186 protein-coding genes, 1 tRNA gene, 7 pseudogenes and 2 riboswitches (1 of these 196 running past the window's edge) are annotated in these 230686 nt (G+C 36.5%); of the genes and pseudogenes, 151 read left to right on the top strand and 43 right to left on the bottom strand.

The annotated features are described in order from the left end of the window. Positions 1-1300: 1300 nt before the first annotated feature. The 5 genes and pseudogenes from AB3I12_RS00235 (at position 1301) to AB3I12_RS00255 (ending at position 5104) form a co-directional block, all read left to right on the top strand. Entirely contained in the window at positions 1301-2794 is a 1494-nt protein-coding gene (locus AB3I12_RS00235; RefSeq protein WP_231105499.1) for a hypothetical protein, read from the top strand. A 233-nt stretch (positions 2795-3027) separates the two neighbouring features. Beyond that, a pseudogene (locus AB3I12_RS00240) lies at positions 3028-3189 on the top strand (site-specific integrase); the annotation flags it as partial. Positions 3190-3615: 426 nt separating this feature from the next. Next, the gene (locus AB3I12_RS00245) at positions 3616-4092 is read left to right on the top strand and encodes a hypothetical protein (RefSeq protein WP_231105498.1); all 477 of its coding nucleotides are present in this window, start codon (positions 3616-3618) and stop codon (positions 4090-4092) included. Between the two features lie 706 nt (positions 4093-4798). Continuing rightward, a pseudogene (locus AB3I12_RS00250) lies at positions 4799-4950 on the top strand (zeta toxin family protein); the annotation flags it as partial. Continuing rightward, positions 4943-5104, top strand: a complete 162-nt coding sequence (locus AB3I12_RS00255) for a hypothetical protein (RefSeq protein ID WP_143354163.1) — start codon at positions 4943-4945, stop codon at positions 5102-5104. The pseudogene AB3I12_RS00250 and the gene AB3I12_RS00255, both read left to right, overlap by 8 nt. A gap of 111 nt (positions 5105-5215) precedes the next feature. On the opposite strand, the gene AB3I12_RS00260 is transcribed toward AB3I12_RS00255, so the two are convergent. Further along, a complete protein-coding gene (locus AB3I12_RS00260; RefSeq protein ID WP_155727571.1) occupies positions 5216-5587 on the bottom strand; it encodes an ImmA/IrrE family metallo-endopeptidase in 372 nt (123 codons plus the stop codon). A 905-nt stretch (positions 5588-6492) separates the two neighbouring features. Between AB3I12_RS00260 and AB3I12_RS00265 the strand changes: the two genes are divergently transcribed. The 10 genes and pseudogenes from AB3I12_RS00265 (at position 6493) to dnaJ (ending at position 15151) form a co-directional block, all read left to right on the top strand. After that, positions 6493-6624, top strand: a complete 132-nt coding sequence (locus tag AB3I12_RS00265) for a hypothetical protein (RefSeq protein WP_256991307.1) — start codon at positions 6493-6495, stop codon at positions 6622-6624. A 168-nt stretch (positions 6625-6792) separates the two neighbouring features. Continuing rightward, entirely contained in the window at positions 6793-7128 is a 336-nt protein-coding gene (locus AB3I12_RS00270) for a hypothetical protein (RefSeq protein WP_053766767.1), read from the top strand. A 58-nt stretch (positions 7129-7186) separates the two neighbouring features. Then, positions 7187-7429, top strand: coding sequence for an addiction module antitoxin (locus AB3I12_RS00275; RefSeq protein ID WP_063627226.1), 243 nt, complete (start codon positions 7187-7189; stop codon positions 7427-7429). Continuing rightward, positions 7429-7830, top strand: a complete 402-nt coding sequence (locus AB3I12_RS00280) for a type II toxin-antitoxin system death-on-curing family toxin (RefSeq protein WP_053766865.1) — start codon at positions 7429-7431, stop codon at positions 7828-7830. The genes AB3I12_RS00275 and AB3I12_RS00280 overlap by 1 nt, the downstream gene beginning before the upstream one ends. Positions 7831-7984: 154 nt before the next feature. Beyond that, a pseudogene (locus AB3I12_RS00285) lies at positions 7985-8173 on the top strand (tyrosine-type recombinase/integrase); the annotation flags it as partial. A gap of 209 nt (positions 8174-8382) precedes the next feature. Beyond that, positions 8383-9549 (top strand): radical SAM family heme chaperone HemW, encoded by a 1167-nt coding sequence (gene hemW, locus AB3I12_RS00290; protein ID WP_063627225.1) that lies wholly within the window; start codon positions 8383-8385, stop codon positions 9547-9549. 246 nt (positions 9550-9795) lie between these two features. After that, entirely contained in the window at positions 9796-10839 is a 1044-nt protein-coding gene (hrcA, locus tag AB3I12_RS00295; protein WP_010718939.1) for a heat-inducible transcriptional repressor HrcA, read from the top strand. Between the two features lie 45 nt (positions 10840-10884). Next, positions 10885-11448: a nucleotide exchange factor GrpE gene (gene grpE / locus AB3I12_RS00300; RefSeq protein ID WP_063627224.1), complete on the top strand. Its 564-nt coding sequence runs from the start codon at positions 10885-10887 to the stop codon at positions 11446-11448. 41 nt (positions 11449-11489) lie between these two features. Beyond that, entirely contained in the window at positions 11490-13322 is a 1833-nt protein-coding gene (gene dnaK, locus AB3I12_RS00305) for a molecular chaperone DnaK (protein WP_010718941.1), read from the top strand. A gap of 662 nt (positions 13323-13984) precedes the next feature. Next, on the top strand, positions 13985-15151 hold the full coding sequence (dnaJ, locus tag AB3I12_RS00310) for a molecular chaperone DnaJ (protein WP_010718942.1): 1167 nt from the start codon (positions 13985-13987) through the stop codon (positions 15149-15151). A gap of 268 nt (positions 15152-15419) precedes the next feature. Here dnaJ and AB3I12_RS00315 read toward each other — a convergent pair whose 3' ends face one another. Together AB3I12_RS00315 and AB3I12_RS00320 are read right to left on the bottom strand one after the other, a co-directional pair. After that, the gene (locus AB3I12_RS00315; RefSeq protein ID WP_010718943.1) at positions 15420-16157 is read right to left on the bottom strand and encodes an amino acid ABC transporter ATP-binding protein; all 738 of its coding nucleotides are present in this window, start codon (positions 16155-16157) and stop codon (positions 15420-15422) included. Between the two features lies 1 nt (position 16158). Beyond that, a complete protein-coding gene (locus AB3I12_RS00320) occupies positions 16159-17655 on the bottom strand; it encodes an amino acid ABC transporter substrate-binding protein/permease (RefSeq protein WP_010737741.1) in 1497 nt (498 codons plus the stop codon). A 388-nt stretch (positions 17656-18043) separates the two neighbouring features. Between AB3I12_RS00320 and uvrB the strand changes: the two genes are divergently transcribed. The 9 genes from uvrB to AB3I12_RS00365 all read left to right on the top strand — a co-directional run bounded on the left by uvrB (position 18044) and on the right by AB3I12_RS00365 (position 33702). Next, positions 18044-20038: an excinuclease ABC subunit UvrB gene (gene uvrB, locus AB3I12_RS00325; RefSeq protein WP_034698271.1), complete on the top strand. Its 1995-nt coding sequence runs from the start codon at positions 18044-18046 to the stop codon at positions 20036-20038. Between the two features lie 9 nt (positions 20039-20047). Beyond that, entirely contained in the window at positions 20048-22885 is a 2838-nt protein-coding gene (uvrA, locus tag AB3I12_RS00330) for an excinuclease ABC subunit UvrA (RefSeq protein ID WP_010737739.1), read from the top strand. Positions 22886-23122: 237 nt separating this feature from the next. Further along, positions 23123-24388, top strand: coding sequence for a D-aspartate ligase (locus tag AB3I12_RS00335; RefSeq protein WP_368015416.1), 1266 nt, complete (start codon positions 23123-23125; stop codon positions 24386-24388). Between the two features lie 3 nt (positions 24389-24391). Next, positions 24392-25111 (top strand): amino acid racemase, encoded by a 720-nt coding sequence (locus tag AB3I12_RS00340; protein WP_010718948.1) that lies wholly within the window; start codon positions 24392-24394, stop codon positions 25109-25111. A gap of 153 nt (positions 25112-25264) precedes the next feature. Next, on the top strand, positions 25265-26149 hold the full coding sequence (gene rapZ / locus AB3I12_RS00345) for an RNase adapter RapZ (RefSeq protein ID WP_010718949.1): 885 nt from the start codon (positions 25265-25267) through the stop codon (positions 26147-26149). After that, complete coding sequence (gene yvcK, locus AB3I12_RS00350; protein ID WP_010718950.1) at positions 26146-27144, top strand: YvcK family protein; 999 nt, start codon at positions 26146-26148, stop codon at positions 27142-27144. Before rapZ ends, yvcK begins: the two co-directional genes overlap by 4 nt. Before the next feature lie 34 nt (positions 27145-27178). Further along, complete coding sequence (gene whiA, locus AB3I12_RS00355) at positions 27179-28114, top strand: DNA-binding protein WhiA (RefSeq protein WP_010718951.1); 936 nt, start codon at positions 27179-27181, stop codon at positions 28112-28114. Between the two features lie 178 nt (positions 28115-28292). After that, positions 28293-31481 (top strand): hypothetical protein, encoded by a 3189-nt coding sequence (locus tag AB3I12_RS00360; RefSeq protein WP_063627223.1) that lies wholly within the window; start codon positions 28293-28295, stop codon positions 31479-31481. A gap of 301 nt (positions 31482-31782) precedes the next feature. Continuing rightward, entirely contained in the window at positions 31783-33702 is a 1920-nt protein-coding gene (locus AB3I12_RS00365; protein WP_063627222.1) for a hypothetical protein, read from the top strand. A gap of 196 nt (positions 33703-33898) precedes the next feature. On the opposite strand, the gene AB3I12_RS00370 is transcribed toward AB3I12_RS00365, so the two are convergent. Further along, positions 33899-34417: a thioredoxin domain-containing protein gene (locus tag AB3I12_RS00370; RefSeq protein ID WP_034698266.1), complete on the bottom strand. Its 519-nt coding sequence runs from the start codon at positions 34415-34417 to the stop codon at positions 33899-33901. A 175-nt stretch (positions 34418-34592) separates the two neighbouring features. Between AB3I12_RS00370 and nifJ the strand changes: the two genes are divergently transcribed. From nifJ to AB3I12_RS00395, 5 genes are all read left to right on the top strand, one after another. After that, the gene (gene nifJ / locus AB3I12_RS00375; protein WP_063627221.1) at positions 34593-38261 is read left to right on the top strand and encodes a pyruvate:ferredoxin (flavodoxin) oxidoreductase; all 3669 of its coding nucleotides are present in this window, start codon (positions 34593-34595) and stop codon (positions 38259-38261) included. Between the two features lie 187 nt (positions 38262-38448). Further along, positions 38449-39336 (top strand): diadenylate cyclase CdaA, encoded by an 888-nt coding sequence (cdaA, locus tag AB3I12_RS00380; protein ID WP_010737735.1) that lies wholly within the window; start codon positions 38449-38451, stop codon positions 39334-39336. Beyond that, the gene (locus AB3I12_RS00385) at positions 39333-40490 is read left to right on the top strand and encodes a YbbR-like domain-containing protein (protein WP_063627220.1); all 1158 of its coding nucleotides are present in this window, start codon (positions 39333-39335) and stop codon (positions 40488-40490) included. Before cdaA ends, AB3I12_RS00385 begins: the two co-directional genes overlap by 4 nt. A gap of 23 nt (positions 40491-40513) precedes the next feature. Beyond that, positions 40514-41872 (top strand): phosphoglucosamine mutase, encoded by a 1359-nt coding sequence (gene glmM / locus AB3I12_RS00390; protein ID WP_010718960.1) that lies wholly within the window; start codon positions 40514-40516, stop codon positions 41870-41872. Positions 41873-42165: 293 nt separating this feature from the next. Then, positions 42166-44403, top strand: a complete 2238-nt coding sequence (locus AB3I12_RS00395; RefSeq protein ID WP_155727570.1) for a fibronectin type III domain-containing protein — start codon at positions 42166-42168, stop codon at positions 44401-44403. 166 nt (positions 44404-44569) lie between these two features. Here AB3I12_RS00395 and glmS read toward each other — a convergent pair whose 3' ends face one another. Next, positions 44570-46378 (bottom strand): glutamine--fructose-6-phosphate transaminase (isomerizing), encoded by a 1809-nt coding sequence (glmS, locus tag AB3I12_RS00400; RefSeq protein ID WP_063627219.1) that lies wholly within the window; start codon positions 46376-46378, stop codon positions 44570-44572. Between the two features lie 399 nt (positions 46379-46777). On the opposite strand from glmS, the gene AB3I12_RS00405 reads away from it, so the two are divergent. The 7 genes from AB3I12_RS00405 to yihA all read left to right on the top strand — a co-directional run bounded on the left by AB3I12_RS00405 (position 46778) and on the right by yihA (position 53708). After that, complete coding sequence (locus AB3I12_RS00405; protein ID WP_010737730.1) at positions 46778-47068, top strand: hypothetical protein; 291 nt, start codon at positions 46778-46780, stop codon at positions 47066-47068. Between the two features lie 12 nt (positions 47069-47080). Then, positions 47081-48109: a signal peptide peptidase SppA gene (gene sppA, locus AB3I12_RS00410; RefSeq protein ID WP_010718964.1), complete on the top strand. Its 1029-nt coding sequence runs from the start codon at positions 47081-47083 to the stop codon at positions 48107-48109. A 2-nt stretch (positions 48110-48111) separates the two neighbouring features. Beyond that, the gene (locus AB3I12_RS00415; RefSeq protein WP_063627218.1) at positions 48112-48765 is read left to right on the top strand and encodes an RDD family protein; all 654 of its coding nucleotides are present in this window, start codon (positions 48112-48114) and stop codon (positions 48763-48765) included. Positions 48766-48879: 114 nt separating this feature from the next. Then, positions 48880-49821, top strand: coding sequence for a hypothetical protein (locus tag AB3I12_RS00420; protein WP_063627217.1), 942 nt, complete (start codon positions 48880-48882; stop codon positions 49819-49821). A gap of 146 nt (positions 49822-49967) precedes the next feature. Next, positions 49968-51254: a trigger factor gene (gene tig, locus AB3I12_RS00425; protein ID WP_010718967.1), complete on the top strand. Its 1287-nt coding sequence runs from the start codon at positions 49968-49970 to the stop codon at positions 51252-51254. 179 nt (positions 51255-51433) lie between these two features. After that, complete coding sequence (gene clpX / locus AB3I12_RS00430) at positions 51434-52684, top strand: ATP-dependent Clp protease ATP-binding subunit ClpX (RefSeq protein WP_010718968.1); 1251 nt, start codon at positions 51434-51436, stop codon at positions 52682-52684. Positions 52685-53120: 436 nt separating this feature from the next. Beyond that, entirely contained in the window at positions 53121-53708 is a 588-nt protein-coding gene (gene yihA, locus AB3I12_RS00435; RefSeq protein ID WP_010718969.1) for a ribosome biogenesis GTP-binding protein YihA/YsxC, read from the top strand. Positions 53709-53768: 60 nt separating this feature from the next. On the opposite strand, the gene AB3I12_RS00440 is transcribed toward yihA, so the two are convergent. Next, complete coding sequence (locus tag AB3I12_RS00440; RefSeq protein WP_010737727.1) at positions 53769-53918, bottom strand: SPJ_0845 family protein; 150 nt, start codon at positions 53916-53918, stop codon at positions 53769-53771. Between the two features lie 87 nt (positions 53919-54005). On the opposite strand from AB3I12_RS00440, the gene AB3I12_RS00445 reads away from it, so the two are divergent. The 8 genes from AB3I12_RS00445 to AB3I12_RS00480 all read left to right on the top strand — a co-directional run bounded on the left by AB3I12_RS00445 (position 54006) and on the right by AB3I12_RS00480 (position 63254). Next, a complete protein-coding gene (locus AB3I12_RS00445; RefSeq protein ID WP_063627216.1) occupies positions 54006-55382 on the top strand; it encodes a hypothetical protein in 1377 nt (458 codons plus the stop codon). A 359-nt stretch (positions 55383-55741) separates the two neighbouring features. Then, a complete protein-coding gene (locus AB3I12_RS00450; protein WP_010718973.1) occupies positions 55742-56497 on the top strand; it encodes a DeoR/GlpR family DNA-binding transcription regulator in 756 nt (251 codons plus the stop codon). Continuing rightward, the gene (gene pfkB, locus AB3I12_RS00455; protein WP_063627215.1) at positions 56494-57429 is read left to right on the top strand and encodes a 1-phosphofructokinase; all 936 of its coding nucleotides are present in this window, start codon (positions 56494-56496) and stop codon (positions 57427-57429) included. Before AB3I12_RS00450 ends, pfkB begins: the two co-directional genes overlap by 4 nt. Beyond that, a complete protein-coding gene (locus tag AB3I12_RS00460) occupies positions 57426-59357 on the top strand; it encodes a fructose-specific PTS transporter subunit EIIC (RefSeq protein ID WP_010737724.1) in 1932 nt (643 codons plus the stop codon). Before pfkB ends, AB3I12_RS00460 begins: the two co-directional genes overlap by 4 nt. A gap of 265 nt (positions 59358-59622) precedes the next feature. Then, on the top strand, positions 59623-61818 hold the full coding sequence (locus AB3I12_RS00465; RefSeq protein WP_063627214.1) for a hypothetical protein: 2196 nt from the start codon (positions 59623-59625) through the stop codon (positions 61816-61818). Positions 61819-61830: 12 nt separating this feature from the next. Then, entirely contained in the window at positions 61831-62355 is a 525-nt protein-coding gene (locus tag AB3I12_RS00470) for a hypothetical protein (protein ID WP_010718977.1), read from the top strand. A gap of 22 nt (positions 62356-62377) precedes the next feature. Next, the gene (locus AB3I12_RS00475) at positions 62378-62986 is read left to right on the top strand and encodes a hypothetical protein (RefSeq protein WP_010718978.1); all 609 of its coding nucleotides are present in this window, start codon (positions 62378-62380) and stop codon (positions 62984-62986) included. Between the two features lie 28 nt (positions 62987-63014). Then, positions 63015-63254: a hypothetical protein gene (locus AB3I12_RS00480; RefSeq protein ID WP_010718979.1), complete on the top strand. Its 240-nt coding sequence runs from the start codon at positions 63015-63017 to the stop codon at positions 63252-63254. 109 nt (positions 63255-63363) lie between these two features. On the opposite strand, the gene AB3I12_RS00485 is transcribed toward AB3I12_RS00480, so the two are convergent. Then, positions 63364-64923: a ClC family H(+)/Cl(-) exchange transporter gene (locus AB3I12_RS00485; RefSeq protein ID WP_010737720.1), complete on the bottom strand. Its 1560-nt coding sequence runs from the start codon at positions 64921-64923 to the stop codon at positions 63364-63366. Positions 64924-65153: 230 nt separating this feature from the next. Here AB3I12_RS00485 and pcrA point away from each other — a divergent pair, with 230 nt between their 5' ends. The 8 genes from pcrA to AB3I12_RS00525 all read left to right on the top strand — a co-directional run bounded on the left by pcrA (position 65154) and on the right by AB3I12_RS00525 (position 75719). Further along, on the top strand, positions 65154-67391 hold the full coding sequence (gene pcrA / locus AB3I12_RS00490; protein WP_063627213.1) for a DNA helicase PcrA: 2238 nt from the start codon (positions 65154-65156) through the stop codon (positions 67389-67391). 16 nt (positions 67392-67407) lie between these two features. Further along, on the top strand, positions 67408-69438 hold the full coding sequence (ligA, locus tag AB3I12_RS00495; protein ID WP_063627212.1) for an NAD-dependent DNA ligase LigA: 2031 nt from the start codon (positions 67408-67410) through the stop codon (positions 69436-69438). A gap of 108 nt (positions 69439-69546) precedes the next feature. Further along, the gene (gatC, locus tag AB3I12_RS00500; RefSeq protein ID WP_010718983.1) at positions 69547-69852 is read left to right on the top strand and encodes an Asp-tRNA(Asn)/Glu-tRNA(Gln) amidotransferase subunit GatC; all 306 of its coding nucleotides are present in this window, start codon (positions 69547-69549) and stop codon (positions 69850-69852) included. Then, positions 69852-71324: an Asp-tRNA(Asn)/Glu-tRNA(Gln) amidotransferase subunit GatA gene (gene gatA / locus AB3I12_RS00505; RefSeq protein WP_034867021.1), complete on the top strand. Its 1473-nt coding sequence runs from the start codon at positions 69852-69854 to the stop codon at positions 71322-71324. The genes gatC and gatA overlap by 1 nt, the downstream gene beginning before the upstream one ends. Beyond that, positions 71321-72751 (top strand): Asp-tRNA(Asn)/Glu-tRNA(Gln) amidotransferase subunit GatB, encoded by a 1431-nt coding sequence (gatB, locus tag AB3I12_RS00510; protein ID WP_010737716.1) that lies wholly within the window; start codon positions 71321-71323, stop codon positions 72749-72751. The genes gatA and gatB overlap by 4 nt, the downstream gene beginning before the upstream one ends. 9 nt (positions 72752-72760) lie before the next feature. Next, positions 72761-73801, top strand: coding sequence for a diacylglycerol kinase (locus AB3I12_RS00515; RefSeq protein WP_010718986.1), 1041 nt, complete (start codon positions 72761-72763; stop codon positions 73799-73801). 332 nt (positions 73802-74133) lie between these two features. After that, positions 74134-75507 (top strand): 23S rRNA (uracil(1939)-C(5))-methyltransferase RlmD, encoded by a 1374-nt coding sequence (rlmD, locus tag AB3I12_RS00520; RefSeq protein ID WP_063627211.1) that lies wholly within the window; start codon positions 74134-74136, stop codon positions 75505-75507. A gap of 83 nt (positions 75508-75590) precedes the next feature. After that, positions 75591-75719, top strand: a complete 129-nt coding sequence (locus AB3I12_RS00525) for a hypothetical protein (RefSeq protein WP_010718988.1) — start codon at positions 75591-75593, stop codon at positions 75717-75719. 65 nt (positions 75720-75784) lie between these two features. On the opposite strand, the gene AB3I12_RS00530 is transcribed toward AB3I12_RS00525, so the two are convergent. Next, entirely contained in the window at positions 75785-77254 is a 1470-nt protein-coding gene (locus tag AB3I12_RS00530; protein WP_063627210.1) for a helix-turn-helix domain-containing protein, read from the bottom strand. 204 nt (positions 77255-77458) lie between these two features. Between AB3I12_RS00530 and AB3I12_RS00535 the strand changes: the two genes are divergently transcribed. Beyond that, a complete protein-coding gene (locus AB3I12_RS00535) occupies positions 77459-80095 on the top strand; it encodes a BspA family leucine-rich repeat surface protein (RefSeq protein ID WP_081248818.1) in 2637 nt (878 codons plus the stop codon). A 64-nt stretch (positions 80096-80159) separates the two neighbouring features. Next, a complete protein-coding gene (locus tag AB3I12_RS00540; protein ID WP_063627209.1) occupies positions 80160-81695 on the top strand; it encodes an oxidoreductase in 1536 nt (511 codons plus the stop codon). 480 nt (positions 81696-82175) lie between these two features. Here the strand turns inward: AB3I12_RS00540 and AB3I12_RS00545 are convergent, their stop codons facing one another. Together AB3I12_RS00545 and AB3I12_RS00550 are read right to left on the bottom strand one after the other, a co-directional pair. Next, entirely contained in the window at positions 82176-83963 is a 1788-nt protein-coding gene (locus tag AB3I12_RS00545) for an ABC transporter ATP-binding protein (protein ID WP_063627208.1), read from the bottom strand. Continuing rightward, positions 83960-85699 (bottom strand): ABC transporter ATP-binding protein, encoded by a 1740-nt coding sequence (locus AB3I12_RS00550; protein WP_063627207.1) that lies wholly within the window; start codon positions 85697-85699, stop codon positions 83960-83962. Before AB3I12_RS00550 ends, AB3I12_RS00545 begins: the two co-directional genes overlap by 4 nt. 99 nt (positions 85700-85798) lie before the next feature. Here AB3I12_RS00550 and AB3I12_RS00555 point away from each other — a divergent pair, with 99 nt between their 5' ends. After that, on the top strand, positions 85799-86590 hold the full coding sequence (locus AB3I12_RS00555; protein ID WP_010718996.1) for a MerR family transcriptional regulator: 792 nt from the start codon (positions 85799-85801) through the stop codon (positions 86588-86590). 52 nt (positions 86591-86642) lie between these two features. Here the strand turns inward: AB3I12_RS00555 and AB3I12_RS00560 are convergent, their stop codons facing one another. Continuing rightward, entirely contained in the window at positions 86643-87674 is a 1032-nt protein-coding gene (locus AB3I12_RS00560) for a LacI family DNA-binding transcriptional regulator (protein ID WP_053766792.1), read from the bottom strand. Positions 87675-87789: 115 nt separating this feature from the next. On the opposite strand from AB3I12_RS00560, the gene AB3I12_RS00565 reads away from it, so the two are divergent. Genes AB3I12_RS00565 through AB3I12_RS00575 form a run of 3 tightly spaced genes read left to right on the top strand, consistent with a single transcriptional unit; the run spans position 87790 to position 92843 of the window. Continuing rightward, positions 87790-90027, top strand: a complete 2238-nt coding sequence (locus AB3I12_RS00565; RefSeq protein ID WP_063627206.1) for an alpha-galactosidase — start codon at positions 87790-87792, stop codon at positions 90025-90027. 4 nt (positions 90028-90031) lie between these two features. After that, complete coding sequence (locus tag AB3I12_RS00570; protein ID WP_063627205.1) at positions 90032-91909, top strand: glycoside hydrolase family 2 protein; 1878 nt, start codon at positions 90032-90034, stop codon at positions 91907-91909. Then, the gene (locus AB3I12_RS00575) at positions 91890-92843 is read left to right on the top strand and encodes a beta-galactosidase small subunit (protein ID WP_010719000.1); all 954 of its coding nucleotides are present in this window, start codon (positions 91890-91892) and stop codon (positions 92841-92843) included. The genes AB3I12_RS00570 and AB3I12_RS00575 overlap by 20 nt, the downstream gene beginning before the upstream one ends. A gap of 299 nt (positions 92844-93142) precedes the next feature. Here the strand turns inward: AB3I12_RS00575 and AB3I12_RS00580 are convergent, their stop codons facing one another. Both AB3I12_RS00580 and AB3I12_RS00585 read right to left on the bottom strand, forming a co-directional pair. Next, positions 93143-94855 (bottom strand): sensor histidine kinase, encoded by a 1713-nt coding sequence (locus AB3I12_RS00580; RefSeq protein WP_063627204.1) that lies wholly within the window; start codon positions 94853-94855, stop codon positions 93143-93145. Next, positions 94830-96323: a helix-turn-helix domain-containing protein gene (locus AB3I12_RS00585; RefSeq protein WP_063627203.1), complete on the bottom strand. Its 1494-nt coding sequence runs from the start codon at positions 96321-96323 to the stop codon at positions 94830-94832. The genes AB3I12_RS00580 and AB3I12_RS00585 overlap by 26 nt, the downstream gene beginning before the upstream one ends. Positions 96324-96541: 218 nt before the next feature. On the opposite strand from AB3I12_RS00585, the gene AB3I12_RS00590 reads away from it, so the two are divergent. The 5 genes and pseudogenes from AB3I12_RS00590 to AB3I12_RS00610 all read left to right on the top strand — a co-directional run. Then, positions 96542-97831: an ABC transporter substrate-binding protein gene (locus AB3I12_RS00590; protein ID WP_010737704.1), complete on the top strand. Its 1290-nt coding sequence runs from the start codon at positions 96542-96544 to the stop codon at positions 97829-97831. 233 nt (positions 97832-98064) lie between these two features. Further along, positions 98065-98934, top strand: a complete 870-nt coding sequence (locus AB3I12_RS00595; protein WP_010719005.1) for a carbohydrate ABC transporter permease — start codon at positions 98065-98067, stop codon at positions 98932-98934. Further along, on the top strand, positions 98931-99812 hold the full coding sequence (locus AB3I12_RS00600; RefSeq protein ID WP_063627202.1) for a carbohydrate ABC transporter permease: 882 nt from the start codon (positions 98931-98933) through the stop codon (positions 99810-99812). The genes AB3I12_RS00595 and AB3I12_RS00600 overlap by 4 nt, the downstream gene beginning before the upstream one ends. A gap of 295 nt (positions 99813-100107) precedes the next feature. After that, entirely contained in the window at positions 100108-102324 is a 2217-nt protein-coding gene (locus tag AB3I12_RS00605; RefSeq protein WP_063627201.1) for a putative mucin/carbohydrate-binding domain-containing protein, read from the top strand. A 756-nt stretch (positions 102325-103080) separates the two neighbouring features. Beyond that, a pseudogene (locus AB3I12_RS00610) lies at positions 103081-104193 on the top strand (alpha/beta hydrolase); the annotation flags it as partial. 267 nt (positions 104194-104460) lie between these two features. Here AB3I12_RS00610 and AB3I12_RS00615 read toward each other — a convergent pair. Further along, a complete protein-coding gene (locus AB3I12_RS00615) occupies positions 104461-105636 on the bottom strand; it encodes a helix-turn-helix transcriptional regulator (RefSeq protein ID WP_063627199.1) in 1176 nt (391 codons plus the stop codon). A gap of 158 nt (positions 105637-105794) precedes the next feature. Between AB3I12_RS00615 and AB3I12_RS00620 the strand changes: the two genes are divergently transcribed. From AB3I12_RS00620 to AB3I12_RS00755, 28 genes and pseudogenes are all read left to right on the top strand, one after another. Next, entirely contained in the window at positions 105795-108002 is a 2208-nt protein-coding gene (locus AB3I12_RS00620) for a glycoside hydrolase family 3 N-terminal domain-containing protein (protein ID WP_063627198.1), read from the top strand. A 10-nt stretch (positions 108003-108012) separates the two neighbouring features. After that, positions 108013-109365 carry a PTS sugar transporter subunit IIC gene (locus tag AB3I12_RS00625; RefSeq protein ID WP_010719011.1) on the top strand — a complete coding sequence of 451 codons (1353 nt, stop codon included), beginning with the start codon at positions 108013-108015 and terminating at the stop codon, positions 109363-109365. Between the two features lie 13 nt (positions 109366-109378). Further along, entirely contained in the window at positions 109379-110266 is an 888-nt protein-coding gene (locus AB3I12_RS00630) for an ROK family protein (RefSeq protein WP_063627197.1), read from the top strand. Continuing rightward, positions 110256-111620, top strand: coding sequence for a glycoside hydrolase family 1 protein (locus AB3I12_RS00635; RefSeq protein WP_034867044.1), 1365 nt, complete (start codon positions 110256-110258; stop codon positions 111618-111620). Before AB3I12_RS00630 ends, AB3I12_RS00635 begins: the two co-directional genes overlap by 11 nt. Positions 111621-111624: 4 nt before the next feature. Next, positions 111625-112599, top strand: a complete 975-nt coding sequence (locus AB3I12_RS00640) for an alpha/beta hydrolase (protein WP_063627196.1) — start codon at positions 111625-111627, stop codon at positions 112597-112599. Further along, positions 112600-114300, top strand: coding sequence for a DUF4091 domain-containing protein (locus AB3I12_RS00645; RefSeq protein ID WP_063627195.1), 1701 nt, complete (start codon positions 112600-112602; stop codon positions 114298-114300). 352 nt (positions 114301-114652) lie between these two features. Then, positions 114653-115336, top strand: coding sequence for a DUF1538 domain-containing protein (locus AB3I12_RS00650; RefSeq protein WP_063627194.1), 684 nt, complete (start codon positions 114653-114655; stop codon positions 115334-115336). Beyond that, complete coding sequence (locus tag AB3I12_RS00655) at positions 115333-116106, top strand: DUF1538 domain-containing protein (RefSeq protein ID WP_063627193.1); 774 nt, start codon at positions 115333-115335, stop codon at positions 116104-116106. The genes AB3I12_RS00650 and AB3I12_RS00655 overlap by 4 nt, the downstream gene beginning before the upstream one ends. Further along, positions 116103-116480: a P-II family nitrogen regulator gene (locus tag AB3I12_RS00660; RefSeq protein WP_010719019.1), complete on the top strand. Its 378-nt coding sequence runs from the start codon at positions 116103-116105 to the stop codon at positions 116478-116480. Before AB3I12_RS00655 ends, AB3I12_RS00660 begins: the two co-directional genes overlap by 4 nt. Positions 116481-116614: 134 nt before the next feature. Further along, complete coding sequence (locus AB3I12_RS00665) at positions 116615-117286, top strand: hypothetical protein (protein WP_010737691.1); 672 nt, start codon at positions 116615-116617, stop codon at positions 117284-117286. 54 nt (positions 117287-117340) lie between these two features. After that, positions 117341-117778: a hypothetical protein gene (locus AB3I12_RS00670; protein WP_034698189.1), complete on the top strand. Its 438-nt coding sequence runs from the start codon at positions 117341-117343 to the stop codon at positions 117776-117778. A gap of 9 nt (positions 117779-117787) precedes the next feature. Further along, a complete protein-coding gene (locus AB3I12_RS00675) occupies positions 117788-118456 on the top strand; it encodes a 2,3-diphosphoglycerate-dependent phosphoglycerate mutase (protein ID WP_063627192.1) in 669 nt (222 codons plus the stop codon). Positions 118457-118510: 54 nt separating this feature from the next. Further along, positions 118511-119134 carry an HAD-IA family hydrolase gene (locus tag AB3I12_RS00680; protein WP_196763513.1) on the top strand — a complete coding sequence of 208 codons (624 nt, stop codon included), beginning with the start codon at positions 118511-118513 and terminating at the stop codon, positions 119132-119134. Between the two features lie 50 nt (positions 119135-119184). Beyond that, positions 119185-119580 carry a DUF1149 family protein gene (locus AB3I12_RS00685; RefSeq protein ID WP_010719024.1) on the top strand — a complete coding sequence of 132 codons (396 nt, stop codon included), beginning with the start codon at positions 119185-119187 and terminating at the stop codon, positions 119578-119580. 215 nt (positions 119581-119795) lie between these two features. Continuing rightward, positions 119796-121187, top strand: coding sequence for an L-cystine transporter (locus AB3I12_RS00690; protein ID WP_010719025.1), 1392 nt, complete (start codon positions 119796-119798; stop codon positions 121185-121187). 238 nt (positions 121188-121425) lie between these two features. After that, on the top strand, positions 121426-121797 hold the full coding sequence (locus tag AB3I12_RS00695) for a VOC family protein (protein ID WP_010719026.1): 372 nt from the start codon (positions 121426-121428) through the stop codon (positions 121795-121797). Positions 121798-122099: 302 nt separating this feature from the next. Then, complete coding sequence (locus AB3I12_RS00700) at positions 122100-123041, top strand: rhodanese-related sulfurtransferase (RefSeq protein ID WP_010719027.1); 942 nt, start codon at positions 122100-122102, stop codon at positions 123039-123041. 230 nt (positions 123042-123271) lie between these two features. Beyond that, complete coding sequence (locus AB3I12_RS00705; RefSeq protein ID WP_010719028.1) at positions 123272-124003, top strand: metallophosphoesterase family protein; 732 nt, start codon at positions 123272-123274, stop codon at positions 124001-124003. A gap of 225 nt (positions 124004-124228) precedes the next feature. After that, positions 124229-126412 carry a Tex family protein gene (locus AB3I12_RS00710; RefSeq protein ID WP_063627189.1) on the top strand — a complete coding sequence of 728 codons (2184 nt, stop codon included), beginning with the start codon at positions 124229-124231 and terminating at the stop codon, positions 126410-126412. A gap of 1 nt (position 126413) precedes the next feature. Then, a complete protein-coding gene (locus AB3I12_RS00715; protein WP_063627188.1) occupies positions 126414-126899 on the top strand; it encodes a SprT family protein in 486 nt (161 codons plus the stop codon). Between the two features lie 27 nt (positions 126900-126926). After that, positions 126927-127682, top strand: coding sequence for a YdcF family protein (locus tag AB3I12_RS00720; RefSeq protein WP_063627187.1), 756 nt, complete (start codon positions 126927-126929; stop codon positions 127680-127682). 181 nt (positions 127683-127863) lie between these two features. Further along, on the top strand, positions 127864-129198 hold the full coding sequence (gene murC / locus AB3I12_RS00725) for a UDP-N-acetylmuramate--L-alanine ligase (protein WP_010737682.1): 1335 nt from the start codon (positions 127864-127866) through the stop codon (positions 129196-129198). Positions 129199-129423: 225 nt separating this feature from the next. Then, positions 129424-129909 (top strand): MaoC/PaaZ C-terminal domain-containing protein, encoded by a 486-nt coding sequence (locus tag AB3I12_RS00730; protein ID WP_063627186.1) that lies wholly within the window; start codon positions 129424-129426, stop codon positions 129907-129909. After that, positions 129902-130585 (top strand): Bax inhibitor-1/YccA family protein, encoded by a 684-nt coding sequence (locus tag AB3I12_RS00735; protein ID WP_063627185.1) that lies wholly within the window; start codon positions 129902-129904, stop codon positions 130583-130585. The genes AB3I12_RS00730 and AB3I12_RS00735 overlap by 8 nt, the downstream gene beginning before the upstream one ends. Positions 130586-130751: 166 nt before the next feature. Next, positions 130752-133397, top strand: a complete 2646-nt coding sequence (gene polA / locus AB3I12_RS00740) for a DNA polymerase I (protein ID WP_010737679.1) — start codon at positions 130752-130754, stop codon at positions 133395-133397. A 69-nt stretch (positions 133398-133466) separates the two neighbouring features. Further along, complete coding sequence (mutM, locus tag AB3I12_RS00745) at positions 133467-134303, top strand: DNA-formamidopyrimidine glycosylase (protein ID WP_063627184.1); 837 nt, start codon at positions 133467-133469, stop codon at positions 134301-134303. Further along, positions 134267-134902, top strand: coding sequence for a dephospho-CoA kinase (gene coaE / locus AB3I12_RS00750; protein ID WP_010719037.1), 636 nt, complete (start codon positions 134267-134269; stop codon positions 134900-134902). Before mutM ends, coaE begins: the two co-directional genes overlap by 37 nt. Positions 134903-134954: 52 nt before the next feature. Then, positions 134955-135287, top strand: a pseudogene (locus AB3I12_RS00755) (CsbD family protein). Between the two features lie 292 nt (positions 135288-135579). Here AB3I12_RS00755 and AB3I12_RS00760 read toward each other — a convergent pair. From AB3I12_RS00760 to AB3I12_RS00770, 3 genes are read right to left on the bottom strand one after another with little or no spacing between them, the layout of a single operon-like run. Next, positions 135580-135897 (bottom strand): hypothetical protein, encoded by a 318-nt coding sequence (locus tag AB3I12_RS00760; RefSeq protein ID WP_063627183.1) that lies wholly within the window; start codon positions 135895-135897, stop codon positions 135580-135582. A 1-nt stretch (position 135898) separates the two neighbouring features. After that, a complete protein-coding gene (locus AB3I12_RS00765) occupies positions 135899-136252 on the bottom strand; it encodes a hypothetical protein (RefSeq protein ID WP_063627182.1) in 354 nt (117 codons plus the stop codon). Positions 136253-136267: 15 nt separating this feature from the next. Beyond that, positions 136268-136876 (bottom strand): hypothetical protein, encoded by a 609-nt coding sequence (locus AB3I12_RS00770; RefSeq protein WP_063627181.1) that lies wholly within the window; start codon positions 136874-136876, stop codon positions 136268-136270. A gap of 156 nt (positions 136877-137032) precedes the next feature. Here AB3I12_RS00770 and AB3I12_RS00775 point away from each other — a divergent pair, with 156 nt between their 5' ends. From AB3I12_RS00775 to clpB, 19 genes and pseudogenes are all read left to right on the top strand, one after another. Then, complete coding sequence (locus AB3I12_RS00775) at positions 137033-137350, top strand: helix-turn-helix domain-containing protein (protein ID WP_063627180.1); 318 nt, start codon at positions 137033-137035, stop codon at positions 137348-137350. A 362-nt stretch (positions 137351-137712) separates the two neighbouring features. Next, positions 137713-138285: an antirestriction protein ArdA gene (locus AB3I12_RS00780; protein ID WP_063627179.1), complete on the top strand. Its 573-nt coding sequence runs from the start codon at positions 137713-137715 to the stop codon at positions 138283-138285. A 113-nt stretch (positions 138286-138398) separates the two neighbouring features. After that, positions 138399-138788 (top strand): hypothetical protein, encoded by a 390-nt coding sequence (locus AB3I12_RS00785; RefSeq protein WP_063627178.1) that lies wholly within the window; start codon positions 138399-138401, stop codon positions 138786-138788. A gap of 87 nt (positions 138789-138875) precedes the next feature. Further along, entirely contained in the window at positions 138876-139523 is a 648-nt protein-coding gene (locus AB3I12_RS00790) for a hypothetical protein (protein WP_081248817.1), read from the top strand. A gap of 161 nt (positions 139524-139684) precedes the next feature. Further along, on the top strand, positions 139685-140572 hold the full coding sequence (locus tag AB3I12_RS00795; protein ID WP_063627176.1) for an SMEK domain-containing protein: 888 nt from the start codon (positions 139685-139687) through the stop codon (positions 140570-140572). Positions 140573-140575: 3 nt separating this feature from the next. Continuing rightward, a complete protein-coding gene (locus AB3I12_RS00800) occupies positions 140576-140977 on the top strand; it encodes a hypothetical protein (protein WP_063627175.1) in 402 nt (133 codons plus the stop codon). Beyond that, on the top strand, positions 140958-141212 hold the full coding sequence (locus tag AB3I12_RS00805) for a hypothetical protein (RefSeq protein WP_063627174.1): 255 nt from the start codon (positions 140958-140960) through the stop codon (positions 141210-141212). The genes AB3I12_RS00800 and AB3I12_RS00805 overlap by 20 nt, the downstream gene beginning before the upstream one ends. A gap of 439 nt (positions 141213-141651) precedes the next feature. Next, positions 141652-142110 (top strand): annotated as a pseudogene (gene tnpA, locus AB3I12_RS00810) (IS200/IS605 family transposase); the annotation flags it as partial. 529 nt (positions 142111-142639) lie between these two features. After that, positions 142640-143146: a transcriptional regulator NrdR gene (nrdR, locus tag AB3I12_RS00815; RefSeq protein ID WP_063627173.1), complete on the top strand. Its 507-nt coding sequence runs from the start codon at positions 142640-142642 to the stop codon at positions 143144-143146. A 40-nt stretch (positions 143147-143186) separates the two neighbouring features. Continuing rightward, a complete protein-coding gene (locus tag AB3I12_RS00820) occupies positions 143187-144575 on the top strand; it encodes a replication initiation and membrane attachment family protein (RefSeq protein ID WP_063627172.1) in 1389 nt (462 codons plus the stop codon). Next, positions 144575-145501: a primosomal protein DnaI gene (dnaI, locus tag AB3I12_RS00825; RefSeq protein ID WP_010737675.1), complete on the top strand. Its 927-nt coding sequence runs from the start codon at positions 144575-144577 to the stop codon at positions 145499-145501. Before AB3I12_RS00820 ends, dnaI begins: the two co-directional genes overlap by 1 nt. A gap of 507 nt (positions 145502-146008) precedes the next feature. Next, positions 146009-146443 carry a lipoprotein gene (locus AB3I12_RS00830; protein ID WP_010737674.1) on the top strand — a complete coding sequence of 145 codons (435 nt, stop codon included), beginning with the start codon at positions 146009-146011 and terminating at the stop codon, positions 146441-146443. A gap of 116 nt (positions 146444-146559) precedes the next feature. Then, positions 146560-147258 carry a tRNA (adenine(22)-N(1))-methyltransferase TrmK gene (locus AB3I12_RS00835; RefSeq protein ID WP_063627171.1) on the top strand — a complete coding sequence of 233 codons (699 nt, stop codon included), beginning with the start codon at positions 146560-146562 and terminating at the stop codon, positions 147256-147258. Beyond that, on the top strand, positions 147258-148379 hold the full coding sequence (locus tag AB3I12_RS00840) for a Nif3-like dinuclear metal center hexameric protein (protein ID WP_063627170.1): 1122 nt from the start codon (positions 147258-147260) through the stop codon (positions 148377-148379). The genes AB3I12_RS00835 and AB3I12_RS00840 overlap by 1 nt, the downstream gene beginning before the upstream one ends. Before the next feature lie 14 nt (positions 148380-148393). Beyond that, on the top strand, positions 148394-149626 hold the full coding sequence (gene pepT, locus AB3I12_RS00845; RefSeq protein ID WP_010719045.1) for a peptidase T: 1233 nt from the start codon (positions 148394-148396) through the stop codon (positions 149624-149626). 132 nt (positions 149627-149758) lie between these two features. Continuing rightward, positions 149759-150664 carry a diacylglycerol kinase family protein gene (locus AB3I12_RS00850; protein ID WP_063627705.1) on the top strand — a complete coding sequence of 302 codons (906 nt, stop codon included), beginning with the start codon at positions 149759-149761 and terminating at the stop codon, positions 150662-150664. A 26-nt stretch (positions 150665-150690) separates the two neighbouring features. Next, a complete protein-coding gene (locus AB3I12_RS00855) occupies positions 150691-150963 on the top strand; it encodes a DUF1294 domain-containing protein (protein WP_010719047.1) in 273 nt (90 codons plus the stop codon). A 10-nt stretch (positions 150964-150973) separates the two neighbouring features. Beyond that, entirely contained in the window at positions 150974-152008 is a 1035-nt protein-coding gene (locus AB3I12_RS00860) for a lysylphosphatidylglycerol synthase domain-containing protein (protein ID WP_063627169.1), read from the top strand. 222 nt (positions 152009-152230) lie between these two features. Next, positions 152231-154843: an ATP-dependent chaperone ClpB gene (gene clpB, locus AB3I12_RS00865; protein ID WP_010737669.1), complete on the top strand. Its 2613-nt coding sequence runs from the start codon at positions 152231-152233 to the stop codon at positions 154841-154843. 473 nt (positions 154844-155316) lie between these two features. Here clpB and AB3I12_RS00870 read toward each other — a convergent pair whose 3' ends face one another. Genes AB3I12_RS00870 through AB3I12_RS00880 form a run of 3 tightly spaced genes read right to left on the bottom strand, consistent with a single transcriptional unit; the run spans position 155317 to position 157706 of the window. Beyond that, the gene (locus AB3I12_RS00870; protein WP_010719050.1) at positions 155317-155982 is read right to left on the bottom strand and encodes a hypothetical protein; all 666 of its coding nucleotides are present in this window, start codon (positions 155980-155982) and stop codon (positions 155317-155319) included. Beyond that, a complete protein-coding gene (locus tag AB3I12_RS00875; protein ID WP_010719051.1) occupies positions 155975-156469 on the bottom strand; it encodes a nucleoside 2-deoxyribosyltransferase in 495 nt (164 codons plus the stop codon). Before AB3I12_RS00875 ends, AB3I12_RS00870 begins: the two co-directional genes overlap by 8 nt. 16 nt (positions 156470-156485) lie before the next feature. After that, positions 156486-157706 carry an enhanced intracellular survival protein Eis gene (locus AB3I12_RS00880; RefSeq protein WP_010719052.1) on the bottom strand — a complete coding sequence of 407 codons (1221 nt, stop codon included), beginning with the start codon at positions 157704-157706 and terminating at the stop codon, positions 156486-156488. A gap of 146 nt (positions 157707-157852) precedes the next feature. On the opposite strand from AB3I12_RS00880, the gene lepA reads away from it, so the two are divergent. Continuing rightward, positions 157853-159688: a translation elongation factor 4 gene (lepA, locus tag AB3I12_RS00885; RefSeq protein WP_010737667.1), complete on the top strand. Its 1836-nt coding sequence runs from the start codon at positions 157853-157855 to the stop codon at positions 159686-159688. Between the two features lie 139 nt (positions 159689-159827). Here the strand turns inward: lepA and AB3I12_RS00890 are convergent. Continuing rightward, positions 159828-160093: pseudogene (locus AB3I12_RS00890) on the bottom strand (transposase); the annotation flags it as partial. A gap of 392 nt (positions 160094-160485) precedes the next feature. Between AB3I12_RS00890 and AB3I12_RS00895 the strand changes: the two are divergent. Together AB3I12_RS00895 and AB3I12_RS00900 are read left to right on the top strand one after the other, a co-directional pair. Continuing rightward, complete coding sequence (locus AB3I12_RS00895) at positions 160486-160680, top strand: hypothetical protein (RefSeq protein WP_010719054.1); 195 nt, start codon at positions 160486-160488, stop codon at positions 160678-160680. Positions 160681-160973: 293 nt separating this feature from the next. Next, positions 160974-161171 carry a cold-shock protein gene (locus AB3I12_RS00900; protein WP_010718754.1) on the top strand — a complete coding sequence of 66 codons (198 nt, stop codon included), beginning with the start codon at positions 160974-160976 and terminating at the stop codon, positions 161169-161171. A gap of 1671 nt (positions 161172-162842) precedes the next feature. On the opposite strand, the gene AB3I12_RS00905 is transcribed toward AB3I12_RS00900, so the two are convergent. Together AB3I12_RS00905 and AB3I12_RS00910 are read right to left on the bottom strand one after the other, a co-directional pair. After that, positions 162843-163145, bottom strand: coding sequence for an XRE family transcriptional regulator (locus AB3I12_RS00905; protein WP_231105497.1), 303 nt, complete (start codon positions 163143-163145; stop codon positions 162843-162845). Between the two features lie 212 nt (positions 163146-163357). Beyond that, positions 163358-164407: an AraC family transcriptional regulator gene (locus tag AB3I12_RS00910; protein WP_063627168.1), complete on the bottom strand. Its 1050-nt coding sequence runs from the start codon at positions 164405-164407 to the stop codon at positions 163358-163360. A 153-nt stretch (positions 164408-164560) separates the two neighbouring features. Here AB3I12_RS00910 and AB3I12_RS00915 point away from each other — a divergent pair, with 153 nt between their 5' ends. The 10 genes from AB3I12_RS00915 to AB3I12_RS00960 all read left to right on the top strand — a co-directional run bounded on the left by AB3I12_RS00915 (position 164561) and on the right by AB3I12_RS00960 (position 177635). Beyond that, positions 164561-165853, top strand: coding sequence for a PTS sugar transporter subunit IIC (locus AB3I12_RS00915; RefSeq protein ID WP_010737665.1), 1293 nt, complete (start codon positions 164561-164563; stop codon positions 165851-165853). Positions 165854-165872: 19 nt separating this feature from the next. Further along, positions 165873-166976 (top strand): DUF871 domain-containing protein, encoded by a 1104-nt coding sequence (locus AB3I12_RS00920; protein WP_081248815.1) that lies wholly within the window; start codon positions 165873-165875, stop codon positions 166974-166976. Further along, positions 166969-167886, top strand: coding sequence for an ROK family protein (locus AB3I12_RS00925; protein WP_034698145.1), 918 nt, complete (start codon positions 166969-166971; stop codon positions 167884-167886). The genes AB3I12_RS00920 and AB3I12_RS00925 overlap by 8 nt, the downstream gene beginning before the upstream one ends. Continuing rightward, positions 167883-168722 carry an alpha/beta hydrolase family protein gene (locus tag AB3I12_RS00930; RefSeq protein WP_063627167.1) on the top strand — a complete coding sequence of 280 codons (840 nt, stop codon included), beginning with the start codon at positions 167883-167885 and terminating at the stop codon, positions 168720-168722. Before AB3I12_RS00925 ends, AB3I12_RS00930 begins: the two co-directional genes overlap by 4 nt. After that, positions 168700-170145, top strand: a complete 1446-nt coding sequence (locus AB3I12_RS00935; protein ID WP_063627166.1) for a glycoside hydrolase family 1 protein — start codon at positions 168700-168702, stop codon at positions 170143-170145. The genes AB3I12_RS00930 and AB3I12_RS00935 overlap by 23 nt, the downstream gene beginning before the upstream one ends. A 2-nt stretch (positions 170146-170147) precedes the next feature. After that, positions 170148-171017 carry an ROK family protein gene (locus tag AB3I12_RS00940; protein ID WP_010737659.1) on the top strand — a complete coding sequence of 290 codons (870 nt, stop codon included), beginning with the start codon at positions 170148-170150 and terminating at the stop codon, positions 171015-171017. Between the two features lie 552 nt (positions 171018-171569). Beyond that, on the top strand, positions 171570-173039 hold the full coding sequence (locus AB3I12_RS00945) for a helix-turn-helix domain-containing protein (protein WP_063627165.1): 1470 nt from the start codon (positions 171570-171572) through the stop codon (positions 173037-173039). 463 nt (positions 173040-173502) lie between these two features. Continuing rightward, entirely contained in the window at positions 173503-174189 is a 687-nt protein-coding gene (locus AB3I12_RS00950; RefSeq protein ID WP_063627164.1) for a WxL domain-containing protein, read from the top strand. Next, a complete protein-coding gene (locus AB3I12_RS00955) occupies positions 174176-175210 on the top strand; it encodes a DUF916 and DUF3324 domain-containing protein (RefSeq protein WP_063627163.1) in 1035 nt (344 codons plus the stop codon). Before AB3I12_RS00950 ends, AB3I12_RS00955 begins: the two co-directional genes overlap by 14 nt. Positions 175211-175226: 16 nt before the next feature. After that, on the top strand, positions 175227-177635 hold the full coding sequence (locus AB3I12_RS00960) for a MucBP domain-containing protein (RefSeq protein WP_081248814.1): 2409 nt from the start codon (positions 175227-175229) through the stop codon (positions 177633-177635). Between the two features lie 488 nt (positions 177636-178123). On the opposite strand, the gene AB3I12_RS00965 is transcribed toward AB3I12_RS00960, so the two are convergent. Beyond that, entirely contained in the window at positions 178124-178726 is a 603-nt protein-coding gene (locus AB3I12_RS00965) for a DUF4352 domain-containing protein (protein WP_010719068.1), read from the bottom strand. 442 nt (positions 178727-179168) lie between these two features. Between AB3I12_RS00965 and AB3I12_RS00970 the strand changes: the two genes are divergently transcribed. Beyond that, on the top strand, positions 179169-179555 hold the full coding sequence (locus AB3I12_RS00970) for a DUF1093 domain-containing protein (protein WP_063627162.1): 387 nt from the start codon (positions 179169-179171) through the stop codon (positions 179553-179555). Between the two features lie 367 nt (positions 179556-179922). Next, a riboswitch (M-box (ykoK) riboswitch) is annotated at positions 179923-180091 on the top strand. Positions 180092-180897: 806 nt separating this feature from the next. Here AB3I12_RS00970 and AB3I12_RS00975 read toward each other — a convergent pair. Then, a complete protein-coding gene (locus AB3I12_RS00975; RefSeq protein ID WP_010719071.1) occupies positions 180898-181047 on the bottom strand; it encodes a hypothetical protein in 150 nt (49 codons plus the stop codon). A gap of 346 nt (positions 181048-181393) precedes the next feature. On the opposite strand from AB3I12_RS00975, the gene AB3I12_RS00980 reads away from it, so the two are divergent. Continuing rightward, a complete protein-coding gene (locus AB3I12_RS00980) occupies positions 181394-181594 on the top strand; it encodes a cold-shock protein (protein WP_010719072.1) in 201 nt (66 codons plus the stop codon). A 277-nt stretch (positions 181595-181871) separates the two neighbouring features. Here AB3I12_RS00980 and AB3I12_RS00985 read toward each other — a convergent pair whose 3' ends face one another. Genes AB3I12_RS00985 through AB3I12_RS00995 form a run of 3 tightly spaced genes read right to left on the bottom strand, consistent with a single transcriptional unit; the run spans position 181872 to position 182828 of the window. Next, the gene (locus tag AB3I12_RS00985) at positions 181872-182258 is read right to left on the bottom strand and encodes a TIGR02328 family protein (RefSeq protein WP_063627161.1); all 387 of its coding nucleotides are present in this window, start codon (positions 182256-182258) and stop codon (positions 181872-181874) included. A 32-nt stretch (positions 182259-182290) separates the two neighbouring features. Further along, complete coding sequence (locus tag AB3I12_RS00990; RefSeq protein ID WP_063627160.1) at positions 182291-182536, bottom strand: helix-turn-helix domain-containing protein; 246 nt, start codon at positions 182534-182536, stop codon at positions 182291-182293. Positions 182537-182573: 37 nt separating this feature from the next. Then, complete coding sequence (locus AB3I12_RS00995; protein ID WP_010719075.1) at positions 182574-182828, bottom strand: hypothetical protein; 255 nt, start codon at positions 182826-182828, stop codon at positions 182574-182576. 407 nt (positions 182829-183235) lie between these two features. On the opposite strand from AB3I12_RS00995, the gene AB3I12_RS01000 reads away from it, so the two are divergent. Continuing rightward, positions 183236-183309: transfer RNA gene (locus AB3I12_RS01000), tRNA-Ile, on the top strand. Between the two features lie 317 nt (positions 183310-183626). Here the strand turns inward: AB3I12_RS01000 and AB3I12_RS01005 are convergent. Then, entirely contained in the window at positions 183627-184118 is a 492-nt protein-coding gene (locus AB3I12_RS01005; RefSeq protein ID WP_010719076.1) for an isochorismatase family protein, read from the bottom strand. A 21-nt stretch (positions 184119-184139) separates the two neighbouring features. Beyond that, positions 184140-184949 carry a Cof-type HAD-IIB family hydrolase gene (locus AB3I12_RS01010; RefSeq protein ID WP_010737655.1) on the bottom strand — a complete coding sequence of 270 codons (810 nt, stop codon included), beginning with the start codon at positions 184947-184949 and terminating at the stop codon, positions 184140-184142. Between the two features lie 320 nt (positions 184950-185269). On the opposite strand from AB3I12_RS01010, the gene AB3I12_RS01015 reads away from it, so the two are divergent. The 10 genes from AB3I12_RS01015 (at position 185270) to AB3I12_RS01060 (ending at position 202338) form a co-directional block, all read left to right on the top strand. Beyond that, positions 185270-186127, top strand: coding sequence for a glycosyltransferase family 8 protein (locus tag AB3I12_RS01015; RefSeq protein ID WP_010719078.1), 858 nt, complete (start codon positions 185270-185272; stop codon positions 186125-186127). Then, positions 186120-187022, top strand: coding sequence for a glycosyltransferase family 8 protein (locus AB3I12_RS01020; protein WP_034698121.1), 903 nt, complete (start codon positions 186120-186122; stop codon positions 187020-187022). The genes AB3I12_RS01015 and AB3I12_RS01020 overlap by 8 nt, the downstream gene beginning before the upstream one ends. Before the next feature lie 45 nt (positions 187023-187067). Then, positions 187068-187418 (top strand): iron-sulfur cluster biosynthesis family protein, encoded by a 351-nt coding sequence (locus AB3I12_RS01025; RefSeq protein WP_010719080.1) that lies wholly within the window; start codon positions 187068-187070, stop codon positions 187416-187418. 27 nt (positions 187419-187445) lie between these two features. After that, positions 187446-188384 (top strand): magnesium transporter CorA family protein, encoded by a 939-nt coding sequence (locus AB3I12_RS01030; protein ID WP_063627159.1) that lies wholly within the window; start codon positions 187446-187448, stop codon positions 188382-188384. A gap of 29 nt (positions 188385-188413) precedes the next feature. After that, positions 188414-189307: an SDR family oxidoreductase gene (locus tag AB3I12_RS01035; protein WP_063627158.1), complete on the top strand. Its 894-nt coding sequence runs from the start codon at positions 188414-188416 to the stop codon at positions 189305-189307. Between the two features lie 18 nt (positions 189308-189325). Beyond that, a complete protein-coding gene (gene amaP, locus AB3I12_RS01040; RefSeq protein ID WP_034698115.1) occupies positions 189326-189895 on the top strand; it encodes an alkaline shock response membrane anchor protein AmaP in 570 nt (189 codons plus the stop codon). Between the two features lie 12 nt (positions 189896-189907). Further along, on the top strand, positions 189908-190090 hold the full coding sequence (locus AB3I12_RS01045) for a DUF2273 domain-containing protein (protein ID WP_063627157.1): 183 nt from the start codon (positions 189908-189910) through the stop codon (positions 190088-190090). Between the two features lie 14 nt (positions 190091-190104). Next, positions 190105-190905 (top strand): Asp23/Gls24 family envelope stress response protein, encoded by an 801-nt coding sequence (locus tag AB3I12_RS01050; RefSeq protein WP_063627156.1) that lies wholly within the window; start codon positions 190105-190107, stop codon positions 190903-190905. A gap of 488 nt (positions 190906-191393) precedes the next feature. Continuing rightward, on the top strand, positions 191394-196556 hold the full coding sequence (locus tag AB3I12_RS01055; RefSeq protein WP_063627155.1) for an LPXTG cell wall anchor domain-containing protein: 5163 nt from the start codon (positions 191394-191396) through the stop codon (positions 196554-196556). A 619-nt stretch (positions 196557-197175) separates the two neighbouring features. Next, on the top strand, positions 197176-202338 hold the full coding sequence (locus AB3I12_RS01060; RefSeq protein ID WP_368015439.1) for an LPXTG cell wall anchor domain-containing protein: 5163 nt from the start codon (positions 197176-197178) through the stop codon (positions 202336-202338). Positions 202339-202461: 123 nt separating this feature from the next. On the opposite strand, the gene AB3I12_RS01065 is transcribed toward AB3I12_RS01060, so the two are convergent. Continuing rightward, the gene (locus AB3I12_RS01065; protein WP_010719089.1) at positions 202462-202683 is read right to left on the bottom strand and encodes a helix-turn-helix transcriptional regulator; all 222 of its coding nucleotides are present in this window, start codon (positions 202681-202683) and stop codon (positions 202462-202464) included. Positions 202684-202691: 8 nt separating this feature from the next. After that, positions 202692-203165, bottom strand: a complete 474-nt coding sequence (locus AB3I12_RS01070; RefSeq protein WP_010719090.1) for a DUF2975 domain-containing protein — start codon at positions 203163-203165, stop codon at positions 202692-202694. Positions 203166-203804: 639 nt separating this feature from the next. On the opposite strand from AB3I12_RS01070, the gene AB3I12_RS01075 reads away from it, so the two are divergent. The 10 genes from AB3I12_RS01075 (at position 203805) to AB3I12_RS01120 (ending at position 211697) form a co-directional block, all read left to right on the top strand. Beyond that, positions 203805-205091, top strand: coding sequence for a sensor histidine kinase (locus tag AB3I12_RS01075; protein ID WP_063627154.1), 1287 nt, complete (start codon positions 203805-203807; stop codon positions 205089-205091). 2 nt (positions 205092-205093) lie between these two features. Continuing rightward, a complete protein-coding gene (locus AB3I12_RS01080) occupies positions 205094-205840 on the top strand; it encodes a LytTR family DNA-binding domain-containing protein (protein ID WP_063627153.1) in 747 nt (248 codons plus the stop codon). A 108-nt stretch (positions 205841-205948) separates the two neighbouring features. Further along, a complete protein-coding gene (locus tag AB3I12_RS01085) occupies positions 205949-206545 on the top strand; it encodes an accessory gene regulator B family protein (RefSeq protein ID WP_063627152.1) in 597 nt (198 codons plus the stop codon). Then, a complete protein-coding gene (locus AB3I12_RS01090) occupies positions 206529-206687 on the top strand; it encodes a cyclic lactone autoinducer peptide (protein WP_063627151.1) in 159 nt (52 codons plus the stop codon). The genes AB3I12_RS01085 and AB3I12_RS01090 overlap by 17 nt, the downstream gene beginning before the upstream one ends. Positions 206688-207378: 691 nt before the next feature. Next, a complete protein-coding gene (gene amaP / locus AB3I12_RS01095; protein ID WP_010737641.1) occupies positions 207379-207942 on the top strand; it encodes an alkaline shock response membrane anchor protein AmaP in 564 nt (187 codons plus the stop codon). A gap of 12 nt (positions 207943-207954) precedes the next feature. Then, on the top strand, positions 207955-208143 hold the full coding sequence (locus AB3I12_RS01100; protein ID WP_010719095.1) for a DUF2273 domain-containing protein: 189 nt from the start codon (positions 207955-207957) through the stop codon (positions 208141-208143). Positions 208144-208188: 45 nt separating this feature from the next. Then, complete coding sequence (locus AB3I12_RS01105; protein WP_223603608.1) at positions 208189-208701, top strand: Asp23/Gls24 family envelope stress response protein; 513 nt, start codon at positions 208189-208191, stop codon at positions 208699-208701. Positions 208702-208737: 36 nt separating this feature from the next. Next, positions 208738-208980 (top strand): GlsB/YeaQ/YmgE family stress response membrane protein, encoded by a 243-nt coding sequence (locus AB3I12_RS01110; protein ID WP_010719097.1) that lies wholly within the window; start codon positions 208738-208740, stop codon positions 208978-208980. Positions 208981-209262: 282 nt separating this feature from the next. After that, the gene (locus AB3I12_RS01115; RefSeq protein WP_053766839.1) at positions 209263-211023 is read left to right on the top strand and encodes a 1-deoxy-D-xylulose-5-phosphate synthase; all 1761 of its coding nucleotides are present in this window, start codon (positions 209263-209265) and stop codon (positions 211021-211023) included. A gap of 200 nt (positions 211024-211223) precedes the next feature. Continuing rightward, positions 211224-211697, top strand: coding sequence for a YbaK/EbsC family protein (locus tag AB3I12_RS01120; protein ID WP_063627150.1), 474 nt, complete (start codon positions 211224-211226; stop codon positions 211695-211697). A 283-nt stretch (positions 211698-211980) separates the two neighbouring features. Here the strand turns inward: AB3I12_RS01120 and AB3I12_RS01125 are convergent, their stop codons facing one another. Further along, positions 211981-212751, bottom strand: coding sequence for an ankyrin repeat domain-containing protein (locus AB3I12_RS01125; protein WP_063627149.1), 771 nt, complete (start codon positions 212749-212751; stop codon positions 211981-211983). A gap of 228 nt (positions 212752-212979) precedes the next feature. Here AB3I12_RS01125 and AB3I12_RS01130 point away from each other — a divergent pair, with 228 nt between their 5' ends. The 4 genes from AB3I12_RS01130 to AB3I12_RS01145 all read left to right on the top strand — a co-directional run bounded on the left by AB3I12_RS01130 (position 212980) and on the right by AB3I12_RS01145 (position 218644). Then, positions 212980-213594 carry a flavin reductase family protein gene (locus tag AB3I12_RS01130; RefSeq protein ID WP_063627148.1) on the top strand — a complete coding sequence of 205 codons (615 nt, stop codon included), beginning with the start codon at positions 212980-212982 and terminating at the stop codon, positions 213592-213594. A 458-nt stretch (positions 213595-214052) separates the two neighbouring features. Then, positions 214053-214218: riboswitch (M-box (ykoK) riboswitch) on the top strand. Positions 214219-214331: 113 nt separating this feature from the next. Next, positions 214332-215525: an FtsW/RodA/SpoVE family cell cycle protein gene (locus tag AB3I12_RS01135; RefSeq protein WP_034698076.1), complete on the top strand. Its 1194-nt coding sequence runs from the start codon at positions 214332-214334 to the stop codon at positions 215523-215525. A 79-nt stretch (positions 215526-215604) separates the two neighbouring features. After that, positions 215605-216486, top strand: coding sequence for an LCP family protein (locus tag AB3I12_RS01140; RefSeq protein ID WP_010737634.1), 882 nt, complete (start codon positions 215605-215607; stop codon positions 216484-216486). 121 nt (positions 216487-216607) lie between these two features. Next, positions 216608-218644, top strand: a complete 2037-nt coding sequence (locus AB3I12_RS01145) for a penicillin-binding transpeptidase domain-containing protein (RefSeq protein ID WP_063627147.1) — start codon at positions 216608-216610, stop codon at positions 218642-218644. Positions 218645-218757: 113 nt separating this feature from the next. Here the strand turns inward: AB3I12_RS01145 and AB3I12_RS01150 are convergent, their stop codons facing one another. From AB3I12_RS01150 to AB3I12_RS01185, 8 genes are all read right to left on the bottom strand, one after another. Then, positions 218758-219960 carry an MFS transporter gene (locus AB3I12_RS01150; RefSeq protein ID WP_063627146.1) on the bottom strand — a complete coding sequence of 401 codons (1203 nt, stop codon included), beginning with the start codon at positions 219958-219960 and terminating at the stop codon, positions 218758-218760. Between the two features lie 175 nt (positions 219961-220135). Continuing rightward, positions 220136-220588 (bottom strand): MarR family transcriptional regulator, encoded by a 453-nt coding sequence (locus tag AB3I12_RS01155; RefSeq protein ID WP_063627145.1) that lies wholly within the window; start codon positions 220586-220588, stop codon positions 220136-220138. 71 nt (positions 220589-220659) lie between these two features. Then, a complete protein-coding gene (locus AB3I12_RS01160) occupies positions 220660-221811 on the bottom strand; it encodes a cation:proton antiporter (protein ID WP_010719107.1) in 1152 nt (383 codons plus the stop codon). A 246-nt stretch (positions 221812-222057) separates the two neighbouring features. Next, positions 222058-222582, bottom strand: coding sequence for a DUF308 domain-containing protein (locus tag AB3I12_RS01165; protein WP_053766849.1), 525 nt, complete (start codon positions 222580-222582; stop codon positions 222058-222060). A gap of 70 nt (positions 222583-222652) precedes the next feature. Continuing rightward, a complete protein-coding gene (locus AB3I12_RS01170; RefSeq protein ID WP_010737628.1) occupies positions 222653-223000 on the bottom strand; it encodes a DUF2200 domain-containing protein in 348 nt (115 codons plus the stop codon). 148 nt (positions 223001-223148) lie between these two features. Beyond that, positions 223149-224687 carry an alkyl hydroperoxide reductase subunit F gene (gene ahpF / locus AB3I12_RS01175; RefSeq protein ID WP_063627144.1) on the bottom strand — a complete coding sequence of 513 codons (1539 nt, stop codon included), beginning with the start codon at positions 224685-224687 and terminating at the stop codon, positions 223149-223151. 11 nt (positions 224688-224698) lie between these two features. Then, on the bottom strand, positions 224699-225262 hold the full coding sequence (ahpC, locus tag AB3I12_RS01180) for an alkyl hydroperoxide reductase subunit C (protein WP_010737626.1): 564 nt from the start codon (positions 225260-225262) through the stop codon (positions 224699-224701). A 212-nt stretch (positions 225263-225474) separates the two neighbouring features. After that, positions 225475-227022 carry a helix-turn-helix domain-containing protein gene (locus AB3I12_RS01185; protein ID WP_034698053.1) on the bottom strand — a complete coding sequence of 516 codons (1548 nt, stop codon included), beginning with the start codon at positions 227020-227022 and terminating at the stop codon, positions 225475-225477. A gap of 143 nt (positions 227023-227165) precedes the next feature. On the opposite strand from AB3I12_RS01185, the gene AB3I12_RS01190 reads away from it, so the two are divergent. After that, positions 227166-228407, top strand: a complete 1242-nt coding sequence (locus AB3I12_RS01190; RefSeq protein ID WP_063627143.1) for an LPXTG cell wall anchor domain-containing protein — start codon at positions 227166-227168, stop codon at positions 228405-228407. A 124-nt stretch (positions 228408-228531) separates the two neighbouring features. Here the strand turns inward: AB3I12_RS01190 and bsh are convergent, their stop codons facing one another. Both bsh and AB3I12_RS01200 read right to left on the bottom strand, forming a co-directional pair. Beyond that, a complete protein-coding gene (gene bsh / locus AB3I12_RS01195) occupies positions 228532-229509 on the bottom strand; it encodes a choloylglycine hydrolase (RefSeq protein WP_063627142.1) in 978 nt (325 codons plus the stop codon). A gap of 303 nt (positions 229510-229812) precedes the next feature. Then, positions 229813-230686, bottom strand: the 3' portion of a protein-coding gene (locus AB3I12_RS01200) for an AI-2E family transporter (protein WP_010737621.1). Its footprint extends 152 nt past the window's final position; only the last 874 of its 1026 coding nucleotides appear in the window; its start codon lies off the right edge, out of view — the gene reads right to left on this strand; its stop codon occupies positions 229813-229815.

Raw genomic sequence — 230686 nt, forward strand, 5'->3', positions numbered from 1 at the left:
TTTTATTTAAAAAATTCAAACAGTTATGACTTTAAAAACGCTTTTTATGATGAGGTAAACTAATAACATCGTTATTAGTTTACAGTTGTATCGTCATATAAGACAAATAAAATAATTGGGAGGATACATATTTTTAAATGAAAATTAGTATTACTTACATCTGATTTGGTTGTCTCTATTACTCCATCAATCTCGATAGGATCAAATGTATTTGCTAATGAAAATACAGAAATTTCGTTGAATCAATCAATAGACAGAACTATTACTGAATAAAAGCTTACTGAAGGATTCAGGCAATTATTTAATTTAAATATTGATGATTTAATCACTATTTTGAAACAATAAGGAATTGATCCATATACAATTTTTACTGCTAGCGAAATAGCATTACAAAGAAGAAAAGAGCTACTTAGGGCTAGGGTAAATAAAGTATTTAATTTCAATAACGAAACAAAAGATATTTATTTGAACTCTTATATTGCGACTACTGCAAAAACTGTTGGGCTTGCAGTGATTGTACATTATGTAGATTTAGGATAGCTCAAGCTATTACTGGTTCTATCGGAACCACGATTCATACAAGTAAAAGAATGATTATTCGTGTAAATAAACAACCAGGATGAAAAGGGGTTCGAATATTGATTGTTGAGTAATCATAAGTGTACGCAGCCAATAAAGTAAAGAAATCTTGATTGGCTGGTGTTTTATATGAATTATTTATCTAAAATATGGCTATTTGTTCAATATTTAATATTACTAGTGATTTTTGAATTGATTAACATATTTATTATTTATCGTTTTCCTATTTATGTGAGAATTGTAATACTTGTTCTCAATGCTTGGGGATATGAAATAATCGTAAGCCATTAAAAAAAACATCGTTATAATCATAAGCAATAAAGAAATTGTTACATAAAATCATGAAAAAAAGACAACAGAATTATCGCTGATTGGTTAAACAATTGTTGGCCAAAAAACAAAAGAAATGATGAAGTACATAGTTAATGGGATAAGCAGTAAATAATAAAAATTAGTTAATGTGGATAAAAATGGTTTGAACAAGGTCATATCTTAAACGTAGATATGACTGTGACTATTAAAATGTGTTAAAGATAATGTCTCACATCCAAATGAAACTTTTTATGGCATTAAATTGTCGTTGTGGTACTCTACATTTGCGACGACTAGAAAGCATTTTCTTTGTTTGGCATAGATTTTATAGTTGTTGTGTTTTTTGTCTAGCTTTTTACTTTCCATAGGATAAGTAAAAAGCATTAAATGAAAAGGAGATGGATACTATATGAAAATAGGTAAACTGATTACTGCTGCTCTTGGTGTGGCGAGCATAGCAAATGAAGCTCGTAGTTTAGGACACCAAAATCAAGGAAGGGAATTAGAACGAAATCCGTATGTAGAAAACTTGGGTAGAATTAATTTTTTACCTGATGACATTCATCCACACGAAGTTCAACACTCGAAACACAACAATGGGATGAACGCTGACCAAACCTCAAGACTACTAGACGAAATGCAAAGAGATGATCCAAGACACCCCTATTCAGCTCAAATATCTAAAAAAAAATCTAAAAAATCTAAAAAAAATGATGAAATTCATCCACACAAAGTTCGACACTCGAAACACAATAATGTGATGAACACTGACCAAACCTCAAGACTATTAGACGAAATGCAAGTCGATGATCCAAACCCCTATTCAGCTCAAAAATCTAAACAATCAAAAGAAATTGATGTAGAATTTTCAAAGCATCTCGAGGATCAAAAAGCTCATGGCGGAGCAATTTATCAACTAGTGGAAAAAGAGTCAGAATTTGTCAAACTTTTAAAGAGATATATTACTGAAAAACCTGCAGAAATTAATCTATTAAAATCATACCGTGAGCAGTCTGAAGAATTATGCAAAGAATTACGTCTTGTGAGGAATGATTTAAAAACTTTTGTGAATAAGACAGAACAGAAGTTGGAATCGCTTGAAAAATATTTAAAAAATGATGGAATAGAGAATAGAACAGAAGTAGAAGAATATGAGTTTCGTTACCTAACGGACTTAGACAATCTAAAAAACAAAAAAAGGGAGGCCAATAGTTTTTTAGTGAATTGTAGAAAGCTAACAAGATTCCTAAAAAATGAGATAAACTACCTGAGAACTCCTGCAGTGCATTCTCTTGAAACAGAAAGTCCTACTATTTTTTCACAAGAGTCTACAAAATCAAAAGGAACCCATTTGGGTAGCACTTATAAAACGACGATAAGTATGCCTGAAATAACGAATAAACCTACAACAGCGCTACCTACTCTTTCTCCACAAGAAGAATCTATAGCAATAAGATTTGAAGATCTTTCAAACAATTTCAACATGGCAACTAAAAATATAAAATATTTACGTGAACAAATTAATGAGTTCCATTTACAGTTACGCTCGAATAAGAAAATGTCTCCTAGTGATATTCAGCAGACAGAAAAAAATCTTAATATTTTTGAGAATATCATCCTTCCAACATTAAAGTGTGAAAAAACGAATATTCAATATGCAATAATTAATGAGAAAAATTGTATAGAGTTGCTTGTAAAAGAAGGAAAATTAAGCCCCTCGTTAGCAACAAAGTATACTGATGAATACAATAAACTCATTAATAACTTTGAACAATCTAATAACAGAAGAAATAAAAGAGACCAGTCAATGAAACCTACTCTTTCAGAAAAACTAACAAATACTGCTATAAAAAATAACAAAGAATTTTCAAGAACTAAACGAGAGTCAACTTTTGAAAGGTAGTCTATAAAAAAGTGTGTAAACCCCCAGAGGTTGTATCAAGTGATGCAGAGTTTTTCAAATGGATAAACCTAAAGAAAAGAATGATTAAAAGAATTAGATTTAAAACGTACATACAACATAAAAGACAGAATGAAATAGCTAAGAAGTTCAGCAATTGAGGAGATACTTGTTGAATTACCATGTGCCTGGTCTTTTTTGATTAGTCACTGTATAAACATTACTGTCTTTACCATTACACTCATATCTCTTTATTGGCAGAAGCAGGCGTTCCGATTAAAGCGATCATGGAGCGAGTGGGTCATTCCAACATGAAAACAACTTTAGAAATTTATAACCAAGTAACCAATACAACCAAAGAAAAACTAGTCCAAGAAGTCGATTCTTGGATTTTTTAGTGGATTTGTTTGGAAAATACGGTTAGTATGCGTATATGAGAGGTTGTGAAAGCGATGGTATGCTTCAAGAATTAAGAGCGAAAAATCGAAAATAGCTTTCCATATTTTTGAATATTTTGAACTTAATTCCGTAGAAGCAATCGCTTGAACACCGTTTAAAGAAGGTCGAAAACAGGTACGACTTTTCGACGTAAGGAGAATTTAGTTTAATGAATGAAACAACCAATCCCGCAGAACAAAAGGTTTCTGCGTATATCCATATCCCGTTTTGTGAGCATATCTGTTCATTACTGTGACTATACCCACAAATAAACTAAAGCTAAAGTTTCTGTGTCAAACTTGCAAGCCTATTATCTTTTACATGGGTGGCGTTCAGGTATAATTAATAAGGAAACAGTCGCTATTAATTGATGAAAGGAGAAAAATTTGTTAGATTTTCATAAGTTATTGAGAAGGTATCAAGATTCATTTATATATGTTAATGAACGTAAGAAAGCAATGAATGTTTTGAAAGAAATAGTTGATGTTGAAGAAAAATCGATTGAGTTTTTACCAGAAAAACGCATCGAATTGTTAGTAACAAATGTCGTGAATTCAATCTATTTTGATCAATCAAAAGAAGTATCAATAAAGCTCTTTTATGTGATAAATAATGAAAAGAGTAGAAAATATTATCAACATCCATCTTTTATTACAGATGGAACAGATTCGTTGCTAGAAGATGACAAGTTATATGTCTTTTTTGATGAATCAGTTGGGATAATTGAAACAAATAGTTCACTTTTGGAGTCTGATGTTCGTATACTTTCTGGTATTACACATGAGAATGTTGAAAAAAAAGATATCTATTTCATGGATTATATTTCTGCTTTTGAACACAGAAATGAAATAAATAAATATTAATTATAAACCTACCATTGGATCATGAAGTATTATCGCTTGATTCAATGGTAGGTTTCTGTCTTTAGGTCCAAAGGAAAAAACAGTTACACGTTAGAAGAAAGAGATTCACTCTAAAAATTTTTAAAGTAGAACTTTATAAGAGAAAGAATTTGTCAAACTGTGACGAATTAAAAGTGAATGTATCTGTTTATACAAATCAAACAAAGAACATAAAATCTGAAGAAAAAAACGTTGAAGTGTAGGGGGTAGAGGAATCGGAGAAATTGACGAATAATGTAACTAAAATATCTAAATTAACAGATTCGAAAGACTACTCAAACTTAAAAAAGGTTATGGTAACCGAATATAAAACAGAATTACACGTAGAAGTGATTTTCTTGCATAAAAATTGGATACAATATACCAAAAGTCATTGTATATATTAGTATTAATTTCATTCAAAATTATTATTTAGTTTAAAAAGATAGAAGTAATAAAGCTATTATTTGAAAACACTTTTATAGCATAGGGAATTACTTAATAAGAAGCAGTGCACGGATAAAACAATCAATAGATGAAACAACCAATTCCACAGCACAAAAGGCTTCTGCGTATATCAATGCCCCGTTTTGTGAGTATATCTGTTGTTACTATTAACTAAACTACAGTTATTAGAATTATCATTACGCTTTTTTATAAATGTCGTATAATGGATATAAGTGTATTAGTGAAGGAAAGGCATCCTGAAGTAGTCCTTCATATAATGATCAAAGATTACCAAATAATATTTCTGAAGTGCATTATGCAGCAGATAATATCCGCTTAGTCCTACCGATACAGTATACTTCAAAAGAGTTGGAGGAGAGATTACATGACTGAGAAAGAACAAGTGCAACAAATCGTGAAAAAGTATAATAAAAGTATTGCTGATTTATCAGAAAATGCTACAGCTAAAGAATTTAAAACAGTGATGAAATATGTAGCAGATGAAGCCAATCGCAAGCAACGAAAATTAGTTGGGTTGGATAAATAATTTTGAACAGTGAAGTCATATCTGAAACGTGTATATGGCTTTTTACTCATTAATATTCATTTTAACCTTTGATGGAAAAATCAATCATCCCTTTATTAAATATTTCAGTTCTTATGAAGAATATCCTCTAGCAAACTTCAAATACTGGAGGATTCTTTTTCTAAGCGCTGATTTACTCATAAAAAAGTAGTTGGCTACTTCGTCAAAGTTTCTACATTTTCTTAGTGCATAGGAAAGCGCTTGATCGTTCGCCATAAGAATACTGACGCCTATATTGGCTCTAAGTTCTTTTTCATAGTCTTCTGGTAAACAGGTGTCTTCTAAATTCATATCAAAAAATGCATGAGATTCTCCAAGATAGGGTATATCCCTATAGTAATAGATTATCTCATGCATTTTTGTAAAGTTTTGGCGTTCAAGCATTAAGTTTTGATTGGTGTTGATGATGATCTCACCATATACTTTCGTAATTGATCCAAGCATTTTCTTACTTAAGTTATTTTGAATAGTAATAAGTCACTTCATCTGAGCGTTCATTATAAATAAAGTAGAGAATTAAAAAAATTACTTAAAACAGGAAATGTCCAAACGTCGCTATATGTATTTGTAGATATCTTATTCTTTACTGTTACTACTTTTTTTAATAAAAAATGGGCATGGAAAATTTGCGGTAATTGATATTAAAGAGTAGGAAGAATACGAGAATTATAAAATAGCGAAACAAGTTTCTCAAGAATTAATGAAAGCGGAGCAAAGTGATAGTGTGAGCAATAAAGAGATGGTGAAAGAGTTTGGATTATAGTTGATAGTTTTTCAAATTAGAGTGACAGATAGATTACAATATAATTCTTTATAAGATTGAGGTAGAAAAACAATTGTTGATTTTGAGAATTTACTCAAATCGAGAAGATCTTGTCAAAAAATGTCTGCTCTTTGTGGAAGGTTAAATGTAGAATGATGAAACAATTGAACAAAAGAGAAAGGATATGCTATAATGAACATGAAAAAAGGAACTGCGCTAACAGTTCCCTTTTGACAGCACCGTTTAAGACGGTGGCTCAGTTTAATAATAGTTACAAAAAATAACCGTTCAAACTGCCTAAGTTTAAATTGCGGTTATTTTTTGTCGTTTTTGTGATTGCTGATTGTCAGAACTAACGTTGCAAAAGCTATTGCAAACATTAGCGCTTCAAAAACAGACAAGCTTATTCCTTTCTAGGGATCAAGCCACAAATCAACATAGGCATCACCCCATTTCTATTGGGATTAGCCACCGCATAAACTTTACTGTCTCAACTATTATAGCATATAGACCTAGTTATTTCCTTGGAAATCCAAGCATAACTAGGTCTATTTTTTTTGCCTAAAATAAGAAACCAGGAGGAACTATGAATTTAAAAAAGATCAAGAAAAAGGAGAAAAAAGAGAAACGTCCGAAAGTGAAAAAATTGTCACAACAAAAAGCGAATAAAGTGGTTTTTACTGGCGTTTGTTTGCTAGTGATTGGCTTCAACTATTGAAGTAATTCGAGCAAATGTTGTGACAACTAATTTTGATCAACTATCCAAACAGGTGGGTCAATTAGCTAAGTACAAAAATAAATAAGAAATCTAAGAAGAAGGTTTTATCAAATTATCTTTATAGATATGTAAACGGAAATTCCTATAGAAAATCCAGAAGATCGTTCATTGGCAGAATCAGATGAGCTAACTCTCGAACAAGAGCTATCACTAGATGAGAAAGAGGCGAAAGAGGAGTTTGATGAACCACAGAATCCTGAAGAGATGGATAATCTAAATGTGACCGTGGATAACTTGGAAGAACTTGCATTAACCCAAGCAGGAAAAGCTTATTTTGATCAAGAACAAGATCAAGAATTACTAACGAAGTATGTGCTACCTATGAATCGAATGGAACAATTAGAACCAGATTTTAGAAGTTTGGAAGAATCAGAAAAACTTTTATTTAGTTCAATCGCAGAACAAGAAAATGAGAAAGAGAACACAAAAAATTCCTTCAATTGATATACGCCCTGGTTTAAGCTATACTGTATATACGGTATAACTTAAGGAGGCGTTTAAGATGGAAATCAAGGAAAGAAAAATTAGAAAAAGTGGAAATTCAATCGTTTTGACTTTGTCAAAAGAAGTATTGGAAAAAATTGGTGTAAAAGAAAATGATTTTGTTTATGTAGATGAAGAAAAGTTAATTGAAGCCATCAGTAAAAAAGAGCCAAAATCTTCATACGACTTAAAAATAGACCAATTGATTAATGATTCATTTCATGACTATGAACAGATGTACAAGGAGTTGGCAAACCATTGATCAACTACCTGACAGAAAAAGATATCATAAAAATGAATGTCCACTTAATCAGCTGGCAAACACCAGGTGAAATGACCGGTGTAAGAGATGCAAGTGCATTAGCTATGGCTGTAAACCAGCCGCGTCAGGAAATATTTGGTCAAGAGTTGTACGAAACGATTGAAGAAAAAGCAGCCATCTTAGGAATCAATCTTATTAAGAAACACCCCTTTCAAAATGCAAATAAACGTACCGCTTTTATGGCGATGGATGTCTTTTTACGGTTAAATCAGGTCAAAGTATCCTTTAAACAAAACGAAGCCATTGATTTTGTTGTCAAGATAGCTACGCATGATTCAGAAGATTTTGATCAATTAAAAAGAAGTGTTGTCGACACAATTAATGATCATATGATGAACTAAAAATTTATAATTAAGTGTTTTATAAAAAAGAAAGAAGATTGATGAGGAAATCAGTCTTCTTTTTTTGCGTAACAGAGGTGAAAAATGAAAAAAATTGCGTATTTAATTATAGCTACTTCTTTTCTCATGTTATTTCCATTTCAATTATTCTAATAAACATGTGACTACGCATACTTTTCGCTACACACATATTTCTCTTTTGGCAGAAGCAGGCGTTCCGATCAAAGCGATCATGGAGCGAGTGGGTCATTCCGACATGAAAACAACTTTAGAAATTTATAACCAAGTAACCAATACAACCAAAGAAAAACTAGTCCAAGAAGTCGATTCTTGGATTTTTTAGTGGATTTGTTTGGAAAATACGGTTAGTATGCGTATATGAGAGGTTGTGAAAGCGATGGTATGCTTCAAGAATTAAGAGCGAAAAATCGAAAATAGCTTTCTATATTTTTGAATTTTTTGAGCTTAATTCCGTAGAAGCAATCGCTTGAACACCGTTTAAAGAAGGTCGAAAACAGGTACGACTTTTCGACGTAAGGAGAATTTAGTTGAATGAATGAAACAACCAATCCCGCAGAACAAAAGGTTTCTGCGTATATCCATATCCCGTTTTGTGAGCATATCTGTTATTACTGTGACTTTAATAAAGTATTTTTAGAAGGTCAACCCGTAGATGAATATGTCGAGATGCTTCTAAAAGAAATGGAAATCACACTTGAACAACATCCTGTAAAAGAATTAGAAACACTGTATGTTGGTGGTGGGACACCTACGTCTTTGACTGCAGTGCAATTGGATCGTTTGTTAGCAGGCGCTAGGGAAATATTGCCTTTTAAAGAAGGAAAAGAATTTACGGTTGAAGCGAATCCTGGAGATCTAACGAAAGAAAAGCTTCAGGTCATGAAAAATTATGGAGTGAATCGTTTATCAATGGGGGTGCAAACTTTTGATAATCGGTTGCTGAAAAAAATTGGGCGGAAACATACCGCAGAGGATGTTTACCAAACAATGCGTTTTTTAGAAGAAGAAAACTTTACGAATGTGAGTATTGATCTGATTTATGCGTTACCTGGACAAACGTTAGAGGGCTATCGAGAGACATTGAATCAAGCACTTGCACTTGATTTGCCCCATTATTCATTGTATTCATTGATTTTAGAAAATAAAACGATGTTTATGAATTGGGTGCGGCAAGGGCGTTTAGAACTGCCTGATCAAGAAACCGAAACGCGAATGTTTGAAGAAACCATACAAGCGATGGAAAAAAAGGGACGTCACCAATACGAGATCAGTAATTTTGGGTTGAAGGGCCATGAATCAAAACACAATTTGATGTATTGGAACAATGATCATTATTTCGGCTTTGGCGCAGGTGCAAGTGGATATCTTGGGAATAAACGATACCGTAATAAGGGACCGATCCAACATTATTTACGTCCATTAAGAGCAGGAGAACTCCCTGTTTTGGAAACTGAAGTACTTTTAAGAGAAAATCAAATCGAGGAAGAAATGTTTCTTGGGTTAAGGAAAAAGGTAGGAATTTCCAAACAACATTTTTACGAACGTTATCAGCAAACAATCGAATCGCTTTATTCAAAGGTTTTGACAGATTTAGAAAAAGAGGGATTATTGGTCAATGAATCCGATCGAATTTATTTGACACCAAAGGGAACTTTTCTAGGAAATGAAGTATTTGAACGTTTCTTGCTTGAAAAATAGTTGTGAGAGGTCAATAAAACCTTTAAATTTCTTTATAGATCGATTAAATAATGGAAGGTATTTAGAAACCTATTTATATTCAGTGTTGATCTATCAATGTATTTATCAGAGAATGCCGCTTTTAGCACTCGTTAAATGAGAGTGCTAAAAGTGGTGTTCTTTTTCTTGACACACTATGCGCTTCTTGCTATATTAGTAAGTGGGTTAGCACTTAGAAGATATGAGTGCTAATGAGAGGTGAAGAAGATGTTAACACAAAGACAAAGTGAGATTTTACGTCTGATCATCCAAAACTATACGAGTAGCGGTATACCCGTCGGCTCCAAAACCTTAATGGAAGATGGAGTCAAGGCAAGCTCAGCAACGATCCGTAATGACATGAAAGCCTTAGAAGATGCTGGGTTGTTACTTAAAACTCATTCTTCATCAGGAAGGATTCCTTCAGCATTAGGTTATCGGCATTATGTGGATCATTTGCTAAAACCTGCTCGTGTAACCAATGATGATCTGCAGCAGATTCGGCTGTCTTTAAGCAAAGAATTTCATGAAATTAACGAGATTATTCAACAATCTGCTGAGATTTTATCCGAGCTGACTAGTTACACAACCTTCTCGTTAGGCCCAGAAATTAAAGACCGCCGTTTGACTGGTTTTCGTATCGTTCCTTTAAATAGTCGTCAAGTGATTGCGATTGTAGTAACCGATAAAGGAAATGTAGAAAGCCAAGTTTTTACACTTCCTGAAAATCTAGGAAGCCAAGATTTAGAAAAAATTGTTCGCATTGTCAATGAACGATTGGTGGGAGATCCATTGATGACTGTCTATCATAAATTGCGGACAGAGATTCCAATGATTTTGCATAGATATTTTCAGACAACTGAAGGGATATCAAATCTTTTTGATACGATACTCGGACATGCGTTTGAAGACAAAATTTATGTAAGTGGGCAAATGAATCTACTAGATTATGAACTCCACCAAGATCTGGAGCAGTTCAAATCGATGTTTTCGTTTATGACAGATACTTATGAATTAACCCAAATGATCGTCCCAACGGATAGTAACATCCACATCAAAATTGGATCTGAATTAGGAAATGAGCTTTTACAAAATATGAGCATGATCCAAGCAAGTTACGAGATTGCTGGACACGGTCGAGGTACAATAGCCTTGTTAGGACCAACCAGTATGCCTTATTCAAAAATGCTGGGTCTGGTAGATGTCTATCGTCAAGAATTAGCGAACAAGCTTGCTGATTATTATCGATCAATTGATTTGACTGGATCTTAGCATGAAAACGAATCACTGACTGATTAACGAAAAGGAGTGTGTCTTGTGAAAGAAAAAAAAGAAGAGTTAGAAAAAGACGTAGCGGATATTCAAGAAGATACGGAAATCGATACGGAAGCGACGGAAGACTCAGGTGTCTCTGACGTAGAAGCTGAAGAATTTGAGCGTTTAAATTTAAAGGCTGAAATGGAAGAGTTGGAAGATAAATATTTACGTGCTCGAGCTGAGATTGCAAATATTGCAAATCGAAGTAAAAATGAGCGTGAACAATTACAAAAATATCGTTCACAAGATCTTGCTAAAAAATTATTACCTTCAATTGATAACTTAGAGCGTGCTTTGGCTACAGATGTGGCTGATGATCAGGGTGCAAGTTTGAAAAAAGGTGTCGAAATGGTACTAGAAAGCTTGAAACAAGCACTTAAAGAAGAAGGAATCGAAAAAATCCCAGCAAAAGGAGAGGCTTTTGATCCGAACCTCCATCAAGCTGTACAAACCGTGCCAGCGACTGGGGAACTTCCAGCTGACACAATCGTCGAAGTACTACAAGAAGGTTACAAATTACATGACCGCGTATTAAGACCAACAATGGTTATTGTTGCGCAATAATGTCATGATATAAAATTAACTAAGATAAGGAGACGTTAATTATGAGTAAAATTATCGGTATTGACTTAGGTACAACCAATTCAGCAGTAGCTGTTTTAGAAGGAAACGAAGCAAAAATTATTGCAAATCCAGAAGGTAACCGTACAACTCCTTCTGTTGTCTCATTTAAAAATGGGGAAATTCAAGTGGGTGAAGTTGCTAAACGTCAAGCAGTAACTAATCCAAATACGATTTCATCGATCAAACGCCATATCGGTGAACCAGGCTATAAAGTAGAAGTAGAAGGAAAATCATATACACCACAAGAAATCTCTGCAATGATCCTTCAATATATCAAAGGATTCGCTGAAGACTATCTAGGTGAAAAAGTTGAAAAAGCAGTTATTACTGTGCCTGCTTACTTCAATGATGCACAACGTCAAGCAACAAAAGATGCTGGTAAAATTGCTGGCTTAGAAGTTGAACGTATTGTAAATGAACCAACTGCTGCAGCGCTTGCTTATGGCTTGGATAAAACAGACCGCGATGAAAAAATCCTAGTATTTGACCTTGGTGGTGGTACGTTCGACGTATCTATCCTTGAATTAGGTGATGGCGTATTTGATGTACTATCAACAGCTGGAGATAACCATCTAGGTGGGGATGACTTTGATAACAAAATCATTGATCACATGGTAGCTGAGTTCAAAAAAGAAAACGGCATTGATTTATCACAAGATAAAATGGCATTGCAACGTTTGAAAGATGCTGCAGAAAAAGCGAAAAAAGATTTATCTGGAGTATCAAGCACACAAATCAGCTTACCGTTCATCACAGCTGGCGAAGCAGGTCCTCTTCACTTAGAAATGACATTGACTCGTGCGAAATTTGATGAATTAACCGCTGATTTAGTAGAGCGTACAAAAATTCCAGTACGACAAGCCTTGAAAGATGCTGGTTTATCACAATCTGAAATTGATGAAGTTATCTTAGTTGGTGGTTCAACACGTATTCCTGCAGTTGTTGAAGCAGTAAGAAAAGAAACTGGAAAAGAACCAAACAAATCTGTAAACCCAGATGAAGTAGTAGCGATGGGTGCTGCTATCCAAGGTGGGGTTATCACAGGTGATGTCAAAGACGTTGTGTTACTTGATGTTACTCCGTTATCATTAGGTATTGAAACAATGGGTGGCGTCTTTACTAAATTAATTGATCGAAACACAACGATCCCTACAAGTAAATCACAAGTGTTCTCAACGGCTGCAGATAATCAACCTGCTGTAGATATCCATGTCTTGCAAGGTGAACGTCCGATGGCTGCTGACAACAAAACGTTAGGAAGATTCCAATTAACAGATATTCCTGCAGCACCACGTGGTGTGCCACAAATCGAAGTTACTTTTGACATTGATAAAAATGGTATCGTGAATGTTTCTGCTAAAGACCTAGGTACACAAAAAGAACAAAAAATCACGATTAAATCTTCTTCAGGTCTAACTGATGATGAAATCGAACGCATGGTAAAAGATGCAGAAGCGAATGCAGAAGCAGATAAAGCACGTAAAGAAGAAGTGGATTTACGTAACGATATTGATGCTTTACTATTCTCAGTTGACAAAACACTAAAAGAATTAGAAGGTAAAGTTGACGCAGAAGAAGTGAAAAAAGCGGAAGAAGCTCGCGATGAATTGAAAGCTGCTGTTGAAGCAAACAATATCGAAGAAATGAAAACAAAACGTGATGCATTGAATGAAATCGTGCAAAATTTGACAGTTAAATTGTATGAACAAGCTGCGCAACAACAAGCACAAGAAAATCCAGAAGCAGCGCAAACAGGTGCAGATGATGTAGTAGACGCTGACTTTGAAGAAGTCGACGGAGACGACAAAAAATAATCTCATTAAATAATCGTTAGCTGTTTAGTAGAAATGACAAGTTTCAGTAGAGAAGGTTTTCCCCTTCTCTAGCTGGGACTGTTATCATACAATACAACTTTTTGAATACGTTGTTAAACAATATTAAGCAGGATCTAAAAGACGAGTGAATCGAAGTTTATACAACAATTTACTTTACCATTCGTTTTTAGTGCCAATGCTTGAAAGAAGGTTTAGCAAAAGAGATCAGCTCTAAGAAATAATCCGAAGAATGCGAAAATAGATTCTCATATTTTCGAGATTCTTCGGATTATTTTCCGATAGTGCTACATTTAGAGTGGTCTAAAAGGTTAGTAGGCGTTCACTTTCAAGAATGATGCGCAAAATAGAGACCTTATTGTTTGGAGATTTGATGTGCATGATTATGCCTGTTGAATAACAGAAGTCATAAGAACAATGGGAGAATTTCTTGGACAATAGCTGTTGCTTTGAGGTAGTTCGATCTGGTCATAAGATAAGATTTGAGGAACATTCTTTCTTCAATTTGGAAAACTTGACTTAGGTATGAGCCTTAAACTAGCTTCCTTTTTTAAATACTTGAAAGTAGCAGTTTTTGTTTTCGTAAAAGTATGATATGATAACAAGCGACGTGGAAATGATGAGAACCAATAGGAGGAAAGCCTATGGCAACAAAACGTGATTATTATGAAGTCTTAGGGCTCTCAAAAGGAGCTTCTGAAGATGAAATTAAAAAAGCTTATCGAAAGCTATCAAAAAAATATCATCCAGATATCAATAAAGAAGCTGATGCAGAAGAAAAATTCAAAGAAGTATCAGAAGCTTATGAAATTTTAAGTGACCCGCAAAAACGGGCAGCTTATGATCAATATGGACACGCAGGTACCGATCCAAACTATGGCGCTGGTGGAGCCGGTGGCGGCTTTGGTGGTTTTGGCGGCTTTTCAGGTGGCGGTTTTGGTGGCTTCGAAGATATCTTTGATTCATTCTTTGGCGGTGGCGGTCGTACGGTAGACCCTAATGCGCCAAGACAGGGTGCGGATTTACAGTATACGATCGATCTTTCTTTTGAAGAAGCGATTTTTGGCGTAGAAAAAGAAATCAAGTATAACCGAGAAGAAATTTGTCATACTTGCCATGGAAATGGTGCGAAACCTGGAACACAACCAACAACTTGTCATAAGTGTCATGGATCAGGGACAATCAATGTGGAACGTCAAACGCCACTTGGCCGTGTGATGAGTCGTCAAACTTGTGACGTTTGTCATGGTACTGGTAAAGAAATCAAAGATCCTTGTCCAACTTGTCATGGTTCTGGTCACGAAAAGAAAGCACATTCTGTTAAGGTGAATGTACCAGCAGGTGTAGAAGAAGGACAACAAATGCGTCTGGCAGGTCAAGGTGAAGCTGGAGAAAACGGCGGACCATTTGGTGATCTATATGTTGTATTCCGTGTGGAAGAAAGTGATATTTTCGATCGTGATGGTTCAGAGATCTATTACGAATTGCCATTGAGTTTTGTACAAGCTGCTTTAGGTGATGAAGTAAAAGTGCCAACCGTTCATGGAGATGTCAAACTTAAAATTCCGGCAGGTACGCAAACAGGAACGAATTTCCGTTTACGTGGAAAAGGAGCGCCTAAACTTCGTGGAGGAGCTACTGGGGATCAACATGTGAAAGTGAAGTTGATCACGCCGAAGAACTTAAATGAACAGCAACGTGAAGCATTGCGTGCTTTTGCTGAAGCTGGCGGCATCAAAGTAGAAGAACAACAAGAAGATGGCTTCTTTGATAAAGTGAAAGATGCCTTTGGCGGTAAGAAAAGAAAATAAAAGAAAAGCAAATCAATAAATTCAGTTAGTGTCTCTGGCAGTTAGACCAACATCTAATTGCTGGAGAATCGCCAGCCTCTTATTGATTTGCTTTTTTTATTTAGACAGGAGAAAGTGGCAAACAAATAATTAAAGCAGGGACGAAAGAAGAGGACAAAAAGGAATCAAGTGTTTTTTTGTCAATTTTATAAATGCCTTTAAAATAAAGACCGTTGCAAGGGATAGGCATCCTTTTGCAACGGTCTTTAACAATTTCATCATCTTAAGGTTAAATATCTAGTACTTTATCTAGGAAATCTTTTGTTCGTTCATTTTGTGGATTTTCAAAGATTTGTTGTGGTGTGCCATCTTCTAGGAAATTCCCTCCATCAATAAACATGACACGATTGGCAACTTCTTTAGCAAAGCCCATTTCGTGTGTAACGATAACCATCGTCATCCCTTGCTTAGCTAATTTTTTCATGACGTTCAAGACATCTCCGACCATTTCCGGGTCTAGTGCAGAAGTTGGTTCGTCGAAGAGCATGATATCAGGATTCATCGCTAGAGCACGAGCGATAGCGACCCGTTGCTTTTGTCCACCAGAAAGCATTTCTGGATACATGTCTTTTTTATCTTCTAGGCCGACGGTTTGTAGCAATTTGATTGCTTTCTTTTCAGCGGCTTCTTTTGATTCTTTTTTCAAATCCATAGGTGCTAATGTAATGTTTTCTAGCACTGAAAGATGTGGGAATAGATTAAAATGTTGGAATACCATTCCGATGTGTTGTCTTACCAAATTGATATCGGTGTTTTTGTCCATTAAGTGGGCCCCATCAATGATGATTTCGCCGTCTGAAGGCTCTTCTAAACGGTTTAAACAACGTAGGAAGGTACTTTTTCCTGAACCGGAAGGACCGATGATACAAACAACGTCACCTTCGTTGATTGAAACATTGATATCATTTAAAACGGTATTTTCACCGTATTTTTTTACAAGATGTTCAACTAGAATTTTTTCAGCCATCTTATTTCACCTTCTTTTCTAAAACTTTTGCTAATTTTGTCAGAATAGTAATGAGGATCAAATACATGATAGCAATAATTAGATAGACGTACGTACTTTGTGTCGTACGTGCAACGATAATTTTACCAGTTTGCAGTAACTCTACCACACCGATCGCTGAGATGATTGTTGTATCTTTCAATGAAATAACGAATTGGTTCACGAAAGATGGCAACATGATCTTGATTGCTTGTGGTAAGATGATTTTTTGCATGGTTCGATTATATGAAAGTCCTAAACTGCGAGAAGCTTCCATTTGACCAACTGGCACAGCTTTGATCCCACCACGAACGATTTCTGCGATATAAGCGCTGGCGTTCAAAGTTAGTGTGATAATCCCGGCAATGAAGTCGGGAATAGTAAATCCGACGATACCTGGTAATCCAAAGAAGATGAAGAATGCAAGAACCATCATTGGAATACCGCGGATGACATCGACATAAATACTTGCAATTGTTCGTAGGGCTCTGATTGGCGCTACGCTGAATAAACCAAAGATAACACCAACAACTAATGCCAAGGCGAATGAAATTAAAGTTAATAAGATCGTTTGCCATAAACCTTTTAGTAAAACTTTGTAGTTGTTTTGTAATAGACCAGTTAGTGTAGATTCATCTTTGCTGGCTTTAGTAGGCGTATTATCTGTTGAGATATATTTGTTGATGATTTTATCGTATTCGCCAGTTCGTTTTAATTCTTTTAGACCTTCGTTGAACATTTGTAATAGTTCAGGATTTTGGCCTTTTTTCACAGCAAAAGCGTATTTACCACCAGATTCTTTAGCAATCGGTGTTTCTAATTGTTGATTGTTTTTAATTGCATAGCCGATAACAGGGTAGTCGTCCATCATGGCGTCAATTGCGCCAACTCTCAATCCGTCATATAACTGATCTGCAGAATCGAAGTACTTGATGGTATAGCCGTACTGGTCTTCGTGGGCATTTAAAAAATCAGCACTTTCAGTTCCAACTTTGGCACCTACTGTTTTTCCTTTTAGGTCTTCATAGGACTTGATTGAATTGTCTCCTTTTTTGACAGCGATTTGAATCCCGCTTTCAAAATAAGGATCTGAGAAATCATAGCTTTTTTTTCGTTCATCGGTCACAGTCATTCCTGCGATCATTCCATCTGCTTGACCAGATTCTAACGCTTGTAGCGCAGCAGAGAAACCACGATAATCCATACGTAGGTTAAATCCTTGCAGTTTGGAGATTGCCTCCATTAATCCAACATCAATTCCCTCGTATTTGCCTTCAGCGTTTTGAAACTCGAAAGGTGCAAAAGCTGAATCGCTGGCAATGACATACGTCTCTTTCTTAGGTTCTATTTTTTGCATCGTCTCGCTCGTACTTGAGTCAGCAGTAGTTTTATCGTCAGCTTGTACAGGATTGCTAAGCGCAAATGTGACAAGTCCTGTCATTATGAAAATAATCGTATGAAGCAAATGCTTTTTTTTCATAATTAACCTCCTAAAATTTCAATAACTTTTCATATTTTCCTATTATATGCGAAAACTAATAATAGATACAAGCTGAGTTGCTGAAAAAAATAAAAAAAATGTCATTTTGTAACAATCTATGTTATAAAATGTAACATAATAAATGTAGAGAGGAATCTGACGTAAGATAAATAATTACTTAAGGGACATTATTGATATATAATTTTGCTGCCTAATTTACTACATAATACATGTATGAATTTATATAATATAGTAGAAAAGAAAAAAACTCAAAAGTAGCGAAAGTATGTTCGGTGTGGTATAATAAATCAACAAGGAATGCCTTTGCTTTCCTTTTCTTTTTTGTGGTCGTAAAATGAAGAGGAAAGAATGAAAAGGAGGATGAAATATGATAGAAAGAGATACCTCCCGACACTTTGAGTTGGTGTCAAAATATCAACCAGCAGGAGATCAACCCGAAGCCATTACACAGTTAGTTGATGGGGTAGTTGGTGGAAAGAAAGCTCAGATACTTTTAGGAGCAACTGGTACAGGGAAGACGTACACCGTTTCGAATTTGATTGAAAAAGTGAATAAGCCAACATTGATTATTGCCCACAATAAAACATTAGCTGGACAATTATATGGGGAGTTCAAAGAATTTTTCCCCAATAATGCAGTTGAATATTTTGTATCTTATTACGATTATTATCAACCTGAAGCTTATGTCCCTTCAAGTGATACTTACATTGAAAAGGATTCTAGTGTCAATGATGAAATTGATAAATTACGACATTCGGCAACCAGTTCGTTATTAGAACGAAATGACGTGATCGTGATTGCTTCTGTTTCTTGCATCTTTGGTTTGGGTTCACCTTTTGAGTATCAAAAACAAGTCGTTTCAATTAGACAAGGAGCTGAGCTTGATCGTAATCAATTGATTCGTGATTTAGTTAGTATCCAATTTGAGCGCAACGATATTGATTTTCAACGTGGTCGTTTTCGAGTACGTGGGGACGTTGTGGAGATTTTCCCAGCCAGTCGGGATGAACGTGCGTTGCGTGTTGAATTTTTTGGTGATGAGGTCGAAAGGATTCGTGAAGTCAATGCGTTGACTGGTGAGGTCTTGGGAGAAACTGAGCATGTGGCGATATTTCCAGCGACTCACTTTGTTACAAATGATGAACACATGGAACATGCGGTTGCAAATATCAAAGCGGAACTGGAACAACGTTTGACAGTTTTGCGGAATGAGAATAAATTGTTAGAGGCTCAACGGCTAGAACAACGAACGAACTATGATATTGAAATGATGTTAGAGATGGGTTATACATCTGGAATCGAAAATTATTCGCGACACATGGATGGTCGAAAAGAAGGTGAGCCACCATACACATTACTTGATTTCTTTCCCGAAGATTCATTAATGATTATTGATGAATCGCATGTGACAATGCCGCAAATTCGGGGAATGTACAATGGTGACCGCGCAAGAAAACAGATGTTAGTCGATTATGGTTTTCGTTTACCATCGGCATTAGACAATCGTCCGTTACGATTAGAAGAGTTTGAAAAGCACGTGAATCAAATCGTTTATGTATCTGCTACGCCTGGTCCATATGAGTATGAACAAACGGATACAGTGATTCAACAGATCATCCGACCAACTGGTCTACTAGATCCAATCATCGAAGTGCGGCCGATCATGGGTCAAATTGATGATCTGGTAGGAGAAATCAATGAACGAGTTGAAAAAGATCAGCGCGTGTTTGTAACTACATTGACAAAGAAAATGTCTGAAGATTTGACTGATTATTTTAAAGAATTAGGAATCAAAGTCAAATATCTGCATAGTGATATCAAAACATTAGAGCGTACCGAAATCATTCGTGATCTTCGTTTAGGTGAATTCGATGTACTTGTAGGAATCAACTTGTTACGTGAGGGACTTGATGTACCGGAAGTTTCGCTAGTAGCGATTTTGGATGCAGATAAAGAAGGCTTTTTACGGAGCGAACGTTCTTTAGTACAGACGATTGGACGTGCAGCACGGAATGCAGAAGGAAAAGTGATTATGTATGCGGACAAAGTGACTGATTCGATGCGCAAGGCTATCGATGAAACTGCTAGACGACGTAGTATCCAAGAACAATATAATCAAGAGCATGGTATCGTGCCGAAAACGATCATCAAAGAGATCCGTGATTTGATTTCCATCACGAAAGAATCCGAAGATGATGCAAAAGAAACGGTTCAAGTATCCTATGAAGAAATGACAAGAGAAGAAAAAGCTACATTATTAATGAAATTAGAAAAAGAAATGAAAGATGCTGCTAAAGCATTAGATTTCGAGACAGCCGCAAATGTACGGGATATGATTCTTGAACTAAAGGCGTCAGAGTAGGGGGATTATATGGCAAATGATAAAATAATTATCCATGGTGCAAGAGCCCACAATTTAAAAAACATCAATGTGACAATTCCGCGAGATAAATTTGTGGTGGTCACTGGATTATCTGGTTCTGGGAAAAGTTCGTTAGCATTCGATACATTATACGCAGAAGGACAAAGAAGATATGTCGAAAGTCTTTCTGCTTATGCACGGCAATTTTTAGGGCAAATGGATAAACCGGATGTTGATAGTATTGATGGGCTAAGTCCAGCAATTTCAATTGATCAAAAAACAACTAGTAAAAACCCTCGTTCAACAGTAGGAACTGTCACAGAAATCAATGATTATCTCCGATTGCTGTTTGCACGTGTGGGGCATCCTATCTGTCCGAATGATCACATTGAGATCACCAGCCAATCTATTGATCAAATGGCTGATAAAGTTTTAGAATTACCTGAACGGACTAAGATTCAAGTTCTTGCGCCGATCATTGTCAAGAAAAAAGGCCAACATAAAAAAGTTTTTGAACGTATTCAAAAAGAAGGATACGTACGTGTTCGAGTGGATGGAGAAATCTATGACTTAAGTGAAGTACCAGAATTAGAAAAAAATAAAAAGCATGATATCGCAATTGTCATAGACCGTGTCATCATAAAAGAAGGAATCCGTTCACGTTTGTTTGATTCAATCGAAGCTGCCTTGCGTTTAGCAGAAGGCTATGTTTTGATTGATGTCATCGGAGAAGAGGAAATGCTGTTTAGCGAGCATTACGCTTGTCCTTATTGTGGCTTTACTGTTGGTGAATTGGAACCAAGACTGTTTTCTTTCAATGCGCCATTTGGTGCTTGTCCTGATTGTGATGGTCTTGGTGTCAAATTAGAAGTGGACCAAGATTTAGTGATACCTGATCGTACGAAGACGTTGAGTCAAGGAGCTATCGTCCCTTGGAATCCAATCAGTTCACAATACTATCCACAGATGCTGGCTCAAGCCTGTGAAAGTTATGGGATTGATATGGAGACGCCTTTTGAAGAGTTGCCACTTGAACATCAAGAAATCGTGCTCAATGGGACAGACGAGCTGTTCCATTTCCACTATGAGAATGATTTCGGTGGTGTTCGTGATGTTGAAACAACTTTTGAAGGGGTATTGAAAAACATTAAGCGTCGGTACCATGATACAAACAGTGATTTCACAAGAGAGCAAATGAGACAATATATGACTGAATTGACTTGTCAAACTTGTCATGGGTATCGTTTGAATCCTCAAGCTTTATCCGTTCAAATCAATGGGACGAATATTGGACAAACGAACGAGTTGTCTATCCAAAAAGCGGTCAACTTCTTTTCAAATTTGACCCTTTCAGACCAAGAAAAAGTAATAGCTAAACCGATTTTAAAAGAAGTGAATGATCGACTTTCATTTTTAGAAAATGTTGGTCTCGATTATTTAACGCTGAGTCGTGCATCAGGAACTCTTTCAGGAGGAGAAGCACAGCGGATCCGTTTGGCCACTCAAATTGGCTCGAATCTCTCAGGGGTTCTTTATATTTTAGATGAGCCTTCTATCGGACTCCACCAACGAGACAACGATCGGTTGATCGGTTCATTGAAGAAAATGCGTGATCTGGGGAATACATTAGTCGTGGTCGAGCATGATGAAGATACGATGCGTGCGGCAGATTATTTGATTGATGTGGGCCCTGGTGCGGGGCATCAAGGAGGAGAAATCGTTTCAGCTGGCACGCCAGCGGAAGTTGCTGCTGATGAAGATTCTTTGACTGGACAATATCTATCCGGTAAAAAGAGTATCCCAGTTCCAACTGAACGACGAAAAGGGAATGGACAAGCTATCAAAATCACTGGGGCAACGGAAAATAATTTGAAAAATATTTCAGTGGAATTTCCTTTAGGTGAATTTGTTGCGGTGACTGGTGTGTCTGGTTCAGGTAAGAGTACATTGGTCAATAGTATCCTAAAACGAGCTCTTGCACAAAAAATCAACCGTAATTCAGCAAAACCTGGTAAATTCAAATCAATTTCCGGTTATGAAAGTATTGAAAAAATCATTGATATCGATCAAAGTCCGATTGGACGCACACCACGAAGCAATCCTGCGACATATACTAGTGTATTTGATGATATTAGAGATTTATTTGCACAAACAAATGAAGCTAAAATGCGTGGGTATAAAAAAGGCCGTTTTAGTTTCAACGTTAAAGGTGGACGTTGTGAAGCCTGCCGAGGCGATGGAATTATTAAGATTGAAATGCACTTTCTACCTGATGTTTACGTTCCTTGTGAAGTTTGTCATGGGAAGCGATATAATTCTGAAACGCTAGAAGTTCATTATAAAGGAAAAAGTATTGCAGATATTTTAGAAATGACGGTTGAAGATGCCGTTGAATTTTTCCAACCAATCCCTAAGATTCATCGAAAACTTCAAACCATTGTCGATGTTGGTCTAGGCTACGTTACGATGGGGCAACCAGCTACAACATTATCTGGTGGGGAAGCACAGCGGATGAAACTCGCTAGTGAATTACACAAAATAGCGAATGGTAAGAACTTTTATATTTTGGATGAACCAACGACTGGTTTGCATACAGATGATATTGCCCGGCTACTTGATGTCTTGCAACGTTTAGTAGATGCAGGGAATACGGTATTAGTGATCGAGCATAACCTTGATGTTATTAAAACCGCTGATCATATTATTGATCTTGGACCAGAAGGCGGGGAAGGTGGCGGTACGATTTTAGCCACTGGTACACCTGAAGAAATCATTGAGGTGAAAGAGAGTTATACTGGTCGATACTTAAAAAAAATCATGAATGGTGAAAACCAACTGGATAGTTAAAAAAAAATTAAAATCAAGTATCTATTCTTGTTTTATTGACCAGTATAGACTAAAATACGAAACATGGTAGTTCTTTCTACACTAATTGGTATAGATAAAAACTTCCTATAAGTTCAATCCGTTCAAAAAAGAATTGAGCAATCGGAGGAGATTCCTTTGATTGCTTTTTTCTTTATGGTATGATATTCCTTGTGTAGTTGAAAAAGAAAACTAGAGATTATGAGTAAGTGAGAGATAATGATGAACAGTAATGTAAACGAAGAATTTATTCCTATTTTATTGGGTAGCGACATGAATGTCTATGGAATGGCACGTTCATTTCATGAATCGTATGGCAAAGTTTGCCAGGCGTATGCATCAAATCAGTTGGCACCAACTCGCTATAGCAAAATCGTCAAAGTTGACGTAATTCCTGGCTTTGATAAAGATCCGGTCTTTATTGAGTCCATGTTACGTTTAGCAAGAGAGAAATATTCAGATCAAACGAAGAAGTATCTCTTGATCGCATGTGGAGATGGCTATGCAGAACTGATTTCACAGCATAAAGAAGAACTCTCAAAGTATTTTATTTGTCCTTACATCGATTATTCGTTATTTAAACGTCTGATTAATAAGGTTAGTTTTTATGAAGTTTGCGAGGAATACCAGTTACCTTATCCCAAAACGTTGATTGTTAGAAAAGAAATGTTAGTTGATGGGCATTTGAATCAAGAGTTACCATTTGACTTTCCAGTGGCATTAAAGCCGGCAAACAGCGTGGAATACTTATCTGTCCAATTTGAAGGTCGAAAAAAAGCGTTTATTATCGATAATCGTGAAGAATTTGACTTGATCTTAGGTCGTATTTACGAAGCAGGTTATACAAGTGAAATGATCGTCCAAGATTTCATTCCTGGGGATGATAGTAATATGCGTGTGTTAAATGCTTATGTCGATGAAAACCATCAAGTAAGAATGATGTGTTTAGGTCACCCATTACTAGAAGATCCAACACCAGCTTCGATTGGTAATTATGTGGTGATCATGCCAGATTATAATGAAAAGATCTATCAAACGATTAAACGATTTTTAGAAGATATTTCCTATACTGGTTTTGCGAATTTTGATATGAAATACGATCCAAGAGATGGTGAATACAAACTTTTTGAAATCAACCTTCGTCAGGGAAGAAGCAGTTTCTTTGTCACTCTTAATGGCTTGAATTTAGCAAAATTTGTGACAGAAGACCGTGTATTTGAAGTTCCATTCACAGGGACTACCTATGGGACGAGCCAATCGGATCAAGCAAAATTATGGATGGGTGTACCTAACAAGGTCTTTTTAACTTATGCAAAAGCAAATGAAGACAAAAAAGTTGCAGAAAAAATGATTAAAGAAAATCGTTATGGAACGACTGTTTTTTATGAGAAAGATCGTTCGCTCAAACGCTGGTTATTGATGAAGTATATGTTTAGAAATTACATTCCTCGATTTAAAAAATACTTTCATGTGAAAGAAGGTTGATTCATGGAAAACTTTTTTAGTATTTTGGGCGGAATGGGAACGATGGCCACAGAGAGTTTTGTCCGTCTAATCAATCATCGAACCAAAGCCTCAAAAGATCAGGAATATTTAAATTATGTATTATTTAATCATGCGACAGTTCCTGATCGAACGGCTTATATTTTAGATAGGGAACAAGAAAGCCCAATGCCTTACCTACTAGATGATGTTGAAAAACAAAATTTACTCAAACCAAATTTTATCGTTTTAACGTGTAATACAGCTCATTATTTCTTTGATGAACTTCAAGCAGCCACTGAGATTCCGATTCTTCATATGCCACGAGAAGCGGCAAATGAGCTTGTCAGACAAAATACAACTGGTAAAGTAGCCATCCTGGGTACGGAAGGTAGCATGAAAGCTGGAATTTATGAAAAGGAAGTGAGACAGCTAGGCTTTGAGGCTGTCATTCCTGATGCTCAACTTCAGGCGAAAATCAACCATTTGATTTATCATGATATCAAAGAATCAGATTATTTAAACAAAGAACTATACTACGAAATTTTGGCAGAAGCGGTGGCGCGATTTGATTGCGAAAAAATTATTTTAGGCTGTACAGAATTATCGTTGATGCAAGAGTATGTAGGGGAAAATGAATATCCCGTCATTGACGCACAGTCAATCTTAGCTGATCAAACGATCGCCCGTGCCTTACAACACCGACAAGCTACCATATCAAGTTGAAAACTTTTATGAGCAAAGATTAGGGGCGGATACCTACAGTGGTATTTGTCCCTATTTTTATCGACAACTTCATTTTTAAGAATGTTTAACTGGTAATGATACGCCCGGAAGTGATATAATTTTAGGAAGAGATATGAGAGGGGGCCGTTTGATATGGCTGATAATTTACAACTAGTAATCATCACAGGGATGAGTGGCGCTGGGAAGACGGTCGCTATTCAAAGTTTTGAAGATATGGGGTATTTCTGTATTGATAATATGCCACCAAATCTAATTCCAAAGTTTTGGGAATTGATCAAAGAATCGGGTAAAGTGACGAAAATGGCATTAGTGGTAGACTTGCGTTCACGCTCGTTTTTTGAAGAAATCCAAAATATGTTAGTCGAAATTGAGAATACGGATTTTATCGATACGTCGATTTTATTTTTAGATGCATCCGATGAAGAATTAGTCGCACGATACAAGGAAACAAGACGTACCCATCCAATGGCAATGAACGGTTTAGTCACGGAAGGAATTCGTAAAGAACGTGCGATATTGAATGATCTAAAGATGCAGGCCTCGGTCATTATAGACACGACGACTTTAACACCACGTCAGTTAAGGGAAAAAATCAATCAAACGTTTAAGACCAAAGGCGATCAAGGCTTTCGAATCGAATTTGTTTCCTTTGGATTCAAATATGGCTTGCCAATTGATTCAGATATCGTGATGGATGTACGCTTTTTACCAAATCCCCACTATATTCCTGAATTAAGACCTTTGACAGGAAAAGATCAACCAGTTTATGACTATGTGATGTCATTTGATGAAACTGAGCTGTTTTATAATAAGTTTTTAGATTTATTACAGACGGTTTTACCAGGATATATCAAAGAAGGTAAAAGCAGCTTGACGATTGCTATTGGCTGTACCGGAGGGCAACACCGTTCAGTTGCGTTAACAGAACGTTTATCAGGTGCTTTGAAAGAAAATTATAAAGTCAATGTGACTCACCGTGACAAAGATAAACGGAAAGAGACGGTGAATCGCTCGTGAAGATGAAAACTTACCGTATAAGAAAGCCCAAAATCGTTGTCGTTGGGGGTGGCACAGGCTTACCGGTTATTTTAAAAAGCTTGCGTAACCAAGGGGCTGATATTACAGCGATCGTAACTGTCGCAGATGACGGGGGCAGTAGCGGTGCAATCAGAGAATCAATTGCGATGGCGCCCCCTGGCGATTTGAGGAATGTGTTGGTTTCATTGTCGGATATGCCACAATTTTATGAAGATATCTTTCAGTATCGTTTTAAAAAAGAAGATCAATTTTTAGCCAATCATACGATCGGTAATTTGATCATTGCCGCTGTCGCAGAAATGAGAGGAAGTACATACGAAGCAGTACAACTCCTATCTAAGATGATGCATGTGGACGGTCATATCTATCCTTCTTCTGAAACACCATTAACACTCCATGCAGTTTTTAAAGATGGTACTACTGCGGTGGGGGAATCAAAAATTGCGGTCGATCGAAAAACGATTGATCATGTCTATGTGCGAAATACCACGGATGATAGCGAAGCCAAACCAGCACGAAAAGTTGTTTCTGCCATTATGGAGGCAGATATGGTCGTTTTAGGACCGGGTAGTTTGTTTACTAGCATTTTACCTAATTTGGTCATCCAAGAAATTGGAGAAGCAGTAGCTAAAACAGAAGCCGAAGTGGTGTATATTTGTAATATCATGACACAAAAAGGTGAAACAGAACATTTTACAGATGCTGATCATATTCGGGTGTTGCATGAACATTTGAAACGACCATTTATTGATACTGTTTTAGTTAACACAGAAAAAGTACCAGCAGGTTATATGGATCCCGAAATTTACGATGAATACCTCGTACAAGTAACCCATGATTTTCATGGATTACGGAATGAAGGTTGTCGAGTGATTTCGACTGACTTTTTAGAATTAAAAAATGGAGGTGTCTTCCATGATGGTGAAAAAGTTGTGGAAGAGCTATTTCGTTTGGTTTTTGGTTCCAAATATTAAACGGTAGGTTACTAAAAGAAAGGAGGAGAATAGGGTGTCATTTGCGGCAGATGTCAAAAAAGAACTTACTGGACTTGAAGTTCACCGCGAACATGCAAAGGCGGAATTAGCTGCACTTTTACGAATGAATGGATCTTTAGGGATTGTGAATCAACAATTTATCCTAAACGTTCAAACAGAAAATGCAGCTATCGCTAGACGGATCTATTCTCTTTTAAAAGATCATTATAATGTCCGAAGCGAGTTACTCGTTCGAAAAAAAATGAAATTGAAAAAGAATAATGTCTATATCGTTCGTTTGAAACAAGGAACGAAAAATGTACTGATGGATCTAGATATCATGGACGGAATGATGTTCAATGGGCATGTATCTGATGAAATTTTAGGAAATGCACAAAAAATGCGATCCTATCTAAGAGGAGCATTCATGGCGTCTGGTTCAGTCAATAACCCTGAAACTAGTCGTTACCATTTAGAAATTTTTTCCATTTATGAACAACATAATCAAGACATTTGTGATATGTTAAATTATTATGGTCTTCATGCTCGAACATTGGAACGTCGAAACGGCTATATTTCATATTTAAAAGGCGCAGAGAAAATTGCTGACTTTTTAACCTTAATTGGTGCGACGAATTCGATGTTGCGCTTTGAAGATGTCCGTATCGTACGTGATATGCGAAACTCAGTCAACCGACTTGTCAATTGTGAGACAGCTAATCTGAATAAAACGATTGATGCTGCAGCAAAACAAATCGAAAATATTGAATTGATTGAAAGTAGAGTTGGATTAACTGCACTACCAGAAAAATTGCAAGAAATTGCAGAATTGAGATTAAAGCACCCAGAAGTCAGTTTAAAAGAGCTAGGAGAAATGATTCCATCAGGAGCGATCTCTAAATCCGGAATCAATCATCGAATCAGAAAGATTAATGAATTTGCAGAAAAGTTGCGCGAAGAAGCAAGTTAAGTGAAAAAATTTTTAATTTTTTAATTAATGAAGATTTTGGGACAAGTATTTGTCTCAGAATCTTTTTTTATTATATTTCCAAAAAAGTTCTAATCAGTGTCCTTTAATATGTTAAAAAGTAAGTAGCAAGTCCCATTGATAACGGTTATTGCTACTAAAAACAAAGGAGAATAGTGTCATGAAATATCTGAATAAAATACTGAGAGCCAAGGTTGTTCAAGGTTATGAACAAGGAAAAACAGATGAAGAAATTGCAGATAGCTTGAAGATATCCCGTAAAACAGTGGTTGAAATCAAATTGCTTGAAATCGCATGTAAACTAAGTCAAGGATTTACGGAACTTGAAATAGCTGAACGATTTCACAAGCCCGTTGAGGAAATTCACAGAAACAAACACAACTATATTCTAAGACGTTTTTCGGATTCCTCTAGTAATAATTCCATTTCTGAGATTCCACCTTCCTCTAGGATTGACTCCATTTCTCAGCAGATAGGTGGTACGAAGGCGTATGTTCGTGAAAAAATAATTATTCAAAAGCTGAAAAAAATGGAAAATATCGAGGATATTACTAAGAGTGTTTCTATTTCATTAGGAGAAACTAAAAAGATAATAGAAAATTATGCAATACGAAAAATCTGTGAGGAAGAATACACACTGGAAGAATTGAATAAAATGTTGTATCTTAATTTGGCTGAGAATCCACGAGTCCATAATATCTACCTTGAAGTTAAAAAGGAAAACGAATCAGGAGAAAAAGGAGTAGAAAGTAGGAGACAAAATGAAATAATTAATTTTTACAAAGAAAATAGAAAAGACAAGTTAGAAGAAATAACATCAAATGAATTAAATAAATATCTAATTAATTATATTGCTATCCAAAGAAAGAAAGGTAAAAATATTGAGGAAATTGCACAAGAGTTGAATAGAAGTCATAAAACAATTCGAATGATAATAGCGCAATTTATTATCAGTGAATCGAGTAAGGGAACCCCTAAACAACACATTTCTACCTATCTTTGGTTAACAACAGCTCAAATGAAAAAAAATGTATACAACTATCTTACAGTAGAGTTAAAGGCTAATACAATGCAACATATTGCTTGGTTAAACAGTTCTACGTTCGATCAGATTCAATTAATGTATATCGAAGGCGCACTTGAAATGAAAAAATCCATTCATAAGATGCGCCCCAATAAAGATAGTTCAAAAAAATTAGCGTTTCTAAAACGCCACAATAAGGAGGAAATGAAGAAAATACGAGTAGAGTTCATTCAAGGACTTGAAAATAAAATAAGTCATGAAGAACTTATCGAGCAACTAAAGATTAGTAGACCAACTGCTTATAGGATACTTAATTTAGAAATCGCACGTAGCATATACCAAGGTTTTTCGGTACCTCAGATAGCTGAAAGACTACATAAAAGTTCAAGTAGTATAATGGGAAAAAAACATGCATTTATCCAAAATAGTTTTAAAAGGCATAGTGATATCCCTCTCATTGCTGAGAATATTGGTTGTTCAGAAGATTATGTGATGGAAAAATTAGTCGTTCACAAGCTAAAAATAAAGGAAAACATAAAGAATATCTCTGAAAGCTTGAATATTTCGGTAGAAAAAACTAAAACGATAATAGAGGATTATGCAATAAAAAAGATTCATCAAGGATATACACGGAAAGAATTAAATAGTATATTACCTGTGAGTTTAGATGGATATCCGAGGATACTTGAGACTTTCAAAAAAGTTGAAAAAAATAATAAGTTAGAGGGAGAAAGTAAAAACACAAATACCTTATTATTAAAAACACAACCAGAAAGGGTACTTGAACAACTAAGCTTCGAAGAGCTTGTCAAGAAACTAAGAAAAGGGATAAAAATTGGTGATATTGCAACCGAATTGGACTGGACTTCGGAAATGGTGAGACATCGAATGGCTGAATTTATTATACAACATTCAATTAAGGGAATGTCTAAAGAAGAAATAGGTAACCAGCTTTGTTTAACTCAAACTGACATAAAAGTACTTCCATATCAATATATTAGAGATTATATAGCAATGTACCATCAAATTCAAAGAATTGCGGAAAGAAATGGCTGCACGTTGGCTCAAATTTATAAGATATATGTAGAGGGGGGAGTTGCAAAAGGAGTATCCATTAATGAAATTGCATGTACGCTAAAGATAAACGAAGAAGCCGTTCAAGAGATAGTGAATAAAATTCAGAACGAATCTCAACCAGAATTAAACACCCCAGAACCACCTATCATTGAGAAAGCAATCTCTGAAGTTAAGAAAAATCTGATACAAGAAGGCACGATCCAACCACCAAAACCAATATCTATAGCTGAATCAACAAACCAGTTTCATCAAACCGACCCTGAACCAAATAGCTTAGATCTATTGGGTAAATCTATTATTAGTGAGTATAAAAAGAAAAAAAATATAAAAATGATTTCAGCTAAATATAATGTACCGCTAGAAGTGGTACAAAATATAATAAGCGAATACATAGTAAATAAAGGAAAGAAGGGGAGACGGATTAATGAGGTTGCGGCAGAGTTATATTTTTCTACCATTCATACAGGCGATGGACAAGTGTTATTTATCCATCAATCTGGAAAGGTCTCTGAAGTTAAGAAAAATCTGATACAAGAAGGCACGATCCAACCACCAAAACCAATATCTATGGCTGAATCAACAAACCAGTTTCATCAAATCTACACTAAATCGAATAGAATAGATCCATTGCGTGAAATCATTGTTAGTGAATATAAGGAGAATCAAAATATAGGAGTAATTTCATATCAATATAATTTATCACCAGAAGAGGTCCAAGAAATAATATGTGATTACATCCGAAATGAAGAAAAGAAAGGGAGGACAGTTAACGAGATTGCGACAGAATTTTCTTTTTATTCCGTTCCTAATTCCGATGGAAAACTACGGTTTATCCATAAAGATGAAGTGTTATCTCTAGTTAAAAACAATCCGTTGTACCAAAGCACGAGTCACCAACCACTACAACCAATATCTATGGATGAATTAACCAGACGTTTTGATCAAATCGAGCTTAGATCAAATAGCTCAGATCAAGTGAAAGGAAAATATGAAAAGAGTCAAGAAATGAAATCAGAAGGAGAGAGGAAGAGAAGGAATTCAGAATCGAATCCTGGCGCCCTGGACCTAAGTCTGAAAAAAGTACGGTTGGACTCGTCCATGGTTTCACAGCCAAGTCCATTAAATAAACAGTGGCCACAATTGAAAAATTTTTCATCGACTATTTCTCATGTCACTAAACAAGCGCAAGATATCAATAATGAGAGAAGACAACAGCATCTTGTTAATTCCCATGTTCAAGCTCGTTGATGAAGTTTTATTAATGAAAAAACTTAAAGAAAAATGGCGCACGGGCGAGTGATGTTTTTGAGTCACTCTTAACAGTTCAATAATGATTTGATCAGAAGTAACTCATACAGTTATCGATAAGTTTCGCTAACATCAAAAGTATAGAGATCGGAAGATTTTGGGACAAGTATTCGTTTCAGAATCTTTTTTTATTATATTTCTAAAAAAAGTTCTAATCAGTGTCCTTTAATATGTTAAAAAGTAAGTAGCAAGTCCCATTGATAACGGTTATTGCTACTAAAAACAAAGGAGAATAATTACTATGGAAAATAAGGTTAATAATAAAAGAAAGAAAAAACAAAAAAAAGATACAGAGAAACAAGAGATTCATATGAAACGCCTTCCTAAGGTTAGCCCGAAAAAACTAACGTTTCGGAAACGCCGCAATAAGGAGCAAATGAATAAAATCCATAGAGAGTTCATTCATGGACTTGAAAATAAAGTAAGTGTAAAAGAACTTACTAAGCGATTAAAGATTAGTAGACCAACTGCTTATAGGATACTTAATTTAGAAATCGCACGTAGCATATACCAAGGTTTTTCGGTACCTCAGATAGCTGAAAGACTACATAAAAGTTCAAATAGTATAATGGGAAAAAAACATGCATTCATCATAAATAATTTTCGAAGGAATGGTAATATCCGACTCATTCCTGAGATGATTGGTTGTTCAGAAGATTACGTGATAGAAAAATTAGTCGTTCACAAGCTTAAAAAAAAGGAAAATATAATGAAGATCTCTGAAAGCTTGGATATTTCTGTAGAAAAAACTAAAACGATAATAGAGGATTATGCAATAAGAAAAATTCATGATCAAGGGTATACAAGGGAAGAATTAAATAGAATATTACCTGTGAGTTTAGATGGATATCCAAGGATACTTGAGGTTTTCCAAAAAGTTGAAAAAAATAACAAATTAGTGGGAGATGCAAAAAAAAGCATTAAAAAAACAAATACCGTGTTGTTAAGAAAAAAAACAAAAAAGAGGGAAAGATTAAGTTTCGATGATCTTGTCAAGAAAAGAAAAATAGGTATGAAAATTGGGAAGATTGCAACTGAACAGGAAACGGATCTATCAATGGTGAAACATCGAATGGCTAAATTTATTATAGATCATTCAATTAGGGGAATATCTAGACAAGAAATAAGTAACCAGCTTTGTTTAACTCAAACTGAAATAAAAACATTTCCATATCAGTATATTAAAAACAATATATTAAAGAACCAAAAAATTCAAGGAATTGCGGAAAGAAATGGCTGCACGTTGGCTCAAATTTATAAGATATATGTAGAGGGAGCAATTGAAAAAAATGTATCCATTAATGAAATTGCATGTACGCTAAAGATAAACGAAGAAGCCGTTCAAGAGATAGTGAATAAAATTCAGAACGAATCTCAACCAGAATTAAACACCCCAGAACCACCTATCATTGAGAAAGCAATCTCTGAAGTTAAGAAAAATCTGATACAAGAAGGCACGATCCAACCACCAAAACCAATATCTATGGCTGAATCAACAAACCAGTTTCATCAAATCTACACTAAAACGAATAGATTAGATCCATTGCGTGAAATCATTGTTAGTGAGTATAAGGAGAATCAAAATATAGGAGTAATTTCATATCAATATAATTTATCACCAGAAGAGGTCCAAGAAATAATATGTGATTACATCCGAAATGAAGAAAAGAAAGGGAGGACAGTTAACGAGATTGCGACAGAATTTTCTTATTATTCCGTTCCTAATTCCGATGGAAAACTGCGGTTTATCCATAAAGATGAAGTGTTATCTCTAGTTAAAAACAATTCGTTGTACCAAAGCACGAGTCACCAACCACTACAACCAATATCTATGGATGAATTAACCAGCCGTTTTGATCAAATCGAGCTTAGATCAAATAGCTCAGACCAAGTGAAAGGAAAATATGAAAAGAGTCAAGAAATGAAATCAGAAGGAGAGAGGAAGAGAAGAAATTCAGAATCGGATCCTGGCGCCCTGGACCTAAGTCTGAAAAAAGCACGGGTAGACTCACCCATATTGTCACAGCCAAAAAGTTTTTCATCGACTACAACTCGTGCCGTTGAAAAAGTACAAAATGTCATCGAACAGAAATGGCAACAGCATCTAAATAACCCACGTGTCCAAGCTAGTTTACGAAGCTTTGTCAACGAAAGGTCTTAGGATAGATAGATGGTGTATCAATTCGTTTTTTATATTTTTCTAAATTAAGATCTGGATAGTCGCTCAATCAAAAATGACCCAAGGACCTTAAAAATAGGCTAGGCTATTTTGAGGTTATTTGGGTCTTGTTAGGATCGGAACGATAGTGTCAATCCTGATCAATAATGATTACAAGTACATGTGATAGTCAGGATTATTACTCGTTAATGTAATCAATTAGCTCTTCTTTTTTGATCGATTCATCAAAAATATGCTCTTCCAAAATAACAGTTGGAACAAAACGGATATTGGCAGCATTCGCCTCAGCTATAATTGCTTGAGAGGCAGGAGATTCTTCTTGGTAAGTTAGACCTAACTTATTTTGAGCATAATCTGCTACTTCTGCTAGACTAAGATTTTTCCAATCATCCTGCGAATCAAATACTTTTTTGATTTCTCGTAAAGCTACTTGACCGTCTGACGTATCAATATGATGATGCATCACATTCCCACGTTGCAAACTTTCTTTTTCTTTATCAAAAAGTTTGATCACCCGTTGCAAACGACCTTTACTTACAGCTTCTTCGAGTAATTCATAAGATTCGTTGAACCATTGACGGCAATAAGGGCAAGCCAGATTGATAAACTCTGCCATTTTCTTAGGAGCATCTAAGTTTCCATAATGAATGCCAGTTTCGGTATTTGTTTTATCTGCTTTAATGATAGATATATCCATGTATAATCACCTCTTAGATTCATTTTAAGCATTTTTCAGGAAAAAGACTAGTTTTTTGTTTAATAAAGCATGTATCTTCTCATGTGAGTACTTTTACAGAATAGGTAGGTTTTCAGGAGCTTTTGCGTTATAATAGGTGGGATATTTGAGAGAATTTGAACAAGGATGATGACAAATGCGAAAAATGAAAACAATGGACGGAAATACAGCTGCCGCTTATATTTCTTATGCTTTTACAGAATTAGCTGCAATCTATCCCATTACGCCCAGCTCAACGATGGCAGAATTAGTGGATCAATGGTCTGCTAGTGGGAAGAAAAATCTTTTTGGACAACCAGTTAAAGTGGTTGAAATGCAATCTGAAGCAGGAGCGGCTGGTGTTGTGCATGGTTCGCTCAAAACAGGAGCGCTGACAACGACTTATACAGCTTCTCAAGGATTGTTGTTGATGATACCCAATATGTATAAAATCGCTGGTGAATTACTACCAAGCGTATTTCATGTCGCAAGTCGTGCAGTAACGACGAATGCGTTAAATATCTTTGGGGATCATGGGGATGTCATGGCTGCTCGATCGACTGGATTTGCGATGCTTGCAGAAAGTAGTGTGCAAGAAGTTATGGACTTAGCACCCGTAGCACATTTGGCTTCGATTGAAGCAGAGCTGCCATTCTTGAATTTTTTTGATGGTTTTCGTACGAGCCATGAAATCCAAAAAATTGAAGTACTAGAATATGATGAGTTAGCATCGTTAATCAATCAAGAGAAACTTGCTGCGTTTAGAAACAGAGCGATGAATCCTAACCACCCAACTGTTAGTGGAACGAATCAAAATCCAGATATTCATTTTCAGCAAAGAGAGACAATTAATTCGTATTACGAACAATTACCTCGCATCGTACAAAAATACATGCAAGCAATCAATGAATTACGTGGAACTTCCTATGATTTAGTCACTTATCATGGTGCTGCCGATGCGACAGAAGTCATCATTTCGATGGGGTCGGTAGCGCAAACGATTGAACAGACAGTCGATTATTTGAATAAAAATGGCCGGAAAGTCGGTTTCTTGAATATCCATCTTTATCGCCCATTCCCAATTGAAACATTGTTGCACAAACTTCCTAAAACCACACAGTCAATTGCCGTACTAGATCGAAGCAAAGAACCAGGAGCTGGTGGGGAACCATTACTGTTAGATGTTCAAAGTGCGCTTTATGATGTAACAATCTGTCCTAAAATAATTGGTGGGCGGTATGGATTAGGATCAAAAGATGTGACACCAGATCAAATCATCAGCGTTTTTGACGAGTTGCAAAAAGATGAACAAATGAAAAAACGATTTACAATCGGGATAGTGGATGATGTTACCTATCATTCTTTGGCACCAAGACCAACATTGGATTTAACGGATGCTGAAACTTATCAAGCTAAGTTTTGGGGTTTTGGTTCTGACGGGACAGTTGGTGCAAATAAATCTGCTATTAAAATCATTGGTGATCACACAGACAAATACGCCCAAGGTTATTTTTACTATGATTCGAAAAAATCAGGTGGTTTGACGATTTCCCATCTCCGTTTTGGAGACACGCCAATTCGTTCTACTTATTTAGTTGAACATGCTGATTTTGTCGCTTGTCATACGCCTGCTTACTTGCACAGCTATGATTTAGTAAAAGGGTTGAAAAAAGGTGGCACATTTTTATTGAATACTTTATGGACAGATGAGCAGTTAGAAACGCATCTGCCTATTCGTCTAAAAAAATATTTGGCAGAAAATGAGATTCAATTTTATACGATCAATGCGATGAAAATTGCTCAAGAAGTTGGATTAGGTCGTCGTATTAACACTGCCATGCAAACGGCTTTTTTCAAATTAGCAAACATTATTCCTATTGAAGAAGTGATTCCGCTCTTGAAAGAAGAAGTGCTTAAAAGCTATGGTCATAAATCAATGAAAATCGTAGAAAAAAATAACCAAGCGATTGATCATACCCTTGAACTTCTCCATAGAGTTGAAATCCCCAAACATTGGCGATCATTAGAACTACCTAGCAAAAAAGCAGAGACAACATCACGTTACGTAAAAGAGATTTTTACGCCGATCAATGCTCAAGAAGGAAATCAACTGTCAGTAGGTACTTTAGTAGCCAACCAGATGACAACTGGCGAGATGCCATTAGGAACAGCAGCGCTGGAAAAACGAGGTGTAGCCCTAGAAGTCCCTGAATGGATCAGTGACCGTTGTACGATGTGCAATGAGTGCGCATTTGTATGTCCGCACGCAGCCATCCGCCCATTCTTAGCTGATGAAGAAGAGCTGACTGAAGCGCCTGAAGGATTTATCGTTCGTGATATGAGAGGACCTGACGGGTTAAAATATCGTATCCAAGTTTCCGTGGAGGACTGTACAGGATGTGGTTTATGTGTGGAGGCTTGTCCAGCCAAAGGAAAAGCATTAGTGATGAAACCGTACGAGGAACAAAAAGAACAAGCGGTCAATTGGGCGTTTGCAATGACATTGAGACAGAAAGAAAACCCTATGAAAGGAAAAAATACGGTAATGGCTACCCAATTTAACCAACCGTTACTTGAATTTTCAGGTGCCTGCTCTGGTTGCGGTGAAACGCCATATGTGAAACTTTTGACCCAAATGTTCGGAGACCGAATGATGATCGCTAATGCAACCGGCTGTTCTTCAATATGGGGAGGAGCTTCGCCAGCATCTCCGTTCACAACGAATGCTTGTGGGCAAGGTCCAGCTTGGTCTAATTCCTTATTAGAAGATAATGCTGAATTTGGCTATGGTATGTTACTAGCTGCTCAAACCCGTCGTGAAGCTTTAGCGCAATCTGTTCGTGAAATCATGCCAAAAGTATCGAGTGCGCTTCGACTGTTGATGGAGGATTGGCTCAACCATTTATTCGATAGCGAAGGAACACAACAACGAGCAGCTAAACTTCAGGCTGCGATGGTAGCGGAAGTACAGCAAGTCCCAGAATTGGAATCCATTCTTGAGCACAAAGATATTTTTGTCAAAAACAGTCAATGGATTATTGGCGGAGATGGTTGGGCTTATGATATTGGCTTTGGTGGTATCGATCATGTATTGGCTAGTGGGGCAGATGTGAATATCCTAGTATTGGATAATGAAGTTTATTCTAATACTGGGGGGCAAACCTCTAAAGCAACGCCAACGTCAGCTATTGCAAAATTCTCCGCAAGTGGGAAATATGCGTCGAAGAAAGATTTAGGAATGATGGCAATGACTTATGGGAACGTCTATGTCGCTCAAATTGCTTCTGGTGCCAATCAAATGCAAACAATCAAGGCGTTTGAAGAAGCAGAGAAATACCCAGGGCCATCACTAATCATTGCGTATACGCCTTGTATCACCCATGGTCTGTTGGGTGGCATGAAAGAATCGATTAAAGAAGCCAAAGAAGCTGTTTCATCAGGCTATTGGTCCCTCTATCGTTATAATCCAAGTTTAATTGAAAAAGGGAAGGTTCCGATGATTTTGGATTACAAAAAACCAGACTTTTCAACAATGGGCGATTTTATGCGTAAGCAAGTCCGGTTTTCTTCACTAGAAAGTGCCAACCCTCAATTAGCTGAAAAATTGTTTGAAAAAACGGTTCTAGATGCAAAAACTCGTTTTTACAATTATGCTTCACTCACTGGACAGCTTGATAAAATTAAAGAAAAACTAGAACCGTCTGATCCGATTGTAAAAGAAGAGGAAGTCGAAACGAAAAAGAGAAAAAAAGAACGTAAGATCGATGATGAAGCAGCAGCCAGAAGAGCTGCTAAAAGAGCAGAACGTGCAGCACGTCGAAAATGATGTTTTGATGTTTCGTTCAGTGATCCAACAATCTCATTCGGTGAATGATAAGCAAACAATTTAAAGGGCGGAAAAATCGATCGAATAATTTATGTAATTTTCTTGAAAAAAGTAGCCAGAATCGTCTCATATTTCCAAACATATGATATACTTAAAGGGAAATCTCAAAAGAGAAGAGAGGCTTTTTATGTCATTTCAAATCGGGGAACTTTTTAATTTAGAGTATTGGCAACAAATGTTTTCCGGTGACTTATTTTCTCTGAATTTTTTGGTAAACATACTGGATATTTTAGTCGTATGGTATTTGGTTTACAAACTGATCCAGCTACTAAGAGGGACGAAAGCGATCCAATTGCTCAAAGGCGTTGCCATCTTTATCGTGATTCGAATTGCGGCTGAGTTGATTGGGCTACACACGCTGTCATGGCTGATGAATCAAGTCATAACTTATGGTGTGATTGCAGCAATCGTCATCTTCCAACCAGAGATTCGTCGTGGGTTAGAACATCTGGGAAGAAGTTCGTTATTCAAACAAACGAAAAGCGAGCAACAAGAAGACGAGAAGATGATCCTATCCTTTGATAAAGCTATTCAATATATGTCGAAACGTAAGATTGGTGCTCTGATTACGATCGAGCGTCATACTGGTTTGGATGAGTATATTGAGACAGGCATCGCATTGGATGCAGATATTACTGGTGAGTTACTCATTAATATCTTTATCCCCAATACGCCGCTGCATGACGGGGCAGTTATTGTCAAAAATGGAAAAATTGCAGTTGCCAGTGCCTATTTACCTTTATCAGAAAGTATGTTGATTCCAAAAGAATTTGGAACACGTCACCGAGCTGCTGTCGGTATCAGTGAGGTCAGCGATGCAATAACTATCGTGGTCTCGGAAGAAACAGGAGATGTAAGTATCACTTTAGACAATCAATTGATACCAGGGTTATCGCAAGAAGAGTATTTATCGATCTTACGAAAACAACTAATTGTAGAAGAAAAAAATAAAAACAAAAAGAATGGGCTTCAATCTTTCTTGGACGCAATGACTAAGGGAGGGGATCGGAAATGATCTCAAAAGAAAAGCGTACGAGTATTCTGTATGGGTTTGTTGCGTTATTATTTAGTATCATTCTTTATTTCAATGCGAATGGTCAAACGATGCAAAACACATTATCTGGAAATGAATCCTATTCGCAGACAGCTTCTGATGTTTCGATCCAACTTTTATATGATACCGATAAGTATTATATCCATGGTTACGAAAACACTACTACTGTCAAATTGGCTAGTGCGAATCGTATCCAGTTGATGGCTGAGGCAAATGAAGACACCCGTACCTTTAGGGTCACCGCAGACTTAGCACATCTAGGTGAAGGAACCCACGAAGTGCCATTGAAAATCAAAAATCTAAGCAGCGCTGTCACCGCTAAGTTGCAACCGGAAACGATCACGGTTACAATTGAAAAGAAAGTGACCAAAGACTTTGAAGTTAAAGCTATTCTGCCAACAGAGACGACGCCTTCTGGTTATAATTTAACTGAAACAACTGTCGATCCAACGAAGGTCACGATCACCACTGGAGATAAGACTTTAGCGGAAATTCATCAAGTGGTTGCAAAAGTCAACCCGTCAATGATAACGGACGATGGTGTGAATAGCAATGTATCTGTACAAGCGTTAAATTCAGCTGGTGAGCCGTTGAGTATTGTTTCTGATCCAGTGCAAGTCAACGTCACGTCAGATGCAATCAAACCGAAAAAAAGGGTTAGCCTATATGGTATTCAACAAGGGACAAAAGGCGAAGGAATTAAGAACTATAATTTCAAGTTTTCCGAATTAGAGGCTGAAGTCACAGGGACGACGGAACAACTTGCTCAAATAGGGGATAGTATCGCTGTGCCTATCGACATATCAGGAATTACTCATCGAACGACTAGGACGATTCAGATTCCTGTTGAACAAGGAATGAGCGTCTCGCCTAAATCGGTTAAAGTTGAGATAACACCAGTGCTGGAATCGACAACTAGTGATTCTTCAGTCGATAAAAATCAAAGTTCGACTAAAAGGAATGACTCAACAACGTCAACGACAAAGTCGACTACATCGAGCACGTCACTTTCTAGTGTCCAGACAGAAAGCAAGCAAACTTCTGAAAGTACAGATTCAAGTGAATCCACTATGCAAAGTACACAAGAGAGTCAAACGTATTCTTCGGAAAATTAAGTTAAAGGAGCAAATTTACAATTATGGGTAAATATTTTGGAACGGATGGTGTCCGTGGCGAAGCCAATAAAGAATTGACACCAGAATTAGCGTTTAAGTTAGGTAGATGTGGCGGATATGTATTAAGCCAACATGAAACAGAAGGGAAACGTCCACGGGTTTTAGTTGGGCGTGATACCAGAATCTCTGGGCAAATGCTAGAAGAAGCCTTAATTTCTGGTTTGTTATCAGTTGGTATTGAAGTATTTCAACTTGGCGTCATTTCCACACCAGGAGTTGCTTATTTAACAAGATTGCAAAAAGCCAATGCCGGCGTGATGATTTCTGCTTCACATAATCCTGCACAAGATAATGGAATCAAATTTTTTGGTGCTGATGGGTTTAAATTAGTGGATGAACAAGAATTAGAAATTGAAGCATTGCTTGATGCCGAAGTGGACGAATTGCCACGTCCTTCAGCAGAGGGATTAGGAACAGTAGAAGAATTTCCAGAAGGCTTATTAAAATATTCTCAATTCTTAGTGCAAACGATCAATGGGGATCTATCAGGCCTAACCGTTTGTGTCGATGCGGCAAATGGGGCGACAGCAACTTCTGTCAACCGTTTATTCGCAGACTTAGAAACAGATTTTTATACGATGGGTACCAGCCCTAATGGCTTAAATATTAACGATGGTGTTGGTTCAACACACCCTGAAAAGTTAGCTGAAATGGTTGTTGAAAAAGGCGCCGATGCCGGTTTAGCATTTGATGGTGATGGGGATCGAATTATTGCAGTGGACGAACTTGGGAACATCGTTGATGGTGATAAAATCATGTTCATTTGTGCGAAATACCTTTCAAAGAAAAATCGTTTGAAAAAAGATACGATCGTTACAACGGTCATGAGTAATCTAGGATTCCATAAAGCGGTGGAAGAAATTGGCTTGAAGGACGTAGTTACTCAGGTTGGTGACCGCTATGTTGTAGAAGAAATGCGAAAAAATGATTATAATTTTGGTGGAGAACAATCTGGTCATATGGTCTTCCTTGACTTTAATACTACAGGTGATGGAATGCTATCAGGAATCCAATTACTGAATATCATGAAGCAAACTGGGAAGAAATTATCCGAGTTAGCGAGCGAAGTGACGATCTACCCACAAAAATTAGTAAATATCCGAGTAAGTAACAAAAATGGTGCAATGGAAGTTCCAGCGATCAAAAAAGTGATTGAAGAAACTGAGGCTGAGATGGCTGGTGAAGGAAGAATTTTAGTTCGTCCTTCTGGAACTGAACCATTATTACGTGTCATGGCTGAAGCGCCAACGGATGAAAAAGTAGCATATTACGTGGATAAGATTGCTGCAGTTGTTCGAGAAGAGATCGGACTTGAAGAATAAGAACTAAAATTTTTCTCATTTTAATAGTAATCGACTGTTATTTACAAAAATGTTTTCTTGTTTTTGTGAATAACAGTTTTTTTGTCCGTAGGAAAACAAATTTGGGTTGCTGTCAAATGCTTGTTCCAAGATAACTACTTTTTTGTATAAAATTAGCGTTGGGTTTAGAATATTCTCCGTTAAAAGTTGTTATGATAGAACTTTAATTTCTAATTATACGAAAAAAAAGGGCTTTTTTTATCTCTGAATAGATTAAACTAACTTGCGAAACAACTAATTTAGAGGAGGTAAATATGAAAATTTTCAAAAAACTGATTCGATTGATGATGATTGTTTTTCTATTTGTAAAACCGGTCATTGTAGTAGCGGTTGATCCATCTTATGCACCCTCTTATCAACTAGCAGAAGAGGTGATTATAAAAAATGGTGAATTTAATGATGGGTTGAATCACTGGATCGTTTCCAATCCTGGAAGTAACAATCCTGCACTTGTGACAGATGAAAGTGGCAATCATTATGTAATGGCATCAAATGGAGAGAATATCCTGCAATATGTTCAGTTAAAACCGAAAACGACCTATCAATTCACTTATTATGTGATCGGAGACCCTTCGTTTCCAGCAATTGTGGAATTTGGCACGCTTAATCATGGGGAAGGGTTTATTTCGTTGAAGGATGAGAGACATTATAATGATGCTTGGAAACAACATGAATTTAGCTTTACGACTCCGGAAGGTGAAAATACATATATTATCCGTTTTGCGTCTAGTGGAAACGGGACAGCATATTTTGATAATGTTCAAGCCACTGCATTAGATTTGGAAGCTCCTACCAATCCTAAAAATCTGAAAGTCAACGACGTTTCAAGTGATAGTGTTAGCTTGTCTTGGGAGGCTGCAACAGACAACGTAGGCGTAGTGGGTTATTTGGTTTATCGAGACAACCAACTGATTCAAACAGTCACCGGTGCAGACCTCGCCTATACCGACAATGGATTAACGGAAGATACTACCTATACGTATGAAGTGAGAGCAGTTGATCAAGCGGGGAATGTATCAGTAGCGAGTAATGCAGTGACGGCTAGGACAAAACTGGCGAGTAGCAGCCCACCTGCAGTGCCTTTGAATTTAAAAGTCACTAGCGTAACAGCTGATAGTGTCAGCTTATCGTGGGAATCAGCGACAGATAGCATTGACGTAATCGGTTATATCATTTATCGAGACAATCAGTTAATTCAAGGAGTGATTGGTGCGGAGGAAGTAGCATACACGGATATAGGATTAATGGAAGATACGATGTATACATATCAAGTGAGAGCAGTTGATCAGGCAGGAAACATATCAGAAATGAGTAATACAGTAACAGCTAAGACAAAACCAACAGAAGAAATTCTTCCTCCTGCAGCTCCTTTGAACTTGCGAATCGATGATGTAACAACTAACAGTGTCAGCTTGTCATGGCAAGAAGCAATCGATAATGTTGATGTAGCTAGTTATAACGTTTATCGAGATGATCAGTTGGTTCAAACGCTAACTGGTACGGACTTAACCTACATAGATACAGGGTTGATGGAAGATACCACCTATACCTATATAGTCAAAGCTGTTGATCCATCAGGGAATCTATCAGAAGCAAGTAATGCGGTAACGGCTAGGACAAAATCGGCAGAAGATCTGACTCCTCCTACGCCCCCTTTGAATTTACGAATCGATGATGTAACAACTAACAGTGTCAGCTTGTCGTGGGAAGCAGCAATCGATGATGTGGGTATCACTGGTTATCACGTCTATCGAGACGATCAGTTAGTCCAAACACTTTCTGGTACGGACTTAACTTACATAGACACAGGATTGATGGAGGCTACCACTTATACCTATAAAATCAGAGCGGTTGATCAAGCTGGTAATCTATCAGAAGCGAGTAATGCAGTGAAAGCAAGAACGAAAATGACAATTGAGGTGAGTCGCCCGTTGCCCCCTACTAAACTGAGATCAGCCCGTGTCACAGAACATGAAGTGGCTTTAATGTGGGACGCACCTAATGAATCGAAGGAAATCATGAGCTATCAAGTTTATCGAAACAATGTATTGGTAGGAGAAGTAGCGGGGGAAACCTCACTATATACTGATAAAGATTTACAGGAAAATACGAAATATTCTTATGTAGTTAAATCGAAAAACAAAGAAGGGAATCTCTCGGAAGAAAGTAATAAAATCATTGTGCAGACAAGCAAAAAACATGAGACTATTCCTCCTTTAGAGGAAGAGATAGTAAAAGAATCAACGGAAAAACCACCTGTGGCAAAAGAAACCGAAACAAAAAATAATGGAGCGATTAATAAAGGAAAAGAGGAAGCAAAAGTGAATAAGAATACTGCTAAAAAGGTGAGTAAACAGTTACCAGCTACGGGTAATAAAGTTAGTCCATTGCTACAACTACTGGGGCTAACCATAGTGAGTGTAACAATCCTGTTATCTTACAGGAGACAAAAAAAGAGCCATCAAGCAAAACAGCCCGGAACTAATGCTTAGCTCCTTTAGATGGGGGACTCGATGCAAAATAGGTTAAAACAATAAAAAGTCATTTTCTAACTGATCGATGACTACGCAAAAAAGCCAAAAAAACAATGAAAACTAAATTTCATTGTTTTTTGGCTTTTTTCATGGTGATACATGCTATATTTTTTTAACCTTTTTCCTATTCAACGGTCACAGACTTTGCCAGATTTCTCGGTTTATCAACATCAAGACCTCTTAGCAAGGTCGCATAGTAGGCAATCAATTGTGTAGGGATCACTGTGATTAATGAAGTGAGTAAAGGATGAACAACAGGCAATACTAATTGGTCATCTGATCGATCTAAGCCTTTTGTAGCCATGACCAATGTTTTTGCTCCACGACTTTCCACTTCTTTTAGATTTCCTCTCGTGTGTGCACCTGTTATCTCTTCGCTGATCATCCCGATAACCGGTGTGTTCGTTTCAATCAGCGCGATCGTACCATGTTTTAATTCCCCAGCTGCGAAACCTTCTGCTTGGATATAACTGATTTCTTTTAACTTCAATGCAGCCTCTAAAGAGACAGCATAATCTGTTCCACGTCCAATATAAAAAGCGTTTCTTGCATCCATTAGATAGTCAGCTGCTAACCCCTGTAAGTAGTCCTTTTGAGAAATTAGTTCTTCCATGCCATTCGCTACGATACTAAGCTCGTGCGTTAGATCGAATTCTCTAGCTGAAGAAAGATTTTTTTCATGACCAATTCCTTTAGCAAGTGCAGCTAAAACAGCGATTTGAGCAGTATAAGCTTTTGTTGAAGCCACGGCGATTTCAGGTCCAGCATGTAGTAAAAGAGTGTAAGAAGCTTCCCTTGATAAAGTAGAGCCGGGTACATTAGTGATCGTCAATGATGGGTAATTCAATTCATTCATTTTCACGAGTACTTGTCGACTGTCTGCTGTTTCTCCACTTTGGCTTAAGAAAATAAAAAATGGTTTCTCTGAAAGTAGAGGCAAATTATAACCAAATTCACTTGCAAGGTGGACTTCCACAGGAATACGGGTTAATTGTTCTAAAATAGGTTTTCCAACTAAGCCAGCATGGTAACTCGTTCCACAAGCAACAATGTAGATACGGTCACTGTTTTTAGCTGTTTCTAAAAGTTGTTTGTCCATCAGTACTTCATTCTCATGGTTCACGTAAGTTTGGGCAATCTTTCGCATAACGATCGGTTGTTCATCGATTTCTTTCAACATGTAGTAAGGATAAGTGCCCTTTTCAATATCAGCTGCATCAATTTGTGCTTCAAAAGAAGTTCGTTCAACTGGTTGACCTGAGATCGTTTCGATTGAAATCTCATTTTTAGTGACGATCACTAATTCGCCATCTTCAATTTCAACAAATTCTTTCGTATAAGCCAGCATAGCCATTGCATCGCTGGCGATAACATTGAATCCGTCTCCCAGACCAATTAAGAGAGGGCTTTTGTTTTTAGCGACAAAAATTTGATCTGGCAGAGTACGATCAATTAATGCGAAAGCATAAGAACCTTTGATTAATTGAAGTGTTTTGACAAAGGCAGATTTTGTATCCAGTCCTTCATTTGCAAAAAATTCAATAAGATGAGCAATGATCTCAGTATCCGTTTCCCCTGAAAATTGATCCGTTTCTAAATAATCATTTTTTAGTTCAGCAAAGTTTTCAATTACACCGTTATGGACAAGAACAAAACGTCCGCTTTGAGAAGTGTGAGGGTGCGCATTTTTTTGAGAAGGTTCGCCATGAGTTGCCCAACGAGTGTGACCGATTCCGATTGTTCCCGCTGTTTCGTTTGTTAGCTTATCCTTTAGGTTCTGAATTCTACCTTGTGCTTTGACCAAAAAATCATTTTCATGATTCGCAACAAAGATTCCAGCCGAATCGTATCCCCGATATTCTAATTTTTCTAAACCATTGATCAATCCTGGTGTTACGTTTTCTAATCCAATCATTCCGACAATTCCACACATAAAAAACATCCTACTTTCTATAATATAATCATTATGAAAGTTTCCAGCTGCTGGAATCGATTTTTGTTCTATCTTCACAGATAGGTTTTGATCGATCCTATAGAGTGCAGTCCCTAGGGTCATCCGCCGAATATTTCGATAAACCCTTTCCTCGTCATCTGTAACTACAGACCAGGCGCTATTCCTTAAAATGAGAATGGTATATCTAAACTCCTTTTTTGTATTTTTCTGGAAACTTCTTAAATGATAACGTTGTTGTGTGATGTTTGTCAATAAAAAAGAGAAAAAATAAAATTGGTCTATATGGTTGTGGCGGGAGGGTCGAAATGAAGTTTTGACTATCATCTTTTTGCAGACTTCGGTACAATATGAGAGTAAGTAAAAGAAGGAGGATGAAAAATGGCATCAAATATCGCAGTCTTGACATTAGGCATGCTAAAAAAACAGTTGGCCGAACTTGAAAAAGTAAATACAGTGGATGATGAAACCAAAATCTTTTTAGATACTGGTTGGGATAGTATCCAAGAAATTGCGCCTGATGCGTTGACTATTGGAGAAGCGCAACAATTCGTAGTAGAAGATGAGTGGACAAAAGAGAAGTTCAATGGATTTACATTAGTCGAAAAAGCAGAAAAAATGAATGCAACTGGAGAAAAAGAAACAGTGATCGTTATCAAAAATTTATATTAAGCGAGGGAGAGTATGAATAAAAAGCGTTGGATAGCAGTGTTGATTGCGGCAGGCTTATTGGTTGTTTCGTTGGTATCATCTAGCCTGACGTCAAATTCAAAAGAAGAAAAGCAAATGAGTGGTTTGAATAGCTTATTATATGGCACTAATGAATTATCGCCCACGGTTCTGGAAGAAGGAGATAGTTCAGAAAAAATCGTAAAATTGACTGTTGATGGGACGATCACTAGTGATGGAACATCAGGTTTGTTTGCAACAGAAGGATACAATCACGCTAAGTTTATGGAGCAATTAAATGCTATAAAAGAAGATAAAACGATCAAAGGGATGATGTTAGAAGTCAATTCTCCTGGTGGTGGTGTTTATGAAAGTGCAGAAATAGCTAAGACAATCAGTGATATCCGAAATGAACGAAATATTCCAATGTATGTCAGTATGAAAAATACAGCTGCTAGTGGCGGATATTATATCTCAGCCCAAGCAGATAAAATCTATGCAACAGAGGAAACAGTCACTGGGTCCATTGGTGTCATCATGTCAGGTCTTAATTATTCTGGTCTTTTAGAAAAATTAGGGATCGAGGATACGACGGTAAAAAGTGGTGCATTGAAAGATATGGGTTCAAGTACTAGACCACAAACGCCAGAAGATCAAAAAGTCTTACAAACTTATATCGATAATGCCTACAATCGATTTGTCAAAGTAGTCAGTACTGGACGAAATCAATCAGAAGAAGAAGTCCGAAAAATTGCGGATGGTCGTATTTATGATGGAGAACAGGCGAAAGCAGTCGGATTAGTGGATGAAATTGGGTATCCACAAGACGCGTTAAAAGCGATGAGAAGTGAGCAACATTTAGAAAACGCTCAGTTAGTAGAATATGAAACGAATACTACTGGTTTTGCAAACACATGGTTCGGTTCGAAACTTGCTCAGCTTCAAGGCCTAAAAGCTTCTGAAACAAGTCAAATCTTGTCTTTCTTAGAAAATCAAGGAACTGTTCAATCACCAAAGGCAATGTATTATTACGGAGGTGAGTAAGCATGACGAAGCAACCAGAAGATTTATCTTCACATAACAAGGCAGATCGTCCTGCTGTAGGGCCAGATCCGAGCTTTTCTCAAAAAGTACTGCAATCTTTTAAAGAAAAACCATTATCTGAAAGTGAAATCAAAGTAAAGCAACAACAATGGCAACAGTATACCGAAGATAAAGAGGAAAAAATCAATGTAAATGACTTTCCTAAATATTTTTATGCAGGATTTTGGATAAGATTTTTCGCTTTTATTGTGGATCTGATTTGTATTGGCTCAATCACACGGTTGACCATTGGCTTAGCGGCTAATTTAGACTGGTTAAAAGTATCCGATTCTTATTTAAGTATTTATGGTTTTGCTGCTTTGCTGATTTACCTTGGTTATTTTATTTTATTTACGAAATTAAATCATGGTCAAACGATTGGAAAAATGATTTTTGGGATTCGTGTGATTTGTTTTAATGAATCAGATTTGAGTTGGACAACAGTGCTGGTGAGAGAAGGCGCTTGTCGGTTCATTTTGAAATTCCCAATACTTTTTGTTGGCTATTTACCGACAATCTTTAATCAAAGAAAACAGCATATTGGTGATTATTTTTCAAATACGAGTGTAGTCACGCTAAATCTAGTCAAAGCCTTTAATCAAGAAATTAATGCTTGATTCATTTTATTTTTTCAACATGGCAATCTAAAAAAGATTGTCATGTTTTTTTATGTTTGATACTATAGTTTTATTCATGATTTTACTGGCAAAGAGTCGAAGGGAGAACGAACATTGGAGCCGATTGATTTTCCTGATAAATACGAAAATCTTATGCGTCTAGCGCAACAAGCATTAGCTGATCATCAATATTTACAAGCAAAGACATTTTTACAACGAGCATTGGAGCTTAAAGGAACATTTGAGGCGAATCGTCTACTTGTCCTTTGCTTAGTTGAGCTAGATGAAAAAAAAGAAGCGCTGAATCAGGCGTTTCCTTATGAAAATGACTACCTGACAGATGAAAAAGTGGCAGCTTTTTATTTTGATCTGCTGATCCAAACAAAAGATTATCTTTATGCTCGCAAGTTAATTGCCAGCTATGATTTTTCTGATTTATTTGAGCAACTCATGGTAGAGAAGATCCAACAAGCAGAAAATTTCACGAGTCAAAATGACCGTCAAAAAATACGTAAGATTCATCTTAGTGTTGAAAAAATGCCGACAATGCCACCTACAGAACAACTTTTGGTTGTGTCTGAGATTGAAGAGTTGCCTTATCATGAATTGGTACAAACAATCAAAAAAATGATTATCTTACCAGAGATCCACTTATTAGTGCGAGCAAAAATGTTAGAGTCACTCGTGCAAGTGAAGAAACACCAGCCAGTTGTTTATTTAACGATGGATCAGACGTTTATAGAAGTCATACCTGCAACATTACCAAAACCAGAAAAGCAGAAGGCTTATGAACAGTTAATGCGATTAGCAGAAGCTTATGAAGATCAAGATGCCTATCTTAGTACAGTGCTAAAAGAAGAATTTATGATGCAATCCGCTCTTCTCTATCCTGTTTATGATACATATGTCGGTGATCCCAAAAAATGGTTTGCTGATACACTTAGCATGTATGATCCAAACTATAATAATAGACAAACAGAAGCAGAGGAAGCAGATTTCCTAGAAAAAAGGGGAAATATTTTAAGGGAAATGCTGCTCTTTCAAAGTGACCGTTGACACTTATCAGATAAAAAAGTCATGAAAAACGTGGATTCTAACCATTCAATATGTTTACAATTTGAAAGGGTTAGTGTACTATTTAAGGGTATGCATGAAACGTTTTTGATGTATAAAATGAATTTTCTAAACTCGGAGGGAACTAAATGACTGCAACATTTGAAAAAAAAGGCACAAACGATGGTGTTTTAAAATTTACGATTGCGCAAGATGAAATTCAAAAAGGATTGACAGCTGCGTTTAATAAAGTTAAAGGAAACTTGAACGTACCAGGGTTCCGTAAAGGGAAAGTTTCACGCCAAGTATTCAACCGTATGTACGGAGAAGAAGCTCTTTATGAAGACGCATTGAATGCTGTCTTACCTGAAAGCTATGAAGCAGCAGTTAAAGAAGCAGGTATCGAACCTGTATCACAACCTCAAATCGATGTTGAAAGCATGGAAAAAGGGCAAGATTGGGTGATCACTGCTGAAGTAACAGTTAAACCTGAAGTGAAATTAGGTCAATATAAAGATTTAGTTGTTGAAAAACAAGACCGTGAAGTTACTGAAGCGGATGTGGAAGAACGTATCAAACGTGAACAAGAAGCTCAAGCAGAATTAGTAATCAAAGAAGATGCTCCAGCAGAAAATGGCGATACTGTAGTGATTGACTTTGAAGGCTTTGTTGATGGCGAAGCATTCGATGGCGGAAAAGGTGAAAACTATTCACTAGAACTAGGCTCTGGTTCATTCATTCCTGGCTTTGAAGATCAATTGATCGGTAAAAAATCAGGTGAAAGCTTAGATGTAACAGTTACTTTCCCAGAAGACTATCAAGCAGAAGACCTTGCTGGTAAAGAAGCAGTGTTCAAAGTAACGGTTCATGAAGTAAAAGCTAAAGAAGTACCTGAATTAGATGACGAATTTGCAAAAGATGTAGATGATGAAGTTTCTACATTAGCAGAATTGAAAGAAAAATATCTAAAAGAATTGACAGAAGCAAAAGAAAAAGAAGCAGAAGACGCAAAAGATGAAGCTGCAATCCGCTTAGCTGTTGAAAATGCAGAAATCGTTGATCTACCACACGTGATGGTTCACGATGAAGTACACCGTTCAATGGATGAATTTTTGAACAACATGCAACGTCAAGGAATCTCTCCTGACATGTACTACCAATTAACTGGTTCTACAGAAGAAGACTTGCACAAACAATTTGAAGGCGAAGCAGAAGTACGCACAAAAACAAATCTTGTAATCGAAGCTATCGCTAAAGCAGAAGGACTAGCAGCAACAGAAGAAGAAATCAACGCTGAAATCCAAGAATTATCTGAGACATACAACATGCCAATCGAACAAATCAAACGAGTGTTAACAGAAGATATGTTGGAACATGATGTGACAATGAAAAAAGCAATCGATTTGATTACTGGAACTGCTACTGAAGCAAAATAATCATCTTTTATTGCATTTTATCAAAGAGGAAACTGAGAGGTTTCCTCTTTTTGCATATTTTCGATTTTTGGTTCTTGTTTAGTGCTTTTGCTTTTTTTTGAATTATGGTATGATAGTAAAAGACTGTAAAGTCTGTGATAGTTTCTTGCATTTATGATGCGAGTTAAGGGGTGAAGACCATGTATGATAATCCAAGTGGCAATGAGACCGTACGTTGTTCTTTTTGCGGGAAAACACAAGAAGAAGTAAAAAAAATCGTGGCTGGTCCAGGGGTCTACATCTGTAATGAATGTATTGACCTATGCAAAGAAATCATTGATGAAGAATTTTATGAAGAAGCGGTACGTGAATTCACAGAAGTACCAAAACCATTAGAAATTTTGGAAGTCTTAAATAATTATGTGATTGGTCAAGATCGTGCGAAACGTTCATTAGCTGTAGCAGTATACAATCACTATAAGCGTGTTAATCAACAATCCCAAGAAGATGCAGATGATGTTGAACTGCAAAAAAGTAATATCTGCCTGATCGGTCCTACTGGATCAGGGAAAACTTTCTTGGCACAAACATTAGCTAAAACGTTAAATGTACCTTTTGCGATCGCTGATGCAACCAGTTTAACTGAAGCTGGTTATGTTGGGGAAGACGTCGAAAACATCCTATTGAAATTATTGCAATCAGCTGATTACAATGTGGAACGAGCTGAAAAAGGGATCATCTACATTGACGAAATCGATAAAATTGCTCGTAAAAGCGAGAATGTTTCAATTACTCGAGATGTTTCAGGTGAAGGTGTCCAACAAGCCTTATTGAAGATTTTAGAAGGGACAGTTGCCAGCGTTCCCCCTCAAGGCGGTCGGAAACATCCTCATCAAGAATTTATCCAAATCGATACGACAAATGTTTTGTTTATCGTAGGTGGTGCGTTTGATGGGATTGAAACAATTGTTAAAAATCGTCTAGGAGAAAAGACAATCGGTTTCGGGACTAAAAATCAAAAATTAGCAGATGGCGAAAGTGTCATGCAAGAAATCATTCCAGAAGATCTATTGAAATTTGGTTTGATTCCTGAATTTATTGGTCGTTTACCAGTAATGGCAGCACTTGAAAAATTAACGACAGAAGATCTTGTGCGTATTTTGACAGAGCCAAAGAATGCTTTGGTCAAACAATACCAAAAATTACTTGCTTTGGATAATACGGAATTAGAATTTGAACCAGAGGCATTAACAGCGATCGCTGAAAAAGCAATTGCCCGAAATACTGGGGCACGTGGACTACGTTCGATCATCGAAGAAATCATGATGGATATTATGTTTGACATCCCATCTAATGAGAATATCGAAAAAGTGATCATTACGAAAGAAGCTGCTGAATTAACAGGAGAACCGACTGTCGTTTATAAAGATTCTGAGAAAAAAGCGGGATAAAAGCAGATAGAAGCTGGAGTGCTGTCGTGAAAGTTAGTTATTGCTTTTGCGGCAGCTTTGTCTTTTTATCGAAACTATTGATTAATGATTAAGGCATTCTATTGACAGCAGGCGATTCAACGTTGTGATTACTCAAAATCGACAAATAGGGAAGATGACTTTCGTTTATGTAAAAACGTACTTTCCACAATCAACTGCAGTTTTTCGATCGTTGAATCTTAGAATGAAATCAAAAAACCTCAAAACATGAGAAGCTGTTTCGAGATTTTTTTCTTTAAAGAACGAATCAATTCATGCTTCTCGCAACCTGTTACACGGCGTTTAAGAAGCGACTCTTCGTTTATCAGAGATTGTTTAATAAAGTGATATTAAACAATCTTCTCTCATCTCGATAGAGTTCCTTTCTTCTTCAACGACCTTTTTTAGGAGAGATTTTATGAAAGTACATCAAGCAGAAATAGTGATTAGTGCAGTTGCACCAAAACAATACCCAGAATCTGATTTACCAGAAATTGCTTTAGCAGGGCGTTCAAATGTCGGAAAGTCTTCTTTTATCAATACGTTGATTGACCGAAAGAATTTAGCTCGCACTTCGGGAAAACCAGGTAAGACCCAAACATTGAATTTTTATTTGATTGAAAATGCGTTACACTTCGTCGATGTTCCTGGTTATGGTTATGCCAAAGTATCAAAGACTGAACGTGCAAAATGGGGTAAAATGATCGAAACATATATTACGACCAGAGAGCAGTTGCGAGCAGTCGTTTCTTTAGTCGATTTACGTCATAAACCTTCCCAAGAGGATATCCAGATGTATGAATTTTTGAAATATTACGATATTCCAGTGATTGTCGTAGCGACTAAAGCGGATAAGATACCACGAGGAAAATGGAACAAGCATGAAAGTGAAATCAAAAAAGCGTTGGATTTTGATAATAATGATCAGTTTATTTTATTTTCTTCTGTCACAAAGCAAGGAAAAGAAGAAGCTTGGCAGGCAATTGAAGAAGCAATTTCAGAATAAAAAACTAGTAGCAGACGAAGGACTCAAAGAGGAGAACATTCGCTTGCTACTAGTTTTTTTCTATTTTTTTGTCTGTTCTTTTTTTTCGTCATTTTTTGGTTTCAAAAAGCGATCGATTTCTTCTTTTGAAGCAACTGTTTTTTCTGGATCAACAGCAAAGGATTCAAATAATTTATCAAGATTATCTGTACGTTCAAATTTAAGCCCCAAATTATTCACCTCTTTGATTATTTGTTTCTATTTTACCATGGATAGTTACTAAAATAATTGGAAGTCGTTAAATTTTAGTTTTTTCTTATGCTTGGTTATAATTTAATTATAAAATACTTTGAAAGGAGTGAGAGCGGAGTGGAAGAACAACAATTATTAATGACGATTCAATTAACCGATTTGAATCAAAGTCAAAGAGAAAATGAATTGGAAGATTGGTTCTTTTTTATTCGGATGATGTTTAGTCCCTCATTTTTTCAGACTTCTCGTCAGACAGCACGAATATTTGAATGGAAAACCTTTAAAAAGGAAGCAATGCAGGAATCTCAGTTCGCATTTGGTTGGCTGACTGTAAAAAATGAAAGGAATGAGTGTCGTTTTCATTTTGATGGTCAACAATTGATCATTAAGAATATTTTGGAGAAGAATATTTTCTTACAACATGAATCGGTGATCAGAGATTATATCCAGCTTAAAATGGATAAAAATGGCGTATTTGCTTACTTACGTTCATACAATGAATTTAAGTATCATAATATTAAAGAAATTGAAGAACGGTTGAAGTTTGAAACACAAGAAGCTATTGATAAGTTGCCAAAGATGAGAGAACGATCGGGAGCGGTTGTGATTGATTGTAATCAATTGCCTGGTTACGATCTATCTCATGAGGGATTATGCTTTACTTCTTGTTGGGAAATGTATTACAGCTCTTACTACTATCGCATCATTCCGAAACAAGTATTTTTAGATGTCCAACAAGTGGAATTTGTAAAAGAGAAACAAAATGGTGTGATCTGTATTCAATTATATCGTGACCCTTTCAAATGGGCCGAGGAAACGAATCGACATTTTCAGACCTATTATCGCGACCAATTGGGATTTGATCATCTTTCTTGGGACAATGGTGTTGGGCTTTTGAAAGCCCCGTACATTGAGTATGCTTATACCGATCAAAGTATTCAATCTGTTCAATACCAAAATGAAAGAATGCAACCGACTCAGAAAAAGGATGCGACGTTCTTCGTTACTCGAAGTTATAATTTTGTCAATGATGAATACCACGAAAAGCGAGTAAGAGGGCGGTTGAATACACAAGCTTATTTTCCTTGGGTAGATGAGCAGCGGGCGCAGATGATGTTTTACAAAGTGATTGATCCCCGTATTTCTTTAGATGATGGGATCGAAGCTTATTGCTACTATATAAGAGAATACTTAGAGATCGCAGTTGACGATGAAAAATATCAAGAATATTTAGTTACTTTACGATTATACGTACCTACTGAAAATTTGACACAGCTCCCATTGAATGAAATTCGCGAAAAACTATCAGATATTCAGTTTAAGCGAATAAGAAAAAGACGAGGACGTTTAAGCTTTGACGTGAAAAAAGGTGTAAATCATCTTAGAGTAGAAATCTATGATTATCCAAAGTTAAACAAATTTGCGACATTACAAAAAATTTGAGGTGATCACATGGATAAACACTTATATTATCGGGTCATGTTACCTACAGCATTTGTAGCTTTTTTGATGTTCTTTCTTCCCAACATCCCTGTACGATCAATTTTGGGCTTTATCATTATGTTCATTGGATTAGGAAGGTACTATTATTTAGTGCATAGAAAATAAAGCATATAAAAGGTTGTGGAAGAATCGTACAGCGAATACCGTTCGTACTTCTTTACAACCAATCAAGAGTCTGGACCAGTTGAAAGTTCAGACTCTTTTTTGAATGTTTTAGATTGTCTGTGAATGTTTTTGAATGATTTTTATTGATTATTAAAAAGAATTATGCTACTATATGTCGTGAGGTGATCGTGGAAATGCTTACAGAAGAGCGCAGACAAAAAATACTACACTTGTTAGAACAAAATAAAATAGTGAAATCTCAAGATTTAGTAACACTTCTAAACGCTTCTGAATCAACGATTAGACGTGATTTGCAAGAGTTGGAGAATGATGGTCTGTTAGAAAGAATCCATGGTGGCGCGAAAAAAGGGCAACTTTTAGGGTTTGAACAGAATATGAGTGAAAAAACGCTCAAAAACGTTCAAGAAAAACAAACAATCGCTCGATTAGCAGCTCAATTAATCAATGACGATGACGTTATTTATTTAGATGCTGGGTCCACGACGTTAGAAATGATCCCATATTTGCAAGAGAAAAAGGTAACGGTAGTAACTAATTCAGTGAAACATGCAGCTAGTTTGGTTGATTTGCAACTTCCCACCATCATATTAGGTGGACAAGTTAAATTATCAACAAATGCTGTACTAGGAAATAGTACAATCAGCCAGTTAAAAAATTTCTATTTTAATAAAGTGTTTATGGGAATGAACGGTGTTGACTTGAACCGTGGATTTACAACGCCAGATCCGGAAGAAGCAGCCGTGAAACGTCTAGCAATGGCAAATGCGGAAGAAAGTTTCGTCCTGATTGATCATTCTAAGTTCAACAAGCTTAGTTTCACTTCTGTGGCACCTTTAGAAGCAGCCACGATCGTAACCGAACGTTGTCCATTGGAATTTGTTACCGATTATCGGGAACGGACAACTATCAAGGAGGCAGCTATACAATGATTTATACAGTAACATTAAATCCGTCGATTGACTTTATCGTACGTGTCGATGGGTTAAAAATCGGGGAATTGAATCGAATGAAAGAAGACTTTAAAGTTCCTGGCGGAAAAGGGATCAATGTTTCTCGAATTTTGAAAAGAATTGACTCTGATTCGACAGCCCTTGGTTTTTTAGGAGGCTTTACAGGAAACTTTATCGCAAAGTGGTTGGAAAAAGAAACAATCCAAACTTCTTTTACAACAGTTCAATCAGATACTCGGATCAATATCAAATTAAAATCTGATTCTGAAACGGAGATCAATGGTTTAGGCCCAACGATCTCAGATGAAGAAATCCAATCATTCAAGCAAGCGCTAAGTGTTGTGAACAAAGGGGACATCGTTGTCTTATCTGGTAGTACTCCTGCCAGCTTAAGAAAAGGGTTCTATCAAGAATTGATTGAGATCATTCGTGAAAAAGAAGCAGACTTTGTGATTGATACAACTGGAGATGATCTAAAAAATTCTCTTGCTAAAAGACCATTGTTGATCAAACCTAATAACCATGAATTAGCCGAATTATATCAGACACACTTTGATCGTGTGGAAGAGATTTTGCCATATGGTAAGAAACTATTAGCTGAAGGGGCACAAAATGTCTTGATATCAATGGCGGGAGATGGTGCCTTGTTATTTACTAATGAAGGTGCTTACCGATCAAACGTATTAGTTCGCCCGTTAAAAAACTCGGTTGGTGCAGGAGATTCAATGATTGCTGGATTTATTGGTGCTTATAGCAAAAATCAAGATCCAGTGGAAGCATTTAAATGGGGAGTCGCTTGTGGAAGTGCGACAGCATTTTCTGATGATTTAGCTTCTAGAGCATTGATTGATGAACTGTTACCAGAAGTTGAGATAACAAAAATAGATTCGTTTTCAGGAGGATTATCATGAATATCAAAGATTTAATGATCAAAGATGCAATGATCATGGACCTACAAGCAACTGATAAAAAAGGCGCAATTGATGAAATGGTCCAAAAAATGTTTGCTGCCGGAAGAATCTCAGATATTGAAACCTATAAAGAGGGGATTTTAGCACGAGAAGCGCAAACTTCTACCGGACTAGGTGACGGCATTGCGATGCCTCATGCAAAAAATGCAGCAGTAAAAGAAGCAACCGTACTATTTGCTAAAAGTAACAAAGGGGTCGATTATGAGGCATTAGATGGTCAGCCGACTTACCTATTCTTTATGATCGCAGCTCCAGAAGGCGCAAATGATACACACTTACAAGCGTTAGCTGCTTTATCCCGCCTTTTAGTGGATCCAGATTTTGTTGCAAAATTAAAAGAAGCAGATTCACCAGAAGCTGTACAAGAATTATTCCAAACAGCGGAAGATCAAAAAGCTGCGGAAGAAAAAGCAGAACAGGCAAAACAAGCTGAAGCTGCAACCGTTGATCCTAAGAGCAAGTTTGTTATTGCAGTAACCGCTTGTCCAACAGGAATCGCCCACACTTATATGGCGGAAGATGCTTTGAAGAAAAAAGCGAAAGAAATGGGCGTAGAGATCAAAGTTGAAACAAACGGATCAGAAGGCGTTAAAAACTTATTAACAGCTGAAGACATCGCTCGTGCGGATGGTGTAATCGTAGCTGCAGATAAAAAAGTTGCCATGGATCGTTTTGACGGGAAAGAACTTGTCAATCGTCCGGTTAGCGACGGGATTCGTAAGCCAGAAGAACTGATCAATCTTGCTTTAAGCGGTACTGCACCAGTTTATCATGGACAAGGGAAAGATACTGGTTCTGATGAAGGAAATGCAGAAGGAACCGTCGGTCAACGAATCTATAAAGATTTGATGAATGGTGTTTCTCATATGCTACCGTTTGTTATTGGCGGTGGGATTGCGATTGCTCTTTCTTTCATGGTAGACCAATTTATGGGTGTACCACAAGATCAGCTTGCAAACCTTGGGAATTATAATCAAATTGCCAGCTGGTTCAACCAAATCGGTCAAGCTGCTTTTGGTTTCATGTTACCAGTTCTTGCTGGATTTATTGCTTCAAGTATCGGGGATCGCCCTGGTTTGATTGTTGGTTTTGCTGCTGGTGCATTAGCTAATACTGGCGGTGCAGGCTTCTTAGGGGCTTTGATCGGCGGTTTCTTAGCTGGATATGTCATTGTGTTCTTGCGTAAACTCTTCAAGAAATTACCTAAATCATTAGACGGAATCAAAACGATTCTCTTTTATCCCGTGTTTGGGTTGTTGATTACCGGTTTCTTGATGTTGTTGGTTAATGTACCGATGAAAGCAATCAATGATGCATTAAACGGATTTTTAACAAGTATGAGCGGTTCAAACGCTGCGTTACTTGGTGCTTTACTTGCAGGAATGATGGCTGCTGACTTAGGTGGACCAATTAATAAAGCGGCTTATGTTTTCGGTACAGCTACGCTAGCAACAACTGTTGCGACTGGCGGTAGTGTCGTGATGGCTTCTGTTATGGCTGGTGGGATGGTTCCACCATTAGCAATTTTTGTTGCTACTCGTTTATTCAAAAATAAATTTAGTAAAACAGATCAAGATGCTGGTCTAACGAATATTGTGATGGGCTTGTCCTTTGTAACAGAAGGATCGATCCCATTTGCAGCAGCTGATCCGATCCGCGCCATTCCAAGTTTCATTATTGGCTCTGCTTTAACAGGTGGTTTAGTTGGTGCTTTCGGTATCAAATTACTTGCTCCTCATGGTGGGATTTTCGTTGTATTCTTGTTAAGTCATCCAGTCTTGTACTTAGCATTCATCGCTATTGGTGCAATCGTTTCTGGTGTGATTTATGGTTTACTAAGAAAATCACCAACAGTAACAACAGCATAATTTTCAATTTATAAATATGAGACCTTCTTACGGAATTTAACAATAATTTTCGTAAGAAGGTTTTTTTGTGAGATTAAATGCAAATTTTTTGAAAATTAAAAAATGGAAAGCGAAATTGATCAATAGATGCATAAATATAGGATTTGTGATTAGAAATTAGTTATTTATTGACGGATATAAATGTGTATAGTATCATTTTTTTGTAATCTAATGTTAATCAAAAGCGCTTTTATATAAAAAAAGAATGGTTATAGAGGAGGGGAATATGAAAAAAAGTACAAAATGGGTTGTTTTATCGCTCTTTATTCTTTGTGCTAGTATTGTCCCAGTCAATGACTTTGATGCACAAGAAAATTCTGAGAATAGTGTAAATCTCCATGACAATGTGCAAACGAGCACAAGTGATGAGTACTCCGTTTCCTTTGAGACAACTACGGAAGAATCCCATGAAGATGTCAATAATCAAGTCACCGAAGCATCAACAAGCAGCGAAGAAACAAAACAAGTGTTAGCAGAAAACGCTGAACTGTCCGACGAAATTGGTGCAATTAGTCCTTTGGTTGGAGAAGGAACATTAGAAAGTCCTTATACTGCAGCAACAGCAGATGAATTAATTAGGGTAATGAGTGAGATCAATAATGATTCAGGTTCGGGAACCTATTATGTTGCTTTGACAGCAGACATCGTGTATACAGATGCGGATGTTTTTGAGTTTTATAAAAATGTCGAGATCGATGGTCAAAATCATCATATGCTATATACCAACGCTTCCAACTCAACCGCTTCGAATACTGGCTATCGAGTGAAGATTAGTGGATTAAGAATCAAATTGAAAAACATGAATTTTGGAAGCGCGACACTAACTGATGAAAATGGCGTTATCTATGGCAACCAATCTTACTACGGGATCTTAGGGGCTGGAAGTTTATCTGTCCTCTCATTTGACGCGGTTTTTGAAAACGTCAATTATTATGGCAAGACCGGGGCGCAACCACTTCTAGCTTGGCATACAGAATCCACCTTCACCTTTGAGGGGAAAAATGAATTTGTCAGTGAAGCAGGAGCAAACAGCGAAGAGTTCATGGAAGGAAACAACATTACATTTGCGAAAGATTCGACGACGATTATCAACCACCAAACGAGTACGAATCTCGCTTTGTTTTATGGTTCAGCTTCTGGCGGATCGGGTGATCGGAAAATACGAGTCACTCTTGAAGAAAATGCGAATGTGCAATTGACATCAAGCAAAGATTATTTTTCTTATGATGGGACAGGATTAATTTTTACGATTGGTCAAAATGCTGAATTTTTGTATGAACAAACAGGTAACAAGCCAATGAATTTTACGAATGGTCAAGCAGCAGAAATCAATTTTGGCGCTAATTCACAAACTTCAATGATCAGCCAAGGCAGATTCAATTCAAATGGAAATGTTGTAATGAATGCGGATGAGCCCGATTTTGTTCGTTTTCAAAATACTTCTAATACCAACGGCTTGTTTGCTAGAAATATGACATTTAACCGGATCGATGGAGTAGCAGGAGAAATAGGAGGCTATCAATTTAGCTATTTAGCAACTGATCAAAGTTTACAAAAAAAGGAAGTAGTAGGAGCTGGTACAGCTACATTAAATGACAGTTACTTTACAAATACAGCTCTAAAACAAGCAATCTATCAAAAAAAAATCAATATTACCGATTGGAAAGCACAGCCGAGTGTAGCGGTCGGACAAAGTCAATTAGACACTACGATCAATGCTTATGAGCCAGCCAGTCGGATAGGAAAGGCAACGACGTTTAAATTAAGTACGAAACAACTTTGGAGTGAAACCAATTTAACGACTGAGGAAGCACAACAACAAGTTGAGCTTGCTGATGAAAATACAGATGGGATGATCGCAGTCGAAGAAACCGCGGGAATGACATGGACAAAAGAAAAACTACCAGCTGGAACTTATTTTGTCTATACAAAAATAGCTGGTGCCGTCAACGATGATCCCGAACTTCAAGCCTATTTAACTGAAAGCCTTTGGGTAGAACAACAGGTGGAAGTAGTCAAAAGTCCATTAAGTGTGGAAGTACCTTTAGAAATGATATTTGAATCGAAAACAGAAGGTGCATTCGACACGGCATCTTCGACCAAACCAATCATTAGTTCGAGTAACTATCCCATTGATTTTACGATTGGCACGGTTCAAGATCTTACAGCTGATTCATCAGTTGTGCTAGTCAATCAATTTTCTGGCGGAAATCATAACGAGTTGATTCTTAATCTTGTTGCCACTGATGGGACAACGATGGGACCGTTGGTTGTCGGGCAAAATAATGTGGACAGATTGGAAATTGTCCCTTTTTTAACAGAACCAATTGAACTTTATTTAGCTGGAGAATTTTCAGGAAACATTTTACAAAAATATTATCCTAGTTATGCCTTTACTTATCAACTATCAGCTAAAGAATAAAGGAGAAAAGCAATGGAAGAAACAAAACGGAAAAAACAAAAACAGGTACTACTCATTCTACTAGGATTATTGTTGTTGCTAAGTGGCTGGCTAGTGTACCGCTATTATCTTCAAGCAAAACCAGAGCCCGTTACTATTGTTAGTGGCGAATTTTTACCCGCTGGGAAAGATGCCCAAAAAATCTCTGACTCTGAAAAGAAAAAAATTGCGCAGGTTGCAGTAGATAAAAGCAAATTCAATTTAGTTATCTCACCTGAAGCGAAAATCGATCGACAAACAGGGAGCGGCGAATTGATGATAAAAAATCCCAGTGAAAATGGCTATCCGATCAATGTAGAAATTAGAGAAAAAAAGAACAATCAACTTGTTTATACTTCCGGTGCGATTCAGCCCGGGTATGAAATAAAAAATGTCACGTTGGAACAGGCATTAGAAAAGGGGGAGTATCCATCAGTTGCTTTATTTAGTTTGTATGACCCAGACACCAACGAAAAAAAAGGTCAAGTGGCTGCAGGAGTTACATTAACAGTTGAATAAAAAATAAAAGGGGTTTATTGATATGATGAAAAAAGTACTTGTAAGTATGTTGTTTAGTGGGAGTTTTGTTGGATTTGTTGCGCCCGCAATGGTTCAAGCGGAAGACGTGATTGGTGTTGACCAAGCCGATATTCAAATCAATGGTACGATTGGATTAGATAACACAGATCCAGAAGAAGCGATTGAGGAAAGTCATGACAATTGGATCAATGTGACATTAGATACAGCGACCATTTTCTATAACGTAAGCGGGCGAAATGATATTGAATCTCCAACCTATAATATTGAAAATAAATCGGGACGTCCAGTTGATGTATCCATTGCAGATTTCGCGCAAACAAATGCCGAAAGTATCACAGAAATTTCTAGTCTAAATCTTGTTTCTCCAGCAGCAACGAACACTTCCTTGATCGCCGCAGGAACACTCACAGATTTTGCGACGACACCAGTCAAACTCTTTACATTAGCAAACAATGAAGGAAAACTAACTGCAAATGGTACCGCAAATAATGCTTTTTCAACCACCTTCAACTATGCTGGAACAGTATCTTCTACCACAGCAACCAAGAGTACACCAACGTTCAATTTGACGTTGCAATTAGATGCTGTATCTTGGACAGCAGCGCCTTAAACTGATTAAAAAAGTTAGAAGGGATAATATGAAGGCAACACTTGACGTAAAAGGATCACTTGGAATTGATGCCGAACTGCCAAATGACCAGCAAGAAAGTGCAGGGGCTCAAAAACCAGGTTATGTGATTAAAACAGAAGTAAAAACGATGAGTACCTTCCCCAAAACAACGGACACAGACAGTTTAATGATTAGTTTCTTGGGAATATTCCTTGTAGGAGTAACAATTACAGTGAAGTATTTTTGGGGAAATAAAGAAAGAGAATAAAATGAAAAGTTTTTTTAAAGATAAAGATACTGGTTGTATTTCCCTATAAAATAAAAATTTGCTCTTACCACTAGCATACTGGCTAATCGTAAGAGCAAATTTTTATTGCCTAAAAGGCTTGTTTCGTCGTTAAAATCGAAGAGCGAGCAACAATCGTTTTCCGTACGCTTGAAAGATGACGTTCATCGGTTAAGATGACTAAAATGTCGCCAACATTCATGATTGTATCCCCATGAGTTAAAATCTCTTTATTTCCTCTAATAATGGAAACGAGTAACATATGTTTTGGCCAATTGAAATCTCTGACCATTCGTCCATCCAATGTACTTTCCGCAGTGATTGGAAAATCAAAGGTTGTTTTGCCGACTAATATTGGTTGTTTTTCTTGTTGAATCAATCGCTCGAGTAAAGATTCGTAAATCGGATTGCCTCCTAATAAATCATTGCTAACGTAAGCGAAGAGTGAAACGACACCTAAAGGCATCAAATGATTCAAAGAACCGACCATCTCCGTTACTAAGATAATTGCAGTCAACGGGGCTTTTCCGATTGCTGTAAAGTAACCTGCCATTGCAATCACGAGAAAGTCTTTGACATAAATCGGATTCATACCAACTAAGTTCACTAAAGCCCCTCCATAAAATGCTCCAATCAGCGCACCTAAAGTTAGGATTGGTAAAAAAATCCCGCCCGGTAAACTGGCGCCATATGAAACCATAGAAAAGAAAAACCGTAAGATAAATAGACCTGCAATCAATGTTAATGGGTAAAAGGCATGTCCTGAAGTGATGATGATCTGGTTTCCGCCCCCTAGGATTGTTGGCCAAAAATAGCCAATCGGCAAAACTAAAAGAAAAGGAACGATTCCGTGAAAGTGTGCAGGAATTGGCAGCTTTCGATAAAATTTTGGTAAGCTAAGCAAAACGATCTGATAAATATACCCTAGCACACCGAGAATAATACCTAGAATAATTAAAAAACCATAATATTTTAACGGTAAAGACGGAATTTTTCCTAGAGACAATACAGGTTTCAAACCGAAAAAATAAAGTGACACAAAATTAGCAGTGATCGCTGATGTAAAGGATGTCAGCCAAACTAATGGAGAGAAAGAATGATGGATTTCTTCTAAAACAAATAATAACCCAGCAATCGGTGCATTAAATGCTGCTGCTAATCCCGCACTCGCTCCGCTAGAGATAAGAATTTTCTTTTCAGCTGAAGAGCTGTTTAATAATTGGCTTGTTCCTTCACCCACCACTGCGCCTAACTGGATTGATGGACCTTCTCGACCTAAGAATAAACCGGAACCAACCGATAACACGCCTCCAATAAATTTTTTCCATAGAACAGAAAACCATGAGACTGTTAATTCTCCTTGTAATTGTCCTTCAACTTGGGGAATGCCGCTTCCTTTAATATCGGGATCGCTTTTGATAAGAAATCCCACAAAAATAGCAATAATAATTGAAGCTGCTAAGATAAATGCTAAATATAAAGGTTCTTGTTGACTATGAAGGTAAACTTGTTCGGTCAATTCACCAAATTTCTCAATTGCCAAGCGAAAAATGCTAACGATACCGCCAGTGAGCAACCCAACTAAGACCCCTTTTAAAATATAATATAGTTGTGTTTTGTCGACATGTTTAAATAATGTTTTTGCTTTCATTGCTAATCCCTCGTTTCAATTTAATTTAGCGTGATTTTTTCTTTTTTACAAGAGGAAAAGAAAAGAAATTTTTTTTCATTGCAAATTCATCGCTTTGCATACAAATTTTCATTTCGCTTGCAGTAATCAGATTGCGGTTATTACTACCCTATTCATAGATAATATATGCTTTAATGAAAGCTGGGGAAATGCTATAATTAAACGGATTGATAAAAGAAAGGATGTTGTAAATGTCATCCAAAAGTGAATTATTGAATGGGATGAATCCTCGACAAAAAGAAGCGGTTCTTCATACCGAGGGACCACTATTATTGATGGCCGGTGCAGGTAGTGGGAAAACGAGGGTCTTGACCCACCGAATTGCTTATTTGATTGAAGAAAAGGAAGTAAATCCGTGGAACATCCTAGCGATTACTTTTACCAATAAAGCCGCTAAAGAGATGAAGGAGCGGGTAAATGCCATTTTAGAATATGGTGGCGAAGATGTTTGGGTGTCGACTTTCCATTCCATGTGTGTGCGTATCTTAAGAAGAGATGTCGATTTTATCGGTTACAACCGAAATTTTACTATTATCGATTCTTCTGAACAGTTGTCTTTAATGAAACGTATCTTAAAAGAATTGAATATTGATCCGAAAAAATACGATCCAAGAAGTATACTTGGAACGATTTCGCAAGCAAAAAACAACTTGCAAAACCCTCAGGAGTTTGCCAAGTTGCAAGGAAGTTACTATGAAGAAATTGCAGCTAAGTGTTATGTAGCTTATCAAAAAGAATTACAATATAACCAATGTATGGATTTTGATGACTTGATTATGAATACCATTCGGTTATTTGAAGAGCATCCTGATTCTTTGACTTATTATCAAAATAAATTCCATTACATCCATGTGGATGAATACCAAGACACGAACCATGCACAATATACTTTAGTTAATCTACTCGCCCAAAGATTCCAAAATTTATGTGTTGTGGGGGATGCTGATCAAAGTATTTACGGTTGGCGTGGCGCTGATATGCAAAATATTTTGGATTTTGAAAAAGATTATCCGAATGCCACAGTCATTTTATTAGAGCAAAACTACCGTTCGACTAAAACAATTTTAAGTGCTGCCAACCAAGTGATCGAAAATAATAGCAATCGAAAGCCGAAAAATCTTTGGACAGAAAACCGGGAAGGAAATAAAATCACTTACTACCGTGCAGATAACGAGCGAGATGAAACACGTTTCATCGTGGATCGTATGCAAGAGCAAATTCGTGAAAATCAACGGAATTATGGCGATTTTGCGATTTTGTATCGAACTAATGCTCAGTCTCGTGTGATGGAAGAAACCTTACTAAAAGCGAATATTCCTTATAAAATGGTGGGCGGACATAAGTTCTACGACCGTAAAGAAATTAAGGATATTTTAGCGTATTTGAATGTGATTGCGAATCCTCAAGACTCAATCAGTTTTGAACGGATCGTTAATTCGCCTAAACGCGGGATCGGACCTGGCTCAATCGAGAAATTAAGAAGTTTTGCGACGATCCACCAATGGCCACTCCTTGAAGCGGCGCAAAATGTTGATTTAACTAACATTGGTGGAAAAGCCGGTCAACAATTAGCAGTTTTTGGCGATATGATCAATGACGTCACACAAATGGTTCCCTATCTAACAGTGACCGAACTGACAAAAGAAATCTTAGAACGTAGTGGGTATCTAGAGGACTTAAAAATTCAAAATACTTTAGAATCACAAGCAAGAATCGAAAACTTGGAAGAATTTTTAACCGTTACTCAAGAATTTGATAAACAATTTGAAAAACAAAATGAAGAAAATGCGGATGCACCAGAAGAAAAATTGACTGTATTTTTAAATGACTTGGCCTTAGTTTCAGACATCGATAATTTAGAAGAAGAAACTACCCAAGTGACATTGATGACTTTGCATGCCGCAAAAGGTCTTGAATTTCCAGTCGTCTTTCTGATTGGTTTGGAAGAAGGAGTTTTCCCATTGTCACGAGCCTTGATGGAAGAAAGCGAATTGGAAGAAGAACGAAGACTTGCTTATGTCGGGATCACGAGAGCAGAAGAAGCACTCTACCTGACCAATGCTTTTTCCCGTACCTTATATGGCAGGACGCAATATAATCGACCTTCTCGCTTTGTAGAAGAAATCGATCAAGAATTATTAGAAGTCCAAGGCATGCGGCCAACGCCAAAACAAACGAGTCCTTTTACGAGCAGAACAGCTAAACCAGCCTACAAACAACCAGTAACAACTGTTGTTTCTTCAAAAACAGCAACTGGTGGAGAAAGCAATAGCTGGAAAGCAGGCGATAAAGTCAACCATAAAAAATGGGGGATCGGAACAGTGGTAAGGGTAAATGGTACTGCCAAAGATTTAGAATTGGACGTGGCATTTCCTAGTCAAGGTGTGAAACGGTTGTTAGCAGCATTTGCGCCAATTGAAAAAGTTTAAACAGGGGGGATAAACGATGGAACATGAAATGACAATTGATGAAGCTGCAAAACGAGCAGAAGAACTACGATCTCGGTTAAATCGTTGGTCCAGAGAATATTATGTTGAAGATAAACCAACTGTCGAAGATTATGTTTATGATCAAGAATATGCTGAATTAGTAGCAATTGAAGAGCAATATCCTGATTTAATCACTTCGGATTCACCAACTCAGCGAGTAGGGGGGAAAGTTCTCAGTGGGTTTGAAAAAGTGACTCATGATATTCCGCTTTATAGTTTGAATGACGTATTTAGCAAAGACGAACTCTTTGCCTTTGATCAACGTGTCCAAAAAGCGATTGGTCGCCCTGTTGATTACTGCTGTGAGTTAAAAATTGATGGTTTATCGGTTTCCTTACGCTATGAAAATGGCGAATTTGTTCGTGGTGCAACAAGAGGAGATGGGACGGTTGGCGAAAATATCACAGAAAATCTAAAAACAGTTCGTTCTGTCCCATTGAAGTTGAAAGATGCTATCAGTATCGAAGTCCGCGGCGAATGTTTTATGCCCAAAAAATCATTTGTGCAATTAAATCAAGCAAGAGAAGCAGAAGGAAAAGATATTTTTGCAAATCCTCGAAATGCAGCTGCAGGATCACTGAGACAACTGGACTCTAAAATTACTGCAAAACGTAATTTGGATACTTTTTTATATACGGTAGCGGATTTTGGACCGATGAAAGCAACAACCCAATATGATGCTTTAGAAGAATTAGAACAGATCGGTTTCCATACGAATCACGAAAAGCGTTTGTGTCATTCGATTGATGAAGTTTGGTCATTTATTGAAGAATACCATGAAAAACGAATGGACTTAACCTATGAAATTGATGGAATCGTCATCAAAGTGAATGAATTTTCTTTACAGGACCAATTAGGTTTTACTGTCAAAGCACCTCGTTGGGCAACAGCGTATAAATTCCCACCGGAAGAAGTAGAAACGAAGATCGAAGAAATCGAATGGACAGTTGGGCGGACTGGTGTTGTGACACCTACAGCGATTATGACTCCGGTACGAGTGGCTGGGACGACAGTTAGTCGAGCAAGTCTGCATAACGGTGATTACATCAAGTTAAAAGATATAAGGTTGCACGATATTGTTCGTATCTACAAAGCAGGAGATATTATCCCTGAAGTAGCACAAGTCGTGTTGGATCAACGACCTGCTGATAGCGAACCTTATGTTTTACCAACACATTGCCCGATCTGTCATAGTGAATTAGTTCATCTTGATGAAGAGGTTGCTCTTCGTTGTATCAATCCGAAGTGTCCAGCCCAAATCAAAGAAGGATTGAATCATTTTGTTTCACGTAACGCCATGAATATCGATGGCCTAGGACCAAGAGTATTGGCACAGATGTATGATAAACAACTAGTTACAGATGTGGCTGATCTTTACAAGCTAACGGAAGAGGAATTGCTGACGTTAGATAAAATCAAAGAAAAATCAGCCAATAATATATTGACAGCGATCCACGATAGTAAGGATAATTCGGTCGAAAGATTGATATTTGGCTTAGGGATTCGCCACGTCGGCTCCAAGGCAGCGAAGATATTAGCAGAGCATTTTGGCGATCTGGAAACATTAAGTAAAAGTGACTTTGAATCGATCATTGCGCTAGACACGATCGGCGATACGATTGCTGATAGCGTAGTGACTTATTTCAGTAATGAAGAGGTCCATGACTTGATGTCCGAACTAAAACAAGCAGGTGTCAACTTTGAGTATAAAGGGATTCGTTCTTCACAGATCGAAACGATCGAATCACCTTTTAAAGAAAAAACAGTGGTTTTAACAGGGAAATTGACTCGTTTTACGCGTGAAGAAGCAAAAGAAACCATTGAAAATCTTGGAGGTAAGGTTACTGGCAGTGTGTCTAAGAAAACCGATATCGTGGTTGCAGGCGAAGACGCTGGTAGTAAGCTGACCAAAGCACAAGAACTAGGAATCGACGTATGGTCAGAAGAAAAAATGGCAGAAGCATTAGCTGACAGTCATTTTAATTAAGAAAATCTGATTTTTTTCAGACAAATTTCAAGAAACAATTTCAGATGGGAATCACTTATGTTAAAATAGAGAGCAAAGTTTTTAACTCGTTTAGAAAGAAGGGGTAGTATGGCGATCAGTGAAGAACAAGTAAAACACGTTGCCAAATTAGCAAAACTTGCGTTCGCAGATGAAGAACTTGCAAGTTTTACTGATCAATTAGGGAAAATCATTGATATGGTGGAAATGCTTGAGGAAGTTGATACAGAAGGTGTTCCATTTACATCAAATGTGGTTGAAACAGTGAACGTTATGCGACAAGACCGAGCAAGTGCTGGTTGGGATCGCGATGAATTGTTGAGAAATGTACCAGAAAAAGAAGATGGCTTTATCAAAGTGCCAGCAATTATTGACAATGGGGAGGCTGGCGCATAATGACAAAACTATATGATCTTTCTTTAGAAGAATTGCACGCATTACTGGTTTCTAAAGAAATCACTGCACAAGATTTAACAAGAGCAACCTTTGAGCGAATCAAAGAAACTGAGCCAGAGATTGAAGCTTTTATTACATTGAATGAAGAAAAAGCTCTGGCACAAGCCAAAGCGTTAGATGAAAAAGGAATTGACGAAAATAATGTCTTAGCTGGGATTCCAATTGGGATCAAAGACAATATCGTTACCAAAGATCTGTTGACGACTGCAGCTTCCAAAATTCTTTATAATTTTGATCCTATCTATGATGCTACTGTCATGGACAAAGTGTATCAAGCAGATATGATTCCAGTTGGTAAATTGAACATGGATGAGTTTGCGATGGGAGGAAGTACAGAAACTTCTTACTTTAAGAAAACAAAAAATGCTTGGGACCATTCGAAAGTTCCTGGTGGTTCTTCTGGTGGTTCGGCTGCTGCAGTCGCTGCTGGACAAATCCCAGTTTCCTTAGGTAGTGATACAGGCGGAAGTATTCGCCAACCAGCTTCATTTAATGGAATCGTGGGAATGAAACCTACCTACGGACGTGTGTCACGTTTTGGTTTGATCGCCTTTGCCTCATCACTAGATCAAATCGGGCCAATGACTCGCAACGTGAAAGATAATGCATTAGCTTTAACAGCAATCAGTGGCTATGATGAAAAAGATGGCACATCTTCTGGTGTTTCTGTTCCTAATTTTGCCGAAGGATTAACTGGCGACATCAAGGGGATGAAGATTGCTTTACCAAAAGAATATCTTGGCGAAGGAGTCGCTCCTGGCGTAAAAGAAAACATTTTGAAAGCGGCAGAAACTTTCCGTTCATTAGGCGCAACTGTAGAAGAAGTAAGTTTGCCACATTCAAAATATGGGGTAGCAGTCTACTATATCATTGCCTCATCAGAAGCAAGTTCCAACTTACAACGTTTTGATGGTATTCGTTTCGGTTACCGTTCAGAAAATGTGAAGAACTTAGAAGATGTATATGTGAATTCACGTACTGAAGGTTTTGGCGAAGAAGTCAAACGTCGGATCATGTTGGGAACATTCTCATTAAGTGCTGGATATTATGATGCTTACTTTAAAAAAGCGGGTCAAGTTCGAACATTGATCAAACGTGATTTTGAAAAAGTCTTTGCAGACTACGATCTGATCATCGGCCCATCTTCTCCAACAGTGGCATTTGGTATCGGTGAAAACATCAATGATCCAATCACGATGTACATGAGTGACATCTTAACAATTCCTGTTAACTTAGCTGGTTTACCAGGAATGTCAGTTCCTGCGGGATTATCTGAGGATATGCCGGTTGGTTTACAAATCATTGGTAATTATTTTGATGAAAAAACAATGTACCAAGCAGCCTATGCTTTTGAACAAGCAACACAATTCCATAATCAAAAACCAGCAATTTTAGGAGGGAAAGGCGAATGAACTTTGAAACAATCATTGGGCTTGAAGTCCACGTTGAGTTAAAGACCAACTCAAAAATTTTCTCTCCAGCTCCTGCACATTTTGGAGCTGAACCAAACAGCAATACAAATGTGATCGACTGGGGATATCCTGGTGTTTTACCAGTAATGAATAAAGCAGCATTAGAATTCGGTATGCGAGCAGCACTCGCTTTGAACTGTGAAATTTCTAAAGACACACATTTTGATCGTAAAAATTATTTTTACCCAGATAATCCAAAAGCTTACCAAATCTCACAATTTGATCAACCCATTGGGCATGACGGTTGGATCGAGATCGAAGTTGAAGGTAAGAAAAAGAAAATACGGATCGAACGAGTTCACTTAGAAGAAGATGCTGGTAAGAACATGCATGGTATTGGTGGCTATTCTTACGTTGACTTAAACCGTCAAGGGACACCATTGATCGAGATCGTTTCTGAAGCTGATATGCGTTCACCAGAAGAAGCCTATGCTTATCTAGAAGCATTGCGTTCAATCATCCAATTTACTGAAGTTAGTGATGTGAAAATGGAAGAAGGTTCTATGCGCTGTGATGCCAATATTTCTTTACGACCTTATGGACAGGAAGAATTTGGAACAAAAGCAGAGTTGAAAAACTTAAACTCCCTTTCATTTGTTAAAAAAGGTCTAGCCTTCGAAGAAAAACGTCAAGCAAAAGTCTTACTTTCTGGTGGAGAAATCCAACAAGAGACACGACGTTTTGACGAAACAACTAATAAAACAATTTTGATGCGTGTCAAAGAAGGTTCTAGCGATTATCGTTATTTCCCTGAACCTGATATTCCTAAATTTATGATTGACGATGAATGGATCCAAAAAGTGAAAGCAAGCTTGCCGGAAATGCCTGCTTCTCGTCGTCAACGTTATATCCAAGAATTAGGGTTACCTGAGTATGATGCAATGGTTCTAACTCTATCAAAAGAAATGTCTGACTTCTTTGAAGCGACTTTAGAGAATGGTGCGGATGCAAAACAGGCATCTAACTGGTTAATGGGTGAAGTATCTGCTTACTTGAACAGTGAGAAACTAGAATTAGCTCAAACGAACTTGACTCCTGAAAATCTAGCAGGCATGATTCGTCTGATTGCAGATGGTACGATTAGTTCTAAGATTGCGAAAAAAGTATTCCGAGAATTGATCACAAATGGTGGCGACGCACAAGATGTTGTTGAAAAAAATGGTTGGGTTCAGTTGTCTGATCCAAGCAAACTATTACCAATTATCAACGAAATCTTAGATAATAACCAACAATCAGTAGATGACTTCAAAAACGGAAAAGATCGTGCGGTTGGTTTCTTAGTAGGACAAATTATGAAAGCAACTAAAGGTCAAGCCAATCCGGGTGTCGTTAATAAACTGTTGCAAGAAGAATTAGCAAAACGCTAGGAGTAGATCATGAAAAAAGCTCGTGTTATTTATAATCCAACTTCTGGCAAAGAATTGTTGAAAAAAAATCTAGCGGATATCCTCCAAGCCTTGGAGGATTCTGGCTATGAAGCAAGTGCGTATGCGACAACACCAGAAAAAAATTCTGCCAAAAATGAAGCAAGAAGAGCAGCAGAAAATGGATTTGATCTGGTGGTAGCTGCGGGAGGCGATGGGACAATCAATGAGGTTGTTAACGGTATTGCACCGCTTGAGCATCGTCCTAAAATGGCGATTATCCCAGCAGGTACTACTAACGATTACGCACGTGCGTTAAAGATTCCACGGGATGATATCAAAGCCGCTGCTGAAGTTATCAAGAAGAATCAGACGGTTAAGATGGATATCGGTCAAACGGAAGATAGCTACTTTATCAACATCGCTGCGGGTGGTTATTTAACGGAGTTAACTTATGAAGTTCCTTCAGAACTAAAGAGTATTTTCGGCTATTTGGCATATTTAGCTAAAGGTGCAGAGATGCTGCCTCGAGTGAAACCAATCAAAATGCGCTTGAAATATGATGAAGGAGAATACATCGGGAATGCCTCTATGTTCTTTTTAGGACTCACTAATTCAGTCGGCGGGTTCGAAAAGATTGCTCCTGATGCCAAGCTAGACGATGGTAAATTTTCATTAATTATTGTCAAAACAGCGAATATTTTTGAAATTTTGCATATCGCAGCCTTGATGTTGAATGGTGGGCGCCATGTAGATGATTCTCGAGTGATTTATACGAAAACCAGCAGTTTGTATGTCGAAACAGAAGACGATATCAACCGACCGGTCATGATCAACTTAGACGGCGAATATGGTGGAAATGCACCTATGCACTTCCAAAACCTTCATCAACATATTGAATTTTATGCAAACATCGACCAAATTCCAGATGAAGCAATTACTGGTTCCGAAGAGGAGTTAGAAGAGGTCAGCAAAGAATTTGTCAAAGAAGTTGAGCGTTTGACTGATGAAGACATAGATGGTGACGGCAAGATTGCAGATAAAGAAAAATGACGTAAAGGGTGGGACAAATGATCGTTCCACCCTTTCGTATGATAAAAATTAATTCTTATTCATTGAAGATCATTATGTAACAGTATGTTATTTTTCTTTGTTGAGTCTAAAGCAGGCGAACGAAAGATTGACAATTGGATCGTAAATGAAGTGAAGGCATCAAGTGAATAAATGGACTTGCCAAAAAAAGGCTCTATGTGCCTAAAAAAAATGTCCTGAAGCAACCCGGTACCAAGTCCCTATCCAATAAAATACAAATGATCGTTTTTTGGATATGACCGTAGTACTAAAAGCAAAACTGCTTCAGTTACAAACCTAAATGAGGAGTTATTATGAAAGAGAAACTATCAGTTAAAAAAAATGAACGTTACACATTAGATATTATCGATTTAAGTTATGAAGGTATGGGCGTAGCTAAAATCGATGGCTATCCTTTGTTTATTGAAAATGCATTACCAGGTGAACGAGTGGAAGTGCTAGTAGTAAAAGCTGGGAATAAATTTGGTTATGGAAAAGTAGAAAAATGGCTAACCGAGTCACCAGACCGTCAACCATTAAAGGATAATCGCCTTCTACGGACAGGAATTGCTCCTTTAGCACATTTGAACTATGAGCAGCAATTACTTTTTAAACAAAAGCAAGTGGAAAATGTCATGAGCAAGATCGCAAAGATGCCAGAGGTTGACATTTTACCTACCATCCCAATGGAGAATCCTGTTGGCTATCGTAACAAAGCGCAGATTCCAGTGAGAAGAATAGATGGTCGTCTAGCAACTGGTTTTTATAAAAAGAATAGCCATGAACTAGTTGAAATCGAGGATTATTATATTCAAGATCCAGCAATCGATGAAGCCATCAAACGTGTGAGAGATATTTTGCAACGTTTCCAAGTACGTGGTTATAACGAGGCGAAAAATGAAGGACAAATCCGTCATATTATCATCAGAAGAGGTCATTACTCACATGAAATGATGGTCGTTTTAGTTACACGAAAAGAAAAATTCTTTAAAGGAAAGGAAATTGCTTCTATTATTCATGAAGAATTGCCAGAAGTCGTTTCAGTCGTTCAAAATATCAACGAAGAGAAAACAAACGTGATATTAGGCGATAAAGAGAAGGTTCTTTATGGTAGAAGTTATATTGAGGATCAACTATTGGGAAAAACTTACCGTATTTCCTCAAAATCATTCTATCAAGTGAATACTGAACAAACGGAAAAATTGTATCAAACAGCCATTGAATTTGCAGCGTTACAAAAAGAAGATACCGTCATTGATGCTTACTCTGGTATTGGAACGATCGGTTTATCTTTAGCTGATAAAGTTAAAGAGGTCTATGGCATGGAACTTGTTCCGGAAGCGATTGAAGATGCACAATTCAATGCATTAACAAATAAAATTGAAAATGCTCATTACGAAGTGGGTAAGGCAGAAACAGTCATGAAGAAATGGCAAGACAAAGGGATCAAACCATCTGTGATCGTTGTCGACCCGCCAAGAAAAGGATTAGATGCACGTTTTATTGCGTCAGCCATTGACATGGAACCTGCGAAATTAGTGTATATCTCTTGCAATCCAGCAACTTTTGCCAGAGATGCAAAGTTATTTGCTGAGTCAGGCTACGAAGTGAAAAAAGTACAACCAGTCGATTTATTCCCACAAACACATCATGTGGAATTAGTGGCGCTATTAGCACCTAAGGGATAATTCAAACTTAGTGAATCATGTAAAAGAATCAGAAAACTAGAAAATGATAACGTAGCTGACAATCATGAAGAAAGGGGTACAAGATGGATACAAAGGAAAAAATGCTTGAATTGATCAAAAAGAAACAAGGCGGCGGACGTTCAAAAAAAATGGCTGAGCCTAAAAATGATCGACGGAATATGCGAAAAGGACCAAAAATCTATAATAAATAATTAAAAAGAATCAACACGAAACTAAAAATCGTGTTGATTCTTTTTTTCACTTGTTCAGCTAATGATCAATCATTGATTGGATAAGCTAATTTAAAAATGTATTGTTGTAGATCGAGCCATTCTTTTTTTGTAGGAAAATAAGAAAGTAAGAGTACTGGGCAAGGGCAGGTTGTATCTAGAAAATCATAATTGCAAACAACCAATGCAACCTCAGTTTCTAAAACCATCTTATGTGAAATAAATTTATTAGAGACAAAAAGAGGAACCACATTTTGTGGAAGCAATTGGCATACGAATCGAGTCAAATAGTCTTCTAATCCGGGTTCTCCTTGGAATGAAAATAAAATCGTCTGTTTTTTTTGGGTAGAGGAAGAGGTTAAATTGGCATAATGAATAATACTTAACGTTAAGGCGATATCTTGATAGTGGGTAACAGAAAAAGGTAATACATGTGTATACTTTTTTAAATAGTTCTGCCATTCTTTAAAAAGTTTTTTGACTTTCATAGGTACGCTGGTATGAAGTTCTAAAGTGATTCGCTCAAAATGAGAAGAGATTTTTGTCAGCAGACGCAGGTTGCTGAGATATCCTTTTAACTTTAGCAGGTCGACATTTGTGATAGTTGTAGAATTCTGTAATGGTCGTAAAAATGGTTCATACTGTTCTAAGGTTGGAATATCTTCTGGATAGCACAGATTCAAAGTTTTGTTAGCTGGGTAGTAAGAAACACAATGTAAGCGTATGAGGTAAGACCAAACAATTTCCTCCTCGGCTACTTGGGTAATACCAAATCTACTTTTAAAATACTTTTTAAAAACCGATTTAAACTGAATGAAACTTGTTCTTGCCTTAATTTCTTTACATAAGGACGGTTCGAGATGAATCATTTGTTTATTTAATAAGCGCTGTTTTAAAATATTCATCCATAAGTTGATGCGAAAATAATTTGTTGCGATTTGCGTTGTCGCTTCTTGGAGTTCTTCGTATGTATTGTTGATTGTTTGATAAGAATGATTGGTCGTAAATGTTTGTCTAAAACCATGGTAAAACTCAAATAAAAAGTAACGGATATCTGCTTCATTTCCTAATAAATCTAATTGTTTAGTCGATAAAGTAAGGCGATAAAATTTTAATTCTTTGTTAATATGGCGAATGGTCTTTCTCAAAACTGAATGCGAGAGATGAAACTGTTCGGTGGCAGTTTGGAATGAATGAATACGACCTCGGTAGATTTCGTCAATCAATTTATAAACAATTGTATCTTTAGCGATCTCCATGACAATGGAATCAATCGTTTTGAATGTAGACACCATCAATCGGTAACCGATCTTTTTATAATATTTGATGGTCATTCCCTTGGGAAGTAATTGTTGTAAAGAATCAATATCCGCGCGAAGTGTCGGTGCTGTTGTTTCAAGTTCTTTCACTAGTTTTTCAGTTGAAGAAATCGAATCACATTTATGTAAATAGTAAAGAATTCTTATCTGCCGCTGTAATTGCTTGTTATTTAATAATCTGAAAAATAGGTTATTCATTCTTATTCCTTCCCGACTTTAATTAAAAGCCGCGTAATTTATTTAGTGAAATCTTTTTTATTTTAACTTGAATAAACGATGAGCTCAATTTTTTTACTAATATTTTTTTTGAAAGAAAAAAATAGAAAACTTTTCCTTCAAGTAATCGTTGATTATATAAATAGCTTTTATTTTAAAAACATGGTGAATTTAGGGGGAAAATCAATGAACAAGAAAAAGTTAGTCAAATGTTCGTTAGCGATTTGGTTGGCGACACAATCTCTGCTTCATCCGTTTTCTTATTCTTATGCCGAAGAATGGAGTAAACCAGACGAAGAGCAAGTACAAACAGCAACTAGTTTAAACGAACCAGGAGGTAAAAACGATCTGGTCGAAAATCCATTAGAAACAATGATCCAGGAACCTGATGAAAATCAGCCAGAGTTAGAAGAGTCAATGACAGAAGTTCCGCAAGAAGAACTGGTAGAGGAATCAGAGAGCCTTGATCAACCAACTGAAAGTCAATCAGCTGTTGACTTAGATCAGGATCAATTGACGGAAAACACAGAACAAGAGGAGACACTTCTCAACACTGCCACACCTACAGAAGAATCCACCGATATTGCCAGTGGTGTTTTCGGAACTTGTTCTTGGCGAATCGATGCAGAAGGTACATTATATATTGGAGGAGGCACATTGGGAGAAACACCGGTTACGTTTTTTCCTCCTTGGTTCAACAGCTATCGATTTAAAATAAAAAAAATGGTATTCACTGGACCAACGATTGCTCCTAAAGAAACTCATCGCTTATTTTATGGATATAGTAATCTTTTGTCCATTGAGAATTTAGCTTATTTAGACGTAAGTCAAGTAACGGATATGACTTCCTTTTTTTCTGACTGTCGTGTACTAAATGGCGTTGATTTGTCAGGATGGGATACGTCAAATGTCACGAATATGTCTAATATGTTTTTTGAAGCATTTGACCAAACAGAGAATCTCATTCATCTTGATCTTTCAAGTTTCGATACAAGTAATGTAGTTGATATGAGTGGCATGTTCAGTCGATGTACCAAAGTACAATCAATCGATCTTTCTAGTTTTGATACGAGTAATGTTGTCAACATGAACAGAATGTTTTTTGCTTGTAATGAATTAATTACCTTAGATATCGCTCACTTTGATACATCAAATGTGGTTTATATGTCACGTTTATTCGCTGAATGTAAGAAGTTGCGCTATGTGGATGTCTCAAATTTCGATACATCAAGTGCGATTGATCTTTCAGTGATGTTTCGTTTGAATTATGAATTAGAGAGTGTGGACGTTTCTAATTTTGATACATCAAAGGTTGTTCATTTGCATTACATGTTTGATCAATGTCGCAAATTGAAAACGATCGCAGTGGAAGGTTTTGATACAAGTCAAGTAACATCCATGAATTATATGTTCAATGGCTGTAATAGTTTAACCTCTTTGGACGTTTCTAATTTTGACACCAGTCTAGTCCAAGCAATGAGATACATGTTTGCTAATTGTGAGTTACTAGAGACGATCGATGTGTCTAATTTCAATACAGAGTCTGTGAATTATCTGACATATATGTTCTTAAATTGTTCGAAAGTAAAAAAATTAGATCTTTCTTATTTTCAGTTTGAGGATCCCGTAGAAATGGCAGAAATGCTGGCTGGAACAACGAGCCTCAATGAATTGACTCTTGGTAAAGGCTATCGTTTTGTAGATTCAGCCAATCTTCCTGCTATTCCAGTAGAAGATGGAAACACTGGTTATTGGCAAAACGTTGGTTCTGGAACGGTTACGAACCCTGCAGGGGAATACGTGCTAACTTCAGAAGAATTGATGGCGAACTATACAGGAGCGATGGCAGATACGTATGTTTGGCAGAAAGAGCCAAACTATGAATCAATTTTAGCCAAAGATTCGACGCTTTACCTTGGTGAAACCTGGGATCCACAGGATAATTTTATTTCAGCAACAGATAAGGAAGGAAATCCCCTTCCATTTGATATGAGTATGGTCAGTGGAACAGTGGATACCTCAGTAGTAGGAGTGACACCGATTACTTATACTAATGGTAGCGCTGCTCAAGTCATTCATGTAACAGTAAAAGAAAACCAGGAGAGCATTCAGGCCAAAGACTCAGTTATTTATGTGGGTGATCAATGGGATCCACAAGCTAATTTTGTTTCAGCTACTGATGAAGATGGGATGCCTCTAGCGTTCACTACAAAAATGGTGGAAGGTTCGGTGGATAGCCAAAAAACGGGCGATTATTTTGTGACGTATACCAACGGAATAGCAAGTAAGACGATCAAAGTAACGGTCAAAGAGAACAAAGAAACACTCGTAGTTAAAGGTTCCACACTCTATGTAGGAGACAATTGGAATCCACAAGACAATTTTATTTCAGCCAATGATAAAGAAGGAAATCCCCTAACATTTGACCAGAAAATGGTTTCTGGTAAGGTTGATACGACAAAAGTTGGCGTTTATCCAGTGACCTATCAAAACGGTCATCAAAAGAAAACTGTTGAAATCCATGTGCTAGCTGAACCAACTAAAGAAAAACCAGATGCGGATACGAACCAATCGGGGGATAAAAAGCCAGTACCAGCAACGCCAAATGAGATAACGAATAACAACGATCAGAGAGATAAAAAAGACGAAAAAAATGAAAAAAATAAAAAAGATGAAAAAGACGAACAAGAAGAACAAGAAGAACAAGAAGACAAAAAACTACCTACTACAGGTTATCAAAAATCAAGTCTTTCTATGATTGGCATGGCTTGCTTCTTACTTGGATTATACTTTGTTTACAAAAAAAAGATAAACGTTAAATAAAGCGTAAATCAACTAGCCAATCTCCTCGTTTTACGTCATAATGTAAAAAAAGGAGATTGGCAAGATGGATAAAGAATTATTGATTATTGAATTGATGTCAGCAAAAGCAAAGATGTTGTCTATCATCAATCAACGAACGAAAAAAATGACATGGAAAATTGGGATGTATTTTATCGCTAACTTGTTGTTCTTGGTCGGATGGGGAAACATCTACCATCATTTAAAGCAGAATCATCCACATTCATTTAAAATGGAGCGAATCACTAGTTTGTACCATTTTTCAAGTTATGTTGACTTTGCGATAGGACTATTCTTGTTTTTACTCGTTGCTGTGCTATGGTTCAAAAAGAGGAACATCTCTCGGCATTATGATCAATGGCTGGAAAAACAAGTGGCGAATATGTTACATATTTCAGTTGGCTCTCAGGACGAAAATTATCTCTACTTGAGTGATCATAACAAAAAGGAGTTTACACTTGCGAAAAAGAGGCGTTATTTTCTGCTGCAAACGATGGAGGGTGTCTCACTTTTTCTAGGAGAACAACTTACTTGGTATGGCAGTAATCGATACTATGTTTTTATGCAAGTAAATGAACCGATAGACCGAAAAAACAAAAAAAGAATTGAGCCTTTTTACTCTCATTTAGCAATTGGAGTTGGAACACTCTTGTTGATTGGCGGGGGTGTTTATCAATTCATTAATGCAGGACCAGTAGCAACGAATGTACACTCTATGATGCAAAGCGAAGAAAAAGTAAGAAAAATGCCAACTTCGACTAATCAGGACGGTTTATTGAAACCTGTTCAAACATCCGTCAATTTGACCACTGAGCAAACGAATGACGTAAAAATAGACCCAGAAACACAAGCCTTGTATTTGACGACGAATCAAGGAAAAGACTGGCGTTTCGTTCCAATTGCTGTGGACTGGTTGCGTTTTGGTGACTATACTTTGACTTCGGGTACTGTTGCAAAAGGGGAATGGATGGACAAAACATTTGATGTTTCTCCTACTTTTTCTTGGTTTATCTATTCACCTGATCAAAAAAACGTTTACCTATTATCATCAGCTGATAATGGGAAGACGTGGCAAAAAAGTCAGATTACAGATCAAGGCGGACAGGTTCGTTATCGTAAAGCAAACTTTTTCACAAACGATCAAGGCGTCATGGTATTTTCATCCTCTACAGGAATGTCTGCGGAAAGTCTAAAAATTTATACGACCAACGATAAAGGGCAAAGCTGGCAAAAAAGCGGCAGTACCATCGTAAATCAACCGATTCAAAATGTTAGTTTTGTGACGAAGACATTGGGTTTCCTCTCTACAAGAGAAAACATCTATTATACGAATGATGGGGGACTAACATTCAAAGAATCCTTGGTAGCTATCCCGGGTGAGTATCAATTGGGAGGGATCGATTTGTTCCAGTCACCAAATGAAGTGGTACAAGTAAGTGCCAATAAATTGGAAACCAAGTTTTACCTCCTAAAAAATGGATCGATCGATGCAGGGAAAATGTTTGCTTGTCTTTTTTATTCGACTGATGGTGGAGAAACATGGCAATTCGAACAACAATTATCGCAAGTAGAGAATCGCTAAAAAAGTTTAGATGAATTTCAACACCAAAAAGGAAACGGCGTAAGGAGAGACAATGACAATTTATGTAAGTGAAAGTTCTCTATGTAACGATTGAATTTGTGAATAAGAGAGATTGAAAGAATAGACCCATAAAAAAGAGCCTGGACTTTTTTCCAAGGCTCTTTTTTATGGGGGTTAAAATAGGTAAAAAGTGTTCAAAATTACTTAGGTCAAAGCGTACTTTTCACAACCTCTTGATATAAACGGCGTTCAAGAAGCAACTCCTCAACAATAAGCGATGATTTTCTAAAATATGAGGAGCTATTTTAAAAAATTCTCTCTTATTCGCTCGGAGCTAAACGCTTCTTTCACAGCCTCTTGCTAAACGGTGTTCAAAGTGCTGACCCTCGGTAATAAGTCTAAAAATCTCAAAACATGAGGAGCTGTTTCGAGATTTTCTTCCTTATTACTCGGGTCAAGACGCACTTTTCACAACCTCTTTTATGTGATTTGAAATTGGCTATTATATAAACTAGCATAAAGTGTTGGTTTGCTTAATAGTGACTGATGAGTTCCTTGTTCAATAATATTTCCATTTTCCATCACTAAAATCAAGTCGGCATTTTCGATCGTAGATAACCGATGGGCGATAATAAAGCTGGTTCGGTTTTCTGTGACAGCATTCATTGCTTTTTGGATCATTGCTTCGGTGCGGGTATCCACGCTGGAGGTTGCTTCATCTAAAATAACTACGGAAGGATTCGCCAGCAATACCCGAGCAATGGTCAATAGCTGTTGTTGTCCTTGTGACAACGAACCATTTTCACTTGAAATAATCGTATCATATCCTTCAGGTAACGTGCGGATGAAATGATCACATTGGGCAATTTTGGCAGCCGCAATGATTTCGTCTCTGGAAGCTTGCTGTTTCCCATAAGCAATATTATCTGCCACTGTGCCTTCAAAGAGCCACGTATTTTGCAAAACCATCCCAAAGTGTTTACGTAACTCACTACGAGAGAATTTCGTGATATCGATTCCGTCGAATTCGATTCTTCCATGGTTTAGCTCGTAAAATCGCATGAGTAAATTGACTAATGTCGTTTTTCCTGCCCCAGTTGGTCCCACGATTGCAATTGTTTGTTTTGGTTTAGCCGAAAAGTTGACATTTTCCATCAAGATCTTATCTGGACTATAACCAAATCGAACATCTTTGAACCTGATTGAACCAGCAGGCTGGTCAAGTGATGTTGTATTTTCGTGATCAGAACGCTCATTTGGTTCATCCATAATCTCAAAGATACGATCAATCGCCGCCATAGCAGATTGTAACGAATTGATGACATAAGAAGCGGTCGAGATCGGTTCAGAGATTTGATTGATGTACTGCAGATAAGCTTGTAACAATCCTAGTGTGAGTCCACCAGATATTACTAAGATCCCACCTAAGACAGCACTTAAAATGAACGCTGATTGATTGATCAAGCGAATCGCTGGATAGATGGCAAAGTTCATGAATTGCGCTTTTTTAAATGCTTGGTACTGTGAATGATTTACTTGACGGATCGACTCGATCGCTTGATCTTGTTGATTGAATGTTTTGATGACCAAGTTACCTGCAAGATATTCTTCCACTTTATTATTTAATGAACCTAGTTCTGTTTGATTGTCATCAGAAATCTTTTTGTTTTTATTCGCAAAGAGTTGAGTGACCCATGAACTACCAACGATCAATAAAAGAATCAGTAACGTCAATTTGCTGTCAATATAAAACAGCATCAAAATTGAAAATAAAATCGTTACGATGGAAGTGAAAAATTGATTGATCCCTGTTAGCAAGACTTGTGCTAGTTGATTCAAACCAGTCGTTGTTCGGCTGATGATATCTCCTACCTGATGCTGATCAAAGAAGGCCATTGGTAATGTTTTGAATTTCTTGGTCATTTCTTTTCTAACATTCAGTGTGATTTTTTCACTCAATGAAGCCATTGCGTATTCTTGAATGAAAGAAGTAATACTACTTAAAAAAGAAAAAACGAGTAATAAAACAACAGGGAACAAAAGGGCATCCTTGACATCATGAAATGTCATTTCAGCAATCCCGATCGTACGGATTCGACTTAAAAGCTGATCGATACCAACGCCCATGATCATCGGCATTGCAACGACCATCAGGTTACCGATTAAACTACATAATAGTAAGCCATAAAATGTTTTGTGATCAGATTGGATCATTTTCCAAAAGCGGATCAAACTATGTTTATTCATTTTTACATCAGTTGTTTTCATATATTCCCTTCTTTCAAAATCCCTTGTGATTTAGCAAATTCCTGATAAGAAAGACAAGTAGCAAGGAGTGTTTCGTGAGTTCCTTGTCCCACGATTCGGCCATTGTCTAAAACGATGATGTGATCAGCGTTCATGATTGTACTCAATCTTTGAGCCACAATGATCAATGTCTTATCAGCCATTTCTTCATGGAGGGCTGTTCTTAGTTTTGCATCCGTCTTGTAGTCCAAAGCAGAAAAGCTATCGTCGAAAACATAGATATCTGCTGGTTTGATGAGCGCTCGTGCAATACACATCCGTTGTTTTTGTCCGCCAGAATAATTATCTCCGCCTTGTGCAACAAAACTAGCTAATTTTTTGGGCAATTTATCCAAAACTTCCTCTAATTGTGAAATACGTATAGCTGAGGTCAATTCTTCTTCTGTTGCATGCTCATTGCCCATTTGCAGGTTTGATAAAATTGTTCCACTAAACAGAAACGCTTTTTGCGGAACATAGCTGATTTTTGAGCGAATCATTTCTTGTGTTAATTGTTGGAGTGGTTGACCCCCTAATGTAATCTGTCCACTGGTCACATCATTCAAACGAAGGAGCAATTTGGCTATTGTACTTTTACCAGAACCAGTTCCGCCAACGATGGCAGTTGTTTTGCCTTTAGGTACCTTAAAATGGATATCTTCCAATACAGGTTCCGAATCTTTGGTATAACTGAAAGAAACGTGTTCAAAAGATAACACATGTTCATCATCCATATTCAGCGAAGCTGTTGATGGATTTTCCGGATCAATGATCTCAATAGGTTGATTCAACACTTCTTCGATCCGCCGAAGAGAGGACATCGATTTTGGAACGACGACTAACACCATAGCTGCAGTCATTAGATAAGCCAACGTGAGCATCGAATATTCGACGATGGCAGTAACAGTCCCGATCTGTAGTGTACCTTCACTGACCAACGAACCACCAAACCAAAGAATGGCGCTGTATACGATCCCCATTAATAAAAAAGCAATTGGAGTGACCCAAGCAAATACGCGATTGACTCGGATCATCTGTGCGGCATATTTCTCAAATGTTTGATTGGTGCGCTTCTCCTCATAGTCTTGATTGTTGAAGGCTCGAATCATATTCACACCTGTAAAAAATTCCCTTAAAGTCACTGTGATACGATCCATTTTTGGTTGGATACTGAGAGATAGAGGGGTTCCTTTTTTCATTAAGATGTAAATAACGACAGCATAAATAAACACAGAAATCAATGTAATCAATGTCAATGTCATGGAATATTGAAGCATCATGACAATTGTAAACACCGCAATGATTGGTGCAGGTAAGATCATTTGACAAAAGAGTACAATCATTTGTTGGATATTATCTACATCATTAGTCATTCGAGTCAGGAGTGAGGCACTTCCAAATTCATCTGCATCTTTCATCGATAATTGTTGGAACTTATCAAAATAGGTTTCCCTTGTTTGGTAGCCAAATTTTGCAGACACTAGTGCAGAAAAATAGCTAGAAGCAATCGCTGAAAAAGTACCTAGCAAGGCTACGAATACCATTTGTAGACCAATGGTATAAATTTTACTGTTTTGACCAGTAACTATCCCTTCATCAATTAATGTTGCCACTAATTTAGGAACACCAAGTGTACCAATGATTTGTAAACAGACGAATAAAAAAGTCATGCCTACGATTTTTTTATTCTTCCATAGGAATTGTTTAAGTAATGTCATTTTGTTTCCTCCTTTTACTAGACAATAATGAATTTTACACCTTAAAGTTACTTGAAGGTCAATAGAGGAAGCGGTAAAATTAACAAGAGGTGAGCGGAAATGCCAAAACTTTACACAATCGGAGAAGTCTCGGAACTACTAAATGTACCAAAGTCAACGATTCGTTTTTGGGATGAGCAAGGGTTAATCCATTCTCTACGCCATGAAGAAAACGGGTATCGGATGTTTAATATTGATGATATTTTTCAGATCTATGACATCAATTTCTATCGAAAATTAGATGTTCCAATCAAACAGATGAAAAATTTATATGGAAAAACGATCGAAGAACATTATGCAACGATTGCAGAAACAGAGCAGCGGATTAAGCAAGAAAAAATAAGTCTGCAAAAAAAACATGAAGAAATCTTGGCTCGAAAAGAACAATTAAAACTTATGATTGACAATCGAGGCATTACCAAAGAAACAATTCCTTTTGCGGCAATCGTCATAGTGGATTCCGACGACATTTTAGATTCGAAAGCCTATCTTGAAAACTATGCCAGCTTCGGTGGGTATTTTGATTTTTCGCTGAGCGATGAAATGATTTATGGCTTCTGTACAGACCAAACATCAGCCACAATTCCACTGTCTAAAATTGTTTGGTACAATCAGCCTGGTAAAACTTATCATCGATTTTTATTACAAGTGGAAGTCAATCATACCGAAAAGAACAATATCGAAGAAGTAAGATTAACATTAGCTCAACGAGGGTATCAAACAGGAAATGTGATTGGACAGTATCTGCTAACGAAGCAAACGGAAGAAGGAGTCTATCATGAATATTATTTAGGATGGATCGAAAGCCAAAAAGTAGAAGCTGATTTAACAAATGAGGATAAGCAAAAGTAGACGAAGAAGGAGCGGGAAAGGATAGTTATCTCGCTCTTCTTCGTCTATTTGGTTAGGATTTATCAGGGTTAAAACTTTCTCTAATGATTAGTCGTGTAGGATAAGTGACAATGATCGGTTCATCTCTCAAACCATCGATTCGCTCCACCGCTAATCGAACAGCAGACTGACCAATGGCTTTTGCATTGATCGCTACACTTGTTAAACTAGGAGATAAATCAGCAATCGCCTCGATGTTATCGAAGCTAACTAGAACGATCTCTTCTCCAATTTTTCGATTGTCTTTTTGTAATGCTCGATAAACACCTAATGCTAAAGGATCGCTACCGATCAAAATGGCCGTCGGTAAATCATGTTTTTGTTTTTCGAGAAGTTTGGTCGCTAACTGCTCTCCGGATTCCTCTGTCCATTCTCCTAAATAATAATTGATCTGTTTGGTCAAATGATGATCTTGCATGAAATGGCGGTAGGCTCTGAGCCTTTTTTCATTCTCAGTTGTTGATTTCCGACCAGCTTCGTTAATATCGATTTGATAACCACCAATATAAGCGATGTTGGTGTGCCCATTGTCTAAAAAAAGTTCTAAAACAGATTTAGTCATTCGTTCGAGATCCCCATAGACCATATCCACTTCTTGTTGGATATCTGGATTATCTACTACAACTAATTGTCGGTTCTGTTTCAATAAATCGGCGATTGCACCTTTATCGATCGTACCGACTACGATTATAGCACCTAATTGATCCAAATCTTTCCACTCGGTCGGGTTATCCGACATATTATAAATTCGATTCATGCCGATATGGAGTCGGCTGGCTTCTTCTTCTAGACCTGCTCGTAATTCTCGATAATAAATATCTTTTTCTTCGCTGGCTTTACTGATTGCTGAAATGACACCGATGGAAGGACGGCGTTTTTTAATATATTTTCGCTTGTTGATATCATAATTTAATGTGGCAGCTGCAGTGAAAATCCGTTGACGAGTAGCAGCAGAGACACTGATCGTTTTGTCTTCATTCAAAACTCTTGAGACCGTAGCAGGTGAAACATTGGCTTTTCTTGCGACATCTCTAATTCCAACCATAAAATGGCACCCCTTACAAAAAAATAAAAATTTTTATTGACATATTTGTTTAGTAAACAGTATACAGGAAATGTAACAAAAGTAAACGGTTACTATTTATTTGAGAGGTGAAACAATGGAACAAGTGATGAAGAATCAAAGAGCAGCTTTAATCACATTTGACGAACAGGAAAAAGTATTTCATCTATCCAATTCAGAAATTTCCTATATTCTTCAAATTGAAGAAAGTGAAGTTCTGGCTCATGTTTATTTTGGTAAAAGAACGACCCATTATCATAATCATAAAAAATATCCTCGCAGAGATCGCGGCTTTTCTGGGAACGTCCCCTTAAATGAAGATCGAACGTATTCAAAAGATACATTACCACAAGAGTATTCAGGGCACGGAGGGATGGATTATCGATTACCTGCCTTGATGATTCGTCGAGAAAATGGATCAAATCTGCTTGATCTACGTTATGAAAGTTTTCAGATCCAAGAAGGAAAGCCAAATTTATCTGGATTACCGCAAGCGTATATCAAGAATGATACAGAGGCAGAAACGTTGATCGTGACGTTGAAAGATCGTGAAGAAAAGATTTACGTGGATCTTTCCTATACGATTTATCGAGAAAGAGCAGTGATTACACGTTCGCTGAAGGTAAGAAATGAAACCAATGATCCAGTGATGATTGAAAAAGCAGCCTCTTTTCAACTTGATTTTACGAATTCAGGCCGGTTTGATGAAGTGATTGCCTTACCAGGAGCGCATGTCAAAGAACGGCAGATGTCTAGACAAAGCATAACAGATGGCATCAAATCATTTGAAAGCCGTCGTGGTTCAAGCAGTCATCAGATGAATTCATTCATTGCCTTGACAAATCATGCAACAACTGAATTCACAGGGGAAGCGATTGGGATCCATCTTGTTTATTCGGGAAATCATTCCTTTGAGATTGAAAAAGATGCCATTCAACAATTTAGAGTGATCGGGGGGATCAATCCCTATAATTTTTCTTGGGAGTTACAACCATATGAAAGCTTCCAAACACCGGAAATACTCTTAACTTATTCTGATCAAGGGTTGAATGGGATGAGTCAAGTGACCCATCATTTATTACGGGAACGAGTAGCAAGAGGGCAATTTCAATACCAAGAACGTCCGATCCTAGTCAACAATTGGGAAGCGACTTATTTTGACTTTACGAGCAAAAAGATCGAAGCGATCATTGATGAAGCAAACGAATTAGCGATAGAGATGTTTGTTTTAGATGACGGCTGGTTTGGGAAAAGAGATTCGGACCAATCTTCTCTAGGAGACTGGTTTGAATATCAAGGGAAATTGAAAAATGGCTTAAAAGGGATCGCTGACTATGTTCACCAAAAAGGACTAAAGTTTGGCTTGTGGGTTGAGCCTGAAATGGTTTCCAGCGACTCTCAATTAAATCGGGATCATCCCGAATTTATGATGAAAGAACCAGGTCGTCAACCCTCGGCTTCTAGATCTCAACACGTCCTTGATTTTACCCGAAAAGAAGTCCGGAAGACGATTGAAACACAGTTACGGCATTTGTTAGACAGTGTGGAGATCGACTATATCAAATGGGATATGAATCGATCGCTATCTGATGTCTATTCGGTGTCATTGGGCAAACAAAACCAAGGGGAAGTTTTGCATCGTTATCTATTAGGATTATATGAGATGATGGAAAACTTAACAAACGACTATCCTCATATCCTTTGGGAAGGATGTTCTGGTGGTGGTGGACGGTTCGATGCAGGGCTGCTTTATTATATGCCACAGTCTTGGACTAGTGACAATACAGATGCGGTTGAACGTATCAATATCCAATATGGGACAAGCTTAGCTTATCCTATTTCAGCTATGACTGCCCATGTATCAGCTGTTCCTAATCATCAAACGGGTCGAGTCACCAGTTTAAAAACACGTGGAGATGTGGCCATGGGCGGGGTGTTTGGATATGAACTCGATCTAACAAAATTATCTAGTGAGGAAAAGCAGGAAGTAGCCGCACAGGTAGAATTTTATAAAAAAATCAGACAGACAGTCCAATATGGTGATTTCTATCGTTTACAAAATCCCTTTGAGCAAAATATTGCTTCCTGGGAATTTGTTTCAAAAAACCAACAGGAAGTCCTCTTATTTATAAATCGTCGGTTGGCAAATGCACAGCCCGAATTTCATGAGGTACGCCTTGTTGGACTAAGCGAAGAAAAACTATACCAGAACCAGATAGATGGCAAAGTATATTCAGGATCGGAATTAATGACAATAGGTCTTTATTTCCCGGATTTTTATGGCGATTTTCAAACAGAATTGATTCATTTTATGAGTATAGACGAAGGAGAATAGAAAAATGAACGCATTGATTGAATGGTTAGATGATCCGCAAGTGTATCGAGTAAATCAAAGGAAAGCCCATAGTGATCATGTTATTTATGGTGCTAAAGAAGAAGTGGAAACAGGAAACACCAGAATCCAATCGCTGAATGGGAAGTGGCAATTTTGCTATTCCCGCAATGCTTTAGAACGTCCAGTGAATTTTTTTGAAAAGGAATTTGATAACAGTGGCTTCGATCAGATTGATGTTCCTAGGCATATCGAACTAGCAGGATACGACAAGATCCACTACATCAATACGATGTATCCATGGGAAGGGCATGAGTTTAGACGTCCGGCTTATACAACCGCTGGTAAGGAAGAAGCCGAGGGGATGTTTTCTCAAGCCGAGTATAACCCAGTTGGCTCATATGTGACGAACTTTACTTTAAATGAAGAAATGAAAGAAAAGGCGATCACCATTCGATTTGAAGGTGTCGAACAGGCAATGTATGTCTGGTTAAATGGGCACTTTGTCGGCTATGCAGAAGATTCTTTCACGCCTTCTGAATTTGATTTAACTCCTTATCTGGAAGAAGAGAATCGTTTAGCGGTAGAAGTCCATAAAAGAAGTAGTGCCGCTTTTCTCGAAGACCAAGATTTTTTCCGTTTCTTTGGGATTTTTAGAGATGTTTCATTGATCGCCAGAGGGAAAAATCATATAGAGGATATGTGGATCAAACCTCAAGTTGATCCCTCTTTTCAAAGCGGTTGGGTAGATATCGACTTGACTATTGAAAATCTTACTTCAAACGGAAAGCTACGTGTCCGACTCCTCAATTGCAAAGGAGAAGAGATCCATCAAGAAGAAGTGGGAATCGAAGAACAAATCTCGTTGCATATTCCAGTAGATAAAATTACTTTATGGGATCATTTTCAACCCAATTTATACACCGCCGAATTTGAAACGTTTGATGATACTGGGGTGACGGAGTATAGTTACTATCCATTTGGTTTTAGAAAGATCGAGATCAAAGAGCGGATCATTTATTTGAATGACCGACGTTTGATCATCAACGGTGTCAATCGACATGAATGGCATCCTGAAAAAGGAAGAGCTATCGATTTGATGGATATGAAGAAAGATCTAGAAATCATTAAACATGCGAATATCAATGGGGTTAGAACCTCACATTATCCAAATCAAATCCCTTGGTATTATCTTTGTGATCAGGCGGGGATTCACTTGATGGCAGAGACCAATCTGGAATCTCATGGTTCTTGGCAAAAGATGGGCGCGTTTGAGCCGTCTTACAATGTACCGGGGAACGTTCCTCAATGGCGGGAGATCGTTCTTGACAGAGCACAGACAAATTTTGAGACATTCAAGAACCATACGAGTATTTTATTCTGGTCTTTAGGAAATGAATCTTACGCAGAAGAGAATATTCGTTTGATGAATGATTACTTTAAAGAAAAAGATCCCGATCGCCTTGTTCACTATGAAGGAAATTTCCCTAATCCTGCATTCGAAGATTCGATTTCTGATGTCAAGAGTTGCATGTATGCTACGCCAACAGATATCTGTGATTACCTTGAAAATGATGGGAAAAAGCCTTTCATTTTATGTGAATACATGCATGACATGGGGAATTCGTTGGGAGGATTGAATTCTTACATGGAATTATTAGATCGATACCCAATGTATCAAGGTGGCTATATTTGGGACTTTAAAGATCAAGCGATTCAAGTGATCGATCCATTGACGAAACAAAAAGTAATGAGATACGGTGGGGACTTTGATGATCGTCCAAGTGATTATGAATTTTCAGGTAACGGGATCGTCTTTTCTGATGGTCAAGAAAAACCGGCATTACAGGAGGTAAGGTATTATTATGGAAAATACAGCGATTAAAATGAAGATTATTTATGGAGATTGTACATTTGCTTTAAAAGGTGAAGGATTTCATTATATCTTTTCCTATACAAGAGGTGGGTTGGAATCCTTAAATAAAAATGGGAAAGAATGGTTGTATCGAGAAACGCTGCCGACGTTTTGGCGGGCTTTGACGGATAATGATCGAGGGAATGGGTTTGGCTATCGTTCGTCCATGTGGCTAGGGGCTGGGATGTACCCGAAAGTAAAAAATGTTCAAGTTTCCATTGATCAAAAACCAATCGAACAGCCAATTGCTCCGATCAATAATCGCTATTCCAATCATGAATATGCGCAATCAGCAGCGATCAAATTCACGTTAGAAATCAATACGGTGCCCAAAACAGAAGTCATAGTCAACTATGAAGTACAATCTGATGGGGAAATGAAAATTTCTGTCTTTTATCATGGACAGCAAGGACTGCCTGAATTACCTTTATTAGGTTTTCGCTTTATTATGCCAACCAAAGCGAAATATTTTGAATATGAAGGACTATCAGGAGAAACGTATCCAGATCGAATGGCAGGAGGAATCGAGGGTACTTATAAAGTAACTGGTTTACCAGTGACTCCCTATCTCGTGCCACAAGATTGTGGTGTCCATATGAAGACGAAATGGCTAGAAATCACTAGAGATTCTACGATGAATAATGCGGATCAAGGAAAGGAGGAATTTTCATTACGCTTTGAACAAGTGAACGGCGATTTTGCATTTTCAGCTCTCCCCTATAAAGCCGAAGAATTAGAAAATGCTACGCATCTTGAAGAGTTACCACCAGCTAGAAGAACCGTCTTAGTGATTCAAGGGAAGGTACGTGGTGTAGGAGGAATCAACAGCTGGGGAGCAGATGTTGAAGAAGCGTATCATATTTCAGCGGAAGAAGACCATGAATTTAGTTTTATCGTGAAGTAAAGGTCGTGAAAGAAGCGGTCAGCTCCGAGCAAATAAGAGGCAATTTTTTAAAACACCTTTTCATGTTAAAAAAAATTTAGGCTTATTTCAAGGAGCTGATGCTTGAATGCTGTCTATCTAGAGAAAGGAAGGATTGATAGCTAAGTATCGGTAAAGAACAATAGCTTTTCATATTATTAGCAGACACAAAAAATATAAAACCATAGACAAATAGACGTTGCATTTCTAGGATCATCTATCTTAGAAGGGCAGCGTCTATTGCTTATAAGTATCAACTAACTGAATTGTTTATTTTTGAATTAACTGATTAATGGCAATGTGATTTTTACCGTTGTTCCAACACCCATAATCGATTGGATCTGCAATCCATACTCTGTGCCGTAAAGCAATTTGATTCGTTCGTTCACATTCTTGACGCCGATTCCAGAAAAATAGTCCTTGTTTTTTTTCTTTTGATTTGTATCAAATCCATCACCGTTATCTACGATTTCAAAGATCAATTGTGTTTCATGAATTTTTCCGAATAAAGTAATAAACCCACTTTTTTTTGTTTGAAAAGCATGTAAAAAAGCATTTTCAATAATTGGCTGGATCATCATATTGGGCACTTTAAAAGGGTATAGTTCATCGGGGACCATGATCCGAGTGGCGATATCATCACCATATCTCAATGAAAGAATATGGATATAGCTTTGCACACTTTTTAATTCTTCTTCGACAGTGATTGTTTCTGCTTTTTTCCCAATGGTACTTCTCAACAAATCAATAAAATGATCGATTCCATGAATTGCTTTTTGATTTTCTTTTTGCCAGATCAAAAATTTTAGACTAGTTAACGTATTGTAGATAAAGTGAGGCTGGATTTGGGCTTGCATCGTTTGAATCTCTAATTGGCGTTTTTTCTTTTCGTTTTCAATTGAAGTAAAATAGTTCTCATCGATCGTTGTTAATAGTTGATTGATTGTAGTGCCTAAAGTCTTTGTTTCGTAGGTCCCTTGAACATCTACTTGGGTATTATTAGGAATTTTTTTGATATGTTTTAAGGACTGAATCAAGGCATAAATCGACTTCGTCTGACGGTTCATATAGCGAAAGACAATAGCACCAACTACCATTAAAGTCATCAAATTAAAAAGGACGATCGGAACAATCAGTCCCATTTGATTGACTAGTGAACGAATATTTACTTTACTAATCAAAGCTAAGTTTTGTCGATATAATGGAACACGTGTTAAACGATTATAATCAACTGTTTTTGTTTCATTGGTATTTAAATCATTTAACAAGTTGGTTTTGGCACCAATCATGCCAGTTTCATTGGAGGTAATGATTTGATTTGCTTCATTGATGAGATAGATTTTGGAGACCTCCGAATGGATCGTTTCATTGAATAAATTCGCTAGCTCATCTGCAGTTATCGCAATGACAGCATACCCATAAATATGATTCAACGAGGAAGTCAATTTCTTAATGAATAGGATGCTGCTTTTTGTTTGGTCACGAGTAGTCAAACCAAAGTTGACAAAGAACATTTGGGTCGATGCTTTATGTGCCTTTGCTTTTTGTACGACATCAGATCTCATGAATGCCGCAGCATCCATACTGGCAAGCATCTCGTTTCCAACGAAGGTATGTCCACTTTCACCATAGATCATCAGATCGTAATTGATGGAAGGAGAGATCGAAGTAAAGCTTCGGTTCATTTGTTGGATCGTTTTTACATTAGTGTAGTTATCTAACGAAGAGTGCTGATCGTTAGAGAAATAATTTTCGACTGCAGGGTTGTTAGCGACCATCGTTAAGGTATTTTCGATATTATCATTCAATCGTTCAAAATCACGTTGTATTTTGCCAAGCGTTAGTTCATTCGATTTATCAAATAGATGGATATAAGCGTTTTTGGATCGATCATAAATGAAGAAGGACAGAATAATCGCTTGAGTAAGAAGCGCAATGACTAGGACAACCAGTAGTTTTGTAACTAGTTCATACTCTTTGAATTTTTTCTTCATGTTTCAAACTTCCTTTTCGATATTGAGAAGGATTTAGCCCAGTTTCTTCCTTGAATACTCTTGAGAAGTAACCAAGTTCAGCAAATCCTACTTGGTAAGAGATTTGTGAAAGTGGCTCGGTTGTCTCAAGCAAAAGCCGTTTCGCATGTTGTATCCGGACTTTTTTTAGATATTTGGTGAAGCTAATCCCATATTTCTCGGTAAACATGGTAGATAAATAACTATAGGAAAAATGAAATTTTTCGGAGATGATTTGCAAGGAAATATCTTGATGATAATTTTCTTGAACATAATCATAGATCGCTGTCAGAATTTCTGAGTTTTCATTCTTTTCCGGCGTGCTCCAACGCATCAATTGAGTGATGATTTTAGTAAACGTAATGGAAAAATCTTCGATGGTGGTGACGTTCGTTATAAGTGTTGGTAACGTAATTTTTAATGTCGTCAATTCTTTCGTCCCTTGACCATCTTCTAAAGCATTGATGAGTGCGTAGAGACGATTGATTGTTTCGTGTTTTAAAAATAAAGGGTCAATTTTTAAAGCGATCAGAGTCTCAATCGCTGATTTCATTTCTCTGATAGCGGATACATAATCTTTGTTGACAATCTTTGTTAAGTAGCTTTTCGTGCTCTGATCAAAGTGTGGAATCAAAGGGACTAGTTGTTCTTCCGATACAACACCAGCACTTTTCTGATAAAAACGTTGTCCTTTGCCTAATTTTTTTAATCTTTGAAAACAATCGAACAGCTCACTTAGCTCTAAACAAGGGGAAATAATCAATAATGCATCAGATTTTTGCGCATATTCACGCAAAGAAGTCTGAATTTGTTCGAAACAATCCATGGAAGAAACATTTAGTAAGCAACCATATTCATAGTCGAGAGTGGTAAAAGGCTGATAATCAATCCAGGGTTCAGCTCGTTCTTCGTTACTTTTTAGAGAAGCTAGTGGAGCTAAATCATCCATTTCGCTATAGACGATGTAAAATAACGGGAAACGAAAAGGATCGTTAGATATCGTTGTTTTTTGTCCAGAGAAATATTGTGTTAAAGCACTATCTAGAGAGAATTTAGAGTCTAGATTTTTTTGGCCTTTTTTAACCAAATGGTTCAAAGCAGAAAGCAGGTTTTCTGGATTCAATTTTGGTTTAAGTAAATAATCGGATACGCCTTCTTTAAAAGAGTCTTTCACTAGTTGAAAATCATCATGGCTTGATAACACTAATATTTGAATATCAGGCTTGCTTTTTTTTAGGAGGCGAGCAAGTTCAATCCCATCCAGTTCAGGCATGATAAGATCAGTAATGACAATATCAATATCAGTAGAATGAATAGAGAAAAAATCAAGCGCTTCCAATGAGTTTGAAAAAGCGCCTTTAATTTGGAATCCGTGGTTTGACCAATCAACCAAATTGGCTATGCCATGTAAGATTGTTTTTTCATCGTCGATCAATAATAAATTAATCAAGCTTGTTCCCCCTTTTAAACAGTTTCTCTTTTTAAAATACGGTTTAATTGGCAGAAAAGCAAGATGAATTACTCAAAATAAAAAAATTTGAAATCTAAATTTGTGATTTTTTCTTATTTTGGGATATTTTTTGGAACTCTTTTAGAAATTAAGAAAACGATTACATTTTTTGGTATGATTCACATGTAAAGAATAAAAATGAAAAAGGCGGGTTGGATATGAAATTCAAAAAATTAGTAGCAAGTGCGACGCTTTTAGCTTCAGCAGCAGTTTTGTTTGCGGGATGTGGGAGTTCCTCAAATTCAGCAACGAAAGATGAAAATAAAATCAGTGTTTGGGCATGGGATGAAACGTTTAATATCAAAGCAGTCAATGAAGCAAAAAAAGTCTATGACAATAAAGATGTCGAAGTGGATGTCGTTACGATGTCACAAGATGATATCGTACAAAAGTTAAACACAGCATTAGCCAGTGGAAATACGGATGGATTACCGAATATCGTGTTGATTGAGGATTATCGTATTCAAGGTTATTTGAATTCTTATCCGGACGCATTTTCTGAGTTAACCGATATCGTAGATGAATCCAATTTTGCTTCGTATAAATTTGCGGTTAATAAGATCGATGATCAAATTTATGGCGTCCCATTTGATTCAGGTGTTACGGCTAATTTTTATCGAACAGATTTGTTAGAAGAAGCCGGTTACAGTCAAGCAGATATGCAGAATTTAAGTTGGGATGACTATTTACAAGTTGCTCGAGATGTTAAAGCAAAAACGGGTAAAAAAATTACTGAAGTGAATCCCTCAGATCTTGGACGTGTCCGTATGATCATGCAAGAAGCTGGTGAATGGTACACTTCGGAAGATGGAAAGACGGTTACGATCAAAGATAACCAATCATTGAAATATGGATTAAATCTATTTGCTACACTACTTAAAGAAGATCTAGTGGAACAAACTTCAGATTGGAATGCAGGTGTCACGGCTATTCAATCAGGGGCTGTTGCATCCAGTCCAATTGGTGCTTGGTATTCCTCAACGATCCAAGGTGCTGAAGATCAATCAGGGAAATGGGCAATTGCACCGACACCTTCATTACCTGCCAATATGCAAAAAGCACAAGCTTCTAATTTAGGCGGAGCTGGGTGGTATGTGATCAAAGGTGTTTCAGGCGAAGAAAATGCGAAAGACTTCTTGAAGAAGACCTTTGCGACTAACGAAGACTTGATGGGAACCTTAGCGAAAGAAATCGGGTTAGTTTCTACCATGTTAAGTGCAAAAGATCAACCAGCTTATCAAGAGTCTTCTGAATTCTATAGTGGTCAAAAGGTGTTTGAAGACTTTTCTAAATGGACAGCGGAAATTCCACAAGTTAATTATGGACAAGAAACCTATGCAATCGAAGCAGTTGTAGCAGAGTCATTACACCGAATCATCAATGGAGAAGATACTGATAAAGTCTTGGCAGATACGCAAAAACAAGTAGAAGCACAGTTAGCCAATTAAGCAGAGTGAAATGAATTGATTTAGAGGATCAAATTTGTGTTGGCTGGTGATTTTTGAACGGTCATCAGTCACACAAATTTGCTATCTATTAAAAATAGTTTCAATCAATACCGTAGAATTTTCGTGAGGACGCTGTCAATTACTCAGACAATTAGTTAAGAGGAAGGATTTGTGAGACGATCCTTAAATGACAGATAAAACGAAGATGAACGTAACGAAAGTGAGCAAAGCAGATGAAACAAAAAGATTTTTTCAAGAACGGAAATGCGTTTCTTGTTTTACCAGTTCTGATGATCTCGATCATGGTGTTTATCCCAATGATTTTAGCGCTGATCACTTCATTTCAAAGTGGTCCCCCAGTTAATATGAGTTTTAATGGTTTGGGGAATTATCAACGCATGTTGAATGATGCGACCTTCAAAAAGGCTTTTTTTAACACCTTTTTATATTTATTGGTACAAGTACCGATTATGTTGTTTTTAGCTTTATTTGTCTCTAATTTATTAAATGATAAAAAGCTTAAAATGAAAGGATTCTTCCGGACAGCGATTTTTTTACCTTGTATCACATCCATGGTTAGCTATTCGCTTATTATGAAAAGCTTGTTTTCTCAATCGGGATTAGTGAATAATTTTTTGATGACGATCGGCTTGATCGATATGCCAATTGGCTGGCTGACTCATCCAGTTTGGGCGAAAGTATTAATCATCATTTCGATTACATGGCGTTGGACAGGTTATAACATGATTTTCTTTTTATCAGGAATGCAAAATATTGATCCGGCAATTTATGAAGCAGCAGAAATCGATGGCGCATCTAAGTGGCAACAATTGATCAAAGTCACGATTCCTAACTTAAAACCAATTATTTTGTTTACGTCAATCACATCAACGATCGGTACGTTGCAACTCTTTGATGAAGTACAAAATATTACGGGTGGTGGACCAGCAAATGCAACAACTACGCTATCTCAGTATATTTACAATTTAAGTTATAAATTTACACCGAATTTTGGTTATGCTGCGGCGGTTTCATTTGTGATCGTAGTCTTTATTGTACTGTTATCAATCATTCAAACGAAAGTCGGAGGTGAAAAAGCGTGATAGATCAAGCAGAAAACAAAGTACTTCTTAAAGAGAATGAAAAAAAAGCGACTAAAACATTCAATTGGTTAGCTGTTTTTAAATATGCCTCTTTGAGCGTGATTTCATTTATTTCGATTTTTCCTTTTGTTTGGATGATCTTAGGAATGACGAATACACCTATCGATATTACTGCCGGAAAATTAAAGATCGGTAGCCATTTAGTTGTCAACTTCCAGAATCTTTTTTCAAATGACTTAAACTTTGCACGTTCATTGTGGAATTCAGCTTTGATCGCTATTGTAACAACGGTCTTAGCTTTGTTGATTTCATCTATGGCTGGTTATGGGTTTGAGATCTATAAAAGTCGAAAAAAAGAACGATTATTTACGATTTTGCTTTTATCGATGATGGTTCCTTTTGCTGCATTGATGATTCCTTTGTACCGCATGTTTTCTAACTTAAACGGAACGATCTTAGGGATTAACAGCTTCTTAGTCGTCATTTTGCCTTCAGTAAGTACAGCTTTTTTGATCTTCTTCTTTCGACAAAACGTTAAAGCGTTTCCTAAAGATTTAGTAGAAGCTGCACGTTTAGATGGATTAAAAGAATTAAGTATATTTTTCCGTGTCTACCTACCCACTGCTAAAAATACGTATGCAGCTGCTGCAATCATTACTTTTATGAGTAGCTGGAATAACTATCTTTGGCCTTTAGTTGCATTACAATCACCAGATAAGCGTACGGTCCCATTAGTTTTATCTGCCATGGGAGCCTCTTATACACCAGATTACGGAATGATTATGGCCGGGCTTGTGATTGCAACATTACCAACAGCTATCGTGTTCTTTGTTTTACAAAAACAATTTGTTCAAGGAATGATCGGTTCTGTCAAGTAAACGCGACTCGATGATAAAATTAGTTTGGTATAAACTTTAAATGTATAGGAAAAGCTGTCCCACTAGGGGAGAGCTTTTTTTCTTTTTAAATAACATTTTATATTAAAAATATATTTATGATTAATTATTTAAATAACTGTAATTATTAAAGGTAGTAAGCTTAAAAATTAATAAATATTATATTGTTGCTATTTATTTAGTTGTTATTTATAATTAAATTGTACAAAAGATAACGTTTTCGTAATGTATGAATAATTATTTTTTGTTCATAAAATAATTTTAAGGAGTGAGGTAAATGAAAAAATATGCGGTTAGTCTGTTGTTGTTTGTGTTTGGTATCTTTGTACTTTCAGCCAATGTTGGGGCGCAAGAAGTCACGTCAAAAGAGATTTTTAGTATTCCGAAGCCGACGTGGATCTTCAACTCAGGGATGAGTAAAGGGAAAAACCATGATCGTCAGGATCTAGGTTTTATCTTAAGCAAAAATACCGAATTGAGAATGAGACAGACAAATGCTCATTTCAAGAATAAGTTAAAATTGCGACTACTAGGAAACGATAAAAAGAATGAAAAAAGTATCGAAGTTGGATCAAATTGGGTAAGTATACGTGCAGATGAGCCCTTGGTTCCATTTATTGATACACCGTACGGAGAAGGATCAGCACAGATCGAATACGAAGTGGTGACTTCCAAAGAAATGAAAGCGTTACCCGTTTATGAATATCATGGGAATGAGACCATGTTTTTTTCAATGTGGGATACGGAGGATGCAGAGTATGCGCTAATTCAAGGAGTAGATTTCCAATTACTCGTACCCAAATTGGACAAAGAACTAGTGAGAAACTTAAAAGATTTTCCATCAATTGATGCGTTGATTGAGTATCATCACGGTATTTTTGCTTTATTTAACGGTATCGCTGGTTTTGATGGTTCCGCACCAGAAAATCAGAACGGCGCGAATCGTTACTTTTTAAAGGCAGATGATTCTGGCGCAGGTGCTGCTTATTATGGGGGTGATTGGACAGCTAATAGTGAACCTACGACAGATATGTGGTTGAAAGAACTAAGTTGGGCAACATTACATGAAATTGCTCACGGTTATCAAGCTGGTTTTGATGGGCAAGATATGTATACTGGCGAAGTGTCAAATAATTTATTTGGGGTCCAATATCAGTATGAAAAATATGGAAAAAAAGCAGATGACATCGGTTGGTTGTTTAATTTAGGTAAAAAAGAAGAAGTCGAAAACAAGCTGTATGATAAGTTGATCCGTGATGGAGACACTTACCATGATGTCGATGTGCGTGAACAACTGATTTTATTAACGATGTTCAAACAAAAAGCTGGAAATGACTCCTTCACTAAGATATATCAGGAATACCGTAAAATGGCTAATCAGAGTGATTTCAAAGATTGGGAATATACATTACCCAATTTAATGAATCGTATCTACAGTGAAAATAGTAAGCAGGATTTTTCTGCTGCCTTAAAAAAACGTGGGTTGTATCTTGATGAATTTCAAGCAGAAAAAAATCGTGTGGCAGGTTATCCAGCTGTGGCTTCATTGGCAGATATTGTCTCTGAAAATGAGTTGGTGCGTGCACGTCAATTGATTGACCCAAACTATTTGATCAATTCTAATTTTGAATTGGTTACTAACGAGGAAATCGCCTCTCTAGGGTTGGTTGGTGATTTGACCATTGAAATTCTTCCTAGCGATTTGAGTAACTTTGAAGGGCTCACAGTTGAATTAAAAGATGGAGCAACTATTATAGCGAGTCAACCAGTACAACAAAAAATGACATTTAAAAATATTCCTAATGGGGTCTATCATTTAGAATTTTCTGGTGAACAAATGAAGTATTATTTACCAAGCGAAAATTATGTTTATGTAAAGGAAACCCAAAACCATGCTTCTCTTTCATTAATCAAAGCTGATATCAGTAAGTTAGCCGATGAAGATCTTATCTTTTATGGCTTTAATGATCAATGGTCAGGTTCATTAAGAACGAATTTGAATTCAAGAGAAGCAACACTTACCTTAAATATGCCAAAACCTCATTATTTATTTAAAGATGAACTTTATGTAAAAGTGACTATCAAATCTCAGGATGGCAAAATTAGGTATGAAAAATCGATTAATGGAGACATACCTGAACGATTCACCGATGACCATTTGTTGCTTGAGACAGGAGATAGCATAGAAATCTACCATGCAGAAGCAAGAAATCGTTTGAAAGGTCCAGAAAATCTTATTGATCGTGGACAAAATACTAACCACTGGCTAGTTACGGAACATGGGTTAAAACACCTTGGATTAAACAATAATCCAGAAAAAGATCTTATGAAAAAAATTGAAAAATTAGGGAATTCATTAGTAAAAGCTGAGGGTATTAAACCGATGGCGTGGGAAAGATCAATGGCTAAAAAACAATTATGGACAGCCATACAATCTCTATCTCCAAAAGATACAGAACATTATATGTCCCAATATTATGTTTTGTTCAAATAGCATATGATGAGCAGGCAAAATGAGCAGTCAAAATTATCGAATTGATCGTCTTTAGCAAAAAAACTTAGCACCTTATAGATTGAGACGAAAGTGTTAATTATCAAGCACCAAAAAAAGTTCCGGAACTTGCCAAGAAACACAAACGCTAGTTTTTTCTGTCGATTGTTATCTACTTGGTGCTTCTCCAATTTTTGATTAATTTCGGCTTATCTTTCGAAAATGCTGCTTTTATCTCGTCGTGAACAAGAGCTCTTTAAACACCGTTTATTCATTTTTAGATATACTAGAAGATACTGGGACAAAAAAGTTGTCTCAGTCTCTTCTTTTGTTTTATCACAAGCGTTTGGTTTTAGTGATGTAATACAAATAAGACCAGTATAAAATATTAGCTAAATGGCTATGCTAGTATAAATGACTTGAATGATCCTAAGATTTACTCAAGAATTTTTTAAAAGAGCTTCTTTTATATAACAAACACTTCTTTTTTGATATAAAAATGGTTACGCTTTCATTAGAATAGAAATATCAAATAAAGGAGTGAGTAGAATGAAAAATAAATGTTGCATGATTACTTTGGCTTCTATTTTATTGTTAGGATGTGCTACACCAAGTATCGTTTACGGAAAGGAACAAGAGGGACTATTGGCAAGAACAAGCCTTGCATCTGTTTCTCAATCCCTCAACAAAGGAAACGAGGGGCAAGTAAAAACAACAACACTTGGACTATCTGACGATGAGCAAGCGATCATTCAAGCAATCGGTAAAGGCAAGAATTTCAAGGGAAAACTTTATTTAAATTATATCCGAGATAAAATAACTGAAGTTTTCAAAGAGTATAATGGAGATATTTTTAAACTTCTAAGTGAATTCTCTTCGTTGATATCAGACCAAATTTCAGAAGTGAATGTAAAAGAACGCTTTGATGTTAGTCCAGAAGTAATCAAACGTTTGATTACAATCAGTGCGATGTATGACATTGCTTTTGCAAAAGACAGTTGTTTTATGAGCTTGCTTGGTGCAGCGAATGATGGAACGGCACCTGCTGAGCCTACAGGTTTTTATCCTAATACCACTCAATTAGAAGGAACGACCGTAAATAAGCAAGATGGAAAATTAATGACGTTGAAATCTTATTATGTGGATCAAAAATCAGATGTAACGGTGATGATTCATGGTGGTTTTCGAGGAAATTGGAATTTAGGGACAGTAACGGATGAGTATAATATCTTTTACAATGCGGGCTATAATTTATTATTTGTAGACCCTCGTGCCACTGGAAACAGTGGGGGCGATTATGTCACTTATGGACAATATGAGTCAGATGATGTGCTCTATTGGATCAATCGAGAAGTAGGAACTAAGCCGACTCAAAAGATTTTACTTTATGGTGGCTCAATGGGGGCTGCAACTATGATGTCAACATTAGCTAAGGATATCCCAGCAAACGTAAAAGGAATCATCGAGAATTGCGGATTTAAATCAATTGATGAACAACTTAGATACACCTACAAAAATACCGTAGCGCCTTTATTAGGTTCAATATTTGGGGAAGAATTTGACATTGTAGCAGACGAAGAACATGAAGATCTATATATGGGATTGTTGAAAGAGTATTACTTTGACCAAGAATTAAAAATGAATGTGAATGAAAATCTACCTGAAATTGGTATGGCCACAACGATCCCCAAATTGATCATTCACGGAGATGCTGATCAAGTAGTTCCTCATGAAAATGCGGATGAGCTCTATGATCTTTCCGGGGGCTATAAAGTCAAGTTGATTGTATCAGGAGCTGGACATGGGGAAGCCCAATCAGTTGATCCCGTAGCGTATCAAACATATGTCACTAATTTTCTAAATTATCTTTTTGGAAGTCAAAGACATTAAGAAAAAATGATTGATCTTTCTGAGGAATGGGACGAAGTTTGACACGATCGAGAGAGTAGCGCCACGCATAATTAGGTTGATGAAATAAGCCGAAGAATCTAAAATTATTTCCTTGATTTTAGTGTTCTTCGGCTTGTTTTTACTACATTTACTCAAACCACAAGCAGTTACAAATACATACATGAAAGTATTGAACCTATCTGATCTCGATCAAGATAAATGGAGAACGACTTAGTAGTTAAGGCATTTTCAGACCAATGAATGGGCATAGTGGATACTTTTGTATTCTTTTGGGGTACAGCCGGCGACCTTTTTGAACACTTGAATAAAATGACTTTGACTAGAATAAGCAAGCAAGTGACTGATTTCATCGTAAGAATGATCTGTAAACAATAACAAATGTTTTGCTTCGGTTATCTTTTTTTCTTGAATGTATCCGTGAATGGTAATCCCCATTTCTTTTTTGAAGTGGCTGCAAATATGTGCCTTATGTTTTTCAGTGATGGCAGCTAACTCGTCGACGGTGATGCGTTCGTATAAATGATTATCAATGTGGTTGACAATCGTTTTTACTAACATGGATTTTTGAGCTAAAGGAAAATTATGAAGCAGTTCCATAAAACGGAAGGTTGCTTCTTTCATATATTGCAGACATTCTTTGACTGAGTGGATATAAATCAGTCCCTGAATCAAAGAGTCGGACAGACCAAAGGCTTGATTGATCGGTACACCTTCTTCAATACTCATTCTGGTAACGATGGCTACGAACGAGGCAAATTTAAGTTTCAACCCTTCCAATTCAAAGGGGGATAAAGAGACTTTATAGGTTTCTTTCATTTTATTAAAGACCCAAATGACTTTTTCAGGTTCGTTTCGTTTGATGTAATCTAGATAGCGTAATTCAAAATGATACGAATCGAAGGTTTCTTTGTGGATCCGTCGATCATAAAGATTATTTTCCAGGCTGTAATCAGTGGATAGATTTTTTTTATTTTTTTCTTGTTGAAAGTACCAAATAAATTCTTCCTTTTTGGTTGGTCGCTGAGTCAGAATCGTGTGTAATAGTTGGATATATTCTTCAAATGAATACTTGTCTTCTTTGGAATAATGAATATTATAATGGTACTCATGTCCCATAAAAAAACAAGAGGTTTCTTTTGAACCGATAATACCGCAAGGGCCAATGATCATCTGATATTCCTTTTGATCACATTTAAAACAAAAATAGCCGTATAAATAGGATGTTGTATGGTAAAGCTGGATCTGCTCTGTTTTTTTAAATGGAAAATAGGTACTGATCGTGATTGGTAAGTCTTCTAAATTTTTTGGATGGATGAGATATCCGTTTTCATCAAATAATAGCATCGGAATCAGATATTTTCGGTACAATAAATCCATAGTTATTTTAATCGTATCGGTAGTCATAATGTAAATACTCCTTGTGACGAATTCTTTCTTTTTATTTTACACGAATAAATTTTGTATAGCGCGAATATTTTGGTATAAATGCTAATTTTTTTATATAAAATTCGTTTTTTATTCTTTATAATCTGTTCTATAAAGCGGTTACAAAGGAGGCGCCGATGGAAGCAGATCAGTTACAAGCTTTGTTTGATCGATTATCTGTTCAGGAAAAAATCGCACAAACGATCCAACTGAATGGAAGTATTTTATCAGAAAATGATGTGATGAATACTGGGCCAATGGAAGAATTAGGATTACCTCAAGAGTTAGACGTATTTGAGATTGGCTCTATTTATAATATCAACGATCATCAAAAATTAAAAGAACTACAAACAAAAGTTTTAGCAAAAAGTAAACACAAGATACCCATGTTGTTTATGTCAGATGTCATTTATGGATTTCGGACAATTTTCCCCATACCTCTAGCTCAAGCTGGTTCTTACGATTTTGAGTTAATCCAACAAGCAGCTAAGTTAACAGCAGAAGAAAGTTATTTAAATGGCTTACATGTCTTGTTTTCACCAATGTTAGATTTAGCGCGTGATCCACGTTGGGGAAGGGTTATGGAATCTCCAGGCGAAGATGTTTATACGGCGAAAGAGTTTGCAAAAAGTATCGTCAATGGTTATCAGGGAGATAGTGAGACAAAAATTCCAGAAAAACATGTAGCTGCATGTCTGAAGCACTTTGCAGCTTATGGAGCACCGGAAGCAGGACGAGAATATCAAGCGGTAGATATGTCCCATCAACGGCTTTTCAATGAATATCTACAGCCTTATCAAGCAGCAATTGAAGCAAAATGTGAATTAGTAATGACTGCTTTTAATTTGTTGAATGGAGTTCCTGCAACTGGAAATGAATGGTTGAATCGAGAGATTTTACGTTCTCGCTTTGGTTTTGATGGCGTATTAGTTTCAGACTATGCAGCAATCAAAGAACTGATTCCTCACGGGTATGCCAAAGACGAAATAGATGCAGCCAAAAAGGCACTCATTGCAGGTGTTGATTTAGACATGATGACTTCGATTTATGCCAATCACCTGTCTGAATTAGTACAAGAGCCACGATTTATGCAACTTCTCGATGAAGCGGTGTGGCGTATTTTAATGCTAAAAAATAAATTGGGCTTATTTGAAAATCCTTATCGTGGCTTGGAAGAAGTGAATACTGGAGAAATCTTAACCGAAAAAGCTAAAGAAGCAGCAGTCGAGTTGGTTGAAAAAAGTTGTGTTCTTTTAAAAAATAATGACACACTTCCATTAGTACCAAAGCAAAAAATTGCTGTGATCGGTCCATACGGCGAAAGTCCTCTCACTTTAGGTTTTTGGGCTTCAGTCAGCGGAAAGCCACAAGATACGGTTACTTTGAAGGAAGGATTGAGTCGCCATTTTGCGACAGATCACTTAATGTTTGCTAAAGGATACAATTTATTCGATTCTTATGATGGGTTTGGACCTCTGAAAAAAGGAATGGAATTATTGAATGGGCCAATTGCAGAAGATGAATCATTAATGGAAGAAGCTTACCAGATTTCTCAAAAGGCTGATGTGATTGTATTAACATTTGGCGAACAATTTCTCGAAAGTGGTGAAGGAGCTTCTAAAGCTCACTTACAGATTTCACAAAAACAACAACGTCTGATCAAAAAATTACATGAATTAAATAAACCAATTGTAGGCGTACTATACACCGGTCGACCGCTAGTCATAACGGATATAGAAAAATATTTCGATAGTTTATTACTTGTCTGGTTTCCTGGAACGATGGGTGGGATCGGAATCGCTAATTTACTTGCTGGTAAAGTCAGTCCTTCTGCTCGTCTATCGATGACGTTTCCTAGAAGTGAAGGACAACTACCGATTTATTATGCTCAGACCTCCACAGGCAGACCAATATCAACAAGCAATCATTCTGAGCGTTTTGTCTCAAAATATATCGATGAATCCAATGATCCGCTATTCAAATTTGGAACGGGAATGAGTTACGCCTCATTCGAAAGTCAATTACTGAGAAGTGAGCAAAAAGACCAATTTATTGAGATCAATTATTTAGTGAAAAATCGATCGGATGTTTCAGCAGAAACAGTGACACATGTTTATCTTCATCAAGAATATGCTTCGATTGTGCAACCAGAAAAACGATTGGTCAGCAGTCAGCGAATCTATTTAGAAGCAAATCAAGAAAAGCAAGCAAGAATCAATATTCCAATTTCTGACTTAGCTATCTTTGATAATAATGGAAATAGTTGGATAGAAGAAGGTGTCTACCATTTTTATTTAAATGTCGACGGGTTAGAAAGTGTTACCACATGGGAATATAAACAATAGGGGGATTACGATGGAAAAATTAGAAGCGTTTTTAGGAAGTAAGTTATTACCATTATCGCAAAAATTACAACAAAATAAAGTGTTAGCTGCTTTGATGGAAGGGTTTATTCGTACGAGTCCAATCACTTTGGGGATTGCGCTGATTACGATCGTAGGGAACTTCCCAATTCCTGGTTGGATCGATTATTTGACTTCATTAGGTATTTACCCACATGTAGAAGCTATTACAAATGGTGCAACTGGAGTATTTTCATTGTATGTCGTTTATAGTCTGGCTTTTTCTTATGCAAAACAACTGGGGACGAATGAGCGAAACGCAGCAATTATTTCTTTAGCTAGTTTTGTGATGTTGATGCCTCAAACTGTCGCAACAATGGCTATGCAAAATGGAGAGGCTGTAGACTCTACGATTGCAGCATTACGCTTAGATTTCTTAGGCGGACAAGGCTTGTTTATTGGAATGATCGTTGCTTTAGTGGTTACTCAACTTTATGCTTATCTATCGAAAAAAAATATTGTGCTTAAATTACCAGATAGCGTACCTCCGATGGTTACGCAATCATTGGCACCGGTCTTTGTTGTAACAATCATCTTTGTCCTTGTATTTATTCTGCGTATCTTATTTGGTTTGACAAAATCTGGCTCGATTTTTCAATTCTTTATCGATGTGATCAATGCACCGCTTAACGCGTTGGTTGCTAGTCCATTATCAATTATTATTATCATGGAAGTATTAGCTGTCCTTTGGTTCTTTGGGATTCACAACGCAGTTTTACAAGGACCATTAGGAGCAATCAGTATGACGATGGTTGTCTCAAATATCGCAGCTTTCCAAAAAAATGAAGCTTTGCCTTACTTGATTCCTTCTGTGATCTACATGGGAATGTACGCTGCAGGCTTCATGGGATTTGTGACGTTCTTTATGATTCGTAGTAAATCTGCCAAAATGAAACAACTTGGGAAATTATCCGTGATTCCTGCCATTTTCAACATTACGGAACCCTTGATGTTTGGTATGCCGATTATTTTAAACCCATTGTTTTTCATTCCACAAGTCTTTACACAGTTGATCGCAGGCTTTGTGACGTGGGGATTAACCACAACCATTTTACCGATTTCATTGAACCCAATGATAAGTTTATTGCCTTGGACGACACCAACTTTTGTTAAGATGCCACTTTCTGGTGGGATAAATTATACAATCTTGATGGTTATTTGCATGGGTATCGGAATCTTGATGTGGTATCCATTTATCAAGATTGCTGACAAAAAAGAGTATGAATTAGAATTAAAAGCAGAAGCCGAAGCTAAGGAAGCAAAAGAAAAGATGGCTGGTGTGATTGCAGAAGAAGTTCAAGCATAATGGAGGAGAGCAAATGGTCGTTTTAGGGATTGATATTGGAGGGACGATGATCAAGACCGCTCTGATTTCTCAGAATGAAGTTTCTTTTAAAAAGCGTTTTCCAACACCTTCAGACAAAGAGCAATTTCAACGATTATTATCACAAATGATTCGTGACTATCAAGAAATCCAATCATTCCATAAAATTGCTTTTTCAGTACCTGGATCGGTTGATCAGTCTGGGACAGTTCGCTTCGGCGGTGCTGTTCCTTACCTGGATCAACTCCAATTGCAATCGTTTTTAGAGTTGGAGAATTTCGAAGTGTTCGTTGAAAATGATGCCAAAGCTGCTACTTCCTGTGAAATGAAATATGGCAATTTAAAAGGGATCCAACAAGGCGCAGCAATTATTTTGGGAACTGGAGTTGGCATGGGCATTTGTATCAATGGACAGCTTTATAAAGGAACGCACATGCAAGCCGGTGAAATTAGCTTTATGATCCGTGATCGTCAGATTACTGGTCAAGACTCGTTTGTAGGTATGGGACTGTCGGCTGTTTGGTTGATCAAACAATTAGCTGAATTATTAAAAGTAGACAACGAGGGCGAACAGGTCTTTGCTGCCTTAAAAGACAGTGAGAATGAGTCAGCCAAAGCTTTATTTCATGATTATTGTAAACAGGTTGCTTTTCTTTGTTTCAATGTTCAAACGCTGCTAGATGTTGAAAAGATCGTCATTGGTGGAGGAATCAGTCAACAAGAATATTTGGTCCAGACGATTCAACAAGCTTATCGAGAGCTGTTTACAGTAGCGCCAATCATCAAAAAAACATTACAACCAATGACGATTGAAGCAGCAAAATTTCAAGCAGACGCCAATTTAATTGGTGCGGCCATAAAGGAGAATGAAGATGAAAAATAAATTTCCAACAGATTTTTTATGGGGAGCTTCTACCAGTGCTTATCAAGTAGAAGGCGCTTGGAATGAAGAGGGGAAAGAACCATCTGTTCAGGATATCAAGTCTATCCCAGAAGGAACGACTGATTTTAAAGTTGCCTCTGACCACTACCATCGATTGGAAGAAGATGTCCGTTTATTTAAAGAGTTAGGACTAAAAGCTTATCGTTTTTCGATTTCATGGAGTCGTGTAATGCCTAATGGAAAAGTGAATCCAGCTGGTATTGCTTTTTACAAACGTTTGATTGAGTTATTGAAAGAAAATGATATCCAACCAATCGTAACTGTTTTCCATTTTGATTTGCCTGCGTCCATTGCCGAAAAAGGTGGTTGGGAAAATAGAGAAACGATTCAAGCTTTTGCGGATTATTGTCAGGTATTATTTGACCATTTTGGGCAAGATGTTCCACTTTGGCAAACAATCAATGAACAAAATGTCATGGCATTGGCTGGTTCTGTAATTGGGACAAGTAATAAAAGTATGAAAGAAAAATTCCAAGAAAACCATCATATGTTAGTCGCACAAGCCCTCGTGACCAGTAATTACCACAAAGGGAATTATAACGGCAAAATTGGACCAGCACCTAACATCGCCAGTGTGTATCCTGCTTCAGATAAACCAGAGGATCAGATGGCCGCTTTATATATGAGTGCGCTTAGAAATTGGCTCTTTTTAGATGTTGCTGTTTTTGGGAAGTACAATCATAATGCTTGGCATTTATTAGAGAAGATTGGTGCGGCACCAGTGATTACTGCAGAAGATCAAACGATTTTAGCAGAAGGAACAGGAGACTACATTGCTTTTAACTACTATAATACAATGACTGTCTCCAGTTATTTTGCTAAAGAACAAAAAATAGATCAGCAATCCGGTTTTGGGATTCCAGGATTCTTTCAAACAGTCGAAAATCCACATTTACCAATGACGGAATTTGGCTGGCCTATTGATCCAGAAGGGTTTCGTTTTACTTTAAATGAAATTTATTCTCGCTATCGCTTACCACTCTTGGTGACAGAAAATGGGATCGGTGCATCAGAACAACTCATTGACGGGAAAATCCATGATGATTATCGAATTGATTATTTACATCAACACATCCAGCAAATGGCTTTAGCGATTGAAGATGGCGTTGAGGTGATCGGTTATTGCCCATGGAGTGCGATTGATTTGATCAGTACCCATGAAGGAATCAATAAAAGGTACGGATTTATCTATGTCAATCGGACCGATGAAGAGTTACTCGATTTAGCACGGTATAAAAAGGATAGCTTTTATTGGTATCAACAAGTGATTGAGGAAAATGGCTTAGGAGAATGAAGCAATGAGAACAAAAGAAATTATTTTTGATCGCAAGGCAAATACCGGTCTCAAGCTTTACTTACAAGAAGAATTGTTTGAATCGCAGCCAATCGAAAAACGTCCGTTTATTTTAGTAATTCCTGGGGGTGGGTATTCTTTTTGTAGTGAAAGAGAAGGGGAACCGATCGCATTAAGCTTTCTGTCAAAGGGCTATCATGCAGGTGTTTTACATTATCATGTAGGAGAACATCGTCATTTTCAAAAAGCATTGTCTGATGGACAAAAAGCAATGGAATTACTTCAAGAATGTGCGGAAGAATGGCAGATTGATCGTCATAAGATTGCGGTCATTGGCTTTTCAGCAGGTGGGCATTTAGCAGCAGCCATGTCGACAATGTTAGCGACTAAACCCGCTCTATGTTTATTAGGTTATCCAGCTATCCTCTCTTCTTTTTCAGAGGTCATGGGTATTTCGGCTCCTTCTTTGGAAGAATGCGTGACGAGTGATACGCCGCCGACGTTTTTATTCTCCACATTTGAAGATTCGATCGTTCCTATCGAAAATTCCTTACTATATTTACGTGCGTTAGAAGAAAATGATGTTCCTTTTGAATCACATATTTTTCAAAAAGGACCTCATGGTCTTTCTTTGGCAACTAAGTGGTACCGCACATCTGATGAAGTGACAGACGAACGTTTTGCTCGCTGGTTTCCATTTGCGATGGAATGGATGGAATCACAGTGGGAAGAACAAGAAAAAGGCAACGAATTATCGACCAGAGAGATCATCGACATACCGATTTTTCAACTCGTAAAAGAGGCAGAAAATCAGCAAGTTCTCCAACGATTTTTCCCTAGCTGGCAAGATCCTAGTCGTTTCAAATTAGTAAAAAGACTTAATTTAAAGCAATTACGGCGAATGATTCCAGATCAAATGACGAATGAACGATTTGAACAATTGATCGATGGATTGAATCGACCAAAGGAGGAGCATTGAATGCAAGCTTACCTTGTCCATGAAAGTTATAAAGCGACCAATCGTCTGACGGCTGAACAGCCTCAGGAACTTACGGAGTTAACTTTTTATAAGAACAGTAAAAATGCTTGTCAGTTACTACTTCATGACGGGCGAAAAAACCATTTCGTACTATCGGATGAATTTTCGATACCAGATGCTATTGAGATACCGATTTATCGTATCGCTATCGAATCCTCGTTACCAGTAAAAGCTCAATTTATTGACTATTATTTAGGCAACGAAGATATATTGTATGCTGATAAGTTGTTAGAACAAACAGTGAAAACTTATTCAGGCGATCGTTATGCGCCAATTTATCTGGAATTTCCTTTGGATACTGAAATCAAGTCTGGCAGCTATTCACTAGAAATAACAGTTTACCGTTCATATTTGACAGCCGGTGACGAAGAAGTAGTGACGAAAAAATTAATGATTGACGTTTCAGATTATTGTTTTCCAGATAACGTGACTCAGAAATTTAATTTGGACATCTGGCAACAACCGTCTAATTTAGCGAGAAGTTTTCAAGTCCCACTTTGGAGTGAGACTCATTTCCGATTGATTCGCGAAATGGCTGCCAGTTTAGCAGCTATTGGGCAAAAAGCGGTAACGGTGATCGCAGGCGAGATCCCTTGGAAAGGTTGGTTCAATTATATCGTCAAAGACTATCCAGCGAATCTCTATGAGTATTCAATGATCAAAGTCAAGAAGGATCTCAAAGGAGAATTGACGTGTGATTTCACCATTTTAGATCGCTATCTTCAAACGATGGCAGAAGCAGGTATCGATCAAGAAATCAACGTCTTTGGTTTGTTAGGTGTGTGGCAAGTACCATTCTTCCCATTGATCCAACAGTTAGATTACCCTGAAAAAATTGTGGTTCGCTATTTTGATGAAGCCTTGCAAAAGATCGGATTCATCGAAAACAAAAATGAATTGAAGTCCTATTTCAACCAATTATTTGAGCATTTCAAAGAGATTGGGGTATGGGATAAAGTCAGGATTATCTCTGATGAGCCGAAGATTCACGAAATAGACACCTTTAAAGCTTCATTAGCAGAATTAAAGTCAGTGGATACTAGTGTTCAGATAAAAGTCGCTTTTGATAAAGAAAACGTCTTGGAACAATTGCTGCCAGATGTCGATTTTCCGGTCACTTCTTTTTATTGTACGTGCAACCATTATCAGCAGTTAACACAAAGCCATCCAGGAAAGACACAATATTATATTTGTAATTATCCTGATCGTCCGAATACCTTTTTACACAGCTCATTACTAGAGACTCGTATCCAAGGAATTTTAGCGCATTGCTTCAAAACAGATGGTATGCTGCGTTGGGCATATAATTGCTGGCCAGAAAATGTGCGAGAAGATATCCGCTATAATACTAGTTCGTTACCGATCGGTGATACTTGTCTCATTTATCCTAGCTATTCTGGACAGTTATTGTTGTCTTTACGTTACAAACAATTGCAAAGAGGAATTGAAGATTTTTACCTGGTCAAAGAAGCAGTGAATAAGAATCCGATTGTCACACAACAATTGTTAGATGCATTTTTAGGCAGCAGCGAACCAAAAGAATGGATGCAAGATAGCCATACAAGCAACCAACGTTTGTTTAATCAACAGGCAGACGAATACGAAGCATTTCGAAAACAATTGATTGCTTCCTTGTCTTAGAGCTGAGTACTTATTTTGTGATTGCTTTTTCAGGGTGAAACAAAAAGGGCGCTAAGCTCCAGATGTTTTTTGAGTACCTTGCTAAACAGCAGACCTTCCTTTTCAGAATCAAGCCCCAAAAATTGAAAGGCTCGTATGGTTTTTCATTCTTGATTTTGAAGTAGCAGGGTTGCTTATAACATAAAGAGAAGCCAAAGGAGCCGAAACCAAGTTTGATTTTCGCTCCATTTGGCTTCTTTTTACGGTAATGTCATATTTGAGTATTTTTTTATTGAAAAAAATAACAGCGTTTACCTGTTCTGCTCGTAACTTGTGAAGGAATCAGGTAAAATAGAGTAAAGGAGGAGGATATATGCTAAAAAATTTAAAAGAAGTTGTTATCGCCATTTTACCAATGACGCTTTTAATTGTTATTTTAACTTTTATTTTCGCACCGCTTGACTCAGATGAAATGATTTCTTTTTTGTTTGGGGCAGGGATTATGATGATTGGCATGACACTATTTTTATTTGGCGCCGATTATTCGATGATGGAAGTCGGGCGATTAGTGGGAAAATATATGATCAAAAAGAAAAGTCTCACAATCCTCATTGCTTTAGGATTTATGATTGGAATTGTAATCACGATCGCAGAACCTTCCGTTCAAGTGTTGGGACAACAAGTCAATCAGATTTCTGAAGGAAAGATTGGCCGAGTGTTGTTAATTGGAATTGTAAGCGTTGGCACAGGTGTCTTTTTAGCGTTTGCTCTGTTACGGGTTGTCTTCAAATTATCTTATTATCAATTGATGGCGATTGGTTATGTTGGTGTATTAGTCGCTTCATTTTTTACAAGTAATGAATTTATGCCGATTGCTTTTGATTCTGGAGGCGTTACGACTGGACCGATTACTGTTCCTTTTATTCTAGCATTAGCTGGCGGACTGACTAGTATGATTCGTCAAGAAACGAGTGCCAATGATAGCTTTGGGATGGTTGGGATTGCATCTTTAGGTCCAATTCTGGCAGTAATGATTTTAGGGATGATTTTTCAATGAAGATAGTCCAAGAATTATTCTCGGGGATAGAAATCATTGCCTATGAGGTGTTAATCGCCATATCGCCGATCATACTATTATTCTTAGTCATGAACTTCCTGAGCTTTCAGATGAGTAAAGAACGTTTCTGGGCTATTATCAAGGGCTTTTTGATCACTACTGTCGGATTGATCTTATTCCTGCATGGTGTCGATCTGGCTTACGTTCCTGTTGGACAACATCTAGGTAGTGTACTTGCTAGTTTAGAACATAATCAGCTTTTGATACCTTTAGGGTTCTTGATGGGGTTTTTAGTTGGTTTCGCAGAACCAGCGATCCATGTCATGGTTAAACAAGTGGAAGAATTGAGTGAGGGAAGAATCAAAGCAAAAATCATGTTAGCAGTCATCTCTATTGGGATTGGCTTAGCAGTTGGGTTATCTATGTGGCGTTTATTAGTTGGTTTTTCTCTCTACTATTTTTTGATTCCAGGATATGGCTTAGCTTTTATTTTAGGACGCAAGGTTGATAAAATTTTTCTTGCTATGGCATTTGATAACGGAGGGGTAGCGACTGGTCCCATGTGTTCCACGTTCATTTTATCGATGTGTGTGGCAATTGCCACGCAAATTGAAGGAAGAGATCCGATTATTGATGGATTTGGAGTGGTGGCTATGATTGCATTGACGCCCATATTATCGACATTGGTTCTAGGCTATATATACAAAAGGAAAGATGAAAAAGATAAACAAGCCAAACACAAATTACAACAGTTGGAGGGAAAAAAATGAAAGATCCTGTAGCGTTGAATCTGAATATGATCGTCACGATTGTTGATGGGGGAATGGGGTACGAAGTGATTAAGTTTTCAAAAACCGCCGGAGCAGCTGGAGGTACGATACTCCATGGGCGTGGATCAGGGATTCATGATTCTAGTAATTTTTTAGGTCTGGAAATCTCACCTGAAAAAGATATTGTGTTAACCCTCGTACCTGATAGTTTAACCAATCAAGTCATGGAGACGATTGGTCAGGGAATCAACATTGATGTTCCAGGAAATGGTATCTGTTTTAGTATTGATGTCGATAAAGTCATTGGGATCACTAAAATCCACCAATATCGGGAAGTGATCGAGATGAAAGAATTGATGGAAAAAGAGGAGTGAACCTGCAATCGCTCAGGTGGTTTCATTGTTTTAAGGAGAATTTGATGAATTACTAAATTTTTATGAAACCCTCCTCTTTTACCAGACAACTTTTTAAAAATATGCTATGTTAAAAATGATAAAGGGGGAGAAAAATGAATTTTTTAGTGGTGCTAAAGGATCAAGTCATCAACCGTTCGACCTTTCTTTATGTTCAGTTAAACAAGGGGAAAACTTTGTTGCATTTTTCGCCAGAGTTTCATTTAGAAGGTCAAACACTAGGAGAAATCTATCAATCAGAAGGGTTAACTGCACTTTTGCTCTTTTTTAATAGAGAACTTGATTTACCTGTGAAAGATTACCTTGAGCTTTCATTAACAAGTTGGGATCAGGCAGTAACAGAGCTATTTCCAAATGGCTTGATAATCAAGGAGAACGGCCAGTTGATACAGTTAACGGTCAGTGAACTTCAAAGACAAATGCGTTATAAAATTGATGAGAAAGATTCATTTTCAATTTTTCAACGGCAACAAAAAATCTTAAAAAGTTTTTTAAGTGAAATTGGTAAAAAACGCCATTTATTAAAGACAACTCAATTATTAAAAAAATATCCTGATTTAGTTCATACATCGATTCAATTAACACAATTCTTAACGCTGATTCGCCGATTTGTTCGCTTGAAGGAAGTGCCTTCTAGAAAGCTCACGTTACCGTTAGCGGATACATTTCGTGTCGTCCAAAGAGCGCAGGAAAAGAAAGTCATCGTGATTGACTTTATGAAGAATCGGAATGCACTTCATCAATTAACAATGGAAAAAGCGAATTAAAGCTTTTTCTTTTTGCTTTTTTTTGCCATAATAAGAGCAACAGGAGGAGTTACGATGGCACAAATTTGGTTAAGACGCTTGATTGAATACAAAAGAAAATACAACCAAGTGATGCAAGGACGTTATGCAACATTTGATTCGTTGAACCGAGTATTGTTGATTCTGGCACTATTCTTTCGTCTGTTTCAATTTTTACTTCCTTTTTCAATCGGTTATTTCTTATTTTGGGGATTACTCGGTCTGATCGTATTTCGATTGTTATCGAAGAAAATCTATGTAAGAATAAATGAAAATCGTAAATTCATCGAAAAATCGAATCAAATAAAATTATGGTTTTCTCAGTTGAGAAAGCCAAAAAATTCAAAGAAAGTGATGGAGTACACGTTTTTTTCTTGTCCTACTTGTCACCAAAAGCAAAGAGCGCCACGAGGTAAAGGACGAATTCGAGTGACTTGTCAAAAATGCGGTACCCAATTTGAAACGAAAGTCTAGGTGAAGAGGATGAAGTTAGTCTTATTACGACATGGTGAAAGTGAAGCCAATTTTCAAAATTATTGGACTGGCTGGTTAGATGTTGCGCTAACTGAAAAGGGGATGCAACAAGCAACGGAAGCTGGACGAAAAATGAATGAGCAAGGATTGGTTTTTGATATCGTTTATACATCTGTACTAAAAAGAGCAATCAAAACGTCACAGTTAGCTTTAGAAGAAATGAATCAATTGTATCTTCCCGTCCAAAAAACTTGGCGGTTAAATGAACGACATTATGGGGCATTAGTTGGTAAAAATAAAACGGAGATGAAAAAAGAATATGGCGAAGAACAAGTCAAAAAATGGCGTCGTGGCTATCGAGAAGTTCCACCACTCGTATCAGAAAACCATTTTGATCGACGCTATGATTCTTTAGATCCACGTTTGCTCTCCCATGGTGAAAGCTTAGAGATGACAGTTGAGCGCGTGGTTCCTTTATGGCAAGATGAACTTGCACCACACTTATTAGCTGGTAAAAATGTCTTAGTGGTTGGACATGGGAATAGCTTACGTGCGTTAACGAAATACTTAGAAGATGTACCAGAAAATCAGTTGGATACGATTGATATCCCGAATGCGCAACCGATTCAATACACTTTAAATAAAGAGTTAAAAATCCTCGGAAAAGAATTGTTATAAGAGGGACATGTTTTGTGGGAATATGAATAGATTTAAAGGAAAGAAGTTACGATGATAAAAAATTATGTTTGGGATTTTGATGGAACATTATTTGATACTTATCCAGCCATGGTCGATGGAGCGCTTCAAGCAATGGCTGCGTTAGGTATCTTAGCGGATCAAGAAACGATTTATCCGATTATGAAGAAATTTTCCACCCGTCAACTAATCAAAGAATACCAATTACCAGAAGAACAATTTACACCCTTGTTTCATCGTTATGAAGCAGCGAGTCAGAAAATTTCCAAGCCTTTTGCAGGCACCCAAGAAGTGTTACGATCATTGAAAAGCCAAGGTGCAAAGCATTTTATTTTGACCCATCGACTCTCATCCTCAACTTGGGGATTACTTGAACAGTTTGATCTAACTGATTTAATTGAAGAAGTCATTGGGATTGATCGGAATTTTCCTCGTAAGCCAGCGCCCGACTCATTAAATGATTTGATCCAAAGACATCAATTGAAAAAGTCGGAAACGATCATGATTGGTGATCGTCGTTTAGATATAGAAGCTGGTAAGAACGCAGGAGTCTTGACTTGTTTGTATGATATTGATCATTTTTTACAAGATATTCCTGCCGATTATGTTGTAGATGAACTCTTAAAAATCCTTGATATCAAGGAGAAAGCAATAAAATAGTATCCTCTTTCAAAGTGAGGTATGTTATAATTTGAATAAGGAGTGATCAAATGGAAATCAAAAGACAAAAAGAAGTAGTAGAGGCATTTCACTATGATTTTAAAAGGCCTGATCAAGAAGTTGAAACAGATTTAAAAGTAGGATTTTCTCCTCTGAAAGAGACGATTGAGAACTATCCGAAAGAACACAGTATCGTAGGGGCACGTTTAGAATTTCGCTTAGTCTTTGATACATATGTTTTATCAGGAAGCGTGAGTCAAATTAACCATATCCTTAATCGAAAGATTGAAGGACAAAATGATGTCACACAAGAAGAAGTGGATGAGCTAGTTGCGCCATTATTTGACATCGTCAAACGAATGGCCTATGAAATAACTGAGATTGCATTGGATCAACCAGGCGTGAAACTAAATTTTCAATCTGAAAAAGAAGAAAACGAAGCATAAAACGTGCTTAAAACCAGTAGTGATAGCCAAAGGCTATCACTACTGGTTTTTTTCTATTACTAATTGTAAGCAAAACGAATGTATTTTTTACATAAATAGTCTAGAATGAACGAGTCGCTGAAAAAAATATTTTCAGGAAAATGATTGAAGAATCATTTTCGGGAACCTTTACTTCCTTAGATGGACTTGTCATTAAAAATTAGAGGAGGAGTAAAATGACAACACTCATCACAGTTTTAGTGGTTCTAGTTTTTGCGGTATTATTATATGTTTTCTATCGCATGCAAAAGCGCCATGCAAAATTTTCAACAAGGGTTTATACAGCTCTAGCTATCGGAATCGTATTTGGTGGCTTATTACAATTGATTTTTGGAGTAGATAACCAAGTCATCAGTCAATCAATGGAATGGATCAATATCGTAGGTGAAGGCTATGTCGGCTTCTTACAAATGCTGATTATGCCATTAGTATTCGTCTCGATCGTTGGCGCATTTACAAAAATGAAAGTTTCTGAAAAATTAGGTAAAATCAGTGCAACAGTATTAACCTCACTGCTTGCAACAACAGCAATTGCTGCATTGATTGGAATCGGTACAACCATATTATTTGGTCTTCAAGGAGCGAAGTTTACCGAGGGCGCAGCAGAAACAGCTCGAATCTCGGAATTAGCCACTCGCCAAGAGAGTATCCAAGGATTAACGATTCCGCAACAAATATTATCATTCATCCCTAAAAATGTTTTTGCTGATCTAGCTGGTACACGTGCAACAAGTACGATCGGTGTTGTGATTTTTGCTGCATTTGTCGGGATTGCTTATCTAGGAGTCAAAAGAAAAGCACCGAAAGAAGCAGAATTTTTTGCCAATTTGATTGATAGTTTATATAAAATCGTTATGCGTATCGTTACCTTAGTTTTACGTTTGACTCCATATGGCGTCTTTGCGTTGATGACGAATGTGATGGCTACTAGTGATTTTGTTGCCATTATCAATTTAGGAAAATTCGTACTTGCTTCGTATGTTGCTTTACTAGCAGTCTTGATTGTTCATTCATTGATCTTGCTTTCAGTGAAAGTCAATCCGTTTGACTACTTTAAAAAAGCTTTTCCAGTATTGAGCTTTGCTTTTACTTCACGTTCAAGTGCAGGGGCATTGCCATTGAATATCGAAACACAGACCAAAGCGTTAGGTGTGGATGAAGCAACAGCGAATTTTTCAGCCAGCTTTGGTTTATCAATTGGGCAAAACGGCTGTGCAGGTGTGTATCCAGCGATGCTGGCCACGATCGTTGCTCCAGCTGCTGGAATTGATGTTTTTAGTATTGGCTTTATCTTGATGTTAGTTGCAATCGTCACGATCAGCTCATTTGGTGTAGCCGGTGTTGGTGGTGGCGCAACGTTTGCTTCATTGATCGTCTTAGGGGCGATGAATTTGCCAGTTGCCATCGTTGGCTTAGTTATCTCAGTAGAACCATTGATTGATATGGCTCGAACAGCAACGAACGTCAGTGGCAGTATGGTTGCCGGGATTGTCACAAGTGCTAGAATTAAGGACTTGGATCGTGAAGCAATCAAAGATGATTCAAAAGTCATTGATGTCAATGCTTAGTTATAAGCCAAAAACAGATTTCGTCTTTGAGACGGGATCTGTTTTTTTATAAGCGATTGATACAGGGAATCTATTTTATTCCGAAAAGTGAAAACGAGATTCCATCCACTCCAAAAACTATGACAATAAGGGCAAGTATAAGAGTATAAAGATGGAGTGAAGATAGCTTTTCCGATCTCCGTATGCTAAAATAGTTAAGCTTATGACTTCTAAAACGAAGAAATGTAGGAGGGTTTACATGTTTACCAATGAAATGAAAATCATGTTATATGTTGATGATGTGAAAAAAAACGTTGATTTTTGGACTGCGGTTGGATTCAAAGAATTAGATCGTCAAGAAATGGATGGCACACTGGTTGTAGAAATCGCCCAATCAGAGAAGGCGACTACTTCACTTGTCTTATACGATCGGGAATTCATTGAACAACATTCCCCAGAAGTTGCTGGAAGTTCCCCATCCTTGATGTTTTATAGCGATGATATTTTTGATTTATATAAGAAAATGCAAGCACAAGGTACGGTATTAGGCGAATTAGTCCAGTTAGGTGAAGAATACGTATTTAATTTTGCCGATCCTGATGGTAATTATTTTGCAGTAACAGGGAAATAAAGAAATGATTTGAAGGTAGTCTTCAGACACTCATTCTACTAGTAGTTAAACAGGTAATGTTTAGCGACTAGTAGAGTGGGTGTTTTTCACTTGGTAGAACCTAGTTTATGTAAATGGTCATTCCATCGTTGAGGGCATCTTATTCCATCTTTTATGTAGTAAAGTTTGCCTAAATTAAAAAAACGATAATTATATTATGTTAACTGAAGAGTTTGAACATAAATACACAAGCATAAATATCGTCAAACGAACCTTACTTTTTTTATACTATTCTGGAGAGAAGAGAAGGAAGGAAAGAAAACATGGATTACCAAGTATTACTTTATTACAACTACACAACCATTGAAGACCCAGAGCAATTTGCGAAGGAACATTTAGCCTTTTGTAAATCGTTGAATTTAAAAGGAAGAATTTTAGTTGCCAAAGAGGGTATCAACGGCACATTGTCTGGAACGATCGAAGAAACTGAAAAATATATGGCGATGATGCATCAAGACGAGCGTTTTGCTGATACATTTTTTAAAATTGATCCAAGTGAAGGCCACGCATTTAAGAAAATGTTTGTTCGTGCACGACCAGAACTTGTTTCTTTGAAATTAGAAGACGATATCGATCCTCACGAATTGACAGGAGATTATCTCTCACCAAAAGAATTCAAAGAGGCAATTTTAGATGAAGATACTGTTGTCATTGATGCCAGAAATGATTATGAGTATGATCTAGGACATTTTCGTGGGGCTGTTCGTCCTGATATTAGAAGCTTTAGGGAACTCCCTAAATGGATCCGTGATCATAAAGAAGAATTTATGGAAAAACGAGTAGTTACTTATTGTACTGGTGGGATTCGTTGCGAAAAATTTTCGGGTTGGTTAGTCCGTGAAGGCTTCAAAGATGTTGGTCAACTACACGGCGGGATCGCAACTTATGGAAAAGACCCTGAAGTCCAAGGAGAATTGTGGGACGGTAAGATGTATGTGTTTGATGAACGTATTGCGGTTGATATCAATCAAGTGGATAAACGAATCGTAGGCAAAGATTGGTTCGACGGTACGCCTTGCGAACGCTACATCAATTGTGGCAATCCTGAATGCAATCGTCAGATGTTGACTTCTGTTGAAAATGAAGAAAAACATTTAGGTTCTTGTTCGATCGAATGCGCAAAACATCCACAAAACCGCTACATCAAAGAGCATCAACTGTCTGAAAAAGAAGTAGAAGAAAAATTAGCTGCTTTTTTTAACTAGCATTTAGTGACAAGCTGAAAAATAAACATAGCAGGAGAAGCTGTTCTCCAATCACCTAGCACTAGTTGAGCGCTGAGTGAATAAGGGAATTCCTTTGCTATCTTTATTTTTGGCTTGTCTTTTTTTCTTTTTATTGAGAAAATCAGTATAGGAAAGGGAAAAACCTTTTCGATAAATGTAAATCTATGCGAAAGATACGTTATACTACAATGGAAAGGGAGAGTTTCATCATGAAAAAGTGGGTGTATGCGATTGGCGATGTTCATGGAAAATACGATCTCTTTAAAAAATTGGTCAACGAATTTGATCCATTAAATCATCAATTAGTATTGATGGGGGATTTGAATGATAGAGGCCCTAACACGAAAGAATGTTTTTTACTAGGTATGCAACTAGTCAAAGAAAATAACGCGATTTATCTTCGAGGAAACCACGAAGAGTACTTTTTGCAGTTCCTCCAAAGTCCTGAAGACTGGTATGAGCCCTATTTACGGAATGGTGGCAAAGAAACATTTGACAGTCTTTTACACCCTGGGTCAACTGAAGAGTATTCGCCCACAGAGATTGCGTTGATGATTCGCTCACGATATGGCGAACTGATTGATTTTTTATGTGAGCGACCGCTTTATTATGAATGGCATAATTATCTCTTTGTCCATGCAGGGGTTGACTTAACTAAAAAAGATTGGCATGATACAAACCCTCATGATTTCATCTGGATCCGCGAACCTTTCCATGAAGGTAAAAATAATACAGGAAAAACAATCGTTTTTGGTCATACCATTACCCCTATGCTACACGGAGATATGGAAACGACAGATTTATGGATTCACGATAAGAAAATCGGAATTGACGGTGGAGCAGTCTTTGGTGGATCGATGCATGGTGTGGTTTTTGATGAAACTGGTATCGTTCAAGACATTGAGTATCAAAACACTGAAGGACCGTGGCAAGGAAATTAATGGATCAGGATAACAGTACATGATTCCTTATAAAAGTATTGAGGAAACTCAAATTCCTCAACTATTATAGGGGATTTTTAGTGTGATTGATTTGTTTTGCTGAGAGCTGCTATAAGTACTGTTATCAAATATGATAAAATAAATAAGTATGTGAGAAAATCCACCATTTTTATTTAGAAACAGGGAATAATGAAAATGGCTTTAACTTAAAAAGGGAGTATATTGATGGCAGAGAATTTAAATCAAACAATTGTCCAGTTAGTTCAAAAAGAACTAACGATGTATCATTCAAAACAACTTACCACCGTATTGAATTTATTGAACGAAGGAAATACTGTCCCATTTATTGCACGTTACCGAAAAGAAATGACCGGTAGCTTAGATGAGGTACAAATTCGAGAAATTGAAGAGCGCTATGCTTATTTAGAAAACTTAGAGAAACGAAAACAAGAAGTGATTCGTTTAATCGATGAACAAGGTAAGCTAACGCCAGAATTGAAAAAAGACATTACTTTAGCAGTTAAAATGCAACAAGTAGAAGACTTGTATCGTCCTTATAAACAAAAACGCAGAACGAAAGCGACGATCGCAAAAGAAAAAGGATTAGAGCCTTTTGCCCAGTGGCTTCGTCAATTGCCCAATGAAGATGTCTATGCAGAAGCAAAAAAATACCTCAATGATGAAAAAGAAGTTCATACGGTCGAGGAAGTATTGCAAGGCGCTCACGAAATCATTGCTGAAGAAGTCAGTGATAATGCAACTTACAGAACGTGGGTACGCTCCTATACCTACAATAAAGGTTCTTATGTCAGTGTCGTTAAAAAGAAGGAGCTAGATGAAAAAGCGGTATATGAAATGTATTATGATTATGCCGAACCCATTCATAAAATCGTCTCTCATCGCATTTTAGCGACGAATCGTGGTGAAAAAGAAGGCATTTTGAAAGTCGGACTCCAAGTGGAAGAGGAACCTATTTTGTCTTATCTGGAGCGGCAATTGATCAATAACCCAGCTTCTCCCGCAACTATGTTTGTTAGGAATGCTTATCAAGATAGTTACAAACGATTTATTCAACCTGCGATTGAGCGGGAAGTGCGCAATGAATTAACTGAAAAAGCTGATGAGCAAGCAATTGCGATCTTTGGAGAAAACCTCCGTAATCTCTTGTTACAACCTCCTTTAAAAGGAAAAGTCGTTTTAGGATTCGATCCAGCCTATCGTACTGGGTGTAAGTTAGCTGTAGTAGATGCGACAGGTAAAGTTTTGGCAATTGAAGTCATCTATCCGCATAAACCTGCTTCTCAAGCGAAACGTGAAGCTGCAGGACCTGCTTTTGTTCAATTGATCAACCAATACCAAGTAGATATGGTCGCAATAGGAAATGGTACTGCTAGCCGTGAATCAGAACAATTTGTTGCTGAACAATTAAAATCAGCTGATCATAAAGCCTACTATGCGATCGTGAATGAGGCGGGAGCTTCTGTTTATTCTGCAAGTGATATTGCCCGCAAAGAATTTCCTGACCTCCAAGTGGAAGAGCGAAGTGCAGTGTCGATCGCTCGACGTTTGCAAGATCCATTAGCTGAATTAGTGAAGATTGACCCTAAAGCTGTAGGAGTTGGACAATACCAACATGATGTTTCTCAAAAACGTTTAGCGGAACAATTAGATTTTGTAGTAGAAACTGTGGTCAATCAAGTGGGTGTGGATGTTAATACTGCAAGCCCTCAATTATTGCAACACATCTCTGGTTTGAATAAAACAACTGCTCAAAATATTGTGACTTATCGAGAAGAAAATGGTGCGTTTGAGACGCGAGCGCAATTGAAAAAAGTTCCTCGCTTAGGACCAAAGGCTTATGAGCAAGCGATCGGGTTTATCCGTGTACCAGGTGGGAAAAACATTCTTGATAATACAGGCATTCACCCGGAAAGCTATCCAATTGCAAAAGAAATTCTAAAAAGCAACGGGTTATCAGAAAAAGCATTAGGTAAAAAAGAAGCAATCGAAACCCTATCTCAACTTTCTTCCACTCATTTATCCAAAACATTATCTGTAGGAGAAGAAACGTTAGCTGATATTATTGAAGGGTTAACCCGACCTGGTAGAGATATGCGGGATGAAATGCCAGCCCCACTCTTGCGTTCAGATGTTTTAAGTATGGAAGATTTGAAACCAGGGATGGAGTTGAAAGGGACTGTACGGAATGTAATCGACTTTGGTGCGTTTGTTGATATCGGTGTAAAGCAAGACGGATTAGTTCATCTTTCTAAATTAAGTAAAAAATTTGTTAAACATCCTACTGATGTCGTTTCTGTAGGCGATGTTGTAACAGTTTGGATTGAAGCTGTTGATGTCAATAAAGGAAGAATCAGTTTAACGATGCTTTCCCCTTATGAGGCGAAATAAAGTGACAGAAATCGAATTGCAGCAACTCGTTGAAAAAATCTCGCTAGATAGTTTTTCATTGCCCTTTAAGCATCAAGCAAAATTCAATTCTCGTTTGCGATCTACAGGGGGACGTTATCACTTAAACGACCATCATTTAGATTTTAATTGGAAGATGTTTCAAGAAGTGGATGAAGCGACAAAAGTTGCAATCATTAAACATGAATTATGTCATTATCATTTGCATTTAGCTAATAAAGGTTATCGTCATCGAGATGCTGATTTTAAGGCTTTACTAAAAAAAACGGGTGGTTTAAGATACGCTCCTGCTCTTTCTGCTAAGAAAACGACTAAAATTGAATGGTATCAGTGTGCTAGTTGTACAACCGATATTTACCGCAAGCGAAAAATCGATACCAAACGCTATGTTTGCGGGAAATGTCGAGGGCATTTGATTTGGAAGGAAACACTGGATAAAGTGCCAAATGAACAGATTTCCAGTAAGTAAAAAATCTTAAAAAGGAGAAAAAAGCTCATGACGAATCAAGGGGAACAATTGAAAGATTGGAATTGTTTGCTATCCTTTTTGGCTGATGCAAGTGATCAAAGAACAAATGATTCGGCACCAATAGTGATTCTAGCAGGCAATGGCTTGCCGATTCTTGCTGATAAGGCAGCTGAACTGTATTTGCAAGGACAAGTGCAGCAAATTTTTCTAGTCGGAGGAATCGGACATGCTACTAAGGTGCTTCGCCAAAATTTTGCAAAGCAAGGGGGTTTATTTGAGGATGGACTCAGTGAAAGTGAGATGTGTTTTCGTTACTTAACAGAAAAATACCACATTCCAACTGAAAGATTCATTTTAGAAACAACCTCGACGAACTCTGGGGAAAATGCACAACATGCCTTGACAATCCTTCAAAAAAAGGGCGCTCTACCTGAACGGATTTTTCTTATGAATGATCCAACATTACAGCGACGTACCAGAGCAACTTTTGAGAAGGTCTGGAAAGGCACAGGAGTAGAATGGTGTAACTATGTCCCATTTGTTCCCCAATTAATTGAACTAGCGGAAGAGTTACATTTTTCTCAGCCAGAGTTGAACGATCAATGGTCGAAAGATTATTTATATGCGTTAGTTTTAGGAGAAATGGTTCGTTTGAAGGATGATGAACAGGGCTATGGACCCAATGGGAAAAATTATATGAATCATGTGGACATCCCACAAAAAGTTTGGTCAGCCTATCAACGGATCCATTCTTCTGTTTCAGGAACTTTCTTGCGTTCATGAGAAAATCATCCCTAGTAGACCAAACGAGAGCGTTAGCCAGTTTTTAAATTTGAACGATTTTTCAAGTAAGTAACCTCTTCAAATATATTTGGTTGAAATTTTTTTAGGTTTATATGATAATGAGGAACGTGTTGTAATAGAAAACAAAATAATGGATGATATTTAAGAGAAGAGGATTCAAATGGAAAATCAAAATAAATTATACCATTTTGTTGGTATTAAAGGATCAGGAATGAGCTCATTGGCACTTGTCCTACACGAGCAAGGGTTACCAGTACAAGGATCAGATATCGAAAAATATTTCTTTACACAAAGGGATTTAGAAAAAGCAAATATCAAAATTTTGCCTTTTGATGCAGAGAATGTTCAACCTGGAATGACGATCATTGCTGGTAATGCTTTCCCAGATACGCATGAGGAGATTCAAAGAGCGAAAGAGTTGGGATTAGAAGTTGTTCGTTATCATGACTTTATCGGCGACTTTATCCAAAACTACACGAGTATTGCAGTGACTGGTTCACATGGTAAAACGAGTACGACAGGATTACTTTCACATATGTTGACTGGCATTCGTCCAACAAGTTATTTAATTGGTGATGGCACAGGACATGGCGATCCTCAAGCAGAATTTTTTGCATTTGAAGCTTGTGAATATCGTCGCCATTTCTTAGCATATTCGCCTGATTATGTTATCATGACAAATATTGATTTTGATCATCCAGATTATTATACAAGTATTGATGATGTGTTTACCGCATTTCAATCAATGGCAAATCAAGTGAAAAAAGCGATCTTTGCCTATGGAGACGATGCTTACTTAAGAAAATTAGAAGCAGATGTTCCGATCTATTATTATGGTGTTTCTGAAGATGATGATATCCAAGCTCGGAATATCGAACGCACAACGACGGGGTCAGCTTTCGATGTGTACCACAAAGATGAATTTGTGGGACATTTCACTGTTCCTGCTTTTGGCAAACATAATATATTAAACGCATTAGGCGTGATCGCAGTTGCTTATTTTGAAAAACTAGACCAAGAAGAAGTAGCGAAAGAATTGTTAACTTTCCCAGGTGTAAAACGTCGCTTCAGCGAAAAAATCGTAGCTGATATGACAGTTGTAGATGATTATGCCCATCATCCAGCTGAAATCAAAGCAACAATCGATGGGGCTCGACAAAAGTACCCTGATAAAGAAATCATTGCAGTTTTCCAACCTCATACATTTACCCGCACAATTGCTTTGATGGATGAGTTTGCAGAAGCACTAGATCTTGCAGATAAAGTTTATCTATGTGATATATTTGGCTCTGCTCGTGAAGAACAGGGCGATGTCAAAATTGAAGATCTTGGCAATAAAATCAAAAAAGGTGGTCAAGTGATCAAAGAAGACAATGTTTCTCCTTTACTTGATTTCCATGATGCTGTCATTATCTTTATGGGTGCAGGGGACGTTCAAAAATTTGAACAAGCGTATGAAAAATTATTAAGTAGTACGACAAAGAATGTATTGTAATCTATTTTTTTAAGTAGTCGATTGTAAAGCAGTCTCTATCTGTTAAAGAATGAAACTTAACAGGTAGAGATTTTTTGATTTTTCTGGTTTTCAAAAGAGGAATCAACATCGCTGTCTTCTTTCAGTTTCGTTAATATTTTCTTGTTTTAATCAGTGTAACTTGCCTTTTTGGACTGTTTTGATACAATAAGAAGTGATCAATATATAAACTGGAGGGTTACTAACTTGAACATAAGTAAACCACGTAAATTAGGAAAAACCATCAATGAACTGGAGGAAGGGGACTCGTTGTCTTTAACTGAATCGATTGAAGACAATCAGCTGTTATTGTATTTAGGACTAACAAATGATGCGAATCCACTCTACATCCAACATGAATTTGCGAAACAAACGGAGTACCAACAACCGATTGTGCCTTCTGTCATGTTGATGGGCATCATCACCAGTGCAATTTCAAAACATTTGCCAGGTCCTGGGTCTCATGTAGTCAATTTTTCTGTCAATTTTATTGAGCCAGTTTTCCATTATCAAACATTGACTTTTCAGTTTGATATTATCAAAGTAGACAAAATGAAAAATGTCGTGACAATCTCTGTCGAAGCAAACAATAGCGAAGAAAATCGGGTATTGGATGCAGTAGTGATGGTTCAGCCACCGGTCGAACCAGAATTAGAGATTACTCTTGAAAGTGAAGGTGAAACATATGAATAATCAAGGTACTATTTCAACAGGACTGAATCGCTTCTATGCTAAGGTCTATGGTTATCTAGGAGGAGGTCTAGCATTAAGTGCGATTATCTCTTATCTCGCATTACAAGTATATCCTCAACAAGTTTTCTCGTTCATCAATAATTTCCCATTAGGCTTTATGGGTCTCTGGATCGTAGAGTTGATTTTAGTAGTTGTATTGGGCGTTAAAGCAGCTAAAACCCCAAGTTTAGCTATTGGTGGTTTTATTGCGTATTCGCTCTTGAATGGACTGACGTTAGCTGTCACATTAGCGATGTATGATATCGGTAGCATTACCAGAGCGTTTATTACAGCAACTGGAATGTTTTTAGGGATGTCCGTTGTAGGCTTGGTTACTAAAAAAGATTTGACAGGTGTCGGCCGTGCCGGAATGGCCGCATTGATCGGTGTCATTATTGCCATGGTCTTAAATGTCTTTATCTTACGAAGCAGCGCAGTAGAGTTGTTTATTTCTCTTCTTTTAGTCGTGATCTTCGCAGGAATTACCGCATATGACAACCAAAAGATCCGGTCAATCTATATAGAATCAAATGGGACAGCACACAGTGGAATTGCCGTTTTCTTGGCATTGCAACTATACCTTGATTTTATCAACTTGTTCTTAGCATTCTTAAGAATTTTCGGACGTAACAATTAAGCGATTGAATGGACAGTTCAATTGAACAATAATTATGAGAGTGAAAAGCATTGAGTCTTTTCACTCTTTTTTGTCCAGTAAAGTGGCTAATTTGCGTTTTTCTTTTCGCTTTCCTCAGTATTCTTTGTTAGAATAAATAAGAACTTTACAGTAAGGAGTTAGGCAGATGACAAAAAATAAATTATTACTTGTAGATGGAAATAGTGTTGCTTTTCGCGCATTTTTTGCTTTACACAATTCATTAGAACGGTTTAAAAATAGAAATGGGTTGCATACAAATGCGATCTATGCTTTTAACACGATGTTTGAAAATGTGATGCAAAAAGAGCAACCTACTCATGTATTAGTTGCATTCGATGCAGGAAAGACGACATTTAGAACCGAGATGTATGCAGAATACAAAGGTGGCCGTTCAAAAACTCCTGGAGAATTTAAAGAACAGATGCCTTACATTCGTGAATTACTCACAGGACTAGGTGTCCAATACTATGAATTACCTAATTATGAAGCGGATGACATCATTGGGACATTAGCCGAAAAAGTCAATAAAGAAGAATTTGATGTCGTTGTTTTATCTGGTGATCGAGATCTGACTCAATTAGCTAGTAATGAAATCAAAGTAGACATTACGGTGAAAGGTGTGAGTGATATCGAAAGTTACACACCTGAACATGTGGCTGAAAAATATGATGGATTGACGCCAAATCAAATCATTGATATGAAAGGTTTGGCAGGAGACGCTTCAGACAATATTCCTGGTGTGACGAAAATCGGCGAAAAAACAGCAATCAAATTGTTAAAACAATATGGATCCGTTGAAGGGATCTATGAGCATATTGATGAAATGAAACAAAGCAAAATGAAAGAAAATTTGATCAATGATAAAGAACAAGCTTTCTTATCCAAACAATTAGCGACGATCAATACAGATGCGCCAGTTGAAGTCTCAATTGATTCATTGAAATATGAAGGGAAAAACTTAGAGAAATTGGTGCCATTTTATAAAGAAATGGAATTTAAACAATTCCTGGCAAAACTGGACCTTGTTGAGGAAGAAGTAGAACTTGAAGATATCCTATTTGAAGTAGTCCATGAATACCATGAGGACATGTTCACGACTGACATGGCTTTATATGTGGAGATGATGGGAGACAATTACCATACAGAAGATATCGTGGGTGTAGCTTGGGGGACGAAACAAAAAATTTATGTTACGAATGATCTAGCGTTATTTGAGAACGAAGCTTTTTGTGCTTGGCTAGCTGATCCAACACGGTTGAAAAAAGTCTATGATGCTAAACGGACTTATGTGGCTTTAAATCGTTATGCTACGAAAACAAAAGGGATCGATTTTGATGTCTTGCTTGGTGCCTACTTGCTTGATACAAATGAGAAAAGTACGGATATTGAAGGAATCGCTGCCCATTATGGCTATCATGAAGTGCAGTCAGATGAAGCAATTTATGGAAAAGGGGCAAAAAAAGGATTACCGGAAGAGGAAGAAGTATTTTTTGCCCACCTTGCCAGAAAAGTATCTGCCATTAATGTTTTAACACCTAAGTTAAGTCAAGAATTAACAGAAAAAAACCAAATGGCCTTGTTCCGTGAGATGGAACTACCCCTTTCAATCATCTTAGCTGAAATGGAAATCACTGGTATCAAAGTTGATGCTTCTCGTTTACAAGAAATGAAAATCGAATTCTCCGATCGATTGAAAGAGATCGAGGAAACAATCTATCAAGAGGCTGGTGAATCCTTCAATTTAAACTCACCAAAACAATTAGGGGTCATTTTATTTGAAAAAATGGGGTTACCGGTGATCAAGAAAACGAAGACAGGCTATTCCACTGCGGTCGATGTTTTAGAACAATTAAGAGAACAAGCCCCAATCGTGGATGACATCTTGACGTATCGCCAAATCGCCAAGATCCAATCAACTTATGTGGAAGGTTTGTTAAAAGTCATTCAATCCGATGGAAAAGTCCATACCAGATATGTTCAAACATTGACTCAAACAGGGCGTTTAAGTTCAGTAGATCCTAATTTACAGAATATTCCTATCCGCTTAGATGAAGGGCGAAAGATTCGCCAAGCATTTGTGCCTAGAGAAAAAGACTGGTTGATCTATTCATCTGACTATTCACAAATCGAATTGCGTGTCTTAGCTCATATCTCGAATGATGAACATTTAAAAGCAGCCTTTCTTGAAGGACAAGACATCCATGCAAGTACTGCTATGCGTGTTTTTGGGATTGAAAAAGCAGAAGATGTCACACCAAATATGCGTCGTCAAGCAAAAGCAGTCAATTTTGGGATCGTTTATGGCATTTCTGACTATGGTTTATCACAAAATCTTGGGATTACAAGAAAAGCAGCACAACAGTACATTGATACGTATTTTGAGAAATATCCTGGAGTCAAAGAATATATGGAACGTATCGTTCGTGAAGCAAAGGAACAAGGCTTTGTCGAAACCCTTTACCATCGCAGACGTTATTTACCAGATATCAATTCACGAAATTATAATATACGTTCTTTTGCTGAAAGAACCGCAATCAATACCCCAATCCAAGGAAGTGCCGCTGATATTCTTAAAATCGCGATGATCGAGTTGGATAAACGCTTAAAAGAAGAAAAACTATCAGCAACCATGTTGTTACAAGTACACGATGAATTGGTTTTTGAAGTGCCAGAAACAGAATTAGAACGATTAGACAAATTAGTAAGTGAAGTCATGGAACATGCCGTGTCCTTACACGTACCATTGATTACAGACAGTAGTTGGGGAAAAACGTGGTATGAAGCGAAATAGCTGATTGCCACTATTGAACCGATCTGTTCAATAAATAGATAAAAAAGCAAATAAGTCGAAGGTGAAAACATGCCAGAATTACCAGAAGTAGAAACTGTACGAAAAGGCTTGTCTCGTTTAGTCGTTGGAAAGAAAATCCTAAAAATCCAAGTCTTATGGCCAAGAATCATTGAACAACCAGAAACAGCAATCTTTGAAGCTTCGTTAGTTGGCGAAGAGATTCTGGCTATTGATCGAAGAGGCAAGTTTTTAATTTTTCGTTTGAGTCATTATGAATTGATCTCGCATTTACGTATGGAAGGAAAATACCAATTTGTTGAAAAAAATGAACCGATCGATAAACACACGCATGTCATTTTTTTCTTTGAAGATGGTAGCCAACTCCGATACCATGATGTACGTAAATTTGGACGAATGACATTAGTTGAAAAAGGAGCGAGTGATGCTTACAAAGGCATCATGAAATTAGGTCCAGAGCCGTTGCCAGATACATTTTTATTAGACGGCTTTCGTTTAGGCTTACAAAAATCTCATAAAGCGATTAAACCATTATTATTAGATCAAAAATTAGTAACAGGCCTAGGGAATATCTATGTTGATGAAGCACTTTGGGAAGCGAAGATCCATCCAGAACAGCCAGCGGATACATTGAAGCCCAAAGAAGCAGAGTTGTTACGAAAAGCAATTATTGACGTGTTGTCTCGGGCAATCGAGGCTGGCGGAACGACGATCAGGAGTTATCTCAATGCGTTAGGCGAGTCAGGTAACTTTCAAGTAGCTTTACATGTCTATGGTCAGACTGGTCAACCATGTGTTCGTTGTCATACACCGATCGTCAAAACAAAAGTAGCGCAAAGGGGGACTCACTATTGTCCAAATTGCCAAAGACTAAAAATCAGCAAGTAGGCTATGTCTTAGGCTTAACTGGTGGGATTGCTACTGGGAAAAGCACTGCAGCAGCTGTTTTTAGCCGTCACCAAATCCCGATGATCGATGGAGATATCATCGCCCGTGAAGTCGTCCAACCTCAGACTCCTGGATTGGCGGCAATCGTTCAAGAATTTGGGGAAGAAATCCTTCAAGAAGATGGCTCGCTTGATCGAGTAGCTTTAGCTAAGATTATTTTCGATTCGACAGAACAAAGACAAAAACTTGATCGCTTATTAGACCCATTTATCCGTCAAGCGATTACGGAACAGATTAAGCAACAAAAAGCAAATTATCCTTTAGTTGTCGTTGATATCCCTTTATTATTTGAAGGTCATTATGAACAGGAAATGGATGCTGTAGCAGTCGTTTACCTTCCAGAAGAAATTCAATTGCAACGTTTGATGAAAAGAAATCAATTGACACTGGACGAAGCAAAGAAAAGAATACAAAGCCAGATGCCGATTGAAGAGAAGAAAAAATTAGCAGATATCGTTTTTGACAATTCCGGTAGTAAGGATGAACTGACTTGTCAAATCGAACGTTGGCTCTCGGACTTCAACAATCGATTTCTTTGAGTATATTTAGATAGTTTGCTATGCTGAATATAAAGAAAAGAGGGGGATTGGTATGGGGACTTTTAAAAATCAAAAAGATAAAGTAGTCGGTTCTGCAAAAGAAAAACTAGGAGAGATCTTGAATAAAGATGAACTGGTAGATGAAGGACGGGCACAATGAGAAGCTGCAAAAGAAAATGATGAACGCTACAAAGCCAGAGTCGATGAATTAGAAGACCAACAAGCAGAAAAAGAAGCCAAGGAGCAAGATCTGACACAAGAACGAAAAAAAGATGATCCAACACACAAAAAAACACCTTTACCAGAATCCGATCATATTCCTGAACAACAAAAAATCGATGAACAACGAATGAAACATTATACAGGGATTGAAGAAAAACTTTAATAGGTATCACTTAGAACATTGAAACAGAGGTTGAGACAAGTTTTGTCTCAACCTCTGTTCCTACGTTTAGTCAAGAGAAATTTATAAATCAAATGTTTTATTTTTGAACTAGATTCGTAAGAAGAAAATGAAGGCATACGAAATAAACCAAGTAACAAGAAATTTTTTTTACTTGGTTTATGCTATAATGACTGTATAAGGTTAATCCTTTATTGGTCGTTAGAGGCCGTATACGCATAAGCGTACATTGTATGCTTCCTGACCATGGAATGCATACACTTCAGTAGCTTGTTCATACAAGCGTAAGTTGTTTTAGCAAGCTGTCAAGTTTGTCCATTCTTTCAGAGAGATTTGTTTTATCATCTTTTTGGTTATTTGATAGCTTATCAATTGCTTTTTTTGCAACTTCAATATGTTTGCTGTCTCGTGTTTCATAAGCTTGATCGACAGCAGATTTAGCAGATTCAAGATTTTCTTTCTCTTTCTTGATTAGAGCTTCTTGTTTTTGCTGTGCTTGTACTTCGTTGTTATGGTTGACAACACCGTATGTTCCACCGCAGATAGCAAGGACAGCGATTATTGCAATAGCTATCACTTTTTTCTTGTTCATGCTATTTACCTTCTTTCGTATACTTTGTTCCATTCGCCAAACCTGCCAACCCTTCAGCAGACTCGATAACAAATGATTTTTTATCTTTTGAAAGTTCAGCAGTCATATTGTAATCGCCTAATTCTATTTGAAGTTGATCACCTGAAATTTCATAAGTACCTCTATTTTTTTTCCCACTTGTGTTTTCTGTGACGGTATCTCCATTAAAAATGAGCGTGCTTTCTGACTCCATTAAAAGCAAATGAACTTTAGCGGTGTACTTGCCGTTCAATTTTTTTGAGTTATTGTATAGTGAGAAGCCGATGACACCAATGATTGCGATTACTGCCATAATGATTAAGGGTTTCTTTTTCATCTTCTAGATTGCCTCCTATTTTTTGCTAGTATTTAAAAATGTTCCAACATTTGCTGCGGCTGATATAGAAGCCATTGTGTTTGTTGATTTTGCAACAGCAAGATTTTGTTGCTGTAAAGCTAATTGATCATTTTGGAAATCTTGATTCTCTGCAATATTAAAAGCTTCTTGAAACGTTATTGCACGATTTTCTTTGATTAGATTTATTAGACGATCAATAATCCAATATGAATAAAATTTTTGTGGGAAGTCATTCATACCTGCAAGATAATTATTATCATTTTGCTCGTTGTATAAATTTTGTGTTGCTGCTTGAATTCCTAACTTTGCCTGTTTTCCACTACGTACTCTCGAAACAATTAATACGATTACTGCGAGCAGCCAAATTACTCCCCAGATGTTTAATAGGATCTCATTAGAAAGAAGTAATAAACCTACGCAAAGACGACCGATAATCATCAATATAAAATAATTTCTATATTTCCTTTTGAGTTCTAGAAAATTATTTTTGGTAACAGATAAATCATACTTTGCATCTTGAACCGCTGCGGTAAGCTTCTGCTTTTTGTATAAATAGTTTAGAACTTTCTCTTTTCCCCTAACATATCCATTATTAGTCTCCATTGTATGCACTCCCTTTTTAATTAGTAACCAATACAACTATACCTAAAAAAGGACTTATTAGTCTATTTTACATTTTATTAAAGGATTAATAAATTCTAACTAAAATGATGAAATACCTTTAATCTTGATTGAGAGAGTTTAAAGGGGATAGCCATTATGAAATTAGACCAGGAAATAGCGAACCGTATAAGGGAGCTCCGAATTGCTAAAAACATGACTCAAGAACAGTTAGCTGAGAAAATAGGCTTTGATGTTTCGTACTTGGGTAGGATTGAACGTGGGAAGTCTGCAAACATTCAAATAAGTACTCTGGAAAAAATTATCGAAGCGCTTGATGAAGATTATCCAGCTTTCTTTTCTTTTGGAACAACAACAAATAGAGAAGCTGCTGTTATTCACGCTCTATCTATATCAAAGAACAAAGATGAACTGCTCAATATTATTGAAAGAATTATAAAACTGGAGCAAAAATAGATTGCAGAGACCGTCAATATTGGCGGTTTTTTATTTTGCATAAAACTGCTAATTCGTAAATTTCGTTTCCCATTCGTGCGCTTTGATGAATGATTCCTTTCACCTTTTCGTATCGGCAGAAGCAATTTAGCAATAACCTTTTTCCATTGCAAGGGTCGGGCAAAGCCGCTCAAATGAATTTGCCCCTTTCCATTACAAAAGAACATTGCTGTGTCAATTGCGCCGACAGCGAAAAAGCAAAATGAACCATTCCACTCAAAATCGATACGAGGCTTTTTGAAAACTAAATCAAAAATCAAGTTCTTAAAGATGCCTCAGCTCGAAACAAAATGGATGGTCAAAAACTGAAGGGCGGAATTGACATGAAAAAAATTGTTGTGACACAAGAAATGATGCAAAAACAGGATGGAAAAAGAGCGGGTGGTTATAGTAAATTTTGGATTTATTTAACGAATTTACGAGCATATCGTGAAGGAGTAATGTTGGGTGTGTATCTTCATTTTCCATTTGATGAGAAAGACTTAGAAGAAGCATATAAGATGATCTACGTTGGCAATGAGTTTATAGATGAAAATGGGGAATCTTATGAGGAGTATTTTATAGCTGATCATGACGCACCATTTTCGATAGATGAATATGATTTTCCACAGAAATTGGCTGAAAAATACGATAATCTGAGGAGCTATATGAGTTATCCAGAAGAGGTGGTTCGGTATATCGCTGATTTTGAAGGGAAAGAAGCAAGTATTATTCATTTAGGTGGGAGTGAAAATTTAAGTAAGTATGAGCGAGTAGGGCATTCGGTGGTAGCATTGGGCTATTATGAAGTACCACGTAATTTGTTAAGTTATATCGATTATGAAAAGTTGGGTAAAGATTTTCTGATGAAATCAAGTGGTGATATTGTAGGTGATTATTTTATTGAAATTGATTGATTTAGAGAGCCGTCTAGTGGAGATAGCGTTTTATGTGATGTGTTATAAAAACTATTGGAAAAGGTAACAAATTAAATGTATAGTTGATTATAAAGGAATGAGGAGGTAGTTAGATGTTTGATTACATGAGATACTTGAAAGAGAAAGACTCATTATCATTTGAAGATTCATTAGACATTTATAATTCAATCTTCAAGGTACTAGAGAACCAAGATGATTATTTACACGAATTATGGGAAGAGGTTGTAAATTCAGCTTTAGCCTACTCTAAAATGAGAACCTATTGGAATTATTTTTCAAGGGAAGAAAAACAAGATAAGGATAAATTAAGAACTAGACTTCATAATACATTCATTATTAATTTGAAGGCATTTTATAGACGAGGAGAACAAATGGGATTGGATGGGGACTGGATGGAAAAACTTAGGTTGCCAGAAGAAAGAAAACGTTGGGGAGATTTTGCGGGGTACATTGTTTGCTTTGAAAATATTAAGGCGAGATAAATTGAATAGATTTCATGATAATAATTAATTGGAAACCATACATCTATTTTGTCATGTTGGTGATTTTTTAGGGGGAGGAGAGTTATCGTGGAAACATTGAAACCCAATGATCAAGAAAAAGAAGTATTAATACTGTTTTACAATAGGTTTTATGCGCTATTTGACGAAATATTAAGTGATGATTTTTTTGAGAAAGATGCTACTGAACGCTTTTATAAACTAAGAGAAACTTTTTCGGTATATAAAGAATTGTTGAGTTATGAACCAATTAAGGAGTATCTAAAATGGATGAAAAAGGGTGGAAGACCGATTCTTGAAGGAATTATCGCAGATGATTTGTTTAGCTTTATCAGAAATTTATTGTTGCATTTTCCTATTTTTGATAAGTGGGATGATGTATATATAACTAAAAACTTGGCAACTTGGAGTAAATCAGGGCAAATAGATAAATTTCTAAATAAGTGCATTAAAATAAAGATCGATGGTAAGGGAACTGTGAAATATAGAATTTGGGAAGAAAAAAAGCAAAAAATGACTTATTTCAACGTGAATTTCCCTGAAAAATATGATAATGAAAATATCTATTTGAAGGATATAATTGCTGAAGAAGTAGGAATAAAATTCTGCGTGGCTTTAATGAGAGAGGTTTTAGATAAGCAAATAGAAAACCCTGATGAACCAATAATAAGGATAATGTCTCAAGTGTATTTTCCAATAGGAGTAGAAAAAAAGTAGCTAAATAGTAAATAATTCATATTTAAAGCAAAAAAATATTTTAGCTGACTTAATATACTATAGATAATTTCTATAGAGTCTTACAGTTATTAATAAAACCCCAAAATGTTACACTTAGAAATTTTCTATTATGAATATCTATAGAGAGGAAATATATTTCAATGAGAAGGAAAAATAATTTTGATAGCCTTTTGGAAAGACTTATTTTTCTAAATAAAGAAATTGAACTGCGAGGAAAACTCAATCTTAATGATTTATCCGTACATTCAGAAGATTTTTATATAAACTTGTTTAATCAATTACTTGGATTAAATTTAAAAAATCTAAATACTGACAAATCAAACGCTGAAGCTATTGATTTATTTGACTCTGAAAATAAAATGATAGTACAAGTAACTGCAACCTGCACAAAACGAAAAATAGAAAATACATTGAAAAAAGCAGTCTTACAATCCTACGCAGATCAGAATTATAAAATTCAATTTATTTTTGTAGGGGTTCAAAATAATAAAATTAAGTCAGGCACTTTTTTAAATCCTTTTCAAATTAAATTTGATCCTCGAAAAGACATCTTTCTTACAGAGGATATACTAAGAGTTTTTAATACTTTAGATATTCCAAGTCAAGAAGATATACTGGAGCTTATTAATTTAGAGCTTCCTAAAATAAAAATTTCAAATAATAAAAAGCTAAAGAAAGAGATTTGCACAGAAATTAGTCAACTTTTGAATGAAAACAAGCTTATATGGCAAAATTTTGGGCCTAATTCTAAAATGGCGATAATAAACCCTTTAGAACAAACCACTTTTAACCTTTGGAACTCTCGAAAACAAGAAATATTTTCAAATAATAATAGAATTTTAGAATTATTCCATAAGCATGAGAATCTATTTGATTTAGATGAAAGAAAAATCTTTACGGATTTCAAAGAACACGCATTTTCATTTGCAACAAATGATACAATTAGAATAGATAGCACATTATATAAAGTTTTTCCTCAGCATTTTACAGAGTTGGTAAATAGGATTTTAGAAGAGAAAGAGGGATAATTAATGGGAAATGCAAGCGACAAAGCAAGACCTGAAAGTGTTTTATATTTTGAGAAAATTATTAGAAGTCACGATAAAGTGAGGTCTTTGGAAAAAATCGACGAATATCTATATTGTTTAACTTTATATAATTCAAAAGAATATAAAGTTTATATCACTAACCTCTATACAGTAGGTATTGCTGATGTAATAGAGTTATCGCGAACATATGACCTAAATGCTATAGTAACTATGTCTTCATGGAATAGCTATACATTGGAAGCAAAGGAATACGGACAAAGTATGGGTATTGGGGTTTTTATATTTAAAGAGTTGATGGGGGCAATTAATTTTGATAGACCAGAACAATACTTTACGACATATGATGAGCATGGAAATAAAGTATATGAAGGTGCCAGAGGTTAAAATTTATCAATTTGGTTCATCGTTAAGTTCTGATGCGCCAAATGATCTTGATATTCTAATTATATATAGGCTTTCAAACTTGAATGAAATTGATGAAGTAATACATTTTAAAAATAATATTAAATTAAAGATAGAAGCGGTTTTACTTATTCCTGTGGATATCGTCTTATTATCAGAGAGCGAAGCACTACAATTGCATTATCTTGATAAGATTACTTATCACAGGATTTTTTAAATAGTAACCATTAATTTAGTTCATCGAAAGCTAGCTATTCGATACTATGATATACACCAATGACTCGCGTTTTTTTGTTTTAATCCCCACCATTCATCTAAAATCTATTGAATTTGGTTGATATTAGATCAAAATTAATAGGGTGAAAAATCTTGATATAAAAGCATTTGAAACCAAATAAATAACATTTCTACCAAACCAGGTCTTAAGAAAGCTCGTAAAGCTTCACAGTTCTCAAAACGTTAAGACTACTATTATATCAACGTTTCAGACACTTTCTATTTTTGGAAGGTGTCTTTTTTTTGTGTGTTTTGAAAACCACCTGCTATGCAGGTGGTTCCGGAAAGCTTCCAGCGAGGTATAAAAAAACCCTCCTAAACTGATAAGATGAAGTAGGTTTCCCGACCACCACATCAAAAAATTTAGGAGGTACCTTTTTATGAAAAAGGCTACAAAAAGTTTATCACACACTGTTTGGAAATGTAAGTATCATATAGTATTCGCTCCGAAATATCGCCGCCAAATCATTTATGGCAAATACAAAGCAAGTATTGGAGAGATTATACGTGAATTATGCGAAAGAAAGGGCGTTGAGATTTTAGAAGCAAATGTTTGTCCAGATCATATACATATGTTAGTCAGTATCCCACCAAAAATAAGTGACTCTCAATTTTTAGGTTACCTAAAAGGAAAAAGTAGTTTAATGATTTTTGATAGACATGCAGAACTCAAATATCGTTATGGAAATAGAAAGTTTTGGTGTAGAGGATATTATGAGGACACAGTAGGACGAAACAAGAAAAAAATCGCAGAATATATTCGTAATCAATTACGAGAAGACCACGTAGCAGATCAGCTTACATTGTTTGAAGAAGTTGATCCGTTTACTGGAGAAAAAATCGTAAGAAACACTAAGAGCTTCTTTGAGAAGCAGCGAGTAAATGTGGTGCAAGAGGGAACCGATTCGGTAAGTCTTTTAGACTTAGGCCGGTAAAAGAGGCTTTCAGCCGCAGAACAAACCACCCGTTCACACGGGTGGTTTTGATTGAAATATGCACCTGAAAGAAGTTTTTTAAAAATCATTTTTTACATGCAGTTTTCTCGAAAGTCAAGCCTAATTGTTTTGCTTTGGAACAATTTCGATCAATCGATTGAAAAAAAGGTTCTTCTAACGAGGTTTTTTATACAGGAGAGTCGCCTGTAAGAATTGTTTCATGTTATAATACAACTAGTTACATGTGTGAAACTTTTTTTATGGAAAAGCAGGAGTGAATCATAAAAATATTGTTTCATACGTAATTATTTACGTAACTATTATCGAGTGAAAATTTATCCTTTGACTGTTCGTTGAATCAATACTATATAAATTGATTCAATATATTAAATGAATGTATATCAGAAAAATTTCAGATTAAGAGGTGAAAATAATGAGATGTCCTAGATGTCAACATAACAATTCCCGAGTGATTGATAGTCGACAAGCGGATGATGGTCGAGCAATTCGTCGAAGACGAGAGTGCGAAAACTGTTCTTTTCGTTTTACAACATTTGAAAGAATTGAAGCAGCACCTTTATTAGTGATCAAAAAAAATGGGGAACGGGAAGAATTTAATCGTGACAAGATTTTAAGAGGATTAATCCGTTCAGCAGAAAAAAGACCAGTTGCGATGGAACAAATGGAGCAAATCGTAAATCATGTTGAAAATCGGGTGCGAAGTCTTGGTGAAAATGAAGTATCGACGACGTTGATCGGAGAATACGTGATGGAAGATCTGGTCAATTTAGATGAGATTGCTTATATCCGTTTTGCCAGTGTTTATCGTCAATTTAAAGATATGTCGGTGTTTTTAAAAGAATTACAAGACATCGTTGATAAAGCAAAAGAAAATAATAAAGAGAATCATAAAGAGAATCATAAAGAAAACAACGAATAAATCAGAAATAAAATCAAGTCATAAAAGGAGGCCAAATTCCTTGGATAACGCATGGAAAGAGCTTCAACCTAAAAATATCTACCAAGGAAGAAAAAGCTATCCACTAAGAGAAGAAGGGAAATCCTCATTACTTTATCTCTACCAGCCATTAATCGGCAGTGAAGCTTTGAGTTTGTATTTTACCTTACTATCAGAAATTCCTTTACAAAAAGGCGTTGGACCGGAAGGATTACATGCTGATCTGTTAAGTAGCTTGAATTGTGGTATTCCTCAGCTTTATGAAGCACGAAAAAAACTAGAAGGGATCGGACTTTTAGAAGTTTTTTTCAAAGAAGACCCTAGCTTAGGGGGATGTTTTATTTATGAGTTACTTGAGCCAATTGAACCGTTAGCATTTTTTAAAGATACATTATTGTCTTTTCTGCTATTAGAAAAAGTCGGTCAACGGCGTTTCGATCAGTTGATCCAACTATTTCAGCCGGAACATTTTTCGACGAATGATTATCAAAAGATCACGAAGAAATTTTTAGAAGTATATCGCTTTAATGAAAAAACTTATGCTGCAGATCAAGAGAAACTCGAGGAAAACCAACAGTCATTTACAACCAAATCAGCTGATCTGGGGAAGTCCATGGAACAATCCACTCTTGATTGGCGCTTTTTGACAGATTGGTTGGCAAAAAAACATATCATGAATCTAGATGAATCATTGAAGGAACAGTTAACAATGTATCATTTACTTTATGGCGTGGATGAGTTGACATTAGGTGAATGGGTCGTACAAGCGTATGATTTTTCTGAGCAGACAGTATCTGTCAAAGAGCTTCAATGCATCGTATTGATGAACCAACAGACGAAGCGAACAAATACATTGGCTAATCAAAATGAAGATGCAACCTCTGCCAATCAGAATGAGACACCTAAGGAAGCAACTGCTCTGACAAATGCGACACTACAGTTAGTGAACGAAGCCAAAAGCATTCCGCCAATGAAATATTTAGAGGCACTGAAACAAGCAAAAGGCGGCTATGTGTCAAAACAAGAAACTTGGCTTTTACAGGATTTAGTTTCACAATCGGGATTGTCGAATAGTTTGATCAATATCCTGATCAATTATGTCTTAGTAATCAAAGATCGTCCTAGCTTAACCGCAAGCTTTGTCAACACGATCGCTAACGAATGGGCACAAAAAAAGATCATGACCCCAGAAGAAGCCATTGAACATATTCGGAAAACCAATAGCAAAGGCAAACAAAATACTAAAAATACGAACCAGAATTATTCAACTAATCGTCGAAACGTTCGTCGTGAGAAATTACCGGATTGGGTCAACCAGCCTAAAGAAGAGAAAAAAATCAGTAGTGAGAAAAAAGCGGAGATCGAACGACGATTCAAAGAATATTTTGCCAAGAAGGAGGGAGATAGCTAATGGAAGATGTAGGAAAAGAATTAAAGCGGATCATCAGCCAGCGAAATTATCAACAAAAATTTGCTGAAATGATCGAAGAAGTCCTTAACGATCCAGATGTGCAAGCCTTTTTGGCGGATCACAAAGATGAATTAACACAAGCAGATATCGAAAAAAGTTATGCAAAACTATATGAATTTGTCCAAGAAAAACGAAAATACCAAAAAAATGATCCTACGATGATCGCTCCTGGCTATGAGCCCAAGCTAACCTTGAATTTTCATTATGTCGATGTGACTTATGTTCCAACAGAAGCCTTATTGGCGAAGAAAAGACAAGAAGAAATCAGGAACCGGATCAAAGCTGTCGATATGCCAAAAGATATCCAAGATGCTTCTTTCAATAATTTTGAGCGTACCGATGGACGGAGCTATGCGAGCTTTGAAGCATTAGACTTTGTGGAAAATTATAGTGCAAGTCCCAAAGACTATCACAAAGGACTCTATTTAGTTGGCAGCTTTGGAATAGGAAAGACCTATCTTTTAGGAGCGACTGCCAGAGAACTAGCCATTAAAGGCTTTACAACTACACTTGTCCATTTTCCAACTTTTGCTGTTGAAATGAAACAAGCGATTGGAAAAGATCAAGTCGCAGAAAAACTAGATGCGGTCAAACGTTCACCCATTTTAATGATGGATGACATTGGCGCCGATGCAATGAGTAGTTGGATCAGAGATGAAGTCTTTGGTGTGATTTTGCAATATCGAATGCAAGAGCAACTGCCAACCTTTTTCTCTTCCAATTTTACAATGAATGAATTGGAACAACATCTTGCTGTGACACAGCGTGGAGATGAAGAACCATTGAAAGCCAAACGAATCATGGAACGAATCCGTTACTTGACGAAAGAAATTGAAATGACTGGACGCAATCGGAGAAATGGCTAACGAAAAGAGAAAGCATAGAAGTCATAATTGTAGCCTTAGTAGGCTTAGAAGATGTGATCGAGAAAGCCTTTTGCTGAATGAGTTATTGCCCTATTTCCTGCCTATTGCTTTGATGGGTAGGAAAATAAGCAATGCAAACAATTAATTGAGAGAAGTCTGCAAATAATTCTCTTTTCAATGACTCTCGATGTTCACTTAGTTATTCAAGAAACTCATAATTTGAGATGAAAGTGTATCTGAATTCATACTTAACGCCACTTTTTTTGATCGTAACAAGCTACAAAAGTGGTGTCATACTGGATAGAGTGATGATTACAGAGAAGCTTATGCCTGATCAATAGTCATCATGGTAACGAAAAAAGACAACCATAAATTTCTGATGAACAAGTATCAAAAACAAAATTGAACGACTAAAAACAGAATGTATTGATTATCGTCAACTAAATAAAAAGTCAAAGAACGATCATCAATTGAAGTAATGTAAATAATTAGCCGGAGGATAAAGATATGAAAGTGATTTTTTCTTGTTTGTTGGCGACAGGGTTACTTTTTTCGCTAACAGGTTGTGGTAATGGAGATAAAAATGAGGCATCGATCGATTCGATTAGTGCGGAAACAACGACTAAAGCGAAGGATTCTTCTAACGAAGGACAAAGTATTTTTAAGGGTGAAATTGAAAGTATTGATGACTCAGTCGATGATACCATTCAAATCAAAGTGGTCAATGTAGATGAAATCGAAGACCCCGAGAATATTGGAACCTCTTTTGATAATGATGGTGTAACACTAAATGTTTCGAATGATCAATTAGTCGGAGGTAAGGAATCTTTTCAAAAAGGTGACGAGATAAAGTTTACTTTAAAAGAAAAACCAATTATGACAATGTCAATCCCTCCGCAAATTCCTGGTAATTCGATCGTTGAGGTAAGAGTTATTGAATAGTCAGTGTTAAACGTTTCGTAAAAGCAAATAGCTCATCAGGAGATTTGAAATTTTTCTTTTTCAAATCTCCTTCATTTATAGGGAAAATGTTATAATGAGGGGGAAGGAGTGAAGGTATGAACCACTTAGATTTATCGAAACGCTTAGCATTAGTGGGAGAACATGTCCCAACAGGAGCGTTTTTAGCAGATATTGGCTCTGACCACGCTTACTTGCCAGTTGCATTAATGTTAAAGGATAAAATTGAATTTGCTGTAGCTGGCGAAGTGGTGAAAGGCCCTTATGAGTCAGCAAAAAAACAAGTACAGAAAAATGGTTTAGAAAAGCGGATCGTTGTTCGTTTAGCTAACGGATTAGATGCGATTGAGCCAACAGATCAAATCAATGCGATCACGATTGCTGGTATGGGTGGGGCTTTGATTCGAGATATTTTAGAAGCAGGCGCCAAACAACATCGTTTAACAGGGAAGGAGCGTTTGATTCTCCAACCAAATATTGGCGAGCAAGCAGTGAGGAAATGGTTGCAAGACAATCACTATCAAATTATTGCAGAAGAGATTTTAGAGGAAAACAAAAAAATCTATGAAATCATTGTAGCTGAAAAAACATCGACGAAGCATATCTATAATGAGGAAGAGATTCTGTTTGGTCCATTTTTATTGCAAGGAAAAACAGTGGTCTTCCAAAAGAAATGGCAAAGAGAATTAAAACAAAGACAAGCGATTTTAAAACAATTGGCACAAGCACAGAACCAAGAAGAACGTGTTGAAGCGATAAAAAAAGAAATTCAGATGATCGAGGAGGTTTTAGCTTAATGGCGATCAACGGTAATGAATTTATTCGCAAATTTGAAGAATATTGTCCTCAATGGTTGGCTGAAGAAGGAGATCCTGTGGGGCTACACTTCGGAACATTAAATAAACCGATTCAACGCATAATGATGACGTTAGATGTTCGTCCAGAAGTTGTGCAAGAAGCCATCGAAAAAAAGATTGATTTGTTAATCGCTAAACATCCTCCCATTTTTCGACCAATTAAACGATTAACAACGGATCATCCACAAGAAAAAATGTATGCTGATTTATTAAAACATGATATTGCTGTCTATGCAGCACATACCAATATGGATATTATCGAGGATGGATTGAATGATTGGTTTTGTGAAGCGTTAGGAATCAACGTCGAAAATTATTTGTTAAAGACACATACAAGGCATTACAAAAAACTAGCTGTTTATGTACCGGTTGAAGACGCTGACAAATTACGTAAGGCTTTAGCTGAGGCTGGTGCGGGTGAACAAGGTCATTACGATCATACAAGTTTTACCAGTATTGGCGAAGGTCGTTTTCGACCGAATGAACAGGCACATCCCGCAATTGGTAAAAATGGCCAACTAGAAAAGGTAGAAGAAGCTAAAGTGGAAGTGATTTTTCCTGAAGACCGTGAGGAAAAAGTGTTATCAGCTATGTATCGTGTCCATCCTTATGAAGAAGTAGCATTTGATTTGTTTTCAATTGACGAACCGACTCAAACCTGGGGGATCGGTCGAATCGGAGAATTACCAGAAGCGCTTGATTTAGATACCTTTGTATCTAAAGTAAAAGAAGTCTTCCAATTAGAAGGGCTACGAGTTGTTCGTCCAACTCATACAAAGAGCACTGTTAAAAGAATCGCCATTTGTGGTGGTAGTGGCGAAAAGTTCTATCCTTATGCATTAGCTCAAAAAGCGGATGTTTATATTACTGGAGATATCTATTACCACACAGCTCAAGATATGCAAAGTGCAGGCTTGATTGCGATTGATCCAGGTCATTATATTGAATCTTTATGTAAAGAAAAGTTTGTCGAAAAATTTGAGAAATGGAAACAAGAAGAAAATTGGACCGTTGATTTCTTTGTTTCAGAAACGGATACGAACCCATTTCAATTTAACTAAAGGAGAGCTGTTGTATGTACGAAAATCTTTTACCACGTTTTTTACGCTATGTTAAGACTGAAACCAGATCTGATGAAAGTAGTCAAACGACTCCTTCGACACAAACACAAGTCGCTTTTGCGCAAGTCTTAAAAAAGGAATTAGAAGATTTAGGACTAACCAATGTATTTTACAATGAAGAAAATGGATTTGTTATAGGAACATTGCCAAGTAACATTGAAAAGAAAGTTCGCTCGATCGGTTTCATTGCCCACATGGATACCGCAGATTTCAATGCAGTCAATGTTAATCCACAAATCATTGAGAACTACGATGGGGAATCAACGATTGTTCTAGATAGTGAAGAACATTATACATTAAATACCAAAGACTTCCCTAATTTGAAAAACTACGAAGGACACACATTGATCACAACTGATGGCAGTACGTTGTTAGGTGCGGACGATAAAGCTGGGATCGCTGAAATTATGACCGCAATGGAAATTCTGCTGAAAAACCCAACTATCCCTCATGGTGAGATTAAAGTAGCTTTTGGACCAGATGAAGAGATTGGGGTAGGAGCAGATAAATTTGATGTCCAGCAGTTTGATGTTGATTTTGCCTATACCGTTGATGGTGGACCTTTAGGCGAATTGCAATATGAAACATTCAGCGCAGCTCAGGCTAATATTTCAATTCAAGGAAAAAATGTCCATCCTGGTACAGCCAAAGATACGATGATCAATGCATTACAATTAGCGATAGACTTCCATAATCAACTACCAGCAGATGAAGTCCCGGAAAAAACGACAGGTTATGAAGGGTTCTTCCATTTGATGGGATTAAATGGAAATGTCGAAGAAGCAACTATGAGTTATATTATCCGTGACCACGATCGAGAAAAATTTGAAGCACGGAAAGCGAAAATTACTGAAATCCAAGAAAAACTAAATAGTCGCTTCGATCAGACACGCGTGAAAGTTGATATGTATGATCAGTACTATAATATGCGAGAAATTATTGAAAAAGATATGAGCATTGTTGAATTAGCAAAACAAGCGATGATCGATTTAGAAATCGAGCCTGTGATTGAACCAGTACGAGGTGGAACAGATGGATCAAAAATTTCTTATCTAGGCATTCCAACGCCTAATTTGTTCGCAGGTGGCGAAAATATGCACGGCCGATTTGAGTTTGTTTCTCTTCAAGTGATGGAAAAAGCAACAGATGTGATTGTAAAAATTGCAGAATTGAATACAAACGTATAAAATCAAATAGGAACGTGGATGGATCAAGTAAGTGAACGAAGTGGATCTATCCTTTTAGCTGGGGGTGGGCGTATTCCAACAATGGAACGTCTGACCCCTTGGTTTTTGTGTAAAAATGGGAGGAAGAAAGAAATGGAAAAATTGCTAGTTTTTTATAATCAAAGCTCAGGACAAGATGAAGGTGAAAAATTAGCAAGCTGGTTTAAAGAATATGCCTTAAAGAAACGACCAGAACTAATCATCAATCTAACGGAAACAGGTCCTTCGATCAAGCATGAGACATTAGTCAAAAAAGCTGAAGAAACGTACGCAGATACCTTAATCGTAATCGGAGGCGATGGTACGATCCATCATATTGTACAGGCTTTTCAAGATAAACTTGAGCATTATCAAGTAGGACTACTACCAGGAGGAACAGTCAATAATTTAGCCCGTGTTCTCGGTATTCCATTAGAAAAGGAAAAAGCTGCAGACATTATCTTAGAGGGACAAATCCGTCAAATCGATTATGGAAAAGTCAATGATGAAGTCATTATCTCAACTTTAACGATCGGTATACTGGCAGATACAGCTGTTTGGATCAGTCAAAAAGAAAAGCAAAAATATGGTTCTTGGATTTTTATCAAACGGTTCATCAAGTTATTATTAAAAAAGAGAAAGTATCATTTAGATATCAAAACAGAAAAAGAACATTGGCGAGGAAAAACACAATTATTGACAGTCACAATGTCTAACTCAGTAGGTGGTTATACGAATTTTGATGATTCAGCTTCACCCGATGATGGTATGTTTCATGTCACAATCATCCCATCTTTAGATATTTTTCGATTTGTTTTTTATTTGCCTCGTTTAATCAAAGGAAAAATTTACTCTGTCCCAGGTATCAATTATTTGACTGCTAGTCAGATCAATATCCAAGCACGGGAAAAATCAGTTGGCACTCGTACAGATGGTGATACGACAGATAATCTGCCTATCGAATTAGTCGTAGTCAAAAAAGGGTTGTCGGTCTTTGCTCCTAAAGAAGAGCAAAAATGATGTGCTAGAGGTGGAGGAAAACACGTATGGAAGCTTTACTACACAATCCTTTGTGGTTTTATTTAGTGATTGTCAATTTATATTTATTTTGTTTGATGGGTTACGATAAGTATCAAGCAAAAAAAGGCGGTTGGCGCGTTCCAGAAAATAATTTGATTTTTGTTAGTTTATTAGGCGGTGGAATTGGGGGATTGATTTCTCGTAAAGTATTCCATCATAAAACGAGAAAAAAGAAATTTACAGTAGGATTTGTACTAGGTGTATTGGTGGATTTACTGTTGATTTATTTTTTTCATTAAGGAGTAGTTGATGGCGACAAAAGGTGCAAAAACGAAAATAGCGTTAAATCTATTCTTATTGATTGGAATTTTTGCCATTATTTATTATTTGATCAACCAATCTTTTGCAGATATTTTCGCTGAATTGTTGTCTACAAGTTTTATCGTTCTGGTAGCGGCATTCTTGTTAGGAACGATCTACCAGGTGGCAGAAGGTCGTTCAATCAAAGAGATTGCCCAGCCGTTCGAACCAACATTTTCCACTTGGGATGGTTTTTGGACGTCTTGCTATATTGCATTTTATCGAATCGTTTCATTTGGAACAGGCACTTTGATTTCAGAAATTTATTTTTATAATAAAAAAGGAATGAAATACTCACAAGGTGCAGGTGTCACTGCGTTGCATATGATTATGTATAAATTAGCCGTGATTACCTATGCGATCATTGGTTTGATCATCCAGTTCTCTTTATTTTATTCCAAAGGACCAAACATGATTTGGTTCATTATTGCTGGCATTATTTTAACTGGGCTGATCATTGCCTTTTTATTGATGGTCTCAATGAGTCTGAATCTACAAATTTTCTTTGTGAGTATCTCAAACAAACTGTTTCGAAGTGAACGCATCAGAAGTTGGGTAGATACATGTAATACACAAATCTATTCGTTGAGAGAAACTGTCCAGACAATTGTCAAAGATCGAACAGCTCTGTTACGCATCTATTTTTGGAATATGGTCAAACTTATTTTTTGGTATATCATGCCCTATCTCTTTTTGGTTGAAAACCATCCCACGATCGACTTTCTCTTGACCTTTTCATTTATCAGTTTTGCGGTAGTTTTATCTGGTGTCATCCCTACCCCAGCTGGAATCGGTTCATTTGAATTTGTCTATCTGTTGTTATTCAGACCACTTGTGGGAACCGTAGATGCTGTTTCTTCTTTATTACTGTATCGGTTTAGCTCATTTATCTTACCTTTTATTTATGGGTTATGTTACGTGATTGCTGATCGTCGAAAGGTAATCAAACAAGAGATCCAAGATGTTAAAAACAATAAAAAATAATCAAATTGACCATTACAGCAATTGTATTGAGTCTTATTATTAGATCCAAAACACAACAGTAAGTCCATCCAAGAGGTCTCTGTTGTGTTTTTTTTGTCATTTGTTTTCGATAAAATAAGTAAGGTTATCTTTTGACCAAGACTGACCAAAGAGGTATAATGATTATTGGAACGAGATGTATCATATTGAATATTGAAATTTTATATTCAGGAGGTAAGTAAAATGAACATTGAAAAAATGACAACCACGCTTCAAGAAGCGATCGCTGAAGCGCAACAAATTGCTGTCACAAGAAAACATCAAGAAATTGATATTGCGCATTTGTGGAAGATTTTTTTACAACCAAACCATTTTGGGCGCAATCTATACACTGATGCGGGAATGGATGTTGATACGTTTGAAAAGGAAGTAGATCGTGTATTAGATGAATATCCCACAGTTTCAGGAGGAAACGTCCAATATGGTCAGAATCTAAGTCAAAATCTATTCCGTTTATTGAATGAAGCTGACCAGTTAAGAGAAAGTTTTGGCGATGAATTTCTTTCAACAGAGATCGTAATTTTAGCCTTAATGAAATTGAAAAATTATCCATTGACGGTTTATTTGACCAAAAATGGTTTATCAGAAAAAGAGTTACGTAAAAATATCGAAGACATGAGAGGAGGAGAAAAGGTGACATCTAAAAATCAAGAAGAACAATACAAAGCATTAGAAAAATACGGCGTTGATCTTGTTCAACAAGTCAGAAGCGGGAAAATGGATCCAATCATTGGACGTGATGAAGAAATTCGGGATGTTATCCGTATCTTATCTCGTAAAACCAAGAATAATCCAGTATTGATTGGTGAACCTGGTGTCGGTAAAACAGCAATTGTAGAAGGGTTAGCACAACGTATCGTACGAAAAGACGTGCCAGAAAACTTGAAAGATAAAACGATCTTTTCATTAGACATGGGGGCATTGATTGCTGGTGCTAAATTCCGTGGTGAATTTGAGGAACGATTAAAAGCTGTGCTGAAAGAAGTCAAGAAAAGTGATGGACGAATCATCTTATTTATTGATGAAATCCATAATATCGTTGGTGCAGGGAAAACTGAAGGCAGCATGGATGCTGGAAATCTGTTAAAACCAATGCTTGCTCGTGGTGAATTGCATTTGATTGGGGCAACGACATTAGATGAATATCGTCAATATATGGAAAAAGATAAAGCATTAGAACGACGTTTCCAAAAAGTCTTAGTCAAAGAACCGACAGTAGAAGATACTATCAGTATCTTACGAGGATTGAAAGAACGTTTTGAGATTCATCATGGAGTCAACATTCATGATAATGCATTAGTCGCTGCTGCAACTTTATCTGACCGTTATATCACTGACCGCTTTTTACCAGATAAAGCAATTGATTTGATCGATGAAGCAAGTGCAACGATCCGAGTAGAAATGAACTCTATGCCGACTGAGCTAGACCAAGTGACTCGTCGCTTGATGCAATTAGAGATCGAAGAAGCAGCATTGAAAAAAGAATCAGACGATGCAAGTAAAAAACGTTTGAAAAATCTACAAGAAGAGTTAGCTGATCTTCGAGAAGAAGCAAACTCGATGAAAATGCAATGGGAAACAGAAAAACAAGAAGTCAATAGCGTTTCTTCTAAACGTGCGGAAATCGATAAAGCCAAACATGAATTAGAAGATGCAGAAAACAACTATGATTTAGAACGGGCTGCCGTCCTAAGACATGGAACGATTCCTCAATTAGAAAAAGAATTAAAGGAATTGGAAGCAAAAGCTAAAGACAGTGAAATCAAAATGGTTCAAGAATCAGTCACTGAAAACGAAATTGCGCAAGTGGTTGGACGTTTAACTGGTATCCCAGTCACAAAATTAGTGGAAGGGGAACGAGAAAAACTAATCAAGCTCAACGAAACATTGCATAAACGTGTGATTGGACAAGATGAAGCAGTAGATGCAGTCAGTGATGCGGTCATTCGCTCTCGAGCAGGATTGCAAGATCCAAACCGCCCACTAGGTTCTTTCTTATTCTTAGGACCAACCGGAGTTGGGAAAACAGAATTAGCGAAAGCTTTAGCAGAAAACTTATTTGATTCTGAAGAACACATGGTGCGGATCGATATGAGTGAGTATATGGAGAAACATGCCGTATCTCGTTTGGTTGGGGCTCCTCCAGGCTATGTTGGCTATGAAGAAGGCGGACAATTGACGGAAGCCGTTCGCAGAAATCCTTATACGATCGTTTTACTCGATGAAATCGAAAAAGCCCATCCAGATGTCTTCAATATCTTGTTACAAGTATTAGATGATGGACGGTTAACTGATTCTAAAGGACGTGTGGTTGACTTCAAAAATACCGTTCTTATCATGACCAGCAACATTGGTTCTCAACTGTTATTAGAAGGAGTGTCAGCAGATGGCACTATCCCTGAAGAAGTGGAAGAACAAGTAAGAACGATCCTTCGAGGTCATTTCAAACCAGAATTCTTAAATCGAATCGATGATACGATTTTATTCACACCATTAAGTCTTGAAAATGTGAAAGGAATCGTTGATAAAATGGTGGCACAATTGGCAAAACGATTGGATTATCAAGAAATTCATCTAACAATCAGCGACGAAGCCAAAACATGGATCGCTGAAAATGCCTACGAACCAGCATACGGGGCTCGACCATTGAAACGCTTTATTACGAAAGAAGTAGAAACACCATTAGCCAAAGAAATCGTAGCAGGACACATCTTACCAAAATCTAAAGTAACGATTACCTTGCTAGCAGAGAAACTTCATTTCCAAACGGAAGAACTTGAAGACACGGAAGAGTAAAGAAACGTTTAAATTTCGCAAGAAAACGGGTGTTGGCAAACAGTAGAATCGATCAAATGTTTAGTTGAGCCACACACCATCTCAGCTTTTAAATAAAAAAACAATAAAGTTAGGTTAACCACCTAGCTTTATTGTTTTTTTGTAATTTGGTCATAATTCTGAAAAAATCATTCATAAAATAAGTTGATCTCAATCGTTATCTCCAAGTTCATCTACTCATAAGGTAATGTTTTTATTCCCCATATAAATAGGAATGGTCAGGTAAATATCTTCTTTGGTTCCCATCATTTCAACCCTTGTCACTAAGTACAATTTTCATTGGGAATGGTAACAAAATCACCGTAAGGGTTGATGATAAGAAATAAGTGGGTGAGACAAAATGAGATGCCACCTAACCATTGACGTTTTCACGCACAATTTTTAGGAAGCATCTCACTTTTGTCACAATTCTTTAATGTGATATTTTTTTTGCTCTATTTCAAAATTTTCAACCGATAATTTTCAAAATAATCACGATTGTTTCTTCCTTGGGTCCAAGCAAAGATTCCCATGACCAATGCACCAATCGTATTTGTGAATAAATCACCCATCGTGTCCATCAAAGCAGCTCGTCCGACAAATAAAGTGCCATCTGAAGCGGCAAAACGTTGGAGATTCATTCCTAAGAATTGATCACAGAGAAATTCCCAAAATTCCCAGAACACGCCACAGAGGCCAGCAAAGGCAAAACCAAACAGTAAAAACAACCATGGACTAGTCTTCGCAATTGGTGCATCTTTCAATAATAAGCCGATCAATCCGTAACCTAGGGCAGTCAATACCATAGGACTAACGGCGTGTAAAATTTTATCCCAGAATGAAATGATACTGATCAAATGCATACCGGTACCTAAGAAAACGGAAATAAACAAGAAAAACCAATAAAATAAAACAATGGCATCTGGAACGTATAATTTTGCGATCTTTCTAACGATCTGAGGGAGAAAAATCAATAGAATCCCAGCTAAAGATTCGATGATGAAAGTAACTCCCTGAGTAGTTGAATATTTTTTAGTAATAAATTCATAAAGGTTATAACAAACCACAAACACACCAAAAGCAACAAGTGCAAGTTGGATTTTTTTCATTGTCTTATTCATGGCTCAAACCTCCATCTAAGTAAGTCTTTACTTGACTGAGTAACGCTTCTTCACTAGTTACGAGAGCGCCATTTAGCTTGATTAACCCAATTGTATAAAGATTTAAATAATGGAATTGGTTTTCAGCTACTTCTTGTAAAGCAGCAATTTTTTGCGGGTGGGTACCGCCTTGTTGCCGACTATCTGTATACAATCCAATGACAGGAATCCCTTTAGCATAGGCAACACCAATTTCGGATGCAACACCAGGATCAATGGTCAAACCATCTAATAGTGCAATCATCAAATCACTTTCCAACACCTTTTCTGTATCGGCTAAAGCAATCATCTGACTATCAGCATAGGCTGTTTTATCATTGATCGCTTCGTTTTCTTGCGGAAGATAAATGGTTAATTCATTGGAAAGACTCCTGATTTCTTCTACAAGTTTCGCATTATATAATAAGTCACTTTTCGCAAAAAGTGGGGCAGCAAAATAAATATTCATTTTCATCGTCCTTTTCTTAGAAATAGTCACTGAAATAAGCTTCCATATTTGGAAGAATCAATTCAAGTGTTTTAAGTGTTTCATCATCTGTTTTGATTCGTTCGATCCTTGCAAGATAAGAAGGGCGACGATAATTCATCATCAAACAACTTAATGTTTGAATGGACAACTGGACCGATTGTCCGACAGGTTCGTCCACGACATCCAATTGTCCGTCTTCGTTCCAGACCAACCCAAAAACACCATTGTTCCATGAGGCAATAGGGTCCTCGACAACAAAGTGGAAAGGTTTCGCAGTAGAAACGAAGGGGAATTGCTTCAGAAACTCTTTGACATCTACGATTCTCGCCATGTAATAAGGCTCGATCTGTTCTTTTATTTGACTATCTTCGATCAAGAAAGCCAGTGGTTCATTTTTATAGATATCACCGTGAACCCAGTAAACCATTGAAAAGTGTGCTGAAATAAAATTCCATAGACCATTCCGAGCTTCTTGGTTCAAGTAAAACATTTCTTTAACATGAAAAATTTCTTCAGCGACCCAATAAAATAAAACACCAATTGGTTCATGCTCTTTCGTATAGTAGATCGCAGCTGTCCGTTCCTCTTTATTTTCAAAGCGCCAATATTCTTCCCAATGAAATTGGCTACGAAACAAAGCACCGTGATTTTGAGCCGCAAATTTCTGATACACTCGGTAAACATCTGGATGATCTACTGGTAATCGTTCAACCATTCCATCCACAGGAACATTCTTCGGTAATTGGGTATCACGAATTTTAAATGTCAACTTATCAGACATGATTTCCCAACCCTTGCGTCGATAATAAGGCACGCTATAGGGATAAAGATAAGAGATCCATTGTTTGTTTTTACGCATATTATCTAACGCAACCAAGATCAAATCTTGCATCAATCCATGATTTGCATATTCAGGATACGTTCCGACACCGGTAACGCCACCCATTTTGTATGGTTTACCGTGGATGTTGACTTCACATGGATAGATCGCAATTTGAGAAATCAATTTGTTATGGTGGAACCAGCCAAATACTTCCGATAGTTCCAAAATTGGGCGCTTGGAGCGAATAAATGCCCCTTTGCTTTCAAAACCACTTTCTTCGATGTCTGCTTCTGTTACTTGAAAGACATAAGACAATAACTCATTGAATTGATCAACATCTTTTTCAGTAACAGGTTTTAATTCAAGATTTTCTCTGAAATCTTTTTCATCCATTCTTTCATCTCCAATTATTTACTTGTTATTAGTATAGCAAATTTTCATAAAAAAAACTTCTAAAGCTGACTAGGTAAAAAGTCTTTAAATTCATGCTTTTCATTGATATAATGAGAGGTGCTGATTAAACGAAAAGAGGAGACGCTATGGATATAAAAAAAATGAAACAACGACAAGAGCAAATTCGAAATTTTTCGATCATTGCTCATATCGACCATGGAAAATCAACGCTGGCCGATCGTATTCTGGAAAAGACGAACACTGTGACGTCTCGTGAAATGCAGGATCAGCTATTAGACTCAATGGATCTAGAGCGTGAACGTGGAATCACGATTAAATTAAATGCTGTCGAATTGAATTATACAGCCAAAAATGGCGAAACCTATATCTTCCATCTAATCGACACCCCTGGGCACGTCGATTTCACTTATGAAGTATCAAGGAGTTTAGCAGCCTGTGAAGGTGCGGTATTAGTAGTTGATGCGGCACAGGGAATCGAGGCTCAAACATTAGCAAATGTTTACTTAGCTTTGGATAATGATCTGGAAATTTTGCCAGTCATCAATAAAATCGATCTTCCAGCTGCTGATCCAGAACGTGTACGTCAAGAAATCGAAGATGTTATCGGAATCGATGCCAGTGAGGCAGTCCTGGCTAGTGCTAAAGCAGGAATTGGGATTGAAGAAATACTTGAACAAATCGTTGAATATGTACCAGCCCCATCTGGCGAGCTGGATGCCCCTTTGAAAGCATTGATCTTTGATTCCGTGTACGATAGTTATCGAGGAGTCGTTCTGAATGTTCGAATCACAGACGGCATGGTCAAACCAGGCGATAAAATCAAATTGATGAGTAACGGCAAAACATTTGATGTGACAGAAGTGGGAGTCTTTTCACCAAAAGCTGTTGCTAGAGATTTCTTAATGGTCGGTGATGTAGGGTATATCACGGCAAGCATCAAAACAGTCCAAGACACACGAGTAGGGGACACAGTGACGCTGGCAGATAATCCAGCAGAAGAAGCGCTACCTGGATATCGTAAAATGAATCCAATGGTTTACTGTGGGTTATACCCAATTGATACTTCCCGCTACAATGATCTGCGCGAAGCACTTGAAAAATTACAACTAAACGACGCAGCACTACAGTTTGAACCTGAAACCTCACAAGCCCTTGGCTTTGGCTTCCGTTGTGGATTCTTAGGTTTATTACACATGGATGTAGTCCAAGAACGTTTGGAACGTGAGTTCAACTTAGAGTTGATCACAACCGCACCTTCTGTAATCTATCATGTGAATAAAACAGATGGGTCTATGACAGTCGTCGATAATCCAGCAGATTTTCCAGAACCAGTAACGATCCAAGATGTTGAAGAACCTTTTGTCAAGGCACAGATCATGGTTCCAAATGACTTCGTTGGTGCAGTGATGGAACTATCCCAAAGAAAACGTGGAGAATTCATCACAATGGATTATTTAGATGATTATCGAGTGAATGTCGTTTATAATATTCCGCTTTCTGAAATCGTTTTTGACTTTTTCGATAAACTAAAATCCAGTACGAAAGGTTATGCTTCCTTGGATTATGAAATGTCTGGTTATCAAAAGAGCAAGTTAGTAAAAATGGATATTTTATTAAATGGAGAAAAAGTCGATGCGTTAAGTTTCATCGTTCACCGAGACTTTGCTTACGAACGAGGAAAAGCAATCGTTGAAAAACTGAAAAAACTAATTCCACGTCAACAATTTGAAGTGCCGATCCAAGCAGCTATCGGACAAAAAATCGTTGCTCGTTCAGATATCAAAGCATTACGTAAAAACGTCTTAGCAAAATGTTATGGTGGAGATGTCTCACGTAAACGTAAACTTCTTGAAAAACAAAAAGAAGGAAAGAAACGAATGAAACAAATCGGTAGCGTCGAAGTCCCACAAGAAGCCTTCATGGCTGTTCTGAAAATGGATGAGGACGAACCGAAGAAATAGCAAAGGGTCTAGCCATTGAGCTAGACCTTTTTTATCTGTTTTTCCCACGGTTTTCCCAGGCTCTTTGTCAAATGATGTTGGTAAAGAGAAATCTTAGAATAATTTGGGCAGAAAGAAGAAAAACTTCTTTCTGTTCTTTTTATTTGGTTAAAATAGTTTTACCGTGTCGAATCATGATCCGTCGTTTGAAATGATAAAAATTTCGAAACCCATAAGCATTGCTTTTAATACTTTAATATGGTTGTTTAAACATTCGAGTGGTCCGTTTGAATAACTGTAGCGGAGGGCGTTTTGGATCTGCGGCAGAAACTTTTTAAATGTTCGCAAAGTTGTCGCATAAGTTTCAGGTAGCCGGCTGACTTCTCTGGATAAACAGTCCTCAAATAGTGAATGATCTCTTTTCTTTTTAAGATTGATGACATCTACTCAGAGCTACTTGAAAGAGTAGCTCTTTTTAGTTGCTTTTGATTAATCTATTTTATAAAAAATAGATTGTATTTCTATTCTGCCATTTTTGGTTAAATATAATGTTTTTTATTATTAGGTAATATTTTTTATATTAGATATAACAAAAACAAATAAAAAAACTTAATTTAATAGATTATAATTATAATGTGCTACAAGATATTACATGTTGTATTCGCATTATTCAGGTTAAACTATGTAGCACAAAATAAATTTCGTAGTAACTACGATCAACCTCACAAAGATCTCCTGTATTTTACTGCGATTTATTATCTATGAGACTACTCATAAGAGTAGTCTTTACATAAAAAACTAATAAAGAAGGTATCACTATGTATTATGTAGAAGTACAAACACGAGGAGTAAAAAACAAACAATATGTCAAAAGTGTAATCAATAATTATCCACTATTAGGATCATGGAAAGAGGCTGAACCATTTTCAAAAGAATGTGCATTGCAAATAAAATCAGTTTTAGAACAAGAACTAATTTGTGGAAAAGCAATAGTCAATATAGTAGAAAAGTAAAATTTATTAAAGTTTTAAGTAAATGATGTAATATTGTAATTAGTGGCGTTAGTCGTTTATTTTCAATTTTTTCATCCTTTAATTAATCATTCTAAATATTTACTCCAAATTTTGTATTAAAAAGTGTATCAAGCAGTTATCCTTGTGTTACCATTGCATCCGTGTTATAGTAATTAAGTAATCTAATTTGAAACGTAATCTGAGCGATATATTCACACTATAAAAACTCCTTTTACCAAGTAATATTAATTGCAACAAAATACGTATTATATACGTATTAGGAGGAAATATATATGAATAATGGTACAGTAAAATGGTTTAACTCAGATAAAGGTTTTGGATTTATCACTGGTGAAGATGGAAATGACGTATTTGCACACTTCTCAGCTATCCAAGGCGATGGATTCAAAACATTAGATGAAGGTCAAGCTGTTTCATATGATATTGAAGAAGGACAACGTGGTCCTCAAGCGGTAAATATCGTAAAATAATATTGAACTTTAACCACCTCGATTGAGGTGGTTTTTTTATATAATGGCTCATAACCGTCCGGTCGTATCCTCGATTCCTACTGGGTAAAAAATATTCTATTAAAGAAAAAAATTCGCCATTTTTTCGCCCATTTATAAAATATCAATTATTATTATATGAGTATCAGCAAGTATTAAATAATAGGCTCTTGCTTAATATGAAAGTTGGTATAATAGGATTTATAATGATTTATAGATATTAGAAAAACTTTGTGAATAACACAATCTTATAGGAAGCCTTCATGGCTGTTCTGAAAATGGATGAGGATGAACCGAAGAAATAGCAAAGGGTCTAGCCATTGAGCTAGACCCTTTTTTATCTGTTTTTCTCACGGTTTTCCCACATGGGAAAGGGAAGGATCAAAAGGCATTATCCTGTAGCATTTTTTCAAAAATATCAAATGAATAAATGTTTTTTCAATAAAATCACAAAAATAGAATAGGGTATATAGGAGGAAAGAATAAGGAGAGCGATCTTTTCGAGATGAGGATGAATCGAAGAAATAGTAGTGTTTGTTTGAAAATAGTGTAAAAATTAGATCATGTTTACATAGATTTGCCACCGGTGTTTTTTTGGTGGCAAACCTCAAGCGTTCTTTCTAAGTTCAACCGTTTCATTTTTAAAAAAGAAAAATGTTTAACCATTGATTTTTACCTTAGATGAACCACTAAAGCATTAATTAGACATAGTAAGGCAGGCAACAATTCTGTGCAAGGTATGATTGTATGTACCTAACCAAAGAAGAGAAAAGTAGGTGAGGTAGCTGAATAAAACGGATGTCCCACTTAAGAAGAAACGTCCAAGTTATTCTCTAGGTGATGAGATGATAGGGAAGCTCGAATGACTTTATGAACAGGATAAAAAAAACTGAATAAGCGTATCTATCCTTCTGATACATTAACGAAAATTATTAATGATGTGATATGAAGTAAAAAAAGCTTTTGAAAATTGAAAACAGCAGTAAGGGGAGGAGACACAACAGGCATTTATTTAGGAAAAAGATAATCAACTAGTGATTATCTTTTAGAAAGTTACCAATTAATTTGAGGACACTGCTAGAAAATAAGATAAGAGCAAATCCCAAAATATTTATGAAAAGGTTGAAATCAAAAAAAATAGCATTAAGTATAACAAGAATCATTCCGGTGTATACCAATATATTAGTGTTAAGTTTGCTGAGAAGTGTCATGTTTTTTCCTCCCTATCACTTTAAAAAAAGTGTGTCTCTTATTAAATTTATAGTCAATGCTCAGTGAGTAATGTAATTAAATAATCGATAGAAATAGGGGAATAAGAATCAAAATTGAAAGACGGATTTTATAAAAGTGCATACAGAATTGGGGGATTGGTAGCAGATTTTCCAACTAAAAATTCTAAACAACACAGAAAGTAAAAGTTGGTGATAAGAGTCGCTGTATTCCAAGAAAAGATTTCCCTTGGAATTTCTCATTTGTTGGTGAAGTAGAAAAAATAGATGCCTATTCTGTAATGGTAAAAATCATATCTACTCATGTAGAAGACGTTCATTTAGTTAATGTTTACAGAGGAAGAACGATTGTTCCTATGGAAATAATCGGGGTGTTAAAGACCTGAAAAAAATCAAAAGTTCGTTTGATATTATAAGAGATTTATTAGGAGGGTATGATCAGTCCTCTTGCAGATATAGTGACGTAGACTAGCAAAAAAATTATAAAAAAGCACTCATCCTTTAGTTGGTTGAGTGCTTTTTTTTGTTCATTAAGATATCCAACTAGACCATCAAGATTCTTTTCCACCGCTTCTGCCAATAAAAGCATCGTACCGATTTTGACATTTTTCCAATCATCGGAATTGTTCAAACGGGTTAGACTACTCGCTGTGATACCTGTTTTTTTACTGACTTGATAGTTGCTTTTGAAACCAAAGTCTTTTTTGTATTGATCAAACCAATTCATATTATCACCTACTTAATTTTATAATATAGATATCTTAACCTACTCATCACTAGCGCTGCTATCGAATGAAATAAGAGCAGGTTCACTATAATTTTCATAAATATTATAACAGATTGAGGAATAGTTATTCTCTTTTTCGAAAGAACTGATAGCCATTTAACGATTTCATGCTTTCCCTAATCCTTGAACTGAGCGATTACTATCATCACTACTCAATAAGAATAATAGACACGATTGCGCTGATATTTATATGGGGTTATGCCTACGATCTTTTTGAATACGGTTGAGAAATGGCTCTGGGTGCTAAATGATAGTTCTTCGGCAATTTGATTGATGGATTTGTTAGAAAATAATAAAAAGTACTTGGCCTTTTCAATTTTCTTCAAATGCATGAAATCTTTAAAATGCATCCCAACTTCTTTATAAAATAACCTTCCCACGTATTTTGAATCCCGATTTAAAACATCACAGATATCTTTTAAAGAAATAGCTTCATACAGATGATTTTCTACATAGTTAAGAACACATACGGTAACAGGGCTATAGGTTTTTTTAGGAATATTGGTTGGATGAGCCAAAAAGTCATGAATGGCTTGCTTAGCTAATGTTTCAAACTTATTGATATCACGAATTTCCTGTAAATATTCATAGTACTGAAACTGTCTGTTAAAAACTTTGCTTACCGGTACACCTTTTTCAACTTCCACTCGTGTAAGTAATGTAATGAGCGCACAATAAAAACATTTAAGTTGATCGCTTGTAAGGCTCTTATAGTAATATTTGATAAATAATTCAAGTGTTTTTATTGCAGCTAATTTATTGCGATCTTTTACATGAGAAAAGAGCAGCAACTCTAACTTATAGTATTCTTCAATATCGTAAAAAGTATTATAAGAGAATGTTTGTGATTGGTAAAATTCTTCTAGATTTAATTGCTTATCGTCGATTTTTTTTGGTGAATGATGATTTGCTAATATAAATAGATTTGTAAGGATTTGTCTGAATTCTTGTGTGGTATCCTCGGCTTCTTTTAAACCAAAATTTACCTCAGCCATGAGTAATGGGCCACAGGTAATCTGCATATAACCTGTCTCCGATGAACTGTCACTATATAAAAAAGTTCCATAGATTTCTCGTTTTATATTATACATTTGAATAGCAGAAAGCTGATTTTCTTCTGTTTTTAGTGTTTTTTCAACTACACTGACGGGAATGCCTAGTTTTTCTGTTATGGATATTAATGAAATAAGGATTGGCGACATACTAACACCTCCATTCAAAATATAAAACACTTTCTTAATAAAAGAAACACTTTTTTGGTATATCTATTCATAATCATTGTTTATACTATGGATGATTAAAGTACTTGATCAAAAAAACATTTATTTAAACATATTAGAATGGAGTATTGAGTAATGAAAAAATTCGAAGCGTTTTTAAACAATAATTTGTTGCCGCTTTCAGCAAAGATGCAAAACAATAATATCTTAGGAGCACTATCTGAAGGATTTATTCGAACAAGTCCAGCGACGATTGGCTCTGCGTTCATTTTAATTTTGGCAAATTTCCCGATTCCTGCTTGGCTTAAATGGTTACAGGATATGAACTTAGCACCTGGTCTAGCCGCTGTTAGTAATGCCTCTATTGGTCTAATGGGTTTATTTGCAGTTTATAATATTGCGTATGCATATGCGAATCGCTTAGGTGTCCATTCACAAAATGCAGGTCTAATTTCTCTCGCTTCATATTTTATTTTAATCCCTCAACAAGTTGTTACGCATGTCAATGATGGGGGAAAATGGGTGGAATCAACAGTCAATGCTGTGAAATTTGATTATTTAGGAGGACAAGGTATTTTCGTAGGAATGATCGTTGCAATTGGAATTACCAAATTGTATTCTATCTTGTCAAAGAAAAATTTTACGATCAAATTACCAGCATCAGTGCCACCAATGGTTTCTGATTCCTTAGCACCGACGTTTATTGTGACCACGATTTTCTTATTTGTATGTGCCATTCGGATTGCTTTTTCGTTTACTGATTTTGGAGATATCTTTACTTTTATTACAGAAATGATTAGTGCACCATTGAATAGTTTGATGGCTAATCCAGTATCAATGATTTTTATTCAAGTATTGATTGCTTTCTTGTGGTTCTTTGGTATCCATAATGCTGTGTTATCTGGACCACTTTCAGCTGTAACCTTAACAATGATGACTGCTAATATCGATGCTTATACCAATGGCAGCACGTTGCCTTTTGCCATGGCTTCTCTTGTGTATGGTGTTTGTGGAGCTGCAGGAAATGCGCTTGGTCTGGTTATTTGTTTATTCTTCTCTAAGTCAGCTCGCTATAAAGAAATGTTTAAGTTAGGTGCGTTGCCAACGATTTTTAATATTACCGAGCCGCTAAACTTTGGGATTCCGACAGTAATGAATCCAATCTTTTTCTTACCATTAGTTTTAAGCCCACTTGTTGCAGGTTTTGTTTCTTGGGGATTAATGAGTACGATTTTGCCAATTCCCTATAATCCTACGGCAGAAGCGATTCCTTGGACAACACCAGGATTTGTTAAGTTTTCATTGATTGGTAACTGGCAATTCCTGTTGATTTACATTATTATCACGGCAATTGTGGCATTGATTTGGTTCCCATTCGTTAAAGTCGCTGATATGAAAGAGCTACAGGAAGAAATGAAAAATAAATAAATTGTTAGGAGTAAATCCAGTGTTAGGAATTTCCTTATATCCAGAAAAAGCTTCATTTAATGAAATGAAAAACTATTTAGCTTTAGCAAAATCGTATGGCTTTCAACGTGTATTCTTGAGCTTGCTTCAAATTGATCGGAACAATGTCAGTGAGTCCATGGAAAAATATTTAAAAATAATCAAAGAAGCAAGAGAGCAAGAATTTGAAGTAGCCATTGATTTTATCCCACCAATATTTGATCTTTTAGGAGAGTCCTATAAAGACTTAACATTTTTAGCTGATTGGGGAATTAATTGTATTCGCTTAGATGCTGGTATGACAGGGAAAGAAGAAGCTGAAATGACTAAAAATCCTTATGGTATCAAGATTGAATTAAATATGAGCAATTATTCTCATTATCTTGATCAAATTTTGGATTATGGTCCGAATCGAAAGCAGCTTACTGGTTGCCATAATTTTTTCCCACAGCAATATACAGGGCTATCCAGAGAGCAGTTTAAGCAGTATTCAATAAAATTCTGTCAAAGTTATTTAACAACAGCAGCATTTGTTACTTCTCAGTCCGGGGAACATGGTCCTTGGCCATTACAAGAGGGGCTTTGTACCTTAGAGGAACATCGTCACCTACCAATAGGAATACAAGTGAGGGATCTTTTACAAAGTGGTCTAATAGATGATGTCCTGATTGGTACGATGTTTGCCTCAGAAGAAGAATTACGTCAAGTCAGTGAAGCTGCCAAAGATTCAATGAAAAAAATAGATATCACCTTAGTGGAAGATATTACTGCATTCGAACGACAGCTCTTATTTGACTACACGCATAACTATCGAGGAGACTCTTCGGATTATATGATTCGTTCAACTAGGCTTCGCGCTAAGATTGTAGATAAACCATTGCCTAGCAATCACCCAGTTCAGATAATCAAAAAAGGGGATATTCTCATTTTAAATGAGGCTTATGGGCAATATAAAGGTGAAGTTCAAATTGCTTTGAAAGATCGCCCTGGTGATAAAAAAATCAATCTTGTGGGGCATATTCCGGAAGATCGGTTATTTGAGATGAAAAACATACAACGCTTTGAAGATTTTAGATTTTGTGAGGTGAACAAACAGTATGACTAGCTATTACTTAGGTGTCGATATCGGGGGGACCTTTATTAAATTAGGGATAGTTGATTCTACAGGACAGATAATAAAAAAAGAAAAAATCACTAGTACAAATGATATGACACAAATTTTGACCGATTTGAAAAATTATTTAAACGAGCAACAACAGTATTTAGATATTTCTGGTGTAGGAATTAGTTTACCAGGAGTGATAAATCATGATGGAACGATGCAAACAGCAGGCTCCTTAAAAAAATTGATTGGCTTGAACGTTAAAGAAATTGCTCAAGACCATTTACAACTACCAGTGGAAATCATTACTGATAGTAAAGCGGTTGCCTTAGCTGAAGGTTGGCTTGGAAATGGGGCGAACTATAGTAATTATGTCTGCGTGACTTTAGGCTCCGCTATTGGAGGGGCGATCGTGATTGATCGTAAGCTTTATTGGGGGCAAGGTGGTTTAGCTGGTGAGTTCGGTGTTTCTTTAATGGGTAGAGAAAATCAGGAATATAAACTGGATTCTACTTCATTACATGCGGGTGTTGTCGGCGGTTTATGTCGCAAATACAGCTTAGCGATTGGGAAAGAAGTGAAGGATGCCAAGTATATCTTTGATTTGGCCGCACAAAAAGATGCATTAGCTAAAAAATATGTAGATGAATTTTTAGATGATGTTGCCCGACTTCTAACCAACATTAGTGTGTATATAGCACCCGAAGCTATTTTGATAGGAGGAGGGGTTAGTGGAAATTCTCAGATTATGGCGGAGATACAAGCAGCTTATACAAGAATTATTCATGAGTACCGAGTATTATCCAGCGTTCAAATGCCCCAAGTCATTCCTTGCAAATTGGCAAATGATGCCGGTGTAATTGGTTCAGTAAAACAAATCATAGATATGCAACAGATAGGTGATAATCAATGACAGCTCTTTTTGATATTAATTTTTTTTCCAAAACATTGAATATGAACACGACAATGAAGGTTATCGTCCCTCAAAGACAGAACCATTCAATCGGTGTGTCACAAGCTCCCGAATCTGAAACTTATAAAATTTTATATTTGCTTCATGGAATGACTGATGATCATACAATTTGGTTAAGGCGCTCTAATATCGAGCGTTATGTCTCAGATGAAAATATGATCGTAGTAATGCCAAATGTACACTTGTCATGGTATACAGATACAAAATACGGGCTGAATTACTGGAAATTCATTTCGGAAGAATTACTACAGATTTGTCATGAATTTTTCCCATATATTTCCTCAAAAAGAACTGATCATCTCGTTGCCGGACTATCAATGGGGGGCTATGGCGCGATCAAACTAGCGATGAAACGTAGTGATTATTTTGCCTATGGAGCTTCATTGTCTGGCGCATTAGATGTGGTTAACGGGTTAAAGAACAATAAGCAGCAGTCTTTGACTGGACAACCATTGTCTGACCAGGAAAAACTCTATTGGCAAGGGATTTTCGGAAATTTTGCACAAGCGGAATCAGAAAATCTTTTTACAATGTTGGAAGCGGGTCTCGGTAAAGAAGCAACGAACTATTTTGCTTGCTGTGGCTATCAAGATTTTTTATATGACCATACAAAAGCTTTTGAAAAAGAATGTCACAAGAAAAAGTACCAATTGACAACCGATTATTCTAATGGAAGTCACGAATGGGGCTATTGGGATAAACAAATTTTTAAGGTACTAGATTGGTATGAAGAAAATGAAAAGGGTGTAGAAAATGGAACATCAAAAATTAAATGACTTCCCAGAAGACTTCTTGTGGGGCTCTGCTTCAGCTGCCTATCAAGTAGAAGGTGCTTATGATGAAGATGGCAAAGGAGAATCTGTTTGGGATAAATTCGTAAAAATTCCTGGTAAAACATTTAAAGGAACAACAGGAGAAATTGCTGTTGATCATTATCACCGTTTTAAACAAGATATTGCATTAATGAAAGAACAAGGCTTGAAAACTTATCGATTTTCCGTGTCATGGACTCGGATTTTTCCTAACGGCAGAGGAGCAATCAATCAAGCTGGTTTAGCCTTTTATCAACGTTTAGTGGATGAATTGATCGACAATGACATTGAACCTATGTTGACGTTATATCATTGGGATCTTCCTCAAGCATTACAAGAAGAGTATCAAGGATGGGAATCTCGAAAAATTATCGAAGATTTTACCAACTATGCCCAAGTATTGTTTGAAGCATTTCGTGGAAAAGTTCATTATTGGATAAGCTTGAATGAGCAGAACATATTTATTTCCCATGGGTATTTGTTAGCTGCTCATCCACCAGGAGTTAGTGATCCTAAGCGTATGTATCATGCAAATCATATGGCAAATCTTGCAAATGCAGCAGTAATCAATAAATTTCATGAATTAGAGATGCCAGGTAAGATTGGACCAAGTTTTGCTTATTCTCCAAACTATGCCATTGATAGTAATCCCCAAAACGTTCTTGCTGCAGAAAATGCGGAGGATCTACTTGCAAATTTTTGGATGGATATTTACATGCAGGGGCGTTATCCGCTAGCTGCTTTGCGCTATTTAGAAGAAAAGGGCTGGGCACCTGAAATTGAACCAGGAGATACGGCGTTGTTAGCAAGTGCCAAACCAGACTTTTTAGGGATCAATTATTATCAGTCAACAACCAATGGATTTAATCCGCTAACAGGAGTTGGTTTTGGTGAAATGAATACGACTGGTAAAAAAGGAACTTCTGGAGAAAGTGGTCTTCCAGGAGTCTACAAAAAAGTCCCAAATCCTTTTGTTGAACGAACAAATTGGGATTGGGAGATTGATCCAAGTGGGCTGAGAATTGCTTTAAGAAGAATTGCTAGTCGTTATCAAACACCCATCATCATTACTGAAAACGGGCTGGGGGAATACGATAAACTAACTGAAAATAACCAGATTCATGACAGCTATCGAATCACGTATCTCAAAAATCATATTCAAGCGATTCAAGAAGCTTTAACAGACGGTGTCGAAGTTTTAGGTTATTGTACTTGGTCATATACTGATTTACTTAGTTGGTTAAATGGCTATCAAAAGCGCTATGGATTTGTATATGTTGATCAAGATGAGTGGCAAAAAGGAAGCCTTAAGCGTTACAAAAAAGACAGTTATTTTTGGTATCAAAAGGTCATTGCAAGTAATGGCAGCAATTTGGAAGGGGTATAACCATGGGCATTTTAGCTTTAGATTTTGGGGGTACATCGATCAAATACGGACTTTGGAAAGAGGAATTGATTGAACAAGGTGTGACGCCACTGCCCAAAACTTGGGAGGAAGCTTTAAAAGCAATCGAAAAAATTTTGGAACGTTATCGAAACGATGGGTATCTGATTGATGGGATAGCAACTAGTGTACCTGGAGCTGTGAGTCAAGAAGAAGACAAAATTTATGGATTAACGGCAATTGATTACATTCATCACAGAAGTTTCACTCAGGAGCTATCTGATTATTTTCAATTACCTGTTACTATGGAAAATGATGCGAATTGTGCTGCTTTGTCAGAAATATGGAAAGGGCATGCAGATGATGCTCAAAGTATTTTATATTTTGTTTTTGGTACAGGTGTAGGTGGTGCTATTATCCAAAATAGACAAATTCAGGCAGGAAAACATCAATTTGGGGGAGAATTTGGCTATATGATGCTAAATGAAGAGGGTTCGTTTAGTGAATTAGCAAGTATTGTTCGTACAACTGCCTTATACAATCAACGTCAAAACCAGTCGATTGATGGGCAAGAATTGTTCGTACGTGCAACAAATGGGGATGAATTAGCAAAATATTTAATCACACAATTTTGTCGGTATAGTGCTAGAGGTATTTATAATTTGATGATCAGTTTTGACCCAGATAAAATAATAATTGGGGGAGCCATTTCCAGTAACTCATTATTTATCAAGAAGATGAAAGAAGAAATAGAATGTTTACGGACGCGGACAGGAGCACAGCGAGTGGAAACGGAGATTCTACCTTCAAAATTTGGAAATAATGCCAATTTAGTTGGTGCTGTGTACAATTTTATGATCAAAAAAGCTAAGTAAAAAATCGTCTATCGTTCACAAGTAATATTTTTTCATAATCAATATATCCGAATAGAGAGATGTCAGAGCTTCTTCACTGTAAGCGAAACACGTCTCGCTATTCGGATATTTATTTTGTTTGTGTGAAACGAATAAAAGATAAGAGAGTTAGAAAATCAAAAATTGGCAGCTGGAGTAGTTCGAGTTGTCCATCTAGTCTAAAAGTAATTGATCAGATTATAAATGGAATTAGAGCTAAAAGCATGTTTGAACTTTTGTTGACTATTCATAGTTTTGTTTTAGTTAATAAATCGTAGTTTTATAGAAAGAAAGAAAAAATGGCTCTTATCTAGGGCTTTTTATTTTGGACAAAATATTATAAATAATGTTACCCGAATGGTAGATTTTTCTGATTGTCATGGGAGAATGGATTTAGCTTTGTGACTTGAAAAATGACTCGTTAATTTCATATGAATTGATCGTAAACCAGTGTATGCTATAATCCAAAACGTTAACGAACAATGTCTTTTGAATGTTAAGAAAGTTAAAAATATTTAAATTGGTGGTGATTGAATGCAAACTTTTTTGACGAAAGCCTCCCAAAAAAAAGTGAAACTAATTCACTTTTTACTTGAAGCGGACAATGGGTATACGATGGATGAGATACAGCAATATATAGGAGGATCTGTTAAATCAATTTCTCTTTATATGAAGGAATTATCAGAGCTGTTTGAACAGTTTAATGGGAAAATTGTTTTACAAAATGAGAACAATCAGCGCTTTTGTATCCAAAAGGAAGAAGACTTTCCCATATATAGTATTTATCTTCCCTATTATAAAGAATCATATAATTACCAATTAATTGATTTTATGTTCAAATATCCCGAAAAAAGAATCGAAGACTTTGCAGAAAAACAATATACGAGTACATCTACCGTTTTTAGATATGCTAAATTATTAGTTCCTTACTTTAAAAGATACAAGATCGGTTTTCACTCGTTTAAACTGGAAATAGAAGCCGAAGAGATCAATATCAGAAGTTTTTATTACTATTTTTATTGGGAATCAACACGAGATGGTCACTGGCCCTTTTTGATTGATTGTGACAGGATCATGAAGTATGTTCAATGTTTTGAAAAAACCTATGGATTTAAATTAGATGCTTTACAAACGAAAACGCTGAGTTTTTGGTTAGCGATTATACTTGAAAGAACTAAGAAGCAGATTATTTCACTAGATGAAGAGGTGAAATCAACAATCGAGAGTGATCCAAACTTTGAATTGGTCTCGATGTGGTTGAAAGAAAGCCAGTTACTATTGCCAGACAATGAACGATATTTTCTATATCGGGTAATCTATGCTTTCGGTATTGTTGAGGGAAAGGAGTGCTATGAGCAACAAGCGGTGCGTACTCATACAAAAAGTCAAAGTTTAGCCTATCGTTTAGTTGAATTGCTCAGTTGTTCGCTAAAAGAAGTCTTTGATTACGATTTTGATCGAAGGAACCAGAACCATTTGTTTAGCTTGATTGCGTTTTATGAAAGAAGCTGTTTTTTCTGGGGGAATCCCGATGTTTTTTTCAATAAATCATATATATCTGAAGTAGAAAAGCTTGATCCTCAAATTTGCCGAATGGTTCAGAAGTTTCATGACTCTATGATACAGATAGCTCCCGCAGAGTTATTACCCCATTTAAAGAACACGCACCAGCTGTTTTTAAATTATTACTATTTGCTGGATTATTATGGATTGTTACTCAAAAGTATTCAACCAATAAAAATTTTGCTCACGGATGATCTGCATCGTCCACATCGATTATGGTTAATGAATAAAATCAAAACATTGTTTAGTAATGTTTATGCTCTTTCTTTTTTTGATTCTGAAACCAAATTTGAAGAGGTTGATTTAGTAATCTCAAATTATTTCTTGGATACGAAAAATACACCGTTACTGTTAATGAAAAACATTCCGACAGAACGTAACTGGCGAAATCTTGAAAAAATCTTATATGAGTTGCATAGAGAAAGAGCTACAAACAAATAACTATTTTTTTAAACTTATCAACAATCAAAATTTTCAAGGGTTTATTTGTCAGAGTCTGAGACATAAAACTCACACTTCACTCTAAACGATGTTTAAGCATCAGCTCCTTGAAATAAGCCGAAGAATTCCAAAAATAAGAAAACTGTCTTTGGATTCTCCGGCTTTTTCTCAAATCTGGACATATCACGACCTCTTTTTAATTGAAAAATAGATTGAGTCAATCAGCACTTTTGGATTTGATCGTAAATGGCTTAGCTGAGAATAAGTCGAATGGGCAGCTGTTTTCAATCAATTATTGCAGTATCAATAGGAAATCAAATGAGAGACGAAACGTTTTTCAAAAAAGTACTTCTAATTTTTTTCCAGATTCCGGAATTTTTTTACTGTTTTTTTCCTCATCAAGAAATGGAAGAATAGTTGTAGTCGCAATTGCAGACTAATTTTTATTAGGAGGAAGAGAATTATGAAGAAACAAGTTGTTAGTATAGCTGGACTTGCCTTATTGGCATTAGGGACATCTAGTTCCGTGGTTTGTGCAGCTGAAAATGAAGGACTAACAAGTCAAGTCACAAATAAAACAAATGTAACTTTGAAGGAAGGTTCGGGTAGTGATGTTCAGCCAGTGGTACCAGATGATACCCATGATGACAATCCAAGCACAGGAGCGAAAGGCTCATTGTCTATTCCTTTCGCATCAAACATTACTTTTGGTGAACAAGAAATCCAACAAGGAGATGCGGATTATTTTGCATTGAATAAAAAGCCATTTGTCCAAGTGAATGATACTCGTGGGGGAGCGAAAGGCTGGACATTAGGTGTATCTATCTCACCATTTACTTCAACAGATAAAGATCACTCGGAGTTGACAGGCGCACAGCTATCTTTAAGCAATGGTCAAGTAGTAACGAAAAACAACTCATCCAAAGCACCTCATTTGGTAGAGTCAAAAGATCATACATTTGTTCTAAACGAAGTCAATCAAACCGTTATGTTGGCTCAACCAGGCGAAGGTGCAGGGGCTTTTGCTGCAGTATTCGAAGGAGCAGATGGCAAGAACGAAAATGTGAAATTACATGTTCCCCGGGCAGGTGTGGAAGCAAAAAATTATACAGCTGAGATTACTTGGACGTTAAGCGATGCTCCAGTATAAATTTAGGCCGGGATGGGGCTGGATAGTCTCCATCCTTTTTATGACAAGTTTACTGTTTGCTTGTCACCCTGCCTCAGTTTTTGCTGAAAAAACAGAAGTGAACTTTGAAGCTAAGGCTGTCTTGCCAGAGAATCAACGTTCAGAAGTAAGCTATTATGATCTTAAAGTTGAGCCTAACCAGTCCCAAGAGTTGACGATAAAGCTTAAAAATACCAGCTCTGAAAAGATAAAAGTCAAAGTAGCAGCCAATAATGCGACTACCAATAAAAATGGGGTGCTAGATTATTCACAACATGATCAAAAATTATTAGGTGGTCCTTCTTTAGAAGAACTGATTTCAGGTCCTCAAACGGTTGAACTGAATCCGAATGAAGAAAAAGATGTCGTGTTCCAATTAAAGATTCCGTCAACTGGATTTGAGGGGACGGTTCTAGGTGGTTTTTATTGTTATGAAGAAAAGAATAAGACAGAAGATCAACCAGCTGGATTTAGCTTAGCAAATAAATTTGCGTATACAATTGGTATCCAACTCCAATGTTCAGACAAAAAAATTACTCCTGAACTAAAACTCTTGGAGGCAAAGTCAGAACTAGATAATGGTTATTTAACAGTCTATGCAAAATTGGCAAATCCACAACCAATGATTATGAGTCAATTGGACCTTCATGCTTTCATCACAAAAAAGAAACAGAAAGAAGTACTACACGATGTTAGTAAGCTGGTTTCTTTAGCACCACGAAGTACCTTCAAATTACCGATTAGTTGGGAAAATGAACCTTTAAAAAAAGGAGAGTATACGTTAACTACCGTTTTGAAAGAAAAGTCGGGGAAAGTTTGGACGTTGAAAAAAGACTTTACGGTAAAAGGAAAAGATGAAAGTCTTAACAACAAAACGGTTAAGCTTAAAAAATCGAAGAACAATAACTACCAATACTTATATGGGGGGCTAATTGTTTGCTTACTCATTATTGGCTTGTTACTGTGGCATATTACAAAATTGCGAAGGAATAAAGGAAATTAAAGGAAGTGGCACATTGATGAAAAAACGATGGCTCAATATACTCTTACTGGCTTTCTTAGTTGTTTTCCCACGAATTGGTTTAGCTGATAGCCAGGTCAATAGTCAGGTAGGGATTCGTTTTTACCAACCAACGAGTGCGCACCAAATTGTCCCAATGGAAAAAGTTCTTAATCCAAATGAGAGAAATAGACCAGTTACTGATGGACAAGCGAAGTCTGAAGAAGCTGGAAAAATAAAAATGTATCCCAAAACAAACCAATCTAACCATCATTTATATCTCTTTATTGGTGTAGCTCTATTGACTTTAATCATCCTGTATTGGTGTAAAAAGAGGAAGAAATTTGTTCGTAAGTTTAATAAAATTTGGTTACTTCCTTTTTTGTTAGGGTTGATTGGCATATTTCCAAAAGAAGTTCGAGCAGCTGGAAGTATTACAAATCTTCCGTATTTCAGATATGCAAATACGATAGAAACTCCCGCCAATAACACATTTATGATGCATTATGGTAGTTTTACAACTGTGGAACAAGTTAAAGGTCAGTATTCTGGGAATTGGCTGGTTGTCAATCAGGAGAATCCAGAAAGTAGTGCGTTGATCAAAAATGTTGGCTTTTTCAATGGGAAACCAGTAGATGTTAAAATAATAATGAAAAAAAAGGATGGACAAGCAGGAGGAGAGATCGGTATTGGCAATCCAAAAAGTTTTTTAGATATCGATATCTCTGGCGAAGTCTTTCTTACTTATGAATTTTTCGATCAAGCGGGGAATGCCTTTCCAATTGAAACTTCTTTTAATTATTTTGGGATCAATCGAAACAAGTATATCGGCTATAATCATATCGGTAAGGTGGCAAAATATCTTGTTGCGAATAATCCAACAGATATCAGTTACCATACGTGGAGTGATGATCATTCTTTCTGGACGTATTTTGAAAATAATTTTTCGAAACCATGGGGGCATCCTACACAAGAGTTCCAGATTATCACTAAACCAGTAACTAAAATAGAAACGGTTGTTAAAAACTTAGATAATACGCCATCCTCTCTCATGTATGAAACAGATTTTTTGGCTAGTCCAGAGTTTCCTGCTGCTGAAGCAGTGGATAAGCGTTTTGATAAGGAACAACAAAAGGTTACTTTAAATGCGATGCAAACCATACCGAATGTGGGACATGGGAATAAAATGAAAGATTTATCTGTGGCTTTTTCATTGGATGATGTGACAACTCACTCACAATATAAGATTAAAGATTTTAACGTAGTGAAGTTTGATGGGACGGACATTAGTGATCTTTTTGTGGGGAATCAAAAAGATGATCATTCCTATCAACTAACGTTAAAAGACCCTAACAATGAAAATCTTTATGATACAGTTTTGAATTATCAACTTAATCTTGAGTGGATTGGGAGTAAGCAAAATCCGGTAGATAAAACGAATTTGAAAGAAGACTATTTAAACATTCCTTTCACTGTTACTACACAGATTAATCACAAACAGAAAGGAACGAGTTCTGCCTATTCTTCTGTATACTACGTGGGGAAGGTCATACTGAATTACTTGGATGAAAATAACCAACAACTTTCTGATCCTAAAATCATTTCAGGAATCATAACAGATTCTTTTGATCTATCACAAGAATATCCAGAATTGAACGGATATTATCCAGTCAAGGAAATAGTGGAAAGGGATCAAGGGATCTTTACTCCAGAAGAACAGCAATTCGTTCATCATTATAAAAAAGGTTCGCCAATTGAATTTACTTTGATGCCTAAAGAAAATCCTTTACTGTTTTCTCGTTTCTCAAAAACAAGAGAGGTGACGATTCATATTTCTTATGAAGAGAAACAGAATTTATCATTTATGGCGAAATGTGGAGATGAAGTCTTAAGGTTAAAGGACTATCCAAGTTCCGAAAACGAGATCCAAGATAAAGTGAATGTTCAGCTTCCTGAAAATTGGTTGAACAAGGAAGTTGCTTTTTATATGGAAAACGAAAAAGGACAAAAATCAAAGGAAGAGAGCCGTCAGGTTTTAATTGATCACGGGGTTAAGCTTAGATTACCGGAACAGTTGACGTTTGGGGAACAACAGATTCCGGGGCAAGATCAAGCGGTACAAGCAACGAATCAAAAAGAAATTCAGCTTATCGATGAAAGTGTGTTGGAGAAGAGTCATTGGCACGTTAAGTTAAAAGAAGAACGACCTTTAACTAACCAAGAGAATGACCAGTTGCATAATGCTCTTCATCTGCAGAGGAGTGGAGTGGATCAAACGATTAATGCAGAAGACCAATTAGTTTGGCAAGGAGAGGGTAGCGCGAGCTTTACTGATCATCATACGATCCAGTTAAATTTACATCCTTTTTACAAAACTGGGGCATATCAAGGAAGCCTAATTTGGACACTAGAAGATGCGCCAGGTTAAGATGGTTTTGACCAAACGATTCTTTTTTATATAGTCCCTCATAAGAAAAAGGATAAACGCAAAGGACACGAGTCAGAAAATAGTTGATTCGTGTCCTAAGCTTTGGTTATCAAGAGACTTATCAAAGACTTTGTCGTTCGATTACTCCAACTAGAAGAATACAACCGAGGTTTATAAAATGATATGCGGGAACTATGAAATACGATCGAAAAATTAGTTCACTTATGTAGTATAAATTTTATGTAATATATAGAAGTTAGTATTAGGAAGGATGAGATGAAAAAAACTAAACAAAACTAAACAAAACTAAATGAACGCAAAATGCACAAACTGTTCAAAGCAATAACAGATAGTGACTATTTAAAAGAAGGACAGTAGATACTCGCTATTTCTGAACTTGTTTTTCACCAAAAAACGACGGTTAACCATATCAATAGTTAACCGTCGTTTAACTTTTTTTCTAAAATGTCCCGATATGAATCTATAAACTAGACTGTTGCTTTAAATTTAGCCGCTTTTTCGATAGAAACTAATGGGCTAAACTGAATTTCGATGTCTCCAGTTTGATTTAGACCAAAATGAGCAGTACAATCCATTACTTTATCAGGAGCAACTGATCCCATTGTATTGTCATTTGGATAAGAAGAAGCTTTTTTATCGTCTGAGCCATAAACTTCTACATCCATTCCTACAGGAAGGTCATTTTGACCATTGTTTTTAATTGTGTAAGTAATCTTGACTACTTGAGCAGGTTGTTCATCTGCAAATTGATTTCTTTCGTCAGTAAGTTCCACACTGTTTAATGTGTACTCAGCATCGCCAACTTTTACAGTATCCCCAACTTGGTAAAAACTTTCTTGCGCTTCTTTTGAAGAAGAGCTTGATGTAGCTTCTTTAGTAGAACTTGTTTTTGTCACTTTTTCTCCGCCGTTATCACTTGCTTTATTGTCATCTGAGCCACCCAGTGCAGATCCAATTATTGCTACAAGAATGATTGCTAGTACCCAAAACCAAACTTTTTTATAAAATGGCTTTTTCTCCTTTACTACGTAACGTTTGCCATCTTCCCCTACAACACTTTTTTTAACCATTGTTTCCTCCATAATAATTATCTAATTTACTCCCACTTAATGGCAAGTAGTGATAGTCGCCAAATGATAGATATCTTGTGTTTCATTTATTAAGCCATCTTTATTACCAAATATTCAGTTTTTCACAAATGAAAAGCTTCAAAAAAACACCTAACAGTTCGCATCAAATAAGAATATTCATTTTTTACTTACATATAGTAACATGATGTGTTTGATTTGGAAATATGTAATTATAAAATTTGTTATTTTTTATTATTCGAAAGATCATGTTAGGTATCGAGAAAGTAATAGAGAAGTAGGATTATCAAAAAAATGTAGGAGATGATAAGCATCTATTGATAAGTGGTTAATGTCATTTATGTGACAAATTTGAAAGATAAATAAATGGAAAAAAAAGCTCAAAAAAGATAAAATAAGTTAAATTTATTGATGAGGTGAGTTTATGAAAAAGGGAATATTCGGGGTTATTGTATTAATTTTATTAGGAGTTGGAGGATTTTTCGGTTACAAATATTATAGCGAAACGTATAAAACAACTACTGCATACACTAAGATTCCAGCAGAAGTGCCAGAAAAAACAAAATCGAAGAACAGCGATGGGAAAATCATTGCGGGTGAATATAGTTACCATTATGACGTGACTTTTGTAAAAGCTGATGGCAAAGCAACCAAACGAACATTTAGTGTGAGTGGAGAAGCACCACAACCATTGAAACCAGGTAGTTACGTGCAAGCTGACATCAGTGACAAAAGAACAAGTTCTCCTAGAGTAATTGCAGAAGAAAAGATTCCTAAAGAAATCAAAAATAAAGTAGACAAATTAAATTAGTTTTCAAAAAAATGAAAGAGACGATAAAAAGTCTGTTTCAAAATCAACTATTAAATCTAGCCGGGGCATATACTGGTTAGATTTTTTTGTTGATCAGTTATTCCATGTGATGGAGCATTGACTCAATTAGATGGAGAAATAGATTAGCAGGGGATTGTCCAAATACGCATTCTAGGATTCACGAATGAAATTTTGACAAAAAATCATTAATATGGTTTATTAAGAATAGAAAGATGAGGTGAATGAAATGGATAATGACCAGAGGTACTCTAAGCTTGCTAAGGATAAAACCTTTGTAACTTGGGGAATGATTCCGGTAGTCGGCTTTTTTGGACTTTTAGTGTCGTTGATGATTTTCATTTAAATATCTTCAAATAGTTAGGTGAGGCTTCTATGTAAACATAAGCTACTGCCCAAAAATGTCGAGAGACGCCAATGGGTAGAACAGGGATTGTCGATAGCAAGGCTTTTCTTAAGGTAGCTAAGTGCAAACTTTACGTTGCATAGTGCCAAAGCTCAAACGTGACGTAAGTCAAACGAAAACGGTAGCAAAAGCATCAATCAGTTCTGAAGACAGGATAAAAAAATGAAACGTTGGTAGACGTTCAACATTTATCCTGTCTAAAGAACAGATGCTGGAGCACCGTTTATTTGTTATTTTGCAGCAGGCGTTCCAAAAATTTTTTTACTAATTTTGTTTAGGTTAGTTTTTTAGGCTGTAAGATTATTTTTATTACATCGATTGAATATCGCTGGACACCTTGCATAGTTTTCTCTGTTAGAATGCCAGTAGTTACAGATTTTAAAAAGTGAAAAATAATATTCTTGTCATTAAAACAAGTGAGCTATTTCTTCTTTTTGATAATAATGAAAACAAGAATGGAATAGAAGATGGTGGAAAAAGCGAGTCCTTTAAGATAGAAATCGAATAATTGAACAGGTTGACTATAGGAATATTCTAAAATTTGGATCATAAAATAGATAGACGGAAAAGAGGAGAGAAGCATTAGTATGTCATATTTGTTCCATTTTGTATAAAGAGACAAAAAAAGAATAATACCAATAAAAGGGATTCAAAACAGTAATTTACTCATCGTAATCATATGACCCATCCTTATACAGCCTTTGCATAATTTAGATAATAGCACGTAGTATATAACCGACAAAGAGTTTTGTATTACCTTGTCCAATTTTTAATTGTATACTCATTAATGGGAGAATAAGCTAAGGAGAGAACTGAATAAAGTGAGGTAAATAGACGACAAAAAAGCACCTACCATTGAATGAATAGGTGCTTTTAAAGTGAACTAGAACTGTAATCGTTCATTTGGGGTTTTCACTCCTATGCGGATTTTTTCAATTCTTGCACTGCTTGTTCAATCGTCACTCCAGTGGCTACTCGATTTTCATTTGTTTTATCAAATACCACAAATAGATTCAAATCAGTATTTAGAGTTACACGATATTGTAAGTCTTTGTTATAGAATGTCATAATCATTCTCCTTTCTTAAATTCTTGCGAAAGGCAACGAAACGTTGATAACGAAATTCCATTTATTATTATAGCATAAAGAAGAAAACTTTGCTAATTAAGGATTGTTTAATTTTAATATAGAAGATAAGATAAACAGGATAGAAATAGCCCATTCGCTTTAATTAAAAAACTATAAAAAAAGTAGAGGTTTATTCTTGTGTTTCTCATTTATCTATGCTATATTAAATAAGTAATCTATTTTGAAACGTAATTTGAGCTAACTATTTTAGTTTATGACTCCTTTTGCCTATCAATAATTTATTGCAATAAAATCGTACGTTGATACGTATTAGGAGGAAATATATATGAATAACGGTACAGTAAAATGGTTTAACGCAGACAAAGGTTTTGGATTTATCACTGCTGAAGATGGAAATGATGTTTTTGCACATTTCTCAGCTATCCAAGGTGATGGTTTCAAAACATTAGACGAAGGTCAAGCAGTGACTTTTGATATTGAAGACGGTCAACGTGGCCCTCAAGCAGTAAACATCGTAAAAGGTTAATACTGTCATAATAAAAACTACTCTTTCATTAGAGTAGTTTTTTTGTTTTTTCTTAGTAAAGAAAAATGCTGCTCTGCTGCTCAAGTGAAGACTATTGAGGAAGGGATACGGGTCTCTCCCTATTCAATAGCGAAGAATCGTGATCGACGAATGAATGTTGTCAGTCAGACAGTTTAAATGAATCCTAATATAATGAATATGAGAGTGAGAAAAGGTTCATACTCTCATATTCATTGCGTTTATTTGAATCAATAATTGAGGAAAATCTGATGAACTTTTAAGAATCCGTAGCTTTTATATGGATTAAATCAATTCCTTTTTGTTTAAGGTTTGTTAAACAGATTATCAGGTAGTCCTCGTCATGCTCAGGATAAATAGGTGAAGTTTGTTTTTGAGGAGAAAGATAAGTATAAGGATCACAGGCTTTCCCACGGTACTCCGGGACAGACCATTCTGGAGAAGGAAGATAATGGCGCTTTTTCATTTCAGTAAGAATAAGTTGGTGATACTGATAAAGCTTGTATGGGGAATGTTGGAAGACATAATCAACTGTTGCATGCTTTCTTCCCCAACCATTACCTCTTAATGCACAACATTCTCTATGTTGACCTAATAATTGTTTTCTAGGAAGCAAAGGGATTAATTCTTCATGCCATAAGCGCATTTACTCACTCTCTTTCATTTAGATTAGATGGTTTAATTTACGCGGTCTGGTTTTTCTGATCGTCCGATCAAATAGTCAACAGATACATGATAAAAATCCGCAATAAAAATTAGATCGATAGCGCTCGGACAACGTTTTCCCTGCTCTAATTGTAGATAGGTTTCCAACGGGAGTGAGGTTTGTTCAGCCACTTCCTTAACGGTTAAATTCTTTTTTTTTCGGAGATAATCCAGCCGACAGCGTAGTGTATCTAATAAAATCGCTTCTTCAATACTCATAAAATCGCTCCTTTTGTCATTCAAATAAATTCATCGATCAATGCTTTCTATTTAAATAAACCAAATAAGCAATTGGTAATAACAAGGCTAGAATCAAACCAATCAGTTCTGCTACGAATAATTGATCTGGTTCAAAATACTGATAATTTAAGATTTTATATGAAAAAAAGATTGCTGGTAACGTAAAAAACGCTAAAATTAGGCGTTCCTTGTTCCAGTTGATTAAGTAACAAATAATAGGGATAAGAATTAAGGTAGGAATAAAAAAAATAAGTCGACTCAATGTTATCATAGTACTAACTCCTATAGATTTCGTATTTAAATAATCATTGATTTTCAGTCGTAGGTTAACAACGAACAACCACTTATACTAAGAGGTGGAAAACACTTCGAAAAGTGATTACGACTTAAATAATCATAAGAATAAAAAAACAACCCAAATACAAGATAGCACGTTCCGAGTAACAGAACAAATAATATGCTACGTGTTTGAAAAAACAAATGATTCAAGCAATTTATATACCAAGTGATAGAGCATTTGTGGTGAAGAGGGAGGGGGAGAGCTGGAAATCGTCTGATCCAAATAGAATATTTGTTATTTTATGGAATGCTTTTGGAATTTTATTAATTAAGCTTGTTTCGGATTTTTATTCATGCTATAGTAGATATAAGTTATTTTTATATCTTAAAATTTTTACTGTACCCTTAGCTCAGTTGGTTAGAGCTGACGGCTCATAACCGTCCGGTCGTAGGTTCGAGTCCTACAGGGTACATATTAAAGCGCTCGTTTCTTTAAACAATGATTAGATAATCATTGTTTTTTTATTTTGAAAAGTTGCATGCTTTTAGAAATGACTAATAACTGACGTTTCAACTATTGTTTATTGGAGATGAGGAACCTCATTTGATATTTTTTATAAACGCTATAGGAAGTTTAGTAGTAAAAAAATCCTAACCGTTACTTTCCATAAAGTGAGGGAACGATCAATACAAATTTTAGGAAATAGATAGTACGAACAAAGAAAAGCCTTTAGTAAATAACGAAATAAAACGCCCACAAAGTTAAATTTTGTGGGCGTTTTATTTTCGGTTACTTCAACTCAACATTAAAATCTTTGAGTAGTTTTAGCGCTTGATCGCCATGCTTGTTTTCAGAAACAAAAGCTGTATCCACTAAAAAATCAGCTTCTGGAAATACGCTTTGTAAAGCAATGGTATTCGATAAGACACAGAGATTCGTTTCTGTACCAACGACTTCAATGTGCTTTTCTTTTTCATCTTGGTCAAAAGCTTCTTGTTTAATCTCAAGTAAGCTTTCCGGTGGCATCGTGAAGTAGTATTTCTTGACGACTTTTTCATTTTCTTTAGGAGCAAGTGTAGGAATGATTTGCAAATCTTCGCCTTCTTCATCCTGCTCTTTTCGTTCGACTGGTATATCTCTGGTAAAAAGAATATATTCGTTTTTTTTACGTGCAGCTTCTAAACGTGAGTGGATTTGTTTGATTAACTTATCTGCGTGCTGAACATAATATTTACTCTCAGGATCTAGAATATGATTTTGCATATCGACGATTACTAACAATTTTGTTTCCCTCCTTAAACCTTAATAATAATTGTTGATAATATACGCTACACCAGCTTCTTCATTTGTTTTGGTTACTTCATCCGCAATATTTTTTACCTGTTTCTGTGCATTTCCCATTGCAATACTTGTTCCACTGACTTTTAGCATCGCAATATCATTTTCCTGATCACCAAAGGCAACGATCTCATGAGGATCGATTTCCAAGGTCTCAGCTAAAAAGATTAATGAGTGAGCCTTTGTTACGTTTTTAGGTGTGATTTCCAAAAAATGGGGGTCTGAAAAGACGGAATCAATCCCTTCACTTTTTAAATCTTGTTGCAGTTTTTGCAATTTTGATTCATCTTTATCTGTTAATGCCAATTTTAAATAGCTGACAGATGGATCTTCTAGTAACTTAGTAATTTCAGCAAATGTCTGGTTCTGTAAATTGAAATGCTGATAGTAAGGATCATCTTTCACCAAATTTGACTCATCAAAGGTTAATTGATCATCTTGAGTTTCTCGACTAGCAATAATTGATATTTTTGCCTCTTGTGCTAAGAAGAAGGCCCGTTTAAGGGTAGCAAGCTCAATTTTAGAACGTTTCAATACGTGAAGGATCTCGCCTTTCATCATCTTTGCCACGAAAGAACCATTAGATGAAATCAAATAGCCGCCGATCCCAAGTTCTTCAAATACATCTTTAGCAGAGATGCTATTTCTACCAGTCGCAATCGTGACGATCCCACCATGTCGATCAAAGTTTTGAAGTGCCTCGATGTTTTCTTTTGGTATCTTTCCATTCCGATCGAGTAAAGTACCATCTAAATCAATTGCTGCTAATTTCATATTATTCGCTCCCTTTATCTATTGCTTACTCTAAGGTTAAATGAGAATTTCCTAAAATAAAAATAAAATGCTTTGTGTTTTTGAATTTTTTCAAAAAATATTCTTAGTTTTCATTAGACATATATAGGTAGTATTTCAAATCCTATAATTGAATAAATAGGCAGAAAAACGATTAAGTTAACGTTTTCAATTCGATAAAAAAGGTTTATTTTTATGAATTATTCAATGAAAATGAAGCATATCTTTTGCTTTAAAGTTTATTGAGGCATATTCTGGATATAGAAAAGGTTAGAAAAAGATTAGAAAAAGGAGTGATTTTAATGGAGATGAAACAAGGTATCGTTCCGGTAGTAACTGCTTCAGATGAAAATTACGCTCCTTACTTAAGCGTGATGATTGCCACTGTACTGGAAAACTCCACTAAAACAAGACACATTTATTTTTATGTCATTGACGACGGTATTTCTGAATATAGCAAAGAAGGACTTAGACAAACGGTTAAAAAACATTCAGACAATGCAACGATTCAATTTTTAACAGTTGATAAAGATGTCTACGAAGATTTCCTAGTAAGTGACCATATTACTACTACAGCATACTTAAGAATATCTTTACCTAAGATCTTAGCTAAATACGACTATAAAAAAGTGCTTTATTTAGATTCAGATATTTTAGTACTGGATGACATCGTTCATTTATATGATCAACCATTAAATGGTAAAACGATTGGAGCTGTCATCGATCCAGGTCAAACGAAAGCTTTGAAACGGTTAGGGATTGAATCAGATGCTTATTATTTTAATTCAGGCGTGATGGTTATCGACATTGATCGTTGGAATGAAAAAATGATCACTGAAAAAACAATCAATTATTTAAAAGAAAATGGTGATCGAATTATTTACCATGATCAAGATGCGTTAAATGCAGTTCTGTATGAAGACTGGGAGCAATTAGAACCAAAATGGAATATGCAGACTTCTTTGATCTTTGAACGCCATCCTGCTCCAGATGCTGCGTATGAAAAATTATACAAAGCAGGAAATGAATCGCCGTCGATCGTTCATTTCACAGGGCATGACAAACCATGGAATACGTTAAAAGATCATCCATATACAAATGTTTATTTAAAAAAATTAGCGCATAGCGTTTTAAAGAAAGTGGGAGAGGTAAATGAATAGAAGAAAAGAAATCGCAATCGTATCAAGTTGTAATACCAAATTTGTGCCTCATCTAGCGGCGCTGTTCGTTTCAGTATTAGAAAATAGTGATCCAAAAGTTTTTGTACGATTTTATGTCATTGATGACAACATTGATAATGAAAGCAAACAATTATTACGTTTCTCTGTTAAGAACTCTCGTATGAATACAGAGGTTGAATTCTTGAAGATCAACAAAAAATTCTTTGAAAATGTAGTAACAAGTGATCGTATTCCGGAAACTGCTTACTATCGTATTGCTATTCCTGAGTTATTTAGAGGAAAAAATGTCGAACGTCTTTTATATATGGACTGTGACATGATTACCGTAAAAGATGTTACACCATTATGGGATCTTGAATTTAACGGTGCTATCTTGGCCGCCGTAGAAGATGCTGGTTTCCACCAACGATTAGAAAAAATGGAGATTCCAGCAAAATCAACACGCTACTTTAATTCTGGATTGATGCTCATCAATGTTGAAAAATGGTTAGAACAAGACATTACTAAAAAAGTTCTAACATTCATTGAAGAAAATCCTGAAAAATTACGTTTCCACGATCAAGATGCGTTAAATGCAATCTTACATGATCGTTGGATTCCATTACATCCAAAATGGAATGCTCAAGGGTATATCATGGCAAAAGCGAAAAAACATCCAACACCACAAGGAGAAAAGGAATACGAAGAAACACGTAAAGATCCATCGATCATCCACTTCTCTGGTCATGTTAAACCATGGAGTAAAGATTTTGAAGGGCCAACTAAAAAATACTACGATAAATATGCAAACATGACAGCTTTCCGTTGTGTCGCAAAATTTCCTAAATATCCACTTTATGCCAGAATCAATCGTAACACAGAAGTGAGCCGCTGAGGAAAAATGTCGTAACTTATATATAATCTGAAGGAGATGATGATGATGGAAATCACGATGACAAAACATGCGATGGAGGCATTGACAAAAAAAGTAGGAAAAGATTCAAAAATTGCTTTGGCATTGATTGATTCTTCAGATCCGTTTTTAAGAGATAAAGGGGCTTGTGCAAAAGGCAGTTTTTTCCAGATTATTCCTTTCTTTGTAGAATTTGGGAAATACGTCAATAAAATCGAACATCCCACTCTGGAAATCTACACATCTAAATTAGAGCAATCTTATTTAGGTAGACATTTGAATCTTGCATATGACCACCAATTAAACAGTTTCTCTTTAGAAAATGAGATTGTTGTCTTGGATCGTAACATTAAATTAAGCAACTGTTTCTTTAGCTAACATCCTTTGGAGAAAGGGAGAGTGATCATGCTGGACTATTACTTTATTGGAAAAGAGAAAGTAATAACGACAGACAAAAACAACTATAATTGGCTCGTAATCGACAGTAGTGACACTAAGGAAATCGAACAGGTGATTGAAAAATATCGTTTACCAAAAGATATCTTTGTCGGAACTTCTCTGCCAGAAGAAGTTTCAAGAATCGAAGAGCTTGTGGGAACGAACTTGAACAATCCGATTTCCTTAGTGCTACTGAATTTGTCCAACCAGGAGCAGAAAATCGAGAATCGATTAATGCCCATTTCGTTTATTTATTCGGATGAGTTATTGATTAGTTGTATCGATAAAAAAACGGACTTTTTTGATCGAGTATTAGCAAAACATGGGAATAAGATCAATTCTTTTGAAACACTTATTGCATATTCTGTCTTGAACATCTATACCCATTACGTGAAAGAACTAACAGAAATGAAAAAAAGGATTGATTCCCTCGATCAAGAAGCGCGTAAAACGACGGAAAACGAAGAACTATATAAGCAAGCGGATTTAGAACGGGACATTGTTTATATTGACCATACGTTGAGAGATCAAAAAGAGACTTTAGATACCTTATGGCAATCAGAAGATTTTGTTGAGAAATTAGCTGATGCTCGTCTACTTTATGACATCCAATTGAGACAAAGACAAACAGAAAAAATGATTTTGATCTATCGTGACTTGTTAGAAAGTATTGGGGATCTTTTTAATGGAATGATGGACAATCATTTGAATCATTTAATGAAATATCTTGATTCGGCGGCATTAGTGATCTCTGTTCCAGCATTGATTGCAGGGATTTGGGGGATGAATACTGGCGGATTACCTGGTAAAAGCTCTGGTTTAGCCTTTTTATTAGTGATTATTGGCTCAATTGTTGTCGCAGGAGCTGTAGGCTACCATCTTTACCGAAAAGATTATACAAAATAAAAAAGTACCAAACTATGAGGAGGATACACATGACAGAACCAAAATTAATTGATCCACGCAAACTTTACCATACTGAGGAATTTCCTAAACAAGACCAGGATACACCAGCATTACAAAAAGAAATGCAACCAGTTCCTGACTGTGGAGAAGAATCTTATGAAGGATCAAATCAACTTGAAAATCGCCGTGTTCTGATTACTGGCGGAGACTCAGGGATCGGGCGCGCGGCAGCTATTGCTTTTGCAAGAGAAGGAGCAGACATCGGCTTACACTTTTTCCCAGGAGAAGAAGAAGATGCCAAACAAGTAGCTTCCTATATTGAAAAAGCAGGACGAAAAGTTGTCTTAGTACCATATGATCTTAGAGACGAAACAGCGCCTAAAGAAATCGTTGAAAAAGTTGTCAGTGAATTAGGTGGCTTAGATACATTAGTATTAAATGCGGGACAACAAATCTCTTGCCCGGCTATTGAAGAAATTCCATTAGAACAAGTGAAAGATACCTTCATGGTGAATATCTTAGCGATGTTTGCGATTGTTAAAGAGGCGGTTCCGCATATTCCAGCAGGAGGGGCAATTATCAACACTACTTCTGTTCAAGCGTTCAATCCAAGTGAACATCTTTTAGATTACGCTTCCACGAAAGCAGCTATTGCAAACTTTACAATTGGCTTAGCAAAACAATTAGCACCAAAAGGCATTCGTGTTAATGGAGTAGCTCCTGGTCCTATTTGGACACCACTACAGTTAGACGAAGGACAACCGGAAGATTCTATTCCTGAATTTGGACAACAAAGCTTGCTTGAACGTGCCGGCCAACCAGTAGAATTAGCTCCAGTTTACGTTTTCTTAGCTTCAAATAAAGCGAGCTACGTTACTGCACAAATTTATGGTGTAACTGGTGGGGAAGCTATCAACTTATAAAAAATGGGAGGTGCCAGGATGAATAAAGGGACTAAAACAATTGGTGTCATTTTTTCTCTGCTACTTTTGTCTATTCTACTATTTGTCGTCTTGATCAGTGCGGTCTATCCTTTACCATTGATGCTTGAACGATTCCGTTTCTTTACAATAACGAATTACTATATGCAGCAATATATTTTTTGGGTAGCAGTCGGCTTAGCGATTCTACTAATTATTGCATTATTGATCGTCATTTTTTATCCAAAAACGATCGGAACCTTCTTATTGAAAAAAGGGGACGGCGAATTAACGTTAGATAAAAAAGCGATTGAAGGTATGGTTCGTTCACATTTACATGAAGATGAATTCATTCATTCGCCTAAGGTCAATATCAAAGCCACAAAAAATAAGATCGCAGTTACAGTTAAAGGTGAATTAAAACGGACTTCTTCATTGATCGGGAAAACAAGAATATTGATGGATGAAATCGAAAAAGAAGTGAAACAGTTACTCGGCACAGATGAGCAAGTAAAAGTGTCGGTGAAGTATACAGGTTACCAAGCACCTACCAATAAATATCAAACAAACGAACACGCTCGTGTGGAATAAGGAGGGGCACAAATGAATGAACTTTTTGCTGCTTATAAGCTTCCGATCATTTGCGGGGCAATTGGGTTGATTCTTGCTGTACTATTGATCACAGTGGGATTCTTTAAAACCTTTTTGCTGATCCTTATGGCGATCATTGGCGTGGCGGTCGGAATGTATTTAAAACAAACGAAAATTTTTGATCATAAATCTTAGGAGGAAATTCTATTATGGATAACAACAAAACAAACAACCAAAACAAACCAGTATCTGCACATCCAGATCCAACGACACCGAACAATGCAAATGGTGTTCATGATGCCAAAGATAAAACAGCACCCGTTTCAGCACATCCAGATCCGGTTGTACCCAACGTTGAAAACAAAGTGGCTCATGATAAAAAAGAAAACGAAGGACAATCAGGACAACAAGGGAAACATGAAAATTCTAGTAAACCACAAGAACATCATGGAGATCATCCAAAACCTCCAATGCCAGAACATACACCACCTAAGCCAGATGCCCCAGCAAAAGATCCAAAAAACACAACGGAAAACGGTGAATCTATGAATGGTGATGTGACATATGAAGATAAGGTCATTCAAAAAATCATAGGCATCTCCTTAGAAAAAGTGGATGGATTATTAACAGCTGATGGTGGCTTCTTCTCTAACGTGGCAGAAAAATTAGTCAACACTGATAATGTAACAGCCGGTATTGACACGGAAGTTGGGAAAAAACAAGTCGCTGTTGATCTTAAGATCGTTGTTGAATACGGCAAAGACATCGAAGAAATTTACCAACAAATCAAAAAAATCATTGCCAAAGAAGTTCATGAAATGACACATCTAGATGTCATTGAAGTCAATGTCGATGTTGTCGACATTAAGACAAAAGAAGAATATGAAGCAAACAGTGAAACAGTTCAAGATAAATTGACAAATGCGGCAAAAGCTACAGGAGAATTTGCATCTGAACAAACGGAAAAAGCCAAATCAGCAATTGAGCAACAAAAAGAAAATAACCAATAATTAACTGATTCAAGCACGAATTAACTGTTCGTTCAGTCGCTAAGTAGTTGAAAGCGAAGTAACTAAAAATTAGTTTATTTATAGAGTCAATAGAAGAGATCGAGACAATTTTTTGTCTCGGTCTCTTCTATTTTTGGCTAAGGCTCCTTTTTTAATGGTAAGTAAAATGTTTTACATAACAAAAACATCTTCTGTCTTTTAGTGTTTGTCCATTGTGAAAAAGTGACATTACATATTCTTATGTTTCCAATTAAACTTAAAGAAGTAGGGTTTTATTGAAGTTTTTCCATAAAAATAAACGTAAAAGGGGCGAATTGGGAGAAAAGAAAAAAAACTTAAGAAACATAACGTTTTAACTTTACTAAATTGGCAGAAACAAAGGAAGAAATCAAACATAAGTATGGCATAAAAAGGAGTCTTTCTTATGATAAAACAGACATTACTTTTCTATTGCCATTTAAAGATATAGCCTTAAAAGGAGGAGTACATTGAAAACCAGAAAAAAATTATTACACAGTACATTGATATTAGCGCTTGCATTTGGACAAACCAGCGGTACAGTTGTTGAAGCTGTTTCGATGTTAAGCTCAGTTGAAAGTAGTTCTGTCAAGCAAAGTTCAAAAAAGAATGAAAAAACAAGTACGAGTAAAAAAGAAACAACTGAAAATAACACTAATTCTAAGAAACAGAGTCAATCTAAAAAAATTAGAAATTTGGATTTACCACCTACTTTTACTATAGCGAATGATGAAACTTCCAATAGAGTATCACCTGCTAAAAGTAAGCAGTATGGAATAGAAGTCGCAAGTTATATTAATTATTTCGTAAACAAAATGCTAAATAAAAATATTGATGTTTCAGAAGATAACTACGAAGTTGGAGATACGATAATATTTCCATTTTATGATCTTTTTATAAGAACGGCAGATCAAGAATTTTTTAATGATACATGGTGGAATCAGCAACCATGGTCTGGATCTACTCAAATTGCTACGTTGTCCTCGATAACCCAATTGAATGCAGGTACGGTAGGAATCCCGGGAATATATTCAACTGCTACCACAATATCAAAGAGCGGGAATTGGAGCCTACGGATATCTGCTCCTGATGCAGCAGCTTATAGTTTGTACGATCATAAGGTATACGCTATTTTAACTCGGTTAAAATTAGCTGTGCCACAAGAGGAAATTTTTGATGTTGATAAATTTGTTTTTACTTATTCGAAAAAAAATGGCGCTCATGAGTATCTTTATAGTCCGCAGACTTATAAAATCACTATACCAAGTGCAGAAAATGCTATCGGTAAAATTAAAGTAACGGTAAATCCAGGAGACCATATATTAGGGGAACACCTATCAGCGATCCCTAAACCAGAAGAGTATGTGACTGCTGAAAATACTCGCGGAAAAGTAAGTTATGAATGGGTTACTAAACCAGATACAAGTAAAGTCGGGAAACAAGATGTTAAGATTGCGGTGAAAGACGACACCGGTCGTTCGACAGAAGTGTCTTTCCCGATTACAATAAAAGAATTATTGACAATAAAAAAGGCTACTGATGAGATCTATCAATACGATGCTATCCCAGATGTCAAAGATTATTTTGAAGTAACAACGGAAGGTGCGTATACTCTGCGATGGGAAAATAGCCCGAATACGTCCATATCAGGAACCTATAATTGGCAAGCAACAGTGATAACAGCTGATGGTCGTGAAGAAACAAAATCAATGACTATGAAAATTTTACCTCATCCTGGTATACAATTAAAATTAAAACCGATTGAAGATCGTACCATGACTTTAGTAGAATCTTCTGATACGTTAGCAAATACCTTTAAAAATTATATTGAAGAGGCAATCATGTTAGGAGAACCTGTAGCAATTGATGATCTAGAATTTGTTGCGAATGAATCTTCTAAAACTGATTTTCAATCAGTAGGCTTACATGAAGTGAAAATCACTGTTCAAGCGAAACACCCTGTTTCCAATGTCATGATCAAAGGAACCGGAACCACCACAGTCAACGTATTATGGGGCAATACCATCTTGATGCGTTCGGTTGATGGTCATTCCGCTGGTGCTTTTGCTTTAGATGTTGGCAATTCTAATGATGCCCCAGCCAAGCTGTCGATTCGCCAGGGGATTGAGTCCCCGTTAAATGTCAGTGTAGGCTCAGCTAAAGAACCTTTTGAACTTTACTATAACCTACAAATTTTACGTAATGGCAATGCCATTTATAACCAAGATGTCACGAATCGAGCAACGTTACAAGAAGTCATGGATGCGTTTGGAGATACGAATAATGAAGTAACAGTTCAAATGAATGATATCATCCAAATCACACATCCAAGCAAAACACCTAATGCTTCGGTTGTGATGATTAAGGAAAAAGAAAATGATTTTACGTATGGTACGGAAATCGCCCGTTACCGTGTGACTCCTTATGGATTTGATCCAGCACCTGTCATGACGGCAGAAAGTGCGGAAAAAGCGTTCGTTTTAGGCGAAGACGTGAAGCAAACGAATTTGAATGAACTAGTAAAAAATGTGCGGATCAACGGTGGGGTAGCGGACAATGAATTTTATACAGTAGAACCTCTTGATGAGTTTGATACCAGTACGATCGGTAAACGAAATATGCGGGTCAAAGTCACAACAAAAGATAAACTGGCTTCTGAAATCATTGAGATTTCTTACCAAGTGAAGTGGGGAGACACTTTTGTTATAAAAGGTTTGAAAGAGGCGACAGTTGGTGCGTTTAGTTTATTGAAGAATCAAAATCAATGGCAAATCCAAGCTTCTCAAGGAGTAGATGGCACAAACTTAAATGATCCAGTGGATAATTATTTTGGGCGTGATACGTATTATTCTATCGAAGTTTTACAAGGCGCTACCAGCAAGTTCCGTTATGAAGTGGCAGGTAATCAGTCGATTCGTGAATCCATTCAGGGATTCAATAATGGGCAACCGCTGACGGTCAGTAAAGGCGACGTGATCAAAGTGTACCATGCTGATCCTGTTGGGAAAAATCTTTTAATGAAAGATGAATTAGTCAAGGACTATACGATTGGTTCCAATTATGCCTATTATGAAGTCACTGACCATGGCTTGGAACCAATTTTAGCGGTTGCGGCTGATTCGATGGCTCAAGAATTTATCTTAGGTGAAGATAGTAGTAACGTTGATGGTGCGAAGTTGATCAATAGCATTACGATCAATGGAACGGCAGTGGGAAGTAATCAATATACAGTCAAACAAATGAGTGATTTTGATACTTCGGTGGCAGGATCACAAACGATCAACGTGCGTATTGATACGAAAGATGGACTCGTTTCAAAAGAAATCGAGGTTCCTTATGAAGTTAAATGGAACGATACGATTTTGATGAAAGCTCAAAATGGTCAATCAGCCGGAGCCTTTTCATTACATTCTGGGACTTCCAGTACGAATCGTGTATTAGTCTTTAACCAAGGATTAAAAACCGATCTCAATGCACCTATTAGTACCGATTCTTCGCTTTATTATTCCATTGAAGTATTGCGAGACGGGCGTTCTGTCTATCTACAAGAGGTACCGGGACGTGCTTCTCTCCAACAGGTAATGGACAATTTTGGGACGAAACAAACGTTAAATGTCCAAGCTGGTGATGTCGTTAAAATGTATCATCCTCAACGTTCAGAAGGTAGTTCGGTGTTAATGGTAGATGAAATGGAAGAAGATTATACCTACGGGTCGCAATATGCCTACTATCGAGTAACATCCTATGGTTTTGAGCCGATGTCAGTGATTGAAGCTGTTGGCTCCAACAAAGCATTCTCATTAAAGGAGAATACGAAAACGACGGACTTGAGTCAATTGTTAGCACAAGTATCGATCAATGGCGAAATTGTTACGAGTGAAGAATATACAGTGGAGAAACTTTCTGGATTAGATACCGCAACTGTGGGCAAAAAGGAGGTCAGATTAAAACTAACGACAGCCGATGAGACCGCAGATATCGAACTGGATGTTCCTTACGAAGTGGTTTGGGGAAGTACCTTCTTGCTTAAAGGATTAGATGACCAGAATGTAGGCGCTTATAGTATTGTGGAACAAGACGGAGAGTGGACGATCCAAGCTAGCAAAGGGGAGGATTCCACCGTTTTAACCAATCACGTGAATAACGTTTTTGGTCGCGATACTTACTATCGGATCGAGGTAGTAGCAAGTTCAGAAAATCAACCGAAGGAAGGTTCTGGTGTAACCGTTGAAAATATTATGGGCTTAGATCCGACGACTCGATTATCGGAACAAATAAAATACCAGTATGATGTGACTGGAAACATGACTGTGGGTCAGGCTATCAATGGGTTTAATAATGGGCAGCCGTTGTCAATTGAAGAAGGGGACATCGTAAAAGTTTATCATGCAGAGGCGAAGAATAATTTATTGATGCGAGATGATTTGACGAAAAATTATACAGCGGGTTCAAATTATGCCTATTATCAAGTAGCCAATCAAGAATTTGAACCGATTACTGAGATGAAAGCTGAAACAATTTCACAAGAATTGACATTAGGCGAAGATGCTAGTGATATTGATGGAATGGATTTGATCAAAAATGTTACTTTCAATGGTCAAAAATTAGATACGACATTATATGATGTCGAACAAGTTTCTGACTTTGATACGAATACCGCAGGAGCGAAGATGTTAACGGTGAAATTATCTACCGCAGATGGTGTCACTTCTACGGATGTGGAAGTACCTTACGAAGTGAAATGGGGAAGTACGATCCAGCTCAAAAATAAAAAAGGTGAAACCGTCGGTACTTTCGGCTTAACAAAAGACAAAAAACAATTGAAACTCCAGGCGTTACAAGGAAAAGAAGGAACGAACTTAGCTAGTCGAGTCACTGAAGTCAACGATGCAGATGTGTATTATGGGATCGAAGTCTTTACAAATAACACTAGTAAATATAAATACGAAGTGCGAGGCACACAAACGATTGCCCAAGCAATCGAACGATTCAATAGTGGGGAGCCATTAAAAGTTTCTGCAGGGGATCAAATCAAAGTGTATCATACGGATCCAAGCGGGAATGTCTTGATGGCAGAAGAAACGGAGCAAAATTATACCTATGGTTCCAATTATGCGTATTATAATGTGACCGAATACGGCTTTGAACCGACTGGGGACTTTACCGTGACACCGGCAGAAGCAAAAATAATCATCAATACCAAACAAGTGGATCTTAAAGATCTCTTGAAAGAAGTGAAAGTCAACGGGAAAGAAGTACCGAAAAACGCTTATACCGTGAAATTGGATCCTGAAACCGAAATCGATACTTCAAGTTTAGGAAATCGTGTCGCTAAATTAGTGGTCAAAGTTGACCGCTCTTACGGTGGATTTTCTACTGAAACTGAAGCGACTTATGAAGTGGTGAAAGAAGGAACACCAGGAGCGTTAGGAGAAAGTTCAGGCGAAGGAAATACAGAAGAACAGACCAACTCGGAAGGTGAAGGAACAGAAGAAGCAAACGGTGGTAATTTACCGAAAACCAATGAAACCAAAAATGCAATGTTCCCTCTATTAGGCACCGTACTAATTAGTTTGGTAGGAATGTTTCTGTTTTGGAAAAAGAAAAAACCAAAAGAAGAATCAAAAAAGTAGTATAATCTCGTTGAAATAAATAAAACACTCATTAGTTGCGGTACAAGCTTCTAATGAGTGCTTTTTTGGCACTTCGTCACTGGACTTACTATTTGCACAAATAAAGCTCTATACAAGTCAGAGGATAACATCTATCGTCTATCAATATCCGAAAAGATTCTTTGGTAAGTTTTGGAAAATAGCTTTTCAACGATTTTACTGTATGTATAACGGAAATTATAGTTATTATAACAAAAACGAAAAGGATATCTGTCTAACTAAACGAACATGTTGGTTTCGATTTACTACGACAATCCTCCTGTTGAACTTTATTCATTAACCACATATAGAGGGGGGTGAATTCTATCTAAAGTAAATTTCATTGTAATATAAGTTTTCCTCAGCGTTTTTACTATCTGAAATGAAACGGAAAAATCAATGATGATTCATCATTTCCATAAATATCAGTTTTTTTCATTTCTTTTTACATTTATAGTACAATTTAAAAAATAACGATTTGAAGTAAGTCTATTTTTCCTGGTTTGTTGGTAAAATATGACATTGTACGATAAAATAATTCCTTATATGCTTCTTGATGAAAGAAAAATTTTTTTATTAATAGAGTAATCAAGGGAGGATTATGTTGAAAGATAAAAAACGATTATTGAAAAGTGCGTTGATTTTTGCATTGATACTCGGGCAAACGAATAGTGGGACTATCGTGGGAGCAGGTTCGATGTTGCCTACAAATGAAAGCAGAGCTATAAGTCAAAAATCAAAAAGAACTGAAAAAACAAATCAGGGAAAAGAAAAAAAAACAAGTGAAAAAGCAGATAATAATAACCTAGTAGATCCAGAAGATGATCAAAAAAATACAACAATTTCTTCTAGAGACTCTGTGCTAACCAGTTATCAACGTGGAGAACTTAGGAAGACAGCTTCTTCGTATTTAGAAAAATATTTGAATGCTAGGATAAGATTTACAGTAGATGAGATTAACTTAAATTATAAAGTAGATGAACAAGTAAATATAAAATATATACTTGTTTCAGACTTTGAGTATAGCAATCAGATAGGTCTTACAGAACCAGCTTATGACCCTGATCTCCCTCGTGATGGCATTCTGATAAAGAATGACACAATATATTTATTACCTCAAGGGGCACCACATAATGGAACTATTCCAGAAGGTAAACATTTTAGTGTAGATTCAAAAAGCGGAAATTGGCGAATGAAATTGGTTCAATTAAATACTTGGGGTTATCAGGTTACATTCACTCGTCTGAAAATTGCGCCAAACCAACCCGAGATTTTCCCTATGGAAATCTTTTATTACCCTACTTACTTTTTTGGGATAGTTAAAGAATATGATGCAATTGATTTTTCAGTAGATTTTCCTGATGCAGAATCAAGTATTGGGAAATTGAAAGCTTCAATAAAAGATGGCGCACATACGCTTAAACAAGGTGATGAGGTACCTAAAGCTGTAGAATATATTGAGTCAGTAGAGAATACTCGAGGAAATGTAAAATATGAATGGAAAACATCTCCTGATACGAGTCAGCCAGGATTGCAAGAAGCGAAAATAGTAGTCAGTGATGACTCTGGACGAACGCTTGAAGTAACTGTGCCGATTACGATTATGCCTTTGCCGCTAGAGATGTTACCAAAAGCAGGAGAACATAAAGTCATACAATATGGTGCTGTTCCAAAAGCAGCCGATTATTTTAAAGTGGTGAATCATTATGAAGAGTCTACATATAAAATTGAATGGGTCAAAGCCCCTGATATGAATCAAGAGGGTATTCAAACTTGTCTGGCGAAAGCGACTTCCTCAGATGGGCGTACTGCAGATAGTGCAGTACAAATTGAAGTTATCTCCAATCCAGGTTTAGAAGTTAAATTAAAACCATTAGAAGAACGAATATTAGGAGTATCCTACCCTTCTTTAAGTTCAAATTTTAAAAATTATATAGAAGAAGTGACACTGTTAGGTGAGAAAGTAGACGTTAATGAGTTAGAATTGGTCGTGGACGAAACAACCGATACAAATTTTCAGACTATTGGTCAAAAAGAAGTAAACATTACAGTTAAGAAAAAAGCTTCTGAGGCGAGTGTCTGGATTAAAGGAACAGGAACCACTACAGTCAACGTATTATGGGGCAATACCATCTTAATGCGTTCAATTGATGGCCATTCTGCAGGTGCTTTCACTCTTGATGTCAGTAACTCAAATAATGACTCCGCAGCTCTTTCGATTCGCCAAGGATTAGAATCACCGTTAAACGTGGCGGTAGGAAAATTACAAGATCCATTTAAACTGTATTATAGGTTAGATATTTTACGTAATGAGAGAACGATCTATACGCAAGAAGTAACAAATCGGGCAACTTTACAAGAAATTATGAATGCTTTTGGAGATAAAGAGAATAAAATAGACGTTAAAATAGATGATATCATCCAAATCACACACCCAGGGAAAACAGCTAATAGCTCGGTCGTGATGATCGATGAAGAAGAAAAAGATTTTACATACGGAACAGAGAATGCTCGTTATCGTGTAACAGCGTATGGTTTAGACCCAGCTCCCGTAATAACAGCTGAAAGCGCAAGAGTATTTTTTTTAGGCGAAGATATCAACCAATTGAATCCACAAGAGTTCATCAAAAATATACGTCTTAATGATCAATTAACTTCGAATGAACAGTATAAAATCAACCTTATCGATGGGGGGGATACTCGAACAGTTGGTAAGCAAACGATGAGAGTCAATATTACCACAAAAGATGGTTTAGTCTCTGAAGAAGTTGAAGTCACTTATCAAGTGAAATGGGGTGATACTTTCGTTCTAAAGGGGTTGAAAGAATCGACAGTTGGTGCATTCAGTTTACTAAAAAGTAATGATCAATGGCAGATTAAAGCTAGCCAGGGCGTAGAAGGTACAGAATTAGACGAACCAGTCAATAACTACTTTGGTAGAGATACCTTTTACTCCATTGAAATTTTACAGGGGACAACTAACAAGTTCCGTTATGAAGTGATAGGCAATCAGTCGATTCGTGAATCCATCTACGGTTTCAACGAGGGAAAACCGCTGGATGTCAATGAAGGTGACGTGATCAAAGTGTACCATGCCGATTCTGTTGGGAAAAATCTATTAATGAAAGACGAATTAGTCAAGGATTACACGATGGGTTCCGATTATGCGTATTATGAAGTCACTGAATATGGCTTGGAACCAATTTTAGCGGTTGCGGCTGATTCGATGCCTCAAGAATTTACCTTGGGTGAAGACAGCAGTAACGTTGATGGATCGAAGTTGATCAATAGTATTACGGTCAATGGAACGATAGTGGCTAGTAATTTATATACAGTCAAACAAATGAGTGATTTCGATACTTCGGTAGCTGGTTCACAAACGATCAAGGTACGTATTGATACGAAAGATGGGCTGGTGTCAAAAGAGCTTGACGTTCCCTATGAAGTCAAATGGGGGAAAACTATTTTGATAAAAGCTCAGAATGGGCAATCAGCCGGGGCCTTTTCAATATATGCGGGAACTTCCAGTACGAATCGTGTATTAGTCTTTAACCAAGGATTAAAAACCGATCTTAATGCACCAATTAGTACCGATTCTTCACTTTACTATTCCATTGAAATAGTGCGTGAAGGGCGATCTATTTACTCTCAAGAAATACCGGGTTATGCGACGTTAGAAGAGGTAATGGCTAATTTTGGCTCGAAACAAAAATTGAATGTCCAAGCAGGTGATATCATAAAACTATATCATCCCCAACGTTCAGACGGTAGTTCTGTCTTACTAGTAAATGAAACAGAAAAGGACTATACCTATGGTTCTCCATATGCTAATTACCGCATAACTTCTTATGGTTTTGAGCCCATGCCGGTAATTGAAGCTGTAGGACCAAATAAAGTTTTTTCTTTAATGGAAAACACTCAAAATATAGACTTGAGTCAGCTATTAGCGAATATAACGATCAATGGTGAACGGGTGGAAAGCAAAAATTATAAGATTACGCAACTTTCTAAAATGGACACCTCTACTGTTGGTAAAAGAGAAGTCAAATTAAATCTTAAGCCAGAAGATGGATCAGCAGATATTGAACTGGATGTTCCTTATGAAGTGGCTTGGGGAAGTACTTTCTTACTTAAAGGGTTTGATGACCAGAATGTGGGCGCTTATAGTATTGTGGAACAAGACGGAGAGTGGACGATCCAAGTTGGCAAAGGGGATGATTCCACCGTTTTATCGGATCATGTGAATAGTGCCTTTGGTCGCGATACTTACTACCGAATCGAAATAGTAGGAAATCCAGAAAATCAGCACGAAGAAAAAACAGGTGTCACTGTCGAAAATATTATGGGCTTAGATCCGATGACTCGATTATCGGAACAAATAAAATACCAGTATGATGTGACAGGCAATATGACAGTGTGGCAGGCGATCAACGGGTTTAATAATGGCCAACCATTACCGATTGAGGAAGGGGACATCGTAAAAGTTTATCATGCAGAGGCGAAGAATAATTTATTGATGCGAGATGACTTGTCGAAAAATTATACAGCGGGTTCCAACTATGCCTATTATCAAGTGGCCAGTCAAGAATTTGTTCCCATCACTGAGATGGAGGCTGAAACAGTTTCGCATGAATTTACCTTGGGCGAAGATACCAGTGACATTGATGGAATGGATTTGATTAAAAATGTCACTTTCAATGGTCAAAAATTAGAGACGACATTATATGATGTCGAACAAGTTTCTGACTTTGATACAAATACCACTGGACAGAAAATGTTAAAAGTGAAATTGTCTACCGCAGATGAGGTGACTTCTACAGAAGTGGAAGTGCCTTACGAAGTGAAGTGGGGAAGTACGATCCAACTAAAAAATCAAGGTGGCGATACTGTAGGTGCCTACAGTTTGATAAAAGAAAACAAACAAATAAAACTCCAATCATTACAGGGAGAAGACGGAAGTGACTTATCGAACCGTATCACAGAATATGATGACATGGAAATTTACTATGGGATTGAAGTTTTTACAAATAACAGCAGTAAATATAAATACGAAGTTCGCGGTACGCAAACAATTGAACAATCGATTAATCGGTTCAATAGTGGGGAACCATTAAAAGTTTCGGTGGGAGATCAAATTAAAGTGTATCATGCCGATCCAAGTGGGAATGTCTTGATGGCAGAAGAAAAAGAGCGAAATTACACTTATGGTTCCAATTATGCGTATTACAATGTGACTGAATATGGGTTTGAACCAACAGGAGATTTTACCGTGACACCAGCAGAAGCGAAAATAGTTATCGATACGAAACGTGTGGACCTTAAAAATCTTTTGAAAGAAGTTAAAGTCAATGGCAAAGAGCTGCCGAAAACTGCTTATACGGTTGCATTAGATCCTGAAACAGAAATCGATACTTCTTCTTTGGGGTATCGTGTTGCTAAACTAGTCGTAAAAGCTGACCGTTCCTATGGTGGTTTTTCTACTGAAACTGAAGCGGCTTATGAAGTGGTGGAAAAAGGGACGGATGGTGCTTTAGAAGATGATACAGAAGATAGCATGACTGAAGATAAAGAGATCACAGGAACAGATTCAGAAAAAAAGAACTCAAATGGAGACAATACAAGTGGCGCAAAAAATGGTAATTTACCAAAAACCAATGAAACAAAAAATACGATTTTTACTGTATCAGGTGTTTTGATTGTTAGTTTAGCGGGAATCATCCTGTTTTGGAGAAAAAGAAAAGCAAATAAAAATTCTAAAAAATAAGATAATCAGTTATTAAAAAGCCCACGTTAGCTAGACTACAGCTGACGTGGGCTTTTTTGTCGGTCTTCAGATTGATTAGAAAGTAGTTAGCTTTCATTGGTGTCACTCAACTAAAGAAATGAGCTACTCTCTCATTTGGCTTGTATCTTGATATTCGAGGATATCACCTGGTTGGCAGTTTAAAACTTCGCAAATCTTATCGAGCGTAGAAAACCGAATCGCTTTTGCTTTACCATTTTTTAAAATAGAGATATTAGCCATCGTAAGACCTACTTTTTCACTAAGTTCGGTCACGCTCATTTTTCGCTTGGCTAACATGACATCTAAATTGATAATAATAGACATTCGACACCTCACACTGTTAAATCATAGTCATTTTTTAAATAAATGGCTTGTTTGAGTAAATCAATCAAAATGCTTGAAAGGATGTAGATAAAAAAAGGGATAAAGAGTAAGACGAAAGCGATGAGTAGGATTCCTGGACTATCGCTCATATCAGCTATTTGGTAAAATTTTGGCAAAATACCAAATGCAAGGATCGTGATACATAAAAGGCAAGATCGGATTTTACTGCTAAGTTTGAGACTCTTTTTAGTAAAAGTTTCCTTTGAAGGGAAGGTTTTGACTAAGCGGAGCAGGAAGAAATTGAGCAACAAAGTCACTAGAAGGATCAGGTAAAGAACTAGAATAAATAGTGTAGTTTGCCAGTTGCTAAATGGATTTGTAGGATTTGTACTCAATTGAATAGTTAATAGCGTTCCCAAGAGAAGGGGAACAAAACAAAAAACAGAAACGATTAATTGGATAAAGAACAGTTTGGATTTCATAAAATGCCTCCTAAATTTTTATTAGTATAGCATGAGGTTTGTTCATTATCAATAATTATTTATCGATAAACGATAAATAAAAGGATGGACAAACGCCTTTTTCAATAAAGAAAAGGCGTTCTAACGAATCATATTATATTTTAAAGCTGTAAAACTATTACTAAAAATGGACTATTTCTCATTTAAACAATGTATTCCCTAACCACTAATACATCCTTGTAACCCTGAAGTTACGCCAGTGGGATTAAATTTCATCAAAACAAATCAAAATCTCGCATAAAATATTTATCGCAATAGATTAATTATAACATATCATTTGCAAAAAAGATATTTAATTTAGATTACATTTGCGATAGTTTTAAATAACAGAACTTTTAAGTAGAAAAACGTATCATTATCATGTTTATACCCTCCCAAATCTAAAGTAAATATGCTAAAATCACAAATAACAACGAAGATCATGATTGGTTGGGAAAATTTGATCCTATTTTTTGTTATTAAAGTTAGGTGTACAAATAACTAATTGTTTTATTTTATTTGGTTGTGGGGAGTTGGGAAATAAAATACGTTAGTATAAATTGTTATATAAGTATGGATAAAAAATTCAGATAAATTATTAGGTTGTTAGGGGAAGTTTAAATGAAATTAAATGAAGAAAGTTTATTTATCCTAATTTTGATTGGTCAGCTTTACACTGTTTTTATGGCTCTTGGTTATCTAAGGAATCTTTTATCAAATAAAAAGTTTCAGTTGTTTTCGTTTATTAGTGTAATCGCTTATATTGCTTTATATCAATGGATCAATATCATTGCGACCGTTATCTTATGGGCTGGGTTATGTCTAAGCATCTATTTCATTGATCGAAACATTGATATAGCGATATTTTATCCTTCGATTATTTTATTTTTCTACATATTCATTGATGGAACAGCCAAATATCTATATAAAATTTTAGGTTGGGATATCAGCGATTTTTTTACAGCTGTTTTAGGAACAGGTTGTTTGTGGATCGTTACTGTTTTTCTAAAAAAAATGGTCATACCAAAGATTATTAGGGATAAAACGACTCTAAAAATAGCGGCCATCGTTGTTTTTTTTACGATTATTGTTTATTTTATTAACATTTGTAGTGATCGTTTTTCTGTTTTAGCAAGATTCCTAGTTATCAGCAATGAATTATTTACGGTTCTTTATGGTGTAATGTCTACCATAATTTATTGTGTACTACTTTTTATCAAGAAAAAAGAATTCGAAACACGAGAACAGCAAAAAGAAATGCGTCACCTGATTGAATACAGTGAACAGATCGAAAATAACTACCTTGCGTTACGAAAATTCAAACACGATTATAAGAATATTTTGTTTTCAATAGAGGACTATATTCAAACAAAGGATATTGAAGGGCTGCAAAAGTATTTTTATCAAAGTATCAAAGCTACTGAAACGATTTTTGAAGAAAACAATCTCCCAATTGCTTCGATTTCAAATCTTAAAATTAGAGAGATAAAAAGCATTATTTTGAGTAAATTATACGTGGCTAGCCAAAAGGGTGTCGAAGTAAACGTAATGATTCCAACACCCATTACGGATATCGCTATCTCAACAGTCACACTTGTTCGTATGCTAGGGATTATACTGGATAATGCAATTGAAGAATCAGCCTTTTTAGAAAAGGGGAAAATTGAATTGACTATTATGGAGGAAGACAAAAATTGTTTTTTTGTCTTAATGAATCAATGTCGTTCAAGTATTCCTAAATTACATGAATTGAAAAAAGTGAATTTTACTACTAAAAAAGGAAATCAAGGACTAGGTCTAACGAATCTGGACGAGCTTGTTCATTTGAACGAGAATGTTTTTTTAGAAACAAAAATTGAAAACAATCGCTTTATACAAATCATAACGATTAGTGGAATGAGGGGCTAGTAATGTTAAAAATATTTGTTTGTGATGATGAAATTGCTCATCGAAATAAGCTTACTCGGATGATTACAAATTATTTATTGATGAAAGACTATGATGTTCAATTTCAATTTGCTACGGATGATCCAATGATGATCTTGTCGTTTATTTCAAAACATAAAACAGAAGGAATCTATTTTTTAGATATTGATCTAAAAACGGATTTAAATGGGATCGAGTTAGCAAAAAAAATTAGAGATTACGACCCAACAGCAAAAATCATTTTTGTGACAACTTATACAGATTTAGTCTATTTAACTTTTTTATACAAAGTAGAAGCATTAGATTACATTGTCAAAGATAATATGGATACCTTTCAAAAGAGAGTGACGGAATGTATTGACGTCGCAATTGAACGCTATTTGAATACAAATCTGGAAACTAGACCCCAAATTTGGATTAAAAATGGTCCAGTTGATGTAAAGTTATATGTCGATGAAATATTTTATTTTGAATCTAGTCCAACACCCCATAAATTGATCGTCTATTTAGATAACCGCAGAATTGAGTATATAGGGAAGATCAAAGAAATAGAAAGTATGTATGAGGTATTTTGTCGTTGCCATCAATCTTACGTAGTTAATCTGATGAATGTGAAAGAGATCAATAAAAAAGAACGAGTGATCACTATGGCCAATGGAGCAAAATGTTTAGTTTCTACTCGTCATTTAAAGAAAGTAGTAAATCAGTTCAAGAAATTAACCAGTTGTTGATTACATCTCCAGGTATTCCGCACTTTTGATCAAATAACGTTCACTTTTGATAAAACCAACTATCTTATAAAAAAACAAATATAATATAGATGAAAAGGAGCGGATCAAATGTCGGAAGAATCTATATCTTTAGAAGAAAAAGCTTCAAAAACAATTAGTAAGCGGATAGGAAGACAATTACATTTGTCAGAAATTGACTTGGCAAAAATGGAATATGGATTAGCTGTTCTTCTGGTAATTAGTTCAAAGATATTTTTTATCTACTGTTTAGCTGGGTGTCTTCATATTATTCTGCCGGTTTTGACTACTCATTTGGTATTTACACTAATGAGAAGAACAACAAAAAGTTTTCATGCAAGAGATAGTAATGTATGTACGGTCTTAAGTCTTTTTTTCTTTGTCTTATTACCATATCTAGTTACTACTTTTGCTGTAGATGTCACAAGAGCCAGCTTTGTGATCTGCAGTCTCATGATTTGCTTGATCTTGTGGTTCAAAGGGATAGTGATCGCACAAAAATCGGCGAAAAGTTCTTTGCTAAATGGAAAGAGCCAGATGATAGTGGTCAGTTTGTTCCTAACTATTTTTGGTGGGATTCAATCAAGTAACCGTATTCGTACCTTACTGTTGTTAGGCATGATGATCTCAACCCTTTTAATGTTTGTTCAAAAAAGAAAGGATGAAGAAAATGTTAAAAAAAATTAGCTCAAGAAAATTAAAATATATGCAAATTTTAGCAACTGTTGCTATTGCCGTTGCTACAGAAGCTATAGGTAAAGGAACAATGTGTACAGGAATTATTTATGAACCAAAAGTACCTGAGGCATTGAAACAAATCGAAAAATAAACTTGGAAATCGAAATACTAGTGGAATAAAAAGAATTCATCATACGAAATAAGTCTTAGGATCAAAAATAGTAGTTGCTATTTTGACCCTAAGACTTATTTTTTTCGATAATTTTGTAAGAGCAAAACAAATATAAAAAAGAAAAAAGATTCCCATAATGTCGTTGTCCAACTAAATTCTTTTGAAATCCCAAAAAATAAATTCCCTGCATTAGAAACGATTAAATAAATTAAGGTAGTTATTAGAGCATAAATTATTTTCTTTACCATAATCTCACGACACCCCTTTTTGTCAAAAACATGGCTAAAGCAATCTATTTCTTCAAATGATCTTTATTTAAGTATAATCCATTTAAAAGATATATGGAAAGAAATTTTTTCTGTTTTTTACAGATAAGAAAGAAGAAAGAGAGAAGGAAACGATTAATATTAGAAAATTATCATAGCAACTGATAGTTTTTTGTAATAATAACTGAGCATTATCTTTGCATTTTTTAATGTAGACTACTATCCTTTAAATATACCCAATAGAAAAAAGGCAACACAGTCTATTGGAGGGAAACGTTATTTATGTATGATTGTCATAGAAAGTGAAAAAAGGCTATTAGTATTAGCATGGCATGGTAGCGCTTTCTATTAAATCTTGTAAATAACATGTGTGATCACGGTCAATTAGAAGTAGGAGGTGGAGAATGAATAAAGGGTGGAAGATCGTCGGTATTCTTGCAAGTTTATTCTTGCTGACGGTGCTTTTAGGGATTGCGTTGATCAACGCACCGTATATGATGCCAGAACAGTTGGAACGTTTTCGATTTTTTGTCATAACGAACTACTACGTGCAACAATATCTATTTTGGACAGCTGTCGTTTTTGCTATACTTGTGCTTATTTTGTTATTAGTTGTTCTTTTCTATCCAAAATCCAAAGGAACGTTTGTTTTAAAACAAAAAGATGGAAAACTGACTTTAGACAAGAAAGCAATCGAAGGGCTTGTGCGATCACAATTACATGAAGAAGAATTTGTTGGTTCACCAAAAGTTCGAGTACGCTCAACAAAAAATAAAATCAATGTCCATGTAAAAGGGGATTTAAAACGAACATCCTCTTTAATTGGTAAAACAGGAGAATTGATGCGTGACATTGAACAACAAGTGGCACGAGTACTTGGTACTGAACAAAACATCGCTGTAGCTGTTACTTATAGTGGATTTGAAGATTACGACAGTAATGCACACAAGCACGCTCGAGTAGAATAGGAGGGGCCCATCATGAAAGAGATATTTTCAGCGTACAAGCTCCCTATTATCTTCGGGGGACTTGGCTTACTGTTAGCTGTTTTATGGATAACAGTTGGATTTTTTAAAACACTTCTAATATTAATCATGACTGCTATAGGTGCAGGCATTGGTTTTTATTTGAAAGAAACAAAAATATTTGATCAATTTTTTAAATCTTAGGAGGAACTGGACATGGAAAACAAAGAAATCAAAAACACAAATACAATGACATCTGAGAATAACCATATTTCACGTGGAGAATTAACTTACGAAGATAAAGTAATCCAAAAAATCATCGGTTATGCTTTGAAAGATGTTGACGGTTTATTAACATTAGATGGCGGTTTCTTCTCAAACATTGCTGAAAAATTAGTGAACACGGATAATGTCACAGCAGGAATCAATGCAGAAGTTGGTAAAAAACAAGTAGCTGTTGACTTAGATGTAGTTGTAGAATACGGAAAAGATATTGAAAATATCTATGATCAAATTAAAGACTTGATCAGCCGTGAAGTGAATGATATGACACATTTAGATGTAATCGAAGTGAATGTGAATGTAGTTGATATCAAAACACAAGAAGAATATGCAAAAGATCAAGAAACTGTCCAAGACAAAGTGACAGATGCTGCTAAATCAACTGGTCAATTTGCTTCAAAACAAACAGATAAAGCAAAAGCAGCTATGAATAAAGGAACACAAAAAGTGAAAGAAAACACTGAACCACGTGTTCAGTAATTGATTGTTAGTAAAAGAAATTAGGAGGAAATTAAAATGGGATTTATTTGGTCATTAATCGTCGGTGGTATTATCGGAGCAATTGCAGGGGCTATTACAAATAAAGGTTCTTCAATGGGAATCATTGCTAACGTAGTCGCAGGTCTAGTTGGATCAGCGATCGGACAAGCTTTACTTGGCACTTGGGGACCAAGTATCGGGGGCATGGCAATCGTTCCATCATTGATTGGTGCAATCATTCTTGTATTGGTCGTATCATTCTTTGCTCGTAAACTGTAAGAAATTGATCGGATCATTTGATCGATCATAAATAAAATCAGAAGCTGAGACAATTATTGTCTCAGCTTTTTTTATCTACTTTAAAAAAATTCGGTCCAGTTAGTAAAGTTTATTCGTGTAAGCTGTTTAGAATAAAAATATCATTGTTATTGTGAAGTTTTACTCAAAATCCTCTTGACTTAGAGTTGACTCCAAGTAGTACAATATCTTTTGTGGTAACAATTAGTAAGACCGAAATGAGTTATTCTTTTCGGACATGTTATTGCAAAAGGAGAGAGAATAGTGAGTATAAAGACAAACATCTTAGACCAAATCAATGGTCCAACAGAGGTAAAAAAACTAACGATAGACGAAATGTCTGAATTAGCTACAGAAATGAGAGAAAAGATTTTACAAAAAAATAGTGCGATCGGAGGACATGTCGGACCAAATTTGGGTGTCGTGGAATTAACAATTGCTTTCCACCATGTGTTTGACTCGCCCAAGGATAAAATTGTTTGGGACGTTTCCCATCAATCTTATGGACATAAGTTATTAACTGGTCGTAAAAATGGATTTGAGGAGGGAAGCTACCACGAAATTAGTGGCTATTCCAATCAACATGAAAGTGAACATGATTATTTTACTGTGGGGCATACTTCAACTTCGATCAGTTTAGCGGTCGGTCTTGCAAAAGCCCGTGATTTGAAACAGGAGAAAGGAAATATCATTGCTTTTATCGGGGATGGTTCCTTAAGTGGAGGCTTAGCTTTTGAAGGTTTGAATAATGGTGGAACAATCAATTCTAATTTGATCGTTTTAGTGAATGACAATGAAATGTCCATTGATGAGAATCAGGGAAGTTTATATCGTCATTTAGCAGAGCTTCGTGAAAGCAATGGGACAAGTAATGATAATTTATTTAAAGCGATGGGGTATGATTATCGCTACATTGCGGATGGTAATGATTTAGAAACAGTAATTGAGGTTTTCAGAGAAATTAAAGACATTGACCATCCAATCGTTTTACATGTTCACACCGAAAAAGGTCATGGCTATGAGCCAGCCGTCGAAAACAAAATGAAATATCATTGGCATGTACCGTTTGATTTAGAAACAGGCGAAGCGAAAAATGCTCCTACTAGTGAAAGTTTTAATCAAATAATTATGAACTATCTTGATGAAAAAACGAAAACAAGTGCAACGCCTATCGTGGCTGTGAATGCTGCGATTCCAGGAATGTTTGGCTTAAAGGAATTTCAAAAAAAACATCCAGAACACTACTTTGATGTGGGGATTGCAGAACAACATTCGATCACATTTGCTTCTGCTTTAGCATCTCAAGGGATTCGACCTGTGGTATTCCATTCAAGTGTGTTTTTACAACGAGCATATGATCAATTATCTCATGATTTAGCGATCAACGAAAATCCAGTAGTCATTCTAATTGGAGGAGCAAGCATTTCAGGAAGTGATCGTACCCACCAAGGGACTTTTGATATTCCTTATCTTTCAAGTATTCCTAATATTAAATATTTAGCGCCAGCTACGAAGGAAGACTTACTTTCGATGTTGGATTGGAGTTTATCGCAAACCGATTCACCGGTTGCTATTAGAATCCCTGCTCATGGTGTGACATCTGGTGAAGCAATCGCAAAAGACTACGCTATTCCAAGTTACCAACGCTTGGTTGCTGGAGATAAAGTTGCAATCTTAGCACTAGGTGGCTTCCTTGAATTAGGTAAACAAGCTTTAGAAGAATTTGCGAATCAGGGGATTTCAGGCACTTTGATTAACCCTGGAACGATCACCGAACTTGATCATGAAACTTTAGAAGAATTAAAAGAAAATCACCAATTGATTATCACTTTAGAAGATGGTAGTCTTTCGGGCGGATTTGGTGAAAAAATCAGTCGTTATTATGGAGATTCAGCAATCCAAGTTCTAAACTTTGGTTCTCAAAAAGAGTTTACTGATAGTGTACCTGTTCAAACATTGTATGAACGTTATCATTTGACACCAAAACAAATCGTAGCAGATAGTCTTAGCAGTTTAAATCAATAGAAAAAAACAGAGTAAATTCGTGATATCCAACGAATTTACTCTGTTTTTTAAGAAATCTGGATTAAATGTACTATATTTATATTATGTAAACACAGTTAGGGATAAACCGAACGAGTAATGAAATAAACATTGCTTTTATCGATAAAAATCCCATAAAATAGAAAAGTAAAGAAATAATCTATTTTTAAGGAGGTATTTTTTTGATTGATTTGCAAGAAATATTTACACAAAACCAGATTGCGTTTGAACTTTATCGCCATCGCCCAATTTTTACCAATGAGGATGCGTTAGTTGTAAAAGAGGAACAAGGGTTTAGTGGTACTGAGACGAAGAGCTTGTATCTAAAAGATAAACAAAACAATCGCTACATTTTTTTAACCTTCACGACTAAAAGAAGCGACTTTAAAAAATTAAGCAAACTGATTGGTAAAAGAGTGTCAGTTGTTTCGGCTGAAGAAATGGAAGCGGAAACGGGACAAAAGCCAGGTGCTGTTTCACCATTTGGTTATGAATCATCTGTTCCTGTCATTATTGATGAAGAAATATTCGCTCAGGAAAAATTAGTATTTGCACCTGGTAGACCTGATCAAACCATGGTAGTCAAAGTGGCAGATTTAGATAATATCATTCAAGTATTAGAAATAAAAACGTATGTATTACCAGCAGTGGAGTGACCTGTAACCATAATGAAACAGGTTCATCTTAAGTGAAATCTTTTGTTTAACGAAGGTTTCGTGATAGAAAAACTGCGTATGAGTAAAGGCGTAGATGTGACGTTCCATACCAAAAAGCTTAGCTGATCAGAAAGTAAACCGAACATGGTTCAGACAAAAACGATGAGACGATCGTGAAAGTAAAACAAAAAAGCAAATGTCTAAGCTATAAACAAAAGTGTCATTTTGTTATAAAACATCGATCATCAGCTTTTTTATTTGGAAATTATTTTTTAGCCTGTAATCAAGTTAATTGAGATAATAGTTGATCATATCCTAATTCTCTGGCATAATCTTCGGCAGTTTTCCCTTGATTATCACGCAATTCTTTATTTGCACCATGAGCCAATAATTCTCGGACGATGTCTTGGTAGATCTTTGAGCCATCTCGCAAAGCCACAGCTTCAATTAACGCAGTATAGCCATAATGATTTTGATGGTCGATATCAACACGACCATCAGTTAGCAAAAGTTTGACGTTGGCTAAATGTCCTTTTTCGGCAGCTGGTATCAAGGCATTACCACCAAAACGGTTAACGATCGACTGATCAGGTTCACTATTTTCAAGCATATAAGCAAGAATCTCAGTTTTTCCTTGTGCGCCAGCATATAAGTAAGGGCTATCTTGAATATGATCTTGTAAGTTGATGTTCGCACCGTGATCAATGAGGATTTTTGCAATATCGATCATATTATGGTGGACAGCAATCAATAATGGGGATTCTCCTTTTTCATTTTGTTCATCAATCATCGCAGTTGACTGGTCTAACAACGTTTGAACTAGATTTAAATCCTCTGCACTAACAGCTTGTAACAAGCGACCTGGAGCAATTGTCATTGGTGTTTCCTCCTTTGATGGATGGTTGGGATTAGTTGGTAAAGGCGCAGAAGTTGTAGAATCCAAAACAATCGAATTCGTGCTAGTATTAGTACCATTTGATTGAGAGGAATGATCGGCACATCCTGCAAATACCAATAACGTAGGGAATAACCATAGGATTGAATAAGGTTTCATGAAAACGCCTCCTCCATATTATTTTAGTTGAAATAGCCATAAACAGCAAAATAAATACTTGCTAAACAATGCACAGCTCTTTATATAGAGGCAAAAACGTAATAAGCAACGCTTCCAAGACGGATTCTTGACAAAAAAAGAACAATGATAGATAGTAAAAAATAGTGTCTGACTAAATCTAGACAGGAGAACAGTTTTTGATTCTGTCAAATGAAAGCAGGGGAGTAGATGTTTACACGTTTGTCATCTCAATTAACAGAAAGAGAAAATTATAAATTACTGATTGGTTCAATTATTCCCAGACCAGTAGCTGTTGTTTCAACATTAACTGAGAAAGGGAACTTAAACATTGCGCCATTCAGCTATTTTAATATCGTTAGTTCAAATCCACCCATCGTTTCGTTAGCTGTCCAAAGAAAAAATGAGCAGATGAAAGATACTGCTAAAAATATCTTAATAAGGAAAGCAGCAATTATCCAAGTTTTAGATGAGCAAAATGTGGTGGAGGTCAATAAAACAGCAGCAACTCTTCCGCAAGAAGAAAGTGAGCTAACCTTGACTAACTTGACTACGAAAATAAATAGGAATGGTTCAATTCCACCAATCAATGAGTCAAAAATTGTTTTTGAAACGGATTTATATGACCATCTCGAAATTAAAAATGAGCAAGAAGTTACTGCCGATCTTTTCTTATTAAAAATCCATACGTATCAATTAAATGAAGAGGTATATGATCCAGTATCCGGGAAGATCGATCCCAAGAAACTACAACCAGTTAGTCGATTAGCAGGGAATGATTATGCAACCTTAGGGAAAATCTTTACCATCCCTAGGCCAAAGTGAACCACATGACGATAAATATGTTATTTTTAGAGGATGTATAATCCTAAAAATATTATTATAATATTGGCGTAAGTTCATTTCTTTCATGAATGGAGTAAGAAATAAAATTTAGCTAAAACATTTTTTAGTTATAAAAAACAATAAAGTTTTTTTAGGTAAACCGAATGATTTAAAATTTTATTTAAAATAGGCAAGTAAAAAGGCAAATATGAGACTTTTTAATGCATGAATAAACTGGTATGTAAATGTTAAGATAACTTGAAAATTTATTCCGAAAAGTGAAAAAGAGAAAAATAAAACAGAAAAATCAATCAAGTCAGCAAGGTATTTTCATACTAAACGACTTCCTAAAAAGGGGAAATATATTAAAGATTGATTAATTTTGTTTTTTTATCAAATAAATGATTGCTAAAATAGTTAAAGAAGCTTACTATTAACTCTGTAAAAAATAAAAATAGTAATAACCTTGTTAGGTGAGGCTCCTATACAAACATATGCTATTGCTCAGAAACGTCGAAAGACGCCAATGAGTCAAACAGGAATTGTCGGATTAAGGCTTTTTCAAATAGCTAAGAGTGTTTCTTTACGTTGTATAGTGCTAAAACTCGGACGATGAGATGATGCTAGGTCAGAATTCTTGTTCGAAAAGGTTTCTGACCTTTTCTTATATTCTATAACTGATTCTATATTTAACTGCTCGTGTTCGCCTAACTTGTGTAAGAGGAGGGGGATATGCGATGTGGAAAAACAGAAAGATCGACTGGTTGATTTTAGGCCCTTATTTGGCTTTGTCAATTGTCGGTCTTTTAGAGATATATAGTGCTAGTTCCTATCGTTTATTGGTAGCAGGAAGTGATCCTAAAAGCTTATTTATTCGGCAATTTTTGTTTATTATTCTTAGTTGGGGCGTAATTGTATTGACCTATTCCATCAGATTACAAGTTCTACTGAAACCAAGAATAATAAAAGCTGGATTGATTGTATCGGGCTTATTATTAGCGATGATGAAACTCGGGATTTTTGCTGTAACAGTTAATGGTGCCCAGCGGTGGGTTTCAATCGCTGGAATCCAGTTTCAACCGTCAGAAATCGCAACCATTTTTTTGATTTTATATTTAAGTCGTTTTTTTAGAAATGACCGCAGTGTTCCTGAGAAACTTCATATACCAGTGTTGATCGTGGGCGGAATCGCCGTGCTTGTTTTGTTTCAACCTAAAATTGCGGGAGCACTGATGATTTTAGCTATTGCTGGAGCTATCTTTTGGGCTGCAGCTATTCCCATTAAAAAAGGGCTGATAATTATCGGAGCAGCGATTGCTAGCTTGATCTTAGTAGCTGGCTTAGTTTTACTACTTGAAAAGCATCATTTGTTACCTTCATTTTTTGAACACGCTTATGACCGAATCGCAATGGTTCATAATCCTTTTTTAGATGAACATGGTGCAGGATATCAGATGAGTAACTCTTACTATGCACTATACAACGGTGGCCTATTTGGTCGAGGAATGGGGAATAGTATTACTAAAAAAGGTTATCTCCCTGAATCCGAAACAGATTTTATTTTCTCAGTCATTGCTGAGGAGTTTGGGTTGATAGGCGCATTACTTGTTTTGTTTTTGCTTTTCTTATTATGTATGCGAATCTTCCAAAAGAGTACGAAACAAAAGAACCAACAGGCAACTTTGATCTTAATTGGTGTAGGGACATGGATACTCGTTCAGACAAGTATCAATATTGGAAGCATCCTTGGTTTAATTCCAATGACAGGTGTACCATTGCCATTTGTCAGCTACGGAGGAACAAGCTATTTAATCTTGTCTTTTGCTATTGGATTAGCTTTGAATATCTCGTCTCGACAAGTGAAAGAGAAAAATAAGCAGGTTGAGAGGTTACAACTCAAGAAACCTGAACTGTTAAACAAGAACAATTAAGAATCTCTCAATTGGACTATCATAATAAAAAAATGGCTATATTTCAAGTAAGAGGTTCGGTTAGAAAGAGGAATCGAAAATGAAAACATTTCAAAAAGTGATTTTAGGTCTATTGACGGCAGTCGTCATTGTCATCGGCTATTTTTCTTTTGAGTTTGTTCATGGTTATTCTTCAACGAGTCGAGCAGACGATGTACCAAAAGTAGAAGCCAAAAGTGTTCCTAAGATTATCAATGTGGCATTGATTGGCTCTGATGCCCGGTCGAAAGAAGAAAATGGACGTTCAGATTCTTTGATGATTGCTCAGTATAATCAAAAAACTAAAAAAGCAAAATTGGTTTCGATTATGCGTGATTCTTATGTAGATATACCTGGGCATGGTCAAGATAAGATCAACGCAGCTTATTCATATGGCGGGATTGATCTTTTGAACCAAACATTGAAAGAAAATTTCAAATTTGAAACACCTTATTATGCAAGTATCACCTTCCAAGATTTCATTGATTGTGTCAATGAGCTATTCCCTAACGGTGTAGATATCAATGCTGAGAAAGATTTAGACTTGGATGGTGTATACATCAAAAAAGGTGAACAAACAATGGATGGGAATACCTTATTGCAATATGCGCGTTTTAGAGAAGATGCTGAAGGAGATTTTGGACGGATTAGAAGACAACAACAAGTGATCAAAGCAATTTCTAAGCAATTAAAAGATGTGACTTCCATCCTTAAATTACCAAAAGCAATCGGTCAACTCTTGGGAAGTATTAAAACGAATTTACCTGAAAGTGTATTAATTGATTGTGGCATTGATTTCTTAAAAGATGACAAACCAATTGATACGTTATCTGTACCAGTTGAAGGTAGTTGGAATTTTAATGATTACACACCTTCTGGTAGTGTACTAGAACTTGATTTAGAAAAAAATCAATTAGCAATCAATCAGTTTTTAGACCAATAGATTTACATTTTATTTAAAGTGTAAGAAGTTAGAAACATGCGATTGTCGTTGTGTTCTAGCTTCTTTTCTTATGGTAAAATGGATAGAAGTTAAGATAAGAAAATGTGAGCGGAGGGACAAAATGAAACGAAGTGACAATCATCGTAGGAGCAAGACTGGTGTTTATCTAACAAGCGCCCTTGTTTTAGTTCTTGCGGCTGGTGGCGGGTATTTTTACTATCAAAAAACGCAAGAAGAGCAAGTGGTTTCAGCAGGAGAAAAAACGATCCAACAGTTTGCGGAACGTTTAAGTACTGGCGATTATAAAAAGGCGATGTCATACACGCAAATTGATTCACAGACTAAGAAGACAATTTCTGAAAAAGAAGCTCTTGAAAAATACCAAAACATTTACGGAGCTGTGGCCATAAAAGGCTTGGAAATCTCTAATTTAAAAGTGACGAAAAAAGATAGTGAAACCTATTCTTTTTCTTATAAAGCTAAAATGAATACAAGCTTAGGCGAATTAAAAGACCTATCATATAAAGGAACTTTGACAAATAAAAATGATCAGATCAAAATCAACTGGCAGCCGAACTTGATTTTTCCTCAAATGGAAGATACAGACAAAGTAAGTCTGACTAGTGAGGAAGCTAAAAGAGGCGATATCCTTGATCGAAATGGAAAGAAATTAGCAACGACGGGCAAATTGAAACAGTTAGGGATCGTTCCTAGAAAGCTGGGAGAAAAAGAAGAGAAAACAGCAAACATCAAAGCAATTGCTGCAGCTTTCGATCTTTCAGAAGATGAAATCAATCAAGCTATCTCTCAAAGTTGGGTACAACCGGACTATTTTGTTCCTCTAAAAATCATTGATGGACAAACCCCCGAATTACCAAGCGGAGCAGCGATCCAAGAAGTTGATGGTCGCACCTATCCGTTAGGCGAAGCAGCAGCGCAATTGATTGGTTATGTTGGTGATATCTCAGCAGAAGATATCAAAAAGAATGCTGAATTAAGTAGTAATGGTAAAATTGGTCGTTCTGGTCTGGAAATGACTTATGACAAAGAACTACGTGGCACCAATGGGGGAAAATTGAGTATTACGGATGCTGATGGGACAGAAAAAGAAGTATTGATCGATCAAGAAGTGAAAAATGGTCAGGATATCAAATTAACTCTTGATGCCGATGCTCAAAAAATCGCATTTGATAGTTTAGGTGGAAAAGCGGGTTCAACAGTAGCGACTTCGCCAAAAACGGGCGAGTTGTTAGTATTAGCGAGCTCTCCAAGTTATGATCCAAACAAAATGACAAATGGAATCTCTCAAGAAGATTATCAAGCCTATACGGAAAATGAAGACCAACCATTTATTAGTCGTTTTGCTACCGGTTACGCTCCCGGATCTACATTTAAAATGATTACTGCCGCAATCGGATTAGATAATCAAACGCTGAATCCAGACGAAGTATTGACGATCAATGGATTGAAATGGCAAAAAGACCAATCATGGGGATCGTATCAAGTTACTCGTGTCAGCGATGTGCCTCAAGTCAATCTGAGAAACGCAATGATTTATTCAGATAATATCTATATGGCTCAAGAAACCTTGAAAATGGGTGAGAAGAAATTCCGCGAAGGATTAAATAAATTCATTTTTGGGGAAGACTTAGATTTGCCGATCAGCATGAATCCCGCACAAATCTCAAATAAGGATAGTTTTAAGTCAGAAATCTTATTAGCAGATACTGGTTATGGGCAGGGAGAACTGTTAATCAATCCGATCCAACAAGCAACGATGTATTCTGTTTTTGCTAATAATGGAAATCTTGTTTATCCAAAATTAGAGATGGATAAAGAAACGAAAGTCAAACAAAATGTCATTGCTTCAACAGCTGTACAGACGATTCTGCCAGATTTGAAAGATGTTGTTCAAGATACGAATGGTACTGCTCATTCTTTAGCTGCTTTAGGCATACCAATAGCAGCTAAAACTGGTACAGCGGAAATCAAAGAAAAACAAGATGAAAAAGGACAAGAAAATAGCTTCCTATTTGCTGTGAATCCTGATACAAATGGTTATCTCATGATCAGCATGTTAGAAGATAAAGCAGAAGGTGATTCTGCAACGAAACGTGCACCTGAGTTGCTCCAATACTTGAATCAAAACTATCAATAGACGAATGAATAAAACTAATCAATGACTGTAGTCACTACTTACATTTGGGCTAGGAAACCTAAATTATTTAGAATACTACAGTCACTCGATTAGTTTTTTTATATAGGGATGCTTTAGAATGATCTTTTTACTTTTGGTTTAACGATAAAAGTAGCTAAACCTAATAAAATGAATCCAATAATGAATGGCATCGTATGATGGAAAGTAGCATATAGTTGACCACCAATCATCGGACCGATCACTCTAGCTAATGCTTGGATGCTTTGTGAAGCCCCTTGGATTTTCCCTTGGTCCTCTTTGCTAGCATACGTTGAAATCAAACCATTGTAGGAAGGGCTAAAAATCGCATCACCTAGCCCGAAAAAGACCATGCCGATGATAAAGCAGGGGATCGAGCTATAAAAAGCGGAAAGGATGAGGACAGAATAACCAATCATTTCACTGGTAATACCCATAGTAATGATCTGGTTTTCTCGCCAAAATTTTAATAAAATCGGCATAATCAACAGTTGAGCAAAAATGTCCATAATGCCAATTAACGAGAAAATAAAACCGATGATGATTGGCGATAAATGGAAAGTATCAATTGAAAATTGAGCAAAAATCGCTTGGAATGAACCGTTGGGTAGCCAAATCAAAAAACCTGTGATCAATAACCATTTGACTGATCGAAAAGTGAAAACCAATTGGAGTTGCTTGAAGGGATTGATTTGCTGAAGAGAAAGATTTCTTGTACGTTCACGTTTAGTCAAACTTTCAGGCATGAAAAAATAACCGTAAACCGCATTACTCAAAGACAAAAAGGAGGCAACGTATAAGGGAGTTGCTGGTCCGTACTGTGCCAAGAACCCACCAATCAAAGGACCTGCTGCAGTTCCAATCCCAACAGTCGCGCTAATCCATCCAAAATATTTTGTTCGACTTTCAATTGGTGTCAAATCAGCAAAATAGGCAAGAATAGCTGAGATTTCGCCGCCGGTTAACCCCTCAATTATTCTACCAAGAAAAAGTATCCATAAAGCTCCACCAAAGCCAAATAAATAGTACCCAATCGCAGAGCCAAACAAACTGCTGATCAAAATAATTTTCCGACCAAACCGATCACTGAGTGCGCCTAACATAGGGGCGGCTAAAAACATGGAAAAAGCATAGATCGCACTGAGTAGTGTCACCGTGGTTGCTTGTTGCTGTGTGTTTTTTGTGTATTGCTCTACCATAAATGGAATGACCGGATTAACGATTGTTAACCCTAATCCAATCAAAAAGACCGAAGTGAAACCAAAAACGAGTGCATGTTTGTTGATTGTTGTATTCATATCAAAACTCCTTAGCTATAAAATGTTTCCTAGGAAACATTTTATATAGTATATGTTTATTGTTTCCTTGTCAACAATAAACAGAGAGATACTACGATAGAAGAATGAAATTTAACGAAGCAGAGAGCAAAAAATCAACCGTGATCTTAAGATCACGGTTGATTACACATGCACTTTATTTTTCTAGTTTTGTTCTTTTTAAATTTTCTCTAAAGCGACCGATAAAACGAAAAACAGTATCAAACTCTTCCTTAGTCATTTGTTGAAAAACGACCTCATTTTCTTTAAGAAATTCTTCATGGAGCTTTTGATGCATTTTGTTAATACGCTGACCTTCAGCTGTCAGGCGAAAGTAACGCTCTTTTTTATTTTCAGGTTTCTGATAGCTTTCAAGTAAGCCGTTAGTGATCATTTTTTTAGTTAGCTTACTAATCGCTCCACGAGTCATGTAACTAGCATTTGCTAATTTGGTTACATTTGGATTTGGAATTGATGCTACTTTTTCGATTAAGTCGATCTCATTCAAAGAATAGCCTTCGAGTACTTGTTCTAATTTTGGTTTATTACGCCAAGTGATCTCGTTAGTCAGATCGACCATTTCACTAATCAATTTAAGTCTTGAGTCCATTTTTCACCGTCCTTTTTCTCTAGTATAACGAATGGACATTATCATCACAACATTCATTGATAGATAGTAAGTTAATTGGCGTATACTTTTTTAGTGAAATATTTAAGAATCAGAGGTGAAATCAGAGTACTTAACAAAACAACGATCACTAAAGGAGAGTAGTAGTGATTTTCAATCAAGTTGCTTTGTTGCCCGATCTGTAAAATAATCAATGCCATTTCACCACGAGAAATCATACCAGCTCCTACCATGAGTGCACTGTTGGAAGAAAAACCAGAGAATTTTGCTCCAATATATCCGCCAATAAGTTTAGTCAGAATTGCTACGAGTGTCAAAATCAAAATAAATAGTATCTGTTCACTAAAGTTAGAAAAATCTACTTCTAAACCAACACTCACAAAAAAGACGGGGATGAATACTGCATATCCTAAAGCTTCAACATTATTGTAAACTTCATGTTTTACTTTTGTTTGACTCACTGCAATCCCAGCAAAAAATGCCCCAATTACTGAACTTAACCCAATCAGGTCTGCTAAATAAGACATTCCTAGGCAAATGACTAATGACATAATGATAATGGCTGAATTCGCATAGATTTTTTCTGCTAGCGACATTAAAAATGGAGCAATCCATTTCACTAATAAAAAGATAAATAAGAAATAGAATAGTTGTTCCAACAAGAGTAAAGGAAGGGGTAGGTTGCTCGTAGACTTACCTGTTAAAAAAGATAAACTGAAGCTTAGCACTAGAACAACCAGAATATCATCAACAACAGAGGCACCTAGAATCGTTGATCCTTCCTTCGTATTCACAACATTCAGTTCTTTTAGTACTTCGACAGAGATACTAACAGAAGTCGCAGCTAAAATAATCCCAAAAAAGATTGCTTCATTGTTCGCTACTTGAAACGCCTCGCCAGTAAGCCAACCGAAAAAGACAGGGAAGAGGATTCCTAAAAGTGCTACAAACATTCCTGGTTTAAAATATTTTTTCAATAAGGATAAATCACTTTCCAAACCTGCTAAGAACATCAGCAAAATGACACCAATTTCAGAAAAATCATGAACTAAAATATTAGGATGAACCCAGCCAAGTCCTGCTTGTCCTAGTAATACACCAACTAACAATTGTCCAATAACAGCCGGAATTCCAAATCTTCTCGAAATATGCGAACCAATTGTAGTTGCAACAAGGATTAAACATAAAATACCAATAAACTCCATAAGATAGTCAAACCTTTCTTTATTCAATAGTCTCAAATATATAATAACATTAATTATTTTATTTGTGGTGAAAAGAGATTATCTAGAAAACTGCAAAAAGAGACTCGAAAATGAAAAATTTTTAAGAGCAAATAAAAAGAGGCAGCATTCAGAAAGTTTTACTCTTAGAAATGAAAAGCTTTTAGAAAATTAGCTTTTTCTATCTTCTAGTTAAGCAAACTAATACACATGCAACCTCTTTTTTCCTTAAGAATATCTCTTGTTCACTTTGAAATAGGTAATGATTTCTGAGATACCCATGAAAATTAATAGCCCACCAAATAATTGGAAGAGTATCATGACGCTTTTGAATGGATTGAATAATAAAATCAAACCACCAATCAATAAGAGAATACTATAAGCACTCCAACCTTTCGAACGGGTGTTAAGTCCGACGAATAATTGAAAGAGACTTTTTAGGATAATAACTAAACCTAAGATAACTGGTAAGAGCGAGACGATTGCTGCTGCAAAGACCCACACGATTAGTGCGAGAATAAAAAATGCAATCCCGCTAATTAAACCAAATCCCCATGCACCCGTTTGTTTTCGGTTTTTATTTGCTTCTAAAAGATTCAAAATCCCCAATAAAACAAAATACGCTGTAATGAGGTAGCCAATAAAATGGAATACAGCTGTCGGATTGATCACAATTGCAAGTCCGGCAATGATGTAAATGGCTGACCTTAGCAATGCGTAACGCTGAAAATTAGTACGTATCATTTCAAACATAACATAACCTCCTTTTATTCTATTGTAACGGTAAACGGTTATTCTACCAAACAAAAACCTGTTTTTTTATTTAGCTTCTTAATATTTTATCCATTTTCTTGCCTTTTGCAAGTTCATCAATTAGCTTATCTAAATAACGTATTTCCTGCATCAGTGGGTCTTTGATCGTTTCCACTCGCACACCACAAATCACCCCAGTTATCAACTGTCTGTTTGGATTCAGTTTGGGTGCTTGTTCAAAGAAGACTTGGAACGTTACTTCATTTTTCAGTTGTTTTTGTAATTCTTCTTCGGTATAACCAGTCAACCAGCGGATGATTTCATCCACTTCTGACCGAGAGTGTCCTTTTTTCTCAGCTTTTTTTACATAGAGAGGGTAGACACTTGAGAAACTCATGGTGAAAATTCGTTGATTCATGATAGCACCTCCTACGATAAGTTTTCTTTTATTATATTCGTTTGTTCAATAAATGTGTACTTATCGCAATTGTAAAAAAAGAATAAATAAAAGGCTAAGGCAAGTTGATGAATAAACTTGTCTTAACCTTTTGAGATTTGTAGCAAAGTTATTCTTTTCTCATCAAATAGTCAAATGCACCAAGGGCTGCTGTAGCACCCGAACCCATAGCAATAATGATCTGTTTATAAGCACTATCTGTGCAATCACCAGCAGCGTAAAGTCCTGCTTCACTGGTAGCACCATGGGCATCAGTGATGATTTCTCCTCGATCATTTAACTCTAGTGTTCCAACTAACCAATCCGTATTAGGAACCAAACCAATCAGAATAAACACACCTGAAACAGCTATTGTGTGTTCTTCCTGGGTGGAACGGTCGATATAACTCAACGAATCAACCTTTGTCTGACCACTGATTTCTTTCGTCTGGGCATTTAGAATGACAGTGACATTTGTTAAAGTAGCTAGTTTATCTTGTAATACTTGGTCTGCTTTAAGTGTCGGAAGAAACTCTAAAATATATACATGTTTCGCCAACCCAGCTAAATCAATGGCAGCTTCAATCCCTGAATTTCCGCCACCAATCACTGCGATTTCTTTTCCGGCAAAGAGGGGACCATCGCAATGAGGACAATAGGCAATTCCTTTGTTTTTAAATTCTTTTTCACCAGGAACATTGATTGAACGCCAATGAGCTCCTGTTGCAACAATCGTTGTTTTTGATTTCAGCTGATTGCCGCTTTTTAAATTGATTTCAAAGAGATCTGCTCCTTTGTTTAGTGACACAACTTGTTGATTTGTCATAACATCAACAGGATAAGACCGTAAATGTTCTTCGACTTGTTTCATCAATCGTGGACCTTCTGTGTAAGGTGTACCAATTAGATTTTCGATGCCTAACGTTTCTACGACTTGACCGCCAAGTGTATCAGTTACGAGTCCAGTACGGAGGCCTTTTCTAACTGCGTAAATCGCTGCGCTGCTTGCTGCTGGACCACCACCGATAACTAGAACGTCAAATAATTCTTTTGTATTGATTTTCTTTTGTTCCATTAGATTCGGGCCAGCTATTTTTCCTAAAATTTGTTCAATCGTCATTCGTCCACTAGCAAATTCTTTTTCGTTTAAAAAGACGGTTGGCACGGCCATGATTTGTTTTTCAGTGATTTCATGCTGATACATCCCACCTTCGATCATCGTATGGGTGATCAACGGATTCAAAACCGCTAAAATGTTTAACGCTTGAACAACATCAGGGCAGTTGTGACAAGTTAAACTGACATAGCTCTCAAAATGTAGAGGTTGATTGATTTCTAAAATGGATTGAATCAAAGTATCAGCTATTTTAGGTGGTCGTCCACTTACTTGTAATAAAGCAAGGAGGAAAGATGCAAACTCGTGGCCTAAAGGAATACCTGCGAAAGTGATCCCGCTAGTCTTTTGTAAAGAATTGATTTCAAAGCTAGGGGTACGTGGCAACGTCTTTTGTTCAACCGTAATTTTATCAGTCATATCTGCCACTTCGTTCACAAACTCGAATAATTGTTGGGAATTGGCTGTGTCATCTGTACTAACCGAAAAAACGACTGGTGCTTCCATTAAATCAAGATATTGAGCTAAATTTTGTTTCGTTTCCTTATCTAACATCGGCTCATCCTCTAAATCTTTCCAACAAGATCGAAACTAGGTTTTAGTGTTTCGCCACTTTCTTTCCATTTCGCTGGACAAACTTCACCAGGATGCGTACGTACGTATTGTGCGGCTTTGATTTTGTCAATCAAGGCACTTGCGTCACGTCCAATACCATCAGCATTGATTTCCATTGCTTGTACGATACCATCTGGATCTATGATAAAAGTTCCTCTTTGTGCAAGTCCACTTTCTTCATTCAATACATCAAATAGACGAGAAATGTGGTGAGAAGGGTCGCCAATCATGGCATATTCTATTTTTCCGATAGCTTCAGATGAGTCATGCCATGCTTTATGTGTAAAGTGGGTATCCGTTGAACAAGAAAAGACTTGGACGCCTAGTGATTTTAATTCATCGTATTGTTCCTGTAAATCCTCTAATTCTGTCGGACATACGAAAGTGAAATCTGCTGGATAAAAGCAAATAATACTCCAATTACCAGTTAGATTAGCATCGCTGATATCGATAAATTCTCCGTTTTTATAAGCTTGTGCGGTAAATTCTCCAACTTTTTTTCCAATCAATGACATATGAAAACCTCCAATTTATTTTACTTTATTTATAATTAATATAATTTAATAACGGTTGCAAAGTCAAAGGTTTTTTGGTTATTTTAAGAATGTCTCGTAAAAATAGGAGGTTATTTATAGGTGCAATAGAAAAAGCCGTACATGGGAATAGTGGCTGCTTCCTTTGTCTAGTAGGATTCGTCGACTATTTTTCCATGAACGGCTGCATTGGATCATTTATTAGAAAATGGTGTGCAAGATGTATAATCATTTTCTTGTTTTAATTCAAAGATATATCCAGCAATTTGAGTAATTACTTTTTTCCATTCTTGCGGTGTTACATAATTGTCCAATAAATAGATTTTTTTGATGTGTGACGGCAGATGCTCTAAGGGACAGTCACTGACGATGATATCACATTCTTCCATATAATTTTTTTGGATGATGATCGACTCGGAAGAAAAGATCTGCTCGATTTTGACCATCAAATCTTTACTCACATAAAAATCCTTGGTGTAATTGATACCTATAACGATCGAATGTTGAGGTTTAAAGCGATCATACAAATGAAGTAAGTCTTCAACGATCCATTGCATATTTTCTTTGATCAATAGATCTGGCAGCTCTTTACTGATTTTTTGTCTAAAAGTGACGTAGAATTGTTTGATCTCATTTTGTAAGTTTTCAAAATTTTCTTTTCCTTCATATAAAGTATAGGTAGGTAAAGGAGTATTGGGTTGATCAGGATTCAAAAAAGTACTGAAAAGTTTATTTCGAGCAAAGTTCAAGGCATAAAGTTTTTGTTGATTGACTGGTACTTTTAAATGAAAGTGTCGGCTAAAAGACTCCACTAGCTTTTTAGAGTAAACGATGTAAGGAACATTAGCTTCTAGTAACATTTGGTAATGTTGAAAGCTAAGCTCGTCACTTTCTAGTTTTGAAATCGCTAATCTTGCTAACAGGTTGATTAAAACCCGCTGTTCATGACAAATAGATAAATGATCGTTAAGCAAATCAAATTCTGGAGTAACCAAGTATTCAATATAGTCATATTCTTTAAACTCTCTTTGGACATTCTTCAACGATGTAACTGGAAAGTTCTCTACACAGATTTTTAATAGTAAAAATAATTTTTCTTTCATCCCTCCACTTAGGGCATCAAGTAATTCTTGTTTAAAATAAGTTGTTAGTTCATACGTAATAGATTGTGGGGTTTCCATGCCATAGGGGACAGAAGTATTTGAAAAAATATTCCAATAAACATCTAAAAAACAATACTGGATCTGTACTTCCGTTCCTGCTACGATTTTTTTTCCTTTAGCTGTAAATTTAAATGCAATCCCATACAATTTAAGGAACTGATTGACAGCTTTCATTTTGGAATAAAGATAAGAGGAGCTGTAATTTGTTGTTTGACTAATGCTAACAATTGAATGACCAGTTGGTTCTAACAGGGCTGTTAAAATTTTAAAATTTGTCGATTCTAAACAGTATTTACCAAATAATTCATAATAACATTTTGCACTATCTGTATTCTTTAAATCTAACTGGACAAATTTCTTTTGCCTGATCAAAGAAACATCTTCTAAATCAAGTGTCATAAAATCCTGTTCTAATTCTTGGAGATAAAGCAAAAAATTAGAATCAGACATCTCAAAATAATCAGCGAGGTAGTGAGTGGTAATGAAGAATGGGTGTTCTGCAAGAAAAAGAAAAATATTGAGCTTGGTAACACTTTTTTTATTTAAAAGATACTTTTTGATTGCTTCTTGTGTTTGCATGTTATTCCTCCATTTGATTTTCCATCCAGCATTTTACTAAAAAATTAGCTATTTTGAACAAAAAAACAGTAATAATATTTTAGCCGTTTGTATTATCTTATGTATTGCAAGCCAAAAGTGTTTGAAACGGGGGAGATGTAAAAATGAATCACTTAAAACTTATAATGGCTACTGTTGCTTTGACAGGCCTATCGGTAACTGCCGAAGCAACGCAACAAGTAAAGATTGAAGAGCACCACCCAATCGTTACTAAAACGAAAGAGCCTGGGTGGGCAAACGTGAATTGTATCACACTACAGGATGAATTTTCCACAACAAATTCAGGAATCATGAAATTTCCGGTGGGAAAAACGGTACCAGTCAAAGCCAGTGTCAGCTATTCAGGCGATAGACAACCAATCTCACAATCCAATGTAGTATTTGAGAATGTTGATCCAGCATTGACGATTGGGTACGATCCAACTACGCTTCAGATTAATGGACATAAGGCTAGTTTTACCTTTACTGTAACATTAAATCAACATTTAACAAAGCCAGCATTATTTACGATCAAAGTAGCTGATGGCAGTCCGACAGATAATCAGCATCTTACGCCTTATAGTCAACGTCAGACAGTTGAAGAAATGCTTAATGTTGATGAGGATAATTTTACCGAATTACCAGAAATTGAACCAACTGATCCAACACCGGAGGAAAAACCAGATCCAGTTGAACCGACTGATCCAACGCCAGAAGAAAAGCCAGATCCAGTCGAACCGACTGATCCAACGCCAGAAGAAAAGCCAGATCCAGTCGAACCGACTGATCCAACACCGGAGGAAAAACCAGATCCAGTCGAACCGACTGATCCAACACCGGAGGAAAAACCAGATCCAGTTGAACCGACTGATCCAACGCCAGAAGAAAAACCAGATCCAGTTGAACCGACTGATCCAACGCCAGAAGAAAAACCAGATCCAGTCGAACCGACTGATCCAACGCCAGAAGAAAAGCCAGATCCAGTTGAACCGACTGATCCAACGCCAGATGAAATGAAAAAACCTCAAGTGGAAATCGAGATACCTAAGAAAGAAGAATTTCCAACTGTGGGGGAATCTTTAATTGACGTTAATACGAAAAATCAAGTAATTTTGCCAGATATGATCAAAGAAAAATCGCATCAGATGTCTTTATCAGGTAGTTTAACGCCTAAAAATGAAAACAATTATGAAATAAACAATGATAATTTCTCAGATAATGAAAAATCTCTTGGTAATGGTATAAGTGGTCAATTACCAAAAACAGCAGATAAAGCAACACCAAGTTTTATGTATCTTGGGTTTACACTTATCATTTTCTCTATTTTCGGAGTGAGAAAGTTACGAAATAGTGAAAAACAAAGTTAAAGCAAACAAATAACATTATTATTAAAAGAAGAGAATGAGGAGTACATCCTCATTCTCTTCTTTATAAATTAGAAAATTACTAGAAAAATAAGTGATGAACCATAAGTATTGAATCACTTATTTTTTATTTGTTTAAATAATGTATTTGTTCTTGATCAACCACTGGATAAGTAATCAATTCAGTGCCTTCGAGATTTTCTTTATGCATTTCAACTGCGGTGATTTGGTGATTGTTGTAAGTAGTATAGTAATAGATCCCTTTGTCCATGTTACAACAAGATGAATAGATCGTATATTCAAACTTCCCATTTCCTACATCACACAATCCTTTTTGTTGTTCCACGGATGTTAATATATGGAAAAATTGGTTCACGCTCTCCATCTCTGAATCTCCTGAGACTGATTGCCATTTTGTAAAGGCAGCTTTTACGAAACGAGAAGCAGATGATAAATCGCCTGGTAAGCCTAATCCACCCATTCCACGACTATACACATCCAACTCTAGATTTTTCGCAAAATGATTGGAAGATACAGTAGGAGAAACATGACGGTAGTTATTTAAATTAAACAATTGATAATCAAAAGGTGGATTATTTGTTAATACACCGACTGGATTATTGTAAATTTTCAAACCATCAATGGTTGATTCGATCACGAGAGCTTCATTTTGGTCAGCAAGCAGCCAGTGAAGAGGAGAAAGTGGAAGTTCTTCACTAAAATTGATATTTACTAAGTTGATCTCAGCAAGTAATTTTTTTGCCTCATCGATTGTTGCGCATTTTCCTAATAACCAAGGGATAAATTCGAATGGTGAGATATTGGTTTTACCAGAGTCTTCTTCAAAGTAATGAGCATTTTCAGGGAAATTCAAACCTGCCATGCTAAGTCCTTTTTCATTTGTTGCTTCAAAATATAACGGATAATTATCAACAACTGCAGCCATACCAATTAACGCATAGTGAGAGGGTAGAGGATCCGTTCGACGAAATTTAAAAGGATAGTTTCTAGGCGTAATTGTCACTACTTGTCCATAAGAAAGCTCTAAATCTAAGTTTCGTCCAAAATAATGATCTTTAGTTGCATAAACAATGGATGTACACATGATACATCTCCTCCTTTTATTAATATAAATTAATGATAATACCAATTTTAATTTTTTACCAGAAAAACTGATTTTTGATTAAAAAAACTCCTGTTATAAAAAAGATCTTTTCTAAGATGGATTTACTTTGTAAGGATTAACAAGACAAGTGTGCAGTGTTCTAGAAAATTTTAGCGGAAAATAAGCCGAAGAATGCCCTAACTAGAAGGGATTCTTCGACTTATTTCTCAGAGCTAGAGACGTCACAAAATTTTTATGATAATTAAACTGAAGTAAATCTTACAGGTTCTGATTCAAAGAAAGTCACTCTTTGAGGGGATGGTTGGGAATTTCTTTCACTTTTAATATATCTAATAAGAATGTAAAAATTGGAATACCAACAATCAAACCCCATACTCCTAAAAAGCGTTCGCTGATCAATAATACAATAAAGGTATAGAAAATCGGTAATTCTGTTTTACTAGACATCAATTTTGGATTCAAAACATAAGATTCAAGTAAATGGACGATTAAAATCGTTAATAAGATGTAAACCACATCTTTTATGCCACCTTGAGAATACGCAATAAAGGATAAGGGCACACAAGAGATAATGACACCAGCAACTGGGATCAAACTTAAAATAAAGATCATAATTGCTAAACTAAGCAACTGATGGAAACCAAAAGCAGCTAAAGCAATCGTTGTGAGGATCGTGTTTAATAAAGCAATAATGAACTGTGCCTCTAATACTAATCCAAAGGTATTGACAAATTTATCAGCAAAGTAATAAATGTCTTGGAAGAACCAAGAAAATTCGCCTTTTAAGAATAAGCGGGAAAATAGGATTGTTTTTTTCTTTTCGATCATAAAAAAGAAACTTAAGATAAAAGACATAGTAAAGGCGACAGCCATCTTACCAAAGTCTTGCAAATAACCTAAAGCAATTGATGCACCATTTTGTAATTGTTCAAAGAAATCATTTCTTTCAATGTAATTATGGATATAAAGTAAAACCGGATCAGCGTCTTTGGGTTGATGTTCATAGAAATTGATGACTGATTTGACCATGTCAAATGTTTGGTGTACCAAGACGGGGATATAAATTGTAAATGCTAAATAGATTAGGTAAACCACAAGAGCATAAACAATAATGGTTAATACTCCGGTTGGAACCTTAATGAATCGTTGGATAATT

The organism is Enterococcus sp. C65, from assembly GCF_040887165.1.
Taxonomy (GTDB): domain Bacteria; phylum Bacillota; class Bacilli; order Lactobacillales; family Enterococcaceae; genus Enterococcus_B; species Enterococcus_B hirae.

Bases quoted from the DNA above. Each gene is read 5' to 3' on its own strand.
- AB3I12_RS00670 (WP_034698189.1), top strand. From the start codon at position 117,341: ATGGCACAAATTTGGTTAAGACGCTTGATTGAATACAAAAGAAAATAC.
- hrcA (WP_010718939.1), top strand. From the start codon at position 9,796: ATGTTAACACAAAGACAAAGTGAGATTTTACGTCTGATCATCCAAAAC.
- AB3I12_RS00605 (WP_063627201.1), top strand. From the start codon at position 100,108: ATGAAAAAATATGCGGTTAGTCTGTTGTTGTTTGTGTTTGGTATCTTT.
- AB3I12_RS00665 (WP_010737691.1), top strand. From the start codon at position 116,615: ATGAATTTTTTAGTGGTGCTAAAGGATCAAGTCATCAACCGTTCGACC.
- gatA (WP_034867021.1), top strand. From the start codon at position 69,852: ATGACAAAACTATATGATCTTTCTTTAGAAGAATTGCACGCATTACTG.
- AB3I12_RS00780 (WP_063627179.1), top strand. From the start codon at position 137,713: ATGAAAAAAATTGTTGTGACACAAGAAATGATGCAAAAACAGGATGGA.
- clpB (WP_010737669.1), top strand. From the start codon at position 152,231: ATGAACATTGAAAAAATGACAACCACGCTTCAAGAAGCGATCGCTGAA.
- AB3I12_RS00480 (WP_010718979.1), top strand. From the start codon at position 63,015: ATGAAGGCAACACTTGACGTAAAAGGATCACTTGGAATTGATGCCGAA.
- uvrA (WP_010737739.1), top strand. From the start codon at position 20,048: ATGGCAAATGATAAAATAATTATCCATGGTGCAAGAGCCCACAATTTA.
- AB3I12_RS01110 (WP_010719097.1), top strand. From the start codon at position 208,738: ATGGGATTTATTTGGTCATTAATCGTCGGTGGTATTATCGGAGCAATT.
- AB3I12_RS00515 (WP_010718986.1), top strand. From the start codon at position 72,761: ATGAAAAAAGCTCGTGTTATTTATAATCCAACTTCTGGCAAAGAATTG.
- AB3I12_RS00950 (WP_063627164.1), top strand. From the start codon at position 173,503: ATGAAGAAACAAGTTGTTAGTATAGCTGGACTTGCCTTATTGGCATTA.
- lepA (WP_010737667.1), top strand. From the start codon at position 157,853: ATGGATATAAAAAAAATGAAACAACGACAAGAGCAAATTCGAAATTTT.
- AB3I12_RS00565 (WP_063627206.1), top strand. From the start codon at position 87,790: ATGGAACAAGTGATGAAGAATCAAAGAGCAGCTTTAATCACATTTGAC.
- AB3I12_RS00255 (WP_143354163.1), top strand. From the start codon at position 4,943: ATGACTGAGAAAGAACAAGTGCAACAAATCGTGAAAAAGTATAATAAA.
- uvrB (WP_034698271.1), top strand. From the start codon at position 18,044: ATGATAGAAAGAGATACCTCCCGACACTTTGAGTTGGTGTCAAAATAT.
- AB3I12_RS00895 (WP_010719054.1), top strand. From the start codon at position 160,486: ATGTATTATGTAGAAGTACAAACACGAGGAGTAAAAAACAAACAATAT.
- tig (WP_010718967.1), top strand. From the start codon at position 49,968: ATGACTGCAACATTTGAAAAAAAAGGCACAAACGATGGTGTTTTAAAA.
- AB3I12_RS00335 (WP_368015416.1), top strand. From the start codon at position 23,123: ATGATGAACAGTAATGTAAACGAAGAATTTATTCCTATTTTATTGGGT.
- AB3I12_RS01150 (WP_063627146.1), bottom strand. From the start codon at position 219,960: ATGAATACAACAATCAACAAACATGCACTCGTTTTTGGTTTCACTTCG.
- AB3I12_RS00370 (WP_034698266.1), bottom strand. From the start codon at position 34,417: ATGGATATATCTATCATTAAAGCAGATAAAACAAATACCGAAACTGGC.
- AB3I12_RS00475 (WP_010718978.1), top strand. From the start codon at position 62,378: ATGATGAAAAAAGTACTTGTAAGTATGTTGTTTAGTGGGAGTTTTGTT.
- AB3I12_RS00650 (WP_063627194.1), top strand. From the start codon at position 114,653: ATGCTAAAAAATTTAAAAGAAGTTGTTATCGCCATTTTACCAATGACG.
- AB3I12_RS00940 (WP_010737659.1), top strand. From the start codon at position 170,148: ATGGGCATTTTAGCTTTAGATTTTGGGGGTACATCGATCAAATACGGA.
- AB3I12_RS01130 (WP_063627148.1), top strand. From the start codon at position 212,980: ATGTTTACACGTTTGTCATCTCAATTAACAGAAAGAGAAAATTATAAA.
- AB3I12_RS00915 (WP_010737665.1), top strand. From the start codon at position 164,561: ATGAAAAAATTCGAAGCGTTTTTAAACAATAATTTGTTGCCGCTTTCA.
- AB3I12_RS00675 (WP_063627192.1), top strand. From the start codon at position 117,788: ATGAAGTTAGTCTTATTACGACATGGTGAAAGTGAAGCCAATTTTCAA.
- AB3I12_RS01080 (WP_063627153.1), top strand. From the start codon at position 205,094: ATGTTAAAAATATTTGTTTGTGATGATGAAATTGCTCATCGAAATAAG.
- AB3I12_RS01030 (WP_063627159.1), top strand. From the start codon at position 187,446: ATGCTGGACTATTACTTTATTGGAAAAGAGAAAGTAATAACGACAGAC.
- amaP (WP_034698115.1), top strand. From the start codon at position 189,326: ATGAATAAAGGGACTAAAACAATTGGTGTCATTTTTTCTCTGCTACTT.
- clpX (WP_010718968.1), top strand. From the start codon at position 51,434: ATGTATGATAATCCAAGTGGCAATGAGACCGTACGTTGTTCTTTTTGC.
- pepT (WP_010719045.1), top strand. From the start codon at position 148,394: ATGTACGAAAATCTTTTACCACGTTTTTTACGCTATGTTAAGACTGAA.
- AB3I12_RS00925 (WP_034698145.1), top strand. From the start codon at position 166,969: ATGACTAGCTATTACTTAGGTGTCGATATCGGGGGGACCTTTATTAAA.
- AB3I12_RS00840 (WP_063627170.1), top strand. From the start codon at position 147,258: ATGGCGATCAACGGTAATGAATTTATTCGCAAATTTGAAGAATATTGT.
- AB3I12_RS01035 (WP_063627158.1), top strand. From the start codon at position 188,414: ATGACAGAACCAAAATTAATTGATCCACGCAAACTTTACCATACTGAG.
- AB3I12_RS00800 (WP_063627175.1), top strand. From the start codon at position 140,576: ATGGGAAATGCAAGCGACAAAGCAAGACCTGAAAGTGTTTTATATTTT.
- AB3I12_RS01060 (WP_368015439.1), top strand. From the start codon at position 197,176: ATGTTGAAAGATAAAAAACGATTATTGAAAAGTGCGTTGATTTTTGCA.
- AB3I12_RS01015 (WP_010719078.1), top strand. From the start codon at position 185,270: ATGGAGATGAAACAAGGTATCGTTCCGGTAGTAACTGCTTCAGATGAA.
- AB3I12_RS00465 (WP_063627214.1), top strand. From the start codon at position 59,623: ATGAAAAAAAGTACAAAATGGGTTGTTTTATCGCTCTTTATTCTTTGT.
- AB3I12_RS00765 (WP_063627182.1), bottom strand. From the start codon at position 136,252: ATGAAAAAGAAACCCTTAATCATTATGGCAGTAATCGCAATCATTGGT.
- AB3I12_RS00645 (WP_063627195.1), top strand. From the start codon at position 112,600: ATGCAAGCTTACCTTGTCCATGAAAGTTATAAAGCGACCAATCGTCTG.
- AB3I12_RS01010 (WP_010737655.1), bottom strand. From the start codon at position 184,949: ATGAAATTAGCAGCAATTGATTTAGATGGTACTTTACTCGATCGGAAT.
- AB3I12_RS01185 (WP_034698053.1), bottom strand. From the start codon at position 227,022: ATGCAAACACAAGAAGCAATCAAAAAGTATCTTTTAAATAAAAAAAGT.
- AB3I12_RS00835 (WP_063627171.1), top strand. From the start codon at position 146,560: ATGAACCACTTAGATTTATCGAAACGCTTAGCATTAGTGGGAGAACAT.
- AB3I12_RS01075 (WP_063627154.1), top strand. From the start codon at position 203,805: ATGAAATTAAATGAAGAAAGTTTATTTATCCTAATTTTGATTGGTCAG.
- pfkB (WP_063627215.1), top strand. From the start codon at position 56,494: ATGATTTATACAGTAACATTAAATCCGTCGATTGACTTTATCGTACGT.
- AB3I12_RS00855 (WP_010719047.1), top strand. From the start codon at position 150,691: ATGGAAGCTTTACTACACAATCCTTTGTGGTTTTATTTAGTGATTGTC.
- AB3I12_RS00905 (WP_231105497.1), bottom strand. From the start codon at position 163,145: ATGAATTGGTTTGATCAATACAAAAAAGACTTTGGTTTCAAAAGCAAC.
- AB3I12_RS00555 (WP_010718996.1), top strand. From the start codon at position 85,799: ATGCCAAAACTTTACACAATCGGAGAAGTCTCGGAACTACTAAATGTA.
- AB3I12_RS00965 (WP_010719068.1), bottom strand. From the start codon at position 178,726: ATGGTTAAAAAAAGTGTTGTAGGGGAAGATGGCAAACGTTACGTAGTA.
- AB3I12_RS00630 (WP_063627197.1), top strand. From the start codon at position 109,379: ATGGTCGTTTTAGGGATTGATATTGGAGGGACGATGATCAAGACCGCT.
- yihA (WP_010718969.1), top strand. From the start codon at position 53,121: ATGAAAGTACATCAAGCAGAAATAGTGATTAGTGCAGTTGCACCAAAA.
- AB3I12_RS00570 (WP_063627205.1), top strand. From the start codon at position 90,032: ATGAACGCATTGATTGAATGGTTAGATGATCCGCAAGTGTATCGAGTA.
- AB3I12_RS00900 (WP_010718754.1), top strand. From the start codon at position 160,974: ATGAATAATGGTACAGTAAAATGGTTTAACTCAGATAAAGGTTTTGGA.
- AB3I12_RS00710 (WP_063627189.1), top strand. From the start codon at position 124,229: ATGGCAGAGAATTTAAATCAAACAATTGTCCAGTTAGTTCAAAAAGAA.
- AB3I12_RS00235 (WP_231105499.1), top strand. From the start codon at position 1,301: ATGAAAATAGGTAAACTGATTACTGCTGCTCTTGGTGTGGCGAGCATA.
- AB3I12_RS00320 (WP_010737741.1), bottom strand. From the start codon at position 17,655: ATGAAAAAAAAGCATTTGCTTCATACGATTATTTTCATAATGACAGGA.
- murC (WP_010737682.1), top strand. From the start codon at position 127,864: ATGGAAAATCAAAATAAATTATACCATTTTGTTGGTATTAAAGGATCA.
- AB3I12_RS00620 (WP_063627198.1), top strand. From the start codon at position 105,795: ATGGAAGCAGATCAGTTACAAGCTTTGTTTGATCGATTATCTGTTCAG.
- AB3I12_RS00770 (WP_063627181.1), bottom strand. From the start codon at position 136,876: ATGGAGACTAATAATGGATATGTTAGGGGAAAAGAGAAAGTTCTAAAC.
- AB3I12_RS00540 (WP_063627209.1), top strand. From the start codon at position 80,160: ATGGATAAAGAATTATTGATTATTGAATTGATGTCAGCAAAAGCAAAG.
- AB3I12_RS00535 (WP_081248818.1), top strand. From the start codon at position 77,459: ATGAACAAGAAAAAGTTAGTCAAATGTTCGTTAGCGATTTGGTTGGCG.
- AB3I12_RS00775 (WP_063627180.1), top strand. From the start codon at position 137,033: ATGAAATTAGACCAGGAAATAGCGAACCGTATAAGGGAGCTCCGAATT.
- AB3I12_RS00930 (WP_063627167.1), top strand. From the start codon at position 167,883: ATGACAGCTCTTTTTGATATTAATTTTTTTTCCAAAACATTGAATATG.
- AB3I12_RS01070 (WP_010719090.1), bottom strand. From the start codon at position 203,165: ATGAAATCCAAACTGTTCTTTATCCAATTAATCGTTTCTGTTTTTTGT.
- AB3I12_RS00530 (WP_063627210.1), bottom strand. From the start codon at position 77,254: ATGAATAACCTATTTTTCAGATTATTAAATAACAAGCAATTACAGCGG.
- glmS (WP_063627219.1), bottom strand. From the start codon at position 46,378: ATGTGTGGAATTGTCGGAATGATTGGATTAGAAAACGTAACACCAGGA.
- AB3I12_RS01125 (WP_063627149.1), bottom strand. From the start codon at position 212,751: ATGAAACCTTATTCAATCCTATGGTTATTCCCTACGTTATTGGTATTT.
- AB3I12_RS00985 (WP_063627161.1), bottom strand. From the start codon at position 182,258: ATGCGCTTATGGCATGAAGAATTAATCCCTTTGCTTCCTAGAAAACAA.
- AB3I12_RS00860 (WP_063627169.1), top strand. From the start codon at position 150,974: ATGGCGACAAAAGGTGCAAAAACGAAAATAGCGTTAAATCTATTCTTA.
- AB3I12_RS00580 (WP_063627204.1), bottom strand. From the start codon at position 94,855: ATGAAGAAAAAATTCAAAGAGTATGAACTAGTTACAAAACTACTGGTT.
- AB3I12_RS00910 (WP_063627168.1), bottom strand. From the start codon at position 164,407: ATGTCGCCAATCCTTATTTCATTAATATCCATAACAGAAAAACTAGGC.
- AB3I12_RS00760 (WP_063627183.1), bottom strand. From the start codon at position 135,897: ATGAACAAGAAAAAAGTGATAGCTATTGCAATAATCGCTGTCCTTGCT.
- AB3I12_RS00445 (WP_063627216.1), top strand. From the start codon at position 54,006: ATGCTTGGTTATAATTTAATTATAAAATACTTTGAAAGGAGTGAGAGC.
- AB3I12_RS00485 (WP_010737720.1), bottom strand. From the start codon at position 64,923: ATGAAAGCAAAAACATTATTTAAACATGTCGACAAAACACAACTATAT.
- AB3I12_RS00695 (WP_010719026.1), top strand. From the start codon at position 121,426: ATGTTTACCAATGAAATGAAAATCATGTTATATGTTGATGATGTGAAA.
- AB3I12_RS00785 (WP_063627178.1), top strand. From the start codon at position 138,399: ATGTTTGATTACATGAGATACTTGAAAGAGAAAGACTCATTATCATTT.
- gatC (WP_010718983.1), top strand. From the start codon at position 69,547: ATGGCGATCAGTGAAGAACAAGTAAAACACGTTGCCAAATTAGCAAAA.
- AB3I12_RS00550 (WP_063627207.1), bottom strand. From the start codon at position 85,699: ATGACATTACTTAAACAATTCCTATGGAAGAATAAAAAAATCGTAGGC.
- AB3I12_RS00460 (WP_010737724.1), top strand. From the start codon at position 57,426: ATGAATATCAAAGATTTAATGATCAAAGATGCAATGATCATGGACCTA.
- AB3I12_RS00450 (WP_010718973.1), top strand. From the start codon at position 55,742: ATGCTTACAGAAGAGCGCAGACAAAAAATACTACACTTGTTAGAACAA.
- AB3I12_RS00970 (WP_063627162.1), top strand. From the start codon at position 179,169: ATGAAAAAGGGAATATTCGGGGTTATTGTATTAATTTTATTAGGAGTT.
- AB3I12_RS00385 (WP_063627220.1), top strand. From the start codon at position 39,333: ATGATCTCAAAAGAAAAGCGTACGAGTATTCTGTATGGGTTTGTTGCG.
- AB3I12_RS00945 (WP_063627165.1), top strand. From the start codon at position 171,570: ATGCAAACTTTTTTGACGAAAGCCTCCCAAAAAAAAGTGAAACTAATT.
- AB3I12_RS00995 (WP_010719075.1), bottom strand. From the start codon at position 182,828: ATGATAACATTGAGTCGACTTATTTTTTTTATTCCTACCTTAATTCTT.
- AB3I12_RS00655 (WP_063627193.1), top strand. From the start codon at position 115,333: ATGAAGATAGTCCAAGAATTATTCTCGGGGATAGAAATCATTGCCTAT.
- nifJ (WP_063627221.1), top strand. From the start codon at position 34,593: ATGCGAAAAATGAAAACAATGGACGGAAATACAGCTGCCGCTTATATT.
- AB3I12_RS01105 (WP_223603608.1), top strand. From the start codon at position 208,189: ATGACATCTGAGAATAACCATATTTCACGTGGAGAATTAACTTACGAA.
- AB3I12_RS00830 (WP_010737674.1), top strand. From the start codon at position 146,009: ATGAAAGTGATTTTTTCTTGTTTGTTGGCGACAGGGTTACTTTTTTCG.
- rapZ (WP_010718949.1), top strand. From the start codon at position 25,265: ATGGCTGATAATTTACAACTAGTAATCATCACAGGGATGAGTGGCGCT.
- AB3I12_RS00870 (WP_010719050.1), bottom strand. From the start codon at position 155,982: ATGAATAAGACAATGAAAAAAATCCAACTTGCACTTGTTGCTTTTGGT.
- AB3I12_RS01090 (WP_063627151.1), top strand. From the start codon at position 206,529: ATGTTAAAAAAAATTAGCTCAAGAAAATTAAAATATATGCAAATTTTA.
- mutM (WP_063627184.1), top strand. From the start codon at position 133,467: ATGCCAGAATTACCAGAAGTAGAAACTGTACGAAAAGGCTTGTCTCGT.
- AB3I12_RS01020 (WP_034698121.1), top strand. From the start codon at position 186,120: ATGAATAGAAGAAAAGAAATCGCAATCGTATCAAGTTGTAATACCAAA.
- AB3I12_RS00805 (WP_063627174.1), top strand. From the start codon at position 140,958: ATGAAGGTGCCAGAGGTTAAAATTTATCAATTTGGTTCATCGTTAAGT.
- AB3I12_RS00365 (WP_063627222.1), top strand. From the start codon at position 31,783: ATGGAAAATAAGGTTAATAATAAAAGAAAGAAAAAACAAAAAAAAGAT.
- amaP (WP_010737641.1), top strand. From the start codon at position 207,379: ATGAATAAAGGGTGGAAGATCGTCGGTATTCTTGCAAGTTTATTCTTG.
- AB3I12_RS00705 (WP_010719028.1), top strand. From the start codon at position 123,272: ATGAAAAAGTGGGTGTATGCGATTGGCGATGTTCATGGAAAATACGAT.
- bsh (WP_063627142.1), bottom strand. From the start codon at position 229,509: ATGTGTACATCCATTGTTTATGCAACTAAAGATCATTATTTTGGACGA.
- AB3I12_RS00880 (WP_010719052.1), bottom strand. From the start codon at position 157,706: ATGGATGAAAAAGATTTCAGAGAAAATCTTGAATTAAAACCTGTTACT.
- AB3I12_RS00625 (WP_010719011.1), top strand. From the start codon at position 108,013: ATGGAAAAATTAGAAGCGTTTTTAGGAAGTAAGTTATTACCATTATCG.
- AB3I12_RS00980 (WP_010719072.1), top strand. From the start codon at position 181,394: ATGAATAACGGTACAGTAAAATGGTTTAACGCAGACAAAGGTTTTGGA.
- AB3I12_RS00275 (WP_063627226.1), top strand. From the start codon at position 7,187: ATGGAAATCAAGGAAAGAAAAATTAGAAAAAGTGGAAATTCAATCGTT.
- dnaI (WP_010737675.1), top strand. From the start codon at position 144,575: ATGGAAGATGTAGGAAAAGAATTAAAGCGGATCATCAGCCAGCGAAAT.
- AB3I12_RS00560 (WP_053766792.1), bottom strand. From the start codon at position 87,674: ATGGTTGGAATTAGAGATGTCGCAAGAAAAGCCAATGTTTCACCTGCT.
- AB3I12_RS00690 (WP_010719025.1), top strand. From the start codon at position 119,796: ATGACAACACTCATCACAGTTTTAGTGGTTCTAGTTTTTGCGGTATTA.
- AB3I12_RS00955 (WP_063627163.1), top strand. From the start codon at position 174,176: ATGCTCCAGTATAAATTTAGGCCGGGATGGGGCTGGATAGTCTCCATC.
- pcrA (WP_063627213.1), top strand. From the start codon at position 65,154: ATGTCATCCAAAAGTGAATTATTGAATGGGATGAATCCTCGACAAAAA.
- polA (WP_010737679.1), top strand. From the start codon at position 130,752: ATGACAAAAAATAAATTATTACTTGTAGATGGAAATAGTGTTGCTTTT.
- AB3I12_RS01065 (WP_010719089.1), bottom strand. From the start codon at position 202,683: ATGTCTATTATTATCAATTTAGATGTCATGTTAGCCAAGCGAAAAATG.
- AB3I12_RS00545 (WP_063627208.1), bottom strand. From the start codon at position 83,963: ATGAAAACAACTGATGTAAAAATGAATAAACATAGTTTGATCCGCTTT.
- AB3I12_RS01140 (WP_010737634.1), top strand. From the start codon at position 215,605: ATGAAAACATTTCAAAAAGTGATTTTAGGTCTATTGACGGCAGTCGTC.
- AB3I12_RS00660 (WP_010719019.1), top strand. From the start codon at position 116,103: ATGAAAGATCCTGTAGCGTTGAATCTGAATATGATCGTCACGATTGTT.
- AB3I12_RS00700 (WP_010719027.1), top strand. From the start codon at position 122,100: ATGGATTACCAAGTATTACTTTATTACAACTACACAACCATTGAAGAC.
- AB3I12_RS00415 (WP_063627218.1), top strand. From the start codon at position 48,112: ATGACGAAGCAACCAGAAGATTTATCTTCACATAACAAGGCAGATCGT.
- ligA (WP_063627212.1), top strand. From the start codon at position 67,408: ATGGAACATGAAATGACAATTGATGAAGCTGCAAAACGAGCAGAAGAA.
- AB3I12_RS00360 (WP_063627223.1), top strand. From the start codon at position 28,293: ATGAAATATCTGAATAAAATACTGAGAGCCAAGGTTGTTCAAGGTTAT.
- gatB (WP_010737716.1), top strand. From the start codon at position 71,321: ATGAACTTTGAAACAATCATTGGGCTTGAAGTCCACGTTGAGTTAAAG.
- AB3I12_RS01155 (WP_063627145.1), bottom strand. From the start codon at position 220,588: ATGGACTCAAGACTTAAATTGATTAGTGAAATGGTCGATCTGACTAAC.
- rlmD (WP_063627211.1), top strand. From the start codon at position 74,134: ATGAAAGAGAAACTATCAGTTAAAAAAAATGAACGTTACACATTAGAT.
- AB3I12_RS00265 (WP_256991307.1), top strand. From the start codon at position 6,493: ATGAATTTAAAAAAGATCAAGAAAAAGGAGAAAAAAGAGAAACGTCCG.
- AB3I12_RS01165 (WP_053766849.1), bottom strand. From the start codon at position 222,582: ATGTTTGAAATGATACGTACTAATTTTCAGCGTTACGCATTGCTAAGG.
- glmM (WP_010718960.1), top strand. From the start codon at position 40,514: ATGGGTAAATATTTTGGAACGGATGGTGTCCGTGGCGAAGCCAATAAA.
- hemW (WP_063627225.1), top strand. From the start codon at position 8,383: ATGAATGAAACAACCAATCCCGCAGAACAAAAGGTTTCTGCGTATATC.
- AB3I12_RS00990 (WP_063627160.1), bottom strand. From the start codon at position 182,536: ATGAGTATTGAAGAAGCGATTTTATTAGATACACTACGCTGTCGGCTG.
- AB3I12_RS00795 (WP_063627176.1), top strand. From the start codon at position 139,685: ATGAGAAGGAAAAATAATTTTGATAGCCTTTTGGAAAGACTTATTTTT.
- AB3I12_RS00340 (WP_010718948.1), top strand. From the start codon at position 24,392: ATGGAAAACTTTTTTAGTATTTTGGGCGGAATGGGAACGATGGCCACA.
- ahpF (WP_063627144.1), bottom strand. From the start codon at position 224,687: ATGTTAGATAAGGAAACGAAACAAAATTTAGCTCAATATCTTGATTTA.
- AB3I12_RS00525 (WP_010718988.1), top strand. From the start codon at position 75,591: ATGGATACAAAGGAAAAAATGCTTGAATTGATCAAAAAGAAACAAGGC.
- AB3I12_RS00405 (WP_010737730.1), top strand. From the start codon at position 46,778: ATGGCATCAAATATCGCAGTCTTGACATTAGGCATGCTAAAAAAACAG.
- AB3I12_RS00615 (WP_063627199.1), bottom strand. From the start codon at position 105,636: ATGACTACCGATACGATTAAAATAACTATGGATTTATTGTACCGAAAA.
- ahpC (WP_010737626.1), bottom strand. From the start codon at position 225,262: ATGTCATTGATTGGAAAAAAAGTTGGAGAATTTACCGCACAAGCTTAT.
- AB3I12_RS00975 (WP_010719071.1), bottom strand. From the start codon at position 181,047: ATGACATTCTATAACAAAGACTTACAATATCGTGTAACTCTAAATACT.
- AB3I12_RS00935 (WP_063627166.1), top strand. From the start codon at position 168,700: ATGGAACATCAAAAATTAAATGACTTCCCAGAAGACTTCTTGTGGGGC.
- AB3I12_RS00470 (WP_010718977.1), top strand. From the start codon at position 61,831: ATGGAAGAAACAAAACGGAAAAAACAAAAACAGGTACTACTCATTCTA.
- AB3I12_RS00635 (WP_034867044.1), top strand. From the start codon at position 110,256: ATGAAAAATAAATTTCCAACAGATTTTTTATGGGGAGCTTCTACCAGT.
- sppA (WP_010718964.1), top strand. From the start codon at position 47,081: ATGAATAAAAAGCGTTGGATAGCAGTGTTGATTGCGGCAGGCTTATTG.
- AB3I12_RS01135 (WP_034698076.1), top strand. From the start codon at position 214,332: ATGTGGAAAAACAGAAAGATCGACTGGTTGATTTTAGGCCCTTATTTG.
- AB3I12_RS01190 (WP_063627143.1), top strand. From the start codon at position 227,166: ATGAATCACTTAAAACTTATAATGGCTACTGTTGCTTTGACAGGCCTA.
- AB3I12_RS00720 (WP_063627187.1), top strand. From the start codon at position 126,927: ATGACGAATCAAGGGGAACAATTGAAAGATTGGAATTGTTTGCTATCC.
- AB3I12_RS00590 (WP_010737704.1), top strand. From the start codon at position 96,542: ATGAAATTCAAAAAATTAGTAGCAAGTGCGACGCTTTTAGCTTCAGCA.
- dnaK (WP_010718941.1), top strand. From the start codon at position 11,490: ATGAGTAAAATTATCGGTATTGACTTAGGTACAACCAATTCAGCAGTA.
- nrdR (WP_063627173.1), top strand. From the start codon at position 142,640: ATGAGATGTCCTAGATGTCAACATAACAATTCCCGAGTGATTGATAGT.
- AB3I12_RS01160 (WP_010719107.1), bottom strand. From the start codon at position 221,811: ATGGAGTTTATTGGTATTTTATGTTTAATCCTTGTTGCAACTACAATT.
- AB3I12_RS01170 (WP_010737628.1), bottom strand. From the start codon at position 223,000: ATGAATCAACGAATTTTCACCATGAGTTTCTCAAGTGTCTACCCTCTC.
- AB3I12_RS00875 (WP_010719051.1), bottom strand. From the start codon at position 156,469: ATGAATATTTATTTTGCTGCCCCACTTTTTGCGAAAAGTGACTTATTA.
- AB3I12_RS01085 (WP_063627152.1), top strand. From the start codon at position 205,949: ATGTCGGAAGAATCTATATCTTTAGAAGAAAAAGCTTCAAAAACAATT.
- AB3I12_RS01050 (WP_063627156.1), top strand. From the start codon at position 190,105: ATGGATAACAACAAAACAAACAACCAAAACAAACCAGTATCTGCACAT.
- AB3I12_RS00850 (WP_063627705.1), top strand. From the start codon at position 149,759: ATGGAAAAATTGCTAGTTTTTTATAATCAAAGCTCAGGACAAGATGAA.
- AB3I12_RS00575 (WP_010719000.1), top strand. From the start codon at position 91,890: ATGGAAAATACAGCGATTAAAATGAAGATTATTTATGGAGATTGTACA.
- cdaA (WP_010737735.1), top strand. From the start codon at position 38,449: ATGTCATTTCAAATCGGGGAACTTTTTAATTTAGAGTATTGGCAACAA.
- AB3I12_RS00960 (WP_081248814.1), top strand. From the start codon at position 175,227: ATGAAAAAACGATGGCTCAATATACTCTTACTGGCTTTCTTAGTTGTT.
- dnaJ (WP_010718942.1), top strand. From the start codon at position 13,985: ATGGCAACAAAACGTGATTATTATGAAGTCTTAGGGCTCTCAAAAGGA.
- AB3I12_RS01145 (WP_063627147.1), top strand. From the start codon at position 216,608: ATGAAACGAAGTGACAATCATCGTAGGAGCAAGACTGGTGTTTATCTA.
- AB3I12_RS00260 (WP_155727571.1), bottom strand. From the start codon at position 5,587: ATGCTTGGATCAATTACGAAAGTATATGGTGAGATCATCATCAACACC.
- AB3I12_RS00595 (WP_010719005.1), top strand. From the start codon at position 98,065: ATGAAACAAAAAGATTTTTTCAAGAACGGAAATGCGTTTCTTGTTTTA.
- AB3I12_RS00640 (WP_063627196.1), top strand. From the start codon at position 111,625: ATGAGAACAAAAGAAATTATTTTTGATCGCAAGGCAAATACCGGTCTC.
- AB3I12_RS00685 (WP_010719024.1), top strand. From the start codon at position 119,185: ATGGAAATCAAAAGACAAAAAGAAGTAGTAGAGGCATTTCACTATGAT.
- AB3I12_RS00315 (WP_010718943.1), bottom strand. From the start codon at position 16,157: ATGGCTGAAAAAATTCTAGTTGAACATCTTGTAAAAAAATACGGTGAA.
- AB3I12_RS01100 (WP_010719095.1), top strand. From the start codon at position 207,955: ATGAAAGAGATATTTTCAGCGTACAAGCTCCCTATTATCTTCGGGGGA.
- AB3I12_RS01045 (WP_063627157.1), top strand. From the start codon at position 189,908: ATGAATGAACTTTTTGCTGCTTATAAGCTTCCGATCATTTGCGGGGCA.
- AB3I12_RS00395 (WP_155727570.1), top strand. From the start codon at position 42,166: ATGAAAATTTTCAAAAAACTGATTCGATTGATGATGATTGTTTTTCTA.
- AB3I12_RS01025 (WP_010719080.1), top strand. From the start codon at position 187,068: ATGGAAATCACGATGACAAAACATGCGATGGAGGCATTGACAAAAAAA.
- AB3I12_RS00735 (WP_063627185.1), top strand. From the start codon at position 129,902: ATGAATAATCAAGGTACTATTTCAACAGGACTGAATCGCTTCTATGCT.